The organism is Agrobacterium sp. O3.4, assembly GCF_041414895.1.
GTDB classification, from domain to species: domain Bacteria; phylum Pseudomonadota; class Alphaproteobacteria; order Rhizobiales; family Rhizobiaceae; genus Agrobacterium; species Agrobacterium cucumeris.
Map to the genome: position 1 here is coordinate 1 of NZ_JALPZP010000008.1, position 190,361 is coordinate 190,361.

172 protein-coding genes and 6 pseudogenes are annotated in these 190,361 nt (G+C 58.6%); 94 read left to right on the forward strand and 84 right to left on the reverse strand.

The features are described from left to right. Positions 1–125: 125 nt before the first annotated feature. The 3 genes and pseudogenes from M0412_RS23595 to M0412_RS23605 form a co-directional block, all read left to right on the forward strand. Positions 126–908: an IS110 family transposase gene (locus M0412_RS23595; RefSeq protein WP_269703565.1), complete on the forward strand. Its 783-nt coding sequence runs from the start codon at positions 126–128 to the stop codon at positions 906–908. 328 nt (positions 909–1,236) lie between these two features. Continuing rightward, positions 1,237–1,389, forward strand: a pseudogene (locus M0412_RS23600) (transposase); the annotation flags it as partial. Then, a pseudogene (locus M0412_RS23605) lies at positions 1,380–1,661 on the forward strand (peptide ABC transporter ATP-binding protein); the annotation flags it as partial. The pseudogenes M0412_RS23600 and M0412_RS23605, both read left to right, overlap by 10 nt. 137 nt (positions 1,662–1,798) lie before the next feature. On the opposite strand, the gene pobA reads toward M0412_RS23605, so the two are convergent. After that, positions 1,799–2,971, reverse strand: coding sequence for a 4-hydroxybenzoate 3-monooxygenase (gene pobA / locus M0412_RS23610; RefSeq protein WP_269703567.1), 1,173 nt, complete (start codon positions 2,969–2,971; stop codon positions 1,799–1,801). Positions 2,972–3,088: 117 nt separating this feature from the next. Here pobA and M0412_RS23615 point away from each other — a divergent pair, with 117 nt between their 5' ends. Continuing rightward, positions 3,089–4,012, forward strand: coding sequence for a helix-turn-helix domain-containing protein (locus M0412_RS23615; RefSeq protein WP_305765333.1), 924 nt, complete (start codon positions 3,089–3,091; stop codon positions 4,010–4,012). Here the strand turns inward: M0412_RS23615 and M0412_RS23620 are convergent. Together M0412_RS23620 and M0412_RS23625 are read right to left on the reverse strand one after the other, a co-directional pair. Beyond that, a complete protein-coding gene (locus M0412_RS23620) occupies positions 3,982–4,299 on the reverse strand; it encodes an IclR family transcriptional regulator C-terminal domain-containing protein (protein WP_269703571.1) in 318 nt (105 codons plus the stop codon). The genes M0412_RS23615 and M0412_RS23620 overlap by 31 nt on opposite strands. A 237-nt stretch (positions 4,300–4,536) precedes the next feature. Continuing rightward, complete coding sequence (locus M0412_RS23625; RefSeq protein WP_269703573.1) at positions 4,537–5,571, reverse strand: AraC family transcriptional regulator; 1,035 nt, start codon at positions 5,569–5,571, stop codon at positions 4,537–4,539. A 122-nt stretch (positions 5,572–5,693) separates the two neighbouring features. On the opposite strand from M0412_RS23625, the gene M0412_RS23630 reads away from it, so the two are divergent. Further along, entirely contained in the window at positions 5,694–7,151 is a 1,458-nt protein-coding gene (locus M0412_RS23630; RefSeq protein WP_142859712.1) for an APC family permease, read from the forward strand. A gap of 108 nt (positions 7,152–7,259) precedes the next feature. Next, positions 7,260–8,606 (forward strand): aspartate aminotransferase family protein, encoded by a 1,347-nt coding sequence (locus M0412_RS23635; RefSeq protein ID WP_142859710.1) that lies wholly within the window; start codon positions 7,260–7,262, stop codon positions 8,604–8,606. 117 nt (positions 8,607–8,723) lie between these two features. On the opposite strand, the gene M0412_RS23640 is transcribed toward M0412_RS23635, so the two are convergent. The 3 genes from M0412_RS23640 to M0412_RS23650 all read right to left on the reverse strand — a co-directional run bounded on the left by M0412_RS23640 (position 8,724) and on the right by M0412_RS23650 (position 11,130). Beyond that, on the reverse strand, positions 8,724–10,256 hold the full coding sequence (locus M0412_RS23640) for an IS66 family transposase (RefSeq protein WP_269703576.1): 1,533 nt from the start codon (positions 10,254–10,256) through the stop codon (positions 8,724–8,726). Between the two features lie 71 nt (positions 10,257–10,327). Then, positions 10,328–10,684, reverse strand: coding sequence for an IS66 family insertion sequence element accessory protein TnpB (gene tnpB / locus M0412_RS23645; protein ID WP_133675562.1), 357 nt, complete (start codon positions 10,682–10,684; stop codon positions 10,328–10,330). Continuing rightward, a complete protein-coding gene (locus M0412_RS23650) occupies positions 10,681–11,130 on the reverse strand; it encodes a transposase (protein ID WP_142859891.1) in 450 nt (149 codons plus the stop codon). Before M0412_RS23650 ends, tnpB begins: the two co-directional genes overlap by 4 nt. A 294-nt stretch (positions 11,131–11,424) precedes the next feature. On the opposite strand from M0412_RS23650, the gene M0412_RS23655 reads away from it, so the two are divergent. Further along, entirely contained in the window at positions 11,425–11,730 is a 306-nt protein-coding gene (locus tag M0412_RS23655; RefSeq protein WP_142859707.1) for a hypothetical protein, read from the forward strand. Between the two features lie 452 nt (positions 11,731–12,182). On the opposite strand, the gene M0412_RS23660 is transcribed toward M0412_RS23655, so the two are convergent. Next, complete coding sequence (locus M0412_RS23660; protein WP_236774510.1) at positions 12,183–12,833, reverse strand: TetR/AcrR family transcriptional regulator; 651 nt, start codon at positions 12,831–12,833, stop codon at positions 12,183–12,185. 321 nt (positions 12,834–13,154) lie between these two features. On the opposite strand from M0412_RS23660, the gene M0412_RS23665 reads away from it, so the two are divergent. From M0412_RS23665 to M0412_RS23720, 12 genes are all read left to right on the forward strand, one after another. Further along, entirely contained in the window at positions 13,155–14,099 is a 945-nt protein-coding gene (locus tag M0412_RS23665; protein WP_236774507.1) for an ABC transporter substrate-binding protein, read from the forward strand. Between the two features lie 7 nt (positions 14,100–14,106). Then, positions 14,107–14,895 carry an ABC transporter ATP-binding protein gene (locus tag M0412_RS23670; RefSeq protein ID WP_142859701.1) on the forward strand — a complete coding sequence of 263 codons (789 nt, stop codon included), beginning with the start codon at positions 14,107–14,109 and terminating at the stop codon, positions 14,893–14,895. Continuing rightward, complete coding sequence (locus tag M0412_RS23675) at positions 14,888–15,661, forward strand: ABC transporter permease (RefSeq protein ID WP_142859699.1); 774 nt, start codon at positions 14,888–14,890, stop codon at positions 15,659–15,661. The genes M0412_RS23670 and M0412_RS23675 overlap by 8 nt, the downstream gene beginning before the upstream one ends. Before the next feature lie 99 nt (positions 15,662–15,760). Beyond that, a complete protein-coding gene (locus M0412_RS23680) occupies positions 15,761–17,833 on the forward strand; it encodes a hydantoinase/oxoprolinase family protein (protein WP_142859697.1) in 2,073 nt (690 codons plus the stop codon). A 22-nt stretch (positions 17,834–17,855) separates the two neighbouring features. Next, on the forward strand, positions 17,856–19,589 hold the full coding sequence (locus M0412_RS23685) for a hydantoinase B/oxoprolinase family protein (RefSeq protein WP_142859695.1): 1,734 nt from the start codon (positions 17,856–17,858) through the stop codon (positions 19,587–19,589). Continuing rightward, positions 19,586–20,422: a sugar phosphate isomerase/epimerase gene (locus M0412_RS23690; RefSeq protein WP_142859693.1), complete on the forward strand. Its 837-nt coding sequence runs from the start codon at positions 19,586–19,588 to the stop codon at positions 20,420–20,422. The genes M0412_RS23685 and M0412_RS23690 overlap by 4 nt, the downstream gene beginning before the upstream one ends. An 80-nt stretch (positions 20,423–20,502) precedes the next feature. Next, the gene (locus M0412_RS23695) at positions 20,503–21,270 is read left to right on the forward strand and encodes an amino acid ABC transporter ATP-binding protein (protein WP_142859691.1); all 768 of its coding nucleotides are present in this window, start codon (positions 20,503–20,505) and stop codon (positions 21,268–21,270) included. A gap of 15 nt (positions 21,271–21,285) precedes the next feature. Then, positions 21,286–21,954 (forward strand): amino acid ABC transporter permease, encoded by a 669-nt coding sequence (locus M0412_RS23700; RefSeq protein ID WP_011982827.1) that lies wholly within the window; start codon positions 21,286–21,288, stop codon positions 21,952–21,954. 4 nt (positions 21,955–21,958) lie between these two features. Beyond that, complete coding sequence (locus M0412_RS23705) at positions 21,959–22,627, forward strand: amino acid ABC transporter permease (RefSeq protein ID WP_142859689.1); 669 nt, start codon at positions 21,959–21,961, stop codon at positions 22,625–22,627. An 85-nt stretch (positions 22,628–22,712) separates the two neighbouring features. Then, positions 22,713–23,507, forward strand: a complete 795-nt coding sequence (locus M0412_RS23710; protein ID WP_142859687.1) for an SDR family NAD(P)-dependent oxidoreductase — start codon at positions 22,713–22,715, stop codon at positions 23,505–23,507. A 261-nt stretch (positions 23,508–23,768) separates the two neighbouring features. Then, positions 23,769–24,596, forward strand: a complete 828-nt coding sequence (locus tag M0412_RS23715) for an ABC transporter substrate-binding protein (RefSeq protein WP_142859889.1) — start codon at positions 23,769–23,771, stop codon at positions 24,594–24,596. A gap of 119 nt (positions 24,597–24,715) precedes the next feature. After that, entirely contained in the window at positions 24,716–26,443 is a 1,728-nt protein-coding gene (locus M0412_RS23720) for a dihydroxy-acid dehydratase (protein ID WP_236774501.1), read from the forward strand. Positions 26,444–26,500: 57 nt separating this feature from the next. Here M0412_RS23720 and M0412_RS23725 read toward each other — a convergent pair whose 3' ends face one another. Beyond that, complete coding sequence (locus tag M0412_RS23725; RefSeq protein ID WP_011982822.1) at positions 26,501–27,175, reverse strand: GntR family transcriptional regulator; 675 nt, start codon at positions 27,173–27,175, stop codon at positions 26,501–26,503. 197 nt (positions 27,176–27,372) lie between these two features. Between M0412_RS23725 and M0412_RS23730 the strand changes: the two genes are divergently transcribed. The 8 genes from M0412_RS23730 (at position 27,373) to M0412_RS23765 (ending at position 38,339) form a co-directional block, all read left to right on the forward strand. Then, positions 27,373–28,791: a glycerate kinase gene (locus M0412_RS23730; RefSeq protein WP_142859683.1), complete on the forward strand. Its 1,419-nt coding sequence runs from the start codon at positions 27,373–27,375 to the stop codon at positions 28,789–28,791. Position 28,792: 1 nt separating this feature from the next. Continuing rightward, entirely contained in the window at positions 28,793–30,067 is a 1,275-nt protein-coding gene (locus M0412_RS23735; RefSeq protein WP_142859681.1) for an enolase C-terminal domain-like protein, read from the forward strand. 48 nt (positions 30,068–30,115) lie between these two features. Then, positions 30,116–31,237 (forward strand): tyramine oxidase subunit B, encoded by a 1,122-nt coding sequence (locus tag M0412_RS23740; RefSeq protein ID WP_269703596.1) that lies wholly within the window; start codon positions 30,116–30,118, stop codon positions 31,235–31,237. 137 nt (positions 31,238–31,374) lie between these two features. After that, the gene (locus tag M0412_RS23745) at positions 31,375–32,067 is read left to right on the forward strand and encodes a dimethylsulfonioproprionate lyase family protein (RefSeq protein ID WP_142859677.1); all 693 of its coding nucleotides are present in this window, start codon (positions 31,375–31,377) and stop codon (positions 32,065–32,067) included. Positions 32,068–32,228: 161 nt separating this feature from the next. Beyond that, positions 32,229–33,584, forward strand: a complete 1,356-nt coding sequence (locus M0412_RS23750) for a Glu/Leu/Phe/Val dehydrogenase (RefSeq protein ID WP_161991868.1) — start codon at positions 32,229–32,231, stop codon at positions 33,582–33,584. Next, positions 33,532–33,822 carry a DUF1904 family protein gene (locus M0412_RS23755; protein WP_142859675.1) on the forward strand — a complete coding sequence of 97 codons (291 nt, stop codon included), beginning with the start codon at positions 33,532–33,534 and terminating at the stop codon, positions 33,820–33,822. Before M0412_RS23750 ends, M0412_RS23755 begins: the two co-directional genes overlap by 53 nt. Positions 33,823–33,994: 172 nt before the next feature. Beyond that, positions 33,995–37,483, forward strand: a complete 3,489-nt coding sequence (pyc, locus tag M0412_RS23760; protein ID WP_142859673.1) for a pyruvate carboxylase — start codon at positions 33,995–33,997, stop codon at positions 37,481–37,483. Continuing rightward, on the forward strand, positions 37,473–38,339 hold the full coding sequence (locus tag M0412_RS23765; RefSeq protein ID WP_236774491.1) for a shikimate dehydrogenase: 867 nt from the start codon (positions 37,473–37,475) through the stop codon (positions 38,337–38,339). The genes pyc and M0412_RS23765 overlap by 11 nt, the downstream gene beginning before the upstream one ends. A gap of 41 nt (positions 38,340–38,380) precedes the next feature. Here M0412_RS23765 and M0412_RS23770 read toward each other — a convergent pair whose 3' ends face one another. Further along, positions 38,381–39,412: a 1-aminocyclopropane-1-carboxylate deaminase/D-cysteine desulfhydrase gene (locus M0412_RS23770; RefSeq protein ID WP_142859671.1), complete on the reverse strand. Its 1,032-nt coding sequence runs from the start codon at positions 39,410–39,412 to the stop codon at positions 38,381–38,383. A gap of 94 nt (positions 39,413–39,506) precedes the next feature. Here M0412_RS23770 and M0412_RS23775 point away from each other — a divergent pair, with 94 nt between their 5' ends. The 4 genes from M0412_RS23775 to araD all read left to right on the forward strand — a co-directional run bounded on the left by M0412_RS23775 (position 39,507) and on the right by araD (position 44,283). Then, entirely contained in the window at positions 39,507–40,301 is a 795-nt protein-coding gene (locus M0412_RS23775) for an AraC family transcriptional regulator (RefSeq protein ID WP_142859670.1), read from the forward strand. Between the two features lie 349 nt (positions 40,302–40,650). Further along, positions 40,651–41,631, forward strand: coding sequence for a Gfo/Idh/MocA family protein (locus M0412_RS23780; RefSeq protein ID WP_142859669.1), 981 nt, complete (start codon positions 40,651–40,653; stop codon positions 41,629–41,631). Then, positions 41,615–42,556, forward strand: coding sequence for an amidohydrolase (locus M0412_RS23785; protein ID WP_236774489.1), 942 nt, complete (start codon positions 41,615–41,617; stop codon positions 42,554–42,556). Before M0412_RS23780 ends, M0412_RS23785 begins: the two co-directional genes overlap by 17 nt. After that, positions 42,553–44,283, forward strand: coding sequence for an L-arabinonate dehydratase (gene araD, locus M0412_RS23790; RefSeq protein WP_142859667.1), 1,731 nt, complete (start codon positions 42,553–42,555; stop codon positions 44,281–44,283). The genes M0412_RS23785 and araD overlap by 4 nt, the downstream gene beginning before the upstream one ends. 91 nt (positions 44,284–44,374) lie before the next feature. On the opposite strand, the gene M0412_RS23795 is transcribed toward araD, so the two are convergent. The 10 genes from M0412_RS23795 to M0412_RS23840 all read right to left on the reverse strand — a co-directional run bounded on the left by M0412_RS23795 (position 44,375) and on the right by M0412_RS23840 (position 53,447). Beyond that, positions 44,375–45,136, reverse strand: coding sequence for an alpha/beta fold hydrolase (locus M0412_RS23795; protein ID WP_142859665.1), 762 nt, complete (start codon positions 45,134–45,136; stop codon positions 44,375–44,377). A 20-nt stretch (positions 45,137–45,156) separates the two neighbouring features. Beyond that, entirely contained in the window at positions 45,157–45,993 is an 837-nt protein-coding gene (locus M0412_RS23800) for an HpcH/HpaI aldolase/citrate lyase family protein (protein WP_142859663.1), read from the reverse strand. Further along, a complete protein-coding gene (locus tag M0412_RS23805) occupies positions 45,990–47,105 on the reverse strand; it encodes a mandelate racemase/muconate lactonizing enzyme family protein (protein ID WP_269703605.1) in 1,116 nt (371 codons plus the stop codon). The genes M0412_RS23800 and M0412_RS23805 overlap by 4 nt, the downstream gene beginning before the upstream one ends. A 31-nt stretch (positions 47,106–47,136) precedes the next feature. Then, on the reverse strand, positions 47,137–47,931 hold the full coding sequence (locus M0412_RS23810; protein WP_142859659.1) for an NAD(P)-dependent oxidoreductase: 795 nt from the start codon (positions 47,929–47,931) through the stop codon (positions 47,137–47,139). A 9-nt stretch (positions 47,932–47,940) separates the two neighbouring features. Next, positions 47,941–48,690 (reverse strand): amino acid ABC transporter ATP-binding protein, encoded by a 750-nt coding sequence (locus M0412_RS23815; RefSeq protein WP_142859657.1) that lies wholly within the window; start codon positions 48,688–48,690, stop codon positions 47,941–47,943. 17 nt (positions 48,691–48,707) lie between these two features. After that, positions 48,708–49,433 (reverse strand): ABC transporter permease, encoded by a 726-nt coding sequence (locus tag M0412_RS23820; protein WP_142859655.1) that lies wholly within the window; start codon positions 49,431–49,433, stop codon positions 48,708–48,710. Next, on the reverse strand, positions 49,433–50,146 hold the full coding sequence (locus M0412_RS23825; protein WP_142859654.1) for an ABC transporter permease: 714 nt from the start codon (positions 50,144–50,146) through the stop codon (positions 49,433–49,435). Before M0412_RS23825 ends, M0412_RS23820 begins: the two co-directional genes overlap by 1 nt. A 62-nt stretch (positions 50,147–50,208) precedes the next feature. Continuing rightward, complete coding sequence (locus tag M0412_RS23830; protein WP_142859652.1) at positions 50,209–50,970, reverse strand: transporter substrate-binding domain-containing protein; 762 nt, start codon at positions 50,968–50,970, stop codon at positions 50,209–50,211. A gap of 72 nt (positions 50,971–51,042) precedes the next feature. Continuing rightward, positions 51,043–52,380, reverse strand: coding sequence for an aspartate aminotransferase family protein (locus M0412_RS23835; RefSeq protein WP_142859651.1), 1,338 nt, complete (start codon positions 52,378–52,380; stop codon positions 51,043–51,045). Positions 52,381–52,391: 11 nt separating this feature from the next. Further along, complete coding sequence (locus M0412_RS23840) at positions 52,392–53,447, reverse strand: phosphotransferase (protein ID WP_142859650.1); 1,056 nt, start codon at positions 53,445–53,447, stop codon at positions 52,392–52,394. Positions 53,448–53,552: 105 nt separating this feature from the next. On the opposite strand from M0412_RS23840, the gene M0412_RS23845 reads away from it, so the two are divergent. From M0412_RS23845 to M0412_RS23880, 8 genes are all read left to right on the forward strand, one after another. Beyond that, the gene (locus M0412_RS23845; protein ID WP_269703612.1) at positions 53,553–54,353 is read left to right on the forward strand and encodes a GntR family transcriptional regulator; all 801 of its coding nucleotides are present in this window, start codon (positions 53,553–53,555) and stop codon (positions 54,351–54,353) included. Positions 54,354–54,860: 507 nt separating this feature from the next. After that, positions 54,861–56,771 (forward strand): methyl-accepting chemotaxis protein, encoded by a 1,911-nt coding sequence (locus M0412_RS23850; protein ID WP_142859649.1) that lies wholly within the window; start codon positions 54,861–54,863, stop codon positions 56,769–56,771. Positions 56,772–57,022: 251 nt separating this feature from the next. After that, positions 57,023–57,223 carry a LuxR C-terminal-related transcriptional regulator gene (locus tag M0412_RS23855; RefSeq protein ID WP_142913685.1) on the forward strand — a complete coding sequence of 67 codons (201 nt, stop codon included), beginning with the start codon at positions 57,023–57,025 and terminating at the stop codon, positions 57,221–57,223. A gap of 309 nt (positions 57,224–57,532) precedes the next feature. Next, positions 57,533–57,709 (forward strand): hypothetical protein, encoded by a 177-nt coding sequence (locus M0412_RS23860; protein WP_162854294.1) that lies wholly within the window; start codon positions 57,533–57,535, stop codon positions 57,707–57,709. Positions 57,710–57,887: 178 nt separating this feature from the next. Next, positions 57,888–58,916 (forward strand): DUF3991 and toprim domain-containing protein, encoded by a 1,029-nt coding sequence (locus M0412_RS23865; protein WP_142859880.1) that lies wholly within the window; start codon positions 57,888–57,890, stop codon positions 58,914–58,916. A 66-nt stretch (positions 58,917–58,982) separates the two neighbouring features. Next, a complete protein-coding gene (locus M0412_RS23870; protein ID WP_142859647.1) occupies positions 58,983–59,588 on the forward strand; it encodes a DUF1419 domain-containing protein in 606 nt (201 codons plus the stop codon). Between the two features lie 13 nt (positions 59,589–59,601). Next, a complete protein-coding gene (locus tag M0412_RS23875) occupies positions 59,602–60,003 on the forward strand; it encodes a DUF3085 domain-containing protein (protein WP_142859646.1) in 402 nt (133 codons plus the stop codon). A 112-nt stretch (positions 60,004–60,115) separates the two neighbouring features. Further along, the gene (locus M0412_RS23880; protein WP_142859644.1) at positions 60,116–65,227 is read left to right on the forward strand and encodes a DEAD/DEAH box helicase family protein; all 5,112 of its coding nucleotides are present in this window, start codon (positions 60,116–60,118) and stop codon (positions 65,225–65,227) included. Here the strand turns inward: M0412_RS23880 and M0412_RS23885 are convergent. Next, complete coding sequence (locus tag M0412_RS23885) at positions 65,224–65,655, reverse strand: type II toxin-antitoxin system MqsA family antitoxin (protein WP_142913686.1); 432 nt, start codon at positions 65,653–65,655, stop codon at positions 65,224–65,226. The two genes, M0412_RS23880 and M0412_RS23885, sit on opposite strands and share 4 nt — an antisense overlap. Positions 65,656–65,657: 2 nt before the next feature. After that, a complete protein-coding gene (locus M0412_RS23890) occupies positions 65,658–65,969 on the reverse strand; it encodes a type II toxin-antitoxin system MqsR family toxin (RefSeq protein WP_142859641.1) in 312 nt (103 codons plus the stop codon). 314 nt (positions 65,970–66,283) lie between these two features. On the opposite strand from M0412_RS23890, the gene M0412_RS23895 reads away from it, so the two are divergent. The 6 genes from M0412_RS23895 to M0412_RS23920 all read left to right on the forward strand — a co-directional run bounded on the left by M0412_RS23895 (position 66,284) and on the right by M0412_RS23920 (position 72,047). Continuing rightward, positions 66,284–68,038 (forward strand): ParB N-terminal domain-containing protein, encoded by a 1,755-nt coding sequence (locus tag M0412_RS23895; RefSeq protein ID WP_142913687.1) that lies wholly within the window; start codon positions 66,284–66,286, stop codon positions 68,036–68,038. A gap of 99 nt (positions 68,039–68,137) precedes the next feature. Further along, a complete protein-coding gene (locus M0412_RS23900; protein ID WP_142859637.1) occupies positions 68,138–68,611 on the forward strand; it encodes a hypothetical protein in 474 nt (157 codons plus the stop codon). Next, on the forward strand, positions 68,608–69,501 hold the full coding sequence (locus M0412_RS23905) for a hypothetical protein (RefSeq protein ID WP_142913688.1): 894 nt from the start codon (positions 68,608–68,610) through the stop codon (positions 69,499–69,501). The genes M0412_RS23900 and M0412_RS23905 overlap by 4 nt, the downstream gene beginning before the upstream one ends. Then, a complete protein-coding gene (locus M0412_RS23910; RefSeq protein WP_142913689.1) occupies positions 69,498–69,833 on the forward strand; it encodes a hypothetical protein in 336 nt (111 codons plus the stop codon). The genes M0412_RS23905 and M0412_RS23910 overlap by 4 nt, the downstream gene beginning before the upstream one ends. Before the next feature lie 386 nt (positions 69,834–70,219). After that, positions 70,220–70,807, forward strand: a complete 588-nt coding sequence (locus M0412_RS23915) for a hypothetical protein (protein WP_142859631.1) — start codon at positions 70,220–70,222, stop codon at positions 70,805–70,807. A gap of 313 nt (positions 70,808–71,120) precedes the next feature. Continuing rightward, positions 71,121–72,047, forward strand: a complete 927-nt coding sequence (locus M0412_RS23920; protein WP_142859629.1) for an ArdC family protein — start codon at positions 71,121–71,123, stop codon at positions 72,045–72,047. A 3-nt stretch (positions 72,048–72,050) separates the two neighbouring features. On the opposite strand, the gene M0412_RS23925 is transcribed toward M0412_RS23920, so the two are convergent. Further along, a complete protein-coding gene (locus tag M0412_RS23925) occupies positions 72,051–72,227 on the reverse strand; it encodes a hypothetical protein (protein WP_162854295.1) in 177 nt (58 codons plus the stop codon). 454 nt (positions 72,228–72,681) lie between these two features. Here M0412_RS23925 and M0412_RS23930 point away from each other — a divergent pair, with 454 nt between their 5' ends. The 5 genes from M0412_RS23930 (at position 72,682) to M0412_RS23950 (ending at position 76,248) form a co-directional block, all read left to right on the forward strand. Continuing rightward, entirely contained in the window at positions 72,682–72,990 is a 309-nt protein-coding gene (locus M0412_RS23930; RefSeq protein WP_142913690.1) for a DUF736 domain-containing protein, read from the forward strand. Between the two features lie 170 nt (positions 72,991–73,160). After that, the gene (locus tag M0412_RS23935) at positions 73,161–74,216 is read left to right on the forward strand and encodes a Fic family protein (RefSeq protein WP_109461990.1); all 1,056 of its coding nucleotides are present in this window, start codon (positions 73,161–73,163) and stop codon (positions 74,214–74,216) included. 421 nt (positions 74,217–74,637) lie between these two features. Continuing rightward, the gene (locus M0412_RS23940; protein WP_011427435.1) at positions 74,638–74,946 is read left to right on the forward strand and encodes a DUF736 domain-containing protein; all 309 of its coding nucleotides are present in this window, start codon (positions 74,638–74,640) and stop codon (positions 74,944–74,946) included. 324 nt (positions 74,947–75,270) lie between these two features. Continuing rightward, positions 75,271–75,435 carry a hypothetical protein gene (locus tag M0412_RS23945; RefSeq protein WP_162854296.1) on the forward strand — a complete coding sequence of 55 codons (165 nt, stop codon included), beginning with the start codon at positions 75,271–75,273 and terminating at the stop codon, positions 75,433–75,435. Positions 75,436–75,756: 321 nt separating this feature from the next. Beyond that, positions 75,757–76,248, forward strand: a complete 492-nt coding sequence (locus M0412_RS23950; RefSeq protein WP_142859877.1) for a hypothetical protein — start codon at positions 75,757–75,759, stop codon at positions 76,246–76,248. A 535-nt stretch (positions 76,249–76,783) separates the two neighbouring features. Here M0412_RS23950 and M0412_RS23955 read toward each other — a convergent pair. The 5 genes and pseudogenes from M0412_RS23955 to traC all read right to left on the reverse strand — a co-directional run. Beyond that, positions 76,784–77,032, reverse strand: a pseudogene (locus tag M0412_RS23955) (WGR domain-containing protein); the annotation flags it as partial. Positions 77,033–77,231: 199 nt separating this feature from the next. Then, positions 77,232–77,675 (reverse strand): thermonuclease family protein, encoded by a 444-nt coding sequence (locus tag M0412_RS23960; RefSeq protein WP_193559327.1) that lies wholly within the window; start codon positions 77,673–77,675, stop codon positions 77,232–77,234. A 360-nt stretch (positions 77,676–78,035) separates the two neighbouring features. Further along, on the reverse strand, positions 78,036–80,012 hold the full coding sequence (traG, locus tag M0412_RS23965) for a Ti-type conjugative transfer system protein TraG (protein WP_269703638.1): 1,977 nt from the start codon (positions 80,010–80,012) through the stop codon (positions 78,036–78,038). Continuing rightward, a complete protein-coding gene (gene traD, locus M0412_RS23970; protein ID WP_142913692.1) occupies positions 80,005–80,220 on the reverse strand; it encodes a type IV conjugative transfer system coupling protein TraD in 216 nt (71 codons plus the stop codon). The genes traG and traD overlap by 8 nt, the downstream gene beginning before the upstream one ends. 4 nt (positions 80,221–80,224) lie before the next feature. Further along, entirely contained in the window at positions 80,225–80,521 is a 297-nt protein-coding gene (traC, locus tag M0412_RS23975; protein WP_142913693.1) for a conjugal transfer protein TraC, read from the reverse strand. A gap of 254 nt (positions 80,522–80,775) precedes the next feature. On the opposite strand from traC, the gene traA reads away from it, so the two are divergent. Genes traA through M0412_RS23995 form a run of 4 tightly spaced genes read left to right on the forward strand, consistent with a single transcriptional unit; the run spans position 80,776 to position 86,434 of the window. Next, entirely contained in the window at positions 80,776–84,087 is a 3,312-nt protein-coding gene (gene traA, locus M0412_RS23980; protein ID WP_142913694.1) for a Ti-type conjugative transfer relaxase TraA, read from the forward strand. Further along, entirely contained in the window at positions 84,084–84,650 is a 567-nt protein-coding gene (gene traF, locus M0412_RS23985; protein ID WP_244614276.1) for a conjugative transfer signal peptidase TraF, read from the forward strand. The genes traA and traF overlap by 4 nt, the downstream gene beginning before the upstream one ends. Further along, the gene (locus M0412_RS23990) at positions 84,640–85,803 is read left to right on the forward strand and encodes a conjugal transfer protein TraB (RefSeq protein ID WP_142913695.1); all 1,164 of its coding nucleotides are present in this window, start codon (positions 84,640–84,642) and stop codon (positions 85,801–85,803) included. Before traF ends, M0412_RS23990 begins: the two co-directional genes overlap by 11 nt. Positions 85,804–85,819: 16 nt before the next feature. Beyond that, positions 85,820–86,434 carry a TraH family protein gene (locus M0412_RS23995; protein WP_142913696.1) on the forward strand — a complete coding sequence of 205 codons (615 nt, stop codon included), beginning with the start codon at positions 85,820–85,822 and terminating at the stop codon, positions 86,432–86,434. Between the two features lie 16 nt (positions 86,435–86,450). Here M0412_RS23995 and M0412_RS24000 read toward each other — a convergent pair whose 3' ends face one another. From M0412_RS24000 to M0412_RS24010, 3 genes are all read right to left on the reverse strand, one after another. Further along, positions 86,451–86,828, reverse strand: a complete 378-nt coding sequence (locus M0412_RS24000; protein ID WP_142913697.1) for a DUF5615 family PIN-like protein — start codon at positions 86,826–86,828, stop codon at positions 86,451–86,453. Continuing rightward, a complete protein-coding gene (locus tag M0412_RS24005) occupies positions 86,825–87,457 on the reverse strand; it encodes a DUF433 domain-containing protein (protein WP_142913698.1) in 633 nt (210 codons plus the stop codon). The genes M0412_RS24000 and M0412_RS24005 overlap by 4 nt, the downstream gene beginning before the upstream one ends. A 171-nt stretch (positions 87,458–87,628) precedes the next feature. Then, positions 87,629–87,841, reverse strand: coding sequence for a helix-turn-helix domain-containing protein (locus M0412_RS24010; RefSeq protein ID WP_037094533.1), 213 nt, complete (start codon positions 87,839–87,841; stop codon positions 87,629–87,631). Positions 87,842–88,037: 196 nt separating this feature from the next. On the opposite strand from M0412_RS24010, the pseudogene M0412_RS24015 reads away from it, so the two are divergent. Then, positions 88,038–88,343, forward strand: a pseudogene (locus M0412_RS24015) (transcriptional repressor TraM); the annotation flags it as partial. An 85-nt stretch (positions 88,344–88,428) separates the two neighbouring features. Here M0412_RS24015 and M0412_RS24020 read toward each other — a convergent pair. From M0412_RS24020 to M0412_RS24065, 10 genes are all read right to left on the reverse strand, one after another. Further along, positions 88,429–88,689, reverse strand: a complete 261-nt coding sequence (locus tag M0412_RS24020) for a PilZ domain-containing protein (RefSeq protein WP_161596383.1) — start codon at positions 88,687–88,689, stop codon at positions 88,429–88,431. Positions 88,690–88,743: 54 nt separating this feature from the next. Then, the gene (locus tag M0412_RS24025; protein ID WP_142843320.1) at positions 88,744–89,181 is read right to left on the reverse strand and encodes a TadE/TadG family type IV pilus assembly protein; all 438 of its coding nucleotides are present in this window, start codon (positions 89,179–89,181) and stop codon (positions 88,744–88,746) included. Further along, positions 89,178–89,774 carry a TadE/TadG family type IV pilus assembly protein gene (locus M0412_RS24030; protein WP_142843321.1) on the reverse strand — a complete coding sequence of 199 codons (597 nt, stop codon included), beginning with the start codon at positions 89,772–89,774 and terminating at the stop codon, positions 89,178–89,180. Before M0412_RS24030 ends, M0412_RS24025 begins: the two co-directional genes overlap by 4 nt. Then, positions 89,771–91,708 (reverse strand): TadE/TadG family type IV pilus assembly protein, encoded by a 1,938-nt coding sequence (locus tag M0412_RS24035; RefSeq protein WP_237681478.1) that lies wholly within the window; start codon positions 91,706–91,708, stop codon positions 89,771–89,773. Before M0412_RS24035 ends, M0412_RS24030 begins: the two co-directional genes overlap by 4 nt. Positions 91,709–91,957: 249 nt before the next feature. Further along, complete coding sequence (locus M0412_RS24040) at positions 91,958–93,625, reverse strand: globin-coupled sensor protein (RefSeq protein WP_142843322.1); 1,668 nt, start codon at positions 93,623–93,625, stop codon at positions 91,958–91,960. A gap of 384 nt (positions 93,626–94,009) precedes the next feature. Further along, positions 94,010–95,266: an ABC transporter substrate-binding protein gene (locus tag M0412_RS24045; RefSeq protein WP_142843323.1), complete on the reverse strand. Its 1,257-nt coding sequence runs from the start codon at positions 95,264–95,266 to the stop codon at positions 94,010–94,012. Between the two features lie 25 nt (positions 95,267–95,291). Then, positions 95,292–97,286 carry a bifunctional diguanylate cyclase/phosphodiesterase gene (locus M0412_RS24050; RefSeq protein WP_237681479.1) on the reverse strand — a complete coding sequence of 665 codons (1,995 nt, stop codon included), beginning with the start codon at positions 97,284–97,286 and terminating at the stop codon, positions 95,292–95,294. Positions 97,287–97,386: 100 nt separating this feature from the next. Then, the gene (locus tag M0412_RS24055) at positions 97,387–97,629 is read right to left on the reverse strand and encodes a hypothetical protein (RefSeq protein WP_142843325.1); all 243 of its coding nucleotides are present in this window, start codon (positions 97,627–97,629) and stop codon (positions 97,387–97,389) included. 483 nt (positions 97,630–98,112) lie between these two features. Then, positions 98,113–99,108 (reverse strand): AraC family transcriptional regulator, encoded by a 996-nt coding sequence (locus tag M0412_RS24060; RefSeq protein WP_142843326.1) that lies wholly within the window; start codon positions 99,106–99,108, stop codon positions 98,113–98,115. Positions 99,109–99,461: 353 nt separating this feature from the next. Beyond that, entirely contained in the window at positions 99,462–100,178 is a 717-nt protein-coding gene (locus M0412_RS24065; RefSeq protein ID WP_269703655.1) for a helix-turn-helix transcriptional regulator, read from the reverse strand. Positions 100,179–100,325: 147 nt separating this feature from the next. On the opposite strand from M0412_RS24065, the gene M0412_RS24070 reads away from it, so the two are divergent. Further along, positions 100,326–102,212, forward strand: a complete 1,887-nt coding sequence (locus M0412_RS24070) for a diguanylate cyclase (RefSeq protein WP_142843328.1) — start codon at positions 100,326–100,328, stop codon at positions 102,210–102,212. A 114-nt stretch (positions 102,213–102,326) separates the two neighbouring features. Here M0412_RS24070 and M0412_RS24075 read toward each other — a convergent pair whose 3' ends face one another. The 14 genes from M0412_RS24075 to M0412_RS24140 all read right to left on the reverse strand — a co-directional run bounded on the left by M0412_RS24075 (position 102,327) and on the right by M0412_RS24140 (position 113,878). Continuing rightward, the gene (locus M0412_RS24075; protein WP_161991475.1) at positions 102,327–103,040 is read right to left on the reverse strand and encodes an autoinducer binding domain-containing protein; all 714 of its coding nucleotides are present in this window, start codon (positions 103,038–103,040) and stop codon (positions 102,327–102,329) included. 374 nt (positions 103,041–103,414) lie between these two features. Beyond that, a complete protein-coding gene (locus M0412_RS24080) occupies positions 103,415–103,636 on the reverse strand; it encodes a hypothetical protein (RefSeq protein ID WP_142843329.1) in 222 nt (73 codons plus the stop codon). 97 nt (positions 103,637–103,733) lie between these two features. Further along, complete coding sequence (trbI, locus tag M0412_RS24085; RefSeq protein WP_142843330.1) at positions 103,734–105,035, reverse strand: IncP-type conjugal transfer protein TrbI; 1,302 nt, start codon at positions 105,033–105,035, stop codon at positions 103,734–103,736. 12 nt (positions 105,036–105,047) lie between these two features. Continuing rightward, entirely contained in the window at positions 105,048–105,485 is a 438-nt protein-coding gene (gene trbH / locus M0412_RS24090; protein ID WP_142843331.1) for a conjugal transfer protein TrbH, read from the reverse strand. 3 nt (positions 105,486–105,488) lie between these two features. After that, a complete protein-coding gene (trbG, locus tag M0412_RS24095) occupies positions 105,489–106,301 on the reverse strand; it encodes a P-type conjugative transfer protein TrbG (RefSeq protein ID WP_142843332.1) in 813 nt (270 codons plus the stop codon). 17 nt (positions 106,302–106,318) lie between these two features. After that, positions 106,319–106,981 (reverse strand): conjugal transfer protein TrbF, encoded by a 663-nt coding sequence (locus M0412_RS24100; RefSeq protein WP_065653658.1) that lies wholly within the window; start codon positions 106,979–106,981, stop codon positions 106,319–106,321. 24 nt (positions 106,982–107,005) lie between these two features. Beyond that, a complete protein-coding gene (gene trbL, locus M0412_RS24105) occupies positions 107,006–108,184 on the reverse strand; it encodes a P-type conjugative transfer protein TrbL (RefSeq protein WP_142843333.1) in 1,179 nt (392 codons plus the stop codon). Between the two features lie 4 nt (positions 108,185–108,188). Next, the gene (gene trbK / locus M0412_RS24110; RefSeq protein WP_142843334.1) at positions 108,189–108,365 is read right to left on the reverse strand and encodes an entry exclusion protein TrbK; all 177 of its coding nucleotides are present in this window, start codon (positions 108,363–108,365) and stop codon (positions 108,189–108,191) included. Beyond that, positions 108,359–109,162 carry a P-type conjugative transfer protein TrbJ gene (gene trbJ / locus M0412_RS24115; RefSeq protein WP_142843335.1) on the reverse strand — a complete coding sequence of 268 codons (804 nt, stop codon included), beginning with the start codon at positions 109,160–109,162 and terminating at the stop codon, positions 108,359–108,361. Before trbJ ends, trbK begins: the two co-directional genes overlap by 7 nt. After that, positions 109,134–111,590 carry a conjugal transfer protein TrbE gene (locus tag M0412_RS24120; RefSeq protein ID WP_142843336.1) on the reverse strand — a complete coding sequence of 819 codons (2,457 nt, stop codon included), beginning with the start codon at positions 111,588–111,590 and terminating at the stop codon, positions 109,134–109,136. Before M0412_RS24120 ends, trbJ begins: the two co-directional genes overlap by 29 nt. A 9-nt stretch (positions 111,591–111,599) precedes the next feature. Then, positions 111,600–111,899 (reverse strand): conjugal transfer protein TrbD, encoded by a 300-nt coding sequence (locus tag M0412_RS24125; protein WP_037094117.1) that lies wholly within the window; start codon positions 111,897–111,899, stop codon positions 111,600–111,602. After that, on the reverse strand, positions 111,892–112,275 hold the full coding sequence (locus M0412_RS24130) for a TrbC/VirB2 family protein (protein WP_142843337.1): 384 nt from the start codon (positions 112,273–112,275) through the stop codon (positions 111,892–111,894). The genes M0412_RS24125 and M0412_RS24130 overlap by 8 nt, the downstream gene beginning before the upstream one ends. Next, positions 112,265–113,242, reverse strand: a complete 978-nt coding sequence (gene trbB, locus M0412_RS24135; protein WP_142843338.1) for a P-type conjugative transfer ATPase TrbB — start codon at positions 113,240–113,242, stop codon at positions 112,265–112,267. The genes M0412_RS24130 and trbB overlap by 11 nt, the downstream gene beginning before the upstream one ends. Before the next feature lie 12 nt (positions 113,243–113,254). Next, a complete protein-coding gene (locus tag M0412_RS24140) occupies positions 113,255–113,878 on the reverse strand; it encodes an acyl-homoserine-lactone synthase (protein WP_142843339.1) in 624 nt (207 codons plus the stop codon). Between the two features lie 388 nt (positions 113,879–114,266). On the opposite strand from M0412_RS24140, the gene repA reads away from it, so the two are divergent. The 3 genes from repA to repC all read left to right on the forward strand — a co-directional run bounded on the left by repA (position 114,267) and on the right by repC (position 117,870). Beyond that, positions 114,267–115,481 carry a plasmid partitioning protein RepA gene (repA, locus tag M0412_RS24145; protein WP_064334742.1) on the forward strand — a complete coding sequence of 405 codons (1,215 nt, stop codon included), beginning with the start codon at positions 114,267–114,269 and terminating at the stop codon, positions 115,479–115,481. Continuing rightward, complete coding sequence (repB, locus tag M0412_RS24150; RefSeq protein WP_064334703.1) at positions 115,478–116,500, forward strand: plasmid partitioning protein RepB; 1,023 nt, start codon at positions 115,478–115,480, stop codon at positions 116,498–116,500. Before repA ends, repB begins: the two co-directional genes overlap by 4 nt. Before the next feature lie 155 nt (positions 116,501–116,655). Then, a complete protein-coding gene (repC, locus tag M0412_RS24155; protein ID WP_142843340.1) occupies positions 116,656–117,870 on the forward strand; it encodes a plasmid replication protein RepC in 1,215 nt (404 codons plus the stop codon). A gap of 676 nt (positions 117,871–118,546) precedes the next feature. Here the strand turns inward: repC and M0412_RS24160 are convergent. From M0412_RS24160 to M0412_RS24195, 8 genes are all read right to left on the reverse strand, one after another. Continuing rightward, positions 118,547–119,236 (reverse strand): HNH endonuclease, encoded by a 690-nt coding sequence (locus tag M0412_RS24160; RefSeq protein ID WP_237681480.1) that lies wholly within the window; start codon positions 119,234–119,236, stop codon positions 118,547–118,549. Between the two features lie 4 nt (positions 119,237–119,240). Then, entirely contained in the window at positions 119,241–120,371 is a 1,131-nt protein-coding gene (locus M0412_RS24165) for an AAA family ATPase (protein ID WP_142843341.1), read from the reverse strand. A 121-nt stretch (positions 120,372–120,492) separates the two neighbouring features. Next, positions 120,493–121,650 (reverse strand): site-specific integrase, encoded by a 1,158-nt coding sequence (locus tag M0412_RS24170; protein ID WP_142913679.1) that lies wholly within the window; start codon positions 121,648–121,650, stop codon positions 120,493–120,495. Further along, a complete protein-coding gene (locus tag M0412_RS24175) occupies positions 121,650–121,937 on the reverse strand; it encodes a hypothetical protein (RefSeq protein WP_142843342.1) in 288 nt (95 codons plus the stop codon). Before M0412_RS24175 ends, M0412_RS24170 begins: the two co-directional genes overlap by 1 nt. A gap of 42 nt (positions 121,938–121,979) precedes the next feature. Continuing rightward, a complete protein-coding gene (locus M0412_RS24180; protein WP_142843343.1) occupies positions 121,980–122,228 on the reverse strand; it encodes a type II toxin-antitoxin system Phd/YefM family antitoxin in 249 nt (82 codons plus the stop codon). 12 nt (positions 122,229–122,240) lie between these two features. Next, positions 122,241–122,618 carry a type II toxin-antitoxin system VapC family toxin gene (locus tag M0412_RS24185; RefSeq protein WP_142843344.1) on the reverse strand — a complete coding sequence of 126 codons (378 nt, stop codon included), beginning with the start codon at positions 122,616–122,618 and terminating at the stop codon, positions 122,241–122,243. Then, a complete protein-coding gene (locus M0412_RS24190; protein WP_142843345.1) occupies positions 122,615–122,905 on the reverse strand; it encodes a type II toxin-antitoxin system Phd/YefM family antitoxin in 291 nt (96 codons plus the stop codon). The genes M0412_RS24185 and M0412_RS24190 overlap by 4 nt, the downstream gene beginning before the upstream one ends. 350 nt (positions 122,906–123,255) lie before the next feature. Further along, positions 123,256–124,389 carry a site-specific integrase gene (locus M0412_RS24195; RefSeq protein WP_077472599.1) on the reverse strand — a complete coding sequence of 378 codons (1,134 nt, stop codon included), beginning with the start codon at positions 124,387–124,389 and terminating at the stop codon, positions 123,256–123,258. A gap of 123 nt (positions 124,390–124,512) precedes the next feature. Between M0412_RS24195 and M0412_RS24200 the strand changes: the two genes are divergently transcribed. Both M0412_RS24200 and M0412_RS24205 read left to right on the forward strand, forming a co-directional pair. Then, positions 124,513–125,466: a DUF1403 family protein gene (locus M0412_RS24200; RefSeq protein WP_077472600.1), complete on the forward strand. Its 954-nt coding sequence runs from the start codon at positions 124,513–124,515 to the stop codon at positions 125,464–125,466. A 2-nt stretch (positions 125,467–125,468) separates the two neighbouring features. Beyond that, positions 125,469–126,167, forward strand: a complete 699-nt coding sequence (locus M0412_RS24205) for an SMC-Scp complex subunit ScpB (protein WP_077472601.1) — start codon at positions 125,469–125,471, stop codon at positions 126,165–126,167. Positions 126,168–126,476: 309 nt separating this feature from the next. Here the strand turns inward: M0412_RS24205 and M0412_RS24210 are convergent, their stop codons facing one another. Continuing rightward, positions 126,477–126,986, reverse strand: coding sequence for a hypothetical protein (locus tag M0412_RS24210; RefSeq protein WP_077472602.1), 510 nt, complete (start codon positions 126,984–126,986; stop codon positions 126,477–126,479). Between the two features lie 255 nt (positions 126,987–127,241). Here M0412_RS24210 and M0412_RS24215 point away from each other — a divergent pair, with 255 nt between their 5' ends. After that, the gene (locus M0412_RS24215; RefSeq protein ID WP_269703678.1) at positions 127,242–129,149 is read left to right on the forward strand and encodes a methyl-accepting chemotaxis protein; all 1,908 of its coding nucleotides are present in this window, start codon (positions 127,242–127,244) and stop codon (positions 129,147–129,149) included. Positions 129,150–129,410: 261 nt separating this feature from the next. On the opposite strand, the gene M0412_RS24220 is transcribed toward M0412_RS24215, so the two are convergent. The 3 genes from M0412_RS24220 to M0412_RS24230 are packed head-to-tail and all read right to left on the reverse strand — an operon-like array spanning position 129,411 to position 132,996. Beyond that, complete coding sequence (locus tag M0412_RS24220; RefSeq protein ID WP_077472604.1) at positions 129,411–130,466, reverse strand: TniQ family protein; 1,056 nt, start codon at positions 130,464–130,466, stop codon at positions 129,411–129,413. Then, on the reverse strand, positions 130,463–131,341 hold the full coding sequence (locus M0412_RS24225; protein ID WP_269703680.1) for a TniB family NTP-binding protein: 879 nt from the start codon (positions 131,339–131,341) through the stop codon (positions 130,463–130,465). Before M0412_RS24225 ends, M0412_RS24220 begins: the two co-directional genes overlap by 4 nt. A 5-nt stretch (positions 131,342–131,346) precedes the next feature. Continuing rightward, the gene (locus tag M0412_RS24230) at positions 131,347–132,996 is read right to left on the reverse strand and encodes a Mu transposase C-terminal domain-containing protein (RefSeq protein ID WP_269703682.1); all 1,650 of its coding nucleotides are present in this window, start codon (positions 132,994–132,996) and stop codon (positions 131,347–131,349) included. Between the two features lie 66 nt (positions 132,997–133,062). Between M0412_RS24230 and M0412_RS24235 the strand changes: the two genes are divergently transcribed. Next, a complete protein-coding gene (locus tag M0412_RS24235) occupies positions 133,063–134,187 on the forward strand; it encodes an RHE_PE00001 family protein (RefSeq protein WP_371338339.1) in 1,125 nt (374 codons plus the stop codon). A gap of 96 nt (positions 134,188–134,283) precedes the next feature. Here M0412_RS24235 and M0412_RS24240 read toward each other — a convergent pair whose 3' ends face one another. From M0412_RS24240 to M0412_RS24250, 3 genes are read right to left on the reverse strand one after another with little or no spacing between them, the layout of a single operon-like run. After that, positions 134,284–134,541: a hypothetical protein gene (locus M0412_RS24240; RefSeq protein WP_215567775.1), complete on the reverse strand. Its 258-nt coding sequence runs from the start codon at positions 134,539–134,541 to the stop codon at positions 134,284–134,286. 17 nt (positions 134,542–134,558) lie between these two features. Beyond that, a complete protein-coding gene (locus M0412_RS24245; RefSeq protein WP_269703689.1) occupies positions 134,559–134,819 on the reverse strand; it encodes a hypothetical protein in 261 nt (86 codons plus the stop codon). A 51-nt stretch (positions 134,820–134,870) separates the two neighbouring features. Next, the gene (locus M0412_RS24250) at positions 134,871–135,095 is read right to left on the reverse strand and encodes a DUF2188 domain-containing protein (protein ID WP_112945516.1); all 225 of its coding nucleotides are present in this window, start codon (positions 135,093–135,095) and stop codon (positions 134,871–134,873) included. A 116-nt stretch (positions 135,096–135,211) separates the two neighbouring features. Between M0412_RS24250 and M0412_RS24255 the strand changes: the two genes are divergently transcribed. The 6 genes from M0412_RS24255 to M0412_RS24280 all read left to right on the forward strand — a co-directional run bounded on the left by M0412_RS24255 (position 135,212) and on the right by M0412_RS24280 (position 141,172). Beyond that, positions 135,212–136,336, forward strand: a complete 1,125-nt coding sequence (locus tag M0412_RS24255; RefSeq protein ID WP_269703693.1) for an ATP-binding protein — start codon at positions 135,212–135,214, stop codon at positions 136,334–136,336. 1 nt (position 136,337) lies between these two features. Next, the gene (locus tag M0412_RS24260; protein ID WP_269703695.1) at positions 136,338–138,596 is read left to right on the forward strand and encodes a S8 family peptidase; all 2,259 of its coding nucleotides are present in this window, start codon (positions 136,338–136,340) and stop codon (positions 138,594–138,596) included. 162 nt (positions 138,597–138,758) lie between these two features. Continuing rightward, entirely contained in the window at positions 138,759–139,040 is a 282-nt protein-coding gene (locus M0412_RS24265) for a hypothetical protein (protein WP_269703697.1), read from the forward strand. A 53-nt stretch (positions 139,041–139,093) separates the two neighbouring features. Beyond that, on the forward strand, positions 139,094–139,516 hold the full coding sequence (locus M0412_RS24270) for a hypothetical protein (protein WP_269703699.1): 423 nt from the start codon (positions 139,094–139,096) through the stop codon (positions 139,514–139,516). Positions 139,517–139,552: 36 nt separating this feature from the next. Continuing rightward, positions 139,553–140,644 carry an IS5 family transposase gene (locus tag M0412_RS24275; protein WP_269703701.1) on the forward strand — a complete coding sequence of 364 codons (1,092 nt, stop codon included), beginning with the start codon at positions 139,553–139,555 and terminating at the stop codon, positions 140,642–140,644. A 213-nt stretch (positions 140,645–140,857) separates the two neighbouring features. After that, on the forward strand, positions 140,858–141,172 hold the full coding sequence (locus M0412_RS24280) for a hypothetical protein (RefSeq protein WP_269703702.1): 315 nt from the start codon (positions 140,858–140,860) through the stop codon (positions 141,170–141,172). A 15-nt stretch (positions 141,173–141,187) separates the two neighbouring features. Here M0412_RS24280 and M0412_RS24285 read toward each other — a convergent pair whose 3' ends face one another. Next, on the reverse strand, positions 141,188–142,048 hold the full coding sequence (locus M0412_RS24285) for a hypothetical protein (RefSeq protein ID WP_269703704.1): 861 nt from the start codon (positions 142,046–142,048) through the stop codon (positions 141,188–141,190). A gap of 330 nt (positions 142,049–142,378) precedes the next feature. Between M0412_RS24285 and M0412_RS24290 the strand changes: the two genes are divergently transcribed. Then, a complete protein-coding gene (locus M0412_RS24290; protein ID WP_269703706.1) occupies positions 142,379–143,044 on the forward strand; it encodes a hypothetical protein in 666 nt (221 codons plus the stop codon). Positions 143,045–143,189: 145 nt separating this feature from the next. Here M0412_RS24290 and M0412_RS24295 read toward each other — a convergent pair whose 3' ends face one another. Further along, positions 143,190–144,608, reverse strand: coding sequence for a DUF6035 family protein (locus tag M0412_RS24295; protein WP_269703708.1), 1,419 nt, complete (start codon positions 144,606–144,608; stop codon positions 143,190–143,192). A 109-nt stretch (positions 144,609–144,717) separates the two neighbouring features. Between M0412_RS24295 and M0412_RS24300 the strand changes: the two genes are divergently transcribed. From M0412_RS24300 to M0412_RS24310, 3 genes are all read left to right on the forward strand, one after another. Next, the gene (locus M0412_RS24300) at positions 144,718–145,503 is read left to right on the forward strand and encodes an AbiJ-NTD4 domain-containing protein (RefSeq protein WP_269703710.1); all 786 of its coding nucleotides are present in this window, start codon (positions 144,718–144,720) and stop codon (positions 145,501–145,503) included. Between the two features lie 132 nt (positions 145,504–145,635). Continuing rightward, positions 145,636–147,771: an ATP-dependent endonuclease gene (locus M0412_RS24305; RefSeq protein ID WP_269703712.1), complete on the forward strand. Its 2,136-nt coding sequence runs from the start codon at positions 145,636–145,638 to the stop codon at positions 147,769–147,771. After that, positions 147,771–149,576 (forward strand): UvrD-helicase domain-containing protein, encoded by a 1,806-nt coding sequence (locus tag M0412_RS24310; RefSeq protein ID WP_269703713.1) that lies wholly within the window; start codon positions 147,771–147,773, stop codon positions 149,574–149,576. Before M0412_RS24305 ends, M0412_RS24310 begins: the two co-directional genes overlap by 1 nt. Positions 149,577–150,067: 491 nt before the next feature. On the opposite strand, the gene M0412_RS24315 is transcribed toward M0412_RS24310, so the two are convergent. Both M0412_RS24315 and M0412_RS24320 read right to left on the reverse strand, forming a co-directional pair. Then, positions 150,068–151,234 carry an IS110 family transposase gene (locus M0412_RS24315; protein WP_269703715.1) on the reverse strand — a complete coding sequence of 389 codons (1,167 nt, stop codon included), beginning with the start codon at positions 151,232–151,234 and terminating at the stop codon, positions 150,068–150,070. A 156-nt stretch (positions 151,235–151,390) separates the two neighbouring features. After that, a complete protein-coding gene (locus tag M0412_RS24320) occupies positions 151,391–152,305 on the reverse strand; it encodes a LysR family transcriptional regulator (RefSeq protein WP_269703717.1) in 915 nt (304 codons plus the stop codon). A gap of 123 nt (positions 152,306–152,428) precedes the next feature. On the opposite strand from M0412_RS24320, the gene M0412_RS24325 reads away from it, so the two are divergent. The 4 genes from M0412_RS24325 to pyk are packed head-to-tail and all read left to right on the forward strand — an operon-like array spanning position 152,429 to position 157,568. Next, the gene (locus M0412_RS24325; RefSeq protein ID WP_269703719.1) at positions 152,429–153,730 is read left to right on the forward strand and encodes an MFS transporter; all 1,302 of its coding nucleotides are present in this window, start codon (positions 152,429–152,431) and stop codon (positions 153,728–153,730) included. Between the two features lie 21 nt (positions 153,731–153,751). Then, entirely contained in the window at positions 153,752–154,846 is a 1,095-nt protein-coding gene (locus M0412_RS24330) for a tartrate dehydrogenase (RefSeq protein WP_283159215.1), read from the forward strand. Beyond that, positions 154,843–156,111 carry a glycerate kinase gene (locus tag M0412_RS24335; protein ID WP_269704323.1) on the forward strand — a complete coding sequence of 423 codons (1,269 nt, stop codon included), beginning with the start codon at positions 154,843–154,845 and terminating at the stop codon, positions 156,109–156,111. The genes M0412_RS24330 and M0412_RS24335 overlap by 4 nt, the downstream gene beginning before the upstream one ends. Before the next feature lie 8 nt (positions 156,112–156,119). Next, complete coding sequence (gene pyk, locus M0412_RS24340) at positions 156,120–157,568, forward strand: pyruvate kinase (RefSeq protein WP_269704321.1); 1,449 nt, start codon at positions 156,120–156,122, stop codon at positions 157,566–157,568. On the opposite strand, the gene M0412_RS24345 is transcribed toward pyk, so the two are convergent. After that, positions 157,554–158,297 carry a GntR family transcriptional regulator gene (locus M0412_RS24345; protein ID WP_269704319.1) on the reverse strand — a complete coding sequence of 248 codons (744 nt, stop codon included), beginning with the start codon at positions 158,295–158,297 and terminating at the stop codon, positions 157,554–157,556. The genes pyk and M0412_RS24345 overlap by 15 nt on opposite strands. Before the next feature lie 147 nt (positions 158,298–158,444). Here M0412_RS24345 and M0412_RS24350 point away from each other — a divergent pair, with 147 nt between their 5' ends. The 4 genes from M0412_RS24350 to M0412_RS24365 all read left to right on the forward strand — a co-directional run bounded on the left by M0412_RS24350 (position 158,445) and on the right by M0412_RS24365 (position 162,629). Next, positions 158,445–159,413, forward strand: a complete 969-nt coding sequence (locus M0412_RS24350) for a tripartite tricarboxylate transporter substrate binding protein BugD (protein WP_269704317.1) — start codon at positions 158,445–158,447, stop codon at positions 159,411–159,413. A gap of 113 nt (positions 159,414–159,526) precedes the next feature. Next, positions 159,527–160,603 (forward strand): tartrate dehydrogenase, encoded by a 1,077-nt coding sequence (locus M0412_RS24355; RefSeq protein ID WP_283159216.1) that lies wholly within the window; start codon positions 159,527–159,529, stop codon positions 160,601–160,603. Between the two features lie 39 nt (positions 160,604–160,642). Continuing rightward, positions 160,643–161,110, forward strand: a complete 468-nt coding sequence (locus tag M0412_RS24360; protein ID WP_269703803.1) for a tripartite tricarboxylate transporter TctB family protein — start codon at positions 160,643–160,645, stop codon at positions 161,108–161,110. Between the two features lie 13 nt (positions 161,111–161,123). Beyond that, entirely contained in the window at positions 161,124–162,629 is a 1,506-nt protein-coding gene (locus M0412_RS24365) for a tripartite tricarboxylate transporter permease (protein WP_269703813.1), read from the forward strand. 342 nt (positions 162,630–162,971) lie between these two features. Here the strand turns inward: M0412_RS24365 and M0412_RS24370 are convergent, their stop codons facing one another. Then, a complete protein-coding gene (locus tag M0412_RS24370) occupies positions 162,972–163,466 on the reverse strand; it encodes a MarR family winged helix-turn-helix transcriptional regulator (RefSeq protein WP_269703801.1) in 495 nt (164 codons plus the stop codon). A gap of 44 nt (positions 163,467–163,510) precedes the next feature. Here M0412_RS24370 and M0412_RS24375 point away from each other — a divergent pair, with 44 nt between their 5' ends. From M0412_RS24375 to M0412_RS24385, 3 genes are all read left to right on the forward strand, one after another. Then, on the forward strand, positions 163,511–165,019 hold the full coding sequence (locus tag M0412_RS24375) for an FAD-dependent oxidoreductase (protein ID WP_269703799.1): 1,509 nt from the start codon (positions 163,511–163,513) through the stop codon (positions 165,017–165,019). A gap of 13 nt (positions 165,020–165,032) precedes the next feature. After that, positions 165,033–166,259: an MFS transporter gene (locus M0412_RS24380; RefSeq protein WP_269703797.1), complete on the forward strand. Its 1,227-nt coding sequence runs from the start codon at positions 165,033–165,035 to the stop codon at positions 166,257–166,259. Between the two features lie 233 nt (positions 166,260–166,492). Next, entirely contained in the window at positions 166,493–167,428 is a 936-nt protein-coding gene (locus tag M0412_RS24385) for a patatin-like phospholipase family protein (RefSeq protein WP_269703795.1), read from the forward strand. Positions 167,429–168,379: 951 nt separating this feature from the next. Here the strand turns inward: M0412_RS24385 and M0412_RS24390 are convergent. Beyond that, positions 168,380–168,667, reverse strand: a complete 288-nt coding sequence (locus tag M0412_RS24390; RefSeq protein WP_269703793.1) for a hypothetical protein — start codon at positions 168,665–168,667, stop codon at positions 168,380–168,382. Between the two features lie 54 nt (positions 168,668–168,721). On the opposite strand from M0412_RS24390, the gene M0412_RS24395 reads away from it, so the two are divergent. Beyond that, entirely contained in the window at positions 168,722–169,291 is a 570-nt protein-coding gene (locus M0412_RS24395; RefSeq protein WP_269703791.1) for a hypothetical protein, read from the forward strand. Between the two features lie 189 nt (positions 169,292–169,480). Further along, positions 169,481–169,690 (forward strand): hypothetical protein, encoded by a 210-nt coding sequence (locus M0412_RS24400; protein WP_269703789.1) that lies wholly within the window; start codon positions 169,481–169,483, stop codon positions 169,688–169,690. A 159-nt stretch (positions 169,691–169,849) separates the two neighbouring features. Here M0412_RS24400 and M0412_RS24405 read toward each other — a convergent pair whose 3' ends face one another. Beyond that, complete coding sequence (locus M0412_RS24405; protein WP_269703786.1) at positions 169,850–170,836, reverse strand: ornithine cyclodeaminase family protein; 987 nt, start codon at positions 170,834–170,836, stop codon at positions 169,850–169,852. A gap of 44 nt (positions 170,837–170,880) precedes the next feature. Continuing rightward, positions 170,881–174,342 (reverse strand): molybdopterin-dependent oxidoreductase, encoded by a 3,462-nt coding sequence (locus M0412_RS24410; RefSeq protein ID WP_269703784.1) that lies wholly within the window; start codon positions 174,340–174,342, stop codon positions 170,881–170,883. A gap of 310 nt (positions 174,343–174,652) precedes the next feature. Here M0412_RS24410 and M0412_RS24415 point away from each other — a divergent pair, with 310 nt between their 5' ends. From M0412_RS24415 to M0412_RS24440, 6 genes and pseudogenes are all read left to right on the forward strand, one after another. Beyond that, positions 174,653–175,396, forward strand: coding sequence for an ABC transporter ATP-binding protein (locus M0412_RS24415; RefSeq protein WP_269703782.1), 744 nt, complete (start codon positions 174,653–174,655; stop codon positions 175,394–175,396). Continuing rightward, the gene (locus M0412_RS24420; protein ID WP_269703780.1) at positions 175,396–176,097 is read left to right on the forward strand and encodes an ABC transporter ATP-binding protein; all 702 of its coding nucleotides are present in this window, start codon (positions 175,396–175,398) and stop codon (positions 176,095–176,097) included. The genes M0412_RS24415 and M0412_RS24420 overlap by 1 nt, the downstream gene beginning before the upstream one ends. A 24-nt stretch (positions 176,098–176,121) precedes the next feature. Further along, the gene (locus M0412_RS24425) at positions 176,122–178,032 is read left to right on the forward strand and encodes an ABC transporter permease (protein WP_269703778.1); all 1,911 of its coding nucleotides are present in this window, start codon (positions 176,122–176,124) and stop codon (positions 178,030–178,032) included. Positions 178,033–178,081: 49 nt separating this feature from the next. After that, complete coding sequence (locus M0412_RS24430; protein WP_283159217.1) at positions 178,082–179,320, forward strand: ABC transporter substrate-binding protein; 1,239 nt, start codon at positions 178,082–178,084, stop codon at positions 179,318–179,320. Positions 179,321–179,469: 149 nt separating this feature from the next. Beyond that, a complete protein-coding gene (locus M0412_RS24435; RefSeq protein WP_269703776.1) occupies positions 179,470–180,147 on the forward strand; it encodes a GntR family transcriptional regulator in 678 nt (225 codons plus the stop codon). Then, a pseudogene (locus tag M0412_RS24440) lies at positions 180,134–180,650 on the forward strand (IS3 family transposase); the annotation flags it as partial. The gene M0412_RS24435 and the pseudogene M0412_RS24440, both read left to right, overlap by 14 nt. Before the next feature lie 214 nt (positions 180,651–180,864). Here the strand turns inward: M0412_RS24440 and M0412_RS24445 are convergent. The 3 genes from M0412_RS24445 to M0412_RS24455 are packed head-to-tail and all read right to left on the reverse strand — an operon-like array spanning position 180,865 to position 183,088. After that, positions 180,865–181,632, reverse strand: coding sequence for a class I SAM-dependent methyltransferase (locus tag M0412_RS24445; RefSeq protein WP_142859817.1), 768 nt, complete (start codon positions 181,630–181,632; stop codon positions 180,865–180,867). Between the two features lie 11 nt (positions 181,633–181,643). Continuing rightward, positions 181,644–182,510, reverse strand: coding sequence for an alpha/beta fold hydrolase (locus M0412_RS24450; RefSeq protein ID WP_142859815.1), 867 nt, complete (start codon positions 182,508–182,510; stop codon positions 181,644–181,646). Then, positions 182,507–183,088, reverse strand: a complete 582-nt coding sequence (locus M0412_RS24455) for a glutathione S-transferase N-terminal domain-containing protein (protein WP_142859813.1) — start codon at positions 183,086–183,088, stop codon at positions 182,507–182,509. Before M0412_RS24455 ends, M0412_RS24450 begins: the two co-directional genes overlap by 4 nt. Before the next feature lie 351 nt (positions 183,089–183,439). Here M0412_RS24455 and M0412_RS24460 point away from each other — a divergent pair, with 351 nt between their 5' ends. Beyond that, entirely contained in the window at positions 183,440–186,319 is a 2,880-nt protein-coding gene (locus tag M0412_RS24460; RefSeq protein WP_142859811.1) for an AAA family ATPase, read from the forward strand. Positions 186,320–186,498: 179 nt separating this feature from the next. Here the strand turns inward: M0412_RS24460 and M0412_RS24465 are convergent, their stop codons facing one another. Beyond that, positions 186,499–186,909: a GFA family protein gene (locus M0412_RS24465; protein ID WP_142859809.1), complete on the reverse strand. Its 411-nt coding sequence runs from the start codon at positions 186,907–186,909 to the stop codon at positions 186,499–186,501. A gap of 335 nt (positions 186,910–187,244) precedes the next feature. Next, positions 187,245–188,696, reverse strand: a pseudogene (locus M0412_RS24470) (NAD-dependent succinate-semialdehyde dehydrogenase). 155 nt (positions 188,697–188,851) lie between these two features. Here M0412_RS24470 and M0412_RS24475 point away from each other — a divergent pair. Beyond that, complete coding sequence (locus M0412_RS24475) at positions 188,852–189,565, forward strand: GntR family transcriptional regulator (protein WP_142859807.1); 714 nt, start codon at positions 188,852–188,854, stop codon at positions 189,563–189,565. 303 nt (positions 189,566–189,868) lie between these two features. Here M0412_RS24475 and M0412_RS24480 read toward each other — a convergent pair whose 3' ends face one another. Beyond that, entirely contained in the window at positions 189,869–190,090 is a 222-nt protein-coding gene (locus tag M0412_RS24480) for an amidase family protein (RefSeq protein WP_236774525.1), read from the reverse strand. Positions 190,091–190,361 lie beyond the last annotated feature (271 nt).

A 190,361-nucleotide genomic window follows, 5' to 3' on the forward strand; every position in this document is an offset into this window, starting at 1 on the left:
AGCGCGATGCCAGCGTGCTCGCCTGGCTCGACACACTCTGAAATAATGCGGAGGAACATCGACAAGAACGGCGAAAATCCGCCGATCAGGCCGCGCTCCTCCGCATTACGACGACCTCGTGATTAGTGAAGCGCCAGAAGAACGATGCCGCGGATGCCGAAGCGATCGTTATCGCCGCGCAGCGACCTGAGATGCGCTTCATCACGCCGAAGGCAGAGGAACAGCAAGCGCAAGCGCTTCTGTTCCGCGGAAGAGAGCGACTTGTGCGTCAGCGTACGGAGCTAGTGAACGCGCTGCGCTCAATCCTTTACGAGTTCGGGCATCCGACTCCGCAGGGCATCGGGCATTTGAAGCAGATTGAGGCGATCGTCGAAGCCGAGAACAGCGATCTGCCAGTACTGGTTCGCGAGGAGTGCCTTGATCTTCTGCTGCAGGTCGCCGAGAAGACGCAGCGAATTGAGACCAGGACCAAACAGATCGGCGCTCTGGCAGCACAGACTGACACCGCGCGTCGGCTGCAAACGATGCCGGGCATCGGACCGATGAGCGCGTTGGCCGTCGAGGCTTTCGCACCGCCAATGGAGAGCTTTCGACGCGGGCGAGACTTCGCAGCGTGGTTGGGCTTGGTGCCGCGGCAGCACTCGTCCGGAGGAAAAGAGCGGCTTGGGCGCATATCGAAGGCCGGACAAGCCGACATCAGGCGGTTGCTGATCATGGGAGCAATGTCTCGTTTGAACTGGCTCGGGCGAAAGACGATCTCGGAAAGATCGTGGCTGTCCCGGATGTTGGCTAGGAAGCCGAGGATGCTTGTGGCCATTGCGCTGGCAAACAAGATGGCGCGAGCGATCTGGGCCATGCTGACGAAGGAGGAGGACTATCACAATCCGGCGCAGGCTGCTGCTGCATGACGGAGGTGCAATGCGGGGCAGTTTAGTGTCGATGACGGAGGTGTGAGAACGTCGATGACCCATATGGGCAAAATGATCGAACAGATCTGGATCAGGAAAACCAGTTCGGGGCTAGGAGCCATTCAGCTCGCTGAATAGATTTGGACCTGATCCGCTGATCACCATATCGGCCAGCGGCTTCCAAAGTGCCGCATTTGAAGGCCTGACAGAAGACCGCACTCGATCACACCTCAATGGCTCAGAAACTTCTTGCATCACGGGCGGCAACCACAGAAGCCCCTAGATTTGTAGACGCCTTCTTTCCTAATTTTGAGGCAGGAAGAGCATCATGAGCAAAACGAATTTCACCGAAGAATTTAAGCGCGACGCTGTTCGCCAGATCACCGAGCGAGGTTATCCGGTTGCGGAGGTTTCGCAGCGCCTCGGCGTGAGCCAACATTCCCTGTATGAATGGAAGAAGAAGTTTGCTGCGTCGAACGCCAAGCCCTTTTACTGGACGAGATCACGTCTGCACTCGATCCAGAACTTGTCGCAGAGGTCCTCGATATTCTTCGTGATCTGGCAGGGCAGGGAATGACAATGATCCTCGCTACCCACGAAATGCAGTTCGCAAAAGAGGTCTCGAACCTCGTCGTCTTCCTGGAACAGGGCCGACTCCTCGAGGCCGGGCCGCCGGCCCAGATCTTCGGATCCCCTACCCAGGAACGCACGCGCGCATTCCTTAAGCAGATCATCGACGCAGGGCGTCTCTAAGACAGGCACCAATCCTGCCTGTCGAGACTGGCGATTACCAGTGGCCCGGTGGAGGCCGTTACGCGGCCCTCGCTTCTGATGCAGGCAGTGCGCGAGGCGGCGGGCGAGTTACTGGAGGGGAGGACGGAGGCTGCCTCTCAGTAAGGAAGCCCGACATAATTCTCCGCAAGCGCGGTGGAAGCGGCGCGCGATTGCACTAGGTAATCCAGCTCCGCTTCCTGAACGCGCTGGCCGAAATCCTCCGTGTCGGGAAAACGATGCATCATCGTCGTCATCCACCAGGAGAAGCGCACCGCCTTCCAGACGCGGGAAAGCGCCTTCTGCGAATAGGCATCGATGCCGGCTTCAGACCTGTCGCGATAAAACTCGATCAGCGCCTCGCTCAGATAATGCACGTCGCTGGCGGCGAGGTTGAGGCCCTTGGCGCCCGTCGGCGGTACGATATGGGCGGCGTCGCCGGCCAGAAACAGACGGCCGAACCGCATGGGTTCGCTGACGAAGGAGCGGAGCGGCGCTATGGATTTTTCAAAGGAGGGGCCGGTCACCATGGCATCCGCCTGGTTTTCCGGCAGGCGGCGGCGGATTTCATCCCAGAAACGCTCATCGCTCCAGTCTTCCGGCCGGTCCTCCAGCGAACATTGAATGTAATAACGGCTGCGCGTGCGCGACCGCATGGAGCAGAGGGCAAAACCGCGCGGGTGATTGGCATAGATCAGTTCATGGTTGACGGGCGGCACGTCAGCCAGAATGCCAAGCCAGCCGAAGGGGTAGACCTTCTCGAATTCCTTGATCGCGCCTTGAGGCACGGATTTGCGGCTCACCCCGTGGAAACCATCGCAGCCGGCGATGAAATCGCAATCGATCCGATGGGTTACGCCCTCTTTCTGATAAGTGACATAAGGGCTTTCGCCATCGAAATCATGCGGCTCGACATCAGATGCATCGTAGATGGTTGAGAGGCCGGCCGCTTCGCGTACATCCATCAGGTCGTGGGTCACTTCGGTCTGGCCATAGACCATCACGCGTTTGCCGCCGGTCAGGTCGAAGAGATCGATACGGTGGTCGCGACCGTCAAAGGTCAGCGAAAAACCGTCATGCGGCAGGCCTTCCCGGCGCAGGCGTTTATCCGCGCCGACCTTTTCCATGAGTTGCACCGTGCCTTCTTCCAGCACGCCGGCGCGGACACGGCCGAGAATGTAATCCTTGCTGACCCGGTCGAGAATGACGGTCTCGACGTCGGCTTTCGCCAGAAGCTGGCCAAGCAACAGCCCAGATGGACCGGAGCCGATGATGACGACCTGTGTACGCATTGTTTCCTCCCGAACTTGTCTCCGGTCAAGAAATTGACCAAGCGATGCGGGAAGCTCAATGGACTTTCCGGTCCGTAAATTGCACAATCCGACCATCAGGCGCAGGAGGGAGCGGAGTTGCGGGTGACTGCCAATGAAGGGCTCTATGGCGAAGAAGCTGCACAGGGCAGCGATTTTCGCTTCCATTGCGAGACGCTTTTTTCGCGGAGCAGCCTGCACCGCTTTGAAATCGGCCTGCATCGCCACTCTGCTTTTTTGCAAATCTTGTACATTTTTGGCGGCGAGGGCGATGCCTTGCTGGATGGCCGCATCGAGCCGATCCGCCCGCCGGTCGCCATCATCGTGCCACCCGGTTTCGAACACGGCTTCCGTTTTTCCCGCGATATTGGCGGCGTGATCGTCACAATGCTGCAGGGGGCGCTGCCGGCATCGGTGCAGGCGCTTCTGCTGCGGAATTTCTCCCAACCGGTGCTTCTGCCCTTGCAGTATTTTGCCGATGGAGAAGGAGTGCGAAGCGGGTTCGAACGGATTTCCGCGGAATATGAGGCCCGCGAGCTCGGTCGCGACGCGATGATCGAAGGTCAGCTTGCGACCGTCGTCGCGCTTCTTTCACGGGCGGCGCGGCCGCTTCTGGAAACCAGCGGTGAGGGCCTGGCGGAGCAGCGTTTCGAACGGTTGCTGTCGCTGATCGCCCGCCATATCCGCGAGCCGCAGAAAGCCGGTTTTTATGCGAGGAAGCTCGGCCTTTCGGAAACGCACCTCAACCGGCTTGTCCGTTCGGTTTCCGGGCTCAGCCTGCAGCGGCTGATTGCCAAGCGCCAGATCGAGATCGCCCAGCAGGAACTGGTCTTCACCGTCTCCAGCGTACAGATGATCGCCGAGGGTCTTGGATTTGCCGATCCCGCTTATTTCAACCGCTTCTTCAGGCGGGAAACCGGCATGACGCCGCGCGCCTGGCGGCTCGCCGAGCAGCGCAAGATGGGCGATACCGGCGCGCGGCAGACGCCGCTTCAGGCCAGCATTCTCGCCAGTTCCCGCTGAACGGCAACGAGTGCGGGCAAATATCGCTCCACAAGATCCCCCATCGTGGCCATCGAGGCGGCGAGCCCGACATTGAGAGCGGCGATCGTCTGACCACGCACGTTTTTCAGCGGCACGGCGATGGAGCGAAGCCCGATTTCGACTTCCTGATTGATCAGCGCATAACCGCGATGGGCGGTCACCCCGATTTCGACGAGCAAGGCGTCCATGTCTGTGATCGTCTTTTCCGTACGGGCGACGGGCCGGGAGGCTTCGAGAATGTTGCGCTGCCGCTCGGGCGTTTGCACCGAAAGCGGAACGCGTCTGCTTGCGGCTTGGTGATTTACTGACTCCGGTCCTGTCTGCGCATGGGCCACCATGAAGACATTGCTCTCATATCCTCGATGACCACGGAGGGCATGTAGAATGGCTGACAACTGCTCTTATCTGGCGCGGCCGTTGACCGACTATCCAATGGTCCGTTCCTCTCCGACCCGACCGACCGAAGCACGTTCCTCCTTGGCCGCTCACCTGAGGGGCCACTGCTACAATTCTTCAACTTTGGATCTGCGGGCAGGGCTGCTGCCGGTCCAGCCCTTGAAAGCCCGTGAGAACACAGTCGATTCGGCGTAGCCAAGCGCCGCTGAAATCTCTTCCATTGATACATTGCCCTGCGCCAAATATGCAGTCGCCATCTGCTCGCGATAAACCCTCAAAATCGCACGCAACGACGTCCCCTCGTCCGAAAGGCGTCGTTGGAGAGTGCGCGGGGTGATTCCCATTTCCGAGGCAAGGTCGGCCAATTCGACAGACGAGATTCCCAATCGAACGCTTATCAGTGCCTTAACTTGCTCGGTAGCAGACATCTCCTGGTTGCTCGCCGCTATGACAGAGGCCATATGCTGGTTTAGGATGTTAATGAACTCTCGGTCCTCAACCCTGTACTGTCGATCGGCGTCAGAAGGGTCGATAATTATGCAGTTCCTATTCTGGGTGAATTGAATCGGCGCACCGAAGATGCGCTGCAGCGCGGCTTCTTGGCCAACAGACCCGTGCTCGAAATGGACCTCTAGGGGCCTCCAGTTGCCGTCAAAGGCGGTTCGGAGTTGACTGCATATGCACGCGAGAGTGAATTCCGTGTCCTGTCGCAGAAGGTTCCTTGGCCTTATGTCATCGTGGATTTTATAACTGCACATCAAACCTTCCGGGGAGACCTGGACCGAAAATGTTGTGGCCGTCTGAAACGCTGTGGCGTAACGTGCATAGTAACTCAGAGCCGATCCGATTGAACTTGCTTGCATTAGCAGCAATCCGATCGGCCAGAGATCTCCCGGGCGCAACGCGAACCCGAGTCGAGCGCCCAGCACTGGGTCTTCAAACGTCCTCGCGGCGTCTTCAAAAAACTCAAGGTAATCACGCATGTCGACACGTGCATTCGGATCGCCGATGCGCGCATCCGAAAGGCCGTGACGCGTGAGCAATTCTTTCAGGTGGATGCCAGCGCTTGGAAGGTTCTGGATAATCGCCTGCAAAACGAACACCCGGATGGATGCGGTTCGGTGCGTGGTGTTAGGCGCCATGTGTCCTCCGTTTCGCGAATTGTCGTGAATTGTCATCTTCCTGGCATGCTCTGTAATGGACCCGGCGCACAGCGCGCGCATCATACACTAACAAAAATCAAGCAAACTTGCAGGGGAACCACATGTCAGATAACGAAGTATCTAAATTTGGGAAACGAAGCCTCGCAGCCAACTCAGTCGGAGTGGCGCATATTGTTTTCTTTGTCGTGGCCGCTGCGGCGCCCATGGCTGCGGTAGTCGGTGCCACACCTCCTGCCTTTGTCTTCGGTAACATTGGCGTTCCCGGCGCGTTCATTTTGGTGGGGCTACTATACCTTATCTTCTCCGCTGGCTTCACGGCTATGGCACGCCATGTGAGCAGCGCGGGCGGATTCTATGCCTACATTTCTAAGGGACTCGGCCGACCATTCGGCGTGGCGGGCGCATTCCTCGCGATGGTGACCTACTTTGCCATCCAGATCGGGGTCTACGCCCAAGTCGGTGTCTTCGCTCGTGCAGCCCTGGAGCCATTGGGGATCGGTCTGCCTTGGTGGTCCTGGTCGCTTCTCGTACTGGCGGCGGTCCTCTGGTGCGGCCAGCGGCATATCGTTTTCTCCGGGCGGCTCCTCGGCATCTGCATGATAGCGGAGCTGCTGATCTTGTCGCTGTTCGCACTTGGCGTGGTCCTGTCCGGTGGTGGCAGCGAAGGCTTGACCGCCTCGGGCCTACAACCGTCCGACGTCTTTGCGCCGGGACTTGGTGTGACGCTGATATTTGTCGTTAGCGCTTTCATTGGTTTCGAGGCGACTGCCATATTCGGGGAAGAGGCCGCTCATCCGGACCAGGCAATTCCACGAGCAACCGTCGCGGCCGTCATTATCATCACCGTGTTCTACGCATTCGTCAGTTGGGCAGTCATTCAGTATTATGGGTTCTCCGCCGTTGCCGCCAAGGCGGGCGAATCGATGGAGAACTTTTATATCGGCGCGATCGCCGGAGTGCTCGGCGGCTGGTCCACCGTGGCCGTGAACATCCTGCTGCTGACAAGCCTTTTTGCTTGCTTGCTCTCGTTCCACAATACGCTCAACCGGTATTTCTATGCGCTCGGTCGGGATGGCCTCTTGTGGACCGGGCTCTCGTCCGTCCACCACGCGAATGGCTCGCCGAATGTAGCCGGCCGCGTTCAGTCTATTCTTGTCGCCGCTGTCCTCATAGGCTTTTCCCTCATCGGCGCTGATCCCTACGCGGTCGTCTATGCCTGGACTTTGGCCTTCGCAGGTATCGGCATTCTGGCTGTCCAAGTCCTGGTATCGATCTCCATTGTCTCCTTCTTCCGGACGGAACGACGCGGCTTCTCGACTATGCGCGTGGTGATCGCTCCGGCTGTCTCAGGCATGGCCCTTGCTGCCGCCTTCTTTCAGGTCTCGAGAAACCTGCCGCTGCTCACCGGCAGCGAGAGCCCGATCGTGACCTCCTTTCCAATATGCGTAATCCTCATCGCGGTGGCTGGCATTCTTATCGCCCTGCACATCCGACGCACCAACCCCGCCCTATACGACCGGCTCGACCGCACCTTCGCCGAGGCGACGGCCGAGACCTGAGCCGTTGCTTCGGCCGGTAACCACCCAGCCGAGCATCGGAGCCCACGTAAGACAATGACCCATTCCGGGATGGACTGAGTTCGTGCCCTGAAATGAACGGAGCAAAAAATGAAACTCGACTATGAGACGTCTCTCCAGAACTTTTCGGAGACATTCCATCTTTCCAAAATCGAGACACGGAAGGGCAGAGACTTCGTTCCCGGCGGCTTCAGCAGACGAACCTTCAATTATGGTCCTCATGCGGTTTTCGCCGAGCGCGGCGAGGGGCAGTACATCCATACGATCGACGGACAGAAGCTTCTCGACCTCAACAACAATTTCTCCACTAATGTCCTAGGCCACAATCACCCCGCGGTCATTAGGGCTATCGAGGAGCTTCTTTCTTCCGGGTTCTCGTTTGGCAACCCAACTGGCCACGAGCTCGAGCTTGCGGAATTGCTTTGCGATCGCATTGAGTCGGTCGAGCAAGTAAAGTTCTTTTGTTCCGCCAGCGAGGCCTGCCTCGGCGCGATCCGCATTGCGAGGGGGTATACAGGCAGGAAGAAGATCGCCAAGTTCGAAGGCGGCTATCATGGCTTTACCGATGACCTCGCCATCTCCACGCATCCAAGCCCGACCAACTTTCCCGGTCCCGACTTCAGTCCGAGGTCGGTCCCGGACTCCGACGGCATTCCTGGGTACAAGATCGATAATGTCATCACTTTGGTTCAAAATGACTATAGGGCGTGCGAGAGCATTCTGAAACGGCACGCCGGCGACATCGCGTGCATCATCATGGAACTTCAGTCTTGCGCCGGCGGTATCGTCTCCCTCGACAAGGAGTTTGTGCGCAAGTTTGGCGATCTCGCGAAGGAACTCGGCATCCTGCTGATATTCGACGAAACGATCACGCTGCGTGCCGCCTACGGCGGTCTGCAGAGCCTCTACGAGACCAAGCCGGATCTGACAGTCATGGGCAAAATGATTGGTGGCGGCCTTCCGATCGGCGCTGTCGGGGGTTCGCGCCAGATATTCCGTGTCGTCGAAGAAAACCAGGTCATGATGTCAGGTACTCACCATGGCCATCCGATGGCCTGTGCGGCCGGTCTTGCAACCATGAAGGTCATGGACCGTGACGCCTACCAGAAGCTCAACGCGATGGCGAACTCGGTCCGTGATGAGCTGAATTCGTGGTCGAAGGAGAAACGCTATCCCTTTGTCGTGTTCGGTGGCTTTTCGGTCCTCGGCTACGCCTTCACCAAGGAGCCCGGTCAGACGATTAAGACGCACAGGGATTACTGGAACAAGATCGATGACGAAAAGATGACGATCTATGCGTTGGAGATGGCGACGCGCGGCTATTTTCCCGTCCATCGCGGACAACTCGGCCTTACGCTTCCTATGACGGAGGAAGATATCGCTGGGTATATCGAGACCACAAAAAACATCATCACTGAAATTTACGCGCCGAACTAAGTGCGAGGACCCCGTCAGCGCCCCGACAGGTGGAGGATGTCCCAGCCCTGGACAAGCCGGCGCGACCCAGGCGGCCTAAAATGTCCGGTTCGACTCTTTACAGGGTAAGCGGTGTTCTCAGACCACGGCCTTGAGGATCGGCTTCTCGGCATAAGCCCAGGGCATAAGGTCATCGATCCGGCCGTTGGGATGGCCGTTGACGACCCTCGTGATCACGTCGGTAAGATAGGCCATGGGCTCGACGTCATTGAGCTTGGCGGTTTCGATGAGCGAGGCGATGGTCGCCCAGTGCTCAGCGCCCGCATCAGAACCAGCGAACAACGCATTTTTCCGATTGAGGGCTATAGGCCTGATGGAACGCTCTACGGTGTTGGAGTCGATCTCGATACGGCCGACATCGATGAAGCGGGTCAGCCCGTCAGAACGTGAGAGCGTGTAGCGGATGGCTTCGGCGAGCTTGGTCTTCTGGCTGATGAGGGCGAGCTGCTCGGTCAGCCAAGGCGCGAGGTCGTCAACGATCGGGCGGCTCTTGTCCTGCCGGACGGCGCGGCGTTCCTCGTGCGTCCTGCCGCGGATATCGTCCTCGATCTTGTAGAGCTCGGCGATACGCCTGAGCGCTTCGCTGGCGATGGGCGCAGGACCGGCGGCCGACAACTCATAAAATCGCCGTCGCACATGGCTCCAGCAGAATGCCAGAGACACGCTGTTGCCGGCGGCGAGCGCTCGATAGCCCACGTATCCGTCCACCTGCAGGACGCCGACGAAGCCATTGAGATGCGCCATTGGGCGTTCGCTCTTGCGATCAGGCGCATAGACATAGACGACGCCGGGCGGATCGGCTCCCTGCCATGGTCGGTCATCGCGAGCGTATGCCCATAGCTGCCCGGTCTTCGTCCTTCCCCGACCCGGATCGAGCACCGGGGCGGTCGTCTCGTCGGCGAAGAGCTTGGACGAGGCCTTCAGATGCTCGAGCAACCTTTGATGAACCGGGCGCAGGTGCCAGGCAGCGCGACCGACCCAGTCGGCAAGTGTCGAGCGGTCGAGGTCGATCCTCTGGCGCTTGTAGATTTGCGCCTGTCTGTAGAGCGGCAGGTGATCGGCGTATTTGGAAACCAGCACCTGGGCGACGGTCGCTTCAGTCGGAATGCCACCTTCGATCAACCGCGCGGGAGCTGCCGCCTGGACGACGACTTCCTCGCAGGCCCGGCATGCATATTTGGGACGACGCGTTACCAGAACGCGGAACTGGGCTGGCACGATGTCGAGCTTCTCGCTGACGTCTTCGCCGATCCGATGCAGGCCTTTGCCGCAGCAGGGGCAGTCATGGCTCTCGATGTCGATGACCACATCGATGCGCGGCAGATGGGCAGGAAGGGCACCACGGTTTGTCCGCCGCTTGGCAACCCGCTCCCGGCGCAGATCGCTCGATGCGTGCTCCTTGTCTTCCAGACCGTCCGCCTCGACCTGCTCGGCTTCCTCGAGCCCAAGGAGAAGCTGATCCTCTGGAAGCGTCTCGGCGCGACGGCCAAAGCGATGACGCTGCAATTCCTTGATGATCTGGCGCAGCCGGGCATTCTCCGCCTCGCGCGAAAGCACCATGGCCTTGAGCGCGTTCAGGTCGTCGGGAAGCTCGTCGGCCGTCATCGTCATGGAATGACAACAGCATAATCGGCCAACCAAAACGAGGGCGTGGATGAGGCTGATTCAATTGGTCGCGGCGGCTATCCAGCCGTCTGCGGGACACGCGCCTCGATCGGCGCATGAACGCGCTTCCAGTCCAGCCCCTCGAACAAGGCCGAGAACTGGGCGGCCGTCAGGCGCATCGCACCGTCCTGCATTTTGGGCCAATGGAACTCGCCATCCTCAAGCCGCTTGGACACCAGGCAGACGCCGCTGCCGTCCCAAAAGACCAGCTTGATCCGATCCGCGCGCTTGGCTCGGAACACGTAGATCGTGCCGGAGAACGGGTCGGCACCCATCTCGGCCTTGACCAGCGCCGCCAGGCCCTCCGCACCTTTGCGGAAGTCGACAGGTCGGGTGGCGACCATGACCTTCACCGCTCCGGAAGGCCCGATCACGACTGCGCCTTCACGGCCTGAATCACCGCGGCAATCGTGGCGGCGTCCGCACCGGAGGCGATCCTGACGATCGCCCCGCCGATCTCCAATTCGATTGCGCCGCTGCTCGACTTCTTTCTCGAGGCACGCGCCGGTTCCGGCTCTTTCGCTTCAGGCTTCGTAGGCACGTCAAGGATCGCTGGCGCAAACATCGGAACGACCTCGACGACCGGCACAGCTTCGAGCGGCTTGCGGGCGAGCCGACGCCACGTGAACAATTGCTGCGGGGTCAATCCATGACGCCGCGCCACTGCGCAAACCGTCACGCCCGGCTCATAACTCTCGGCGACGATCTGCGCCTTGCGCTCGTCGCTCCACTCCCGCCGTCGGCCGCTTCCCGTGAAAACCTCAAACCGGCGCACCGGCTCTTTATCGCTGGATGTAAGCGTAAGCTCTGAAATCGACATATGTCCAAGCCCTCTTTCGGGCTCAACATCGTCAATCACGCCGTGATCCGAAAGGTGGGTGCAAAACACCGCTTACTTTACAGGAGCTTGCATGAGATCTAGATATATGTGTGACTGAGACGGATACATATGTATGTGCCTATGTCATGCCAATCGCATAAGGCGATCTCCTCTATGACTGTTCCGCGTCGAGAAAGGCAAGATTGTCGAACATTGGGACATGTCAGAAGCAATTCCACCGAGGTCCGGATCTAATCTCTAGGAGTCCCATGCCCAGATTTTTGGAGAAGCACCATGACAACGACATCGGTTATCGAAGTTGTAACCCTGACCATTCGCGACGGCCTCTCGATTGAGCAGTTTTCGACTCTGGATCAGACCGTGGAGCGAGAACATGTTGCTTTGCAGCCAGGCTTTATCTCGCGGGAATCTGCTCCGGGAGAGAGCGGGACTTGGCTTGTTATCGTGGACTGGGCGCCCGTGGCGGATTCGGAGGCTTCTATGTCTTCGTTCTCTTATGCGGCGGCCGCTTCGGCTTTCATGAACGCCATTAAACCAGACAGTATGGTTATGACGCGCTATGGAGGTACCTTAGCGTAAAGTTTCATATTGCGCCGAATTTTGATTCAGAATCGATAGAGCCGATATGACCTGATTGCTTCGAGTGGTGCGTGATCCAGTCATTACTATCCACACGCCCAGGTCTATCGCACGCGTCTTTAATTGGCGCGTGCTGAACGGCATGTAAGGGTGCTGCTGCCGAGAGCCCCACGGTGCGACGTGGCCGTCCTCCAAAATCTCGCATTTGCTTCAGCAAAGGGCTTAGCACGATCGCGATCTGATCGACGGCGCACTTCTCCAAGCTGCCTCTCCCTCCTATGACGCGGTCGCGGTGGATATGATCCCAACTTGCCTCAATCAGGCTGTGGTTTCGCGCTTATATGCCCTAGCGCTTCGCAGACGGCATTGCGTAGCGGCAACTCCGCCTTAGGCTGGCAACGGGGCGCATGTATAGTTCGCCGACCCGCGGTGCGCTCTGACACGCGCTCGCATTAACGGCGCAAGTACGCGAGCACCATGTCTACCGCTTGCTCGCGTTGGCCGACAATATGTTTCGAACTCTGAAAATCCTCGTCCAATACAATCGAAAGCGTATGCGTGTTCGAAAAATAGAAATACCCCAAAGCCGAAATCGAGACGTATAGATGTTTTAGATCGACGTTTTCTCTGAACAAACCCTGTTGTTGGCCAATTCTAATAACGTTGCTGAGCTTTTCCAGGAGTGGTGTATACAGAAGTTTGATGCTGAGGGCTTGCTTCAAAAAACGTGCATTCTGTACGTTCTCGTGAGTCATCATCCTTACGATCTGCGGGTTATTGGCAAACGTATTGAAGGTCGATTCGACAAGTTTCCGCATGGAATTGACGGGGTCGTTCTCATCGAGGTCGATCTCGTGCTGGGATGCACGAAGCCGCTCATATGTATGTGACAGGCTTGCTATGTATAGCTCATCCTTGCTTGTGAAGTATTTGTAGATGAGGCTTTTGTTCGTTTGAGATTGCTCGGCAATCGCGTCAATGCGCGCCCCATCAAATCCCCGCTCGGTAAACTCGTCGATAGCGCACTCAATTATGTGCTGTTGCGTCCGGCGCGGATCGCGAATTCTCTTCTTTTTGGCTCCCACCTCGGTCTCGATACGCATTCCCTGATCCAATACGTTGTGAATGCCCCGTGAACAGGGCTTCGAAACAAACAATTAATCCGAAACCAAGCCGCCACGCAAATCGCTAGATCCTGCGCGTGATTATCGCCGTTTCGTCAGTTAAGTTGCTGATATCGCAACATAAACGAACTAAATTCATGCCCTCCAAAAAAATTCTGTTGACTCATTTCGACAAAGGGACTAGCTCTCTCGTTAATAAACTAAATAGTTCTATAACGAACAAAAATGGGTGCGTCAATGAAACTGGGTGGGAATCCATTGAAGATATCGCGCAGGGCCTTTCTCGGATTTTCCATCGGAATGGTCGCTGCGCCTGCTATCGGTCGTCCGCAAGGCCTTCAGCCGTTGTCGGCGCGCATGGACTTCGCCCCCTGGGGCGTTCAGGCGGCCATGCATCTCTGTCAGGTTAAGGGCTGGTTCAAGGATGTCGGCCTTGAGGTCGATGTGCAGGACGGCCGAGGTTCGGGCAACACGCTGCAGCTGGTAAATGCAGGCCAGGTCGATGTCGGACAGGTACAGTTGGGCCTCGTTCCGCAAGCGCGCGTCAAGAGTGCGCTAGTAAAAGGGATTGCCGGATTTGGTCGCGCCACTGACCTAGCCGCGGTTGTCGACCGGGATTCCGACTACAAAACGGTCGCCGATTTCAAAGGCAAGAGCATCGTCTGTTTTGCTGCAAGCCCATGGGCGCCCTTCATTGATTTCTGGCTCGCGCAGGGCGGCTTGGATCGCTCCACCGTGGAATTGCTTCTGGTTGATCCGGCCGCGCTCTGGAGCACCTATACGACACGCCGCGCGGATGTGATCCTCTCAACCGGACCGTCGATCATCCCTCCAGCGGAAGCCGTGCGACCGTCGAGAGGCATCCTGGCCAGCGATGCGGGCGTGAACTTTCCGAGCTATGGCCTGATTGCAAGCGACGCGACGATTTCAAAGCGAGGTGATGCCCTCAAGGCGCTTGTGGCATCCCAGCAGAAGGCCTGGGCGTATCTACGCGATGGAAACGCGGCGGAAGGCGCTGAAGCTATGATACAGCAGCGTCCGAATGCAAAATTGATCAAGGACGTCCTTATCCGTCAGATCGATATGACCATCGAGACCTTCAATACCGAAGCCACCAAAGGCAAGCTGATCGGCTGGCAGGCCGAGGAAGACTGGCAGGCCGCTCTCGGCACAATGGAAAAGGCAAGCGCAATCCCATCGGGCCTCGCGCTCTCCGACATTTTCACCAACGAATTCATCGGGTGAAGCCACGATGCTTGATCAGGTCAGAGACAACTACATCCAGGTTGCCGACGTCGACAAGCGCTATGGCGGCAACGAGGGTTTGCTCGTTCTAGAGAACATAAACCTCGACATTAAGAAGGGTGAATTCGTCAGTATCCTCGGTCCCAGCGGCTGCGGCAAAAGCACCTTGCTCAAGTGTATCGCGGGGCTGGAACCAATTTCCGGAGGCGGCATATCCACGCGGGGGCAGGCCATCAATGGTCCGCCGCACGGTCTTGGAATGGTGTTTCAGCGGGACATGCTCCTCGATTGGCGCACGATACTCGAAAACGTTCTTTTCACGGTCGAAATCAAGGGCAAGGTAACTGCTGAGATGAAGGCGCGTGCCAGCGCGCAACTCGCTCGCTTCGGCCTTGGTGGATATGAAAATAAACGGCCATGGGAATTGTCAGGTGGTATGCGCCAGAGAGCGTCAATCTGTAGAGCCCTCCTGACAGATCCCGACATTCTCCTGATGGATGAACCGTTCGGAGCGCTTGACGCCATGACACGTGACGACCTCAACGTGGAGGTGGCGCGCATCTGGCAGGAGACGCACAAGACGATCCTCTTCATCACGCACAGCATCAGCGAAGCAGTTTTCCTCTCGGATCGCGTGGTGATCCTTGATCGGCATCCCGGGCGGATCGTCGAAATCCTCGATATCGACCTCCCACGTCCGCGCGAACTGTCAGTGCGGGAGACCCCGGAATTTGGTCGTTATAGCGGTCACATCCGCCAGGTGTTCACGAAGCTGGGGATTTTCAAGAATGCGTGACAAGACATCAATCGCCGCCCGCTTACTTCCCGGCTTCGTTATGCTGGTTTCCGCACTGGCTGTCTGGGAGCTGTCCGTAAGGTTCTTTGCGATTTCGCCGATCCTGCTCCCGTCCCCCTCGGCGGTTTGGGCGGAGTTCTGGAGAATGCCATCATTCTTTTTGTACAATGCAGGGGTGACCTTGGCCGTAACCGTGATTGGTTTTCTTCTTGCGACAGTTTTCGGGGTTCTACTGGCAATCGTCATCGTATCGTCGAAGACGCTTGAACGACCAGTATTTTCTTTCCTCGTGGCCCTGAACTCAGTGCCTAAAGTCGCACTGGCACCGCTTTTTGTGGTCTGGATGGGTATAGGACCGGAACCGAAAATCGCCATTGCGGTCATGCTTGCGATCTTCGCCATCGTAATCGACACGGTACTTGGCCTTCGATCCGTCGACCCCGACATGATCAATCTGGCGCGCGTCGGCCGCGCCAGCAAGTGGCAAATTCTCACGAAAATCCGGCTTCCCTGTGCTTTGCCGAGCATGTTCGCCGGGCTGAAGGTGGCGATCTCGCTAGCGCTGATCGGCGCAATCATCGGTGAGTTTGTCGGCGGCTCCTCAGGGCTCGGATTCGCAATTCTCTCGGCACAAGGGCAATTCGACACGCCCGGCCTGTTCGTCAGTCTGGCGCTCCTCATCGCAATGGGATCGCTGTTGTTCAACATCATGGAAGGGATAGAGCGGCTGTCGATCCCTTGGCATACGTCAGTCCGCTCTCACTGACCAAGAAAATTCACCTACAAACCACCCAACGGACGGGGTTTACCCCGGCTGCGGGAGAACTTGACCCGATAAACGGCGCGGATGCGCAGGAGGCAAACGATGGACAACGCACGCATTGGCGTTGATATTGGCGGAACTTTCACCGACTTGGTGCTATTTGGTGACGCTGGCGAAACCTTTTTCACGAAGGTCCCCTCGACACCCGCCAAGCCTGAACAGGCTGTCCTGACCGGTATTCGTCAAATCACGGAGACGGCCGGCCTGGACGTTAGCAAGGTGGCTGAAGTCGTTCATGGCACGACAGTCGGTTCAAATACGCTTCTGCAAAAGGTCGGGGCCAAGACGGGCCTCATCACGACCAAGGGCTTTCGCGACGTCTTAGAAATCGGCCGCGTTCGCACGCCGACCATGTTCGATCTGAGCTGGGAAAAGGCCGTGCCCCTGATTGCGCGCCGCTACCGCCTGGAAGTTGACGAGCGTTCGACCGCCGACGGTCGTGTGCTCAAGCCGCTCAACGAGCAGGAAGTTATCGAGATCGGCCGCTTCTTCGAAAGCGAGGGCGTTGAATCCGTCGCTATCTGCTTCCTGAACTCCTACCGCAATCCGGAAAACGAGACGCGCGCGCTCGAGGTGATGAACAAGCACTTCCCGAACATGTGGGTGACCGCGTCCGTTTCCGTTTTGCCGGAAATCCGCGAATACGAGCGCACCTCCACGACGGCGGTTAACGCTTACGTCCTGCCGTCGCTGCGCGCCTACTTCGAACGTCTCGAAAACGGACTGCGGGAAATCGGCGTCTCGGCGCCCCTCCTGATCAGCAACTCCAACGGCGGCCTTTCAAGCGCTAAGATGGCGCAGGAAAAGCCGGTCTTCTTCATTTCCTCGGGCCGCTCCGCCGGTGTGGTTGGCGCTGGCCGTCTCGGCGAGGCCATGGGTGAAAAGGATCTCGTGGTCTTCGATATGGGCGGAACAACCGCTTCCGCCTCGCTAATCCACAAGGGCGAACTGTCGCGTGCCAACGAATACGAGTTCCGCGCCGGTATTTCGACGCCGAGCCGCTTCATCAAGGCCGGCGGCTATCTCATGCGCGTGCCGACCGTCGACGTTGCCGAAGTTGGCAGCGGTGCGGGCTCCATCGCAAGCATCGACGAAGGGGGCCTCATGCACGTGGGCCCGCTGTCGGCTGGCGCCGATCCTGGCCCTGTCTGCTACGGTATCGGCGGGCAGTCGCCGACCGTCACGGACGCCAACGTCGTCCTCGGTTTTCTGCCTTCAGCGCTCGCCGGCGGCAGCATGAAACTTGACGTTGAAGGTGCTCGCGCGGCCATAAAGCGCGACCTCGCCGACAGGCTGGGCCTGTCGATCGAGGACGCGGCTTTCGGCATCCGTGAAGTGGTCAACATCAACATGGCTCGCACGATCAAGGCAGTCACAGTAGAACGCGGCGTTGATCCACGCGACTTCGCGATCCTTGCCTTCGGCGGATCTGGCCCGGTGCACGCCTGCGACCTAGCACGTACGCTCAACATCTCCCGCGTCATATTTCCGAAATCTCCCGGCGTCTTCACGGCGACCGGTATGCTGGCCGCCAAGGTGGAGCGCTACTTCCTGCGCAGCCTGAACGGCATGCTGGACCAGCTTCCGATCGACCAAGTCAACAGCCTGCTCAGGGACATGCGTGCGGAGGCCGTAGCCTCGCTTGCCGAAGAAGGCTACAGCCCCGAACAAATCGAATGCGGCTTCGAGGCCGATCTTCGCTTCAAGGGCCAGGATTTCGAACTCCCGATTGCTCTGCCGGAAACGGTCACAGAGCGCGATCGCGATCTGCTTCGTGCGGCGTTCCTTGAGGCCTACAAGGGGATCTACGGCTATGCCTCGGACGATAGGGTTGAGATCGTCAACATTCGTCTGAACGCGAGCGGCAATCAGGGCAATCGGCTGAGCTTCGTTCCGCATGCGCCGGACACTGCCACAGCAGAAGCCACGAGCCGCAAGATCTATCATTCTCGCACGGACGGCTGGGTGGATACGCCGATCTACGAGCGCAGCACCTTCAAGGGTGGCGTGCAGGGACCGCTCATCATTCAGAGCCCGGACACCACCATCGTCATACCTCCGCGTGCCACCGCTGACCTCGACGCCTTCGGCAACGTTGTCGCCACACTTGCTTGAGTCTTTCGGAAGGAACAGCCTCATGGCCCAGAAAACCAACGATCCGATCACCTTCGCTGTCATCAAAAATGCGCTCGACACCATCGTCGACGACATGGCCTTCGCCGTCATGCGCACCGCACGCTCCCCGATCGTCCGGGACGTTCTCGATTACTCCGTCACGCTTTGCGACAAGCATGGGCGCATCCTGTCGCAGGCAAAAACGGTCGCGTTGCATCTTGGCGCCGTGCCGGATGCAATGGACGTCATCATGGCAAAGTACGCCGACAACCTGGCTCCCGGCGACGTGATCGTTTTCAACGACCCGTATGAAGGGGGCATGCATCTTCCGGACATCTTCATGATCCGGCCCATCTTCCACGCCGATACGCTTCGTGGATTCTCGGTGGTCATTGCGCATCATTGTGACGTCGGCGGCCGCGTCCCCGGCTCGAATGCAGCGGACTCGACCGAGATCTACCAGGAAGGTCTTCGTATTGCGCCGATGAAGCTTTACGACAAGGGCGTTCTCAACGATACGCTGATACGCATCATCACCAAGAACGTGCGTCTGCCGGAACTGGTCCTCGGCGACCTCGAAGCGCAGTTCGCCACCTGCAATCTCGGCGAGCGTGAGTTGCTCCGCCTGATCGAGCGTTATGGTGCGGATGAGCTGGACAGCTATTTCGACGACCTGATCGACTACGGCGAGCAGCTCACGCGTGCCGCTATCCGCTCGTGGCCGGATGGCGACTACTATTTCGAGGATTTCATCGACGGCGACGGGTTTTCAACGGACGCAATCCCGATCAAGGTCAAGCTCACCGTCAAGGGTGATCACCTCGATGTCGATTTCGCGGGGTCTTCGCCGCAGGTTAAGGGCGCGATCAACTCGACGCTATCCTTCGTCAAGTCGGCAACTTATCTGTCCGTGCGCTGCGCGCTCGACGCGGAGGTGCCGAACAATGCTGGCGTGTATCGCGCCATCACTATCACCGCGCCGGGAGGTTCGATCCTCAACCCGCAGATGCCGGCGCCGGTGGCAGCCCGGGCTCTAACCGGCTATCGCGTGGTTGACACCGTCCTGGGAGCGTTGTCGCAGATCGCACCCAAAAAGGTCATGGCGGCGGGCGAGGGCGGCAACACAGTTCTGGCCTTCGGCGGCTGGGATAAAGAAACCCGCGAACCATTCGTTCTGGTCGACATGATCAACGGCGCCTGGGGCGGCCGCTGGAACAAGGATGGGGTCGAGGGCGTCACCAACCCCTCGCAGAACATGTCGAACCTGCCGGTGGAAACGCTAGAGGTCCGTTATCCGCTTATGATGGACGAATACAGCCTGCGCCCCGATTCATGCGGAGCCGGAGAGTATCGCGGGGGCCTCGGCCTGATCCGCACTTACCGCCTCCTCGCCGAGGAAGCCGTTTTGCAGATTCGCGCGGACCGGCATGATCATGCGCCCTACGGCCTGTTCGGCGGCAAGCCGGCAGCACCTTGCGTCAATATCCTTGATCCGGAGGGCGAAAACACTCGCCTTCCCGCCAAGATCACCCGCACCATCGGCCGCGATGTCGTGATCCGCCACGAACAGGCTGGCGGCGGCGGCTACGGGGATCCGCTAAAGCGCTCGCTCGAGCTCATCGCCGACGATCTCTCGAATGGCAAAATCACTGCCGCCTTTGCCCGTGAACACCACGGCATCGTGTTCGAAGAAGACGGTATCACCATCAATGCAGCAGCAACCGGCGCACGACGCGCACAGGAGGCTTTCGCGTGACCCAGTACGATCTTACGCGCTTTGCGATCAATCAGATCACGACCCCCACATGGACCATGCCTCAGGCGATCGAAGGCTATTCGCGCCAAGGAATCAGAGGTATAGCGGTGTGGCGGAACTTCCTCGACGATTATGGCGTCGAACAAACCGCCAAGCACCTGCGCGACGCACAGATGTGGGTTGCTTCGCTCTGCACGAGTGCATGGGTCAGCGAAACCGATCCGGCAGCTTACCGAGCCAAGATCGATGAGAACCGCCGGATCATCGACCAGGCGGCTGCCATCGGCGCCCCCTGCGTCGTCATGGTAATCGGCGGCTTGCCGCAGGGTGACAAAGACTTGCCCGCCCAGCGCAGGCGCATTCACGATGCTTTTGCCGAACTCGCGCCTTACGCGGCGGCCTCAGGGGTAAAACTCGGACTTGAGCCGCTGCATCCGATGTATTGTGGCGATCGCAGCGCACTCAACCTGATCACGGATGCCAATGATCTTATCGACGAGTTAGGTGACAAAGCTGCCAGCCTGGTCGCGGACGTCTATCATTGCTGGTGGGACCCCGCATTTGAGCGAGAGCTTCGCCGTGCCGGGAAAGACCGCATCCACACGTTCCACTATTGCGACTGGCTAGTCCCGACGCGGAACCTCCGTGATCGTGGCATGGTGGGCGATGGGGTGATTGATTTCGCTACCATTCGGGGATGGCTTGATGACATCGGTTACGACGGTCCGTTCGAGCTGGAACTTTTCTCTGAACTGGACTGGTGGGAACGGGATCCAGAAGAGACTGTGCGTATCGCCATCGAGCGTTGTGGCCCATTCGTAGGCCCGCGCTAATATCGCGTCTGGCCCGCGAGCTTGTGGGTCGGACGTTCCCTAACCGCCTGTTGGATCAGGCTTCGATTCAGGAGACCCTGATGACAGACCAAAGCTTCATTTCGATACGAAACCTGCAAAAAAGCTATGCGCAGGGACAGATTAAAGTCCTGAATGGCTTGAACCTCGACATGCAGAAAACTGACCGCTTGCTTGTAATCGGTCCCAGCGGCGGAGGAAAAAGTACGCTTCTCCGCTGCGTCATGGGGCTCGAGGATGTCCAGGGCGGTGAGATCAAAGTCGACGGCAAAAACTATATCGCCGGCGCGCCGAAAAAAACGACCATTAACGCCGAAATGCAAAAGCAGATCGGCATGGTTTTTCAGAGTTACACGCTCTTTCCTCACCTCACCGTGCTTGGTAACCTCACTCTTGCGCCCGTTAGGTCACGTGGCGTGAGGCGTGATGAGGCAGAAGCGCGCGCACTCGAATTGCTCAACCGGTTTGGGCTCAAGGCCAAGGCCAAGGCCTATCCGGCTGCTCTTTCCGGCGGTCAAAAACAGCGCGTCGCGATCGCAAGGGCGTTGATGCTCGACCCGAAACTGATGCTGTTCGATGAAGTGACATCGGCACTCGATCCGGAACTCGTGAACGAAGTGATTAGCATGGTGACCGAGCTCGCGGACGGCGGCATGCCGATGATGATTGTCACGCACGATATGTGGTTCGCAAAGAAGATCGCAACTAGAGTGGTCTTCTGCGATGGCGGTGTCGTTGCCGATGACGCTCCACCTGACGAATTCTTCCGTGCGCCGAAGACCGCCAGGGCGCGTGACTTCATCCACAACGTGCTGCATGCAGATCGCTGAGATGGACGAACGACCATGCAAAACATCGATTTCTTTTTCGTCCTCAATGCCTGGCCCGCGCTTCTGGAGGGATTAAAAATCACCCTCCAGCTCACGGTGTGGGCAAACATCATCGGGCTTGTTGCCGGGTTTCCTCTAGCCCTGCTCTCGAATGCCCGCATCGCACCGATACGGTGGATCGCGCGCTTCTATATCGACCTGTTTCGGTGTACGCCCGTCCTCGTTCAGGTCGTGTGGTTCTTCTTCTGTATACCGATGATCTTCGAGGTGTGGTGGTCGCCGGTATTCATGGGGGTCCTCATCCTCGGAATGAACCAGACGGCGTTCAACGGTGAAGCATTCAGGGCTGCCATCCAATCCATTCCCGCAGCGCAAAGGGATGCTGGTGTCGCACTTGGCCTCGGCCGTTGGAACTACACCAGATACATCGTGCTACCCCAGGCAATCAGGACTGCGACGCCGGTCCTGATCACAAATGCGATTGGTATCTTTCAGCAAAGCTCGCTTGTTGCACTCGTGGGTGTTGCCGACCTGATGTATCAGGGCAAGCAGCTCTCGACCCAGACCTACCGCCCAATCGAGACGTTTACCTTCCTCGCGGCGTTTTATCTGGTTGTCGCGATCCCCTTTGGTCGTCTAGCCGCGTTCTTTGAACACCGGCTGGAGCGTATGAACAAGGTGTAAGATCATGCAAGATCTCGATTTCTCTGTTGTTCTGCAATACGGTCCGGCGTTGCTCAAAGGGCTCGTTCTGACCCTCCAGATTACGGTGCTTTGCGGACTGGCAAGCGTTGTGTTCGGCTTTCTCATCGGTGTTGGACGCAAGTCCAACGTTCGACCGGTCCGCTGGGCCTGCTCTCTCTATGTCGAGGTGCTGCGCGGTACGCCGGTCCTGATTACCTTGTTCTGGGTCTTCTTCTGTTTCCCGATCATTCTCGACGTTGAGCTCAGTCCCTTCATCTCGGCCGTGATTGCCCTGACACTCTATACATCGGCGATCACCAGCGAGTCCTTTCGGGCTGCCTTGGGATCGATCGGGCAAGATCAGCACGATGCTTGCAAAGCGCTTGGTCTGAGCCGTTTTTCGAAGATGATGTATGTGGTCGCGCCACAGACAATCGTACGCGCCATTCCCAACCTGATGTCGAACCTGGTGAGCCTGTTCAAGGAGAGTGCGCTCGTTTCGGCAGTCGGCGTGGTCGAACTTATGTACACGGCTCAAAACATATCGAACGTGACTGCGAGACCTGTCGAGGTACTGACCACCGCGGCTCTCGTCTACTTTGTTATCGGCTGGGTGCTCACGCGACTGGTCAATGCCGCGGAAACGCGCCTGCTCGTCAAAATGGCAGTGTGAACCCTCAAGGCAAACGGGCCCTCCGTTAAGCCACCCACCTTCACGCATAGCGTGACATGAAAAAAGATTTTTAAGGAGATCAGCAATGGCAAGTACAAATGAACAAACCTCTTCGCCGCTCGCGGTTGTCACCGGCGGCGCAAGCGGGATTGGCGAGGCCAGTGTGCGCGGCTTCGTGTCTGCCGGCTGGCGGGTTGTTATCGCAGACATCAACGACGAACGGGGAAAGGCAATCGCTGCCGAATTGGGTGCCGCGGTCAGCTACCGTCATCTTGATGTGTCCGACGAGCAGGCGGTGAGGCAATTCAAAGAGGCGGTCTATGCAGAGCATGGACTTGTGTCGGCACTTGTGAACTCTGGCGGCATTTTGCAGAACGCCACCAAGGTGACGAAGATGCCGGTCGAAGAGTTCGATCGCATCATCGACGTCAACCTTCGCGGAACGATGCTCACTGCGCGCGCCTTCGGCGAAGAGATGGCGCAATCGGGCGGCGGATCGATTGTGAACCTCTGCTCGCTGACCACTTTCCAGCCCTGGCCACAGCCGGCATATGCCATGAGCAAGTCGGCGCTGAAGATGCTGACCGAAATCATGGCCGCCGAACTTGGTCCGCAGGGTGTCCGTGTCAATGCGGTAGCGCCTGGATATACGATGACCGAAGCGATGAAGAGCCGCATCGATCGCGGCGAACGCGACCCCTCTGTTGTCATTTCCAGGTCCGCGCTGCGACGGTTCGTCGAGCCGAGGGAGGTTGCAGATGCAATCCTCTTCCTGTGCTCTCCGTCCGCGTCCGCCATCACTGGGATCACCATGCCGATCGATGCGGGCTGGCTGGTCTATACGTCCTATATGAGCGCGGCCGCGCGACCAGCGGACTAACACAGCAGGTAGCAACCGGCGTCCCGACACATCACGGGAGCCGGCCGGGTCTCTAGTGCAGAGCATTGCACGGAAAAAATTCTGCCCGCAACACCTAAAGGGCTATTGTCGACAATTGCAATCGGTGCCAAGATCGCTTTTAGCCAGGCCGAGCGCCGATTGGACACGATAGAAAGGAAACCAACCCAGCAGAACCCACCGAACAGATGCATGCGAATAAAAGCAATCAACGGAACAGCAGCAACAATTGGGAGTGTTAAAATGAAACTTACGAAGCTCATCACCGGGTTGATCCTCGGCGCAACAGTTCTCGCTGGAGCAGGTCAGGCCAATGCCCAGTCTGCCGAAGGTTACTGGCAGGAAATCCAGAAGCGCGGAACGCTCCGTTGCGGCGCGGCAGTCGCGCCCCCGCACGTTATTCGCGATCCTCAAAGCGGCGAATACAGCGGTACATTCGTCGACCTCTGCAAGAAGTTTGCTCAGGACGCCCTTGGCGTAAAAGCTGAAATCGTCGACACGACCTGGGACAACATCGTTGCCGGCTTGCAGGCCAATCGCTGGGACCTGTCCATGGCTTTGAACCAGAATCCCAAGCGGGCTATGGCGATCGCCTTCAGTCAGCCGGTCGTTCAGTACGAAGTTTCCGGCGTTTACGACAAGGCAAATCCGAAGTTTTCCACGGCACCGAAGTCTATCGCAGATCTCGACGTCGCCGGCGTGACGATCATCATCATGTCGGGCACGGCAATCGACGGAACACTTACGCGCCAGATCAAGAATGCAACGATCCTGCGCCTGCCCGATATCGACGCCACTCGCCTGGCGCTCTCTTCACGGAGAGGCGACATCCTCGTCGATGACAGCGACAGCAACACGCTGTTTTCAGCGACGGGCAAGGATCGCTGGGTGACGCTTAACCCCGAGCCTGCTATCTCGAAGCAGGGCATCGCGTTTGGCCTGCGTCGTGATGCTTCGTATTCGGATATCCAGTCGCTGAACTTCTTCATCCAGGAGCAGACCGCGATCGGCGAAGTCGACCGCATCGCGAGCGGATACATCGACAAGCTCGCGGGCGAAATCAAGAAATAGCGACAGTCTGGCGAGGCGCTGCAATCTGCGGCGTCTCGCCAATACCGTTCCGACGAATAGTGAATGCAACCCATCGCTCTCGAAGATGGCGGGGAGGGGTGCTTCGAATGGAGAACATGATGACCGTCGACAAAAAACCTCTCCGTAGCGAGGCATGGTTCAAGCGCATTGACAATACCGGGTATGAGCACCGCACCCACCTCAAGGCGCGTGGTGCGCTACCAGATATGTTCGAGGGCAAACCCGTAATCGGCATTGCCAACTCGGCATCCGATCTGGTCCCCTGCAACGCCCATCTCACGGAACTGGCGGAATGGGTTGCTCGCGGTGTGCTCGAAGCTGGCGGCTTCCCGCTTGTGTTTTCCACTATGTCGATCGGCGACTCCATCATGCGTCCGAGCGGAATGCTTTTCCGCAATATGATGAGTATGGAGCTCGAGGCGACACTTCGCGCAAACCCGCTCGACGGCGTGGTTTTGCTAACAGGATGCGACAATACGGCGCCCGCCTACATGATGGGGGCAGCCAGCGTCGATCTCCCGACCATCGTCGTGCACGGTGGGACGATGCTGAGCGGTCGCGTTGGGATGCGGCAGGTAGGTTCGGGTTCCGACATTTTTCGTATGCACGGCGAATACAAGGCAGGGCGTATGACGAAGGACGCTTTCCTTGCGTCGGAATACGGAATGTCGCGCAGTAACGGCGCCTGTAACACGATGGGGACGGCAACGACGATGGGCTGTATCGCAGAAGCCCTCGGCCTCAGTCTCACGGGATCTGCTGCCATTCCCGCGGTTGATGGGCGTCGGAAGGGCTCCGCGCAGTTGTCTGGTCGGCGAATCGTCGAGATGGTCAGAGAAGATCTGGCGTTCTCTAAGATCGTCGATCGATCGGCGCTTGAGAATGCAATCCGAGTCAACGCTGCCCTCGGCGGGAGCACGAATGCAATCATTCATTTGCTGGCTTTGGCGGGGCGCCTGGAGATTGAACTGACCCTTGCCGACTTCGAAGAAAACAGCCGGTCAATCCCGCTTCTTGCCAACATCCTTCCGAACGGCAAGTACCTCGTCGAGGAATTCTTCTCCGCGGGTGGATTGCCGGCCGTCATGGCATCGCTTGGGGAGAGGCTCAACCTTGATGCGCGTACCGCAGGCGGAACGACGCTGCGGGAGGAACTCGCTGGCGTCGAAAGCCTTGACCACGACGTCATCGCGCCGTTCGACAAACCGATCAAGCCGCAGAACGCGCTGCGCATCATCAGGGGCAACATTGCACCAAACGGTGCTGTGATGAAACCATCAGCCGCAAGTCCGCACCTGATGAAACATACGGGCCGTGCCGTCGTGTTCGAATCCGTGGAAGATCTCGACAAGCGCATCGATGATCCGTCTCTGAATATCGACGAGACCTGCGTACTCGTTCTGAAGGGGATTGGCCCCAGAGGTTATCCGGGCATGCCGGAACTTGGAAATATCCGTTTGCCCAAGCATATTCTCGAAAAGGGCGTCACCGATATGGTCAGGATTTCGGACGGCCGCATGAGTGGCACGGCTTATGGTACGGTCGTGCTTCACGTTGCGCCCGAATCCTCGATCGGTGGTCCGCTGGCTCTGATCCGTGATGGTGACCTGATTTCGCTGGACGTCGAGGCGGGCACATTGTCGGTCAATCTCACCGATGACGAACTTGAACTGCGGCGGTCGCAAGCCTCCTTTGCGCCCATCAGCCATAAGCGCGGTTACGAGCGCCTCTTTGTTGAGCATGTCTTGCAGGCTGATAAGGGGCTCGATTTTGATTTCCTGGTGGGGCGAAGCGGGAACGAAGCTCCGACGAGACGACCGTTCTAATCCTGATCACTATTAAGCAGCGCCGCTACTCCCGCGCGTCCGGGAATAGCGGCGTTCTCAGTCGCCGTCGGGACGTGATAACGAACCGGTGAGCTTTTGACCTTCTGTAATGTTGTGTTGCTCAGCCAACGTCCCAGCAAGAACCGAATCCCGTTCACGGATAGCATTCCAGATCGGTTCATGCTGGACGATAATCTCCAAGGGATCTTCTATCAGAAGATTGCTTGATCGGATGAACACGCGGATTTGCTGCTCTATCAGCTTATATTGTTGTTTTAGGCGGCTATGCCCGGACTCGTCGATGATCGATTTGTGAAAACCGAAATCGGCCTCAGCAATTGTTTCAGAGCTCTCCGTCACTGTATTTTTCAGCCGGTCAAATGCGGCCTCAATACGCGACATCGCCTCATTGTCGGCATTGGTCGCAGCAAACTGTGCCGCCAGACGTTCGATAGCACCTCGTAGCGTGTAGAGCTCCCAAACATCCTGATGGGTGAGTTCAACGACCGTCCAACCCGTGTAGGGAACGAGACTGACGAGCCCTTCTTTTCCAAGCTGATGCAGCGCCGTGCGGACAGTGGCACGGGAAAGACCCATGCCCTCCGAAAGCTGGACCTCTGTCAAGCGCGATCCCGGTCGGATCGATCCGTCCACGATTTGGGATCTCAATACGCCAAGCGCTCGCACGTCCGCTGGCATTTTTTCGATTTTTGGTAGCTTCATTTGCGTCATCGTCGGCCCACAGTTGCTTGAAATTCAACATTAACGCTCCCCCAAGGGGCGAACAAGAGAACTATATCGAATTCCCGCGCAAAGGCTATTGTCGACAATAGCCTTTTAGGCTATTTATGAGCGTATGAAAATGGCCGGCCTCAAGAAAAGGCCTGATCGCAATTACGAATTCAAAACAAGTCGGAGGAGCTGTCCGGATGTTCAGGGCGAACAAAATTCGAAACGCTGACGAGATTGCCGCTCACGGGGATGCGGCGTCACGCCAGATTGTCCTTGAAATCGCGGACCGGACACTTGAGCGGCTCGATAGCTACAAGCGCATCCGCAGCATCATGCGACTTGAGGGCGATATCCTGCACATCGGCACGAAGTCGTGGGACCTGTCGAAGAAGCGCAACATCTACCTCTTTGGTGCGGGCAAGGCCTGCAACCACATGGCCATGGCGGTGGATCACGTCCTTGGCGACCGCCTCACGCGCGGAATAGCCATCGTGAAGATCCACGAGGAAACCGATCGTTTCAACAAGACCGAGGTTTACGTTGGCGGCCATCCTCTGCCGAACGAGGCAGGCTACCAGGCATCCAGGAAGATGATCGAGATCATCGACCAGGCGGGTCCGGACGACCTTTTTATCGGAGTCATCAGCGGTGGCAGTTCCGCTTTGATGTCCTGCCCAATCGACGGTATTTCGCTGCAGGACGAGATCGACACGACCGACGTACTGCTGAAATCCGGCGCCGGAATCTACGAAATCAACGCGGTGCGCCGGCACATATCCGCGCTGAACGGGGGCATGCTCGCCAAGCGCATTCAGGACGTGGGCGCGGAGCTGATCGGCTTCGGCATCAGCGATGCCGTCGGCTCACCGGCAACCGGTGACATCGCCGTCCCCTACGCTGCCTATAAAAGCACGCCCATTGGGCCCGATGCGACGACACTGGATGATGCGCGCGCTACCATCGTCAATTATGACGTGGCCGACCGCCTGCCAAAGAGCGTCGTCGACTACCTGATGAATGCCGGGCCGGACAAGGAAACGCCGAAGGCCTTTCCGAACAACACCTATTTCTTGCTCAACACCCTGCCGGATTCCTGCATCTCCGCCAAGGAAATCTGTGAGGAGATGGGTATTCCTGCCATTATCGTCTCTTCTTTCCTGGAAGGTGAAAGCAAGGACGCAGGCACGTTCTTCGCTTCGATGGCGCGTGAGATCCAGACTTACGGCAACCCGGTCAAGGCGCCGTGCGTGCTGCTCAGTTCTGGCGAGGTCACGACTCAGATTCTCGACAACAGCGTCATCCGCGGGCACGGCGGACCGGGCCAGGAGATGACGATCAGCTTTGCGATCACCGCCGCGAAAACAAAGGGCGCGTGCCTTCTGTCGATTGACAGCGAAGGAACCGACGGGACGGCCAAGGTGGCCGGCGGCATCACCGATTCCGCCAGTCTGGCGGCTGCTGCGGGAAAGGGCATCAATCTCCATCAGACGCTGCGCGAGCACAGTTGTTTCGAGGCGCTCGACGCTATCGGCTCCGCTGTCTTCACCGGCAACACCGGCACCAACCTGTGCGACCTCAACATTCTTTACGTACCAGCCCTGAAGGAGGGCCAGTAACATGGAAGACAGGATTGCCTCAATCTTCGCCCAGCAGATCATCGACTGCAAATGCCGCCCAGCGGTAGAGGTGGAAATCCGCACCGAAAGCGGTGCTGTCGGCCGCGGCGCGGCTCCGACCGGGAGCTCGGTCGGCATGCACGAAGCCTTCGTGCTGCGCGACGGCGACAAGTCGACCTATGGCGGCCTTAGTGTTCACAAGGCGGTCCAGAAGGTCGAGACGATCATCGCACCAGCGCTCATCGGGATGGACGTCTTCGATCAGCGCGCCATTGACGAGAAGATGATCGCGATCGACGGTACGCCAGATAAGGGGAGCCTTGGCGGCAACACGATATATTCGGTATCGATCGCGGCTTTCCGTGCTGCGGCCGATGCGCTGCGCATTCCGCTCTATGACCACATTGCGGGCGGTACGATCAAGACTGTGCCTGTTCCCTGCTTCAACGTCATCAATGGCGGAAAATACGACGGTTTCATCCAGTCCTTCAACGAGTTCCTGATCGTTCCCTACGGTACGGACAGTATCGACGTTTCGATCGAGATGGCGGTTACCGTTTTCCAGGAGCTCTCGCACGTGCTCACCAGACACCTCGGCCACAAACCGCAGGTCGCTAGCTCTTACGGTTACGCAGCGCCCTCGGACGATCCGGAAGTGCTTCTCGATCTCATGCAGCAGGCTATCGACGCCTGCGGCTACACCGGGCGCATCGCTTTCGCTCTCGATTGCGCGTCGAGCGAGTTTTTCGACGCTGAGAGCCGTACGTATCTTCTGAAAGGGCAACGCGTGACCAGTGACGAGCTGATCGCTTACGCCAAGCGCCTGACGGAAAAATACGACTTCGTTTTTATCGAGGACCTCCTCGATGAGAACGACTGGGATGGCTATGTTAAAGCAAACCGCGAGATTGACCGGACGATCATCCTTGGTGACGACCTAACGGTAACCAAGCTCCAATACCTCAAGCGCGCTTTCGAAACCAAAGCTGTCGGCGGCTTTATCCTGAAGCCCAATCAGGTCGGCACGATCACAGAAGCGATGGACGCTCACCGCTACGCGAGCGAACATGGCATAATTTCCGTCCCCTCAGGGCGCTCCGGCGGTGTCGTTGACGATGTCGTGATGGATTTCTCGGTCGGACTTCAGGTTCCGTTTCAGAAGAACGGCGCGCCTCGTTCCGGCGAGCGCATCGAAAAGCTGAACTTCCTGATGCGTGCCAATGCCCGCAGCGCCGGATGCCGCCTTTACGACATCAAGCCTCTCCTAAAATTCTGACGATCAAGAAATCAGCCGATCGAACCTTCATCCATAGGGAGCTCCATTATGACCACGAAAATCGACTTTCTCTACCTTTCCGAACCCGACATGATCGCCGCCGGTGTCAACGACGCAAAGCGTTGCGTGGAAATCTGCGAGGAGACTTTCAGCCTGCTGGGCGAGGGCGACTACCTCATGGGCGGTGCCAACCACAACAGCCATGGCCTCAACATCGTCTTTCCGAAGGAAACGAAGTTCCCGAACATGCCCGTCGCCGGCCCGGACCGGCGTTTCGCCGCCATGCCCGGTTATCTCGGCGGCCGCTTCGACGTCTGCGGCAACAAGTGGTACGGCTCGAACCATGCCAATACCCAGAAGGGCCTTCCGCGCTCGATCCTAACGATGATGCTGAACGACAAGGAAACCGGCGCGCCGATGGCGCTGATGTCAGCGAACCTGCTCAGCGCCGCGCGCACAGGCGCCGTACCGGGCGTCGCGGCAAAGCACCTCGCCAACAAGGATGCTAAGATCGTCTCCATTGTCGGTTGCGGTCCGATCAACAAGGCCTGCTTCACCGCCATCATGACCCAGCTTCCCGCCGTCGAGAAAGTCGTCTGCTTCGACGTGTTCCTGGACAAGGCAAATGAACTCGCGCGCTGGGTCGCGGAGACCTACAAGGTCAAGGCCGTCGGCGTCGACGAGGCCGAGGCAGGCTTCCGCAACATCGACGTCATCACCGTGGCGGCTTCGCGCCTCAAGCCGCTCTACTTCAAGGACGAGTGGATCAAGGAAGGCGCGACCATCCTCGTTTCCGGTCCGTTCAACACGGACGAGTCCTTCCTCACTGGGGCGACGATCGTCTACGATCACACGCCGCTTCAGGAAGCCTATGTCGAGGACGCTATCGCCTCGGGCAACAAGGATGCCTACTACGGCGGCGTGATTGGCGGTCCGTTCTTCCGTCTCATCGACGCTGGCAAGTTGCCGGCTCTCAAAGACTCGACCGGCCTTGGCGACGTGGTCAACGGCAAGAAGCCGGGCCGCGAAAGCGCCAAGGATCGGGTCATCTTCATCGCTTGCGGCATGGCTGTCTTCGACATCAGCTGGGGCTTCGAAATGTATGAGAACGCCAAGAAGAACGGCATCGGCCAGTCCCTCAATCTCTGGGACAAGCCCGCCCTCGCTTGATCAGGCGCCGGCCGCGTCGTTTCTGGCGACGCGGCCGGCAAACGGATGGGTCCGTAGGTTCGCCCGGTGCAGCCCTTGCATCCGCTGTCCGGGGCCCGGTCTGCCGCTCGATGTACAAGCCATGATGAGGAACGCGCATGCTTTCGTTGGCCGACCCGGTTCAAGCGACCAGCACGGATCATTTCTTCGGTCCATCCATATCGGAGATACATATTGAGGAAGGTTCCCGGGGCAAGCGGCCCAAGGCTCTCAAACATGTCATCAGGGCCATGGAGAACAGTGTTCTCGGTCAAAATCCCGACGTACCCGGCACTTTGCCAGCCTGCAAGATGCTCAATCTTCTTCAGGCCAGTGGCGTTCGCAGCGTGTCCGGACCACGCTTGCAGCCCGAGTTTCGGCTCCGCGGCGAATTTAACACCGCGTTGAACAGTTTGGCTAACGAAGGCCCGAACTCTCAGTTCCTGGCGGCAGCGCTGGATGAACTTGAAGATGGCCTCGTCTGGTATTCGGCAAAGAGCGGTCCGTTTGCCAGCCTCAATTTCGAGCGAAACCACGCTCATGCCGTTTTGGGGGCGCCCAAGACAGATAGTAGCGACAAGGTGTTGCTGGGCATCACAATCATGGCGCCATACACCCGCTTTCCGGACTACGTCCTGCGCTTGCCGCGGGTGATGTTTCCTCTTTCGCCTGGAGAGTACAAATCGATCAGCGGTGAGTGGAAGAGCCACCAGATCGGTTCCCCGATTGTCTGCGCCGCAGGTCGTGAGTTTGCGATGCGGTGCGCGTCGCAGCCGCTTCTTTCCCTATGGTGCCAGAGGCTGGCGACCTGATCGAACCCGCGTGCAATTCAACAGAGCGGAAGGGCTTGTCCCTGGCCAGCTCCGCGACCCCAACCTCGAGGACCGTACAATTGGATACTGCAACCATCCCTCAGCCCGATCAAATCGACGCGCCATTTCTTCAGAGCGTTGAGGCCTATATCGATAATGCTATGACGCATCTGTCCCTTACCGAGGGGCTTGCCGAGCGGATCAAGGCTTGCAACTCGACCTACACAGTCCGTTTCGGCGTCCGGTTGCGCGGCAGAATGTTTAGCTTTACCGGCTGGCGCTCGGTGCACAGTGAGCATGTCGAGCCGGCAAAAGGCGGAATTCGATACTCGATCCACTCCGATCAGGAAGAAGTCGAGGCGCTCGCTGCGCTCATGAGCCTGAAGTGCGCGGTCGTCGACGTACCGTTCGGAGGGTCGAAAGGTGCGCTCAAAATTGATCCCACCGAATGGGATGCCCATGAGCTGGAGCGTATCACGCGCCGATTTACCCAGGAACTCGCTAAGCGCAATCTCATATGCCCGGGCCGAAACGTCCCCGCGCCAGACATGGGCACAAGTGAACAGACCATGGCCTGGATGGCGGATGAATACAAGCGCACTGGTCCATCCGACATCATGAATGCCAACGCCTGCGTTACCGGCAAGCCACTGGCCAGTGGCGGGATCGCAGGAAGAACCGAAGCGACGGGCAGGGGGGTTCAATACGCTATCCAAAGTTACCTGCGCGACGCCCAGGAAAACGGCATAGACGGGCGCCGGGATTTGCGGACCATGTCCGTTGTCGTCCAGGGATTTGGCAACGTCGGGTACCACGCAGCCAAATTCCTGAGTGAAGACGATGGTGCCAGGATCATCGCGGTCGTTGAGCGCGATGGATACGTCACCAATGCCGACGGGCTGGCCATAGAAGAGCTCAAACGCTTCCACGGTGAACATGGGACTATCCTTGGATTTCCGGGGGCGCAGAGCTATACCGACCGGGCCGCAGGTCTCGAACTTCCGTGCGACATCCTCATTCCAGCGGCTATGGAAAACGCCATCACGCTTGAAAACGTCGGCCGCATTCGAGCAAAGTTCATCGCTGAAGCAGCAAATGGACCCATCAGCTTCGAGGCTGAGCGACAGTTGTCCGATCGCGGCGTGGTCGTTCTGCCCGACCTCTTCGTGAATGCCGGCGGTGTAGCGGTGAGCTACTTCGAATGGGTCAAAAACATTACACACATCCCTTTCGGGCTGATGGAGCGCCGGCGCCGTGAGCGCAGGAATCTCCATATCACACACGCTCTCGAAGCGATGACTGAGCGGTCATTTCCGAGCGACATCCGCGACGAATTCCTGGAGGGCGGCGCGGAAATCGATCTGGTCAGGTCGGGGCTGGAGGACGTGATGCGCAACGCCTACCAGAAGATTGCCGAGGTGAAGCGCTCATCTGCGGAAATCAAGACTTTCCGAACGGCAGCTTATGTCATCGCCATCAGGAAGATCGCCGACGCTTATCAGGCTATCGGTATCTGAACCGGTCTCGCTGCAGGATCGTAGATTTAAGGAGAAGCAAATGCCCGTCATACGTGTCGATTGGCTTTCTGGCCGCAGCCAGGAGCAAAAGAAGGAAGTTGCCTCGGTGTTTACCCGGGAATTGGCCCGCATCGCCAAATGCGGACCGGACGATGTCCAGATCGTGTTCATGGACGTTGAGCGCAAGAACTGGTCCGTTGGCGGCGTGTTTGCGGAAGACCCGACACTCGAAAAGTAGCCGGTAAAGGTATCAACGAGCGAACTCCTTTGCCTTTCGCGAGATGAAAGGTGTACTTGCCGCAATCTACTCCACTGAAGAATTGGAGCCTGCGGATATCACCTCTGAGGCCGCGCAGGTTGAGAGGGGTGTGACATGCGTTTCGGGCAACGAGTTCCTCCAAGGAGACGTCATGCCAATCACAAAAATACTTGTTGCCAACCGATCCGAAATTGCGATCCGCGTTTTCCGGGCAGCCAACGAGCTCGGGATAAAAACCGTTGCGATTTGGGCGGAAGAGGACAAGCTGTCTTTGCACCGCTTCAAAGCGGACGAGTCCTATCAGGTCGGCAGGGGGCCGCATCTCGCCAAGGATATGGGACCGATCGAGAGCTATCTTTCGATCGAGGAGGTTATCCGCGTTGCGAAGCTCTCCGGAGCGGACGCGATTCATCCCGGTTACGGTCTTCTGTCTGAAAGCCCCGAATTCGTGGAGGCCTGCAACAAGGCGGGCATCACCTTCATCGGACCGACGGCGGATACGATGCGCCAGCTCGGCAACAAGGTTGCAGCGCGCAATCTCGCGATTTCGGTTGGCGTTCCTGTTGTTCCCGCCACCGACCCACTACCGGGCGACATGGCGGAAGTGGAGCGTATGGCGGAGGAGATCGGTTATCCCGTCATGCTCAAGGCCTCCTGGGGCGGTGGTGGCCGTGGCATGCGCGCCATCCGTAAAAAGGAAGACCTAGCCCGCGAGGTGACGGAAGCCAAGCGCGAGGCCAAGGCCGCCTTCGGCAAGGACGAAGTCTATCTCGAAAAGCTGGTCGAGCGTGCGCGTCACGTCGAAAGCCAGATTCTCGGCGACACGCACGGCAATGTCGTGCATCTGTTCGAGCGTGATTGTTCGATCCAGCGGCGTAATCAAAAGGTCGTCGAGCGTGCGCCCGCGCCCTATCTGAGCGAAGCACAGCGTCAGGAGCTCGCCTCCTACTCCCTGAAGATTGCGGGTGCCACGAATTATATCGGTGCGGGCACGGTCGAATATCTGATGGATGCCGATACCGGCAAATTCTACTTCATCGAGGTCAATCCGCGCATTCAGGTGGAACATACCGTTACGGAAGTCGTCACCGGTATCGATATCGTCAAGGCGCAGATTCACATTCTGGAAGGCGCGGCCATCGGCACGCAGGAATCCGGGGTGCCGAGGCAGGAGGATATCCGCCTGAATGGCCACGCCCTCCAGTGCCGCATTACGACGGAAGACCCGGAACACAACTTCATTCCGGATTATGGCCGTATCACCGCTTATCGCTCCGCTTCAGGCTTCGGTATCCGTCTGGATGGCGGCACGTCCTATACTGGCGCTGTCATCACCCGCTACTACGATCCGTTGCTTGTGAAGGTGACGGCCTGGGCGCCGCGGCCTGACGAGGCGATCAACCGTATGGATCGCGCTTTGCGCGAATTCCGTATCCGCGGGGTGGCGACCAACCTCACATTCCTAGAGGCCATCATCGGCCATGACAGTTTCCGCAACAATACCTATACGACGCGCTTCATCGATTCGACGCCCGAGCTTTTCGCCCAGGTCAAACGGCAGGACCGCGCTACCAAGCTTTTGACCTATCTCGCCTATGTGACCGTGAACGGCCACCCGGAAACCAAGGGACGCGCAAGGCCCTCGGACAAGGCGGCAAAGCCCATCGTGCCCTATATCGATGCGCCGACGCCCGACGGCACCAAGCAGTTGCTGGACAAGCTCGGCCCGAAGGGTTTCGCAGACTGGATGCGCAACGAAAAGCGGGTACTCGTCACGGACACGACGATGCGCGACGGACATCAGTCGCTGCTTGCGACCCGCGTCCGCACCCATGATATCGTCCGCGTCGCCAGCGCCTATCCCAAGGCGCTGCCACAGCTTCTGTCGCTGGAGTGCTGGGGCGGTGCGACATTCGACGTTTCCATGCGCTTCCTGACAGAAGACCCGTGGGAGCGTCTGGCGCTGATCCGCGAAGGTGCTCCCAACCTGCTGCTGCAGATGCTTCTGCGCGGGGCAAACGGCGTCGGGTACAAGAACTACCCGGATAACGTCGTGAAGTATTTTGTCCGTCAGGCCGCAAAGGGCGGCATTGATCTTTTCCGTGTCTTCGATTGCCTGAACTGGGTGGAGAATATGCGGGTCTCGATGGATGCCATCTCGGAGGAAAACAAGCTCTGTGAAGCGGCCATCTGCTACACCGGAGACATCCTCAATTCGGCGCGTCCGAAATACGACCTGAAATATTACACCAATCTCGCCCAGGAACTGGAACGCGCGGGCGCGCATATTATTGCCGTCAAGGATATGGCGGGCCTGCTGAAACCGGCTGCCGCCAAGGTTCTGTTCAAGGCGCTGCGGGAAGAAACGGGTCTGCCGATCCATTTCCACACCCATGATACGTCAGGAATTGCGGCAGCGACGGTTCTTGCCGCCGTGGATGCGGGCGTCGACGCGGTCGATGCCGCGATGGACGCCTTCTCTGGCAATACGTCGCAGCCGTGCCTTGGTTCGATCGTGGAAGCGCTTGCCGGGTCGGAACGCGATACGGGCCTTGATACCGAATGGATTCGCCGCATTTCCTTCTATTGGGAGGCCGTGCGCAACCAGTATGCGGCTTTCGAAAGCGATCTCAAGGGGCCGGCGTCCGAAGTCTATCTGCACGAAATGCCGGGTGGTCAGTTCACCAACCTCAAGGAGCAGGCGCGTTCGCTGGGTCTCGAAAGCCGTTGGCACGAAGTGGCGCAGGCTTATGCCGATGCCAACAGGATGTTCGGCGATATCGTCAAGGTGACGCCGTCTTCGAAAGTCGTCGGTGACATGGCGCTGATGATCGTCAGCCAGGACCTGACAGTGGCCGACGTACGGAATCCCGAGCGCGAGGTCTCTTTCCCGGAGTCCGTGGTTTCCATGCTGAAGGGCGATCTCGGACAATCGCCCGGCGGTTGGCCGGAAGCCCTGCAGAAAAAAGCGTTGAAGGGCGAAGCGCCCTATACCGTTCGTCCGGGTTCACTATTGGCGGATGCCGATCTCGATGCCGAACGGAAGACCATCGAGACCAAGCTGGAGCGCAAGGTCGATGATTTCGAGTTCGCGTCCTATCTGATGTATCCGAAGGTATTCACGGATTTCGCGCTCACCGCCGAAACCTATGGTCCGGTCTCGGTGCTTCCCACCCATGCCTATTTCTACGGAATGGAGGATGGCGAGGAACTGTTTGCCGATATCGAGCGCGGCAAGACGCTGGTCATCGTCAATCAGGCTTCGTCCGGCGTTGACGACAAGGGCATGGTGACGGTGTTTTTCGAAATCAATGGTCAGCCGCGCCGTATCAAGGTGCCGGATCGGACGCATGGTGCTTCCGGCTCTGCCGTGCGCCGCAAGGCCGAACCTGGCAACGCGTCGCATGTCGGGGCACCTATGCCGGGTGTCATCAGCCGCGTCTTCGTCAATCAAGGCCAGGAGGTCAAGGCTGGCGATGTGTTGCTCTCCATCGAGGCGATGAAGATGGAAACGGCGCTTCACGCCGAGCGGGATGGCAAGATCGCGGAAGTTCTCGTGCGCCCGGGCGACCAGATCGATGCGAAGGATCTACTGATCGCTTACGACCATGGGGCTGTTGGGGCTTCCGGTGATCAGTGAACTGTTAGTGCAGCAATTGCCCAACAAGGCGGGTAGCGGGGAAGTCGATAGATCGGGAAGGCCGAAAATGATCTCTGGCAGCACGAAGACTTTCTACATGATCGCTCATCCGATCCACCACGTCCGGACACCGGAGATTATCAATCCGGTATTCGAAGCGCGAGGGATCGACGCCATTATGGTCCCAGTCCATTTTACACCCGAGGACTTCAAGACCGGTTGGGAGGCGATAAGGCGCACTCAGAATCTGGGTGGGATCGTCGTCAGCGTTCCCTTCAAGGAGCTTGCATACGAACTTTCCGACGAAGTCGATGAGATGGCGCGCCCGCTTGGCGCTGTGAATGTCGTGCGCCGGACCGGCGCGGGAAAAATGGTCGCGACCAACCTTGATGGTGACGGTTTCCTTGGCGGCATGTTGAATGGCGGCCACGACGCGAAGGGACGCAAAACCCTGGTTATCGGCGCCGGAGGCGCCGGGAAGGCAATCTCATTCGCACTTGCCGGTAGCGGTTGTGCCTCATTGAGGATTACAGACGTAAACGGGGATAGAGCAGCGGCATTGGTGGATGATATCAGCAGGCGATATGGAGATCTGGATGTTGCGGTCTCGGGCAACGCTTTATCCGATGCCGATCTGGTCGTAAATGCAACGCCCTGCGGCCTCCATCCTGAGACTGATCCGCTTCCACTGGATACCGACCTGCTTCGGCCTGGAATGATCGTGGCCGACATCGTTATGAAACCGAGAGAGACCCCGTTGCTGAAGGCGGCCGTCTCCGCAGGGTGCGACGTTCGATACGGCGCGGGGATGCTGGACGCTCAGATCGATCTGATGATCTCATATTTCGGGCTATAGAGGAGCAGTCTGCGCAAAGGGCGCAGACTGCTATCCCGGCGCTACAACTCTATCTGCGCCAACCGATTGACCGATGACCAAACATTCCTCGCGTAATGTGGATCGAACAGCGCATGGTATCCGCCGGTATGCCAGAACACGATCGGCCCCTTCAGTTCGTTTCTCGACGCAAGATCCACGATGGCGGCAATCGCCTTCCCACTGTAAACCGGGTCGGTGAGTATCCCTTCTGTGGTTGCTAATAGATCGATCGCGTCGTAGACACGGGGCGACGGACGGCCGTACCCTTCACCAAGATATTTCTCTGTGAGCTTGATATCCTCTCGCCGAAGTTCGTAATGGGCGCCAATAAGGTCTGCTCCGCCGCGCGCAAAAGCAAGATATTGCCCAACGACGTCAGGGTAAACCTCCCCTGCGACGACGATCCCGCGAATATTCCACTCAGATCCATGAAGCGCATTGCCAAGGACCAGGCCCGCATGGGTGCCCCCCGACGAACTGGCATGCACGATGGTTCCGGCCGGGCGTCCGGCTTTGATCATCTGGTCGCGGAGCTCGTTGAATCCGATGGCAAAGCCGAGGCAGCTTCGCTCCGACGCACATCCTATCGGTAACCGGTAGACGCGCTCACCAGAACGCTCCAACTCCTCGACGACGCCAGCCGCCCTCCTGGAGAGTTCATGCCAATCGATATCTCCAACGAACCTGAGCTCGGCGCCCAACAATCCGTCGAGCATGAGGTTGCCGACGGGTTGTTTGGGATCGTCATGGCAAAGCACCAAGGTGCATTTCAGCCCGAGCGCGGCGCTCGCCGCCGCCACAGCGCGGGTTGCGTTGGAAAGACGTGAGCCTTCGGCCACGAGATGTGTCGCCCCCTGAGAGAGCGCGTGGGCCAGTTCGACTTCGAGTTTACGAACCTTGTTTCCGGCAAGCCCGACTGAGCCGATGTCATCGCGCTTGCACCAGACCTCGGCGCCGATGGCGGCACTAAATCGCTCCAGATATTGGACCGGAGAAACGAAGCCCCGCAGATCGAGGCGTGGAACCTGTTCAAGGGCATGCAAAGCAGACATGTAATCCTCCTGTCGCGCAGTTTCACAATGGTCTATAGTGCAAAGCGGATATCGAAATCCGGACACTGGATCATTGCAATCGGACAAAAGCGCTATGACCCGTTCACTTTGCAAATGTGCCGACCTGGATCTGGGCGACGTCGTCGCCAGGCTTGTCGAAATATCCGAAGTCACGACCTTCGCAATGGAGCGCCATCCATGGGGCCAGTTCGTGTATGCCTATGCCGGAGCAATCGAGCTGAAGGTGGAGGGAAGGAGATACGCCGCGCCGCCTGACTACGGTTTGTGGTTGCCCAAGGCGACGGAGCATCTTGCCTGGGCCGTGCCCGGAACATCCTATGCCCTCATCGATGTCGACCCTAGCTTATGTGAAAATCTGCCAACAGTTGCCACGGCTATCTCGGTCAGTCCGATTGCCGACGCTATATTCCAGGAATTGCGCAGGCGAGGAGGCTTTGATGTTGGAAGGCCCCAGAACGAGCGCCTCCTTCGCGTGCTGCTCGACCAGTTGAGTGAAGGGACTGCAAGCGACGATTTCCTTCCGTTGTCAGAAGATCGTTTCCTGTCGCTGGTCCTCGAAGCCCTGATCTGCGATCCCGGCGACAGGAGGTCGCTTTCCGACTGGGCGCGCCATGTGAATGCCACCGAGCGGACCCTGGCGCGCAGATGCCTTCGTGATCTGGGCATGACGTTTCAGGATTGGCGGCAGCAACTGCGGCTGTCACGCGCTGTTGCTATGCTGTCAGAAGGCCGTTCGGTTCGCGTAATATCAGAGGCTCTGGGTTACCGTACGCCGTCGGCCTTCATCACCATGTTCACTGCGGCCAAGGGCTGCACACCCAGCGTATACCGCGCTCAACTGGCTGCAGGACACGCCGACTGTCCCTAACGCCAGCGGTGACACAATGATCGATGGGTCGACCGTAGCTTTTCATCTCGATCAACGAACCGAACAAGGCGCTGGTTCGTGCATTCGTCATGCTGGTCAATGGACAGATGGAGAAGCTTACGACCTACTTCGACGGCGGATGATATCGGTCGCCTTTATCGTCAGTTGAACTAAGACGGGGACACTTGCTTCGAACCGGATCTCGAACGCTTTAGCCGCACCCGCTTCGTCACCTCTCTTTCGCATCTTACATTTCGCCTTGTTCTTTCGACGGTGGGCTACTTGACTCATCTATAAGCAATATTTCAATATTCCAATATATTGCAGGTCGATAGCGCGAGGGGTGTCCATGAAGGTTTGTATGGTTGGCCATGGCATGATGGGCACGTGGCACTCCGACAGCCTGAAGGAGGAGGATTGCGTGCTCCATACGTTGGTCGGGCGCGAACCCGATGACACCGCGGAGTTTGCGCAGACGTTTGGCTATCGAAAGTGGACCGTGGACTACGCGGAAGCGCTCGCCTCTGATATCGACGTGGTCATTATTGCAGGGCCGAGCGCAACGCATGCCGCCATGGCTATTGAAGCGCTCGACGCGGGAAAACATGTGCTCGTAGAGATCCCGCTCGCCATGAACTACAAAGACGCCGAAGCGGTTGTTGCCAAGGCTGAACAAAAAGGACTGGCACTCGGCGTCGTGCACCCCATGCGTTTTCGAAGCGAGCATATTGAACTCTGCAGAAGGGTTGCTGAGGGCACCGAAAGAATCCGCCACGTTCACTCGCGGCTGTTTCTCCACCGCCTTGAAAATATCGGCTCAACCGGTCTTCGAAGAACCTGGACAGACAACCTCCTCTGGCACCACGGCGCCCATCTGGTCGATGTCGGACTGTGGCTTTGCGGTGGTGGCGATCCCGAAGCCGCCGCCAGCCGGATTTCGCGGTCTTTCTCGATAATGCCGCCACCGCTTCCTCAAACGGGTATTCCGATGGAACTGGCTGCAATCGTCGAAACGGATGAGCATCAATCGATCGTGTGCACGGGATCCTATTACTCACGCGAGAGGATCTTTGATGTTTTCGCGGTGACTGATAGGGATTCTTACCGCCTGGATATCTTAAAGGGATTTATGTCAGTTGGCGGGCAAGAGCATTCCGTTCTGTCCGAACAGGACAACAATGCTCAGGTCAGTCGGGATTTTATCAACGCAGTTCGAGAGGGGAGAGCCCCTCGCGTCACCGGTCGATCTGTCCTTCCGGCTATGCGTCTTCTTCAGGACATCGAGGATCAACAGTCGCAATGGTGGGCCAATCATGCGCAAGAAAACTGATCCGATGACGAAAGATCCGGTTCTCGGCGTCGCCCACAGCGAAATTATTAGCAATGTCCCCCGGGGTGCTTGCGACTGTCACGTCCATGTCTTCGGAAATGATGCCGAGTTTCCGATGTGGAACGGCCGTTCCTACACGCCGCCGCCGGCGCCCGTCGAAGCTTTGGCAGCTCATCAACGCGCCTTGAGCTTCGATCGCGTTGTTATTGTCCAGCCGAGTATCTATGGAACCGACAATCGGTGCACACTCGACGCAGTTGCCAAGATCGGCCCCGGTGCGCGAGCGATCGCAGTGGTGGATAACGAGACGCCTTCGCGCGACCTTCAAGACCTGGCACATGGCGGCGTTGTAGGTATGAGGCTCAATCTGGCGGCCGCCGCGGCCGCAGATCTCGACAGGATTCGAAAGCAACTCTATCAAGCGATTGAAATCGCGGAACCTCTTGGGTGGCATGTCCAGATCTTCACCGAGCTCAAGATCGTGGCTGCGTTGGAGAACGATTTCAGACAGGCACCGACGCCTTTGGTGATCGATCACTTTGGCCGCGCGAACGCTGGTGAAGGTATCGAGCAGCCCGGCTTCGACGTCTTGCTCGATCTTGTCGCAGCGGGGCATGTATATGTGAAACTCTCCGCACCCTACCTCGTGTCGTCATCTCCAACGCAAGACGACGTTATGCCGCTCGTTCGAGCACTGGTTCGCGCCAATAGCTCCAGGCTCCTCTGGGGATCGAACTGGCCACATCCAGGTGCCGGCACCGGGATCCCTGCGGAAGGGATCGTTCCTTTCCGCCCGATCGATGACGGGGCAGCAATCGACAATTTCGCCTCGCAGCTGAACGACCAAGAGGTCTTCAGGCGCATTCTCGTAGACAATCCGGCAAAGCTGTTCGGCTTTTCGGATACGGATGGATTGGTCCCATGAAAAAGGCTCCCGAAACGTTGAGAAGCGCCAGATGGTTCGCTCCTGACGACCTCAAAGGGTTTGGACATCGATCGCGCATCATGCAGATGGGCTACGATGTGGAAGACTGGGCCGGGCGGCCTGTCATCGCGATCATCAATACATGGTCAGATATCAACCCCTGCCACGCCCACTTCAAGACCAGGGTCGACGATATCAAGCGGGGTGTGTTTCAGGCTGGTGGCTTTCCGATAGAGCTGCCTGCGCTTTCGCTGTCAGAAAACTTCGTGAAGCCCACGACCATGCTTTATCGAAACATGCTCGCTATGGATACCGAAGAGCTTATTCGATCGCATCCAGTCGATGGCGTGGTGCTTATGGGCGGCTGTGACAAAACCACGCCCGGATTGATAATGGGAGCGATCAGCGCGGGCGTCCCGGCTATCTATGTTCCTGCGGGACCAATGCTCCGCGGCAATTGGAAAGGCAAGACGCTTGGCTCCGGTTCGGATGCCTGGAAGTTCTGGGATGAACGCCGTGCCGGGAACATTACCGACAAGGACTGGCAGGATATCGAGGGTGGCATCGCAAGAAGCCATGGCCACTGCATGACCATGGGTACGGCGTCAACGATGACGGCCATCGCCGAATCGATAGGCATGACGTTGCCCGGCGCATCGTCTATCCCGGCCGCTGACGTCAACCACATCCGCATGTGTGCCGAAGCCGGGCGCCGCTGCGTCGATATGGTCTGGGACGATCTCACACCTTCCAAGATCTTGACCCGCAACGCCTTCGACAATGCCATTGTGGTTTCGATGGCCATGGGCTGTTCGACCAATGCGGTGATTCATCTGGTCGCCATGGCACGTCGCGCAGGACACGATGTGACCCTCAACGACTTCGACCGGGCAAGCCGCATCATCCCCGTCATCGCCAATGTCCGGCCGAGCGGAGATACTTACCTGATGGAGGACTTCTATTACGCCGGCGGGCTGCCAGCGCTTATGAAGCGTCTGGAGGCCAGTCTGTTTCTTGAAGAACGCACCGTCAACGGCAATACCATCGGTGAGAATATTGCCGGCGCCGAGGTCTACAATGACGATGTCATCCGGCCGCTGGACAATCCGATCTACGCCGAGGGCGCGCTGGCGGTCCTCAAGGGAAATCTTGCCGAGGACGGCGCGGTCATCAAGCCGAGCGCCTGCTCCCCGCAATATCTCAAGCACACCGGTCCAGCTCTCGTCTTCGATGATTTTCCTGCCATGAAGGCCGTCATCGATTCTGATGATCTCGAGGTGACCGCAGATCACGTGCTGATCTTGCGCAATGCGGGACCTCAAGGCGGGCCAGGCATGCCTGAGTGGGGCATGCTTCCAATACCGAAAAAGCTTGTGAAGCAGGGTGTCCGTGACATGGTGCGCATTTCCGATGCGCGGATGAGCGGGACCAGTTATGGAGCATGCATCCTTCACGTGGCGCCGGAAGCATACATCGGCGGCACGTTGGCCCTTGTCAGGACTGGCGATATGATCTCGATCGACGTCCCCAACCGGACGATCAAACTGGAGCTAGACGATGACGAGATCGCTCGCCGCCGCGCCACATATCAACCGCTCCCGCCACGTTTTACCCGAGGGTACGGAGCAATGTTCTCGAAGCACATTCAGCAAGCTGACAAAGGCTGCGACTTTGACTTCCTGGAATCGGCTTACGGCGGCCCGACCGATGAGCCCGCGATATTCTGATTGCGGTTCCAATCGGCTTCAGCTGTCGCAACGGGAAAAGTCCCGGCGCATCGAGCGCCGGAACCGAAGGATTCTTGATTAGCCGGCCTGCTCAGGCAATCGTTTCGAACAACGCCTCAGAGAAGATCGCAGGCTCCTCCCACATGGGATAGTGGCCGCATCCCTTCAGCACGCGGAGTTCGAAATCAGGGAACCAGGAACCGATCGTCTCGCGCAGCCGTTCCGGCACCGCACCTGGATCCTTCTCGCCGACGATCACACGCACTGGCACGCGAGCATTCTGAATTTCTTCGGCAAATCCTTTGCCGGTCCACGATGCCATATAGGCTTCCAGCACGTCGGGACGGGTGCCAGCGAGGCTGGTGTCGCGCAACCTTTCGACCCAGTCATCGGATCGGATGCCGCCGGTGTTTGCACTGATCAGCTTCTTTCTTGCGTCGGGGTCGCGCACCGCGGCCAGCAAAAGCTCCCTGCGCTGGTCATCAATCCTTGCACCCGAAGCTGGCACAGGTGCCAGCAGGATCGCCGAAAGAAGCCTCTCCGGAATATCAATGGCCAGACGCTGCGCCGACATCCCGGCCATTGAGTGTCCAATAACATGAAAGCGGTGCCATCTAAGTCGATCGGCGCAGGCGACAATGTCCGCTGCAATCTGCTCGACAGTATAGGGGCCGTCTTCCTGAATCCGACTGCCATAGCCGCGCGCATCCAGAAGCGCGAAGCTGTAGCGTTGCTTATCGATCAGCGGCAGGAACGGATCAAACAGACGGTGATCGCCCATCCATCCGGTCACCGCTATTATCTGAGTTGTGCCATTCCCGACAACCTGTGCCGGCGAAACGTTTACTGTCATTTTTGATTTTTTCTCCCGTTTCAGTATGTGCTTTTGCCGCCTGATTGCTTCGTGGGCTCGGTTGCCCCGGTTGACCTTGATGCGCTCCTCAGATCACGGAACGTTTTGACACTCGCGGCAGCTGCGCCCGCCAACAACCTGACATCGTTCGAGACCGTGACCATGTCGAATCCCCATTCTGCAGCTTTGGCTGCATAGGTTGGCGTTCCGCAATGAAGTGCCGCGCTGATCCCGGCGCCGTGCGCCGCACTCAAGATCCGCTTGATGTTCTCGATCAACTCTGGTTCTTCCCGATCGAAACCGGTCGGGTATTTCATGCCCGTGAGCCCGATCGTCAGATCGGCAGGTCCGATATAGACACCGTCGAGACCGGGTGTCGCGACGATCTCATCGAGATTTCTCATTGCTTCCGCTGTTTCGATCATCGCAAAGCAAAGTACCTGATCGTCTGCTTCCTGGCCGTAATTGGCGCCCGCCGAGATAGCGGCGCGGGACGGTCCAAAGCTACGAACTCCTTTCGGTGGATAGCGAACGTAGGACACGAGCCTTTCAGCCTCGGCTCGCGAATTGATCATCGGGCAGACAATGCCGTAAGCGCCGGCATCAAGAGCCTTCATGATCAGGGCAGGGTCGAGCCAAGGAACACGAATAAGCGGGACGACGCCGCTTGCTCGCATCGCCTGCAGCATGGAGACCGCCGCCTGGTAGTCGACAATCCCGTGCTGCAGGTCGATCCCGATACTGTCGTAGCCTTGCTCGGCCATAATTTCCGCCGAAAAGGCATTGGCGATTGAAAGCCAGCCGTTGAGGACACAGCCACCCTCCGACCAGATCGTTTTGATGGCGTTGGCCTTCATTGATAGCGGCTCCCTAATACTCGACCGTATTTCTTGACGACATCCAGATCGGGCTCGAAGCCGATTCCGGGTTGGTCCGAGACGCGGATCATGTCGCCGTTACGAATACCCTCTACGTCGGCAAGCCAGGCTTCCGGTTGAACAAAATTGTACTCCAGCGCGGTGATCGATGGACGTGCAGCCGCAACCTGTAGCGAGGCATAAAAGCCTGGGCCGAAGTATGGGGAATGCGGCATGAGCGTCGTATTGGCCGCATCTGCCAGATCCACAATTCTCAGATACTCGGAAATCCCGCCAACTTTGGTCATGCTCGGCTGCAGAAAATCGACAGCGCCTGCGTTCAAAGCTTGCTCGATCTGGAAGCTTGTGCACCAGTTTTCACCGGCGGCGATATTCAACCCCTTGCCGCGGAGCGCAGCCAGTGCCGAAAAATCCTCAGGTGGGTAAATCGGCTCTTCCAGCCACGTGAGAGCGAGCGCCTTCAGTTCGGCAAGGTTGTTCTCAATGAATTCGCGCGACCAAGCACAATTGACATCGACGCAGATATCCGTGTGATTTCCCACCGTCCTCCGGCATGCGGTGATCGCAGGCAGCGTGATCTCATGCAGTTTGATGCGGTTGAAACCCGCGTCCGTCACCTGCTTTGACGCATCGACCACGAGGTCGTGCTCAGCATACCGAACCAGGCTGGCGTAGAAGGGAATTTCGTGGCGGACCTGGCGCTCTCCTGCCAGGAGCTGATAAAGCGGCTTTCCGGCTCGTTTCGCCTTGAGATCCCATAGAGCGATGTCAACACCGGAAATCGCGAAGATCGTCACTCCGTAACGCCCGAACATATGTAACTGGCGCTGCGTCTTTGCATTCCACGCTGGAATGTCATCGATCTCCGTCCCTACCAGAAGCGGCAGGATCAAGCGATCGATCACGGATTTGGTGGCGTCTATCAGCGAATAGCCAAAGCCTTCACCCCACCCGACATTTCCGAGCTCGTCCTCCAATCGCACAAGAGCAAATTCCAATGTCTTCCAGGCGGTAGGCATTATGCCGACCCCCGTTCCGCGCAGTGCAAAGGGTATCTCGACAAGAAAAACTTCGGCCGATATGATCTTCATATATATTCCTCCCCGTGATTAATCTCTTGCTCTAGTCACGCGTCGGTGCGGGCAGCGGGTTAACGGCAAAAAAACCGCCCACTTTCGTCGTCGCCTCGGCGGGCAATTCCGATAGCGATCGAAACTCCTCGGCTCTGTGGTCACCGGCGAAATCCTGCGGCCGATAGCCGAGCTGCTCGGCGCGGATGTTGTCGAACACGGCGTTCGGGCAGTTCGACACGGAATAGACGACGTCACATCCGATCTCGGGATGCATTAATCCGATCTCGATCAGCTGGACCATGTCCCGTCCACTGGTCCAGATCCGTTCGCGCCGGCCGTCCACCACTTTGGGATCAGCATTGCCTATGCGCAGGAGCATGGTCTTGATGCCGTAGCGTTGGGCATACATTGCGCTGGCAGCTTCGCCAAAGGCTTTGCTCAGACCATAATAGCCATCGGGCGCGGGCGTAACAGAATGGTCATATTGACGAGCGGAAGGATACTGACCAACAATATGATGACTGCTGGCGAAAACGAACCGGCCCACTTTCGATGCCCGGCACGCTTCAAGCAGATAAAGAACAGCGCGATAGTTCGGATCAAGCGTATCCTCGAAGTCGACATCGGGCCCGACCAATCCGGCGAGATGCACAACGCCATCGACACCTCGCACGACCTCCCGGCAGAACGCCGCGGATGTGAGGTCACCGATGACTTTCTCCTCTCCGACCTCAGTGGCAAAGTCATTCCGCCCCGTGACCCTGAGCATATAATTATCCTTCATCAGGGGACGGATCAGTCGGCCGACATTTCCAGCGGCTCCGGTAATCAGGATCGTTTTCATGGTGTTGGCCTAGTGCAAGAGCTGTCTGAGGAAGGCCCGCGTACGCGCCTCCCTGGGATTGTCGAAAAACGCGGCGGGCCGCGCGGTCTCCACGATCTTTCCATCTGCCATGAAGATCACACGATCGGCGACCTGTCGTGCAAATCCCATCTCATGGGTGACGCAAAGCATGGTCATTCCGCTCTCAGCGAGATTGACCATGACGTCGAGAACCTCCCGGATCATTTCCGGGTCGAGTGCGGAGGTCGGCTCATCGAAGAGCATGATTCTCGGCTTCATCGCGAGAGAACGGGCAATAGCGACGCGCTGCTGCTGGCCGCCTGAAAGTTGTCCTGGATACTTGTTAGCCTGTTCAGGGATCCTCACCTTTTCAAGGAAGCCCATCGCCACATCGTTGGCCTCGGAACGCGACATGCCCCGCACCGACCTGAGCGCCAGGGTGCAGTTCTCGAGGATCGTCTTGTGTGGGAACAGGTTGAAGTGCTGAAACACCATTCCGACCTCCCGGCGAACGGCTTCAATCTGCTTCCGTTCGTTGGTCAACTGAACGCCCTCGACCAGAATCCGCCCCTTCTGATGTTGCTCGAGATGATTGATGCAGCGGATCATCGTTGATTTGCCCGATCCCGAAGGCCCCGCGATGACAATCCTCTCTCCTTCCTTCACCTGAAGGCTGATGTCCGTCAGGACCTGGTGGTTGCCATACCACTTGGAGACGTTGTCGAACTCCACGGCGCAGTTGGCAGACTTTTCGGCCATCGAAAGCTCCATATTGGTCACGCCTGCACGACAACCGGCGGCTTACTAGCCGGCGCGACACGATGGCGGAGATGTCGGGTAAGATACAATTCGAGAACGCCCCACAGCCGACGGATCGTTTCCACCATCATCAGGTAGAGAACAGCGGCCCATATATAGACCTGGAAATCAAACGATCGCGAGAAGGCCAGCTTCGTGGCCTGCATCAGCTCAGGAACAGTGATAACGCTTGCGAGGGCCGAAGCCTTCAACGAAAGGATCAACTCGTTTCCAAGCGGGCGCAACGCAATGATCATCGCTTGGGGGAGAAGGATCTGGAAGAACGTCGTTGTTTGGCTGAGGCCAAGTGAGTTTGCGGCTTCAAGCTGACCGCGGGGCAGGGAGCTCAGCGCGCCCCGCAGGATTTCAGCCTGGTAGGCGATAGTGTTCAAGGTGAAAGCGAAGAGCGCGCAGAAATACGCATCCCGGAACAGCCACCAGACTCCAAGGGCTGTCAGTTCAGAACGGATCTGACCTGCACCATAGTAGATCAGGAATATCTGCCCGAGCAGCGGGGTTCCGCGAAAGAAGACGATATAGGCCTTGGCCAAATAGCGAGGAATTGCATAGCTGCTGTTGCGCACAATGGCGAGCGGGAGAGCAAACACCGCGCCGATAAGCGCTGAGGTCAGGACAAGCTGGAGCGTGACAACGAGGCCCCAGAGGATTTTCGGACCGTAATTCGACAAAAGCTCGAAATTCATCAACGGCCTCCCACAATCCCGCGATTGGATCGCGCTTCAAGCAGGCCTATGGCGCCCGACGAAATCATCGAGACGGCGAGATAGATCAGACAGGCGACGGCATAGAAAAACAGCGGTTCCTTGGTATTCGCGACGGCAAGATTAGTCTGACGCATTAGATCCGAAAGCGAGATAATGGAGACCAATGACGTATCTTTAAGGAGCACGAACCAAAGATTGCCCAGGCCGGGGAGGGCAAGCCTCCAGAGCTGCGGGCCGATGACGCTTGCAAAAGTGCGCCACCGCGACAGACCAAGGGCTGCGGCAGCCTCGTGCTGCCCACGCGGAATCGAGCGCAGCGCAGCCACAAATGTCTCGGAGGCGAAGGAGGCGAAAACGATACCGAGAGCGATCATACCAGCGATAAATCCGCTGAATTCTCCAAAAGGGACACCGAACAGCAGTTGTGAAACACTTTGCAGGACCATTCCGCCGCCGTAGTAGATGATGAACAGCGTGAGCAATTCCGGCAGCGCGCGAAATGTCGTCGCAAAGACAGTTGCCGCGCCGGCAAGCCATTTCCGCTTGCCGTTGATCAACAGTGCGAGACCCAAGCCGAGCAGAAGTCCGAACGGAAGCGTGGCGAGCGCCAGCCTGATCGTCAACGAAAGCCCTTCGAGCAGCGGTCCGCCCCAACCTTCAGGGTCTAATGAAAGTAAATGAAGAAGATCCACCCGTCGTCTCCCGAAAAGATCAATGCCCGGCCATTGCTGGCCGGGCGCCAGGATGATCGGTCTCAATAAATCGAGAAGGGGAAATACTTCGCATTGATGGTCTTGTAGCTACCATCGGCGAGGATTTCCTTCAGCGCGGCATCGAGCTTCTCACGCAGTGCCGTATCCTCCTTGCGGACACCAACACCCTTGCCGGCGCCAAACAACGGGTCACGCAGATCGTCGCCGACCAGTTCGCAGCAGGACCCGTCCGACGACTTCTTGAGCCATTCGTCGAGCAGGATCTTGTCGGACAGGACAACATCAAGGCGACCAGCGGCCAGGTCGGCGCTTGCATCATCAACGGTTGTGTAGGTCTTGATCGTGGAATCTTTGTATTTCGCTTCAAGGAAATTCTGCTGCGTCGTCGACCCCTGGACCCCGATCGTTTTGCCGGCGAGAGCGGCGGGCGAGATATCGGTGACCTTGGCATCCTTCGGAGCCATGAACTTCGCAGGCGTGTCGTAGTATTTCGCGGTGAAGTCGATCTTCTTCTTGCGCTCTTCGGTGATGTTCATCGAAGCGACAATGGCGTCGAACTTGTGCGCGACAAGAGCGGGGATCATGCCGTCCCATTCCTGAGTGACGATCTCGCACTTGAGCTTCGCCTTTTCGCAGAGCGCGTTGGCGATGTCGACGTCAAAGCCGGTCAGCTTGCCGCCTTCGACATAGTTGAACGGAGGGTAGACGCCCTCGGTGGCGATCTTGATTGTGTCTTCCGCGTGCGCGGTAGAAATCAGCGTGAGCGCCAGCGCGCTGGCAGTAGCGATAAGCGAGAGTTTCATGTCATTCCCCTTTAGGAAGGTTAAGGATGGCGCGGGTTTTCCCGTCTTTTGTTTTTGCGTAGGCCCGAGGGCCTACGAGAGTTCGGCGAGTACCTCGTCCAAAGCGGACAAGAAGAGGTCGGCGTTTTCCACGGTGAACGGCAAGGGAGGACGAATCTTCAGGACATGCCCGAATGAACTCGAAGCGCTGATCAGCATGCGCTTTTCACGAAGTCCATTCACAACGCCAAGCGAGAGTTTGCCGTTCGGCGTCTTCGACTTGCGGTCGGTTACGAACTCCATACCCATGAACAGGCCTGCACCGCGGACCGCGCCGATTTTTTCGTACTTGTCCTGGAGTTTTCGCATGCCGCCGACCATGTATTCACCGATCTTGGCGGAATTCTCCATCAGCTTCTCGTCCTTGATGACGTCGAGAACAGCCTGCGCGGCGGCAATGGAAACCGTATTGGCGCCGAAGGTGTTGAAGTAGCGGATATCGTTGCCGAAGCGCTCCAAAACTTCCGGCTTAGCTGCGACGCCGGCGATCGGCATGCCGTTACCCATCGGCTTGCCCATAACCACGAGATCGGGAACGATGCCGTGGCGTTGGAAGCCCCACCAATGCGTACCGGTGCGGCCGAACCCGGGCTGAACTTCGTCAGCGATGTAAAGGCCGCCGGCGGTGTGAACGACGTCGACCGTCTTCTTGAGGAAACCTGCTGGTTCGGTCAGGATGCCATCGGTCGAGAAGATGCCGTCTGCGATGAAGGCCGCAAGCTTGATACCATGGCGCTGCATCGTCTTGATTGCGTCTTCGACGCGCTGGGCAAACACTTCGCCAACGTCCTCGCCCTCGCTGCGATACTGGTCCGGAGCGTCGACCACATAGACATGCTGGCCGATAGGGACATTCGGACCCATCGAAGGCGAGATCTCGGCGACGGCGGTCGTCAGCCCGTGATAGGCATTGGCGGTGACGATGACACCGGTACCGCCGGTATAGTAGCGAGAGATGCGCAGTGCCAGGTCGACGGCTTCGCTACCCGTGCAGGTATACATGACATTGGCGATTTCGCACGGATACGTCGCGAGCAAGTCCTCGGAATATTTGAGGATCGAGTCATGCAGGTAGCGGGTGTGCGTGTTCAGGATAGCGGACTGCTTGGCTATGGCATCGACGACGCGAGGATGGCAGTGACCGACGGAGGGGACGTTGTTGTAAACGTCCAGGTAAGCATTGCCCTCTGGATCATAGAGCCAAACGCCTTCCCCCCGCACGACATGTACCGGGTGCTCGTAGAAGAGCTTGTAGGAGGGGCCGAGAAGCTTTCTCCGGCGCGCGATCAGCGCCTGTTCATCGGCGGGTAGCTTGTCAACGGTGCTGGGATCGAAACCGTTGATCATATATGCGGAAGCGGATGAGGACATCGAACGTACTCCTAGAACGACAATGCGCGAGCAAGCATGTCTGCTGCCCGGGAATGGGGGATTTCGGCGAGACGGTGAAATTGGAGCCAGGCCTGCGGTGTATTGCGCAGGATGTAGGCGCGGTTTTCCGGGAACCGGACAGCCCGCCATTCGGTTATTGCGATGCGCATGACCGTGCGTGCGACAATGGTCGTAAACAGCACGTCGACTTCCTCGGCCAACAACGCGCGTCTGCCATGGAAACCCGTGAGGAAATCGCAAGCCGCAGCCATAGGATCATCGGCCTCGGTCAACTGGTAGGCCGCGGCCACCGCGGCATCAAAGATAACCGGTGTGCGCACCATGTCGCCAAAATCGATGATGCCAACGACTCGGTCGGTTTCATGAGGGTCGACGACGACGTTGTCGCTGTTGAGATCGTTATGGACCACTTGAGCGCGTAGGGAAGGAATTTTCGGAACGACTTCCATCGCAAAGCGATCCACCCAACTTAGGAGCTCCGCCGCTTTGGACGCATCCTTGATCTCATCGATCATCGGCTTCAGGGAGAGCGTGTTCTTGAGATCCCATGTTGAAAAGTGGTCTTCAGCCGGGTGACGGAAATCTTCGAGCGCTTCTTGCAGACGTGCCAGGCTTGCTCCGATATTCCGGCGCTGCCGACAGGTTTGCGGACTTTTACGCTGCAGCTCGCCCTTGGTGAATGTAACAAGTCGCACGGCGCGACGGTCATCGGGGCCATAATCAATCTCGAAATCCAAACGTCCATCACGAGTAGGGACCACCCGTTGGACCGGCATCCCCGGATCCCGTTCCTCGACATGCCGTAGTGCCATCGTGTGCATGTTCGTGACGGCGGGATCTTCCCCTGGATTAACGACTTTCAGCAAATACTCGTCTCCACCTTCGGTGGAGATACGGAAGTTGCTGTCTTTCTCTCCAGAGAGACGGTGGGCTCGAACTCTGAGACCGTAGTGCTGAAGCGCTATGTCCACGGCCTCGTCAGAAGTCAGCAGAGTTGATTTCGCGGTGAGGGCCGGCGTGACTGGATTTCGCTTTGATTGGAGCATTCATGAGTTCCCTTGCCCTTCGTTACCGATATATTGGTATATAAATATTCTGTTGGCAAGCGAGAATCTCCGGATGCACACCGACAAAAGTTTTGGAGTGTTCCGATGTATTGGTATATTGTTTGGAAAATCGCCGCGTACGCGCGGCTGTCGGAGAGTATCCCAGAGGTGACCGTGGATCAAATCGTGCCGTTGTTTTCCCCCGACCAATTGGATGGTCGGACATCAAAATCGGCGCAGGTGTACGAACTCCTACGCAATGCGATCATCTCGCTGAAGATGCCGCCGGACAGTGCCGTGGTTGAAAAGGATATTTGCGCCCAGTTGGGAATTTCACGAACACCATTGCGCGAGGCAATCTTACAGCTAGCGAAAGAAAGTCTGATCAAAATCGCTCCAAGCGACGGAACTTTCGTGAACAAGATCATCCTCCGGGAAGTGTTGCAGGGCCAGTTGGTCCGGGACACGATTGAGATGCGATTGACACAGCTGGCAGCCCGGAATTTCAAACCGGAGTATGAAAAAGAGTTCGAATTGGCGCTGTTCAAGCAGAAAGCCGCGGCGAAGAGGAAGGATGTTGATGAGTTCTTCGCGCTCGACAACGAGTTCCACAGACTGATATGTGAAACGGCTGGCTTTCCAGATGCGTGGCTGGCGATCCACAACGCAACAGGACAACTCGATCGCGTGCGCAGGCAGGCTTTCCCCCTTGAGAGCCATTATTCGGTCGTTTTCGATGAGCACCGTGAGATCTACGAGCGGATAAGGAAGCGCGACGAGGCGGGCGCTGCAGCGGTTTTCCAGGTGCAACTGGACAGCACTTTTCCGTCCATCCAGATCTTGCGAGAAAAGCGACCGGACCTGATCAGCGGGGACGCCGATATCTCGGTCACCGACATTCGGTGATGCGAGACTTATTGACGGAACTGGGGTGCTGCCGAACATCGCGTCGGCAGGAGAAAGCGACGGTGGCTTCGTTCCCGCGATACTGATGCGACGCCTTTCTCGGCTCTGATCTTAATGCGCGCCCAGCGCATCACGATTTGCGTATAGGCCCCGAGCCCTCGCTTCGATGTTGAATTAAGGCACATATTGAGAATACGGCCTGAGTCCCCACTTTGTTCGCCCATAGGCTCGCCGATAAACGCTTCCAGCAAAAGTACGGTGCGATAATTCGGTTGGAGCGTATCATCGAGGATCACTCGCAAGGCGAACGATCTTCGTAGATCTCCTGGCGGGTAATCTCGTTGAAGCCTTGGACGCGATTTGCGAATTCCTCCCACTGTATATCGAGAAATTTGCGTCAGGAGACGGTTGTGCCTTGCTTGGTTCTGGCCTCAACAACCTTCCGACAGCACTCATGATCCCAGTCATAAGCAATTTCGACGCACGCCATTTCGATGTGACGGTTCAATGAAAATTTACTGGTCATCGTCAGTATATCGATATATCAATACGTGGGGGTGCGTGATGAAAGTATATCTTCTTGAGTGCCTGACAAAGCCGATGACCACCATCTCGCTATCGATGCGTGCAAAAGTCGGGATGGCCATGGGGTTGCTACTTCTCAGCACCATTGGTCTGGGTGTCGCGGGGTTGGATCGATTAAACGCCGTGAACGCGACGGCGACGTTGATAGCGAACAAATGGCTCCCGTCCGCACAAAGCCTTGGAATGCTGGCCGCCCGCTTCGAGACCGTACGGTCACGTCAATTGCAGCTTCTTCTCTCGGGTGAGGATGATCGCACAAAGGCCGAACGGGAACTCGAAACCGGTCTGCTCGATATGTCTGACTCCATTAAGGAGTACGGAGCGCTGGCGGTCGGTGATGATGAAACCAAGAACTCCGATAACATTTCCCTCACTTACGACGCTTACATAAAATTCACAGCGCCTCTGGCTGGAATGCTTTCAGGTGGCGACTCGGCTGGAGCGCATGACCTACTGCTCGGCCAATCGCAGCCCTACCTGAAAGGGATTCGAGATGCGATAAAAAGGGGCCAGCGATACCAGAAAGAAAACTCATCATCCGCTGTTGTCTTAGGCACGAGAGCAGCCAAAGAGGCTAACTTATTCTTTGTAGTCGGTTTGGCTGTGGTGACCAGTTTGTGCATTGGCGCATTCGCGTGGATGCAGTCGCGTGTTGCATTCCCGATCGTTAGGCTCACGAACGCGATGCAGGGTCTGGCCACAGGCAATCGAACGATCGCAATTCCCGGTCTCACGCGGCGAGATGAGATCGGTTCAATGGCTCAGGCGCTGGCATTTTTCCGTAAAGCCCTGGATGAGCGCGAAATTCTTGAAAATGAACAGAGGCGATTACACGATGATACTGATCATCGCTTGCGCTCGACGGAACTGGCATTCGAGGCTGCCAGCATTGAGCAGCGCCGAGCCCTGTCAGTACTTCGTGACGGGCTGGTCCATCTGTCCAGGGGCGATCTAACGATCCGGATCGACCAGATTCTTTCAGCTGAGTACGAGGATCTGAAGACAAATTTTAATGACGCGGTTGAGGCATTGGAACAAACGGTCGCTTCCGTCGTCGAGACGGTCGTCGCTGTAAACCAGACCGCCGCTCAAATGACCGCCATCTCTAATGAACTGGCGAGGCGAACTGAGCAACAAGCAGCTTCTGTCGAGGAGGCCGCGGGTGTACTGTCGGAAATTACCTCTACGATCGGGCGGACCGCGGCCGGAGCCTCCAATGCCAACGAGGTTGTCCGGTCAGTCCAAACGGAGGCGAAGCAATCCGAAGCGGTCGTCGAGGATGCGGTCGCTGCGATGGGCGAGATCGAGGGGTCATCGTCGCAAATGTCGCAAATTATAGCAACAATCGATCAAATTTCGTTCCAAACTAATCTTCTGGCGCTGAATGCTGGCGTTGAAGCAGCGCGGGCCGGAGAGGCCGGAAAAGGATTCGCAGTGGTCGCTGCCGAAGTTCGTTCGCTCGCCCAAAGCTCGGCAAGCGCGGCTAAGGAGATCAATAACCTTATTTCGACCTCGGGAGGGCAGGTTGCGCACGGTGTTGAGCTAGTCGCGAAAGCTGGAACGACTCTGAAGCTCATCGCATCGCGCTTCGAACAAATTGCGCAAATTGTCCACGAAATTTCCGTCGGCTCAAATCATCAGGCGGAAGGCTTGCGCGGCGTTAACGCAGCCGTCGATCACATTGACAAGATGACTCGAGAAAACGCTCATCTGGTGGATGATTGGAACAAAACCGTGCAAGAGATCCTGCGCAGGTCACAAGTTCTAAAGGTTGCCGTGAGCGGCCTCACCCTTCGATCGCGGGCGAGTTTCGAAGAGAGGATGATCGCGTGATCTCCAGGCTGTCCAGCTCCGAGAGTACAACAAGTTCCATAAATCGCATTATGCGAGATGTTATAACGTTACATGAAAAGGAGCGAAGAAGAGATTTCGACTTTCCGAGGCACCTTGGCTGCCGTCGACCAGGTCCCGGCGGCAGCTCTTTTTGTTGGGGCGTCGCCAACTCACCTCCACCGATGTTTCGATGAGGGCACTCGGTGCCACGCTCTCCGCCGACCACGGCGCAACCAACCGCGATTTTTGTCATGAAGGAATGGATACTTTCGCCGCTTGAAAAGAGCTGCATCCGATGGATTTATCGAGGCAGAACCGTCGCCGAGATCGCATCCCTCGAGGGTAAGAGCGTTGTTGATATCGAAAACTGCCTGCGAAGTGCTTTACGCACGCTGGAGGCAAAATCGATCGCGGAGGCGCTCCAGAAGGCGAACCTCCCTAACCCCGATTGAGGGGCAAATCACTCCCGACGCCCGCTCTTGACTTGAAAACGGAAGCGATCTTGTTGCCGAGAGCCGCGGGAAGCGTCTGGCTCAAATGCGAATGCCGTACCCGACAGAGCGTTCCAGCTGGAGCAAACCAATCCCGCTCTTTTGGATGGCGTCCTGGCCCGGTGCCGGATCTTCCACGATCAACCCGCAGGGGGTCCGCTAGCAAGCTGCGGCCGCTCCGGCTTCGCCTCGCGGTGATCGCGCCCGTCCTCGGGCCTTGTGAGGAGCCATCGAGCGGGAATTGGCCCGCTCCCGATGGAGCCACTTCAAATGTCGCACGATCTTTCTCTCGCCCAGTCCCACGCCTTCCAGCTTTCCCGCGACCTGATGGTCCCGGTCACTCTGTTCACGGTCGACGGCGAATACGGCGTCCTTCCGTCCGACGAAATCGACGCCGACGACGATCTGGAGATCGTCCATGAATTTTTCCCATGGGCGGCTCATTGAGCCGCCGTTCCTGAGTGCCGCTTGCGAGCGGCAGGCCGCAAGGGAGGCTTCGCCGCGGCCGACCCAGGCATTGCATGATCCGACAATTGTCAGCCGCGCCCTGGCGGCCTTTGCTCTTCGCGGCTGGTGGAAGCGTGCCCGAGAAGAGACGGGCAAGGAAATGCGAGGAAGAAGAGGCATGGACAGAAGAGAAATAGAGGCGCTCCGCGAACGGGTGAAGTGTGCTGCCGTTCTCGAGCAGACGGGCTTCGCCATCGATATGAAGGAAAGCACGCGGCGGGCAGTGAAGTTTCGACGGGGGAGCGAGATCGTCATCGTCACCCATGAGGGGCGCGGATGGTTCGATCCGCTCAGCGATGCAAAGGGCGACGTGTTCGGTCTCGTCGCGCATCTCGACCATGTCGACTTTCTCGAATGCGCCGGACGTGTTGCCGCGCTCGTCGGTATTTCGATCACGGAACCGGAATGGCGGTCTCCAAAGATAGAGCAAGACTACGACCTCTCTTTATCCGAGCGATGGCAAACACGCCGCCGTCCATGGCCCGGTTCGTCGACCTGGGCTTATCTCGATGGTCAGCGTTTCCTGCCGGCATCTTTGCTTCGCGCCGCGATCCGGCAAGATCGTCTGCGCGAGGGGCCATATGCCAGCATGTGGGCAGCGCATACCGACAGCGCCGGAGCCGTCACCGGTTGGGAGGCGCGGGGTCCCGAGTATCGCGGTTTTGCCTCCGGAGGGACAAAGGTTCTCTTCCGCCTGGGGCAGGACACGGCGTTGCGCCTGGCTGTCACGGAAGCTGCGATCGACGCCATGAGCCTCGCCGCCATCGAGGGGTTGCGGGATGGAACGCTCTATCTCAGCACCGGCGGCGGATGGTCGCCGTCGACGGAGGCGGCGCTGCGGCAGATGGCATCGCGGCCCGAGGCTCTGCTAGTTGCGGCGACAGACGCCAATCCGCAAGGCGAGATGTTTGCCGAGCGGTTACGGGCGCTCGCTGACGACGTCGGCTGCAACTGGTCGCGCCTTCGCCCGCCGGCGGACGACTGGAACGAGGCCCTGAAAATCAGGGAGAAAGAAAGGAGGGAGAGGAAGGAAGGCGGCGTGCCGCATTCGCTTCGCCCGCGTCAAGGGAGGCTTCGCCCGGCGGAGCCGGCCCTTGACCCGGCCGGTCGCGATGCCGGCGGCCCGGAAGGTGTCATGAAGGACTGAAGAGGATGGCAAGGTCGGAAGGACAGTGCCGCACTTCGGTCCGGAACCACTCCGAAGGAGCCGCAGATGAATCCCTCTTCCGCAATCCGCAAAGTCTTCCAGGGCGTCGCCTCACGCCAGCAAATGTACCGGATGTTCGATCGTCACGCCCAGCGTCCGAACCGCTGGGAGGATGACGCTGCCCCGCTCTATGCCGGCGAATGGTTCGAGATCGCCGATACCGAACATGACTACATGTTCGAAATCCTGCCGCCGCTCTGGATCCGTGGATCGATGTTTGCGATGCGCGAGTTTCTGACAGGATCGGTGACATCGGTGTTCTTTGCGCTGCGGATCGACGGCGTCATCCGGCATTTCCATGGCTATTGCGATCTTTCCGACCGCCAGGCCGTTGAACGCATGCGGGTCGAAATCATCGAGCGCGAGAGCCGGCCGGTGCGCGCCATGTCGCGCGAGGAACGGCTTGAGCATATCTGGAGTATGACGGCGGACGACTATCGTGGTTATGCTGGCGAGCGCTGGCCGGAGGAGTCGCGTGGCAAGCGCACGATCATGCTTTACGGCGGCCAGACGGGCAGCACCCTGAAGCTGCTGGACGATCTCTCCGACGACGAAATCGCAGCCAAGCTGCCGGTGCAACTGCGCCACCTCCCCTCGCCGATCGCCGCATGAAGGAGGTCGCGCCATGCTTTCCTTCCCGCTCACATCCGTCCGCGCGGTGATTGCCCGCGGTCGGGCCGATGCGGAGGCCAATGGTGGCTTTCGTGATCTCTATTACGGCCTGCGCCCTGGCAAGGACGAGAAGCCGGGCCTCTGGCTCGTCGGCGATCACGGCGTTTATCTGATGTCCAACGGCAAGCTGCTCGATGGCGCCAAGCCCTTGGTCGTCTATGCCGAGGAGTGCGATCCCAGCACCAATGACGACTGGTTCGACGTCAAACGCCGGACATTCGGCGGCGACGACGGCGTCGATTTCATCGACGCGGAACAGCTGGAACCGATGATGGCGGCGGCTCCAGAGGCGACGCACCTTCGCATCGCATTTCATCAGGACTCGATGCAGCTCACCCTGATCGCGAAGTCCTGATCACTGAGACCACCGGCCCCCGTCAGGCCACCAATCCCTGAACCCAGAGCGTACTTCAATCCCGCGAGCTTTTCCGCGGGTGATGACGCTCGCCTTTCCCGAGGAGAACTTCATGAGCAACGATCCCTTCACTCTCGACATGTTCGGCAGCAGCGCGCTGTCGTCCGGCCTTGGCCTCGGCGGCGTCACAGCATTTGGCGGTTTCGATGCCGTTGCTGCCAATGACGACGACCCCGAACCGACACCGCCCTCTTCTGCCCCGGCCTTGCCGGTCGCGACGGCAAAGCGTCCGGCGCCGCGGCGACAGGGCGGCCGGTCCAACTTCTACCTCGACGATGCCGATCGCGTTCTTGCGGCGACGTGGAAGGAACGGGCGCGCATCAATGTCGCGGCGATCCTGATCGCAAACAACATCGAGAAGCAGGACCGGCCGGCCACTCGCGAGGAGCAGCAGCGGTTGATCCGCTTTACAGGCTTTGGCGCATCGGAACTTGCGAACACGATATTCCGTCGTCCGGGCGAGCCTGACTTCCGCGCCGGCTGGAGCGAGCTTGGCACTTCGCTCCAGAGTGCGGTTTCGGAGGGAGACTACGCGTCCCTTGCCCGCTGCACGCAATATGCGCATTTCACGCCGGAGTTCATCATCCGGTCCATCTGGGCGAGCTTGCAGCGCCTTGGCTGGCGTGGCGGCCGGGTGCTCGAGCCTGGCATCGGCACCGGCCTGTTCCCCGCGCTGATGCCGAAAGCATTGCGCGATCGGAGTTTCTTCACCGGTATCGAGCTTGACCCTGTCACCGCCAGGATCGTCCGCCTGCTACAGCCGAAGGCGCGGATCATCAACGGCGACTTTGCGCGCGCCGATCTGGCGCCGATTTACGATCTCGCCATCGGCAATCCGCCTTTCTCCGACCGGACCGTCCGATCCGACCGGGCCTATCGCTCGCTGGGCTTGCGGCTGCATGACTATTTCATCGCCCGTTCGATCGACCTCCTGAAACCCGGCGCGCTCGGCGCCTTCGTCACCAGCGCCGGCACGATGGACAAGGCGGATGCGACAGCACGCGAACACATCGCCAAAACCGCGGACCTGATCGCCGCGATCCGCCTGCCGGAGGGCACCTTCCGCCGCGATGCCGGCACGGACGTCGTGGTTGACCTGCTCTTCTTCCGCAAGCGCAAGACCGGGGAGGCTGAGGGAGACCTCTCCTGGCTCGCCCTTGAGGAGGTGCGACCGGCGACGCAAGACGACGGCGCAATTCGGGTGAACCGCTGGTTTGCGCGACATCCTGATTTCGTGCTTGGCGATCATGCCCTGACCTCCGGCCCCTTTGGCGAGACCTACACCTGCCGACCGCGTGCCGGCGAGGACCTTGAGGCGGCTTTGCAGCAGGCGATCCTCCTGCTTCCCGAGGGCCGCTATGACGGCGAGCCGACCGAAATCGACATCGACCTCGAGACCGAGCTCGGCGAGATCGTCGACCTTCGCCCCGACAGTCGACAGGTCCGGGAGGGTAGCTTCCTCATCGACATCAGACGCGGTCTCATGCAGATGGTCGACGGCGCGCCGGTCGAAGTCCAGGTGCGCAAGGGCCGCACCGGCGACGGCATGCCGGAAAAGCACGTCCGCATCATCAAGAAACTGATCCCGATCCGCGACGCCGTGCGCGATGTGCTGAAGGCCCAGGAACAGGATCGGCCGTGGCGCGATCTGCAGGTTCGCCTACGAATCGCCTGGTCGAGTTTCGTGCGCGATTTCGGGCCGATCAACCACACCACCGTCAGCATCACTGAGGATCCCGAAACCGGCGAGGTGCGCGAAACGCACCGCCGCCCGAACCTGCAGCCCTTTCTTGACGACCCCGATTGCTGGCTGGTCGCCTCAATCGAGGATTACGATCTCGACACCGACACGGCCAAGCCCGGCCCGATCTTTTCCGAACGGGTGATTTCGCCCCCTGCCCCGCCGGTAATCACCAGCGCCGCCGATGCACTCGCTGTTGTCCTCAACGAACGTGGTCGCGTCGATATCGAGCATATCGCCGAACTGCTGCACAGACATGCCGATGCGGTCGTCGATGAACTCGGCGATTCAATCTTCCGGGATCCTGACGACGGGTCCTGGCAGACGGCCGACGCCTATCTCGCCGGCCCGGTCCGCACCAAGCTCGCTGTCGCTGAAGCGGCCGCGGGACTGGATCCAGCCTATGAGCGCAACGTTCGTGCGCTTCGGGCCGTACAGCCCGGCGACCTTCGCCCCTCCGACATCACCGCACGTCTGGGTGCGCCGTGGATTCCGGCGAGCCATGTCGTGGCTTTCGTCAAGGAGAGGATGGGCGCCGACATCAGGATCCACCATATGCCGGAGCTTGGCAACTGGACCGTGGAGGCGCGGCAGCTTGGCTACAGTGCCGCCGGTACATCCGAATGGGGTACCAGCCGCCGTGATGCCGGTGAACTGCTCGCCGACGCACTGAACAGCCGCGTTCCGCAGATCTTCGACGTCTTCAAGGACGCCGGCGGCGAGCGGCGCGTCCTGAACGTGGTCGATACCGAAGCCGCGCGCGACAAGCTGCAGAAGATCAAGCAGGCCTTCCAGGATTGGGTGTGGACCGACCCGGATCGCACCGACCGGCTGGCGCGGGTCTATAACGACCGGTTCAACAACCTCGCGCCGCGCAAATTCGATGGTTCGCATCTCAAACTTCCTGGCGCCTCAGGCGCCTTTGTTCTCTATGGGCACCAGAAGCGCGGCATCTGGCGGATCATCTCGTCCGGCTCGACCTATCTCGCGCATGCCGTCGGCGCCGGCAAGACGATGACGATGGCGGCCGCAATCATGGAACAGCATCGCCTCGGTCTGATCGCCAAGGCGATGCTGGTCGTGCCCGGCCATTGCCTGGCGCAGGCGGCGCGTGAGTTCCTCGCCCTCTACCCCAATGCCCGCATCCTGGTGGCGGACGAGACCAACTTCACCAAGGACAAGCGGGCGCGATTCTTGAGCCGGGCGGCGACCGCCACCTGGGATGCGATCATCATCACGCACTCGGCGTTCAGGTTCATCGCTGTGCCGTCGGCCTTTGAACAGCAGATGATCCACGACGAGCTCGAACTCTATGAGGATCTGCTGACCAAGGTCGACAGCGAGGATCGCGTCTCGCGCAAGCGCCTCGAACGACTGAAAGAGGGTCTGCAGGAACGCCTGGAGGGCCTCGCGACTCGCAAGGACGATCTTCTCACAATCTCGGAAATCGGTGTCGACCAGATCATTGTCGACGAGGCGCAGGAGTTCCGGAAGCTTTCCTTCGCGACCAACATGTCGACGTTGAAGGGTATCGATCCGAACGGCTCGCAGCGCGCCTGGGACCTCTACGTCAAATCCCGCTTCATCGAAACCAAGAATCCCGGCCGGGCGCTGGTGCTCGCTTCCGGCACGCCGATCACCAACACGCTTGGCGAGATGTTCTCGATCCAACGCCTGCTCGGACACGAAGCGCTTGCCGAGCGCGGTCTGCACGAGTTTGACGCCTGGGCATCGTGCTTCGGCGACACGACGACCGAGCTCGAAATACAGCCCTCCGGCAAATACAAACCGGTCAGCCGGTTCGCGAGCTTCGTCAATGTTCCGGAACTGATCGCGATGTTCCGCGCTTTCGCCGATGTCGTCATGCCGGAGGATCTTCGCGAATTCGTCAGGGTGCCTGATATCTCCACCGGCCGGCGGCAGATCCTCACCGCTAAACCGACGCCGGCCTTCAAGGCCTATCAGCAGATCCTCGATGCCCGTATCAAAGCGATCGAGATGCGCGAGGGACCGGCACAGCCCGGCGACGATATCCTGCTCTCGGTCATCACCGACGGCCGCCATGCGGCGATCGATTTGCGCCTCGTCATCCCGGTAAACGATAACGAAAAGGACAACAAGCTCAACCTCCTCGTCCGCAACGCCTTCCGGATCTGGCAGGAGACCAGCGAGGCCACATTTATTCGCCCGGACGGCAAGGCTTACGAGCTGCCAGGTGCGGCGCAGATGATCTTTTCCGATCTCGGCACCATCAATGTCGAGAAGACCCGCGGCTTTTCGGCTTACCGTTGGATCCGCGACGAGCTCGTGCGGCTCGGTGTTCCCGCTTGCGAAATCGCTTTCATGCAGGACTTCAAGAAAACCGAGGCCAAGCAGCGGCTCTTCGGTGATGTGCGCGCCGGCCGGGTTCGGTTCCTGATCGGCAGTTCCGAGACAATGGGCACGGGTGTCAATGCGCAGCTCCGTCTGAAAGCGCTGCACCATCTCGACGTCCCGTGGCTGCCGTCTCACATCGAGCAACGCGAGGGCCGAATTGTCCGGCAGGGCAATCAGCATGACGTGGTCGATATCTTCGCCTATGCCACGGAAGGGTCGCTCGATGCTTCCATGTGGCAGAACAACGAGCGCAAGGCCCGCTTCATCGCGGCAGCGCTCAGCGGTGATACATCGATCCGCCGGCTCGAGGATCTCGGTGAAGGGCAAGCCAACCAGTTCGCCATGGCGAAGGCCATCGCTTCCGGTGACGAACGGCTGATGCAGAAGGCTGGACTGGAGGCCGATGTCGCCCGTCTGGAACGGCTGCGCGCCGCCCATGACGACGACCAATATGCGGTCCGCCGGCAAATGCGCGATGCGGAAGGCGACATCGAGGTCTCGACCCGCCGCATCGCGGAGATCGGCCAGGATATCGGCCGGCTGGTGCCGACTACCGGCGACGCTTTCGCGATGACCGTTCTCGGCAAAGCCTACCAGGAGCGCAAGGATGCCGGCCGCGCGCTGATGAAGGAAATCCTCACTCTTCTCCAACTGCAGCAGGAGGGTGAGGTTCATCTGGCGAGCATTGGGGGTTTCGATCTTGTCTATGAGGGCGAGCGCTTCGGAAAGGGTGATGGCTATCGTTACCTCACCACGCTCCAGCGCACCGGCGCGGATTACGAGATCGATCTTGCGGTGACGGTGACGCCGCTCGGCGCCGTGTCCCGCCTCGAGCACGCGCTCGACGGGTTCGACGAGGAGCGGGAACGCTATCGCCACCGCTTGGAGGAAGCGCGTCGGCGGCTTGCCTCCTATCGCTCGCGTGAAGGCGGCGTTTTCCCCTTTGCGGATGAACTTGCCGAGAAGCGCAGACAGCTCCGCGACATCGATCAGGCCCTCGCCGATGATGCGAGGCGTACGGACGAAGCCGCTGCTGTTGCCGCTTAGCTTGCCTGTTGCCGCAACTCTTCGATGAGTTCCGGATGCCGGTCGAGAAGGCGCAGCAATTGGCTGGTCGGGCCGCTTGGCTCGACCAAGCCGCGCTCGTATTTGTCGAACGCGCTTTCACCAACCTTCAGGATGCCGCCTGCTTCACGTTGCGACAGTTTTAGTTTTTTGCGCACTCTGCGGATTGTCGACGGAGAGGGAATGCCTTCAACTTCTTCCTTCAACGCCCGCAAGGCCGCGTCCGTTGCCTCCATGTCGTTGCCGACATGAACACCTTCGTCGCCGCTATCGGGATAATATCCCGGCAGGTCGACCGTTTTGCTCTTGCCCTTGTAGGTCACGACAAACGGTCGGACGTCCCGGCGCAGCGTCTCTCCGGTTTCCGGTGAGATCATCGTTTCGGGCAGTATATTTGCTGCAACCGCCATTATCATCTCTCCTTGAATGACATGATCCGGAATTCCGTGATCACGTCCGCCTGGAATTTCACATAAAGCACCATGCCGTGCTCGGGGACCGGCACATGATAAACATCTTGCCATACCCGATGGTCTGCGTTCGCTGTCATCGACTTGTAGAACATACGGCGCTCGATGGTGTCGATGGTCGCGACGATGCCGGCGCGGTCGTAGCCCAATGAGGCGGCATCCCGCAGCGCCGTCGTCGTGATGGCAAGCGTCGAAATCGACCCCAAAACAGCTTTAACGGCCTCGAGATCGTATGTCGGGCGCCTTTTCTCCATGACTTTATATGACACCTTAATGGTGTCAAATCAAGCTTGTCGTTGTGGGGAAAAGATAGAGGAAAATCCGGGAGGAGAACCGGTCGCAGATCGGTCGTCCCGTCGCCGCTTGCGCTCAACCGCCGCCTCCGCATCCCGGCCACTCGTCCCGCGCAGGGCGCGAGGCACCCCGCTTGTCCTTCGAAGCAGGGACGCTCGGCCGCAGTTGCGCCGGTCCGCCCGTCCTGCGGTTCGGAAAGTGTCTTCGGAAAGAGATGAAGACAGGAAGGACCGGCAAGAGGCCGCGTCCCCGCATCCCGGAAGAGGAAAATCCCATGCATATCATGAAGGTCGATCCGCGCTCGTTGAAGGACAATCCGGACAATACCCGGCAATCCAAATCCACCCCGCAGGCCGATGCGCTGCTGCTCGCCACCATCAAGGCCGTCGGCATCATCCAGCCGCCCGTCATTTTTCCCGAAGTTGGTGGTGGGAACGGCTACGTCATTGAAGCCGGTCATCGTCGCACCCGCATGGCCATCGCCGCAGGCCTCGAGGAAATCGAGGTGCTCGTCGTCGAAGCCGCAAACGACAATGGCGCCATGCGGTCGATGGTCGAGAACATTGCGCGCGAACCGCTGAACCCGGTCGACCAGTGGCGCGGCATCGAACGCCTGGTCGCACTCGACTGGACCGAGGAAGCAATTGCGGTGGCACTCGCCCTGCCCGTCCGGCAAATCCGCAAGCTGCGCCTGCTCGCCAACGTCCTACCGGCGATGCTCGACCAGATGGCGTTCGGCGACATGCCGAATGAGCAGCAGCTCCGCACGATCGCGGCAGCACACCTCGATGAGCAGAAGGAGGTCTGGAAGGCGCAGAAGCCGAAGAAGGGCCAGCCCGCCGCATGGTGGCAGATTGCCAACGCGCTGAGCAAGACCCGGATGTATGCCAAGGATGCGAGCTTCGGTGACGATCTCAGAGAAGCCTACGGCATCGAATGGATCGAGGATCTGTTCGCTCCCGCGGACGAGGACAGCCGCTACACCACCAATGTCGAAGCCTATCTCGGCGCCCAGCAGGAGTGGATGACGAACAATCTGCCCAAGAAGGGAATGATCGCCGAGGTTTCTCAATGGGGCGAGGTGAAGCTGCCGCAAAAGGCAAGCCGCGTCTATGGCAAGCCCGGCAAGGGTGACCACACCGCCATGTATCTGGATCGGAACGGCAAGGTTCAAACCGTGCATTACCGGATGCCCGAGGAGAAGAAGACCAAGGGCAAGGGAGCGGTCGTCGGAGGTGGCGACACCGCTGGCGAGGATGCGATCGACGGGCCGAAGCAGCGTCCCGACGTCACGCAGAAGGGCCTCGATATGATCGGCGACCTCAGGACCGACGCGCTGCACGAGGCGCTCGCCCGCGCACCGATCGAGGACGACACGCTGATGGCCCTCCTTGTCCTCGCCTTTGCCGGCATGAATGTCCGGGTTGACTCCGGGGCAAACGACCACGTCTTCGGCGCGAAGCGGTTCGCCCGCCATGCGGCTCGGTTGCTCGACGCTGACGGCAAGCTCGCCTTCGACCGCGACACCTTGCGGGTTTCCACCCGCTCGATGCTGGTCGATGTGCTGTCGTGCCGCCGAGGCATGTCGAACAGCGGCATCGTGTCGCGCATAGCCGGCGACGCCATCGGCGCGGACGGATACCTCCCGAACATGGGCACAGAAGACTTCCTGCTTTGCCTGTCGCGGCAGGCGCTCGAGGCTTCGTGCGAGGGCACCTCGGTTCTCCCCCGCCCGAGGGTCCGCGAGACCCGTGCCGCACTGGTCGAGCACTTCAAGCAAGGGCATTTCGTCCATCCGGCCGCCCTGTTTGCCCCCGATCCGAAGGATCTCGCCGAACTGATCAAGCAGGGCGAGGTCGTGGAGGATTACGATACGGTGACCTCCGAGGAAACAACGGATCGCCTCGAAGGCGAACTTGCTGACGGCAGCGTCGCCGGCGAGGAGGCCGATTTTGCTGTCGCCGATCCGGAAGCCGGTGACGGCGCCGACGACGCGGTCGAGACCGCCTACGGCATCGCGGCCGAATAGCCGAAGCCCTCCCATCTTTTCCGATCGATCCCCCGCCGCCGGCCATCACCGGCGGCGGTTCGTTTCCATGAACACCGCAGAATTTCAAGGAGATGTCCAATGTCTGCGTCCCTGATCTACGATCTCGTCCCGATCGGCTCCATCATTGCCTGGTCCGATGGCACACCCCGCCCGCCCGAGCGCTTCAAGAAGAAGCTCGCGGCCTGGCAGACGCGCAACAGCAAGGGCCGGCTGATCCGCAAGGAGGGTCCGCGCTCCGGAAACTACAACTCGCCTGGCTATTTCACACTGCATGAGGCGGATTTCGGCGGGAAAAACACCATCGTCATGCGCATTCACCGAACCTTCGGCCTCGACTCCGATCTCACCTTCAAGGTGCTCGAGCGCCCCGCCCTCGGTTCGATCCGCGTCTTCGATCGCGCCGGTTCGAACGCGGAACTTGTCCATCTCGCGGACAATCGCGAGGCGGCCGCGGTCTGGCTGCAAGAACACGGCTATCCGAACGCCGTGCTCGAAGAGGTGACCGCCGACGAGGTTGCGGCTGCTCAGGTCGAAGGGAGGGCCGCCGCATGAGGACCTCAGAACTTCAGCATGAGCCGGTATCGGCTTTAGAGGATTTGGACGTGGAATTCGGCGTCAGCGCCGACGGATTTCCGGTCGCCCGGATCGGCGATACGCATCTGGCAATGATGCCGGCGCGCGATGGCGCGAGCTTCCTCGCGAGCGCTTGGCGGCTCGTCCATCCGCTTTCCGAGCTGACGCGCGCAGATTTCTACGGTCACGATGGCCGCCTCGAGGATGAGGCGGCTTTTCGCGCCCGGGTCTTCGAGACGGCCCAGCACAAGCGCGAGTTATCCGCCCTGAGGCGGATCCAGACCCGCATGACGGCCAGTACGCCCTGGGGACCGTCGCAGCTTGCGACCGTCTACGCGGAGGGGATCGTGTCCCATATGACGGCTGGCCATGGCGGGTTTCATCTGTCGGCCGAACGGAATCTTCGCGTCTCCCCGTTGCTGCGAAAGTCCTCGCACTGGTACGAGGAGGATGCCGAATGGGCCATCGTCGCCCTCTCCTTCCCGGAGCTCTTCACCTCATACGAGCGCAAAGGTGCGGACGAGACATTCCGCAACAGCTGGCCGACCGCATGGGAAGAGATCCACGGGCGCGAACTCGGGTCCGGCCAATCCTGGACGAAGGACCGGCAAGCCTTCGAGCGCAGGCATGCCGGCGACTGGGTCGTCGTCTCGGCGATCTATTCCAGCCACTATGCCGATATGACGGAGGTGGTCGCCACGCGCGGCGGCATGCGGGACCAACGTGCCGACGAGCGGCGCTTTCTTGTTCCGAGCGCCGAATATGCAACCCGCGGGCCGTTCGGCTTCGTCATCGATGAACAACGTCACGCCGTCTATGACGGTCCTTCGGACTTCATCGGCTGGCAGTGGCGGAGGACCGGGACATGACCCCGATCAGTCCGTGGGTGCTCCTTTCCCGCATGGAGGCGGCGCGTCGTCAGACGCGCCATCATCTCGATCTCGTCCATCGGCAGATTGCCACACGCGCTGAGCGCCTGGCCGTGACCGAAAAGGCGAAAGCCAAAAACCGCACGCACAAGCGCTCCGGCTCACGATGGACTCGGTCGGATGAGATGCTGTTTCAGGATCACCTCGATCGCCTGTCATTCGAACGTCGCGGCGAACTCGAGGCGCTCATCCGGAAACTGGAGCGTCAGGACCGTGCCATCACCACGCTACGGCTGAAGCTCGGTGACGCGGTTTGGCGAGAGGCAGCGTGAGAGGCAGCCGCCGGCAGCGCATTTGCGGAGTGTGCCCGCGTATTGGTGAGAGGCATTGCGAGGATGGCCATCGTTTCCCACATTCGGTTTCGGGGAGAGTCTCAGCCCCGTGCCGGCCTGCCCTTCGTGTTCGTTGCGGTCTGAACCGGCGGCCGGTCGTTTCAAGGCCGCTTTCGCGCCGCGGTGCGGCCAAAACAGCCTCGCTGCGCAAAGCGAACCCGCGTCCCGCGCAGGGTGCCCCCGCTTGGTCGCAAGCCCGCTCCGCTCGCTCAGCCGCTCCGGACCTGTGAAATCGCCCGTCCCTCGCCGGTTCCTTTTGACCGCACCGAAGGGCAGACCGGCACGGGGCCGGAACCGCTTCGGACCAAACCGAAAAGGAAACCGTTATGGCCAAGCCCGCGACCCCCAACCGCTCTTCCGCCCGCGTCGTGCAACTCCGCAAGGGTGCGACCCTCGAAATGGTCCGCCTCACCTGCCCCGACAGCGCCCAGGCGCTCAAGATCGCCGAAAGCTTCGGAACCGCACTGGTCGACAGCGACGGCATCCGCGACCTGCATGAGCGACTGATCAATGAGACCGCCGACAGCCTGGCGGAGGGCCTCGGCGAACGGGCGATGCAGATCCATCTCCAGCGCATCGTCGGCGCCTTCGTCGGATCGGCACATGGCGCCGGGCAGTTCTACTCTCGTGCGGTCACAGAAGCCCGCGACGCCACGGCGAAGGCGTCCAACGATGCCCGCGACGAGGATCTCGATGGTCCCGTTGGCTACGACAGCGCCGCCCAGCGCAAGCGCGAGTTCGCGGCCGACATGGGTGTCCAGGCTCATGCGCTCAGGATGGCGGCCGAGGGCGCCGTCGCAGCCTACGAGCAGGTCGTCGGCGAGACCTGGAAGCCCTTCGATCGCCCGGTCGAAAACCCCGGCGCCAATCTCGACCGCAAGGCGGCCGAAGCGCAAATGGCCGCCCTCGGGTAAAGCGGCCCGGGCGGCGCCCACGTGCCGCCCTACCCTCATCTTTCCAGCTTCCATCGGCCGGCTCCCAAGAGGGGCCGGCCTTTCCGCATGTCGCGCTGCCCCAGGGGAAAAACAGGCAAGGAAATGAGGAACCGGCCTATCGCGGCCCGTCCCTGTCGGCGGTCCTGCAGGAGCCCGGCTTGTGAGGTGCAACGGCTTCGCCGTCCTCCACGCTGTTTCGGCCGTTCCGGTGCGCTCCAAGCCCTTCCGCTCCTGCCCTCGGACCTCCGCGACGGGCCGCGATAGGCGCGGCTCGGAATAGGAGGTTTGAGACATGAACAGGAAAACCGAAGGCGAACGCGGCGATATCTACACGAGGATCACCGACCGGATCGTTGCCGATCTGGAAAAAGGGGTTCGTCCCTGGATGAAGCCGTGGAGCGTAGCCAACACTCAAGGCAGGATTACGCGGCCGCTACGGCACAACGGGCAGCCCTATTCGGGCATGAACGTTCTCCTTCTATGGTCCGAGGGGATGGCGAGAGGTTTCGCCTCTCCGGTGTGGATGACCTTCAAGCAAGCGCGGGAGCTCGGAGCCGTGGTTCGCAAGGGCGAAACCGGCTCGACTGTGGTGTTCGCGAGCCGCTTCACCAAATCGGAAACCGACGGCAATGGCAAGGAGGTCGACCGGGAGATCCCTTTCCTGAAGGCGTATTCTGTGTTCAATGTGGACCAGATCGACGGTCTGCCGGACCATCACTACCATCGTCCGGAACCGACTCTCGATCCGGTCGAGCGGATAGAGAATGCCGATCGCTTCTTCCGCAACACCGGCGCCGTTATCCGCCATGGCGGGACGCAAGCCTACTATTCGCCGGTGACCGACCATATCCAGATGCCGCCGTTCCAGACCTTCCGCGATGCGGCTTCCTACACGGCAACGCTGAGTCATGAGGCAACGCACTGGACCGCGAACCCGCGGCGCGTGGGCCGCGATCTCAGCCGTTATGCCAAGGACAAGAGCGAGCGCGCCCGCGAGGAACTCATTGCCGAGCTCGGCAGCTGCTTCCTATGCGCCGACCTTGGAATCGTACCGGAGCTCGAGCCACGGCCCGATCACGCGTCGTACCTTGCCTCATGGCTCGCCGTGCTTTCCGAAGACAGGCGGGCGATTTTTCAGGCGGCCGCTCATGCGCAGAGGGCAGTCACCTTCCTGCACGATCTGCAGCCTGATGCAGCTGATGAGAAAGTCGCGGCTTAAAAATCAGCGTCGGTCGTTGCATCCGCCAACGGCCGACACCTCTCTCGGCTCTCTCTGCTTGAGCGCGCCCTGATCTGGTGTCAGGTCCAGCTTGCCCCAGATCGAGGTTTTGCGGTCGGTCGGTTTGAGCTTTCGGGATTGCTTGATTTCGACGGTAAACGGCTTTGTCTGCTGACGCATGTATCCTCCAGGCGACGAATCGCGAGCACACGATACCGGGTTGATTACTGGAGGCAACTCCCACTCTGGCCGGTCCGTCGCCACCGAATTGCGGCTCTGGCATTGCGATAGAGAAACGGTTCGACCACAGCAATGTTCCGCTGGGTGAGGCGGTGGCAGGTTGCCATCAGCGTGTTCCTCTTGACCCGTCGGCATAGGCCACGTCCTTTGCGGGCTCGATGAGGCATGTCTGATCGGGGAGCGGCTTCGCCTCGATCGTCTTCCCGCAACGGCCATGCAAAACTTTCTTCCCCTGGCGGCTACGCCGCCATTCCTCGCGCGGCAACAAAGTTTCTCCCGGCCGCCCTCCATTCCATTCCGGCCTTATCAGGTGCGGTCCGATCGTCCCCGATCCTTGCGACAGCCATCGAGGCCGCGAAGGGCGCGGCCCGAAACCAACGAAAGGAACACGAAAATGGCAACGATCGGCACCTTCACCTCCACCGAAACCGGCTTCAACGGCTCGATCCGCACGCTTGCCCTCAACGTCAAGGCCCGCATCGCCCGCATCGAGAACCCCTCCGACAAGGGCCCGCACTACCGCATCTACGCCGGCAATGTCGAGCTCGGTGCGGCCTGGCAGAAGCGCTCCGAGCAGGACCGCGACTACTTCTCGGTCAAGCTGGACGACCCGAGCTTCCCCGCTCCGATCTACGCAACCCTCACCGAAGTCGAAGGCGAGGACGGCTACCAGCTGATCTGGTCCCGCCCCAACCGGGATTGAGATCCGGACGAGGCCCCGCTCGCCAAGGCGGGGCCTCCTCCCGACAACAGGGCGACCTCCTTCGTGCCGCGGCTTTTTCCCGTTCGTTCTTCCATATTGGATGAAATTGGATGGAAAAATGGATCTCGCTATGTCATACCCCATTTGGATGGAAACGGATGGGAAAATGGATGACGGCGCTCGATCTCTCCAAATTGCGTATCACGCCTGAGATCCTGTCGTTGATCGCCGAGATTGACGAATTCAAAGGCGCCTGGCGAGCGCTTGGTCGCATCGCACCCGATCGGCTGTCCAGCTTGCGGCGGGTTGCGACGATCGAAAGCATCGGATCGTCGACACGTATTGAGGGCGCGAAATTAAGCGACCGCGAGGTCGAAAGGCTGCTCTCGAACCTCCGTATCGGCTCGTTCTCCAGCCGAGACGAACAGGAGGTTGCCGGCTATGCCGAGGTGATGGAGACGATCTTCTCCGCCTTCGACGCAATCCCGCTTAACGAAAATCACATCCGCCAACTGCATCGGGATCTGCTCGCGCACTCGGTCAAAGATGAACGACACAGGGGAAACTGGAAAACCCTTGCCAACAACGTCGAAGCCTTCGACGAGGATGGACGAAGTCTGGGCGTCGTCTTCGCGACAGCCTCCCCTTTCGATACGCCGGGCCGAATGTCGGAACTAGTGGCCTGGCAACAAGCTCAGGAGAAGGATGGCACGTTTCACCCTCTACTCGTCGTCGCTGTCTTCGTCGTCGTCTTTCTGGAAATCCATCCTTTCCAGGATGGCAATGGCCGACTGTCGCGCGCTCTGACCACTTTGCTGCTTCTTCGGGCGGGTTATTCCTATGTGCCGTACAGCTCACTGGAAAGTGTTATCGAGCAGAACAAGGAAGCCTATTATCTCGCGCTTCGCCGAACGCAGGGCACGATACGAACGGACCAACAGGACTGGAATCCGTGGGTCGAGTTTTTCCTGCGGAGCCTGCAACGCCAGAAGCAGCGTCTCGAGCGCAAGATCGAGCGTGAGCGCATTCTCCTCGGCGACCTGCCGGAGTTGTCCGTCGCGATCCTCGAACTGGCGCGTGAGCGCGGGCGCGTCACGGTGATGGATGTGGCCAAAGCGACAGGCGCGAGCCGCAACACCGTCAAGGATCATCTTCGGGCGCTGACCGAGCAGGGACATCTGACCCTCCACGGAGCCGGTCGTGGGACCTGGTACGGCTTAAGCTGACGCCGGAGCGAAGCGTCCCCCGATCAGCCGAAATCGGAGCTATGGTCCAATTGTGCGCAGCCGCCATTGCCACGTGCCTTTGCCTGATATAGCGGGGCTCCATTCGCGGGCTCGATGAGGCATGTCTGACCGGAGACCGGCGTCGCCTCGATCGTCCTCCCGCAACGGCCATCCGAAACTTTCTTCCCCTGCGGACGCAACCCCACTCGACAGGCCGAGTGGGGACCCCGGCGTGCCGCATTCCTCGCGCAGCAACAAAGTTCCTCCCGGCCGCCCTCCATTTCATTGCGGCCCGGCAAGCCACCCCACGGCGCGATGCGCAATGGGGACCCCGGGGGTGCGGTCCGATCGTCCCCGGTCCTTTCGACAGCCATCGAGGCCGCGAAGGGCGCGGCCCGAAACCAACGAAAGGAACACCACAATGGCAACGATCGGCACCTTCACCTCCACCGAAACCGGCTTCAACGGCTCGATCCGCACGCTTGCCCTCAACGTCAAGGCCCGCATCGCCCGCATCGAAAACCCCTCCGACAAGGGACCGCACTACCGCATCTACGCCGGCAACGTCGAGCTCGGTGCGGCCTGGCAGAAGCGCTCCGAGCAGGACCGCGACTACCTCTCGGTCAAGCTGGACGACCCGAGCTTCCCCGCTCCGATCTACGCAACCCTCACCGAAGTCGAAGGCGAGGACGGCTACCAGCTGATCTGGTCCCGCCCCAACCGGGACTGAGATCCGGACGAGGCCCCGCTCGCCAAGGCGGGGCCAAGCGGCCGAATAGAGAAGCCGGGAGCGGGCATCGAGCCCGCTTCCGGCTTTCCTGGTGCCATGCGGAACCGGAAATGTCTGCTCATAGCGCTCCAGTATGCCGTGCCGGCATGGCGGCCTCAAGGACGAGCGGTCAACCCCCAATTTTGCCTCCGCTTCGGTTCCCGCCGCTCCAACAAAATCGGCTCCCCCACTCGCCGCCGCTGGCGGTCGCGTTCGCGATCCCTGACCCCGCCATCCCGTCCCGCCCCGCGTCGTCGTCTTTCACGAACTCAAGGAGATGAGACGATGACGATCGAACAGCACATCGAGGAACTGCGTGCCGAACTGAGGAACGCATGGGGCGCGGCCGAGCGGCGTCAAATCGAGGCGGAGCTCCAACTCGCCGAGGCCGATCTGGCCGTCATGCTTGCCGAACAGGAGGGCGCCGTCGAAGCCGAGCCGCCATTCTGAGCGGCTCGTTCCTCCTGTTATTTGAGCCGGTCCGCCGGCTCGACCGGCCTCCCGGCTGTCAGGGATTTCACCCCTCAACGCTCCCCCCGGCTCCCGCCGGAGACGGTCGCGTCCCCTACGGGTCCGCGGGTCTCTTCTCTCTATGACCTCCCATTCTACTCCAGCAAATCCGGCGTCAAGGACGGCGCGGTCTCCCCCAATTTTTCCGCCGCCAGGCTCTGGAAAAATCGGTTCCCCCGCTTGCGAGCCGCGTCCCGCGGTCCTTGACCCCTCTTTGCTACAGAGTGGCCGATCTCCGTCATCAACGAAGGAGATCACATCATGACAACCGATCAGAACATCATGCTCTACGCCAAGCTTTCAGGCTTCCGTCTCGTCGTCCTCGCAAACCGCATCGGTTGCGACAGCGAATTCTCGCGAGCGCTCCACGATCGCCTGATCAAAGGACTGGAGGCAGCAATTGGCTGCGTGCGGATCATCATGGCGCTGGAGCGGAGCGTTCTCACCGGAGGCGAGGAGTTCGCCGACTATCAGTTGGAGGGGGAGGCCGAGATATTCGGGCGCTTTACTATCAACTTGCTGGACGATCTCGAATTCGATTTCGACACGCATGAATATCGCATCAACGGCGGCGATTGGGCCATCGCTTTGACGGCGGACTATACCGGCGTTGATATCGACTATCCGGAGCTGATCGCGCTCACTGACGACGAACTCGGCTCACTTGCGCCGATCATCACGGCGATCACGCGGGAAACCGGCACCCCGGTAAATGCGTCCCGTATCAGCTACGACGATCACGCAGAATCATAATCAGTCTTGCGGTGCAGTTTCATCCGAGGGGCGGCGAGAGCCGCCTCTCAATAGGGATGTCGAGGAGGCATCGCGATCGTAGCGATGGCGACCAGTTGAGCCTCTTCCTTTCGATCCTGCTGTCATCTCTCATCGGGGATGTTGCAGCCCGTTCGTCACGACGCAACCTGCCGCCGCCAGAATTTTCCCCACAGCACTGCTGCTCCTCGCGGATCAAAATTCAGTCGCCGGCAAGTCCTCCACATTCGTTTCGGTGCGTCCCTCCTTTCCGGTCTGCCGACTATCCCCGCGATGACCGCAATTCGAAAGGAGAAACAACATGCAACAGCTCGCTCAATTCCTCGCCGCCACCGGCCGTCGGCTCCGTACTCTCTGCAAGGTGATCAGCCACTTCTTCCGCAAGGGCAAGCTCGGCTTGAAGCTCGTGATCAAGATCCCCTTCTTCGTCGAGATCGAAGTGTCCCTCGAGACCGACTGGGACCGGCGTCGCTGAAACGCCCTCTTGGCCCGCTTCGGCGGGCCTTTCCCAATTTGCCACAGAGGCGCGCGGGCGGTAACCGCGTTTGCGCTTTTGTCGAAGCAGATCGAGAAACAGTTCGACAGCTTCCTCTTCCCGCCCGAAATGATGGACCATCATTTGACCCTTCGCGCCAATGCGGCCCCACTTCCTGAGTAGGCAAACATCGCCAAAGAGGTTCGGTTCGATCGACATGGCGTAGTAGCGTGCCATGTTCTTCGCGACATCCGTGCGTTCGACATAGAGATGGTAGGGTTGCGCGATCATGAGATCAGAATCGCCGATCGCGGGAATCGCGTCCAACGACACTTTTGAATCGGTCGGGGTGGATCGATTCACATCGGTGATGAAATCGGAAATGTCATGACAGGCTTGGGCGGGACGCCTTCGGCGCACGGCTCTATTCGCGGTGCTCACGGAGCCCGCACACGATCTCCGCCCCATGGTGACGATCCTCTCGCGGCTCTCAGCCGCACCATCCATGTCGAGCGCCGTCCCAGCGCCGGGCGAGGCCCTCGTTGACGAGGGTGTCTCCAAGCGAGCGCCCTGCCCGCGTCACGGTACGGAGCTTGCGGCCATACTTGTCTTCGTCGCACAACCCGGCTGAAAGCGAAAACTTGCCAGCATTGAGCAGCGCCCGCAGGCGTGCTTTCGCGGCCTCGCCCTTGATCCTTTCCGCCTCGCAGCGCGGCGGGCTGAGTTCCGGCGTGTCGATATCCGCGATGCGGATTTTCTCTCCCTCGAACCAGAACGTATCGCCGTCGACGATGCAGTTCACATGGCGATCTGCACCGCAGAATGAAAATGCCGCTGACGATGAATCCGCTGTTGGTGTGTTGGCCGCAGTCACAAACCCAGAAAGCTTATTAATACCCCCGAAGGCAAGCCAGCCTCCCGCAGCAATGACCATGGCGCAGACGATCGCGATCAGGGGTTTGCGCGGGCGGCTCGGTCCCGATCGGGGTGACTTCCCCTGCCAGCGATGTCGATCGTTCCTGCTGCCGGACTTCCTCGGCTTTCTGAACGGAACCACATTCGATTTCGTCACCTCGGTCCTCTCCTGTATTCCCCAACTTATCGGCTTCGGTTCATCCGCGTTTATGAGCAAGCGTGCTATCAGACGGTGTGCGGGAGCGGGGCGCGGTCGGTCCCGCCTCCCCTTCGGGCCTCTTTGTTGAGGCTCCTGCGGCTGCGCTATTTCCCGCTCCTCGCACGACGAGAATTCCCGAAATCCCGCCCTTTCGTGCGACGCTGATTTCTCCGATACTCTTCATTTTTCTGGATCGACCTTGCTCGCTGCTCTGCGCGCCGGCTCGATCAGAGGGGCTTCGGGTGGGCTTCCAAGCTTGTGAAACCTGTTCGTGCCAACACAAGCTTTCATGTCGTCGCGCCGAAACCAGATCGCGCGGCCGCATCGAAGCGGCGCGTTCCCCGCCGTGAAGACGATCTGTTCGTCAGCGCGCATGCGAAGGACTTCGTGCGGCTGGATCAACGGTCGTGCGGCCAACTGCTTCGACCGCGTCCGCGACGATCCTTTCATCTGCGAACTTCGGCTGACCTGGTCGATCTCGGCCGTCGTCATGCCGCAGCGACGCGAGATGTAATCCGCGGTTTCCGTATCGTTGATCGCCGCGAAACTGATCCAGCTCGCGCTCTCGAACCACTTGCTCGCGGCATCGCGGCCGCCGTAGGTTTCCCGCATCTGGCCGATTGACTGGTAGATCATGAGAAGCGTGATGCCATACTTCCGGCCGGCGTCGCGCGCGGTCTCCAGGATCCGCATGTAGCCAAGGCGGGCAACCTCATCGAGGAGGAACAGTGCTCTGCCCTTCATCAAACCATCGCGGTTATAAATTGCATTGAGGAACGAGCCGATGATGACGCGTGCGAGGCCCGCATGCGTCTCCAGGGTCTTGAGATCGATGTTGATGAAGACGTCGGTGTTTCCATCGGCAAGATCCCCCGTCGAAAACGTCTTGCCCGAAACCAGCGCGGCGTAGTTCGGATAGGACAGCCAGTGGGTTTCCTTGATGGCATTCGCATAGACGCCGGAGAAGGTTTCAGGCGTCATGTTCACGAAGGCCGCGACGTTCTCCTTTACGAAATCCGAGTCCGAATTGTCGTAGATTTCCTGCAGGCGTTGGCGCAACTGCGGTTCAGGTTCGGAAAGATTGGCGCGGACCTGGCGAAGCGTCTGGTTCTCCTTCTCAGTATGTCCGGAAAGGCAAACGTCGGCGATCATCGCCGTCAACAACTGCAAGGCCGAGGCCCGGAAGAAGTCGTCGCGCACACCGCGCGTACCGCCGCTATCGCTCATGATCCATGAGGCAACGGATGCGATATCCTCTTCCTTGGTGCCGCCGAATTGCCCGATCCAATCCAGCGCATTGAATCCGGTTTCCGGCTTCTTCGGATCGAGGACGAACAGGTCTCGGTCCGCGCTGGTGCGATGGGCCGACACCATTGGGGCAACCTCATTCGACGGGTCGAGGACGATCAGCGAGGCGCCCCATTTGAGCGCCGTCGGGATCGTCACCGATGTCGTCTTGAAACCGCCGGAACCAGCGAACACGATGCCATGCGACGAACCGAACGAACCGTCGAAGCATAAGAGCGGTGACTTACCACCGGCACCCCATGTGTCGGGATCATCGGCGCGAAACGCGCGCGTCCCTACGCTGTCCTTGTCGACGCGATATCGCTCGCCGACGACGATACCGCCGCCCTCCGCAAACAGGCCCGTCGTCTCCTGCATTTTCATCCAGTCGGCCTCTCCATGCAGCGCCCGCTTGCCGCGTATGCGTTTGGGCTCGGCACTGGCGAAGGCCGCGTTGCCGACGAGCGCAACGCGGAGGGCGAAGCAGGCAGAAAGCGCTGCAGCTGCCGCTCCGATCAGCGTCGCCGGATCGAGATAGGAGAGGAGCGACTTGCCGACCGGAACCTGGTTCGCGAATGCCGACAGCCTGATCGCCTCGCGAACGATGGCGACAATGATCGTCGCTAGCCCTCCGGCGGCGACGCCCCATCCTGCCGTCTTGATCCTGATCGCGCCGGCGCTCGCGAACAGCAACACGATGCCGATGACCGCCGCGGCGACATAAGGCAGGGCAATGCCGGCGCGGCCGAGCGTCTGTCGAGCAGCCTCCGTCTTTCCGAAGCCGGACAGCCAGTGTTCGATCCCGGTCAATCCGATCACGACCAGGATCATCAGCACGACAGGCGCCATGAAAAGAATGATCCTATTCATCGCTGTTGCCAAAGGCCCCCGCGCCGATCGCCAGCAGCCGCGGCCGTTCGGTCTCATCTGCTTTGAGGCGCTGGCTCAAATCGATGAGCGCGCCCAGCAGCAGCGCCCGTTTCTCGTATCGAAGGCCCGCTTTGACGATCAGACCGCCGAGCTCGATCTTTTCCCGCGTGTCCTTCTTGCGGGCGTCGGATGTGGTCGTGCGCGCCATCCGCTCAAGCCTCAGCAGTCCCGCCCGCAGCCGCGCCAGTCGCGTTCTGCGTGGACGGTGCCCTGCTTTCGCCTGCGCCTGCTCCCCTCTTTCCTCCGGTCGTACGAACCTCGCCTCCGCGAAACCGTTTCGCCAGGTCCTCGAAGGCCGCCTGCAGCTCTGCCTCGTCGACCTCGATCTCGCCAAGTCCGGCCTTGAGGGCGATCCGGCCGATGCGCTCGGCCTCACGGGTCTCGGCGATCTTTAGCTGCTCCTGGAGTTTGGCGATTTCGTCGCGGATCTTGGAGGATGGCCTTTTCATTCCGTACGTCTCCTTTGGGTTGGAAAGCTTGTCTTTCGAACCCAGTTTCCCGGAGGAGCGTGCGGAACGCACTACTGTGAATCCTACAATCGCCAAAGCGCCAGCTTTGGTGAATGATCCCGGCCGTTCCGAAGGAGCGGATCCGAAGGGCGCAATTATACGTCGCTGACGCGACGTTCTGCTTTTTGCCCCTGGCGGGGCCTTCCGCTTCCGACGAACCTGTTGATTTCGTTCGCAACCGGGAAAGAATTGCTGTGGCCGTCCCCCATTTCTCCGTCAGCGTTGTCGCCCGCGGCTCCGGCCGCAGCGCCGTGCTGTCGGCGGCCTACCGGCACTGCGCCAAGATGGAGTTCGAGCGCGAGGCTCGAACGATCGACTACACTCGCAAGCACGGATTACTGCACGAAGAGTTCGTTATTCCCGCAGACGCTCCCGAATGGCTGCGAACGATGATCGCGGATCGTTCGGTCGCCGGTGCTTCCGAAGCCTTCTGGAACAAGGTCGAAGATTTCGAGAAGCGCTCCGATGCGCAGCTTGCCAAGGACGTCACCATTGCTCTGCCGATCGAACTGAGCGCTCAGCAGAATATCGCGCTCGTGCGGGATTTCGTCGAACGGCACATCACGTCGAACGGCATGGTGGCCGACTGGGTCTATCATGACGCGCCGGGCAACCCGCACGTTCATCTGATGACAACCTTGCGGCCGCTGACCGAAGACGGTTTCGGCGCCAAGAAGGTCGCGCTGCTTGGACCGGACGGCAATCCGATCCGCAACGATGCCGGCAAGATCGTCTATGAGCTCTGGGCTGGAGGCATCGACGATTTCAACGCGTTTCGCGACGGATGGTTTGCCTGCCAGAACAGGCATCTGGCGCTGGCCGGTCTCGACCTTCGCGTCGACGGCCGCTCCTTCGAAAAGCAGGGGATCGATCTCGAACCGACCATCCACCTTGGCGTCGGGACCAAAGCGATCGAGCGGAAAGCCGATGTTGCTACGAAGCCGGTCGAGCTCGAGCGCATCGAACTGCAGGATGCGCGCAGAGCCGAAAACGCGAGACGGATCGACCGGAGCCCAAAACTCGTCATCGACCTGATCACGCGTGAGAAGAGCGTCTTCGACGAGCGTGATGTCGCCAAGATCCTGCATCGTTATATCGACGATCCCGCCCTGTTCCAAAGCCTCATGGTCCGGATCATCCTGCATCCCGACACGTTCCGCCTTGAGCGCGAGCGGATCGACTTTGCCACTGGTTCCAGATTGCCCGCCAAATACACGACGCGGGAAATGATCCGGCTGGAAGCGCAGATGGCCAATCGCGCCGTCTGGCTATCGCAACGGTCGTCACATGGCGTGCGGGATCCGGTGCTCGCCGCGACTTTTGCCCGTCATGACCGCCTGTCGGATGAGCAGAGAACTGCGATCGAGCACGTCGCGGGAGCCGAGCGGATTGCCTCGGTGATCGGCCGCGCCGGCGCCGGTAAGACGACGATGATGAAGGCGGCACGCGAAGCCTGGGAGGCGGCCGGCTATCGGGTCGTCGGTGGCGCACTTGCCGGCAAGGCGGCCGAAGGGCTGGAGAAAGAAGCGGGAATCCCTTCTCGGACACTTTCGTCCTGGGAGCTTCGCTGGAATGCGGGAAGAAACCAGCTCGACAGCAAGACGGTCTTCGTTCTGGACGAGGCCGGCATGGTGTCGTCGCGGCAGATGGCGCTGTTCGTCGAAGCGGTGACGAAGGCCGGCGCCAAGCTCGTTCTCATCGGCGATCCCGAACAGCTCCAACCGATCGAAGCAGGCGCCGCGTTTCGGGCGATTTCCGATCGCATTGGGTATGCGGAACTCGAAACCATCTATCGCCAGCGCCAGCAATGGATGCGCGATGCCTCGCTCGACCTGGCGCGCGGCAACGTCGGCAAGGCAGTCGACGCCTACCGTGCCAATGGCAAGGTGATCGGGTGGGATCTGAAGGCCGACGCCGTCGACAACCTCATCGCCGCCTGGGACCGCGATTACGATCCGGCGAAGACGTCGCTGATCCTGGCTCATTTGCGCAGGGACGTTCGCATGCTCAACCAGATGGCGCGCATCAAACTCATCGAGCGCGGGGTTCTCGACAAGGGAGCTATGTTCAAGACGGCGGACGGCGATCGCAATTTTGCCGTGGGCGACCAGATCGTGTTCCTCAAGAACGAAGGATCGCTCGGCGTCAAGAATGGCATGTTGGCCAAGGTCGTTGAGACCGGGCCGGGCCGCATCGTCGCGCAGGTTGGCGATGGCGAGCTTGCGCGCCAGGTGCTGGTGGAACAACGCTTCTACAACAACCTCGATTATGGCTATGCCACGACGATCCATAAAAGCCAGGGCGCCACGGTCGATCGGGTCAAGGTGCTGGGTTCTCTTTCTCTTGATCGCCACCTCACCTATGTCGCCATGACTCGTCATCGTGAGGACCTGGCCGTCTATTACGGCCGAAGATCCTTCGCCAAGGCCGGCGGCTTGATCCCAGTCCTCTCGCGCAGGAACGCCAAGGAAACGACCCTCGATTACGCTGGTGGTCCCTTCTACCATCAGGCCCTTCGCTTCGCCGAGGCTCGAGGTCTCAATCTCGTCAACGTGGCCCGCACGCTCCTCCGCGATCGGCTGGAATGGACGGTTGGGCAAAAGCAAAAGCTCATCGATCTTGGTGCGCGGCTGGCCGCGGTCGCCGCCAAGCTCGGGCTCATCATCGGCTCTGTGAAATCCCCAATTCATGACACTGTCAGGAAGGCAAGACCCATGGTTTCCGGCATCACCACCTTCGCAAAATCAATCGACCAGGCGGTGGAGGACAAGGTCACAGCCGATCCCGGTTTGAAGAAACAGTGGGAGGAGGTTTCGACCCGTTTCCACCTCGTCTACGCGCAGCCGGGAATCGCGTTCAAGGCGATCAACGTCGACGCACTGCTGAAGGATGGAGCGGTGGCGAATGCCACCATCGGCAGGATCCGCGATCAACCGGAAAGCTTCGGCGCCTTGAAAGGCAAGACCGGTCTACTGGCAAGCGGCACTGACAAGCAGGCGCGGGCAACAGCGCTGACCAACGCGCCGGCTCTGGCTCGAAATCTGGAACGCTATCTGCGCCAGCGTGCAGAGGCGGAGCGCAAATATGAGGTCGAGGAACGCGCCGTCCGTCTGAAGGTGTCCATCGATATTCCGGCGCTCTCGGCAAACGCAAAGCAGACCCTCGAACGTGTGCGCGATGCGATCGACCGCAACGACCTGCCGGCCGGTCTCGAATATGCGCTTGCCGACAAAATGGTGAAGGCGGAGCTCGAGGGATTTGCGAGAGCTGTATCGGAGCGTTTCGGCGAGCGGACCTTCCTGCCTCTTGCCGCAAAAGGCACCAACGGACAGACATTTAACACCGTCACCGCGGGGATGACGGCCGGACAGAGGGCCGAAGTGCAATCAGCATGGAATTTTATGCGGACCGCGCAGCAGCTGGCCGCGCATGAGCGCACGACGGAGGCTTTGAAACAGACGGAAACCCTGCGTCAGACAAAGAGCCAGGGACTGTCCCTGAAATGACGGCGCAAGTCTCTGTACGTCGGATGCGACCTGCGCGACGATCGAATGCCGTCGTGCTTTTGTTGGTGGCGGCAACCGTCGTTGGGGGCAGTGCCGCTGCCGCCAAGATCGGCGGCTACCGCATCAACCTGACGCCGAGCGAGCCCCTCGGGATATGGCGCATCTCGGCGCTCAATCGAGTGGTATCGGCAGGCGATCTCGTCTTCATTTGCCCTCCGCAAACGCCTGTCATGCGAGAGGCCAGAGCGCGTGGCTATCTCCGCTTCGGAACCTGCCCGGGCGGGGTCGCTCCGCTCATCAAGACGGTCATCGCGGTTCCCGGGCAGCATGTCGAAATCGGTGCGGGCGTAACGATCGACGGGCATGCGATCCCTTTCTCCGATCTGGCTCAGCGCGACGGCAAGGGTCGGCCGATGGTGCCGTATTTCGGCGGCGCCGTGCCGGCACAAAGCGTCTTCCTCCATTCACCGCACAGGAGCTCCTACGACTCCCGCTACTTCGGTCCCCTTCCCGTTTCGGGCATCCTCGGCCTGGCGCAACCGGTGCTCACCTATGTGCCGTAAGCGCGTTCGGCCGGTCCTGTTGATTGCCGCTTCAATCATCGCCGGAACGGTGGCGTGGAGCGGTCACGTCCTTTTCCTTCCGCTCGCATGCACGTTTCCAACCCTCTGGGCGCTTGCGCGGTCACGACTGGCGGCCGCAGCGGTTTCCGCCGGTTATTTCCTCGCTGCATCACGCGGTCTGCCGCAGGGCGTTGCCACCTTCTATTCCTCCGACCTCTGGCCGGGACTGCTGCTCTGGCTCAGCGCATCGCTGGGCTTTGTCGGTGTCCACGCAATGTTCTGGACGAGATGCGAACGTACACGACCGTTTCGCTACCTCGCGGCAGTCTTGCTCATGGCCATTCCGCCAATCGGTATCACCGGCTGGGCGCATCCGATCACGGCCGCGGGCGTGCTGTTTCCGGGATGGGGATGGTGGGGGCTCCTTGCCGCGACAGCCGGCCTCATGGGCCTCGTAACCCGCATGTGGCCAGCTGTCGCGATTGTCCTGGCAGGCTTTTGGATCTGGTCCGCCGCAACCTGGGACGAGCCGAAGCTAACGGAAGCGTGGCGGGGCGTCGATCTCGAATTCGGCGCTTCACTCGGTCGCGACGTCAGCATTAGGCACCACCGTGATCTGATTGCCACGGTGAAGGATCGAGCATCCGGCGGCGCCCTCACCATTGTCCTCCCCGAGAGCGCCCTGGGCTTCTGGACGCCGACCGTCGAGCGGCTCTGGGTAAATGGGCTGCAGGGCACTGACGTCACCGTCATTGCCGGCGCTGCGGTCGTCGATACGGGCGGATACGATAATGTTCTGGTCGCTCTCTCTCGTAACGGTGCTCGCGTCATTTATCGCGAGCGCATGCCGGTCCCGGGCTCGATGTGGCAGCCTTGGCGTCCCCTGCTGGGTCAGAGCGGTGGCGCGCGGGCGCATTTCATCGCGGACCCGGTAGTGGCGGTCGCTGATGCTCGGGTCGCACCGCTGATCTGCTACGAGCAACTGATCGTCTGGCCCGTTCTCCAATCCATGCTCCACGATCCGGACGTCATTGTCGCCGTCGGCAACGGCTGGTGGACCAAGGGGACATCCATCGTCGCCATCCAACGCGCCAATGCGGAAGCCTGGGCGCGTCTGTTCGATAAGCCCCTCTTGATTTCCTTCAACACCTGAAGCCCGAGGAGACCTCATGCTCGACGCTGCCCTGATCCAACAATGCGCCGACCCCTCATTGAAGCCGGCAATCGTCGAACAGTTCGTGACCGCTGCGGGCTCGAACGATCCGCTTGCCGTCACGGTCAAATCGGGTGGCCGATTGATCCTCGTCCCGAAGGCGATGACGCCGGACGAGGCCATGGCGATCGTCCGGCAGTATGTCGGCCAGGCAGTGGTCCGCGTCGGCTTGACACAGTTCCCTGCGGGTGTCGGCGTCAAGGATACGGCCGACTTAAAGGCTGATCTCGTCGATCCTTGCGAAAACCTTCGCAAGGGAACGGCGATGTTCGCGAAGGTCTTGCGGATCGTTGCCAAATGGTACGGCAATCCGAAGAGCGATGACGTCTTCCCTCAGATCTTCGAGGACGCTGTCTACGCCTGGAAGACCGGCGAGTTCGAAGGCGTGAGCGTGTTCCAGGCGGAGGATCCGAGAAAAAGCGTGACGATAGACAATGTATTGCCTCCAGAGGAGGCCGAGGCGAGCAGCGACATACCTCCTGCGGATACAAGCACTGAAGGCGCCGAGAAAAGCGAGAACGTTGGGTCAGCTGAGATGCGGATCGACCTGTCGAGGATCGGAGGAAAATGATTTCCTTGGAAGGTGACTATACTTCCGGAAGCGAATAGCGCGTGAGAACCGCTTCCTCTCCGTCGAGGGTTACTTCGATGACTGCGTTGACCATATCCTGCGCGCCTGCCAGATCCTGCAATATGAGGGCAAACAATTCTCGTTGCAGCACAGGCAGCACCTGCGGGACGATAATCACCAGACCCGCATGCAGCTCTTCCTTGGCATAGAGCTTCCGGAAGTCGCGGGCGTTGTTCGTCACGAAGGTGAAATCTTCCTCGATAATCCGAGGCATTAGGTCCCAATCGGTCTCGCCGCTCAGTCCCAGCCAATTTACATGGAAACAATCGTGGCCGTGCTCTTGAGCCACGGCCACGAGAGACGTGTGAAGGCATTCATCGATAAGAAACTTCACGAGGTCGAGCCAGACGTTTTAGGGACGTTCTCGTTCCGAAGGATCAGGCGCTTCACGGATTTCACCTTCAGGCCCTGCTCCGAAAGCTTCCTCGGACGTCCTCTGGCGGGATGGGCCGCAACCCAGATCTCGGCAAGTTCCACCATGCGCTCGGTGAGCGAAGGATAGCCCTCAACGATTTCCGCTGTACTTGCGCCTTGGGTCTTCATCGCGGCAATCGTTCGCACGGGAACACGGGTTCGCTTGAAAACCGGCTCGCCGCCCACGACGCCTTTCACGCTTTCAATCAGTCGTTCGGCTTCTCGAAGCGCCTCGGCCCGCGCGGCCAGTTGTTCTCGTGCTCGCGCAACGTCGATAATGAGATAATCGTCTGCCCTAACAGTTTCGGCATCGGGGTTCTGGTCGATCGTATCGAATAGGCGCTTGCGGCGCTCGGCAGACAAGATCGATCCGACGCCGTACCAGAGCTTCAACCGAAGCAGATCCTCATCGGTGAGTGCTCGACCCCTGCTACCAACGAGATGAGTCTCGATGATGCGCTTGTCGATCGCATTGTGCACCGACTTCACAGCGATCTCGCTGACAGCCGCCGCCTCGGCGGGTGTGTAGGCGTGTGATGTGCTGGCCATAATCATTCTCCTTGTGGAGAATATATAATGCGGCCCGCCGCTCGTGTAAAGCCTTGACCCATGCTCAATCTCAGTGGTCGAGCTGTCCCAATCGATCGATGCACATCGGCTTCGGAGCGGAAACCGCCTCCGAACCCTAAAATCCAGTCGACCACGGGCGCGATTTGCAGATCAGTTCGATTTGGTCACAAGCTCGGCGGGTTCGACGCCCAGCGCTTCTGAAATCTGGCCAAGGACGGTGAGGGTTGCCGACATTTCGGCGCGTTCAATGGCACCGATATGGCGTGCGCTCAGGCCTGTGCGGTGCGCCAGTTCCTCCTGCGTCAGTTTCTTGCCATGACGTATTCGACGCAAATTGACCGCCATGACCTCGTTGAGATCCATGACGTGAGCGGAACCTGAATCGGAATTATTGTTCTAGGAACTATAGTTCCGATTCGACATGTCCTGTGATATTGGGGGCAATCGATCTTCGACGGATTTGCAATGTTGGTCTTATGATAGTCTGTAGCGCGGCCGCACAGTGCGGGACCAAAGCATCGTTTCGAGTGGTGAAGGAATGAGTTTCGAGGAAAAACGAATGAACGATGCGGAGTCCTCTGAGACCGACAAGAGCGAGCGGGATCCGCGGTTCTGTTCGATGCCGAAGGAAGCGTTGGAGGAATTGGCGGTGTCGGCAATACACGAACACCGCCGGCTGCTCGCCGCGGATGAGGCTGTCTACGAGGAATGGACTCGCGCGAGCGGCGACCCCTCGGTTTCCAGCGACGTCCTGGCAAACCTGCAGGATGAATACATTGCCCGTCAGAAGAAGTCCGAAGCCCAGCAGGAAGAGCTGTCGCAGATCATCGACGCACTTGGCTACATCCCCGACGTCCCATTGGACGATTCAGCACGGTGTTTCGAACATACAATCCGGCCATCAGTATCATCGTATCGGGCGGAGAAGACTGGAAGCTAGCTCGTTGTGTTCATGTTGGTATATTGCCACCCATAAATTCGACGCCCAGTTCATTAAACCTACGCCAACGTATTTCACATTGACGCCGAGAACCGCCTTCCAGCGCCAGCTCGAACACGTTGGGAAGTTCCATCGTCGTTTCCATGACCAACCGGGCGCCACCTGCAGACAGATTGCGGATCGTGCAATCCCGCGTGGCCACGCCGTTGTTATAGATGATACGCGCGCCCTTGAAGGCGCGTATTCTGGGGGACGCCCGCCGCTCATCCACGGCAGAGCAAACCGTCGGGACGTGCAACGTGGTATGGAGCCCCGTGCGGCCACATCAGTAGTTGGTGTAGCATGCTTCGGCTTTCAGCTGAGTGCCGCCCGCCAGGGACGTCAGGAGATTTGGCACAACGGTCGTGAACTCGTATTCGATCCTCGCCTTTGAAAGACCTTCCAAACCGTTGCAGCTGGCACTGCGATCGAGAGTGATCGCCGTCGGATCAAGTTGGATGAGCCACCCCGCCGCTTTGGACTTCGCAAATGCGATCGCATTCTCCGAGCTGTAGGCTCCACCGTCTTCGCATTGGATCTGCGGTATGCCCATGCAACGCGCCGTGGCGATTGCTGTTTCGTGAAGAGCATGGGTCGCCCAGAACAACCGGGCAAATTCGATCATACCAAACAGCAACAACAAAAAGACCGGCGCGACCAACGCAAACTCAACGGCGCTGGCGCCGGAACGTTCACGAATGAACCTGCGTATGGAATACCTCATTTCGTCTGCACCATTGCGTTGGCGGCAATGGAACCGTCCTTGACGACATCGAACATCGTGAAGAACGGGGTATATGCCTGCTTTGCCGTTACAGCGACATAGCGTCCGGCACGCCCGCCGTCAGGGCAAGACGAGTTGCAGGTGACTTGCGACCCCCACTCGACAGATGCGGCATTCCCCTTCGGGCAATAGCAGGCATTGGCCTGACTGGAGACGCCACCGATCTTGATCGTCGCCCCGTCATAACTGGCCTGCGGACCGTTATTGACCTGTATTGCCGCGGTGGCATCGCCCCGATAATTGCTGGCGATCATGAGGGCAAGATTCTTGGCCAGTTCGCTACCGTTGCTGCCATCGACCTGGTCGGCATGGGCGATTGCATAGCTGGCGCTTGCCGAGACGGCCGCCTCCAGTTGAAATCGCGAGAACACCAGCATTCCCAGATCGACACTCGCCACGAAGACGAGAGCGAAGATGGGAACGACCAAGGCAAATTCGATAGCAGCATTGCCCTTTGTGTCTTTCAACACAAAAAGCGGATGGCCAAGGCGAACGCGTGCTCGCAGCGCCATTATTCTCAGAAACGTCTTCATTGGACCAAGGCCACCTTTCGGGTTCCACTCAGTTGCGTACATTCGGACATCGCTTGGGAGCCGCCGGATAGCGAGATGCTCGTGCCGATCAGTTGCAGACAGCCGTTACCCGCGTCCCCGAGCTGACCACCACCGCCAAAATCGATCACGCCATTTGGAAAATAGAAGGCGCCCGAGATTTTCGCTCTGCCGCCGGAGGTGATCTCAGCGCCTGTCGTATTCTTGGAAGACTGCGGACCGATAACCGCCAATTCCGCATAGGGGCCGGATTTCGGGGCGTTGAGCGTGATGGCGTTGCCGCCGGTCAGGCAGAATGACTTTCCGCTACATTCCCAATCAGAAGGTGTTTCGGTGCCTGACAGGACGATGGTGACGTCCTTGCCGGAGACCGCGACGTTGTCGCTGCATGCGGAGCCGCCGGTATTCACCGAGAAGTACCCGTCAACGGTATAGGTACCAGCGCCAAGTCGTGCACCGCCTGCCAGATTGACGTTTCCGGATATGTCATGCTCGGCGCTTGCGGGGATGGTGATGCAGCTACCGCCACCACCGCCGTTCAGATCTCCGTTCAGGCGGAAAACACCCTTTCCGGTGCTGGCATCCGCCATGACCGTGATGGAGCCGCCATCAAGCCCGATGGCGTTGTCGCCGCTGGATTTCCCGATGGTGTAGCTGTTGGACGTACCGGCCCCGAGTTTGAGTGTGGCGCCTGCACCCGTGTAGAAACCTGCGTCAAACACGAAGGCGCTTGGTCCATCTATGGTGACTTTGCCCGAGGCACAGAGGCTATAGCGGGCATCACCACATTTCTCGCCTCCCATGCCGAAGTGGAACGAACCAGTTCCAAATGTCAGGTCCGCACCATAGACCCCCTTCTCGACGTTGAACGTGCCGTCACCGAATTCGAGCTTCGTGCCGAAGTCGTTCTGAATCCTGCCCGAGAAGTTATAGACTGTCGACTTGACCCCCGAGACGTTGAACTTCACCTGGAGGTTGCCGTGGACAAGCAACGAGCCGATGTTGATCTTGGAACCGCTGCAGGTCACATCCCACTTGTCCATCCAGTACTGATTGTAGTTGGCCGGATCGTAGCTGCATCCAATGGCCTGCAGGGCGGCGGCAGTGTCCGGGGGTGAGGTGCTGCCACCGAACTCGATGTCCTTGCCTTTGGTGACCGAAGCCTCAGTCGGCCAGGACGCCTTCCGAATTATGTCGAGGCGAGCATTGAGTTCCGCCACGCCCGCGTGATTTTCCAAGGGATCGGAGGTGTACTGCTTGGTGACGGGAGCTTCGCTGCCGTCGCCTTTCACAATGTTCGCTGTCCACGGACAGGGCTGCGAAGAACCCTCAAAGTAGGTGGCACTCTTGGCTGTGATCTTGGTACCACATGGTGCGATCAGATCGTTGTTAGAGGCCACGTAGCAATTTGGCGCGCCGACCTGGACACCACCGGAAAGCGTCACGCCTGTTCCCGATTTATCAAGCGCGATGATGCAGGCACTTTCCGCCGCGCCAAACGAAGAATAGGCCTCTGCTGCGACGTCAAGCTGAGGTTTCACCCCTAGAACCGGCGCCAGAAACAGCGTGTTCGTCGTCTTCACCTCAACGTATACCGCCTGGAGCTTTTCGTTTTTCGGTGACGCCGCAAGCGAGACGGAAACGTTCGCGGGATCGACGCCGTTGAGCTTCGCAACATTGAGCGCGGCAGACCTCATCCGATCCTGCGAGCTTGTTTCACTATAGGCGAGCGCGCCCGCGTAAGATGCCAGATCAGCAGTGCGCTGATTTTCGTCCCGGACCAGCAACCCGTATCCATACTCGACGGACAAAGCAGCAAAACCAATGATGACCGGCAGCAGTATTGCCGCCATGATCGCGATGCCGCCGTGCCGGTCGGCGCTCAAACGTAAAATAAGGTGGTGAATAATCTTCATGGTCAAAATTCTCTTTGGGAGCCATGGGCCAGTGCAAACCTGATGGCCGGGCGCCTTTGCTCTTCATATTTTTTGTCTGGCAAATGGCGACCCGGCTCCGTTCCACGAGGGACCCCAAAACAGGGTTCTCGCTCCAGCGATGGGACCGAAAAACGAAGTGCTCTGCGCTGTTCCTGGCTGCACTTCACCGCGAACGCGGACAGAGCCCGACGGAATGGACACCACTGAGCAATCGCTCAGTCCGCGTTCTCAGAACGCCTCCCAATCTCCGGTAGCGATTGCTGCATTGCCCTGACTGGCAAATGTTTCACGCAGTTTCGACCGAAGGTCGCGCGCCGGAGAGGACGCCGCGTGCACAGTGGCTTTCCCAACAGGGCGAGGACGCGCGATCGAACCTCGGCCGGTGTTGAAATCGCTGAGCATACCCGTGATACGGCTGACCTCCTGGACCAGAGCATGGCTTGCAGCAGTGGATTCTTCCACCATCGCGGCGTTCTGTTGCGTTCCCTGATCCATCGTGTTGACGGCAGTATTGATCTCCTGAAGAGCGGTCGCCTGCTCGCTGGATGCCCTGACGATCGCCCCGATGTGACGGTCGATCTCTTTCACTTCGCCGACGATCTCCGTCAGAGCTTCACCGGTCTGCCCGACCAGCGATACACCTTCCTTTACCTGCTCGCCGGAATTGTTGATCAGTTCCTTGATCTCCTTGGCGGCCTTGGCCGAGCGTTGCGCCAGTTCGCGGACTTCCTGGGCGACAACGGCAAAGCCCTTACCCGCATCGCCGGCCCTTGCGGCTTCGACACCCGCATTGAGCGCCAGGAGGTTGGTCTGGAAGGCGATCTCGTCGATCACCCCGATGATGCTGGAGATTTCCCGCGATGAGCTGTCGATCGCACCCATGGCGGAGACGGCCTGCTGAACAATCTGGCCGGACTTTTCGGCGCCTGCACGGGCCTTGGCAACAAGGTGCCCAGCCTCTTCCGCGCGTCGGCTCGAATCCTTGACAGTTGTCGTGATCTCCTCCAGCGCCGCCGCCGTCTCCTCGATCGAGGCGGCCTGTTGTTCGGTGCGCTTGGCGAGATCATCGGCGGCAGAGCGGATCTCCTGCGCGCCGGCGCTGATCTGGGTCGCGGCACCATCAATATGCTGGATCGTCGTCGACAGCTGTTCCAGTGCATTGTTGAAGTCGTCTCGCAGCACATGATAGGCCGCCGGTAGATCGTCATCGATCCGGTAGCTCACATCCTTGGCGGCGATTGCCGCCATCGCCTTGCCGAAACAGTTGCAGACGAGCTGACGCTCCGCGTCGATGGCTTCTGTCTGGGCCTTCTGCTTGGCGATCTCCGCCTCGTCGATATAGACGGATATCGCCAGGTCCATGTCCAGCATCACGGCCTTCACGAGACCGGCGAGTGCTTTGCCGAACTCTGCCGGCTTCATCGTCTTCTTCGAGAACATCCCGCCCTTCGGGAATATCTCTTCGACGGCGCTGTTGATCAGATGGTCGAGAATGATGGCGTATCCACCGATATACCATTGTGGCTCCAGGCCGATGCGGGCATGCACCGTGCCAATCGTCCGCACCTTGGCAACATAATCCTCGTTGAAGTTGCCGTCCGCGATATTGACCCAATGACCCATCTGTGCGCCCTTGGCGCGGGAAATGTGATCATCGGAGGAGAAGAAGCGGCTGGCTTCGGGGGTTATTCGCAGTTGCGTGTAGAATTTGTCGAGGCCATGTGGCAGTTCGCGTTCGACGAGGGCCTTCAGCGATCGGATCCCGGCGCGTCCTTCCTGATCGAGTTGCATGAAATCGAGACGACGCTCGACACTCTGACTTTTTGACTTTGAGACTACAGCTGCAGCACTCTGGACGGAGTTGCTGCAGGTATGCATGGCGGACTGGCTCGACATTCCCGACCTCGATTAAAATGGCTGAAACGGTGATCGGGCAGTGCCTCAATCACGTCGAAACCCGTCATCATGTCCGGCTTTGGCGCTCATCCGCCTTTCTCGACGACCCCAAATTTGGCCGACCTGGTTAATTTGGTGTTAACCGAAACCCATAGGTGCTTGACCCTTCACCCTTAGCTGCGCCCATGGGACATCGCGTGCGAATTTCGGATATTATCGGCCGATACTGTCGGGATGAAAAATGAGCGGTCATTCCGACGCGATCAATTGCTTGGCAGGCACACGACCGCCACCGCATGTGCTATGCTCGGCTCATCTACCTCCGCGGCCCGCTCTGGCACTCCGGCCGTTGCGAGTGATCAGCGCTCACTTCCCCTGATGAGCCTATTTCTTGCTTAGGACAGCATAAAGCTGCTCCTGAGCGCTTTCGACGGGTATGCGATCATCGTCGAAAAAGTTCGCAAGAACCGCGATAAATGCTTCGGACATCTGGGCGGGCATTGCCATGGATTGGGCGCTAACGTCGCTGTTCCTTGCGATCATTTCCAATCCAAGACGACCACAGCGATCAAGGTTACTCGGATCCACGTCTGTCCGTACGGGAAGTGATCCCTTGAGCCCGCTGAAAGCAACCTGATTGACCGGGTCCATGACCACGCGGGCAAAATCCCGCTGTGCTTTGATTGAAGCTTCGCGATTTGTAATCGGGAAGGCGAAGGCATCGACGACCATGAAGTAGGCGATTTCCGTACCCGGCACGAGGCTGCATTGGAAGTCCTTGTCCAAGACATAGCCTCTTGTCATCAGTTCTCCCTTGGCCCAATCACCCATGAACTGCATGCCGGCATCCCCGCTTCCCACCGCCGCAGCAGCATCCGCCCAGGTTTTGCCCACCCGCCGCTGCGCAGGCTCAGCATAGCTGGACAGTCGTCGCAACATCGAGAGCGCTTCAGCCATCCGGGGATCACGTATCATCGACGCGTCACCCCGGATTACGCGGGCATATCCTTGCGAACCCAGCTGCTGGTACATGATGTTATTGAATATGAGCGAGATCTCCCAGCGGCCGCCTCCCAGTGCGAGAGCAACATGCCCCTCCTGTTTTATCCTGTCGGCAGCGCCAATAATTTCCTCCCACGTCCTCGGCGCCGGAAGTCCCAGCCGATCAAAGAGGGCCTTGCTGGTCCACAGCCAGTTCTCGGCATGAATGTTCGTTGGTGCGAAGTAGATCTTCCCCTTGAAGCTTATCCGATCAACCACGGTCGCAGGTAGCACCTCACGCCAGCGGTCTGCCGCGGCAACCTCTTCCAGATCCAGGACGATTCCCATTTCCGGCAATTCCCGGGAACCTTCATTGGCGTTCCACTGCATGACCGCGGGTGCGTAGCCGCTGGCGACGCGATCACTCACTGTGCGTTGAACGGCAACCTTGTTTTCCATAGGAAGATCGATCCAACGGTTTCCCGCACGCGACCAAGCATCCCGAAACACGTCGAGCGCTCGTGCCTCACTCTTCGACACCCAATAATGGACGACATCGATGGCGCCGCGCTCGTCTGCCGAAACAGGACTGGAGGGCAGGCCAAATACCAGTGGCGCAAGAACCAGACCAAGATGCTTTGCTTTGTTTGAAAAGGTCATTTTGCATTTGCTCCGGAATGATGCGTCAATGTGCGCCCGCGGCGACCGGGTGGATTGTTTCGACAAACGGTACGAATTGGACCGCAGGAATGTGAGAGACCGCAATCTCAGCGGGCGCGGGTTTGCCGAACAGGTAGCCTTGACCCAGCTCGCAGCCGATCTCGAGAAGGAAGCGGCTTTGGGCATCCGTCTCGATACCCTCGGCGACGCATCGTTTTCCGAGATTGTTGGAGAGGTCCACGATTGCGCGGATGATTTGTGCCGACCGCGGATCCGTTTCGATGCCGGAAACGAAGCTACGATCGATTTTCAGTTCGTCGAAGGGGAAGTCCCGCAGATGGACCAAGGAAGCAAACCCAGTGCCAAAATCGTCGAGCGACACGGAAACGCCCTGTCGACGAAATCCCTCCACAGCGTTGAGAATCCGCTGGGAACCTCGGTTGAGGAATACATCTTCTGTGATCTCGACAGAAAAATCGCTCCATTCAAGGCGGTTTTCTCGGATTACCTTCGCAAAGATATCATAGCTTTCGTCCGTCAGGAGAAGCATCTCTGGCAGGTTGATGGCGACGGTGCCGGGCGCCAAGCCGGAACGCTTCCAGAAACGAAGGTCACGGCCAACAGTCGATATGACTGCCTTGGTCATACCCTTCATGAGTTGGGTGCCATCCATCAATGGCAGGAACCGACCGGGCGGCAGCAATCCGAAACATGGGTGCTGCCAGCGCACCAGCGCCTCAAACCCCACATGCTTGCCTGTGAGGAGGTCGACCTTTGGCTGATAGTGAACGACAAACTCCTGTCGGTCGGCTGCGGTGGCAAGTGCAGCCAAGAGCTGAGTGTCCTCGATCCGGTTGGCAAGTGCAGCTTCGTCGATGACGACGGCGGCACTACGTTCCCCCTTGGCGGCGTACAAAGCCACATCGGCCGCTTGCAGCAGACCGGTGCCATCATTTGCATGAAGAGGCGCGATAGCCCCACCAACGGATGCCGACGTCCGAAGAATTCGCCCCTCGAAGACGATATCTTCGGCAATGGCCTGCCTTATGCGCTCCGCAATAGAAATTAATAATGACGCATCCGTCACGCCAGGAAGAAGCATCGCGAATTCGTCTCCCCCAAGACGCACTGCCGTATCACCTGCACGCACAACCTGCCGAAGCGCCTCTGCGACATGCCGGAGGATCGCATCTCCGGCAGTATGACCGAAGCTGTCGTTGATACCCTTGAAGTGATCGAGATCGACCAGGAGTATTGAAAAACCCGGATCCTTGCGTCCGAGTTCAGAGACAAGATGCGTAAGAACGGTGTTGAACTGGGAGCGATTGCCAAGCCCCGTCAAACCATCCGTATGCGCAAGATGCTCCAGTTTGGACTGGTAGTCTACGGTCCGGAAATGCTCATTGCGCAGTTTCTGCAGCAGGGGGCGGAACACCAGCGTGGCTGTGACGAGGACGGTCATTGCGATGAGCGCAAGAAGACACACGCCCGCAAGTTTCGCGTTGTAGACACTGAGCGTGCTTCGTTCGTGAGTACGCTGACTGAGATCTGAAAATCCGCGCATCAACATGCTGTCGGATGCTGCCGCAAAATCTATCGCTCCCCAGAACGAATATCGATCCCGCCTCTCTTGCGTGCCGGCCGTTGCGATTTGCTCAGCTCGCCCAAGGAATTCCACTACAGACTTGCCCAAATCCTCTCTTGCGCGCTCAAACGCCTCGTCCTGGGGGAGTAGACGTTCAAGGTAGTTCCCCTTGATTTCTGCATGCATGGTTTCCAACCGGCTCGCCACGGAGCGGAGGTCCGTAATTGCCTGGAGGATGTCGTCACGCATCGCATCGACAATATATTCGGGCAGCTTGAGGTCAGCCGAAGCGCGCATCAGAGCACGGGTCTGGTTGGCGAGTTGTTGAAACCGTATGAACTGATTGCTGGTCAGAAAGCTGATGTTCTGCTGCAGCGAGTGGCGGTCCAGCGCCACCAGCACCGTCGCGCACGTAGCCCCGATCAACAACATCATAATGATGACCGTGTTAAGGTATTGCCGGCTGATCGACCGAATATACCGACCCATGGACTTGTTGTGTTCGCTTATGAGCTGTCCAGCAAACGGCATCTCATCAGCCCTCGCCGGCAAGTTCGGAGGCAGCACCCCGCCCGTTCGCGGCCCAGAGACCAAACTCCGTATGATCCAGCAATTGAATTCGAGGTGCGGCAGCGCCTTGCGATGCAGAAGCAGTTATCGCCATGCGGATCTCTTCGAGCTGTGCATAGACCTCCAGAATCTGGTCACGTACAGCCCGCAGCTCAGGGGATGAATGCTGTTGGAACCTGGTACTGGGAAAGGAAATGAGATTAGACATTTTGAGAGTATTCCCCTAAATCATGCAATTCGTTGGTCTTTCAGCGCCACCAGCATTGTGACATTCCATCTCCTTCCCGCACGCCTTCCAGTAGCGAATAGCCCTCACGGCATTTCGCAACGACGCTGTATTAGGAGAAATTGGGAACCGGCGGATCGTAAGGATGAGCTGACGCAGTAGTCTCGATGGCGGTGAAAGTTGATATCGACCAGGCACAGACCCCGGTCGTATCGAAATCCGACATCCTGCCAGCCCCGGCGTTCATCCGCCTTTCCGATAAAGCCCAGAATTGGGCTCAATTGTAAATTTGTGATTAATCAAATATTGGCCAGATGAAGGCGAACAAATAGGTTGCGGATTTCGGATATTCGGCACGCCACAGGGATATCCGGGAAGAAAGCGACCGTCGATGGAAACGGCGCCTATCTAAACGAACCGGCCGGGCAAGGTTGGAAAACCCTTCAAGGTCTCCGCCCGCCTCTTTCAATCGCGCTGGGCTTGGCTTTCCCGACCCCTGCGAATTGTCTCATTAGGCAATTCCCCGAAAGCCGCTTTGTAGAGAGCTGAAAAATGGCCCATGTGGACGAACCCGTAGCGTCTGGCCACAGCTGAGACCGTCAAGTCTCCCGAAACGAGAAAATCGCGCCGGACGGCTTCCAACCGCAATTGCCGCCAGTAGTCGGATGGGGTCGTGTCCTTGAACTGCTGGAATGCTGATTGCAGAGCGCGGATGCTCACACCAGCGGCTATTGCGAGGTCCGCCATCTCTAGCGACGTATCAAGGTGAGCCATCATGAAGTCTATCGCTCGCTTCACGTGGCGAGGCACAGCGGCCGCCGCCGGGTCTTTGAGCGCGCTGGAATAGGTGTGTGGCAACTGTTCCAGCATGCATACGAGCATTGACCGGAACAGAAGCTCCGTTGACCGGAGTGGCAAGGCTTCTTCTTTGTCGTTTGCAAACGTCGACCACAGCAAGCCTCCCAAGGACATGAGATATCCGTGCAAGGTCGTGTTGGCTTCGATCTCAATCGCGAAATCCACATCCCCCGTCACAGGCCGATCGAGTAACAAGCTCAGTTCCCGTTTGAGAGCGTTCTGGCTGAAGGTGACGCCGATATGCGAGCGTCCCGCATGCTTACGAACGAACTCCGTCTGCTGCAGTTTGCCGACCAGAATACTATCTGACTTGGAAACGAGATCGAGGCCGCGACAACGAACTTCCATTGCCCCCGCTATTGGAAGGTACAGAGCACACGAGTCGGGAGGGGCATCGAAACTTGCCTCGACGCCGATGCCACAATCCGTCCGCCAGATGTCAAAACTGCCGGCGGAAAACTGCAGGTTCTCCATGCTGACCTTTCCGGCCTTGGAGAGAGGGCGGAGTTTTACGCATTCACGGCTCTGAGGAAGCTGTTCCTGAAGTTCGTCGATGTCCATTTGCACGAACTTGAAACGAGACGTTTGAGGAGCCCGCACCATCAGTGCCCCCGGATGCGTGCGGATCGGGCAGGGAGCTTTTGGGTAAGTTCCGTACCGCTCCGCCCAGATTCTCGCCAGATTTCAGCCGAGGGATACCGAAGAATGGGAAGTTGCCCGTGGGCAACAGTATCCGCACAAGTCGGCTTTGCAAATTCGATGAACATTGTGGTACGTACCTCAGAATACTCAAAATGCGGTGTCGTGGAGGCGAGAGCTCGTCTCTTCCTACCCCAGATTTGGGTCGATTCGCTAATTTTCTGCTAAAATGAGGACGGGCTGCCGAGCAGATGTTGCCGAAACCACGATGGCTGCGCCGTTATATTTCACGTGAAGTTAGAGCAAAGACTCCTGCATCATATTAGATGCCGGCGAATTGCTTCGGCGATCGCATGAGCGCGGTTAGCCGCGCCCAGCTTCTTCGCCGCGCTCTTCAGGTAGCTGTTGACAGTTTCGGTTCGATACTCGGAAACCCCGGAAATTTCCTCGCTGGTCAAGCCAGTGCTGGCGAGCTGAAGGCAACGCAGCTCACCATCTGTAAGCCGCAAGGCATCAGCGGCAAAACGATCCATCAAAGGCTTTGAAATTGTCCGGTGCAACGGCTCCGCGATGAATACCAGGAACTCTCGTTCGCCTGGGGTAAACGCCCGCTCCGTCGTGAAGGAAACACCGCCATAAACAACACCACCCCTGGCGACGGGAATTTGCAGGCGCTTGCCGATCTCGTAAGAGCGATGCAGATAGGAAAGACGTTGGGCCGGCGGCGAAAGGTCAAATGCCTCTTCCTCTGTCATCGGTGTCGCCTGTGCAGTCGACCGAACAAGCAGGGGATCGGAGCGGTTCCACTGTTCCGAAAAGTATGTTTCGACATAGGCTGGCGGCATGTCGCTCTCGATCGAGCGCCCTCGCCCGATGTGGTATCCGTTCAGGTCAAGTCCACCGAAGGCGACGTGCCGGAACCCGACAGCCTTTCTCACATGTTCAAGCAGCTCGTTATCGCGCAGTTGTCGCTGAACTGGAACTTCCGAAAGGTTCTTGAAGCGGTCAAACCCCTCCCCGTGTGTATGCCCCATCACTGATCTCTCGCCGAATCCTGAAAACCACATTTTTGCGCTGAATGCTTAACGCAATATCAATCGTCAACAGGCAACTTCTGGCTGATATTTCAGCTTCGCTCTCAGATTGTCAGCCGGGTCTCGGCGATTACACAGGGTATATGCATGGCAACGGGCGTCTGGGAGCGGCTTGCGGGCAATCTGGCATTTGTCGTTTTGTGCTTCGCCATGTGGGCACATTTTTCGATCTGGTACCGTCGGCTAATCGTTCGGCACGACAAAGTTCTTTTTGGTGCGTTCGCGGGCTGCACTTCTATCGGCTCCATGTTGCTCGCAGTCCAATACCAGCCCGGAATCTATCTTGATCTTCGTTTTGTTCCGCTTGCGCTGACCGCTGCATTGGGCGGCCCCATATCTGCCATCGGTGCAGTAGTCCCAGCCGCTATCTTTCGCCTCTATCTTGCCGGAACGGCTACCCTTGACGGGATCGTGGCGATCCTGGTCGTGAGCTCGGTGGGAGCGGCGACCTATTTGCTGCCGCGCACAAAATTCTCAGCGGGACGCATCCTTCTATTTCTCAGCCTGGCCCTGGCGCTTGCGCTAACCCTGGTGCTCGCTATTCTTCCAAGCCTGTCGGAGGTCCAAGCGCTCTCGGCCATCGGGTTCCCACTCATCACGGCAAACTGTGTCGCTGCAATCCTGTGTGGCCTCATCATGCTCAAGACAGATCGGGTGCAGCTGGAGCGCCGAATTTTGGAAACGGCATTCTCGCAGTCCCCCGACTATCTGTACGTTAAAGACAGGGAGAGCAAATTCCTGACCGTGAACGACAATATGGCCCGGCTATTCCGTTTTCCCGCAGCTTCCGACATGATCGGGCTTTCCGACTTCAACCTGCGCACTCCTCCAGAAGCCGAGGAGCTGTATTTCCGCGAACAGCAGATCATGCGCACCGGCGAACCGCAGATAGACTTTCAGGAGCGGTTGAACGATCGCCACCTGCTTGCGTCGAAGGTCCCTCTTCGGGATAGTGAGGGGCACATCGTTGGCCTCGCAGGCGTCACCCGTGACATTGCCGAACGCGTGGAACTCGAAAGCGAGCTTCGCGAAAAGCGAAACCTGCTGACGCTTGCGATGCATGGCATGTCCGAGGGTTTCGCCATTTTCGACAAGAAGGGGTTCCTCGTCTTCTGCAATGAGCAATACCGGGACGCATTCCCGTTTTCACGCGATGCTCGAGTCGTCGGTGCGCATATCAGCGACATCTTACGCAGCGTAGCGGAAACGGGCGAGCGTATCGACATGCCCGACGTGGCTTCAGAGCAATGGATCGAGCTGGCGGCAGCAAGCCTTCCTGTCAACAAGGACGAAGAAATCCAGCTTCAGAACGGCGAGTGGCGCGCACTTAAGACCCGGCTCGCCCATGATGGCACGGCGATGGTGGTCGTGTCTGACATCACGGCGACGAAGCAGGCGGAAATCGCTCTCCAGGAATCGGCTAACCAGCTCAGAGCCCTTGCAGACACGGATGGACTGACCAATCTCACCAATCGCCGCGCTTTCGATCGGGCTTTTGCGGCCCAAACCGAACATTGTATCAGCAGGGGTATGCCGCTCAGTGTCCTGATGATCGATGTCGACCGCTTCAAAGCCTACAACGACACCTATGGCCATCTTGCTGGTGACGACTGCCTGCGCATCGTCGGAAGATGTCTAGACAAGTCCGTGAAGCGCGCAGGGGACCTCGTGGCGCGTTACGGCGGCGAGGAGTTCGTGGTTCTACTTCCAAACACGGACGAAAAAGGCGCTGCAATCGTTGCCGACGAATTTGCTCATCTCCTGGCCAAAGAGAACATCCCACATGCTGGGAGCGAGTTCGGGCGAGTGACCGCGAGTGTAGGAATCTCAACGGTCACGGGGAAAGGTCTGCACTTCGGCTCAGCACGCATCCTTTCGGAAGCCGATGACGCCCTCTATGAGGCGAAAGAGAACGGTCGCAATCAAGTGGTGGCGCGGACGCTATCGGACGGACAGACCGTGACAGTTAAGTAAGGACCGAAGGCATCATAATGGCGGCCTTTCGCTGTTGCCGCCAAGCCCAAACACAGCAGAATTGGGCGCGTCTGCAGCTCGTATTCCAATTGTGGGAGGGCTGACGCGACGATGCTAATTAGAGCTTAGCAACCCACGATCTTTCGCGATTCCAACAAGCTGCGGCACTGATTCAGCGCCCAGCTTGGCACGGGCTTTATCGAGGTAGTGCTGCACGGTCCTCGAATTGATGCCGGTCACAGCGGCAGTTTCGAGTGTGTTTTTTCCTTTCATCGCCCATGTCAGGCACAGCATCTCGCGTGGTGACAGCACCTGCTTCGGATTGACGGCGGTTTTGGCAGCAATCATCTTCAATCGATAATGAACCATCATCACCAATTGGACAGCTCTCTTCGAGTCGAATGCGGCCGGGACGTCCACGTCTCTTTCCGAGGATGCAAAGGTCAGCATCATCGACGCGCCGTAACCACCTTCAACAGGGATCGTCATGCCGCAGCGGATCCCGTGGTCGATCGCCTCGTCGCGAAATTTTCTGAGTGGTGAAGAACCGCGGGCCGGCCAATCCTCCGCAGTCCAGAAGAAAACGTCCCGTTTGCGCTTCGCTTCCGTCACCACCGGATCGATGCTGGAATAGTCAGCCGAGAGGTAAAGACCCTCCCAGGGTTTGGGATAGGAGTTGAATGTCCTGATCTGGGCGCCTTCTTTTTCGAGATAGGCAAACCGTTCGTATCCGCAGGAACGCGTGAACTGCCTGAGGGCGCCCTTGACCATGGCCTCGTCTTGCGCGACTTCCAGCATATCAACGAGCGAGCGAAATTCTCCGTCCACGAACGCTTCTCCTATGTTTTTGACCCGTAACGCGGTCCTTTATTTGCCAGCCGAGACGCTGGATGATGGGCATCGTCGTTTGGCAACAGGCGGACCTGCTAATCGCCAACTGACGATAGCTCCGCAACCGGCGGTGCTTGGTTGATGCAAAGCAGTCCCTCTTGCCGTGTACGTTAGCACTACCCATAAAGGGGGAGCTTTCAAGGCTCCCTGCCTCAAAAAGATGACAAATCAAGAAAAGTTTTTGCGGGCGAATGGAAACCGTGTTCTGACGCGAGTGCTATGTACTGAAGAGAACGCGATATAAGGCCCGGCCCGTTTGCCCACGCAAGGCCCCAAATCCTAAAACTGCCAGCGCTTTTCAAGCGGCAAGATCACTTGGCGTCGATACGCGCCCGCTCGGATCTGACGGCTTTGATGATACGCCAGTTAATTCCCGGCTCGCGTGGCATCTGGATATCGTCCATGTTGTCGAAATCCGAAAGCCGGGTGTAAAACGCACTTCGAAGGCGCGAGATAAACTGCTTCGGCAAAGCGGTGTTTTCGAGAAGGTCCGGGTCGTCATCCGGCAAATCGCCAAAATCCATTTCTGTCATCGCCTATCCTTTCCTGCGTTGAGCAGGACCATCCGGCACCATTTCTTCAGCCAGCGCAACTCGCAGATTTGCACCTCTTGCAGACTTGGCGTTTCCTTTAGTTTATGCGGTAAGCCGACGGAAAGATGATGTCCTGGTCGACGAGGACGTTGAACTTATAGCCGGGGCGTATCTGGATCGTCGGCTGTACATTCAGGTTCTTCGAGATTGTCTGCTCGGCGACGCGACCGAAGCTTTCAGCAAAATTCCGTCTGGCGGCATCGGACGCCGTATCCTGCGTCGCAAGCGTCGAACTCTCCGGCATGGACATGTCGATCCCGGTTCCGATCAGCGCGACGAGTGCTGCCGAACCCCAGGTGCGCCAGAGATGTCGATCGACTTTATCCTTGAACCCGCCATATCCCTCGGCATCCGTGCCCGCCATGCCGCCGATCTGCAGGGTCGATCCGTTCGGAAAGATGAGGTCGGTCCAGACGACGAGTACGCGCTCCTGGCCAAACGACACCTTGGAATCGTAGCGGCCGAATAGTTTGGACCCCTGCGGGATCAGGAGCCGATAGCCGGTGGCGCTGTCAAAAACGTTCTGGCTGACCTGAGCGGTGATTCTGCCCGGAAGATCGGAGTTGAGCCCGGTGATCAACGTGGCCGGAATAACCGAGCCGCGCTTCAGCTCATAGGGCGAGATCTGCGGTACGACCCGGTTCGGCAGATAGCCGAGATCCTTGATGTCCTGATTGAAAAAATCCTGCTTCGAAGTCTGGGTGTTCGGATCGACGTTCTGTCCCATCAGCCCTGATTTGACAGCGGAGGCGTAGAGGTCGGAGGCATTGTTGGCTGTCGCAGTTGTCGTCTGCCGGCCCGTGTCTCTGGAATTGTTGGCGACTTTTTCGACATCGGAAATATCCACCTTCAATGGCGAGTCCAAAGCCGTTGCCCGCGCCTGAAGGCGGGCCATACGCTGGCGCTGCGCCTCGCGGATATATTGTTCGTCCTGCTCCCGTTTCAGGCGGGCTTTCCATTCCTCTTCGGATTCGAGCCTTGGCCGCCGTTCTTGCCTTTCCGCGGACTGGCGGTCGACAACAGATGTTTCCTTCTCGACCTTCTGTTCGACGGCGGGCGTTGGCTGAAACGCTTCGCGCTCAACCGGCTCGCCGATGATGCCGTCGGTAACGCCGCGTTTGAGTTGGTCTCCAAAATTGGTTGCGGGAGCATTCGAGGCGCTCTCGATATCATTGTTCCGATTGAATGCCAGCCCGCGCCACGACAGCCCGACCACGACCACCCCGACGAACAACGCGATGATGATGATGGCGATGATGATCGGCAGCCGATTGAGACGGCGCATACCCTTCTGATCGTCGGCTTGGTTGGAGGCGCCAAGCTGGAGAGACTGGACCATGTTCGCCTCCCCTCAGTTGCGTTGCATGATGGAAAGCGGGCTTGCCGGCGTGGCGCCGGCCGCCGTGGCCGTGTAGGCCCGACCAAGGGCAACGGACGGCGTGGAGAGCCGTGCGAGCACCTGGCCGTCGACGTCATCGATCGAATAAACGAGCTCGACCGTCTTCACATCCTTCCCTACCTTGCCGTCGGTGATGACGGTGTAGCCCCATCCTTTCAGCGCCGCCTCGAGCGCCGCCGCGAAATCTGACGTGTCCTTTTCCATTTTGAGCGTCGTCGTGCCTGCCGGATCGATCTGCTCGGCGAGGCGGCTCGCCATGTCGCCGGCGATGGCGCTAGCGGCTGGGCCGGTGACGGCGACCGGGGTTGAACTGGTGGTCAATCCATCCTCGGCTGTCTGGCAGCCTGAGAGCAGGGTGGCGGTGATGATGATGACGAGAAGCTTGCGCATGGTTCAGCCTCCCCGCCGGATGGTGATCTTCTGTTGGCGCCAGCCAACGCCGGAGACGAGGATCGCCTTGTCGACCGCGTAGTCGACGATCATCATGTCATTCTTCATCCGGTAATTGACGATGCGGTTCTGGCCGCCCGAGACGACGAAGAGCACTGGCGCATCCTGCCCCGAGATCGATTTCGAAAACTGGATGTAGGTTTTGACGCCATCCGAATAGACCCGTTTCGGCTTCCAGGGCGCCGAGCCACTCACGGAGTACGAGAAGTTCAGTTTGTCGGGCGCCGTGCCGGGAATGCCGCCGGTCTCGAGCCGGGAATTGATGTCGGCGAGCTTGGTCGATACGTCCTCCGGATATTCGAAGCCGATGCGCGCCATGTACTGGCTCGGATGGGATTTCAGCTGGATGTGGTAGGTGCGCCGCGATGTGGTGACCACCATCGAGGTAACGAGTCCCGGTTCCGACGGCTTGACGATCAAATGGATCGCCTGCCCGCCCGTGGCGCCGGAAGTCGCCGGTTCGACCTTCCAACGAACCGTGTCACCGACAAGCACATCGCGGACGATCTCGCCGCCTTGCAATTCGATATCGCAGACTTGAAGCGGCGAGCAGACGACCGACGGCTGGGTTTCTCCGAACAGGAAAATGACCTTGCCATCCGGGCCGGTCGTCACCAGCCCCGATGTCCCGCGCCACTTCCTGGAAATGTTGGTGCCCTTCACCTCGTTGTTTGTCATGCTCTGCGCCTCGATGCCGCTCGCGAGGACGAGCGTGGCCAAGCAGCCGGCGGCTGCGATCAATCCTGTTCTGTGCATTGAGAAATCCCCTGCCCTTAAAGCTGCGCTGTCCAGTCGAAATCCCGGACATAGAGACCGATCGGATTGAGACGGATGGTCGCCTCATCCTGCGGTGCGGTGAGCGTGACCGTTGCGATCCCGCGGAACCGGCGCGTGCCGATTTCCTTGCCCTTGCGGTCGCGTTCGTACTCGGTCCAGTCGATCTGATAAGTCTGGTTCGAGAGCGCCACGATGTTGTTGACCTCGATGGCAACGGTCGAGGACTTCGCTTTCTCGAACGGCGAGTTGCTCCGGAACCAGTCATTGATCTTCTGCGTCGACGGATCGGAGGTCCGAAGCAGCGCATAGGTCCGATCGATATATTGCTTCTGCACCACGGCATCCGGCGTAATGCTGCGGAAGCTGGTCACGAAGTTGCCGAGCGTGGCGCGCACCACCCGGACATCGGCATATTCGATCTGTTCGGGGAACCCTGACGTCACCGAGGTTCCAAGCTTGTCGACCTGGACGATGTAAGGCACCAATTTGACCTGAGTGCTCAAGTACATCGAATAGCTAAAGCCGATGACCGCCATTGTCAGACCGAGGATGCCGACAATGCGCCATGCGTCGGCGGCCTTTACGTAAGAGCCGTATCGTTCATTCCATTCCTGGCGTGCGGCGAGGTACGGGTTTTCGGGGGCGCGGTTCGCTGCCATCGATCCATCACTTTCTAATTGCGGTTAGTCTTTGCGTTCGGGAGGTGGCTTTGGTCCGCTATGCCCGCTACGCGCCTGGTCGAGCTTGGCGTTGGCAAGACCGAGGATCGAACCTGCATAGGCGCCGGGAGAACCGATGGCCTTCTCCTTGGCGGCCGAGCCTGCCGCATGTCCGGCCGATCCGATGCCAGCTCCGATCCCGCGAAGCATTGCGCCGGCGACGGATGAACCTGCAGCTCGGGCAGCCTGACCAGCCGCGAAGCCGGTCCCCGCGGCACCCGCTGCGAGGAAGCCAGCGCCTGTGGCGAAGGACGCGGCCTGCCCACCGTGCCGGATTGCTTCCATTCCGCCTGAGACAGAAGCTCCCTGCACGACGCCCTGCATGATGTTCGGGACGTAGATGGCGACAATGAAGACGACGACCGCAATGCCGGCGATCGCAAGTGCCGTCTGGAATTGGTCTCCAATGTCAGGTTCGTTTGCCAATCCGATCAGCACTTCCGATCCGATGCGCGAGATCATCACAAGCGCCATGAGCTTCATTCCGACCGAGAATGCGTAGACTAGGTATCGGACGGCGAAGTCCTTCGTATAGGACGAACCGCCAAGGCCGAGCATGATCATGCCGGCGAGAAGGCCGATATACATTTCGACCATGACCGACACAAAAATCGCTGCAACGAGCGAGAATGAGATGACCACGACGACCATTGCAAAAGCAGCCGAGATCGCCAGCGCATTGTCCTCAAAAAGACCGAACTGAATCTTTTCCGACATCTTCGTTGCGACGGCGAGTCCGGCATTGAAGACGTCGGCTGGTGACGCGGTCCCGCCACCAGCACCAATCTGGAACAGGCTGTCGACTACCGCCTTGGCGAAGGTGGGACCCTGCGCCAACACGAAGGCGAAGAAGCCGACGAACATGATCCGCCGGACAAGCTCGGCGAACCAGCTGTCAAGCGATGCGGCCTGTAGTGCCAGCCAGACGGCGGCGATGCCGATTTCGATCGTCGCCAGGATCCAGAATAACGATTTCGCCGCATCCATGACCGTGGTTTCCCACCCCTTCGCGGCCGTGGTGATCTGGCTCTGCAATGAGGTTAACACCGAGCCTTCCTGGGCGAAGGCTGGCTGGGCCGCCAGTGCGCAGAAGGTCGCAAGCAGCATCGCTGCCCTGAACCGTTGAAAAGGTATCCCCGTCATCTGCTCACCACTCGACCTTCATTCTCTCGCCGCCAGAGGTCGGATACTTCTTGGAGGTGCCAAAGAACTGTTCGCGACGCTCCTGCGCAGCCTGCTTTTCGGAGATGAGCAGCCAGATGCCGGTGCTGCCGGCCGCCACGATGGCCGCGAGTGTGAGCAGGATCAGTTTCGTTCTCACCATTCCACCTTCATCTTCTCGCCGCCGGACGTCGACGGGGCTGTCGCGCTGAAGAATTTCTCTCGTCGCGCCTGAGCCAGGTCCTTGTCGGTCTGCTCGGTCTGCAGCCAAGTCCCCATCATCGTCATTTGCTGGGAGACGAGACCGCGCAGTTTCTGCATCTGCGCGACCTGCTGTGCGGCGATCTCGTGCCCAACCTGGAGGGCCTTCATCTGCCCATCGGCGGTCTCGGACATCGATCGTAGCGAGGACATCGTGCCTTCCTCGCTGTCGAACTGATCGGCCGTCAGGCTTGCCGCTTTCAGGGTGCTGGCGATCGTGTCCCGGTTGGTATCGGACCACGACTGGTAGCTGGAGGAAAAGCTTGTCGCGCCCGGCAGGTTGGCCCTGAGGCTTGAATAGCTCTGGAAGCGCTGCTGCAGCACATCGTCTGCATTGCCCATCGAAAACGAAATGCTCTGGCCCTGGTCGATGAGGCTGCGCAACTGATTGAGGTCGCTTTCGACCTGTCCCCAGATATGCGACGGGAGGGTCGCCGTATTCTGCAGCAGGTTCTGGTAGATATTGAGCTGCGTTTCGATCTGTTGCGCGAGCTGGCTGATCTGGGTGAGCTGGTTCTGGATTTGCTCGCCGGATTGGCCAACGAGGGATACGAGTTCTCCATTGTTGAGGACCTGCGTCCATTCGGTCGCTGCACCTGTGGCGGTGCCGGCACGCGCTGGCGCGGCTGCACTTAGTGCAACGATTACAGCCACCAGACTGACGACGAATCTATTCGAAGTTGAGCAGCGACGCGGCATCGTGAACTCCTCTCATTTGAAGCCAGTGAACCGGCCAGTCGCGGCCGTGTTCGGAACTAAGCGTGCGAATGCGCTTCAAGTCTTCCTTGCCGGATGCGCCAACGAAGCTCAGCGCCACGGGGCCGAGCGCCATATCGAACAACCGACGGCCTTCGGGGGTGACGACGTAGTATTCGCGTTTGGGAATGGCGTTCGAAACGATCTCGATCTGTCGCTCGTTAAAGCCGATCCGTTCGTAGAATTCGCGCGTCCCAGATTCCCTTGCGGCGCCGTTCGGCAAGCAAATTTTCGTTGGGCAGGATTCCTTCAGCACATCGATAATACCCGAGCGTTCGGCGTCGGAGATCGACTGCGTGGCGAGTACAACGGCGCAATTGGCCTTGCGCAGCACCTTGAGCCACTCGCGGATCTTGCTGCGGAATACCGGATGACCGAGCATCAGCCAGGCCTCGTCGAGCACGATCAGGCTCGGGGAACCGTCGAGACGCTTCTCGATCCGCCGGAACAAGTAGGTTAGCACGGGCACAAGATTGCGCTCGCCCATGTTCATAAGGTGCTCGATCTCGAAGGTCTGGAATGCGCCGAGGGAAAGGCCGTCCTGTTCCGCGTCGAGAAGCTGGCCCATCGGGCCGTCGACCGTGTAGTGATGAAGCGCGTCCTTGATCTCGCGCATCTGGACGCCGCTGACGAAGTCTGACAGGGACCGTCCGGCCGCGCTGCCCATCAATCCGATCTGGCGAGAGATCGCGTTGCGATGATCAGGGGTGATGGCAACACCCTGAAGGGCGACCAACATTTCGATCCATTCCGTTGCCCAGGCGCGATCCGCATCGCTCGCGAGGTCCGATAGTGGGCAGAAGGCCAGCGCCTTTGCCTCTTCTTGGGCGTCGCCACCGATCTCATAGTGATCGCCGCCGGCGGCGAGCGTCAGCGGCAGGAGCGAGTTCCCCTTATCGAAAGCGAAGATCTGGGCGCGTTCGTACCGTCGGAACTGCGCTGCGATTAGTGCCAGCAGCGTCGACTTGCCCGAGCCGGTCGGCCCGAAGATCAGGGTGTGACCGACGTCATCGACATGGAGGTTCAACCGGAACGGAGTCGAGCCGCTCGCCACCTGCATAAGGGGTGGCGAGTTCGGCGGGTAGAATGGGCACGGCGCCGCCGGGCTGCCGGACCAGACCGAGTTCAGCGGGACCAGATCGGCGAGATTGCTGGTGTTGATTAGCGGCTCGCGGATGTTGCAGTACCAATTGCCGGGCAGGCTGCCGAGATAGGCGTCGGTGGCGTTGAGGGTCTCAATCCTTGCGCCGAATCCTTCCGCCTGGATCAGCCGGCGAATGGCTTCCGCTTTTTCCTGGAGAGCCTCACGGTCGTGATCAAACAGGACGATGACAGGCGTGTAGTAGCCGTAGGCAACCAGCTGCGAGGAGGCTTGCGCGATGGCATCCTCAGTCTCGGCTACCATGGTCATGGCATCCTGGTCGACGGAGCGGCTTTGCGTCTGGAAGAGCTGATCGAAGAACGGCCGTACCTTCTGCTGCCATTTCTTGCGGGTGCGTTCGAGTTTCTGCCGTGCCTCTTCCGCATCGAGGAAGATGAAGCGCGATGACCAGCGATAGGTGAGCGGCATCAGGTCCAGGCTGTTGAGAATCCCCGGCCAGCTCTCGGCCGGCAGGCCATCGATTGCCACAACCGCGAGAAACCGATTCTCGACCTTCGGCGTCAGGCCATGCTCGAGCTCGGCTGTCGCAATCCAGTCGAGATACATCGGGGCATCCGGCAATCTGATCGGATGGTTTTCGCCGGTGACGCAAAAGCGAACGAATTGTAGCAACTCGTCATAGCGGGCGAGCCGCTCCCCTCCCCTCTCCGCGACTTCGCGCGTCTCCATGCGCCGGATCGAAAGAGTGTTGGCAAAATACTGCTCGATCTCGCGGATGGCGTTCCTGAAGATGAAGAGCACCGTGTCGGCATAGCTCTTCTTGCGGCTCTCCTCGTCCGAGTAAATGTATTTGCTCAGCGCGGTCTTTTTGGACTCCAGGGGCCGATAGGTGAGGACGAGCGCGTGCTTGCTCTCGAAATGCCCCTGCTCGCGCCCGAAATGCGCCCGCCGCTCGGCGTCGATCGCGCGCGTGACCGCATCTGGAAAGTGGCAGCGATCGTCAGACGGATAGTCGAATGTCGGGATGCGAACGGCTTCGACCTGGATCATCCAGCCGCTCCCGAGCCGCGACAGGATCGTATTGATCTGCCGTGACAGGTCGTTGCGCTCGAGATCGGTAGCACTTTCGGAGTCGGGTCCCGCAAAATACCAGCCGGCCATCAGGCTTCCGTCTTTCAACAGAAGGACGCCATTGTCGACGAGGCCGGCATAGGGGACGAGATCCGCAAAGGATGGGCCGGTGGCCCGGAAGCGTTTCAGAGCAACCATGGCTTGCCCTCAATACCGGCGCCATGGCGAGGAGGTCGCCTTGTAGTAATGCTTGTACGAGACATGGCGGATATAGACCTGTCGCATCAGCGGGTCCGCCTTTGCCATCATTCTCAGGAGGCCGACGACGACGATCCAGACGGCAACGCCGAAGAGCGCGGAATAGATCGTCAGAACGACGAAGATGAGGATGACTGCAGCAAGACCGGTGATCAGCACCAACTCCCGGTCCGCGCCCATCAGCAGGTTCGGACGCGACAGCGCCCGATGAATGCGGTTGCGTTGCAGGCCAGACAGGGACTCAGCCATGAGCCCCCTCCCCTTCCCCGCTTTGATTGATTGAGATGGTCTGCTCGTCGGGCAGTCCGATCGAGGCACCGGTTGCGCCAAAAAGGCCGACGATGTTGGTGGCGCCAAGCAGGATGCCAGCGACGAGCACGATGTACATGAGCCGCCGCGCGAAATCGTTCAGTTCGCCGCCGAAGATTAGCATGCCGCCGGCGATCGCGACGGCTGCAAGCGCAATGGCGCCGGCAACTGGTCCGGTGATCGATTCCTGGATCTGCTGCAGCGGCCCTTCCCAGGGAAGACTGCCGCCGGAACTGGCGAGCGCCGGCGAGACCGAGGCAAGAGCGATGGGTGCCGCAAGGAGTACAGCGGCGATGAATGCGTTTCTACGCGACATGGCGCGCCTCCTGTTCTTCCGTAAGCTGGTCGGATTCGATTTCGTATTGGCCGCCCGCGAAGCGCTCGACCTGGATGACGTCGCGAACGCGCCGCCCGCGCGGCGTTCGCTCGATCGAGACGACGAGATCGACCGCTTCCCCGATCACTTCATGCATCGGCTGCTGGCTGGCTTCGGCAGTTAGCTGCTCGAGGCGGCGTAGCGCCGACATAGCGGTGTTGGAATGGATGGTGGCCACGCCTCCGGGATGGCCCGTGTTCCATGCTTTCAGCAACGTGAGCGCAGCGCCGTCGCGGACCTCGCCCACGACGATCCGGTCTGGGCGCAGACGCATGGTGCTCTTCAAGAGCCGTGCCATGTCAACGGTATCGCTGGTGTGGAGAAGAACAGCGTTCTCGGCCGCGCACTGGATCTCGGCGGTGTCTTCCAGGATGACGAGGCGGTCTTCCGGGGCAGACTTGACGATTTCGTCGATGACGGCATTTGCGAGCGTCGTCTTGCCCGACCCGGTGCCCCCGGATATGATGATGTTGAGCCGGGACGAAATCGCGCTGCGGATAGTCGAAGCCTGGTGTTCGGTCATCACGCCGGAGCGCACATAGTCATCGAGCCGGATCAGGCGCGAGGCTCGGCGGCGAATGGTGAACGCCGGCTTGGCGACAACGGGAGGCAACAGCCCTTCGAAGCGGTGACCGCCGATCGGTAGCTCCCCGGATATGATTGGTTGCTCGGTATCGACCTCGGATTGGAGCGCATGCGCGACCGTTCCGATCACCATCTCGGCGGCGGCAGGCGACATCTCACCGGCAGGCGCGACGCCATGACCGAGCCGTTCGATGAAGAGCTTGCCATCGGGATTGAGCATGATTTCGACAACCGTTGAGTCTTCCAGCGCAAAGCAGAGCTGGTCGCCCAGTGCCTCCTGGAGTTTGCGGACAAGTCGAGGATGAGATCGAAGCTGGTTCACGGCTTTTCTTTCTTACGCTGCTTGGCTGACGGCGCTGAGTTCGGAACGGTAGTTGGCAGGTCGGAGCCGTTGGAATGTGTCTGCATTCGCGGGAAGGGTCCCGGCGACAGCCATGGTCACCCCGATCTTCTTCGGCTCCGCCAGCCGCTGCAGGGGCCAGCCAACACGAGCGAGGATCCGCTCGAAGCGGAGGTCGGTCACCGTGACGATCTCCGTGTAGCCGTTCGCCATGCACCACTCGATGATGCCCGCAAACATGGTCAGGGTCGCCTCATGGACGGAGCCGTCTCCCCTACCCTCCCCGAGAGTCGTATCGACGCAGAAGCGGGAACTCTCGATCATGGCGGTGTGCGCATTCAGCTGACCATCCGGCAGCAGCGTCGGAAAGATGTTCGTCACCATCGTCGCGCCAAGAGCCGGGAGTAGCCTGGCGCAACCAGTCACGGCGCCACCGTCGGAAATTGCGAGAACGTAGGTCGGCATAAGAGCGTCAAAGGCGTCCGCCTCTTGACCGTCGACGACTTTGACCTCCCAGCCCAGGCGCTCGGCAAAAACGCGCGCACGTAGCTGATGATGGCGGTGGAGAAGCCGAGCTTCTTGAATATTTCGCGGTTTGGAAATCGCGAGAATCTGCATGAATTTCTCCGTCGGATATTGGTCGGCGGGGAAATCAGCACGGAACAGATTCGGGTGGTAGTTGTAGGATCCTACAAGCCCGATTGGAGTGAGTCGCGGCGCAACCGTCCCCTTTTCCGCGAAAGCAGCCTTGTTCCCGCAACAATTCGGTTAGGCGGTTGTAGGATTCACAGTAAAACAGACCATGAACCTGTGGGAGTGACGTGCTTTCTAAGGCAATGTTTCTACGGCTAAAAATTGATTGCGTTGGACGCCTTCTTTCTTGAGCGTTAAGCTTTCGTTAACCAAAAAGCTCTTGCTCAAAATCCAGAATCGACGCTTATTGCCAGTGGCGGAACTTTTGAAGTTTCGCGAAAAATATCGCCACTGGCAAGAAATGGGTTTTGAGATGGCGAAGACCGCCGCGAAAACAGCGCCCGTATTTGAAGGGTTGACCGCATTGATGGAGCGTCATGCAGACGCCCTCTCCAGCCAACTTCAAGCACATCATCTCAAGGTCTTCCCTCCGACCTCCGAGAAGGGAATTCGAACATTTGCGCCATCCGAGGCGTCCAAGCTGCTTGGCGTCGGTGAGTCTTATTTAAGGCAGACTGCTTCGGAAATGCCAGAGCTGAACTTGACCATGAGCCCAGGTGGTCGGCGGACTTTCTCGATCGAAGACATCCATGCAATCCGCAAGCACATGGACCAGGTCGGCCGCGGGAACAGACGCTACCTGCCGCATCGCCGAGACGGTGAGCAGCTTCAGGTTATTTCAGTGATGAATTTTAAAGGCGGGTCGGGTAAGACGACCACCGCCGCGCATCTCGCACAGTATCTGGCCATGCGCGGGTACCGGATTCTGGCAATCGATCTCGATCCTCAGGCAAGCCTTTCCGCCCTCTTCGGTAGTCAGCCAGAAACAGACGTGGGTCCGAACGAAACTCTCTACGGCGCCATCAGGTACGATGAGGAGCAGGTACCGGTCGAGCAAGTGGTCCGAGGGACCTATATTCCCGATCTCCACCTCATCCCCGGTAATCTCGAACTGATGGAATTCGAGCACGACACGCCGCGTGCGCTGATGAAGCGAAAGGAAGGCGATACGCTCTTCTACGGTCGGATCAGTCAAGTCATCGAAGACATCGCGGATAACTATGACGTTGTCGTTATCGATTGTCCTCCCCAGCTAGGCTACCTCACGCTGTCGGCATTGACGGCGGCAACCTCCATCTTGGTCACTGTGCATCCGCAGATGCTGGACGTGATGTCCATGAACCAGTTCCTGGCCATGACATCGAACCTGCTACGCGAAATTGAGAACGCCGGGGCCGAGTTCAAGTTCAATTGGATGCGCTACCTGATAACGCGTTTCGAACCAAGCGATGGACCGCAAAACCAGATGGTAGGTTATCTTCGGTCGATCTTTGGTGAAAATGTTCTCAATTTCCCGATGCTTAAGACGACAGCGGTTTCGGACGCCGGCCTGACCAACCAAACCCTTTTCGAAGTCGAGCGCAGCCAGTTCACGCGCTCGACCTATGATCGAGCCTTGGAAGCCATGAACGCGGTCAACGACGAAATCGAAGGCCTGATTAAAAAAGCATGGGGTAGACCGACATGAGCCGCAAGCACATCCTCGGGGTCTCGACAGACGCACCCGAAACGCCCGCAGCAGAGAGCCGGACGGCAAAGAGCCGCTCCATGCCGCTTCTCGGGGTGGTGAGAAAGGAGCGCGACCCGTCAACGAAGCTGACCGCAAACATTGGCAACGCGCTACGCGAGCAGAACGATCGACTTGGCCGCGCGGAGGAGATTGAGCGGCGGCTTGCTGAGGGCCACGCCGTGGTGGAACTGGACGCTTCGTCCATCGAGCCCTCCTTTGTGCGGGATCGCATGCAGGGGGACATCGACGGACTCCTTGATTCAATCCGCGAGCAAGGGCAGCAGGTCCCGATCCTGGTGAGACCTCATCCCGACCAGCCAGGCCGATATCAGGTGGCCTTTGGCCACCGCCGACTGCGCGCGGTTCTAGATCTTGGCCTTCCTGTAAAGGCAATCGTTCGTGACCTGACGGACGAGCAACTCGTCGTCGCGCAGGGCCAGGAGAACAATGAGCGTGAGGATCTCACCTTCATCGAAAAGGCGCGCTTCGCGCATCGACTGAATAAGCAGTTCTCGCGAGAGATCGTCATTGCCGCAATGTCGATCGATAAAAGCAATCTGTCGAAGATGCTCCTTCTTGTCGACGCCCTCCCCTCCGAACTGATCGATGCCATTGGGGCCGCTCCAGGAGTTGGACGACCCAGCTGGCAACAACTGGCAGAACTGGTCGAGAAGGCAGCTTCGCCGTCGGACGCGATCAAATTTGCGGCCTCAGCAGAGGTGCAGACGCTGCCATCGGCAGACCGCTTCAAGGCGCTGATAGGCCATCTCAAGCCGCGTCGCATCGCGCGCGGGCTTCCGGACGTCATGTCGACCCCCGATGGCGACAGACTTGCGCAGGTGACACAGAGCAAGAGCAAGCTGGAGATTACGATCGACAGGAAAGCCACGCCAGACTTTGCCGCCTTCGTACTCGAACATTTGCCGGCGCTTTATCAGGCACACCGTGCAAAGCATCCACAGAAACAGGGAGACTAACCCGCAAAAGAAAAGAGCCCCCTCAACGTTGCCGTCGTGGAAGCCCTTCTGTCTCTTTAGCACGAACAGAATCGCATTTCCTCGAATCTTCGTCAAGAGTCTTTGGCGCCGTTTTGGTGAGCTGATTTCTTTTGCCTGCTGAAAGGTGAAAGACGATGCAGACAGGAAGTGTGACGACGCCATTCGGGCGGCGGCCGATGACGCTTGCGCTCGTGCGGCGCCAGTCGGCTTCGGCCGATATCAAACAAGGCAAGGCAGCGGATAAGTGGAAAGTCTTCAGAGACGCCTCCGCCGCCATGGAACTACTCGGGATTCAGTCCAATAGCCTCGCGGTTCTTGACGCGCTTTTGAGCTTTTATCCTGAGAATGAGTTGCGCCAAGACGCCCAACTGATTGTCTTCCCCTCGAATGCTCAGCTTGCTTTACGAGCGCATGCGATGGCGGGCGCGACTTTGCGCAGACATATCGCCATCCTGGTGGAAGCAGGCCTAATCGTCCGCAAGGATAGCGCCAATGGAAAGCGCTACGCCCGTAAGGACGGCGAGGGACGCATCGAGAGCGCCTTCGGTTTCGATCTGTCGCCGCTCTTGGCACGGTCCGAAGAGTTGGCGATGAAGGCGCAGCAGGTGATGGCCAACAGAGCGGCGTTCAGGAAGGCCAAGGAGAGCCTGACGATCTGCCGACGCGATGTCCGCAAGCTAATTACGGCCGCGATGGAGGAAGGCGCCGAAGGCGACTGGAAAGCGATCGAGGACATCTATGTAGCGCTTGTGGGCAGAATCCCGCGCGCTCCGACGCTCACCGATGTAACGACGATCCTTGAAGAAATGGAGATGCTGCGCGAGGAGATAGTCAATCGGCTGGAATTTCACGAAAATTCCGAAAATAATAGCACCAATGATGCTCACAATGAGCAGCACATACAGAATTCAAATCCCGAATCCATCCGTGAACTTGAACCTAGCTCTCGAAAAGAGCAGGGAGCGAAGCCGAGCGAAATCCGCCGGCCGAAGAGCGAGCCGCTTAAGGCGTTCCCGTTGGGTGTGGTGTTGAAGGCATGCCCGACGATATCGGACTACGGGCCGGGTGGCGCAATCGGAAACTGGCGAGACTTGATGTCAGCGGCGGTAGTCGTTCGATCGATGCTGAAGGTGAGCCCCTCGGCCTATCAGGAAGCCTGCGATGCCATGGGGCCGGAAAATGCGGCCGCGGCTGTCGCTTGCATCCTGGAGCGCGCAAACTTCATCAACTCGGCTGGCGGCTATCTGCGGGATCTGACAAGGCGCACGGAACGAGGAGAGTTTTCGCTTGGTCCTATGATAATGGCGTTGTTGAGGGCCAACGGGCAGGGGAGTTTGCAAGCTGGGTAGGTTTCAATGAGCCCGAACTCGAAAATTAGATGCGGGTGGAGCGGCCAAGAAAGCATCTGGGCAATTTTCTTGGTGGTCAGCTGACCACAGTCCTAAGCAGCTGAAAATGAACGTATGTTATGGGGGCAGGGTCGTTCCAGCTCTCTGGGTTGGGGGCTGTGGGACGCGTGTGCTGTGTTGAGAACAGGGGGCGGCGCGCCCAATTGGAAGCAGCGGATTGAGAGGACCACGGCGCCGGGAAGGGCTCGACGGCGCACCCGGCGGTGCGATCTGGCCGGAGATCGGCGGTGGAACGCATGCGGCTGTCCGCGACCTCTTGGGCCGAGTTCAGGGATGGCTGCGCCGCTCCAATAGGGCGCCGCTGTTGAAAGGTTTCGTAGATCCATCTGCCCTTGCCAGGCGACGATGGCGCCCCTTTCGCCTTCAGCGATGACAGCGGTATGGGGGGCGGTGATGATGCTTCCTGAAGAAGTCAGCCTCACAGCCGTGCCCCTCAGGGCACAGGGCGCCGAGGGCATCTTTTTTAGTGGTCAGCTGACCACAGCCTTAAACAACTGAAAAACAATCGTTTTTCGAACGTGATTCTGGAAAGAGAGTTTCTTATCTCATGATCCGCGGATCACGTACTTCCGCGAAAAGCCAGCCACGTGAAGCGGTCCATGCAACCCAAATTCCGCTACTGATCGAATTGCTTGGCAAGCCTACGAACCTTGGCAGCAAGGTCCGTCTCGGGGCTTTCCCCTTCAAGACCCTGCGCTTTGTCGAAACTATCGACCTGCAGTTCATGCAAGGCGAAGAAGTCATGGGTGTAGATTGCCTTCTCACTCCCGGCCGTCTTCACGAACACAACGATGTTCTTGGTGTCAACCTGCGCTTCGAGCCGTATCAGGTGCTCGCTGTAGGCGTCGAAATTTGGGTGCACAAAGCGATAGTTATTGCTGTCTTGAAACTTGGTTGAATCGTCCGCGTCTACGACAAAGCCGTCTCCGCTACGCTTGAACTGCATGTTGCACCGCTTGCACGCGGCCGCGAGATTCCAGATCGCATAGCTGAATGGTTTGTAGACCGGCTTTCCCTTGGGAAGGATGTGCTCGCGATCGGTCATGTACGGGCCCGCACCATTTAGGTTCAGGCGGCAATAACAGCAATTTCCGCCATGGCGCGCGAGGTGATAGGCGAGGATCTTGTCCTTCGCGCTTTTGAGCGCCTGCAGTTCGTTCTGGTCCTCGGACTTCCAGTCCCAGGGCTTCTCTATTTCCAAGGCCTTCCCGACCGCCGCAGCTTCCTCCACACTCAGCTGAAAATCGTCAAGCGCCGGCAAATAGCGGTCAACCATCGCTCTTGTTGTCCCCGCGCCGCTGTGCATCGACCTACTCCATCAAGTCTTCAACCGCTTTGAAAAACTTCCGCTGTTTTTCGTCGAAGCTCTTGATCGCCATATCGTTGACGAGCGCAATCGCGCTGTCGCGGGTAATTTCACCGCGTTCTACCCGCGCAACGACACCTACCATCTCCTCGCTCACGAAATGGCTTGCTGGCGTGATCACATCAAAAGCGCGCCAAAGGACGCCTTCCACGTTCGCTGCTGAGTCCTTGGCCTCCTGCAGATCGAGTACGGACGGTTCGCCATCTTGAACTTGAAACACAGAGACAATATCGGGCAAGGCTCCAAGAGCACCAACGACGATCAAAGGCGCGTGGGTCGCGACGACGATCGTGGCGTTGCGGTAAAAGACTGCCGCGACGATCTTCTCGAGATACTCCCGCTGCCAGCGGGGATGTAGGCTGTTCTCTGGCTCGTCAATCAGGATAACCGGTTCCTGGCCGATGGAGCTGATCAAGAACACGAGGGAGGAAATCAGTGCGAGTTCACCCGAACTGGCATTCAGTAGCTCAATGACTTCGCCATCGTGCCTTTCGAGAAAGACCTGGATTCCGCGAATGCGTCCAAGCCGTCGAAGGCTATCCTCGCTTCGGAGGATAGCTCCGAATTCTCGACCCAATGAAAACGACAACGCCGATTCCCCTTGGTGAATCCAGAGAATTTCGGCAGGGTTATGCCGACGCAAGAATGCGACGACTGCGTCGTAGTCGTTTGGATCGAACAGGAAATCTGCTGGGTCTAGATATGCCGTGTACGGGTCCGAATCGACGAGGAACCCGAACCGTGGCCGATAACCGCAGTATTCGAGGATCGCGCCGATCTGGTAAAATCGTGAGTCCGGTTGGTCGATGGTCCTTCCGATCGCGCGCTTGACGATGCTCTTTGGAGACCTGCTGCCTCTGCCGGCCGTGATGCGCTTCAATCCACGCAAGCCGGAAAAGCGATCATGGGCGGTGTTGGAAATGATTGCCAGATCCCGATCACCACGGATCTGGATCGCGAGTTCGCGAAGAAAGCGGCTTTTGCCGGAGCCGTTGGGTCCGACGAGGATGGCAACCTTCTCAGCGACGGGCCTTTGGTTCGCCAGTCCAAGCCGTTGCAAGTTTGAGGAGGCCATTTGATGTCCTGGACGGCACGTTTCGAGTGTGAGGAAGGGCTACGCTACGTAGAGGATCCGAATCAAGCCCTCCGATGAATACCCTATCCGCCATCCTCTTCAATTTCGTCCAGCGCGGTCTTCAGAGCATCCGGGCGGCCTTGCCACTTCGCCGTACCGCACTGTTATAGTAGCTCGACGCCTGCTGGACCGATCGATGCCGCGACTGCTCCATCGCTTCGGGTAGGGGAATGCCTCGGTTCGCAGCCTCCGTGAGGTACCCGGATCGCAGCCCGTGCGCCGAAAACTCCGCCGGCTCCAGCCCGGCCATCCTTACCCGCTGCTTGACGATGTCGTTGACGGCCTTCGGATCGAGCGCCCGGCGGCTGACATTGCCCCAGCGGTCGATCGCCCGAAACACGCTGCCACTTTCGATTTTGCCGGCCGCCAGCCAGGCGTTCAGGGCGACTACCGGTCGGCCGGTCAAATAGACGACTTCGTCCTGATCGGCGCCGGAGGTCTTGGTCCGACCGAGGTGAATCGACAAAGAGGGGAGGAGGCTTCCATCCTCAGCCTCAACCGGGGCTTCGATCGTCAATTGTTCTCTTCGGAGGCCGGCGACTTCGCTGCGGCGACGACCGCCGGATGCGAAGGCGACCATGAGGATCGCCCGATCGCGCAGATCGCGGAGACTGTGTTCGCCGCAGGTTGCCAGCAGCTTCGCCAGCACGTCGCCGGTCACCGCCTTGGCGCTCTTACGAAGGCGTTGTCGCGGCACGGCACGGACGGCGAGGCGAACGGCCGACTTCAGGGCAGGGGAGGCGAAAGCACCTTGAGCGCCGCGCCATCTCGTTAGCGTCGACCAGTTCGCGAGCCGCCGCCGCACCGTGTCCGGCGCATGCGGGCCGGTGGACCTGAGGAAGCCGCCATCCCGCAACGCGTGCTCGACGTCGGCCGGCATGCCGTGCTCGGGATCGGTCTCGCGCTGGCGCGGATTCCAAAGATGATGCACCACGAATTTCAGCAGCAGCGCCTCCGGCGCCGGCCAGGGCAGGGGAGATCCGGTTGCGGCTAACGACCAGGCTTCCAGATAGGCAAGATCGGAGGTCAGCGCGCGCAGCGTGTTTTCGCCCATGCCTTCGTTGACGAGATGCCGCAGTGTCTCGACATCCTGGTCGGTCAATAACTCGGCGAGCTTGTCGCGCCGGTCGATCGGCAGCACCGCGGCGATCGTATCGAGCTGTTCTGCGCGGCGCTCGACCGCCGGCGGCACCGCCGGCTGACCCGGCCGCGCGACCATTAGGCCTGCTCCTTCTGTGGCCGCCACCGCGCGATGATCTGCTCGATCTCGCTCCGGTAGTCATACGGGTAGACGATGTCCTCCTCGCGGGCGAGAAAGGTGAAGATCGTCGCCATGTCCGCACCAATGTGCGGATCGACATTGGCAAGATCGGTGAGATCGAAACCGCCATGCACGTCGGCGTTCCACCAGGCAAGCAGGAAGTTGGCGACGCGCCGGCCTTGGCCGGTGTCCTCGTGGGCGACGTTCAGGAGCTTTTCGAGCGCAAATCTCACCCGGTCATCCATGGCACCCTCTTCCTCGTCCGTGAGTGCAGCGATTGACGACGTTCATCGGGGCAGGCCGTGGTCGTCATGGAGATCATCGTGGTTGGAGGTCGCATCAGCGGGCACGGTGGCGCGTCCCTCGGCAGCCAGCCTCAGGACCTCGTCCATCGTCCCTTCCCCGGCGGCAATCGATGTCAGCGCAGCAATCGGCCGCCTGTGGCGGCAGATCAGGATCTCATCCTGACCTGCCGCCAGGTCAATCAATTCCTCGAGCCGTGCCGAGGCCTCGTCAATCTCAACCAGGAGTTTCATGTTCAACGTCCTCTACCAGACACGTTCGTGCAGCACTGCATCGAATACCAGATCGGTGGAGACGAAAGCGCAATGCTCGAGCCGCGCCTGGGCCGCCAGAATCCGGTCCCAGGGGTCGCGATGCTCCCAATCGAAGGCAGCGGCGAGTTCGGCATGCAGATCGCTGATGGCAAGAGTCTGCAGGCCGCTGGCGGTCACCGCGGCGCGCAGTTCCTGCGGTTTCAGGTCGAGCTTCTTCAGCCGCATCTTGTTGTCGAGTTCGTAGAAGGAGACGGCGCTGACGAGGATCGTGTTGGCCTTGTCCTCGATCAGCGAACGGGCGGTCGCCGAGAGCCGATCGCTGCCGATCGTCCACCAGTAGACGGCATGGCTGTCGAGCAGCACTTTCATGAGCGGTTCTTAGGATCGCTGGACTCGCCCTGCCAGATGCCGGTTTCTTCGGTGAAGTCGCCGGCGTCGATCGCCGCCTGTTCGGCATCGACGTCGTCGAACAGGTCGTCGGGAAGTTGGCGATGACGCAACAGGCCAAACGGTCGCTTGCCGCCATCGGCGGGGCCGATCCGGGCATAGATTTCGTTGCCGCGCATGATGATGATTTCCTCGCCCTGATTGGCGCGTTCGAGCACCTCGGCGAAATTCTTGCGCGCCTCGCTGATCTTGTAGGTCGACTGCGGCATGGACGGCCTCCGAAAGCTGAGATGACCGCTATTATAGCTCAATTGGCAAGGCGTACAAGCAGGCTGTACGCATCACTTTTGATAAGGGTTACTTATCGATGGTTAGAATGCCAACCGATAATCATACCATGTGGCGAACCGTAATATTTAAATAGAGTTCCTTTAGCAAATCATTTACCATAAATTCAATGGCTTACGATCTCACGAAAATCAGCATGAGTGCCCTGATGCAGCCGGCTTTCGACGCCGGCTGTGGCTTTTAGCTTCCGATTTCAATCGAAGCGCTAAGCGAGAAATTCGGCACCGAAATATCCCCTTACGATTTCACTCCGGAGTAGGGGAGGGCTCACCTAAAGCCCTGATGCCTTGGTCAGATTCACGCGGAAGCGATCCCGCCGCCGCTGATATCTGCGGGTCATCTCTGCCGACGCATGACCGAGCTGTTTCTGGACGTAACGCTCGTCGACTTCAGCGGAAGAGGCCAAGCCCGCGCGAAGGGAATGGCCTGAAAACTTGAAGGCGCGTTCAAGTTCGCTGAGATCCCCTCGAACGCCTGCGGCCATCGCGGACCTTTTCACAAGCCGAGCGACTTCCTTGTCGTTCAGCCGCTCTGACCCGACTGCCTTCCCTTGCCCTGTCACACGGCGAAACAGAGGGCCATGAGCCAGCTTGGCGAACTTGATCCAGGTCTCGATTGCGGCGACCGGGCAGGTCGTATCGGCCGAGCCGCGACCGACCTCGACTTCTCGCCATCCGGTTTTGCCGCGCAGCGTAATAAGCATGCCCTTGTCGAGGATCTCGATCCAACCGCGACCGTCCTCAGTCTGGTCGGCCTTCAGGTCGAGGCCGACGATCTCGGAGCGCCGAAGGCCGCCAGCAAAGCCGATGAGCAACATTGCCCGATCGCGCAGGCCGCGCAGGGAGCCGCGATCGAGCGTCTCGACCATGGCTATGATATCCTCAGCCATGACCGCTTCCTTTTGGACAGGTGGCTTGGCGTGGCTGTTGCGTATGCCGGCCATTACGGTTGCGATATGCCTGTCTTTGCGATCGAGCGAGAGACCGCGCTGGGCATAGTTCCAACTGAGGGAGGAGAGGCGTCGCTCAATGGTCGAGACAGAGTTGGCCTTGGTGCTTCGGTCAACCGTGCCGGAAGCACAGGCTGTGATGTATAGCCCGACGGTTTGTGGATTCGGAGGGAGCGGAGCAAGATTGGACCGCCGGCACCAAGCAGCAAAATGCTTCCAGTCGGAGGCATAAGCCTTGCGCGTATTTGCGGAACTGGCCGCTTCAACATAACCCCGGGCGCGATCAGCAAGGCTTGCAAGATGGGCGGGCGTCTGATCCTGAGCAGCGAGGGAGGGGAGGGGACTTTCACCTGACACCTCTGGCGCGGAAACATCGCCGCCCGAGGCTGTGCTGAGAGACGGCGCTGAGGTCTCCTCGACGTCAATTTCGGTGTTCTGCTCGATGATTTGGGCCATTCTCTATATAAAGAGCAAGACGTCCGATAATGCAAGATTATCGGACATAATATTATGCCGACATGCTGTGCGTTTTAAATCAATTATCTGGCCTAAACCGCACAGTCCGGTTATGATCCCTGCATGGATTTTCCGACGCCCGCACTATCGACCCCTCATGTTTGGTTGCCCAGCCTGCCCGGTTGGGCGCTGGCCCGCCGTCGGGAAACGGATGAAGCAAGCGCTGCCTTTGCTGCCGGTATCGCTCTGAAATCAATAGATGATTTGATCCGAGCAGACCTGCCATGGCTCGGCTGCTGGCGCGACCGCCTCGCCCTGAAATCGGCTGAGGTTGCGGCAAAAATGGTTGGTCGCGCTGAGGAAGAAAGTGCCATTCGCGATGCGGTATTGCTCACTGGTGCAGGTGACGATCCAGGTCCTGCCGGAAAGATATTTCTCGCCACACGATTGCTTGTGCGCCGTTCCGGCCCGATTGGGTCACTTGTCGTGAAGGAACTTGCCGATCTTTTGCAGCTTCGATGGGATGACGCCCTTGCTTCGATCCCGGATGAGGTCGATTTCGCGATCCAGTCCGCACGCGCGCCGCCTTTCGTCGCGGCGGATCTGATAGCAACAATTTGCACCGCCCGTGCCGATGCGGAAGTTCTGGCGTTGGGTCTCGCCGATATGGTGTTGGCGCAAAAACTGAAATGGCCCAAACCTGTGCCGCTGCTGCTGCCCGAGCGTTTTGGGCCTGCATTCCGCACGATCGGCGGTAGAGGACGTGTGCGGCCGGGCGAGCCTGCTTATTCGAGGGCGATCTGCCTGGCAGTGGTCGCGGGCGTGGAGGCGGCGTTACGTTCGGGTACCGACATTGATCGCCGCGCGGCACGGTTGATAGCTGCAGCGCCGAAGGTGCGGACCAAGGGGGCCAATGCGGTTATTCAAAAGCTCCTCAGCGAGGACGCTGTTTCGGCATCTGCGCCGGGTAGTCATCTGTCACGCTGGGCAGCCACTCGTCTGTTCGATCGATTGGAGAGTTTTGACGCGGTCCACGAGCTATCAGGTCGTCCGTCATTCCGAATATTTGGGTTGTGACAATGAGCAAGTCTCCAGCAGCCAAATCCGTAAGGCGACCATCACGAAATCGGCAGCAAGACGTCCTGTATGATCGCGAGTTGGAGGATCTGCCGCCTGAGCTGCGCTGGCGGGAGTGGATGCTGCGGGTTGAAGCGGTTATTTTTGCCTCAACTGAGCCGGTGAGCCGTGAGTTTCTTGCGCGGGTGGTTGGTTCAGACTGCAGCATCGACCTGGTGATTGACGATCTTGTCGAGGAGTTGCAGGACCGTCCCTACGAGCTGGTGTCGGTGGCTGGCGGATGGCAGCACCGCACCCGACCGCGGTTCGCCGAGACTATCCGCGTCTCGACCGCCCCGACACAGTCCATAGCGGCGTCGCTTTCTGAAACCGAGGCGATGGTCGTGACTGCCATCGGATACTTTCAACCCGCCACCCGGGCAGAGCTGTCGGAGATTTTTGGCAGAGAGATTAGCCGTGACACGATCGCCGGGCTGCGGGATGCCGGCTTTATCGTTTCGGGGCCTAGGAGCCCGACACCCGGTGCGCCGTATACATATGTAACAACAAAACTGTTTTTGTCCGTATTCGGATTTGAAACTCTTCGTGATCTTCCAAATATCGAGGCACTGGAGGATGCAGGGCTTCTGAGCAGGCGAACTGTGGCAAAGGCTGGTAATGATGCAAAAGCCGATATTGGCTACGGTGACGATGACGATTAACAAGCCGGCTGTAGATACTTAATTCTCCGCTGCACTTAACTTGACACTGAGAGCATCCGTTCGGAGCTGAGCTGTCATGGGTGACGTGGTGTCGGTAACACACTGTTGTGTTGTTAAGCTGTCCAGATGACTGTGACATGTAGGCAATTGGTCGGTTGCGGCTTGCCGCCGGTTATCCCTAGTCTACGGGCAAACCCGTCCACAACATTCTGATCGCCACGTTGTTTCGTGACGCAGCTTGATCGGCGCCGTCAGTATTAATACAGAGTTCCACCGCCATCAACCGACCGATAGTCGAATAAAGAGATCTCACATACGCGACGCCGCAAGCTGCGCAATCTTGACGGTCGCGTCGTAACCGACGCCATTGGACATGATGGTGATGCTGTCTTTGCCCTTGAACGTGTACACCGAGTAAAAATTCATAGGATTTTCGGTGATCTTCAACCCCCAGGCACTATCTCCTAACGCAGGAATCTCCACGAGTTCCCCCGGCTTGTTTTCGGCCTTCATGATTTCGATACCCTGATCGAAATAAGCCCGCTCCGCTCCAGCGGGGATACCAAGGCTTTCGCCCTTGAAATACATGACCTTTACATAAGTACCCGATCTGCTGCCCTCCCAGGAACAAAGACCGTTGTTCGTTTCCCGGACACGTGCCGGAGCGCCAACGAACTGCTCCATATCGGCCGCAGGCACCTTCAGGCAAGCCGGCTCGTTGGGATTGACCGACACTCCTGGTGCTTTTGCTCCGTCCGCCGCTATGGCCGTGGTGGCTATGCTCAAACCCAATAATGCTAGTCCGGCATGTTTGCGCATAGCTCATCTTTCGGCTTCAACTTTAACTTGAATGGCGGATATTTACTCGCGATGGCTAATTTTTAGGCTATTCTATCAAGTTATTTATAATTCATAAACAGATTGACCCTAGATTTAACGGGTGCGCCCATGATTGTCCAATCCTCGGCGAGTTGAGGATGGGGATCCTCAGCGAAGCATCATTCTGCCAGACAGCCCCGAACAGTTGCCGAATTATCCAGAGACGTGCGTCTCTATTGCCTGGTTGAGGATGTAATGACTATCCGTGTGAAACTGCTTGCCTGCATCTCGGTGCTCACCGCTACAATTATGATGATTGCTGCCTTTTCCTTCTACGCGATGGAAGAAGAAGCGAAAATTGCTGACTCCATCGTGGTTGATCGCGTCGAACCGATGGAACATTTGAAAATCATCGGTGATCGCTATGCGGTCAACATTGTCGATACCGTTCACAAGACCCGTTCCGGGGTCCTGTCGCCGATGCAGGGGACAGCGAATGTTCAGTCCGCACTGACTGATGTGAACGATCATTGGAAGGCGTACACAGGTACCACCCTGACAAGTGAAGAAAAGGAGCTTGCCGATCACTTCGAAGAAGCGCGCCGGAAGGCAGACGTCCACGTCCAAAAGCTTCTCGGTATCCTCACGTCGAAAGATGCTTCTGCGCTCGCCAGCTTCGCAGACAAAGAACTTTATCCGGCAATCGATCCTCTGGGTGGAGATATAGCCAAGCTAGTCGAGGTACAGATCCGTGTTGCCAAGGAAAAGCTGGCGGAAGGCAATGCCCTGAAGTCTATGCTGACAACCTTGATGATAGCGCTGATAGCAATGGCTGCCGCCGTTTCCACCTTTTCGATCTGGACTGTCATTGCCGGCGTTATCCGTCCTGTAAACGCCATTACTGGCGCGATGGACGCCCTAGCAAAGGGCAATCTCGACGTCACCATTTATGGCGAAGGACGCTCTGACGAAATTGGTACCATGGCGTCCACGGTCGGTGTTTTCCGCGATAACGCACGTGATAGGGTTCGGCTTGAACAGGAAGCCGCAGCCAACCGTTCGCTTTCCGAGCAGGAGCGTGCTGACCGTGAACGCCTGCAGGCACAGGAGGCGTCGGAAGTTCGCTTTGCAGTCGATAGCATCGGCAGTGCGCTAGGCCGTCTCTCTGAAGGCAAGTTGAACTACAGGATTACCGAAACCTTTGCAGACCGGCTTGATCAGGTCCGTCTCGACTTCAATGATGCCGTCGCAAAGCTCGAAGACGCCATGCGGCGCGTCGGCCAGAATGCCCAGGCAATTGCAGCCGGGTCCAATCAGATCCGTGCGGCGGCCGACGATCTCTCGAAGCGGACGGAACAACAGGCAGCATCGGTCGAGCAAACAGCAGCGGCACTGGAGCAGATCACGACGACGGTCACCGACTCAAGCAGGCGTGCCGAAGAGGCCGGCAACATGGTCCAGCAGACGCGCCAATCGGCGGAGCACTCAGGTGCGGTGGTCAGCAGAGCTGTCACCGCGATGCACGAGATCGAGACTTCGTCGAATGAGATTTCCAACATCATCGGTGTCATCGACGAGATCGCCTTCCAGACCAATCTACTTGCACTGAATGCCGGCGTAGAAGCCGCCAGGGCGGGCGAGGCGGGCAAAGGCTTTGCCGTCGTTGCACAGGAAGTGCGCGAACTCGCGCAGCGTTCTGCAAAAGCTGCAAAAGAGATCAAGGCGCTGATTGGCAAATCGGGAGTACAGGTCAAGAATGGCGTCGAACTGGTGACGGAAACCGGCAAAGCTCTGGAACAGATCGTCGCGCAAGTTCAGGGTGTCAGCACCAATGTCACGGCGATTGTCGAAGGCGCTAAGGAGCAGGCGACGGGACTGCGGGAAATCAACACTGCCGTCAACACCATGGACCAGGGCACTCAGCAGAATGCCGCCATGGTCGAGGAATCGACGGCGGCAAGCCATTCGCTGGCCAGGGAAGCGGAGGCACTATTCCAACTGATCGCCAGTTTCGAGATTGGTTCAACCCATGCAGCCACCGGTCCTCGCAGAGAAATGGATAGAGCGTCTGCGCCGTCTCCGGCAAGACGTCTGATGGCACGCGTTTCTAACGCCGTGCGTGGCAACACCGCTGCGAAGGTCGATAGCTGGGAAGAGTTTTAAAAATCTGAACTGATACCTGTATCCCCACTCTATTGACGCAGCTTCCGCCTAATCTTGTCGAAACGGTTAGGCGGAAGGCTTCAAGCTCGACGTCTACATCTCGTTCGCGCGCGAGTACGTCGCCAAAATTCCTGACAATGTTCAGCCGTTGATTTCAAAAAGATCATCTGGAATATCTTCGTGAATTCCAGAAAATTGCCGAGATCGATTCCATCGCCCGTTTCAAAGATGCTCCCGAGGCACAGGCTTTGAAGTGAATTTTCAACATTGGCAACGGACGATCGCGGTTGCATCTCTCCTGCACAACGGCGACGTCACCGAAACCCGTCTCATTTGCTGAGCGGTTGCAAGGAAGTGCGAAAGATCGACAAATGGTCGGCTACCGCCAACCGCCGACCGCCCCGGTTGACGGGCGAGCGCATCCGTGAGCAGTCGGATTAGGACATTATTGCCACCATCTTTCGCGATTGGCGATCCGAGAGCCCGACCAACCCCATGAACATGCCGCCTGACTGTGCCGTCTTCGTATGGGTGGCATACAAGTTGCTCGTAGCATCGTGCACGAAATGACGCGGACAAACCAGTCAACAACTTTCGCTGATGGACGCCGGTCAATTGAGGGATGTCCATTAACCGCCGGACGAGCAGATTGTCGATCGGGGATCCGGCAATGAAACCGCTGCCAAAGATTTCATGGATGCATTGGTCAAGCTTTATCACCGCCGGGCATAGGTAGATGGTCGAGGCACGACGGAAGTCGTGACCACACCGGGCACAATAGTGGTGCGGTTTGAGTTCGCTCTGATCAAAGGCTGCCACGGGCTGATTGCAGGAGGTGCATCGATCTCGCAACCTGTTGCTATGCTTTTCGCAGGTAAGTCGTGTTGCCAGCCGCCACTCTCGCCGAAAGTATGGGTGCGCATCAGTAGCCAGGCATCGCGGGCAGAATTGTAGCCATGTCGACCCCTGCCGTCGGTGAAGGTTTCGGAGGGGTAAAAAAAGCTGCCTTGTTTGATTGTCCGGCAGTGTCATAGCGGTTAGCTGTTCAGGTGTGATATCCGCATACGTCTGCAGCTGTTTTGCCAAGGTGATGGAAAGCTTTAGATCAAGCCTGGCGGACCACATTCCAGGTGTGAGCCCCAGTACTCGGGCGAAAGAGCGCCCTGGTACACCGTTGGCATAGGCAAGCCTGTGTAGCCAGCTCGACAATAGCTCGTCTGGCTGTGGCATGAAAGTGATGGGCCACCGTGTGGAAATTGTATCCAGGTAGCGCTCTTGGATGTCGATGAGTGGTGCGTCGATTTCTATGCGGGTCATATCAAACACCTGCGCAACGCCGCATTGCGCCGATGCGAAATGGGGGTGTAGCCAAGCTCATCGATACCGGTTTTGGTAATGCGTTCCGCTCCAGAACGAAGCGCCCCCACGGCAGCTTTGGTCACAACGGAGACAATCTCTCCGATCAAACCTTCCGATAGGCTGAAAATTCGTTGAGCCAATGTTTCATCCGATAGATCGGAGGCCTTCGCGAGAGGCAAAGCCGCTTCGAGGCTGTCGAGGAGGGTCAGGTAGCTTTCGTCATATTGCCACCTCGGGATTGCAACGAGGTCAAAGCGAGTTGCCATCTCGCTAGTCGCGTTGACAAAATCGTAGATGGCGACTTCGCCGATGAGGACAGGCGAGATATCATACTGCCGGCCGATCCGGCGGAGAAAGGCAAACACCCCTTCGACGTCGCGGGACCGTCCCCGTAGAGCATTGTGGAACTCGTCAAATATCAACACCCTGGGTTTGATGCTCTCCAGCAGGTGATCCAACTGCTCCGCCTTCCGGCTAACATTCCATATATCGCCACCAGGCGCATGAAACGCCTGAAGAATACTGCCATAGAAATGGCCAAGTCCTGCTCCTTCACGTGTCTGAACAATCCAAACTCGTTGGTTCGGCGATGCCCGAAGGTGCTCCACCGCGAACCGCTCCGCGATCATGGTCTTCCCATTTGCATAGGGGCCTATGAGCATTAGCCCTTGGGTCCGCAGTGACACAGGTCGGGCCAGCAAGTCAGCCAGTCGTTGTTGGGTGTCCTTCGCGATTTGATGGCCAATCCACCTCGGCGCCCGCATATAGGCTACGCGTTCGTCATCTCCGAGGTCGAGAATGGGACGTACGTGGTCAAATAAATGATCAGACATGCCGCTTACCAGTCTTCCACCGGCAGACGATTCTTCTGTCTCTTGGGGTGAGCCCGGTTGGCCGGTGCTTCGCCTGGAGCGATTGAGGCGTAGGGCTTTTTAGCTGCCGTGGCATGCGCTCTACGAACCGCGTCCCGACGCTCCCGTTTGGAGAGCTTGGCAGCATCAGCGATGGCAGATATCTCACGGCGTAGAGCCACTTTTTCTATGCTTGAGCGCTGGTTGATAGCGCGCAATTGAGCGCGTTCCGCATCATGCTCCCACAAGGTCACCGGTTCAATGCGGCCATCGCGGCGTCCGACGGGTCGAAACGATCGGGTATCTGGATCACGAACATAGATATGGCTGATATCACGGGGATCGTATCGAACCTCAAGCTTACCGAGCCGGTCGCGTTCTGGAACGAAAGACCCGAGCCAGGAGCAATAGTAATGCAATGCGAACATGCTCAATCCCTGTGGTGAAAGTTGTCGGCCAGCGCTGGGCAGGAATGACAGAAGTACTCGTTGCGGCTCGTCCTCGTGTTCGGGCGACCCCCCGCTACCGCGTAGCCATTCTGCGGCCGGCACTTTCAGCGTTTTGGAATTCTCCTGTCTATTATGATCAAGGATTGCCAACGCCAGGCAGCGTTCCAATTCAGAGAAGCTCAGGCAAGCGCGCTGATGTGACGGATATTCGTCGCGATCGGCCACAGAACTTCCTGACGAACCGGGATATGTGGACAGCACCCCATTGAGCTTGCCCAAAAGCCGCTCGACAACGCCGCCTTGATGAACTCTACCGCGGTCGCGATGGCGAATACGAATCCCGTAGTCGTCGCAACCATGCTGAAAAGCATTTCCCTTGAATTCCTTGGCCGAGTCGGTGAGCAGAAGCTTCGGACGGCCGAACATTGGCCATGCATGGTGTATCGACCGAGCGGTAAGCCATTCGTCTTTCCGGCAGATCGCGTGTGCCAGACAAAGCGCAACAGACAAGACAGAGGGCTTTTCTAGGGTAAGGCAGAAGCCAAGAATGGCGCGGGTCGCAACATCGATGACGATCGTCAGATACGGTCGACCGATGAATACGCCGCCGTTGTTGACCACCTCCACGAAATTTATGTCGGTCGGAGTATGGTCGATCTGGCAGACATCAAGCGGGTGCGGTGCGTGGATATAACCCGGCCGCGGCTTGAGCCGCATGAGATGCTTAGGATTGGCCGACCGTTTTTTGGCGATCTCTTCCACGGAGAATAATGACGGGATTCGCCGGGAAATCGTGACGTAGGAAGGGATAACGACGCCGGCTTCCTGACATCGGGCGCGGATCTCGGCAACAACCGGCGCAAGAGGCGGCGCTTCAAGTGTCATCCACTGCTCGCGCAATGTTGTTTGGATGATCTCCTCTGCCTTCTCCGATAGCCGCTTGCGCCGCTCGGAAGGCAGCCGAGGCAATAATGCTGTTATCGTTCGCTCAACCCGATACCGGGCAAGGAGATTATAGATTTGTCGGGATGTTAGCTGAAGTTCAGCCGCTGCCCTGGCAATCGCGTCTTTCTTGGCTCGTCCAGCATCCAAGACACGATCGAGTTCGCGGGCGGTTCTCCGCGCCTTCAACCAGTCTTCCTCGGAAGGAAAAGGGCCGGCTCCACGATTTTGAAGTGGCTTTGGCATGCGCTGCCCCGTCGAAGTCGTTAGCGAAAATCTGGGCTATTTTTGCGCGCTAACTCTAACAAACGTATGACGTTTTGCCGTTTGAAATTCCAAAGTAAAAGCGACACCGGCATTGCGCTCACCCGTCTCGACGAGCGGATTTCTCGCTCGCCCGCCGGCGCTGGCTTCCTCGAGAGGCAAGACTTCGCCGACGCCTGCGCCTCGCTGTGGATCGACGGCGAGCTCGTCCATCTCGAGGATCTCGTTCTCCACGACGCCACTCGCGACATCCGCACCCCGACCCACGAACTGACCATCGCCCGCGACGTCCTGCGTACCCGCCGGCGTATCGCCGCGCAGCCGCCCGGCTGGGCGCTCAGCCCCGACGGCCTCCGCAGCCTGCGCAGGCACAACGTTTTGGCGGGGCAGGCGTGGCCTGCAGCATCTCTGGATGACAGCGCCACCGAGAGCAAAGACGCCGCGGTGCCTGTTGATGCGACGGAAGCCGGGGAGGGCGAGGACAGCGACGACGCCAGCGTCCTCGACGCCGAGCTGGCCGCCATCGATGCGGTGTTGGCGCGCTCGGAAGCCGTGTTGAAGAGCGCGGCCGCGCCAACAAGTCGGGTGCGGGATCGTGACCCACTTGTCTATGATCTCGACTGGGACGAGGACGCGCGGCTGGAGGAATGGCGCACCGTGCTGCGCCAGGCCGAAAATCTGCCGCCGGTGCTGCAGGCCGTGGTCGCCCTCGATGCCTGGAACACGATCGAGGTTCTGCAGCACGCGCCTTGGCTCGGCCGGCACCTCGCAGCCTCGATCCTGCGCCAGGGTGGCATTGCCACGGGCGCTCACCTGGTGGCGATAAATCTCGGCCTGAAAACCATCCCGGTTGATCGGCGCCGGCATCGCAGTCGAGAGGTTCGGCTGCTGGCCATTGCCGACGGGCTGATTGCGGCCGCCGAGATCGGGATGAAGGAACATGATCGCCTGGCGCTGGCTCGAACACTGATGGAGCGAAAGCTGGACGGGCGCCGGACGTCTTCAAAACTGCCGGAGCTGGTTGAGTTGGTGATGGCCAAACCATTGGTGTCGGCAAAAATGGTGGCGAAGACGCTCGAGGTGACGCCGCAGGCGGCGCGCAGAATTGTTATGGAGCTGGGGTTGCGGGAGATGACGGGGAGGGGGAGGTTTCGGGCATGGGGGATTATCTAGTCGGATAAGTTCTTCTGCCGCCGTCTGTGACGCTGTTTTCCCGTAGCCCTGGCTTCGTAGGCTCACGTTTTCTTCTGCGCACCTCTCTGATGAGCGCTAACACGAAGTCCGGATGGGAAACAGGTCCTCGCCGTAATGGTGAAGCCTCGTGTGATGGCGACGACATAGCCACCGGACTTTCAAAGGCTCATCATATTGATCGTGATGGGCATCGACGGCTGCGTTGCCGCAGACCTCACACGTGTTCTTCCTCAGTTCGCCCACCTTTAAGGCACGCTGCACGATGAGGTGAGCCTCATACTTTGTCGGATTGGCTCGTCGCCAGTTTGCCTGACGGGTATCGGTCTTGAGCATCTAGGTAGTCTTCCCGATCAGTTCAGGGTGTAGCGCTTCCAGGGTATCGCCTGCATAGGCACCCGCGACAGAAAATTAACGAGATCACGTCGACCACGATATGTCGGGACGCCCCGGCTGTTTTGCGCCATGAGAACAATCGGCACGCCGGGGAATGCTGGCTGGAAGCTATAAGCAACCTCATCGGCTTGAGGGCCGCTGTTGAGAACGTGCGGCTTAACAATGACGACGGCGAATGTGACGCCCTGCTCGCGAACTAATGCGCCTTCAAACTGCATTTCTTCTCTCCTTTGATGAAGAGGCCGCCTCACTCCAGGCGGCCTCAGGTTTTAACCACGTGGCGGGAACGGGTCGCGACCGTAGGAATCCTTGTCCCGGATTTGACCGTTGGGACGGTGGATGACCACTTCGCTCTGCTGGTTGATCGCAATCTTGCGAGCAGCAGCAGCCGCGTCGGCCTGCGTTCCATGCGTGGAGGTCACTCGCTCATTTCCAGCGCCCCGCACGGCCCATTCGCCGTTGTGGGGAACCACATGCTGATTTTTCTTTGTCATTGCATCAGATTCCTTTTTCTTGAGTGCCAATCGACTTTACATTAATTAAAATTTAATTGTCAATATGGCTAATGTGGTTTACGGACTGGGGTATATATTTTACGCATGGAGTGATCATGACCATTGAGATGAAAAATGTGCTGGAGTTAGCCGATGCGGCGTTATCCGCTGACTACACGCGCGTACGCAGAGCCGCGAATGCGCTCGCGCGAGACCTCGACAAGAATGGTGAGACCTCCATTGCCAAGGAACTCAAGGCGCTGGTTCGGAAGAGGGGGGTGCCTTTGAAGGCGTCCGGTTACATGGAGTCCCTGCCTGTCGACTCGAAATCCCGGTTGCCGCTTGTCGAAGAGCAGACTTGGCCCGATACACCTATTTTCCTAAATGAAAGCGGTTGGCGCGTGTTCAGCGATTTCATCGCGGATGCCCGTCGCATTGATGACTTGAGTGCCAAAGGATTGGCGTCGCGACTAGGGCTTCTGCTCTCCGGCCCGCCCGGAACAGGTAAGTCTCTTCTTGCCGGGCACATCGCTGCACAGTTGTCACGACCCCTCTACGTCGTCCGGCTCGACTCCGTGATATCCTCGCTGCTCGGCGATACGGCAAAAAATATTCGCTCGGTTTTTGATTTCGTACCGGCGCGGAACGCTGTTCTATTTCTTGATGAAATGGATGCTGTTGCAAAATTGCGGGATGATCGACACGAGCTGGGCGAGCTCAAGCGTGTGGTCAATACCGTCATTCAAGCGCTTGATGGGCTGGACCCGAGTTCGATCGTGGTTGCTGCAACAAATCATGCTCACCTTCTCGATCCTGCGATCTGGAGAAGATTCCCCTACAAGATAGATCTTGGGCTTCCGGAGGAAAGCGTCCGTGCCGATCTTTGGCGGCATTTTCTCTTTGAGGATAAAGATGAAGATGGTCGCGCCGAACTGTTTGCTACAGTGTCCGAAGGACTATCGGGGGCCGATATCGAAACGATGAGCTTGTCAGCACGGCGTCATGCGGTCCATGATTCGCGTGACATCGATTTTGGAGCCGTCATTGCGGCTCTGTTAGAGCCCAGCTCAGGGCGGACCGCCCCTGTCCAACGGCAGCCATTGGACGCCGAGCAAAAGCGGCAGGTGGCGATAGCATTGAAGGAGAAACACGGTATTGCGGGCGCGGATACCGCCCGCATCCTTGGTGTGTCACGGCAAGCCATTTATGCATATTTGAAGCAACAGGATGGGGAGGCATAGCATGGCGGAAGTTCGAGACCAGCCCCTTCTCTATCCTGTTTTGAGCCTTCAAATGGACCCGGCGCTCCGGAGTCCTACAGGGCGCGGCAAGGGCATTGAAAGTATCGTCACGGAGCGCCTCGGCCGACAGCAGGAAGTTCTTGCGAGCGAAACACGCGATATCTATGAGCACCGCGCGGAGTTGCCGACATATTCGGGGCTAACTCACCTCGTAGTTCGTATGTTTACCGAAGATTCCCTCGCTCCGACACACACACCAGACGACCTCTTCTCCCAGCGTCACGGCTGCAGGCTGGTTGCACCCCTTCCAAGCGGTTATTTGATCGAGGCCGACATCAAACAGTTGCCTCGCCTTCTCGACGCGATCCAACGTCCGGTCGGCTATGCGGTGCAAGCAGACATATCGCGAGTTTCGTCACTGGAGCGATTTGATGCGAAAAGTCGATTGCGCGGCCGGTCAGTCAATGAGCTCTGGAATTCCGCGCCGGAGGATGACGATGGACGTTTGTTCGTGGTCTGGCTTGCTCCTTTTCGTGATCGTGATGCCAAGGTAGAGGTCCTGGAGCGTATTCAGGGCTTTGCCAATGAGAGGTTGGTATTGCCGACTTTCACGAGTGTACGGTTGACGCTAGGCACATCAGAGCAAGCGGAAGAACCGCGCGCTTTAACGACGCCGCGACAATCCAGCATAGCAAGGGCCATGCGGGATTACCGAAACACCGGCGTCGGCCGAGCCACGGTTCGTATTCCGAACAAAGAAGGATTGCGGCAGCTAATCGCCTCCGGTGCTTCCTATCGAATCGATCCTGTGCGGCCCATCAGAGTGGCGGCCCCTGGCGAAGGAGCTGAGCCTCCTGCGCCGGTAATCGATCAAAACGCACCCGTCGTCGTTGTCGTGGACGGGGGACTGCATGCGAAAAGTTACAGCGCAGCTGAAGCCTTCAAGGCAACGCCTTTCGTGACGAATGCCCAAGCTGATAAGCTTCATGGCAACTGTATCAGCTCACTCGTTGTCCATGGCCACGCCTGGAATAATAATCGATTGTTGCCGGAGCTGAACTGCCGCATTGGATCGGTTCAGGCGGTCCCCCATAAGAACGCAAACCGTCGTTTCGATGAGCGTGAGTTGGTTGACTACCTGACGGAGGTTGCACGTCTTTATCCAGAGGCACGCGTCTGGAATATTTCCGCCAATCAAGATGGCATCGGCTTAGACCCCTCAGAAGTGAGCGTTCTTGGGCACGAAATCAGCCTCCTGGCGAGATCGGCGGGCTTTCTCCCTGTGATCTCCGTTGGAAATGTCAGCCCGGACAATAATTCTCGACCCAACCCGCCAGCTGATTGTGAAGCGGCAATTGTTGTCGGTGGCCGTCAGGCGCTCCCAGATGGAACGCCGGGCGACCGTTGCCCTGCCTGCCTGCCCGGTCCTGGCCCCGATGGGATGATGAAACCGGACTTATCGTGGTTTTCAAATCTCAGGATGCTGGGTGGAGTTGTCGATACGGGAAGCAGTTACGCAACGCCGTTGGTATCGTCTTTGGCAGCCCACACTTTCGATAGCTTACGTGAACCAACGCCGGATCTGGTTAAGGCTCTCCTCATCAATTCAGCGGAACGCAGCGAGCACGATCCCAACCTCGGTTGGGGAACGCCGTATCAAGGGCACCTTCCTTGGACCTGCGCGCCTGGCAGCGTCACGCTTGCGTGGCGGGCACAACTCGAGCCGGGAACCGCATACTACTGGAACGATATTCCCATCCCTCCCGAGCTGGTGCGAGATGGAAAGTTGTTTGGGCGCGCCAGCCTGACCGCCGTGCTGCGACCCCTCGTTTCGCCGTTCGGCGGCGCGAATTATTTCGCCTCTCGGTTGGAGACATCTTTGATGTACCCTACTGGGCCAAAGAAATGGCCCTCCCTTCTTGGTTCAATGAAGGAATCGACACTGCCGGAGAACGACGCTCGTGAAGAGCTGCGAAAATGGCAACCGATCAGAAGGCATTGCCGGGATTTTACCAAAAGCAGTGGGCTAGGCTTTTCCGGGTCGCATATGCGGCTATATGCGCGCGTTTACATGCGCGACCTCTACCAATTTGGGTGGACGCATCACAGTCAGGCTGGGCCGCAAGAAGTGGCTTTCGTACTCACGCTTTCGAGCGCTGATGGAGAGAAGTCGATCTATGACTCGACAGCTCGTGCGCTTGGAAACTTCGTTGAAAGCGCGGTCTTGAACCAAGACATCGAGGTCTCGAATGAGATTTAGAAGGTCGACGTCTTCCGAATCTGCAATTACCCCTGCAATCGAGGCAGTTACGTGAGGAGTGGCCGGCTTTCCTTCGGTTTTTCCGAGAGAGAATTTGGCGAAGCGTTGGCTCTCAGGACCGCTACCGTGGGAGTGAGGCCGGTAGATGCCGTCGAACAGCTGATGACACAAATTCTCGTCGAAAATCTTCGGCAGCAAGCAACTTTAGAGCTCCGGAAGATCCCCTCGGTGAAGCTTCACTCGATGTATTTCAAGGAGCGCTGTGCATCCTTGGCGCGGCTTGCGGACATCGGATACGAAACCTGGTATGTCGAGCTGGCCTTTTCCACAACCAAAGAGACCATGGTTGACGTCGTTGAGATTGACACGCAGGGTTTGCAACTCAGTCCCATAAATTATGGCCCTGCGGGGCTGATGTCCATCGACTTTGGTCGAAGCAGCTAAAAACGCAAACAAACCACATCCTGCGTCTGAACCACGTGACGATTCCGCCCAGCATGTTTCTTGAAACCAAGAAAATGATGGAGGCGATCCCCCTTGAGCAGCCGCTGGTCGCGAACCCTCGACCTGGGCCGCGTACGCAAGGCTATGAGTTCGGGATCGAGGGCTTTGAGTTTGTTGCATTTGACCATTTGATTACCGGGGAGCGTTGTTTCTGTTCATGCGCACGCCCGGCCCATGGCAAAATGATATCAGAGGCTATGCGGATTGCGTCTCATTCAGGCGCATGGACCTATCAGGTTGTTCGATTGTTGTCGGATGCGACCTACATCGACGAAATATGCCACCTGTGTATCGCCCGTCGCTCGGGACCGGAGGCTGCTGCTGATCTCTACGGTGATGATATTGGGGAGTTTATCGCGCCGTATATCGATCAGCTGGACCCCTCTAAAAACCTCCCCCTTTTCGGCAAATCGTGATTCAATCCGACATGCGCGATTTGGCGGGAGCAGATGATGCGGGGGCAGCCTGGTTTCTTTGATCTGGACGAGCGTTATGAACGGCTGAGCGCCGTGGGCGATCCGCTCGAGAAGCTGAATGCCATCATCCCGTGGCCTGTGTTCGCGAAGCCGCTGGCCAAGGCGCTGAAGCGATCGGATGGATCAAAAGGCGGGCGTCCGCCGTTTCCGGCGGTGCTGATGTTCAAGATCCTGGTGCTCCAGGCGCTCTATAATCTCTCCGACGACCAGGCCGAGTTCGTCATCCAGGACCGGCTTTCGTTTATGCGGTTCCTGGGGCTCGGCCTTTCCGACAAGGTGCCGGACGCCAAGACGATCTGGCTGTTTCGCGAAAGTCTCGTGCGAGCCGGTGCCATCGATAATCTGTTCGCTCGCTTCGACAAACATCTGTCGCGGTCCGGGTATCTGGCCAAGGGCGGGCAGATCGTCGATGCGACAATCATCCAGGCTCCGAGGCAGCGCAATAATCAGGAAGAGAAAGACGCGATCAAAGCCGGTGAGATACCGCAGGACTGGAAGGAGAAGCCCGCCAAGCTTGCCCAGAAGGATCGCGATGCGCGTTGGACGGTGAAGTATTCCAAGGCGAAGCAGCCGAGGGAAACGCCGACATCAGCGCCAACGAAGACCCATGACATCGCCATTCCGATGTTTGGTTACAAAAATCACGCGGGCATCGACCGGGCACATGGCTTCATACGGGGATGGACGGTGACAAGTGCGAGCGCCCATGACGGTGCCCAACTCCGGAATGTCGTGACCAAGGACAATAGCGCCTCAACGGTCTGGGCCGACAGCGCCTACCGATCCAAGACGAACGAGGAGTGGCTGGTAAGGAATGGCCTGAAGTCGGACATTCATCAGCGAAAGCCGAAGGGCAAGCCAATGCCGGAAACGACGTCGCGGGCCAACGGGCGACGATCCAAGATCAGGTCCGCTGTCGAGCATGTCTTTGCAAGGCAGAAGGATAAGATGAAGCTCTTCATCAGGACCATCGGGATTGGAAGGGCCAAGGTGAAGATTGGCATGGCCAATATCGCCTACAACATGCTCCGATACGTCTTCCACGAAGGTCGCCATGCCGCCGCATGACGACGGCCACCCCGCAAGGGGCGGGAATGCCAATACAGACAGTTCAAATATCACCACCGAGAGCGGCGGTAGGCTCAGATCACCCCGTCAATGCAGGAAATCGGGGTAAATCGAGGTGTCCAGCTGATGTTGATGCCTGGAATGGACAAGCCCACTGCGCGTTCCGAAGTCCAGTACACTCTTGGTCTTAGCCGATGGGTGAGGGAGGCGGAAATGTACAGTCTGCTGAAAAAGCTATTTCCCGACCAAGTTATCCTAAGGGAGGCGTCGCCCCCATGGCTGGGGCGCCAACGATTAGACGTGTATCTGCCCGCCATCGGCCTTGCTCTGGAACACCATGGTGAGCAGCACTACAGAGCCATTGCTGCATTCGGAGGAGAAATGGCGCTGAAACGGAACATGGAGCGCGATGCCTTGAAGAGAAGTCTCTGTGAACAAAATGCGGTCCAACTTGTCGAGATTCGATTTGATGAGCCAATGACTTTGCCAATTCTTCGCCAGAAACTCCGGCGTTTCATGCGGACCTAGCTGATCTAGCGGCATTCAATCGTCCCGTAGGGACCGTTCTATATTCTCTATGAAGGTTTTGATCAGATCGGCGGTTTCCTGAACGAATACCTTGGTAAAGATGCGCAGTTCGGTTCCTTCCTTGTCAAAACCATTGCGATGGACACAGTCATGTCGAAGCAGCACCGCCTTGAAAAGGCGTGGCTTGTCTGTGATCAGGTTCAGGATGCGGACCCCTAGCGCGATGTTGTAGAGAACGTCGACTTTGGCGAGATTGTGATACTGAATCGACCGGAGATATTTGCGGACCCGTTTACCAACCAGAGCCGGATCTCTCGAAATTTCGGCGAGTGTGAATTTCTCCTTCGCCAGCTCCTCGTCTTGCCCAAGCAGCCGCCTGAAAGCCTCCGGGTCGCGCTCGACTTGATTTATCAGCCGGTCGGCCAGATAGGCTTCCATCGCAGTGATCTGATGCGAAAAGATCATCCGATTGACCAAGTGACCGCCACTGTCGCCTCCATAGTCCGCGAGCAGGTCGCCTGTATGATGGTAGGAGCTCATGAAAACTGTGAGCGGATCATCCGGAACAGAGTAATCGACCCATTCGTCAGGTTCCGGCTCACCGTGCTCCAGCCCATAATCGAAATCCCGTATGACCTCGTGCGGTCCTGCATTGGTGATATGGTAATTCTCGATACCGATGGGATACTCCCACAGACCCCAGCTTAGCTCTCCAAGTTCCGGATGATCGATGACAGCTTCATAGTGGATTTCCGATCCCATCTGCCGTTCATCACCACCGACTGCGTCCCAATCCAGCTCGTCGCTTTCGATTTCGTAGATTTCGCCAGTTTCACCATGCCTAATTTGAGCCGTTCCCCTGCAGTAAATCTCCATAAGCTCCTCCCATTTCAGGCTCGGCGAGATGCGGTGGAATTAGAATGAACGCGGCCATTATGATTCGCTACCGTGCGCCTTTCATTCGGCAAGAGGTTCATTCTCATGGGCCGGCCCAGAATTTCTTCCTGAGGCAATTCGCCTGACTTCCAAATCCGGTGGAATCAGATATCCTCCCTTTCGGAGCCGATCGCCAGGGCTGCAAGCGACCCTAAAGGCGGCAATTTAGAGATACCAGTCCTCACCTAAACGGCAACCAATCTGCCGGCGCAAGGTGACATGAAGCGCTTGTGTTCACCGTATCAGACGCCGGAGTGAATTGGATTTGTCATGTCTATCCACAAAGAATGCGTTGACGCCCTGCGTGCGAAATACCGCGCGTTGACGGGGAACAAACTTGTCGCGGGACACGCCCACGAAATTGTTGCCGCCTATTTCGGATACGGAACTGCGGCAGCACTTCGCGCGGAAGGGAAATATCCGCTTACTTCGCTCGAAGAAGCTGAACTCCTGATGCCGGCGCTCGCGGTTATGGACCAGAGAATTGCTGAACTGCAGGGAATTCCCGATGACCTGCCAACCTCAGACGAACTTGCATCGCAGATTTCAGCGTTTCTTGTCGAAGCGGGGCATTTCTCGGGTAAGATCTGGAGCAACAGAAACATCGGTGAGGAAGTCAGTACATACGCTTACGAAAATCCGCTTACGATCCTTGACGAGCTCTCGGGGGAGATGGCGACGACGAATGCGTACTTCGATGGCTTTTATATCGATGAAGTAGACGTATCATCGAATGACGAAGGCCTCACAGTGATGCTTACAGGTACTGCCGAGGGCGAGCAGGATCAAGACAGGGTGTTTTCAGGCGACAAGATCAACTTCACAACCTACGTGACGTTCGACCTCGTGGCTGGACGCGTGGCCTATCGAGAGGCTGAATTCGATACAGGTGGCAGCGTCGATGACTCCTATTATTTCGACGATGATGCCGCGTGACTGAGGTCGGGACCGTGATTGATGACAGCGATGGCGGTCCCACACACGCTCGCACCTTCTGGCCGTTCGGCACGAATTTCGACACCCCGCGTTCGCACCGGAAATTCTGAGAGGCTGAATCGCATGGGGAATCGACGCTAGTACCTCAGAGCTTGGACTGGGCGAGACGAGACGACAGGAACTTTTCGATTTTGCTGCCGATCTCAGGAAATACGAACGTGAGAAATGGTAGCGTATCTTCATCGGGTAGATAGCGTTGATCACCTGCGCGGATGTTCTCCCGGATCGTGCGGGCGCGCTTTTCCCACTTTCCGCTCTTGTCCTGGGCTTTGATCAATTCCTCGCATCCATATTCCTTGAGGGCAAATCCCATCGCGAGCGCGTGTTCCGGATATCCGTCGCAAATGCGGTGCGCGACCTCGATGAGGTGTTTGAAGTCCCAACCGACCGGGCGCTTTTCGCGTGCGCTTAGGACGCCGTTCATCAGACCAGTAACGGCGCGGTCGTGTCTGTCGTTCGTTGGAGGTGTAACGCCGCGGGCCGAGAGTTCTGCGACCAGGCTCCGCCACGTTTCCTCAGCGGACAGTGGGTCGGGAGTGTGCTGATTGCGCGCCAACCAAAATGCGCAAATCCTTTCACGCAGGTCGCGATCCCGCGTTTCGAGCTCGATCCTTGCGTTTTCGAGGAGCAACTGAGACTGGCCGTCGTAGTCGAAGGCCCAGGCTGACTGTGATTCCAGATCTATTCTCAAATCGCGGAAGGCGACGATCTGAGTTGCCCAGTCATCTCTGATGACGCCCGATACCAGTTCCGGGACGCGGTAATGCGCACGGAGGTAGAATATGCCGCTACTCTCGGACAAAGCCGCTGTCTCTTCATCGACAACGAGAATGTTGGAGTTATTGGAGAACAGCAGGTCGTCCGTCGTCATGCGCCGATAATCGGGGTCAAATCCTGCCATAATCCAAATGAGCAATGCGCCTTCACTGCGGTAGAATGTGCGACGTCCTGCTACCACGTCGAGGAAGGTCGTCGACAGCTGCGCCTCGAAAGCCACCCGGCCAAAGGTGGTAAGAGCCTGCACATCGGGCTGACGTCGGCTGCCGGGGTCTCGGGCAGAGCGCCACTGCCTTTCAGAGAGGATTTCGCTGTTCGAGGGGTCGGCTGCAAGACTGCGCAGGAGCCGTTCCTTGATCTTTCGATGAGCGACACTTTCTCGCTGGCCATCATATTTGAGCGCCCGGATCTCATCGCGGCTCAATGCCGAACGGGTGATCGACGGGCAAGAACCATCCTCCCGGCAGTGGCGAAAAAAGAAACGCTTCTCGCGAGAGGCAACCAGATAGACTGGCGTCGCGCAAAGCCCGCATGCGAAAAGCGGCTTGTCCGCTAGATTTTCCCGGATCGAAACGCGCTCCGCGACCAACCGGTCATAGCGCTTTTGAGAGATAAAAGCTGTGGTTTCAAAGAATTCCCCGCTCTCCAAATCGAGAATCTCGGTGATCTCAGGCTTTTCGACGGGCTCGGCAAAAGCGAGTGGGTCAAAGGTGACATTTCCTTGCATGATCGCACCTGGTTTCACGAGTCACTCGAAGATAGGCAGATTCGGTTGCTTTCATGCACGCAAAATGAAGAATTACGTTTGACGAAAGAGCGTAGGTGAGGCGCAAGAAATGAATCGATCCTTTTCCGATAGACATGGTTATCGTGGCCCGGAACCGGAAATCACGATCCGCGAGGATGCTCCCGACTTTCTGCGGTTCCAGGTCGCGAGCATCGCGCGAAGCTGCGGACTAAGCCCGACCGCGATCCGGACCATCGTATGCGATATATTGCTCGAGGTTCCAGATCCTCGCAACTGGAGCGAATACCCAAACATCTGGGATGAAGTCCTCGGCTTGTTGAGAGGGTGCGACTGGTACAAGGTCTATGACATCGCTGAAGCACTTTGGCGCAACTTCGAATACCGCCCAGACGAACAGCGGCGCTTCGAGGATGATTTGAACAGGGTGTTCCGCGAGAAAGGGATCGGTTGGGAGCTCAAAGATCCGGATGGAATAGTGTTTCGTGGTGATCCGACTTTCGCGATTGCGACTGAGCAGGCGGTCGAAGCTTTTGCGCAGAGCGGTAGGTACACGGCGGCCGGCGAAATCCGTGAGGCGCTGAAGGATATCTCACGTCGTCCGGATCCAGACCGCACAGGCGCCATTCAGCATTCGATGGCTGCGCTCGAATGCGTCGCTCGAGACATGACAAACGCCCCCAATCAGAATCTCGACCAGATTATCAATAGTCTGGCCCTGACTCCGCCTTTGGGGGATGCGGTCCATAAGTTATGGGGTTACGCCTCACAGAATGGACGTCATGTGCAGGAAGGCCGAGACGCGACGGCCGCCGAGGCAGAGCTCGTTGTCAGTGTTGCGTGCAGCCTCGCCGTATTTCTGCTGAGGCGGACTTAAAACCCGCGGCAAATCGCTCTGTGCCGGTAACAACTATGCCTGTGGGATAGACCGCCGCTACAGTCGTGGAACGATGTTCTTCTCTCTTTTTGCGGGTATATTCGCGAGACCACGAGTCTCGAAGGATCCACGATGCATATCTCCCGCGTTCAATTGGTAAACTATCGAAATTTCGAGCGGGCAAACTTTCATTTCAACAAGGGCATTAATACGATCATCGGCGAGAACGGTTCGGGAAAGACGAACCTGTTCCGCGCAATGCGGCTGATGCTCGACGATGATTTCCTCCGCTGGGCGTACCGGCTTGAAGAGGGTGACTTTCACCGCGGCCTCGGCAATTGGCGGGGGCATTGGATCATCATTAGCATTGAGTTTGCGGAGGTGTCCCAGGAGGAAGCAATCCAGGCCCTTTTCCTCCATGGCACCGGCGTCATCGAAAACGACGCCGTCGCGAGAGCCACTTATAATTTGATTTTCCGACCTAACGCCGCGACGCGCACGCTTCTCAGCCAACTTGCTGAGGGAGATCATGCCGGCCTCGCGGGGATCTTAAACACGATCACGCTTGACGATTACGAGACGGTCTTCACCGGTAAAAGCACTGCTGATTTCTCCGATCCAGCCGTCTATCAGGCGTTGGTTGGCGATTTTGCCACAGTGCAGTTTCCCGAGGAGCTTCAACCCGCGAGCCTCGGCGGTCGGGTTCCAGGGATCATGTCCGTGAGCAAGGAGGTCTGCTTCACTTTTGTCCAAGCGTTGCGTGATGTCGTCAGCGAGTTCCAGGGGCAGCGGACCAATCCATTGCTGACGCTTTTGCGCAGCAAGAGTGGCGAAATTGACCCCGCTGCATTGGCGCCGATCACCGAGCGCGTCAAAGCGCTTAATACCGAGATCGAAGCGCTTCCCGATGTTGGCGAAATCAGAGCCGATATACGGCAAACGATCCGCGATGCAGCGGGAGAAACATATTCGCCTGCGAGCTTGGCGGTGAGGTCGGCGGTCCCCCACGAAGCCGACCGGCTGTTCCAATCATTGAAGCTGTTCGTCGGCGAAACGGACGACGACTATGAGGGAGCCATCAACGAGTTGAGCCTCGGTGGTGCCAACCTGATCTACCTGACGCTGAAGCTCCTCGAGTTTAAATACCAGAAAGCGAAGCAGGCGTGCGCAAACTTTCTGTTGATCGAGGAGCCCGAGGCTCATATCCACACGCACATCCAGAAAACTCTGTTTGACCGCCTTAGCTACCCCGATACCCAGGTAATTTATTCCACCCACTCGACCCAGATCTCAGAAGTCAGCAACGTTGAAAACGTTAATATCCTAGGGCGCAGTGGCTCACGCTGCGAGGCTTTCCGGCCGAGTGCGGGACTTGATGAGCCGGAGATCAGAAGCATCCAACGGTATCTCGACGCGGTTAGAAGCAATCTCCTTTTCGCTAAAAGTGTCATCCTTGTTGAAGGCGATGCGGAAGAAATCCTCGTGCCTGTCCTCGTCAAAGAAGTTCTCGGGGTGAGCCTCGATGAACTGGGCGTCAGCCTGATCAACATCCGCAGCACCGGATTCGAGAATGTCGCGGTGCTTTTCCACGACCTTAGAATAAGAAGACGATGCGCCATCGTCACCGACCTTGACGCGACGTTCTTCAATACGGAGCCCGCCGAGGACGATACGAAGGCGCTGAAGGGCGCGAAAGAAAAAGCAATCGGAGCCCAGGCGGCCGGGGTCGCCCGGCGGGCAAGACTGACGGCGTTCAAGGACGGCAACGACTGGGTGTCCGTCCATTATGCTCCGAGAACGTTCGAAGTCGACTTCGTGGCGGCGGGAAACTGGGAACTTGCTGTTTCAGTCTTGAACGCGGTCTATAAGGACAATCCGACCATAGTTGCTGCAACTGCGGAGTTGAGATCCAACGATCCGGCAGTGTTTGGCCGTCGAATCCTTGCCATGGCGGATTATGCCGGGAAGGGTTGGCTCGCAATCCAGATGGCCAAGCAGGTATCCTCCTCGACGCGCATCCCGGACTATCTGGTCGAAGCGATCTTTTCCGCCCATCGACCGATCGGTCGCGCTGTTCTCGCAAATATGATCGAGCACCGCCTGAAATTTCACCAGGATCCCGCGGTGATCGGCGACGCACAGCTTGCGCAGCTCAGGGAGCAGGTAAGATCATTCCGCGCTGGCGAGCTGGCGATAGAGCCGCTCCGGGAAGCATTGATCGCTGCGGTCGCCGGCGACGTCATCATCGATGTCATGGGACATGCCTGATGGTTTTCGTATGGCAAAATGGCGACCTCAATGATGAGCAGACTGATGCCGTCCTTCATGACGGGAGCGTTTTCCTTGCTGCATGCCCGGGGAGTGGGAAGACGAGAGCTCTGACGTACAAGATCGCCCTCGAACTGTCGAAGCTGGAAAGCGAACGCCACTGGGTGGTCGCCATTACCTACACGCATCGTGCCGCCGAAGAGATTGCTGAACGTATCGAGAAGCTTGGGGTGTCGACCGATCGACTCTGGATCGGCACGATACATTCGTTTTGTCTCGACTGGATCATTAGACCGTATGCTATCTATCATGATCGTCTTGCCAAAGGGTTCCGGGTGATTGACCAGCATGAAACCGATGACATCCTGACGGAACTCTGCCAGCAATCTCCGAATTTTGTCCGCCCGCTGGATTGTCGGTATTATTTCACGACGACTGGTTTCGAGCTTGAGGGAGCAAATCCGAACCGCCGAGCAGCAGCAACAGCCGTCCTGCAACGCTATTGGGATCGGCTTCAGGAACACCGGCAACTGGACTTTGAGATGATCTTGAGCTGCGCGCACGACTTGATCGCCAGCAATCCCACGATTCCCGTGCTGCTTGGATCTCTATTCCGCTATATCCTCGTTGACGAATATCAGGACACCAAAGAGATCCAATACGCAATTGTTGCCGCCATTCTAAGGGGATCGGCCGGAAACACGAGAACGTTTATCGTCGGGGATCCCAACCAGGCAATATACGGTTCCTTGGGCGGCTATGCGATGACTCGGCCAGAATTTGCTGCGCGCGCTGGCATCGATCTCGCAGAGAAAAGCCTGTCGAACAATTACCGCTCCTCCGAAAGGATCGTCGGCTATTTCTCGAACTACTGTGTCGTGCCTGCGGCCATTGAGGCTGTCGGCAAAGACCGCGACTACGGAAGCTTCATTTCCTTCGACCAGGAGATCAATCACCAAGAGCTGGATGATGAGATCGTGCGGCTCATTCGCCATAATGTCGAAACGCTTGGAATTTCGCCGCACGAGATCTGCGTTGTTGGACCGCAATGGGTGCAACTGGCGGCGATAACTCGACGCCTCGTGGCGGCGCTGCCCGAATACAATTTTGACGGCCCGGGCATGGCGCCATTTTCGCGAGACCAAGAAAATATCTGGTTCAAGATATCTCGGCTTGCATTAACTCGGCCAGAGCCACAAATGTTCGTTCGAAGGATGCGCTGGGCTGGCGAGGTTCTGGAGCATTTTCGGTCTGTAGGCATCGACACGTCGAAAACCTCTCGACGGGATCTTTTGCGCCACTGCAATCAAATTCAGATCCTGGTCGATGATGGCCTCGAATACCTAGAGCTGTTTTTTGACGAGCTGCTGCTGTCGCTCGGGATCGACATTGCGCTATTTCCGTCGCTCGATGATCATCGCACGGCATTTTTCGAACGTTCGAGAATCCAAATCGAACGGCTGGAAAACGCCGGTGTGCAAGCGGTATCCAACATTGCGATGTTCAGGCGCGTGTTCGCGGCACGCTCCGGAATCACGATATCAACCATTCACGGTGTCAAAGGGGCTGAATTCGATTCGGTGATAGCATTTGCGCTGCTCGAAGGCATGGTTCCGCATTTCGCTGATCCTAACGCGCTAGATAGCGCCAAGAAGCTCCTATATGTGATTGCATCGCGCCCGCGAAAGAACCTTCATTTGATTGCCGAGGTCGGGAGGGTCAATGGGATCGGCGAGCCGTACGAGACGACAGATATCCTTGCCGAGCATATTTTCGGTTATGACCTGATAGAAGCTATTGAGTAAGTAGACGCCGAGCTCGCTCGCGAACAGCGGGTCTCGGGCCGAGATGGACTTTAACTTGGATCAGGTGATCGTCGATCGGTATTGCACAGGCCGCAGCTGAATATGTGTGGTCCTCTACGTCGAATAAATTATCAAGTGCTTTCAGGCGTTTGAGAGACGTGAGAATTGAGTGTTGGTTCGATTCCTTTCACATCAGGATTTTTGTCAATTGGTCATTCGAGTGGCATCGAGTTTCTCCGTTTTAGGTGGATCCATGGTCTGAGCCCATAGCAATTACCGGCCCGTTCTCGCGCCTGTACAACCTCACATCCGGTCGCCGCTCTTGGCGGCAGGCACCAATTTCCCGCTTTCGCGGGCGCGGGCTCAGGAGAACGGGACCAATCTCAAGACCGGCGGTTTAAGCCAAAAGGAATCCCGGTCCGTTCACCTGGATCCGACAGGGCTGATCACACCCTGAGGATTAGAATTTGCTTTCGCAGCCGTTTCGCGTGTCAGGCGGCTTTCATGATTGCACCTTCGATCACAACGCCGGAGCTCACATATTTCCAGAGTGCAACGAGCAGCTTGCGGGCCAAAGCCACAATCATCGGCTTCTTCAGACGGCCGCCGTTGCGAGCGATACGCTCCTTAAACCAGCAGGTCAGTGCCGAACTCGGTTGATGCCGCAACCATAGCCAGGCGAGCTCGACCATTGTCGCTCGCAGTCGCGGATTTCCCGCCTTCGAGACCCCTTGTTCGCGATTGACATTGCCGCTTTGCCAAGGGGAGGGGGCGAGGCCAGCGTAGGAGGCGATTTGCCGTCGATTGTCGAAGTGTCGGAACAGACCTTCCGTGTAGAGTATCGTAGCAAACTCCGGACCAATTCCTCTTATGCCCAAAAGAGCGGTCGCGCCCACCGGCGTTTCCGGCGTCTCGTGGACGATCAAAGCATCTCGTTCTGCTTCTACGGCCTTGATTTGGGTGAGCAACAATTCGAGGCGATCAAGCTCTCTACAGATTTCCGCTTTCAAATGCTTTGCAAGCGGACGGCCATCTCCTGTTCGCAGCTCGTCCAGACGTTGCCGACGGTCGCGATTTAGAGGTTCGTATTCTCGTATTCCTTGCGTGAAGAGTAGCCCCTTGATGCGATTGACGTGGAAGACACGTTCGGCAACCAGTGTCTTTCGCTCCCGTCCGATCCGACGATTATCGTCCTCCTCAGGTGTGAGGAGCTTGACCATTGAGCACGCACGCGGCTCGCCACGTTTCCAAGCCATCAAGGCCCGGATCAGCGTTTCGCCGTCGATGCGATCCGTTTTTGCCCGGCGATGGCGGCGGGGCATGGCAATGGACGCGGCCTCTACAATGTGGCTCTCAATCCAGGTTTCCTTGCTTAGTACCCGTCCTAGCCAAAAGCCATCAAGTCCAGCCTCCTGGATCACCACCAGCGGGTACTGCTTCTCCTGACGCCGCTGGGCTTTTTGGCGAAGTGCGGCAAAACACGAGAATAATCCAGCGGTGTCGCCTCCTGCGACGGTATGGCGGGACATCTTCTCGCTTCCCGGCGACAAAGCCGTTACAAGCCACGTCGATTTGCTCAATTCCAACGAGACGAAAATTGCGCCAAGATCAACGGGGGTAGCGGTCTGTGCTTGAGTTCGATCTGCTGTTATCGGCATGATTGGCCTCCAGAGAGTTTTCTAGCGACCTCACTCTGCCACTGTGCAGGCCGCTACTCACCCCTGATGGGATCTCAAGGCGAAGAGGAACCAGATGTTGGCGCCCGCCTCTCTATCGGTATCGGGTAGAGGCAGATGGTACGGAGGGGCGGGATCCTACGCCTGCTCGGCATATCGGTCGATATTTGTGTCGAGAAGTTCCAGCAACTGGTCGCGTCCGGGATCACGAACAGCTCTTGCCCAGGCTGCGGCAAGAGGCAGTTTCCGGAGTGAAATGCCGCCAACCGTCATGAGGGGAACGAAGGTCACCCCGGATACCGCGAGTTTCGCGGTCCAGCGGGGGACGATGGCAGATCCGATACCTGCCGCAACGAGGTTGATAATCGTTTGTTTCTCGTCAGCAATCTGGGCGATGCGCGGGTGTAGTCCGGCGTCCTCGAAAAGTTTCATGGTCAGGTCATAGCTGTGCGGGCGAGAGCGACGCTCTGGAACGATGAGGGGCTCGTCGCGCAGTTCATCGACGGAGATCCGCTCGCGGGTCGCGAGCGGATGCGTGATAGGCAGTGCAATAACGGGTGTTTCCTGCGTGAGGGTGCGAATATCCAGGTTCCGGTTCAGTCCGTCTCGAGGTCGAATGAAGACGATATCCAAACGCCCGGCAATCAGTTTTGGAATGAGACGTATCGATTTGTCTTCGACAAGTTGCGTGATGATCCCGGGGCATCGCTCCCGAAAATCATGCAGCAGCGGCGGTATAAGACCTGCTGCAGCGCTGTCTATTGCACCTATGCGGAGCACGGTCGCCTGCTGAGTTTTCCTTGATCGAAACTCTTCCGCAAGTGTCTGGAGACGATGAAGAAGGGGCCTCACCTCCTCTAGCAGGGCGACTCCATCTTCGGTCAGGGCGACACTTCGGGTTGTCCGAGACATGAGGCGAGTGCCGAGCGACTCCTCCAACAGTCTTAAATGCCGTCCCAGCGATGCAGGTAGCATTCCCATTTTCTGCGCAGCCCTACCGAAATGCAGTTCTTCGGCCGCAGCGACGAAGCATTTTAATTGTTCCAGTTCCATGACATGCCCTTATATCATTTAATTATATAATTGAAGCATTGTCGCTTGGGAGAAAAGTACGAATTAACGTCCTCCCCAAAGGCGCAGGAGGTGCGCCCAACGGATCATTGGGAGGAGTTCGCTATGAACAGCGACCTGGAGACGCGCGTTCTGCGCAAAATCACTCTGCGCATCGTGCCATTTATTATGCTGCTTTATTTTGTAGCATTCCTGGACCGGGTGAATATCGGTTTCGCCGCATTGACCATGAATCAAGACCTCGGTTTTTCGTCGACCGTCTTCGGTATCGGAGCAGGCATCTTTTTCGTCGGCTACTTCCTGTTCGAAGTTCCGTCCAACCTCATTCTCAACAAAGTCGGTGCGCGCATCTGGATTGCCCGCGTCATGATCACCTGGGGGATCGTTTCCGGCCTTATGGCCTTTGTGCAGGGAACAACCAGTTTCTATGCTTTGCGCTTCCTGCTCGGCGTCGCCGAGGCAGGCTTTTTTCCCGGGATTATCCTCTACCTGAGCTTCTGGTTCCCGGCTCGTCGACGTGCGGCAGTGACCGCGATTTTCATGGCCGCAGCCCCGCTGTCGACCGTGCTCGGTTCGCCGATCTCCGGAGCGCTTATGGAGATGCATGGATTCCTCGGTCTTGCAGGCTGGCAATGGATGTTCCTGATTGAAGCCGCTCCTGCGGTCATCCTCGGCGTCGTCGTCCTCTTTTACCTGACCGACCGTCCGGAAAAAGCCAAGTGGCTCTCGGAAGATGAGCGCAACTGGCTTGTTAAGACTATGAACGCAGAGCAGGCCGCAAAGGGCAAGGCCAGCCACAGCATCCTGGCAGGGCTCGCCGACATCCGGGTCATCGCACTCGCCCTTGTCTATTTCGGCACGTCCGCCGGTCTTTACACCCTTGGCATCTGGGCGCCGCAGATCATCAAGGAGTTCGGCCTGTCATCCCTTCAGGTCGGCTTCATCAACGCGGTACCGGGCATCTTCGCAGTTGTTGCAATGGTTCTCTGGGCACGTCATTCCGACAAGACCGGTGAACGGACCTGGCATGTGGTCGGCGCTTGTCTGCTTGCGGCAGTCGGGCTTGCCTTTGCCACGGGTGCGACAAGCGTCTTGACCGTCCTTATTGCGCTGACGCTGGTTAATATCGGCATTAGCTGCTCGAAGCCGCCGCTCTGGAGCATGCCCACGCTCTTCCTGTCTGGACCAGCGGCTGCAGCCGGTATCGCTACCATCAACTCGGTCGGTAACCTGGGCGGCTTCGTCGGCCCCTCGATAATCGGCTGGATCAAGGACACTACGGGCAGCTTTGCGGGCGGGCTCTACTTCGTCGCCGGTCTGCTGGTCGTATCCGCGATCGTGACGCTCGTGTTGTCGCGCACCGCACCGGAAAACGGGGGCAAAGTCGCCCCGGTCCAACATCGTTAAATCTCAAAGTGGAGAAAAGACATGCGTGAATACAAGATTGCAGCGATCCCCGCGGATGGGATTGGCCCTGAGGTGATAGCGGCGGGTCTTCAGGTTCTGGAGGCGCTGGAACAGCGAAGCGGTGACTTCAGGATCCACTCCGAGACCTTCGACTGGGGTTCGGACTATTACAAGAAACATGGCGTAATGATGCCCGCCGACGGGCTGGAGAATCTGAAGAAGTTCGACGCGATCTTTTTCGGAGCAGTCGGCGCCCCGGACGTTCCCGACCATATCACGCTCTGGGGCCTGCGCCTGCCGATCTGCCAGGGGTTCGACCAATACGCCAATGTGCGCCCGACGAAGATCCTGCCCGGCATCACGCCGCCCTTGCGCAATTGCGGCCCAGGCGATCTCGACTGGGTGATCGTGCGGGAGAATTCCGAAGGCGAGTATTCCGGCCATGGCGGCCGCGCCCATAGGGGCCTGCCGGAAGAGGTCGGCACGGAAGTGGCGATCTTCACCCGCGTCGGCGTCACCCGCATCATGCGCTACGCCTTCAAGTTGGCCCAGGAGCGTCCACGCAAACTGCTGACCGTCGTCACCAAGTCGAACGCCCAGCGCCATGGCATGGTGATGTGGGACGAGATCGCCGCGGAGGTGTCGAAGGAATTCCCGGACGTCACCTGGGACAAGATGCTTGTCGATGCGATGACAGTGCGCATGACGCTGAAGCCGGATACGTTGGATACGATCGTGGCGACCAATCTGCATGCCGACATCCTGTCGGATCTGGCCGGTGCGCTGGCCGGCTCGCTCGGCGTCGCGCCGACCGCCAACATCGATCCGGAGCGTCGCTTCCCGTCGATGTTCGAACCGATCCACGGCTCGGCCTTCGACATCACCGGCAAGGGCATCGCCAACCCGATCGCCACCTTCTGGACGGCGGCGCAGATGCTTGAGCATCTCGGCGAACGCGAGGCCGCGGCGCGGCTGATGAGTGCCGTCGAGCGCGTGACCGAAGCAGGCATCCTGACCCCTGATGTCGGGGGCACCGCCAACACCAAACAGGTCACCGATGCCGTATGCAACGCAATCGCAGGGTCCAATATCTTGAAGATGGCCGCTGCAGAATGACCTGGAACGATGTGTCCGCTCGCCAGGTGCTGCGTCGAATTTTCGACGCAGCCGTTGCCAGCGCGGATCCGAAAATAGCTGTTGTCAACAACCTCCCAGAGCGTCCCAGAGGTCGCTGCGTTGTGGTGGGAGCGGGCAAGGCGTCGGCTGCTATGGCGGCCGCGGTCGACGCCGCCTGGCCCGATGTCGATCTCTCGGGCATCGTGGTCACTCGCTACGGCCACGCCGTTCCGGCGGGGCGCATCGAAATCCTGGAGGCCTCCCACCCCGTCCCGGATGAGATGAGCATCAAGGCTGCAGAGAAGATTTTCGCCGCCCTCCAGGGCCTTAGTCCGGACGATCTCGTGGTGGCTCTCATCTCCGGCGGCGGTTCGTCATTACTTGTCTCGCCTGCGGGCAAGATGACTTTGGCCGACAAACGAGCGGTCAATCAGGCGCTGCTTGCCAGCGGTGCCACCATCTCCGAGATGAATACCGTCCGCAAGCATCTTTCCACTATCAAGGGAGGACATCTGGCCCGCGCAGCACTGCCGGCAAAACTGGTGACACTGGTCATCTCCGACGTGCCGGGTGACGATCCATCGGAGATTGCCTCGGGTCCAACGGTCGCGGATCCTACCACTTTGGCAGACGCAGCAGCCATCGTCGCCCGCTACGGCATTGTCCTGCCCGATTCTGCGCGCGCAGTGCTGGCGCAAGGAAACGAGACACCGAAGGCAGGGGAGGTTGCAGGCAAGATTCGGCTGGTTGCTGCCCCCTCGATAGCGCTCGATGCGGCCGCCGCGGCCGCGCTGGAAGCCGGTTTGCGTCCACTGATCCTCGGAGATGCCCTGGAAGGTGAGGCTCGCGAAATGGGGCGTGTCATGGCAGGCATCGCACTCTCCGCCCGCGAGAAGGGCCTGCCTGTAGCAGCACCTGCCGTCATCCTGTCCGGTGGTGAGGGTACCGTTTCCCTTGGTGCCATGACCGAGGGGCGAGGTGGAAGAAATACGGAATTCCTTCTCAGCCTTGCTGTTGCCCTCAAGGGAGCTTCCGGCATCTGGGCCATCGCCGGTGACACCGATGGTATCGACGGTGTCGAGGATGCTGCGGGGGCGCTGGTCGCGCCGGACAGTCTTATCCGAATGCGTGATGCTGGTATCGATCCACGGGCGACCTTGTCTGCCCACGATAGTTACACGGCCTTCAAGGCCATCGGCGACCTGGTGGTCACAGGCCCAACGCTCACGAACGTCAACGACATCCGCGCAATTCTCATAGGTTAGGTTTGAACATGTTCATACGCAACAACCGGCGATCGAAGATCGTCGCGACGGTCGGACCGGCGTCAAGTTCGCCCGACATGCTTCGCTCGCTGTTTCTCGCCGGTGTCGATACGTTTCGCTTGAATTTCAGCCATGGTGCCCGGGCCGATCACGCGGAAGTCTACAGGAACATCCGAACTCTCGAGCAGGAGCATGATGCTGCTATCGCCGTGCTGCAGGATCTTCAGGGTCCGAAGATCCGGATCGGAGTTCTGGCACATGGCAGGCTCGATCTCGCACGTGGATCCACCATCGGATTTATCCTTGGCCGCGAGGGTGGCGACGGAATGAACGACATTCCGCTACCACATCAGGAAATCTTCGAGGTGGCGGTGCCCGGGATGGACCTCCTGATCGACGACGGTAGAATAAAAGTCCGGATCATGGAGGAGGTGGACGGGCGGCTTGTTTGCGAGGTCCTCAATGGAGGCGCCTTGTCGAACCGCAAGGGTGTCAACGTGCCCGGCGCTATCCTCGACATTTCCCCGCTCACGGTGAAAGATCGTGAGGACCTGGAATTCGGGCTCGAGCTTGGCGTCGATTGGGTCGCGCTTTCTTTTGTCCAGCGTGCACGCGACATGATGGAAGCCCGGTCCCTCGTTGGAGACAGGGCTGGCCTCATTGCTAAAATCGAGAAACCGTCTGCCTTCGATGACATCGACGATATTGTTAGGCTTTCGGACGGCATCATGGTTGCGCGAGGCGATCTCGGCGTCGAGATCCCGCCGGAGGATGTGCCGGGTAAACAGAAGGAAATCATCCGCGCATGCCGCCTAGCGGCCAAGCCGGTGATTGTTGCCACACAGATGCTCGACTCGATGGTCAGTTCGCCAACGCCGACGCGTGCTGAGGCCTCGGACGTTGCTGGTGCCATCTATGATGGGGCGGATGCGGTCATGCTTTCGGCTGAGTCCGCAACAGGCGCCTTTCCGGTGGAGGCGGTCGAAATGATGAACCGGATCATCGAGAAGACGGAGAAGCACAAGCACTACCGGCCGATCCTTGAGGCAACGGAGCCCGATGTCGCTCAATCACCGCCGCATGCGGTTGCCACTGCGGCCGCCAACGTTGCCGTGGCCCTGGGATCGCCGGTTGTGGTGGCCTATACATCGAGCGGAACAACCGCGGCCAGAATCTCGCGTGCTAGACCGGCATTGCCAATTCTGGCGCTCACTCCGTCCGAACAAGTCGCGCGCCGGCTCAACATGTTCTGGGGGGTGGTCGGCGTGCGATCACAAGATGTCCACACCTATGAGGCGTCGCTGCTTCATGCGCAACAGGCGGTGAAGGAAGCAAAGCTGGCAAGTCCCTCCGATCACATTGTCATCGTGGCGGGATTTCCATTCGCGCAAAGGGGCAGCACCAACAATCTCCGCGTTGTGCAGATCGCCGCAACCGACAACCTAGAGGTTGCGTAGATTGTATCGAGCGATAAGGGGGATGAGTGCGTCATGCGCGTGTTTGCGGTGCAGCCGTGCGGCGCGGCTTGCAGCATCCCCATCACCCTGCTCGATTGCCTCTATGATTTCCCGATGCTCACCGGCCGAGTGCAGCGGCAAGGGCCGTAGGTTGAGGGTGAACATGCGGGCGCGATGCAATTGATCGGCGACGGTCCCCGCCATCCGCATGAGGCGGCTGTTTCCGCTCTCAGTTACGAGGGTGTGATGAAAATCCTCATCGGCGACAGCCCATCGTGGAAGGTCATTGTCCGCCAATGCCTCAATCATCCGCTTCGTGGCGGCCTTCAGAAGCTGGATGACCGGTGCGCGTTCCTCTATCGGCAATCGGGCGAGCCGTGCCGCCGCTGCACCCTCGAGCGCGGTGATGACTTCGTAGATCTCTTCGATATCCGCGGGAGACAGGGCGCAGATGATGATGCCCTTCTTGGGAAGTATCCGGACCAGTCCGTCTTCCTGCAGTCGCGCCATGGCTTCGTGCACCGGGGTTCGGCTCATGCCGAGCTGACGTGCAATTTCAATTTCCGCGGCTTGATACCCGGGGGGAAAGGCGTTGGAGCGTATCGCATCCTTGATGGCTAGATAGGCGGCAGAAACCCTACCCGAACCGTTAATGTCGGAGTTTGCTGAATTCTGTTCTGTGGCCGGATCGCGTGGCGCGGCTCCGGGAATGTCGATCGTCTTGATCATGAACTGCCTGTCGCTGTGTCAAGGCTCGTTATAGCCGCTCTCTCGGAGCTTGACAAACCGGCGCGCATAAATAAATGTAAACTTGCATGCAAGCTAGCATGGAAAAGGATGTGGAGGCATCCTTCGCGATCTCAGGGAGGAAGCGCGATGAAAAAGGTACTGTTGTCCCTCACAGGTGTCCTGTTTGCCATGTCCAGCCATATGGTGCTGGCGCAGGAGAATTATCCTGATCGACCCATCACAATCGTGGTGCCTGCAGCCGCAGGTGGACCGAGTGATACCGTGGCGCGCCTGGTGGCACAGTCGATGTCCAAGACCCTTGGCCAGCAGGTGCTGATCGAAAACATGGGCGGCGCCGGCGGCTCTCTTGGTGCCGCAACAGTGGCGCAGGCCGACCCCGATGGCTACCGGTTGCTGCTCTACCATATCGGCGTAGCAACCTTCGCTGCACTTTACCCGAACCTGACCTACAAGCCGATCGAAGACTTTTCGAGCGTCGGGCTGATTACCGAGGTCCCGATGACGGTCGTCGGCAGGAAGGACTTCGAGCCGAAGACGTTCACCGATCTCGTTTCATATGTGAAGGCGAACGGGCCTGCCGTCACCTTCGGGACCGCCGGCACGGGTGCCGTTTCCGATCTCTGCGGCAGGTTGCTGCAGGATGCCCTCGACACCAAGATCACACTGGTACCTTACAAGGGCATGGGTCCCGCGATGACCGATCTCATCGGCGGCCGCATCGATCTCGCCTGCGACCAGACGACCAATACGATGACCCAGATCAAGGCCGGCGAAGTTCATCCCTATGCGATCACGACGAAAGCGCGGATCGGCGTTCTGCCGGATCTTCCGACCGTCGCGGAGAGCGGCCTGCAAGGGTTCGAACTCAGCGCCTGGCATGCGCTCTGGGCGCCCAAGGAAACGCCTGAAGCCATCCGCAACAAGCTCGCAGACGCGCTCCGCGCCGCACTCAAGGATCCGGTCGTGATCGAGCGTTTTGCAAGCCTTGGAACCGCACCAGTTTCGGAAGACCTAGCGACACCGGCGGCACTTGACCAGAAGTTCGTGTCTGAAGTCGAGCGACTGACGAAGCTGATCAACGAGAGCGGCAAGTAAGCTCAGTTGGGTCGGCGGCTGGCAATGCGCCGCCGACCCGTCACTCGTCATGACAACGAGCCATGAACCCGGCGCTTGATGCTGAGCGCGATATCCTCCAATAGGAGCTTCCCATGCGTGAATACAAGATTGCAGCGATCCCCGCGGATGGGATTGGCCCTGAGGTGATAGCGGCGGGTCTTCAGGTTCTGGAGGCGCTGGAACAGCGAAGCGGTGACTTCAGGATCCACTCCGAGACCTTCGACTGGGGTTCGGACTATTACAAGAAACATGGCGTAATGATGCCCGCCGACGGGCTGGAGAATCTGAAGAAGTTCGACGCGATCTTTTTCGGAGCAGTCGGCGCCCCGGACGTTCCCGACCATATCACGCTCTGGGGCCTGCGCCTGCCGATCTGCCAGGGGTTCGACCAATACGCCAATGTGCGCCCGACGAAGATCCTGCCCGGCATCACGCCGCCCTTGCGCAATTGCGGCCCAGGCGATCTCGACTGGGTGATCGTGCGGGAGAATTCCGAAGGCGAGTATTCCGGCCATGGCGGCCGCGCCCATAGGGGCCTGCCGGAAGAGGTCGGCACGGAAGTGGCGATCTTCACCCGCGTCGGCGTCACCCGCATCATGCGCTACGCCTTCAAGTTGGCCCAGGAGCGTCCACGCAAACTGCTGACCGTCGTCACCAAGTCGAACGCCCAGCGCCATGGCATGGTGATGTGGGACGAGATCGCCGCGGAGGTGTCGAAGGAATTCCCGGACGTCACCTGGGACAAGATGCTTGTCGATGCGATGACAGTGCGCATGACGCTGAAGCCGGATACGTTGGATACGATCGTGGCGACCAATCTGCATGCCGACATCCTGTCGGATCTGGCCGGTGCGCTGGCCGGCTCGCTCGGCGTCGCGCCGACCGCCAACATCGATCCGGAGCGTCGCTTCCCGTCGATGTTCGAACCGATCCACGGCTCGGCCTTCGACATCACCGGCAAGGGCATCGCCAACCCGATCGCCACCTTCTGGACGGCGGCGCAGATGCTTGAGCATCTCGGCGAACGCGAGGCCGCGGCGCGGCTGATGAGTGCCGTCGAGCGCGTGACCGAAGCAGGCATCCTGACCCCTGATGTCGGGGGCACCGCCAACACCAAACAGGTCACCGATGCCGTATGCAACGCAATCGCAGGGTCCAATATCATCTGAACGGGAGGAACCGTCAGAGGAGGCCAGAGGGAGGAGACCATGGCTACACTCGAAAAGCACACCCGGAGAAACCTGATTGCCGGTGGCATATTCATTGCTATCGCAGCCGCATTCGCTGCGCAGGGTCTGCGGTATGAGTTCGGGACCGCGACACAGATGGGGCCGGGCTTTTTTCCGGTCGTTCTAGCGTTCGTCTTGGCCGCACTGGGCAGCGTCATCTGCCTCGATGGTTTGCGCAGTGAACCGGAGCCAAACGATGGTGCCGTTGCCTGGCGTGGAATCGTCCTCATCTGTCTCGCACTTGCCATCTTTGCAGCCGGAGCCCGGGATCTTGGACTCGTACCCGTCGTCCTTCTTTGCACGTTCATGACAGCGCTCGCGTCTCGCCGAAACTCGCTGGTATCGGCGGCTATGATGGCCGCCGTCATCGCCACTCTTTGCTATCTGGTCTTTAAAGTGGGGTTGGCAATTTCCATCCCGGCTTTCGGGCCGGTCTTCGGACTTTGAGGTGCCAGCCATGATGGATCTTGTCTCGAATCTTGCCCTCGGCTTTGAAACGGCCCTCACGCCGATAAACATCGTCTGGTGTTTTGTTGGAGTGCTGCTCGGAACACTTGTTGGCGTTCTACCAGGTATCGGGCCGACGGCGACGATCGCAATGCTCTTGCCGATCACTTTCACCTTCTCGCCGGTCACGTCGCTGATCATGCTGTCGGGCATCTATTACGGCGCCCAATACGGTGGGTCCACGACGGCAATCCTCATTAACCTGCCCGGGGAGAGCTCTTCCGCCGTGACTGCGATCGATGGCTATCAGATGGCCCGAAAGGGGCGCGCTGGTCAAGCATTGGCAACTGCAGCGCTCGGATCGTTCTTCGCGGGCTGCGCCGCAACCTTATTGTTGGCAATCGCCGCTCCGCCGCTTGCTTCTATCGCGCTTGAATTTGGTGCACCGGAATATTTTGCCCTGATCGTTCTCGGGCTTCTCGTTTCGATCTCGCTCGCTCACGGTTCAGTGCTGAAGGCGCTGGGCATGATCGTAATCGGCTTGCTCCTTGGGACGGTAGGCCAGGACATCTATACGGGCGAGGAGCGCTTCACATTTGGTCGCCTGGAATTGTCACAGGGGATCAACTTCGTCTCGATTGCCGTCGGCATCTTCGGGGTCTCCGAAATCTTCCGCAACCTTCAGGCTGAACACACGCGCGAAGTCGGGGTAAAGCACGTCACGAACCTTTGGCTGACGAAAGATGATTTTCGGCGGATTATCGGCCCTGTCCTGCGGGGAACGGCGCTTGGCTCGCTTCTCGGCGTATTGCCGGGCGGCGGCCACGTACTGGCGTCCTTCGCCAGCTACTCGGCCGAAAAGAACCTGTCGAAAAATCCGTCAGAGTTCGGTCACGGTGCGATCGAGGGCGTGGCGGGCCCTGAAAGCGCCAACAACGCCGCGGCACAGACATCCTTTATTCCGTTGCTCACCCTCGGCATTCCGGCCCATCCGGTCATGGCACTCATCGTCGGCGCCTTCATCCTGCAGGGGATCACGCCCGGACCGGACGTCATTACGAGCCAGCCGGCGCTGTTCTGGGGTATCATTGCTTCGATGTGGATCGGCAATTTGCTGCTCGTCATCCTCAACCTGCCGCTGATCGGCCTGTGGGTGAAGATGCTGACCATCCCCTACCGTATGCTGTTCCCGGCCATCGTGATTTTTGCCTCGATCGGATGCTATTCGATCAACAACAATCCGTTTGACGTCTATGCGATCATCATCTCCGGCATACTCGGCTATGTCCTGATCCGTGTGGGCTGCGAACCAGCACCGCTTCTCTTGGGCTTCGTTCTTGGCCCTCTGCTCGAGGAGCATCTCCGTCGAGCGATGATCATCTCGCGCGGCGACGCGACGGTGTTCATCACAAACCCTATCGCGGCGTCGCTGCTCGGTATGGGTCTGGTCTGCGTATTCCTAGCGCTCCTACCGTCGATACGTTCCAAGCGCGATCAGGTGTTCGTGGAGGATGACTGATGCCGGACATTTTCATGTCCTCGGGCCCAAGGCGAGTTATCAAGTTATGGGTGGGGGAGCTACCTTCCTTAGTGAACGCCGAATGGTATGATTTCTCTTAGTTTCCATAATCGTGGCTATGCCGACGGCTTAAAGATTCAACGCCTTACATGTTGTGGGGAGTCATGGGTCGTAAGTTCGTATCTCATCAAGAGCTATATGCGGCCAGAAACCAACGGTCGAAAAAGTTTTGAGCAAGACCGAGCATCGAATCCGCGGAAACCGTGACCTGTGGGGGGCGCTACGTCGTAGAGGAGGAGATGTAAGAGCTTGCACAGGCTCGGATGGCTGTCGGCTTGATAGCTACTCAGCGTCCGACTTCCCAGCCTCCTTCCCCATCGCATCCGCGAACTTTCGCATCAACCGAACAAGATCGTCGATTTCCGCCGGCTCCCAATTCGCAAAAACACCAAGGGCGATCCTTTCTCGTGCAACATCGATCTTGTCGGTCATCGCCTTGCCCTTCGCCGTGACAACAACTTCATTTACGCGACGGTCAGCCGGGCTTTGCCTGCGTTCGGCAAGCCCGAGGCTCTCCAACTTCGCGACCTGGCGACTAACCGTGGTGTAGTCCCGCCCGACGCCGGCCGCCAATTCCACAATGCCGATCGGACCGCGCCGCTCGATCCCGACAAGGAGCGGGAATAGAGCTCGATCTAGGGCGATTCCTGCCTCCCGAACGAGCGCCTCGTCACGTTGGGGTCGGTTCATGAGCGTGACGATATCGATTAGCGAACCGTGCAGTTCACGGACCTTTTTGCTAATATGTGTAATTTGCACATTATTCCTTGACGGCATAGCGCTTCTCCTATTATGTGCATAATACACACATGGAGAACGACATGACAAACGAATTCGAAGCAGATGTGCTCATCTGCGGCGCGGGAGCGGCTGGCCTTACGCTAGCAATAGAACTGGCGCGGCGAGGGGTCTCTTTCCGCCTGATCGACAAGACGCGCGAACCGTTCCCGGGCTCGCGAGGCAAAGGCATTCAGCCAAGGACGCAAGAGGTCTTCGAGGATCTCGGTATCCTGGATAAGGTCGTCGCGGCGGGGGGCGTTTACCCAAGGATGCGCGAGTATCGCGACGACGGCAGCTTCATGGAGAAAGATTTTGGGGAGCGGGCTCAGGCGACACCCGCGGAGCCGTATCATATTCCGCTGATGATCCCGCAGTTTCTGACTGAGAAAATCATGCGGGACCGGCTGGCGGAGCTGGGTGGGCGGGTTGAGTTCGGAAGCGAGTTGACGGGCTTCGAGCACGATGGCGACGGAGTTACGGCGCGTCTTTCTGGTTCAGGCGGAGCGGAGACGGTTCGCGTACGCCATCTGATCGGCGCGGACGGAGGTCGCAGCTTCGTAAGACACGCACTTGGTATCGCGTTCCCCGGCAAAACCCTGGGCGTGCGCGCGATTGTCGCTGACGTTGGCCTGACCGGCCTAAGCCGTGATGTTTGGTGGCAGTTCAACACCGGTGACATGCAGCGGATGGTTGCCATCTGCCCGCTCATGGGTACCGATCTGTTCCAGATACAGGCGCCGGTCTCTGCGGATGGGGACCCGGACCTTTCAGCAAATGGTTTGGAAAAGCTGATCGTCGAGCGGACGGGCCGCAACGAGGTGAAGGTCCACGACGTCAGTTGGGCATCGGCCTACGCTATGAACGCCCGACTAGCCGACAGATACAGGGTCGATCGCGTATTCTTGGTGGGCGACGCTGCTCATATCCACCCGCCCACCGGCGGTCAGGGACTCAATACCAGCGTTCAAGATGCCTACAATCTCGGCTGGAAGCTCGCGGCCGCGCTTTGTGGAGCCGGCGATGAACTTCTCGACACCTACCAGGCCGAGCGCCGTCCTGTGGCGGAGGAGGTTCTGGGTCTGTCAAGTCGACTGCTCGAAGCGGGAAAGCATGGCGAGATCCGTCGCGGGCGCGAGGTGCAGCAGCTCGACATCGGATATCCGCAATCGCCTCTCGCCTTGCGCGCAGCAAGCCGCAACAGCGGTCTGCAGGCGGGCGATCGCGCACCGGACGCGCCCATTAAGGGGGCAGGAGGGCAGCCTTCGCGGCTCTTCAGCTTGTTCATCGGGCCGCATTGGACGCTGCTCGTAAACGGAGAATGGAGCGTGGCATCGCGGCCGGGATTGCATATCCACCGCCTCGGCCAGCGCGGCGACGTGCTCGATGCGTTCGGTCATATCCGAGCCGCGTACGGATTGGAGGCGGATGAGTGCGTCCTCATCAGACCAGACGGGTATGTCGGTGCGATTCTGGCTTTTGACGCGGAAGGCGTGGCGCAACTGGAAGCCTATCTCGAACGCGTGGGCTTGCCGTCAGGCGAGGCCGTATAGGGGGGGATGGAATATGACGACCAAACCGCAATTCGACATCAGTCCATCCAAGCCGCTCGATTGGCGGATCATCCTTCCGGTCTTTGCAATCGTCTGCGCGAACACCGCCGGCACCGCTTCCGTTTTGCCGGTTCTGCCCTTTCATGTCCGGGCAATGGGCGGCACACCGCTTGTTCTGGGCATAGTTATCGCCGCCGAGGCAGTCGGCCAATTCGCCTCTGCCCCTGCTCTTGGGCAGCTCTCGGATCGCTTCGGCCGGAGGAATGTCCTGCTGACGAGCCAGTGCGTTGCAGCGGCGAGCCTTGCGCTACTTGCAATCGCGCCGAGCGTTGCGTTCATCCTTATCGCTCGGGCACTCTTCGGACTTACCGGAGGCAACATCTCTGTCACTGCGGCCTATATTGCAGATCACACCGATGCCTCAAACCGCAGACGTGCCATGGGGATACTCATGGGCGGTGCGGGCCTCGGCGGCATCGTTGGCGCAGGGCTTTCAGGTTTCCTATCCGAGATGTCGCTGACAATTCCCGTCCTCGCCGCGCTTGGGTTGGTAGCCACGTCCATTGTCGTTACATCTCTTTGCTTGGATGGAGGGCGTCCAACAAAGACTGGAAAAGAGCGGCCGCACGATGGGCACATATCGCTCCGCGCGATCGCAGCGTCGCCTGTCGTTCGTGCTCTCGTCATCGTCATGCTATGCCACTTCTTCGCCTACGGGACATACATTTCGCAAATGCCGGTCTTCCTTGCGGAGACCTTTCAATGGCATGGTCATGCTTTCGGCGCGAAGGAATTGAGCTACCTCATCATGTTGGATGGTGCGGTCAATGTCTTTGCCCAGGTGTTCCTACTCGGCTGGCTCGGCAAACACCTTACCGAACGTGATCTGATCCTCCTGATATTCCTTCTGATTTGCTTGGGGTTCATCACCGCCGGTGTCGCTAACCGTATACCCGTGCTGGTCATCGCGGTTCTGTGTATCAGTACCGGCGATGCTCTTGCAAAGCCGACATATCTCGCAGCTCTTTCTACCCATGTGCCGTCCGAGCGGCAGGGCGTGGTTCTGGGTGCCGCCCAGTCCCTGCTCGCAGTAACAGATATTATCGCACCGGTCCTCGGTGGGTTCATCCTTGGATACGCGCTCTATAGCTTATGGATTGCCATTGCAGTAGCCGTGGCAATCGTCGGCGCACTCATAGCGGCGGCCCGGCTTCCGCGTCAGGGCGGCGCTGAAGCGTGACGATGCGCTCCATGCCGAGTTCCTGCGGGTTTAGCGCAAATGTCATTGCGCTATGTCTTCTCTTTTTCCTCAGCGGGTGTACGGCACCCGCTCGCCCGGTATACACCGCATCGCAAGCCGGGCGGGCACAAATCGTCGGCTTCGGAAATATAAGGGCTCATTTGGATGATCCGCGGCCCCCGGAGTCAGTGCACGCCTCCTGGCGCCCGGTTATCGGTAAACAAAAGCCGTCTATGCTCGCCATATCGGGCGGTGGCGCTGGAGGCGCGTTTTCTGTAGGAATTCTCTCCGCCTGGAGCGAACTCGGCAGCCGACCACAGTTCGAGGTGGTAACCGGTGTGAGCACAGGGGCCCTGATTGCGCCGTTCGCATTCCTGGGGCCCGCCTATGATGCGCGGCTGAGGCGCCTCTATCTTTCCAATGAAGCTCGTAGTCTTGTCGACATCAACTGGAGAGGGCTTGGCGTCCTCTCAGCAAGCCTCCTTCAGGGGGATGCTCTTCGAAAGATGGTCGAAGACAACATTACGGATGAAATCCTGCGCCAAATCGCGCGCGAACATCAAGCGGGACGCCGTCTCCTGGTCATGACCACAAACCTCGACACGCAGCGGGCCGTCGTCTGGAACATAGGCGCCATCGCGGATAGCGACAGCCAGGATGCTCTCGCTCTTGTGCGCCAAATACTAATCGCATCAGCAAGCGTTCCCGGCATCTTTCCGCCGGTTTCTATCCGGGCGATAGTGGATGGCAGGCAGATTCGTGAACTGCACTCTGACGGAGGCAGCTCGTCGCAGTTTCTGACATTGCCCGAACATCTGTTCGTCGCATCGGGTCAAGCAGGCAACGAGAACCTCCATATCTATGTGATCATCAACAACGCGCTCATTCCGGAGTTTTCGATGTCACCTGAACGGGCGTTGCCAATCATGGCACGAGCATACGCGATCCTCCTCAAGTCACAGACGAAGCAAGGGTTGATCGCCCTTTACAACTATGGACGGAGATCCGCCATTGATCTCAATATCGCGGCGATCGATGAGCAGGTGCCCTATTCCATGACCGACCCGCTGAACGGGAGCTACATGCGCACGGTGTATGACATCGGCTACCGAAAGACGGTCGACGGTAGTGTTTGGGCGCAGCGGCCAACGTTTCCAGGCTCGCAATGACACCAAGCGGGCCGAGAGAGTCTGCATTCCTGTTTAAAGGTTGCCGGAGATGTGAGCTGGGTCGGTGACCGGCCAAGATTAGTTCCCGCACCACGACACAGTCATGAACCATGTGCTGACCGGCGATGGGTCCTCCGTGCGGCCACGACACAGTAGGCTAATTTCACTAGCCGATGAGCGTCCGGCATCAGATGAACGAGTCGCTCACTTTCCAATTCCTGCTTGACAACCGCCTTTTCGTCTCAGCGAGCCTTTCTGCAGCAATAGTGGCCTAGATGAAGGCGGCGATGCCCCTTTTCCGAGTCTCCTGAATAGCCTACGCGGGGCCGCCGCGGGTAGCCATTTCCCGGGGGCCATTTCCCGGGACCATGGCTTCCGTCACGCCCGTCACGTCTCCGGCAGCCCCATCTTGTGCAGGACCGAACTTTGCGTTTTTATGCGCGACAATTTCTCTGCGCATGAAGAGATGAGCGCACCTGGAGCCTCGAACATTTGAAAAAGCCACAAAAGAACTTTGTCGTTGAGTACAAGGGTGCGCGTCGAAAACCCGTTCCGCAATCCAATTCGATCTGGGGAACGGTCGATTTGCGCCAATTCGCCGAGCACGATGGCAACTTACAGGCACCCGGGGCTGGCGCATCTCCCGCAGGCTCAGATGCAGCCGTAGACCGGCCACAGCGCGCACCCGCGTTGACAGCAGCTATTCAGCAATCGCCAACATCAAACTTTTTTCCGGAGGAACAAATGTCTGACGAAACAAACGTGCCCGAACCGACGTCCACCGAAGTCGAAACCGCTCTGCCGAAGATGCCGGAGCCCAGGAAGCGTGGCCCGCGTGCCAAGAACGCAGCGTCGGAAATTGCAACTTCGGATGCTTCGGTTGAAGCCCCGACCGTCAAGAAAGCTCGGGCGAAGAGGGGTAGCAAGAGCGTCGCAACCGAGATGAAGCCATCAGCTCGCCGAGGCGGACGCAAAGCCAAGGTTGCTGCCGGAGAGGTTGTCGAACCCGCCCAGCAGGCTGTCTCGCCTGTCACGGCTGCCGGTGAGGAAATGGAGGATCTGCTTCAGCTCGAGCAGGAAAATCAGCGACTGCGGAAGCTGCTTGCGGAAAAGCTCCGCACGGAGAACGCGGATCTTCGCAAACGCCTCGGCCTTGACTGAGGTGATGTCGGAGGATTGGTTGCTGCCAGGTCGGCCTTTCGCTTCAGCGCGATGGTGCTCGGCCGCTGCAACGGACATCTCCGTTTCCCGGCGGGTTACCGGAGCGTACGACAAGATGGGAGTTGAGAAGCGATGGTAAAGTCGCCTTGGAAACTTCTCACCGGATTGCTGTCTCGGGGCAAGACGGCTAATCAGCGTTATGTTGACCAGGCCAACCCCATCGAGGTTCTCAACGATGCTGAGAGGCCCGGAACTCGTTCCAACCCCTCTGAAACAGCGAACGAAGGCGAGCCCGCACCTGGGCAAGGATCATCGGCCGCATCGCTAGCTGGCAAGATCGAAACAGGCGATCGTCAGGAGCCATCGCCGACAATCGCGGCAGAGGTCGCTGACGGGACGCCGGCCGGAGAAGACCCCGCTTTGACCCCGGATCGTACTATTGGCACCGTGGGCGCCGAGCGTCGAGATCCGAAGCGCAAGGCGTTCCCAACGATCCGCCGAAAAACCAGGGCGAAGGTGCCGTGGCACACCAGGGATGCGGAGCTGGACATTGCTTTGGCGGATCGGCCTGGGCCAATCGAGGCAAATCCCGTGCAGGCACTGGACGGCGAGATCAGGGAGCTGCGGTCCCAACTGGCAGTGAAGCTCCGGCTTCAGAATGATCAACTGAGGCAATTGCTCAAGCGATTTGAACCGAAGTGATCCTTCTGTCGATGTGCGCGCTTACTGGACTTTGTCGGTCGGCACTCATCGCTGTTCCCGTGAAATGCTTCTACGGAGGAAGCATATGTGTCCACGCTCAGGGAGCGAATTGTAAGGGCGGCGGTTTAGATCCTTGTCAAGACCTCATGCTGCAGACACGATCCTTCTTGATCCACTTCGCGCCGAAAAATGAATGGATGGATCATCGATGTTCGCCAGCCTGATCGCGAGGATGGAAGGTGGCGCCTGCTCGAAGGCGTCCACACAGTGAGGGTCGAATTGCGTGCCGGCACGGCTAAAGACATGTGCGACGGCGCGCTCGATGGTTTAGGCCTCCTTGTAGGGGTAAGCCGTGGTCAGCGTGTTGAAATTGTCGGCGACGGCGACAACGCATCCTGAAGGCGGAATCGTTTCACCGACAAGGCGAAATGGAACCAACACCCAAAAACTGGGATCGCCGGGGAAGACGAGGCCGACCAGTCGCCCGAGCGCGCCGCCGAGAATAAGGAAACCAAACCGGTTCGCGCCCGACCAGACGACGTGCTGTCCTTTACGTCTTTAAACCTTCCTAGAGGAGGATTTAAATTGTTTCGAACTGCCCTCGTACGCTAAACTTGCCGCCGAAAGATCGGCAAGCGCGGTACCAACCGCTTTGAAAACAGTGACCGCATCTCGAGACTGTCTGCCGGGGAGGCGACCTGATACGATGTCGGCCAGGGTGCCTTTCACGTGGTCGCGGTCTATGGCGTTGCTTCGTTGTGGCTGGATCAAGTCACCGGCCTCGTGAAAAGCCTCCATCGTGTCGACATAGACGTCCGCCCTAGCGATACATTCGTCGTCGCTTTCGCGCATGTCTGCTGTGAACGCGCCAATGAGATCGACATGTGTTCCGGGATGCAGCCATTTTCCAAGAACAAGCGGTGTTCTCGACAACGTCGCGGCTGACACGATGTCGGCCGAATTCACAGCCTCTTCCAGGGATTCTACGATCTCGCAACCGAAACCATCGTCTGTCAGCTTTAAGCGTAGGCGTTCGGCACTAGCCGGGTCGATGTCCCAGATCTTGACGTGCTGGATATCGCGCACTGCTTTGTAAGCATAAGGAATGAGGCTCGCGATACGGCCCGAACCGACTACGGTAAGTGTGGTCGCATCCGGCCTCGACAAATAGCTGGCGGCAAGTGCGGAAACGGCAACGGTTCTCCGTCCTGTTATCGTGTTGCCATCCATCGATGCAAGGTGTTCGCCAGTGTCACCGTCGAACAGATTGTAGATCGATGTCAGAGCAGGCTTTGAAATCCGCGCGTTTCCTGGGAAGACGTTGACCTGCTTGACGCCGAGATACCGTCGTGGCCCCTGCTTCGACCAAGCAGGCATAAGAAGCAGTGTCGCGTTTTCCCCTGAGGCGACGTCAATCTCATGGTGTTCTCGAGGAGGTGCATGGCATCCGTCTTTGAATGACGTTCGCAGAGCCTCGACGAGTTTGTTCATGGGCAAAAGCGAAGAAAGATCTCGCTCGGAGATCGATATTGGTCCTGTCGTCATAGGTGTTCCCTTTGTTTTTGATTAATGCCGCACGATGGCGGAGTTCAGGCGTCGAGCACAAGATCGCTCAGAGGGACAGCCTGGCAAGTCAGGCAGGTCCCAGGGTCGTCTGGTTCGCTTCCGTGCAGGTGGCGCACCGTCCCTGAAACAATTCTCACCGCGCAGCTTTCACATTGTCCCACCCGACATCCGTTCGGGAGCGTTAGGCCCAGCCGCGTTGCGAAGTCGAGTAGAGGGCCATCAGCAGCCGACCAGAAAACCGGAGGTTCCTGGGACTGCGAGAAGGTCACCGCATGCTTTCGACCGTCATCGACGACCGGACCTGGTGGCGACCTGAAGATTTCGCGGAAGATGTCAAATTTGAAGACCCCACGGGCGGCGAGACCGTCGGCAAACGCGTTCATCATCCCCGGTGGCCCGCACATGTAGACCCGCGGCCTACGCTCGATCAGGTGGTCTGGGACTGCGTCGGCGCTGATCCGCTCGTTGCTGTCGTAATCCACCCCTTGAACGTCCTCGGGTAGGGGGCTGTCGTAGTGATCGATCACTTTGAGGTTCTTCAGGCGGCGCGCGTGCCACTTGATGCGCTCTCGAAAGGCGTGGGTGCCGCTGTTCAAGTTTCCGTAGAAGAGCCAGATTTCGGTGTCGCTGTCGTCGTCTAGCGATTCCAGCAGACTTATGAACGGCGTTATGCCGATCCCGCCTGCCAGCAGGATCAAGGGTTGTAGAGAATGTCTCGGGATAACGAAGTTTCCGGACGGAGCTTTGAGTTCGACAACCTCGCCAACTCTGAGATGGTGGTTGATATAGGTAGACATCCGCCCTTGGTACTGGGTGCCCTCGCTACCAATCGTCTTTTGATGGCGGACCGCGATGCTATACCGTTGTCTTCCGTCGACGATCGCCGCGCCCGTGAGCGAATATGCTCTATCGACCCTCGAACCATCGGTGAGGCGGACCTGGAGGTGCTGACCTGGAAGGAAGTCCGGGAGTTGGCGGCTATCTTCCGCTTCGAAGGCGACCGAACGGACGCCCTCGGCCTCCGCCTTTACGGCGACTACCCGAAAATTCATGAAGTCGCGCCACCCGCGTTGCCGAGTCTCGGTCAAGGGATCAAGCTCGATGTTGCATCGGAACGAGCGATGCGGAATGGAACCGCTGACGGGATCGATTGCGTCGGCCGATATCAGGCTGTTGGCGTTGCTGCTTTCCGGACCCGTTGTCGAAAACGAACCGCGGCCCAACTCCGGGCAGGATTGCCACCAGCCGAACTCAGCCACGACGACGTCGTCTGCGAGTTTTGGGGTGACCTTCGCCACGAAGCGTGCGCTCCCATTTCGTGTGGATATCCTGATCCAATCGCCGTTCCTGACGTCCCTGCTATCCGCTAGTCCAGGGCTAATTTCCGCGATCGGATCGGGGGCCTTTTTCCTGAGTGAGGCGAGGCCGCGGTGCTGGCTGTGGCAGTAGTAGCCATTCTTCGCGGAACTCAGGATCAGAGGAAACCTTCTGCCTTTTCCAGCGCGCTCCACAATCTCGTTTTCTGACGGCGGCACGTAGGTTGGAACCCCAGGTTGGCCGTGGCGATGAAGTAGTTCAGAGTAAAATTCGACGCGGCGTGTCTCCGTGTCGAAGCCTCGAACCCGACCGCTGCCGTCGTGGTGAGGTTCAAGATACTTCTGCTCTCGCGCATCTATCTCGCAACGGATTCCGCCGGAAGTGTTTTTCAAAGTGTCTACGGACGCGCCAAGCGGCTCAAGCATGTAGTCCCAAGCGGCATGCAAATCGCCGCCGAAGAAATCTTCGTCCATTCCCAGGCGGGTCGCGAGATCAAAGACAATCTCGTTATCGGAGCGGGATTCGCCACGCGGCGTCACCATCCGTGGACGCATCTGGACCAGCGAGGCGGCGTCGTCGTTTATCTCGAATCCGAACCTGATGCCTTCATGTTCCCAAGGCGAGTTCACAGGTAAGAATATATCGGCGTAGCGTGCCGCGGGCGTTACAAATAGGTCGCAATGAACGTGGAACTCCAGGTTTTTCAAGGCCTCTTCCGCCATAGCGGTATCAGCTTGGGAAACTGTGAGGTTAGTGCCGAACGCCATGAGCGCTCTGACCTTGTAAGGCTCGCCATCCGTGATCGCGCGGTACATGTCTCGAGCAGTAATCCATCCCGTCGACGGTGGACCGATGGGACGAGCCTCAATCCCCAACGCCTTCGAAAGCTGTTCCTTGGACAGCTCTCCGAGCGCATTTGTGGGACGGTAGAATGGACCGCGGCGGACCCTGTTACCTCCGATCCGATCGTAGCTGCCAGACAACGCGTAAAGCGACGCTACCGCGCGCTCCGTCTGGGTGGCATTGGTATGCTGACCGATACCGGTCCAGGCGTGATAGGCGATCCGGCGGCCGCCTTCCAGGAGTTGCGCGGCAGCTCTCAAGGCGTCGGGTGCAACGCCCGTTATGCCTTCCACCGTAATGGGATCATACGCGCGGGTCGCATTGTGCAGCAACTCGAATGCTGGTGAACATCGTACGGGCATCGAGTCTGTCGACGGAGACACATCGACGGTGCCCAGCAGCAGCACCCGATCGCGCAAACCTTCATTGATCGCTCGACTGTCGTCGACTGGAACAATAGTGGACGCAATCTCGTCCCAAACCAAATATCGATTGGTGTTTGCACCGGGCCAGATCATCTGTTCGCGCAGGAAGAGCCCGTTGTCTTCTCGCACCAGGTAAGGCGCATTCGTCCATGTACGGACGAAGACATCGTCGAAGGTTTCGGCGTCTAAAATCAGGCGCATGAGGCCAAGAGCGAGCGCGCCGTCTGTACCAGGACGCACTGGAAGCCAAACGTCCGCTTGTTTGGCGAAAGCGGTTGGTCGCGGATCAATTACGAGAAGCTTTGAGCCTCGAGCTTTGCCTGCTGACACAGCACTTGCCTGTGCCAGCCAGGTGTTTGCCGGATTGTGACCCCAGAGCATGATCGTGTCTGCGTTGGTGTAGTCCGCAGGTGGAATACCGCTACCGAATGTGAAAGCGTGCGCAGAGTCCTTGTGCCAATTGCAGATTTCGGTTCCGTAGCAGATATTTGGACTGCCGAAGTGACGGATGAACCGCTCGATCCAGTCGATGCTGTCTGACAGGGGCGTTCCACTGGGCGTCGTGACGGAAAACGCCACGGCCTCCGGGCCGCTTTCGGCTTTTACCCGTCCCAGCTTCTCCGCCGTTTCGGTGAGGGCTTCCTCCCAACTGATCCGTACCCACCCCGGGTCGGCGCCACCCTTGGGAGCGGTACGCCGCATCGGAAAGAGTTGACGGTGAGGCGAGTGTACGAGCTCGGGTGCTGCTCTACCCTTCATGCACATCGACTTGCCAGTCGGATGGCTTAGGTCGGGTCGAACAGCGACAAGCCTATCATCTTCGACGGTGTTGATTGTGCCGCATCGCGAGCGACAGAGGGTGCAGTATCCGGCTATCTCTGCAGTCACGGAAGGCCTCATTCGACTTGTAGCGCGTGATAGTAGTGCATTACTAAAAGCAGCCAATGGTCGTTGTCAATGCGTCTTTCATCGGGAATCAAACTCCTAATAAGCCGCTTGACAGGTCCTCAGTAGTGCGTCACTGTCGCGCATCACAAAGGATCGGCATCAAGATCGATCGAGGGGTTCAAAACAGAAATTGGTGCGCCCGCTTTAACAAGCGCTCGTATGCGTCCGCGTGGCTACCACGGGACCCTTCGCTCGACAGATTGCCATCTCCGCAGTTGACACGCGTCTACCGGCGCGTAACCCGTAACCGAGGGAGCTCCCCATGGCTGTGCTGGAAGCGCGAAAAATAAGCATCGCATTCAACGGATTCTACGCCGTGAAAGGGGTCGACTTCAACCTGGAAGAGGGCGAGATCCATGCGGTGATCGGGCCGAACGGCGCTGGCAAAACGACGCTCTTCAACCTGCTCACCAAGTTTCTTCAGCCTACGGAAGGCAAGATTTTTCATGACGGGGCAGATGTCACCATCATGAAGCCGGCTGCCATCGCGCGGAGGGGCGTCGTGAGGTCTTTCCAGATTTCCGCTGTCTTTCAGACCCTCACTGTCCGGGAAAACGTAGAACTCGCGCTACTTCGTCGAAGCGGCTTGCAATGGCGTCTCCTCGGAAACGCGCGCCGTGACCGAGCTCTCGTCCAGCGAACAGAGGAGATAATTGAGCAATTTGGTTTTCAGCGCGAGGCCGACACCGCCGCTGCCCAGCTGTCGTATGGGGGCAAACGTGTTCTCGAGTTAGCCACCACCGTCGCTGCCGATCCTCGCGTTTTGCTCCTCGACGAACCGATGGCAGGGCTTGGAAGAGAAGACATCGACCGTGTTGTCGACTTGATCCAGACGACGGCAATCGGACGTACCGTTCTGCTGGTCGAGCACAATATGCAGGTCGTCGCGCGCCTAGCCCACCGCATCACCGTAATGGTCCGCGGACAGGTTCTCGCTTCTGGGACGTATTCAGACGTCTCGACCCGGCCTGAAGTCATTGCCGCCTATACGGGAGGAGCACACTAATGGGTCAGGTCCTTTCAGTAAACAAACTCGAGGCATGGTACGGCGAATCCAAGGTGCTTCACGGCCTTAACTTCCACCTCAAGGAAGGTGAGGTGGTTACTCTTCTTGGCCGCAATGGCGCAGGTAAATCGACGACCCTCAAAGCGATTATGGGGCTGATGGAGAACCGCTCCGGTTCGATCCGTTATATCGACGACGAGTTGGTGGCTGCAAAGCCCTACGAGGTCGCGCGCAAGGGGATCGCCTTCTGTCCAGAAGAGCGCGGAATCTTCGCAACGCTTAGCGTGCGCGAAAACCTCCTGTTACCTCCAGCCATCGCCGCCAACGGCATGTCGGTCGAGGAAATCCTCGACCTGTTTCCGAACCTTCGCGAGCGCATCGACAGCCCTGGCACGAAACTCTCGGGTGGTGAACAGCAGATGCTTGCACTTGCGCGAATTCTGCGGACCGGGGCGAGGGTGCTACTGCTGGACGAGCCGACAGAGGGTTTAGCTCCGATCATCATCAAGCAGATCGAGAACACGATCGTAAAGCTCAAAGAGCTCGGCTTCACCATCCTTCTCGTCGAGCAGAACGTCGGCTTCGCCCACGCACTCGCGGATCGAAACTACGTCATGGAAACGGGATCGCTCGTAGACGAGGTCGTTGCCGCAGACTTTTCAAGCCGGCTGGCGGCCATCCAACGCTACCTGGGTATCTGACCCCTCGCACGCACGGAAAGCGAAATGACAACTATATTTGGAATTCCGACGGCGCTGCTCTTCGGCCAACTCCTGCTCGGTATCATCAACGGGGCTTTCTACGCGACCCTCAGCCTCGGCCTCGCCGTCATTTTTGGGATGATGAACATCGCGAATTTCGCGCACGGTGCGCTCTACATGATGGGGGCTGTCGGTGCCTGGCTCCTTCTGAACTGGCTGGGGGTTGGGTACTGGCCGGCGTTGATCATATGTCCTGTTCTGGTGGGCATTGTCGGCATCGCGATGGAGCGTTTAGTACTGAGGCGGGTCAGTCACCTCGACCATCTCTACGGCATGCTCCTGACATTCGGTCTCGCCCTGATAGTTCAAGGCGCTTTCCGGTTCTTCTTCGGTGCTTCGGGTCTTCCTTATGCGATCCCGACTTCACTGACGGGTGGCGTCAATCTCGGCTTCATCTTCCTGCCGTACTACCGAGCCTGGGTGATCGTCGCCTCCGTCATCGTCTGCTTCGCGACATGGTTCGTCATCGAGAAGACCAGCCTAGGAGCGACGCTGAGAGCCGCGACCGAGAACCCGAAGCTCGTACAGGCGTTCGGGATCAACGTGCCGCTCTTGATTATGGTGGTCTACGGGGGCGGTGCTGCGCTGGCGGCATTCGCGGGTGTTCTTGCCGCGCCGATCTTGCAGGTCAATCCGACGATGGGCGCGGACATACTTATCGTGATCTTCGCGGTGGTTGTCATCGGTGGTCTTGGCTCGATCAAAGGGGCCATCATCGCGGGTTTCGCAGCAGGCATTCTCGAAGGGCTCACGAAGGCCTTCTACCCCGAAGCGTCCACGACAGTCGTCTTTCTACTCATGGCGCTCGTTCTGCTCGTCTATCCGACCGGGCTGTTCGGGTCCAAAGCACAGGCTTCCCACACGTCGGTAGCCTTGCCATCGCTGTCTCGTGAAACGCCCCTTGTTCGTTGGGCGCTCTTCGGAGCCATGGCCGCTGCGCTCATCGTGGCCCCACTCTTTGCGTATCCCGCGTTCCTCATGAAGGCGATGACTTACGGATTGTTCGCCTGCGCTTTCAATTTGATGGCTGGCTACGGAAAGCTTGTCTCGTTCGGGCATGCGATGTTCCTTGGGACCGCAGGCTATGTCACGGCCTATGCCGCAAAGATGTGGGGTCTCCCTCCCGAACTGGCGATCCTTGCTGGCACGGGTTGCGCGGCGCTGCTGGGTCTCGTCGCGGGTTGGCTTTGCACGCGTTCCAGCGGTGTCTACTTCGCGATGATCAGCCTTGCGCTTGCCCAGATGGTGTACTTTGTCGCCTTGCAGCTACCGCAGACGGGCGGCGAGGACGGGATTCAGAGTGTTCCGCGCGGTATTCTCTTCGGGCTGTTCGACCTTAGCAATCCGACGACGCTCTACGGTTTTGTGGTCGTCGTGTTCCTCGGCGGGTTCCTGTTCCTTTCGGGACTTATCCGCTCGCCGTTCGGACAGGTACTAAAGGCCATCCGCGATCACGAGCCGCGCACACAGTCACTCGGCTTCTCGACCGAGCGGTACAAACTCGCGGCGTTCGTTATCTCGGCGGCGCTATCCGGACTTGCCGGGTCGACCAAAGTCATCGTGACCCAGATCGCCAGTCTTACGGATGTGCATTGGGCGATGTCCGGCGAAGTCATCCTGATGACCTTCCTTGGTGGTGTCGGAACGCTTTACGGACCTGTCGTCGGCGCATTCATCGTCGTTGCCATGCAGAACTATCTCGCGGCCTTCGGAGCTTGGGTGACCGTGATCCATGGCGGGGTCTTCGTGGTCTGCATACTTGCCTTTCGTCGCGGCATCGTCGGCGAAATCATCTCCTGGCTATCGTCGCGCGGTCGCGTCGATACCACCAAATCCTCACCGTCCATCCAGAAGAATCTGATCCCAAGTGCGTAAGCATGAGAGATCGAGGGCAAAGCGCATCATCAAGCAAAGGGAACAGCAGATGAGAAGAATGAATCATCTAAAAGGGACGAGCCGCATTCTGGCAGCACTTGCTATTGGCGTGTCCTGGGCGGCGTCTCCGGCCCAGGCCCAGTCGGTAAGCGATGACGTCGTGAAGATCGGCGTGCTTACGGATATGTCTGGCGTTTACTCGGATATGAACGGGCAGGGGTCGGTAGTCGCCGCCCAGCTCGCAATTGAAGACTTCGGCAAGACCGTTCTGGACAAGCCGATCGAGCTCATCAGCGCCGACCATCAGCAGAAGGCGGACGTCGGTACGAGCATCGCGCATCGTTGGATCGACAACGAACAGGTCGACACCCTGGTCGACCTAACCAACAGCGCTATTGCCCTGGCAGTCCAGGATATCGCTCGCGAAGCAAACCGGATCGCGATCTTCACCTCCCCAGGGACCACGGACCTTACCGGGGCGAAATGTTCGCCAACGGGGTTCCACTGGGTCTATGATAATTACTCGAATGGTGTTGGCCCAGTGAAGGCCTTGATCGCTCAAGGCAAGAAGTCCTGGTACTTCATCGTATCCGACTTCGCGTTCGGTCATTCTCTGGAAGCGATCGCGAAGAAGACAGTGGAAGCCAATGGTGCAACGATCGCAGGCTCGGTGCGGCATCCACTCAACGCACCTGACTTCAGCGCATTCCTGCTGCCAGCCCAGGCATCCGGCGCGGAAGCCATTCTCGTGGCGGGCTCAGGGCGCGACCTCTCCACCCTTGTAAAGCAGGCGAACGAGTTCGGTATCGTCGCAGGCGGACAGACAATCACAGCTCCCGTCATGTTCCTAAGCGACATCCACGCTATGGGCCTCGAGCAGGCTCAAGGCATTTCGTTTATCGATGGCTTCTATTGGGACCGCACAGACGACACCCGGGCTTTCGCCAAGCGTTTCGCCGAGCGCCATGGCGGTGCTATGCCGACGAGCATCCAGGCTGGCGTCTATTCCAGCGTGGCCCACTACCTCAAAGCGGTAAAGGCCGCTGGCACCGACGAGGCGAAGGCCGTCGCCGCCAAGATGCGTGAGCTCCCCGTGGATGACTTCTTCGCACAAGGCGGGAAAATTCGGGAGGACGGTCGAATGGTTCACGACATGTACCTCGTGAAGGTCAAATCCCCCTCGGAATCCAAGTACCCATGGGACTACGAGGAAATCGTCGCCACCATCAAGGGAGATGATATCTTCCTGCCGTTATCGGAGAGCACGTGCACGCTCGTAAAAAAATAAGGAGATAGGGAAGAGGCGCGATCTGCGCCTCTTCCTGCTACATCAAAATCGTCATCCGAATGCCCTTGCGCCCCTATCGGGTTGCATCGCATAAAGTCCGCACTTCGGAGCTTCGCTACGACCATCTGTCGTGACGAACAGGGGCCTCAATGAAAGTCCAAGATACAAACCTTAGAGAACAGGTCTTCAGCCAGATCAGGGGCGAAATCATCGCCGGTCACGCACCGCCTGGAAGCATGTACTCGGTTCCTACAATCGCCGAAAGTTTCGGGACTTCGTCAACGCCTGTTAGGGAGGCCCTCCTCGAACTCGTCCGTCTAGGACTTCTCGAGCCTCACAAGAACCGCGGCTTTCGTGTGACCTCCCCGTCGGTGGAGGAGACCCGGAATATTTTCGACATGCGAGAAGTGCTGGAGGTCCATGCGGCGATCAAGGTCGCGAAGATGCCGAAGAAGAACCTCGGCAAACTCGAGCGGTTCGCCGATCAGATTGCCGCGGCCGTAGAGACAAAGAGCTTCAGGGCCTATCTCATGGCCGACCGTGAGTTCCACCACGTGCTGACGTCGACGGCGGGCAATCCCATACTCACGGATACGGTCTTCTCGCTACGTGACCGGATGCGATTTTACGGCGATATCTCCGAAGAGGGTTTCGAGCGCCAGAAGGCGTCCGTTCCGGAGCACTACCGTATCGTTGAGCTCGTAAACTCAGGCGATGCCGAAGAGCTGTCTGTTTTGCTCAAGTCTCACATTCGGTCATGGGAGCCACTGTTCATGAAAGCCGTCAAGGAGAAGCCGAGGGCTGCCTTCTCCATTGGCAAATCTTGAGGGCAAGCGGCCGGATCAGGTCTGGTGTGCGGATGTGACCTATATCCCGATGCCGCGCGGCTTCCTCTACCTGGTCGCCATCATGAACTGGTTCAGCCGCAAGGTGCTGGCCTGGCGGCTATCGAACACGATGGATGCCGACTTTTGCGTCGCCGCTCTTGAAGAGGCGATCGCCTGCCACGGCAAGCCCGACATCTCAATACCGTCCAGGGATGCCAGTTCACCAGCTTCGCCTTCACGACGCGCTGAAGGACGCCGGCATTCGCATCTCCATGGACGGACGCGGGCGCTGGATGGACAACGTCTTCATCGAGCGGCTGTGGCGCAGCCTCAAATACGAGTGCGTCTTCCCCAACGCATTCGAGACGGGAAGCGAAGCCCGCAGCGGCATCGGTTCCTGGATCGACTATTACAACCGGCGACGCCCGCACTCGACCTTCGGCGGCAAGACGCCCGACGAGGTCTATGCTATGGCGGAAATGACGGAGAAACTGGCGGCGTAAAAACGTAACCCGATCCACCTTAGCCAAGCCGCCAAACTGTCTCACCAAGCGGGACCACCTCTCCTTTCATTGGTAACGCCACAAGCAAAACTAATGAGCGCGGACTGCCATACTGCGCACGATGACCAATTATCTGAAAACAATTAGCGACGTTTCGAGTCCTTTCAGCTGCAAAAAGAAGAAAATTGTTTGCGCGTCCGGCCATCACCCCTTTTCAGAGCATGCGAGCAGTTATGATCCACGCGTAGGAGTCGAAGAGTACTCCCTCGGGGGTAACATGCGCCTCAAGCAAATCACCCAATTGTTTCAATGCCCTGTCACGCTGCTCGGCGGCGTGGGTCATGTCCTCCTTTGCCAGATAGAGATCGATGAGTGCTTCAGAGGCCGCATCGATATCCACGCCATAGAAAACGGATTCTCGCACCTCGGCAAAATTGATCGAACCGAAGCCTGCATCCCTGAGGACTTCCGTTACAATGGCGGGATCGCTCATTGAAAATGCTGCGGGAGCATCGGGGGAAACTGCGATCAGGGGTGCCATAGCCCGTCTGATGGACCGGGCCCAATCATTGCGCTCCTGGCTCTGCCACACCATCCATGCAAGGCGCGCGCCTGGACGCATCGCGCGGGCTATATTGGCACACGCGGCTGCCGGATCGGCAAAGAACATGGTACCAAACCGACTGATGCATAGGTCAAAGCTCGCTGGCGGAAATGGGTGATGCTGGGCATCGCCATGCTCGAATGTAACATTCCGCAGTCCCGCTTCGCTGGCACGTCGTCGCGCGATCTCAAGCATCTTCCGCGACGTATCCACGCCGACCGCATGGCCATTCACCGCGACGCGGGCGGCCTCACGCGTCGTTTGTCCTGCCCCGCAGCCGATATCGAGCACGCGATCTCGTGTGCCAACGCCGGCGGCCGCGCGCAGGTGCTGATTGTGCCGTTGTAATTCGGCGTCATAGAAGTCGGCGCGATTCAAGGTCTTTGCTCTCACTGCTTGTCACTGTCATTTGGCGGCATTCCGACATGTTCGTTGATGGCGGAAACGATTTTGTCCCAGTCACCGGGATGAAGTTCATGGCCCCCACTTTCGATTTTCACAAACCTGGCACCAGCCACGGCTCGTGCGAGAGTCTCGCCATGCGCTATCGGGAAAACCGGATCGGCCGTGCCGTGAATGACGAGAAGCGGCACGTTCATCTCGGCCAGCCGCCCCCGCCATGTCGCGCCGACGTCGAAAAGGACGCTGTGGTTGGTGGCACTCAGATAGCCTCCAGAGCGGTCGAAATCTCGTTCGAGAAAAGCGCGGGTGCCTGCTGCGTCGAACTGGTGTGCCGTCCCTGCCGTCAGGCGCGCATCCTCGACCAGGTAGGCGACTGCATCCGCTCGGTCCGACCAGTTTGCCTCCACGGACATATGTTCCATCCAGGCCGGGCCGCTAGCTGGAAGGCCGGACGTGTCGACGCCGACCGGCGAGGTGCTGATCGTCGTCAGCGACAGCACGCGCTCTGGATTCCTCAATGCGGCCACCTGGCCGACCATGCCGCCGAGGGAGAAGCCGACGATATGAGCGCTTGAAGTCCCGTAGCCGTCGAGCACGCGGAAGACGTCGCCGACAGCATCGTCGAAGGTGTAGCCGGGCCTACCGGGTGGATATTTTGTCGAAAGGCCGGTGTCGCGCTGGTCATAGCGGATGATAAAGCGACCTCGCCCAGCCAGGCGCTCGCAGAATCCCTCGGGCCACCACAGCATCGACGCCATTCCGCCCATGATGAGAACGAGCGGTGGGTCGTTTGCATCGCCAAAGCTCTGCGTCGCGAGTTCGACCCCGTCAGTGCGGATCATCAGTCCACTCATGCGAGTCCCTCCCGGTGCAGCGCGGCTTGCACGGAAGGCCGCTGCATGATTCGTGCGATGTAGCCTTCGAAGGGTTCCGGCAGGGAGAACCCGAGGTGAGTCGCGCCCCAGGCAAGTTGGAAGAGATAGGCGTCCGCGACTGTGAAGATCTCTCCGAACAGATAGCCCCGTTCCAGTCGACCCGCGACGAAGCCGAACCAGTGTACTATTTGCAGGCCGGTCGGCTCCCTGACTTCCTCTGGAAGGGAGAGGTAGGTGGGAAAGCGCTTGTGAATCTCGGTCGCGATAAAGCTCAGCATCTCGAGCAGGCGATAGCGGCTGAGATGGCCTTGCGGTGCCAGCTTTGGTTCGCAATCGGCGACCCAGGCCAGGATCGCGACGTTTTCGGTCAGCATCTCACCATCGTCAAACATAAGAGCGGGCACATAGCCCGTTGGATTGATGTCCGTGTATAAACCGCCGCTTTCAATCTGCCTGGTCTCGAGGTCGACCTTGACCAGGTCGAACTGAAGTCCTGCCTCCAGCATCGCGATGTGGTCCGCTAGGCTTGTGAACCCGGGCGCCGAGTAGAGTTTCATCCAATTGATCCTTCCTTTGCTTGTTATGTGCGTTTCTGAGAAGAGGTAGGTCAGGCCATGCGGCCGGTCGATGCCCGTGGACGTCCCCTTTGTGCCCCATACTGTGGCTAAGGCATGGGGTGCCGCATCAGGCATATTGAGTAGGCCGATTAGAAATGCATGTTGGGAGCAGAGTAATCCGACGGATCGACCGCGCATTTCGCCGGAGACGCTCAGCTTCAACCGCGGCCCTGGCTTCCAGGCACCGCCGGTGCGCTCCCGTCAGTCGGACAGTCGTCTGCTGATCGCGCGCATTGGGACAACTGTGACTTCTTCTTTGCTGATTACGAGTTCACGTTAGCGGAGTATTTTGTGTCGACTTTCTGTAAAAGGGTGCCGCTCTCGGGCCGAACCGCAGAACTCGCTTTCATGGAAACCGCTTTCCGAGATGTTGCTGGCGGCCGGCAACGCTGCGTTCTTCTCGGGGCCGAAGCAGGGGGCGGAAAAAGCCGGTTGGCGCAAGAGTTCGCAGACCGGATCTCCGACCGCGCCTTTATTCTGAAAGGGGGATGCATTGAACAACAGGAATCAGCCCTACCCTATGCGCCTGTCACGGCTCTGTTGCATGAATTGGTTCGTCTGCGCGGCCAGTCCCTGATCACATCGCTCGTCGGCCGTGAGGGTGCGCGAGAACTGGCGTGGCTTCTTCCCGAATTCGGCGAGATCTCCGAACGATTTGATGCGGGCATCGCAAGGTCGCGGCTGTTCGAGACGCTGCGGAGGCTTTTCGAGGAACTGGCACGCGACCTGCCGCTTGTCCTTATCATAGAGGACATTCACTGGGCCGATCAGGGAACCTTCGATCTGCTTCGCTTTCTCACGAGGCGGTTGAAGGGAATTCGGCTCATGCTGATCCTCACCTACCGACCCGAAGAGGCGAGCGCCAGCAACGCCATGCGGACCACCATCGCGGACCTTTCTCTTTCCGAGGGTTGCGATGCGGTGAAACTTCCTCGCCTCACCCGCAAGGAGATTGGCATGCAGCTTGAGGGCCTGCTCGGGCGGCTGCCAACGCCTGCAATGGTCAACAGCGTCTATGCAAGGGGCTGCGGAATCCCGCTATTCACTGAGGCTCTCGTGGATGCATCCGGAAGCCTGCGGACAGATGTTCCCGGCTCGCTCAACGACTATCTGCTGAAAGCCGTGAGAGATGTGCCAGCAACGACGCGCGCATTGCTGAAAATGATAGCGCTCGGTGGGACGCATGTCACCCATTCGCTTCTTCGCAATGTGGCGAACAAGCCGGACCTTGAGCTCGCGGAGTTGTTACTCCCCGCGATAATGGCCGGGATTTTGGTGTCTGATCGAGAAGGGTATGCGTTCCGCCACGCGCTCATCCACAACGCGGTGCGGGACGACCTGATTGCCGGCGAAAAGGTGGCAATCCATTTGATTTATGCGGATGTGCTCGAACGTGGACCGGTTCCAAGCTATCGCATCTGGCATTCCGTAGCGCTGGCGCGGCACTGGCAAGGCGCCGGCCAGGCGGAACGATGCCTCAAATGGGCCTGGCATGCTGCGGCGGAAGCCGCTGCTGCTTTCGCCTATATGGACCAGATGGAAATGCTGAAGCTCGTATTGGCCGCATGGCCTGAAGTCGAAAATGCCAACGGATTGATCGGTGCGGACCATTGCAAAGTGCTGGAGCTCGCCGCTGACGCCGCTTGCTGGGCAGCCGAGGCGGAGCAGGGGCTCGCCTTTGTCGAACGCGCACTTGCCGAACTGGACATCGACCGCGACGGGGAACTGTTGGCAGGTCTTCTCCTGCAGCGTGCCGTAATGCGTCAGCATTCACTTATCGCAGGGGAGATCGCAGATCTCGAGCGTGCACTTGACCATGCAACTCGTCCAACAAGGTTGCGCGCTGACGCCCTCGGGCAGTTTTCCCGCGCGCTGATACTGCGAGGAGAATTCGATCGCGCCAAGCAACTAGGCGAGCAATTGATTGATCTCGCGGAAAGGCTAGATGACGAGGAGTATCGCATCGAGGCCCTGGTCATAGAGGCCTTGGTGAGTTTCGCGGAGAATGGGTCTGACGTCGAGGCGTTTTGGAGCGTGGCTCGGCGCGCCGACCACGCTTCAATCGGCCGGGTCGAGGTGCTGGCTGGCGCCGCCCTACTTCAGGCCCTGTTGGAGACGGGAAACTATGCGAGTATCCTTGAGATCGGCCCAGCGATTTTCGAGCGGACGGTCGAGCTCGGCCAAGCTCGATATATAGGCGCAATAGTCGGTTCACCCCTTTGTCGCGCGTACTTGGCTTTGGGCCGCGTATCCGCTGCCGCTGAGACCTGTGAACGGATGGCGGCGCTTGATCCGCTGCCACTGGGGCTTATTCAAGTCTTTGAATGCCGAGCGGAGATCGCAATCGTGTTAGGCGATGCGGATCGGATAGCGGCGGCGGTACGATCTTTGCGCGGTCTTCCGCCCGGACCGCAGGTTGTCGACTATATGGAGGCCAATCTTCTTAGATTTGAGATCGAAAGCGGTGCTCTTTCAGGTAACTGCGACTATTCGGCAGAGTTGGTGAGATCCGCCCGAAAATACCTGAAGACTCGACGAGGAGTGTCTTGGTCGCTCCTGGTTTCCGCCATACGCGTTGCCGTCGACACGAACCAGAACGACGTCGCTCTTGACCTCGCTGAACTCGCCGCTCGGGCCTCGTGCCGCAATATGCTGGAGCAGGTCCTGAGGCTGGAGATCTCGGCTGAGATGTCACGCGTCACAGCTTCTGATCTGGATACATGGGAGTCAGTCGCTCGAAGCTGGGCCGGTCTAAGCCAGCCGTTCCCGCAGGCATATGCCCTCATGCAGGCAGGTGCCGCCGCAATGAACGCTGGCAAGCGAGCGATCGGGGCGCACAATTTCCGACGGGCACTTCATCTTGCACAGTCGATTCGCGCGCAACCTCTGTCCCACCAGATCGAGGCCATCGCTGCGAAGGCTCGTATTGATCTCCGAGATGGAGAGAGCGGCTATGTCCCAAGGGCGCCTTTCGGCTTAACCGACCGGGAATTCGAGGTACTCCGACTTATCGCCAACGGCCAAAGCAACCGCGAGATAGCCAAGAATTTATTCATCAGCCCGAAAACGGCGAGCGTGCACGTGTCCAATATTTTGAGCAAACTTTCCGTTCCCAATCGTGGCGCAGCGGCCGCGATCGCGCATCGGCTTAGGATCATTGATTTAGGATAAGACTCGTTGGCCCGGATCCACAGAGCACATGCGGATTAACAAAGAAGTTCAGCCGTATAGCGCCGCTCTCAAGCAATGGCGTCTTGAGCGGGAGGCTCTCAAGGGCGACGGCTACTTCGGGAAATGACTGAGCGTCCTAGCCGCTTCGCCACAACTGTCGGCAACCGCGGAAAGTAAGATTAATCCTTGTCAACAGGCAAACCTCGGAAATGCTCCATCGCATCGTCAAGTCGCACCCACTTATGTTTCGATTGTTCAAATACCGACAGGGCAGGTGGTTCGAAGCTGAGATCCGCAAATGATCCCACCGCCACGCCGATCCAATCCGGGGAAGCATCGGCCTGCCAATAGACGGTCGAGCCACAAGTTGGACAAAAATGCATTCGGACCTTACGGCCACTCTCAGCAGTGCGAACGAACTCTGTGGAGGCTCCCGATATTTCGACGCTGTCGATCGAGTAGAACGCATTAGCGCTGAACGGCGCCCCAGTTCTCCTCTGGCAAGCGAGGCAGTGGCATAGCGCAGTCAATTTTGGCGGCTCGCCGACTTTCAATTTCAGAGCGCCGCAGGCGCATTCAGCATCGTGCATGGTACATCCTCCAGGGTGCACCCTGGGATTCTTGTCAAGGTTGAGGGATGAAGCCGCAGGCCCGAATGGCAGTTCTTTGCCCGGGCGGTAGAACGGGGCAAATATCCACTGTCACTTTAGGCTCTCATATATGAGCCGGATTGTAGATCGCGGATATTCCCAAGTCTAGCGGGGATTTGGTCGAAATTATCCAGAAGGCCGAACAGCGTCGTCGCCAAACCATGACGCCCATCGGCTGTGTCTGTTTTGCGCAGTCAAGTCAGTCCGGTGCCTATTGCGGCGTTTCTCCTGGGCCTGGAGGTGAGCTTCGCCCCATTCGGCCGGCGCAGCTGTCCTCAGATGCTCAAGCAAATGTATTTGATTTCGATGTAATCCTCGGTGCCGTACTTCGAACCTTCGCGGCCCTGCTCGGACTGCTGATGCCGCCGAAGGGCGCCACTTCGGTGGAAATCAGGCCGGTGTTGACGCTGACCATGCCGTATTCAAGTGCTTCGGCGACGCGGAAGATCTTCGAGACATCCTTCGAGAAGAAGTAGGAGGCCAGGCCGAACTCGGTGTTGTTGGCCATCTCGATAACCTGTTTCTCCGTCTCGAATTTGAACAATGGTGCCACCGGACCGAAGGTTTCCTCGCGGGCAACGATCATCTCGCTGATGACGCCGGTCAGGATGGCCGGCTGGAAGAAAAGGCCGCCCTTCTCATGCGGCTTGCCTCCGACAGCGATCTTCGCGCCCTTCTTAAGCGCGTCCGCGATGTGTTCCTCGACCTTCTCGACCGCTTTCTCGGTGATCAGCGGGCCTGCATTGACGCCCGATTCGAAGCCATCACCTACCTTCAACGCGCCAACCTTTTCGGTCAGTTTCTTAGCAAACGCGTCATAGACGCCGGCCTGGACGTAAAGGCGGTTGGCGCAGACGCAGGTCTGACCGTTGTTGCGGTACTTGGAGACCATGGCTCCCTCGACCGCCGCGTCGAGATCGGCTTCGTCAAAAACGATCAAGGGTGCGTTGCCGCCAATCTCGAGGCCCAGCTTCATGATCTGTTCGGCGCCCTGGCACATCAGGTTCTTGCCCATGCCTGTCGATCCGGTGAAGGTCAGCTTGTGGACCTTGTCGTTCTCCGCGAACTACTTGCCGATCGCCGGCGAGTCCTTTGAGGTGACGACGTTGCAGATACCAGCCGGGAGACCTGCACGCTCGGCCAGGAGCGCCAGCGAGAGCGCCGTTTCCGCTGCTGGCTTCGAGATCATGGCGCAGCCGGCGGCCACGGCCGGCGCAAACTTGCGGGCCAGCATGGCGTTCGGGAAGTTCCAAGGCGTGATCGCCGCGACAATGCCGATCGCTATTTGATGACGATGATGCGCTTGTCCTGTTGGTGACCCGGAATAGTATTGCCATAGACGCGCTTTGCCTCCTCGCCGAACCATTCGACACAGGACGCGCCGTAGAGGATCTCGCCCTTGGCCTCGGCCAGCGGCTTGCCCATTTCCATGGTCAGGATCGTGGCGAGGTGGTCAGCATTGGCGACGATCAGGTCGTATAATTTGCGCAGCACGGCTGCGCGCTCCTTGCCGGTCTTCCGCGCCCTGTAGGCGGCATCGATCGCACGGGCCGCCTCGGCCCGGTTCATGTCCGGCAGCGTGGCGATCAACTCGCCATTGGCGGGTTCGTCACCTTGGAGGTCTTCCCGCTGTCGCTCTTGGCAGCCCACCTTCCTGCAAGAAAAGCTTTGTCGCTAACGAGAGAGGTGGCGTTCAACTTCGATACGAGTGTGTCCGAGATGGTCATTAGGTAACTCCTGCGCATTTGGGGACAAGCTGCACGTTCACGTCGTTTAAGTTGTATGATAGTCGACATTCTACTCGCCCGAGGGAATTATTGTCATTGTCGCGGCAATGACATGTTGTATGATGTCACGATGATTACAAACCAAGAAACAGGCCATGATGACTGTGTTCAAAAGTGATATGGGCAAGATCGAATATAAGCCACTTAACGAGCGCGCCTACGACTCGATTAAAAGCAGTCTGATCTCAGGAGAGTTCACTCCACGGCAGGTACTTGTGATCCGTACGTTGGCAGAAGCTTACGGCATTTCCACGACTCCTATTCGTGAGGCTTTGCAACGGCTTGTCGGGGAAGGACAACTCGTCATGCTGGCTAACCGATCCATTGCAGTCCCCGACTGGGATGCCGCCAAATTCGTGGAGCTCTTCCGGATTCGATGCGAACTCGAGGGCCTGGCCGCCGAGCTTGCCACGAAGATCCTGCCGCCGCGGGTGATTTCCGAGCTAGCGGCACTGTCTCAACAACTTGGTGACGCCGCCAAGCGCGAAGACCACGCCGACTACGTCTCTCTTAACCAACGCTTCCACTTTACGATTTACCAGCATGCCTCGTCGCCTCGTTTACTTCGTATCATCGAGAATCTATGGGGTGAGGTTGGCGTCTATATGAACGAGCTCTTCTCACACCCCGGGTACGGCTCAATCGCCAACGAGGAACATGAGCACATTGTCAGGGAAATCCGGAATGGCAACGCTTCCGAGGTGCGACGCCATATGGTGGCCGACATCTCGAAAGCCGCAGACTTCCTTCTCCCAAGGATCGAATTTCTCGCAAACGAGGAGAAAACGATCACCGCGCAACTCCGCTAACGGCTGGCAAATGGGACTTCCAGGGATGATGATCCTCGACTTGAGCCGCGAGTTGAAGAAGAGTGGTTTCGTCCCCGTGCCTGGCAACGTACTGGATCCCCACAGGAAGACCAGCTTTAGACCGATGTAGTTTGTTGCGAGCGCTGACAGGCCTCCGGGTCAGGGGCAGGACCCCAGTTGGCCCCCCCCCCCCGCGTGACGCCATTTTTCAATTCATCGGAGATTGTGTGCTAAGTGACAACCAACTCTGCTCCGGCTTCTACGTTGCGGAAGGATCGCCAGGAGAATTGTCTGAAGTAACGTCTAGAAATGCTGCCGTGTCCCGGACTGTAGGGCTTTTGCAAAGCGTATATACACAACCGAACCACGCATCAGCGATATCTGGACCATAGGTAATCCGGCCACGTGATCGTTTGAGGCCGACAACCCGCAGCACAATGCAGGAACTCGGATCGATCCGGCTCCGTCCGAACCTTCTGCGACTGCTACGAAACGTGCAGCAACTGCCGCCGCTGCGCCCCCCAGGACCCATCAGCGGTCCGCGATGTGTCGAAAGGATTCCGCGTCTTTCCATGAAGCCTATTCTCGGTGCCTATGGACCATACATTTTCCGGCGCGCTTGAGCGGCCCTGTTTATGCACGAGAGCGGAAATTGGCCGCAATGGCAAGTGAATTAGCCCCCGAAAGGCCCGGACATGCTCCCCCACTTAGCTAAGTGTGTAGGAGTAATGTTGGTAATATGACTAGCAGCAATTTTAAGATGGAAGTTCTCTCCGGGCCGGAACGTCGGCGGCGC

What these genes read in the sequence shown, in the direction of transcription:
- repB (WP_064334703.1), top strand. Translation starts at nt 115,478, where the DNA reads ATGAGCCGCAAGCACATCCTCGGGGTCTCGACAGACGCACCCGAAACG.
- M0412_RS23905 (WP_142913688.1), top strand. Translation starts at nt 68,608, where the DNA reads ATGAGGACCTCAGAACTTCAGCATGAGCCGGTATCGGCTTTAGAGGAT.
- M0412_RS23715 (WP_142859889.1), top strand. Translation starts at nt 23,769, where the DNA reads ATGAAACTTACGAAGCTCATCACCGGGTTGATCCTCGGCGCAACAGTT.
- traF (WP_244614276.1), top strand. Translation starts at nt 84,084, where the DNA reads ATGACGGCGCAAGTCTCTGTACGTCGGATGCGACCTGCGCGACGATCG.
- M0412_RS24250 (WP_112945516.1), bottom strand. Translation starts at nt 135,095, where the DNA reads ATGACAAAGAAAAATCAGCATGTGGTTCCCCACAACGGCGAATGGGCC.
- M0412_RS23675 (WP_142859699.1), top strand. Translation starts at nt 14,888, where the DNA reads ATGCGTGACAAGACATCAATCGCCGCCCGCTTACTTCCCGGCTTCGTT.
- M0412_RS23820 (WP_142859655.1), bottom strand. Translation starts at nt 49,433, where the DNA reads ATGAATTTCGAGCTTTTGTCGAATTACGGTCCGAAAATCCTCTGGGGC.
- M0412_RS23625 (WP_269703573.1), bottom strand. Translation starts at nt 5,571, where the DNA reads ATGGCGCCTAACACCACGCACCGAACCGCATCCATCCGGGTGTTCGTT.
- M0412_RS24395 (WP_269703791.1), top strand. Translation starts at nt 168,722, where the DNA reads ATGGTAAAGTCGCCTTGGAAACTTCTCACCGGATTGCTGTCTCGGGGC.
- M0412_RS23755 (WP_142859675.1), top strand. Translation starts at nt 33,532, where the DNA reads ATGTCATCGCCATCAGGAAGATCGCCGACGCTTATCAGGCTATCGGTA.
- M0412_RS24195 (WP_077472599.1), bottom strand. Translation starts at nt 124,389, where the DNA reads ATGGCCCAAATCATCGAGCAGAACACCGAAATTGACGTCGAGGAGACC.
- M0412_RS24360 (WP_269703803.1), top strand. Translation starts at nt 160,643, where the DNA reads ATGGCTACACTCGAAAAGCACACCCGGAGAAACCTGATTGCCGGTGGC.
- M0412_RS23785 (WP_236774489.1), top strand. Translation starts at nt 41,615, where the DNA reads ATGCGCAAGAAAACTGATCCGATGACGAAAGATCCGGTTCTCGGCGTC.
- M0412_RS24010 (WP_037094533.1), bottom strand. Translation starts at nt 87,841, where the DNA reads ATGGATCTCAACGAGGTCATGGCGGTCAATTTGCGTCGAATACGTCAT.
- M0412_RS23840 (WP_142859650.1), bottom strand. Translation starts at nt 53,447, where the DNA reads ATGCTCCAATCAAAGCGAAATCCAGTCACGCCGGCCCTCACCGCGAAA.
- M0412_RS24265 (WP_269703697.1), top strand. Translation starts at nt 138,759, where the DNA reads ATGACACAAATTCTCGTCGAAAATCTTCGGCAGCAAGCAACTTTAGAG.
- M0412_RS23775 (WP_142859670.1), top strand. Translation starts at nt 39,507, where the DNA reads ATGACCCGTTCACTTTGCAAATGTGCCGACCTGGATCTGGGCGACGTC.
- M0412_RS23995 (WP_142913696.1), top strand. Translation starts at nt 85,820, where the DNA reads ATGCTCGACGCTGCCCTGATCCAACAATGCGCCGACCCCTCATTGAAG.
- M0412_RS23940 (WP_011427435.1), top strand. Translation starts at nt 74,638, where the DNA reads ATGGCAACGATCGGCACCTTCACCTCCACCGAAACCGGCTTCAACGGC.
- M0412_RS24325 (WP_269703719.1), top strand. Translation starts at nt 152,429, where the DNA reads ATGAACAGCGACCTGGAGACGCGCGTTCTGCGCAAAATCACTCTGCGC.
- M0412_RS24220 (WP_077472604.1), bottom strand. Translation starts at nt 130,466, where the DNA reads ATGACCCGCATAGAAATCGACGCACCACTCATCGACATCCAAGAGCGC.
- M0412_RS23865 (WP_142859880.1), top strand. Translation starts at nt 57,888, where the DNA reads ATGGACAGAAGAGAAATAGAGGCGCTCCGCGAACGGGTGAAGTGTGCT.
- M0412_RS24400 (WP_269703789.1), top strand. Translation starts at nt 169,481, where the DNA reads ATGAATGGATGGATCATCGATGTTCGCCAGCCTGATCGCGAGGATGGA.
- M0412_RS23910 (WP_142913689.1), top strand. Translation starts at nt 69,498, where the DNA reads ATGACCCCGATCAGTCCGTGGGTGCTCCTTTCCCGCATGGAGGCGGCG.
- M0412_RS24045 (WP_142843323.1), bottom strand. Translation starts at nt 95,266, where the DNA reads ATGACCTTTTCAAACAAAGCAAAGCATCTTGGTCTGGTTCTTGCGCCA.
- M0412_RS24165 (WP_142843341.1), bottom strand. Translation starts at nt 120,371, where the DNA reads ATGGCCTCCTCAAACTTGCAACGGCTTGGACTGGCGAACCAAAGGCCC.
- M0412_RS23640 (WP_269703576.1), bottom strand. Translation starts at nt 10,256, where the DNA reads ATGACGATGACGGCCGACGAGCTTCCCGACGACCTGAACGCGCTCAAG.
- M0412_RS24280 (WP_269703702.1), top strand. Translation starts at nt 140,858, where the DNA reads ATGTACAGTCTGCTGAAAAAGCTATTTCCCGACCAAGTTATCCTAAGG.
- M0412_RS23890 (WP_142859641.1), bottom strand. Translation starts at nt 65,969, where the DNA reads ATGGAGAAAAGGCGCCCGACATACGATCTCGAGGCCGTTAAAGCTGTT.
- M0412_RS24420 (WP_269703780.1), top strand. Translation starts at nt 175,396, where the DNA reads ATGGGTCAGGTCCTTTCAGTAAACAAACTCGAGGCATGGTACGGCGAA.
- M0412_RS24175 (WP_142843342.1), bottom strand. Translation starts at nt 121,937, where the DNA reads ATGGATGACCGGGTGAGATTTGCGCTCGAAAAGCTCCTGAACGTCGCC.
- M0412_RS23745 (WP_142859677.1), top strand. Translation starts at nt 31,375, where the DNA reads ATGCTTTCGTTGGCCGACCCGGTTCAAGCGACCAGCACGGATCATTTC.
- M0412_RS23860 (WP_162854294.1), top strand. Translation starts at nt 57,533, where the DNA reads ATGTCGCACGATCTTTCTCTCGCCCAGTCCCACGCCTTCCAGCTTTCC.
- M0412_RS24100 (WP_065653658.1), bottom strand. Translation starts at nt 106,981, where the DNA reads ATGGCAGCGAACCGCGCCCCCGAAAACCCGTACCTCGCCGCACGCCAG.
- M0412_RS24430 (WP_283159217.1), top strand. Translation starts at nt 178,082, where the DNA reads ATGAGAAGAATGAATCATCTAAAAGGGACGAGCCGCATTCTGGCAGCA.
- M0412_RS24200 (WP_077472600.1), top strand. Translation starts at nt 124,513, where the DNA reads ATGGATTTTCCGACGCCCGCACTATCGACCCCTCATGTTTGGTTGCCC.
- M0412_RS24365 (WP_269703813.1), top strand. Translation starts at nt 161,124, where the DNA reads ATGGATCTTGTCTCGAATCTTGCCCTCGGCTTTGAAACGGCCCTCACG.
- M0412_RS23950 (WP_142859877.1), top strand. Translation starts at nt 75,757, where the DNA reads ATGACAACCGATCAGAACATCATGCTCTACGCCAAGCTTTCAGGCTTC.
- M0412_RS24160 (WP_237681480.1), bottom strand. Translation starts at nt 119,236, where the DNA reads ATGCACAGCGGCGCGGGGACAACAAGAGCGATGGTTGACCGCTATTTG.
- M0412_RS23725 (WP_011982822.1), bottom strand. Translation starts at nt 27,175, where the DNA reads ATGACGCAAATGAAGCTACCAAAAATCGAAAAAATGCCAGCGGACGTG.
- M0412_RS23665 (WP_236774507.1), top strand. Translation starts at nt 13,155, where the DNA reads ATGGTCGCTGCGCCTGCTATCGGTCGTCCGCAAGGCCTTCAGCCGTTG.
- M0412_RS24455 (WP_142859813.1), bottom strand. Translation starts at nt 183,088, where the DNA reads ATGAAACTCTACTCGGCGCCCGGGTTCACAAGCCTAGCGGACCACATC.
- trbG (WP_142843332.1), bottom strand. Translation starts at nt 106,301, where the DNA reads ATGCACAGAACAGGATTGATCGCAGCCGCCGGCTGCTTGGCCACGCTC.
- M0412_RS24050 (WP_237681479.1), bottom strand. Translation starts at nt 97,286, where the DNA reads ATGATGTTGTTGATCGGGGCTACGTGCGCGACGGTGCTGGTGGCGCTG.
- M0412_RS24170 (WP_142913679.1), bottom strand. Translation starts at nt 121,650, where the DNA reads ATGGTCGCGCGGCCGGGTCAGCCGGCGGTGCCGCCGGCGGTCGAGCGC.
- M0412_RS24255 (WP_269703693.1), top strand. Translation starts at nt 135,212, where the DNA reads ATGACCATTGAGATGAAAAATGTGCTGGAGTTAGCCGATGCGGCGTTA.
- M0412_RS23810 (WP_142859659.1), bottom strand. Translation starts at nt 47,931, where the DNA reads ATGAAAACGATCCTGATTACCGGAGCCGCTGGAAATGTCGGCCGACTG.
- M0412_RS23855 (WP_142913685.1), top strand. Translation starts at nt 57,023, where the DNA reads ATGAAGGAATGGATACTTTCGCCGCTTGAAAAGAGCTGCATCCGATGG.
- M0412_RS24060 (WP_142843326.1), bottom strand. Translation starts at nt 99,108, where the DNA reads ATGGTGCGGGCTCCTCAAACGTCTCGTTTCAAGTTCGTGCAAATGGAC.
- M0412_RS23655 (WP_142859707.1), top strand. Translation starts at nt 11,425, where the DNA reads ATGACAACGACATCGGTTATCGAAGTTGTAACCCTGACCATTCGCGAC.
- M0412_RS24080 (WP_142843329.1), bottom strand. Translation starts at nt 103,636, where the DNA reads ATGACAGAAATGGATTTTGGCGATTTGCCGGATGACGACCCGGACCTT.
- M0412_RS24385 (WP_269703795.1), top strand. Translation starts at nt 166,493, where the DNA reads ATGCTCGCCATATCGGGCGGTGGCGCTGGAGGCGCGTTTTCTGTAGGA.
- M0412_RS24235 (WP_371338339.1), top strand. Translation starts at nt 133,063, where the DNA reads ATGACGTTTTGCCGTTTGAAATTCCAAAGTAAAAGCGACACCGGCATT.
- M0412_RS24330 (WP_283159215.1), top strand. Translation starts at nt 153,752, where the DNA reads ATGCGTGAATACAAGATTGCAGCGATCCCCGCGGATGGGATTGGCCCT.
- M0412_RS23920 (WP_142859629.1), top strand. Translation starts at nt 71,121, where the DNA reads ATGAACAGGAAAACCGAAGGCGAACGCGGCGATATCTACACGAGGATC.
- M0412_RS24390 (WP_269703793.1), bottom strand. Translation starts at nt 168,667, where the DNA reads ATGTCCGTTGCAGCGGCCGAGCACCATCGCGCTGAAGCGAAAGGCCGA.
- M0412_RS24370 (WP_269703801.1), bottom strand. Translation starts at nt 163,466, where the DNA reads ATGCCGTCAAGGAATAATGTGCAAATTACACATATTAGCAAAAAGGTC.
- M0412_RS23930 (WP_142913690.1), top strand. Translation starts at nt 72,682, where the DNA reads ATGGCAACGATCGGCACCTTCACCTCCACCGAAACCGGCTTCAACGGC.
- M0412_RS23960 (WP_193559327.1), bottom strand. Translation starts at nt 77,675, where the DNA reads ATGGTCATTGCTGCGGGAGGCTGGCTTGCCTTCGGGGGTATTAATAAG.
- M0412_RS24355 (WP_283159216.1), top strand. Translation starts at nt 159,527, where the DNA reads ATGCGTGAATACAAGATTGCAGCGATCCCCGCGGATGGGATTGGCCCT.
- M0412_RS24350 (WP_269704317.1), top strand. Translation starts at nt 158,445, where the DNA reads ATGAAAAAGGTACTGTTGTCCCTCACAGGTGTCCTGTTTGCCATGTCC.
- M0412_RS24140 (WP_142843339.1), bottom strand. Translation starts at nt 113,878, where the DNA reads ATGCAGATTCTCGCGATTTCCAAACCGCGAAATATTCAAGAAGCTCGG.
- M0412_RS23815 (WP_142859657.1), bottom strand. Translation starts at nt 48,690, where the DNA reads ATGGCCGAAAAGTCTGCCAACTGCGCCGTGGAGTTCGACAACGTCTCC.
- M0412_RS23770 (WP_142859671.1), bottom strand. Translation starts at nt 39,412, where the DNA reads ATGTCTGCTTTGCATGCCCTTGAACAGGTTCCACGCCTCGATCTGCGG.
- repA (WP_064334742.1), top strand. Translation starts at nt 114,267, where the DNA reads ATGGCGAAGACCGCCGCGAAAACAGCGCCCGTATTTGAAGGGTTGACC.
- M0412_RS24240 (WP_215567775.1), bottom strand. Translation starts at nt 134,541, where the DNA reads ATGCTCAAGACCGATACCCGTCAGGCAAACTGGCGACGAGCCAATCCG.
- M0412_RS24410 (WP_269703784.1), bottom strand. Translation starts at nt 174,342, where the DNA reads ATGAGGCCTTCCGTGACTGCAGAGATAGCCGGATACTGCACCCTCTGT.
- M0412_RS23945 (WP_162854296.1), top strand. Translation starts at nt 75,271, where the DNA reads ATGACGATCGAACAGCACATCGAGGAACTGCGTGCCGAACTGAGGAAC.
- M0412_RS23730 (WP_142859683.1), top strand. Translation starts at nt 27,373, where the DNA reads ATGTTCAGGGCGAACAAAATTCGAAACGCTGACGAGATTGCCGCTCAC.
- M0412_RS23845 (WP_269703612.1), top strand. Translation starts at nt 53,553, where the DNA reads ATGTATTGGTATATTGTTTGGAAAATCGCCGCGTACGCGCGGCTGTCG.
- M0412_RS24300 (WP_269703710.1), top strand. Translation starts at nt 144,718, where the DNA reads ATGAATCGATCCTTTTCCGATAGACATGGTTATCGTGGCCCGGAACCG.
- trbJ (WP_142843335.1), bottom strand. Translation starts at nt 109,162, where the DNA reads ATGCCGCGTCGCTGCTCAACTTCGAATAGATTCGTCGTCAGTCTGGTG.
- M0412_RS24120 (WP_142843336.1), bottom strand. Translation starts at nt 111,590, where the DNA reads ATGGTTGCTCTGAAACGCTTCCGGGCCACCGGCCCATCCTTTGCGGAT.
- M0412_RS24295 (WP_269703708.1), bottom strand. Translation starts at nt 144,608, where the DNA reads ATGCAAGGAAATGTCACCTTTGACCCACTCGCTTTTGCCGAGCCCGTC.
- M0412_RS24305 (WP_269703712.1), top strand. Translation starts at nt 145,636, where the DNA reads ATGCATATCTCCCGCGTTCAATTGGTAAACTATCGAAATTTCGAGCGG.
- M0412_RS23750 (WP_161991868.1), top strand. Translation starts at nt 32,229, where the DNA reads ATGACGCATCTGTCCCTTACCGAGGGGCTTGCCGAGCGGATCAAGGCT.
- M0412_RS23705 (WP_142859689.1), top strand. Translation starts at nt 21,959, where the DNA reads ATGCAAGATCTCGATTTCTCTGTTGTTCTGCAATACGGTCCGGCGTTG.
- M0412_RS23835 (WP_142859651.1), bottom strand. Translation starts at nt 52,380, where the DNA reads ATGTCCTCATCCGCTTCCGCATATATGATCAACGGTTTCGATCCCAGC.
- traG (WP_269703638.1), bottom strand. Translation starts at nt 80,012, where the DNA reads ATGAATAGGATCATTCTTTTCATGGCGCCTGTCGTGCTGATGATCCTG.
- M0412_RS24425 (WP_269703778.1), top strand. Translation starts at nt 176,122, where the DNA reads ATGACAACTATATTTGGAATTCCGACGGCGCTGCTCTTCGGCCAACTC.
- M0412_RS23740 (WP_269703596.1), top strand. Translation starts at nt 30,116, where the DNA reads ATGACCACGAAAATCGACTTTCTCTACCTTTCCGAACCCGACATGATC.
- M0412_RS23670 (WP_142859701.1), top strand. Translation starts at nt 14,107, where the DNA reads ATGCTTGATCAGGTCAGAGACAACTACATCCAGGTTGCCGACGTCGAC.
- M0412_RS24260 (WP_269703695.1), top strand. Translation starts at nt 136,338, where the DNA reads ATGGCGGAAGTTCGAGACCAGCCCCTTCTCTATCCTGTTTTGAGCCTT.
- M0412_RS24210 (WP_077472602.1), bottom strand. Translation starts at nt 126,986, where the DNA reads ATGCGCAAACATGCCGGACTAGCATTATTGGGTTTGAGCATAGCCACC.
- M0412_RS23830 (WP_142859652.1), bottom strand. Translation starts at nt 50,970, where the DNA reads ATGAAACTCTCGCTTATCGCTACTGCCAGCGCGCTGGCGCTCACGCTG.
- M0412_RS24040 (WP_142843322.1), bottom strand. Translation starts at nt 93,625, where the DNA reads ATGTCGAGCCAGTCCGCCATGCATACCTGCAGCAACTCCGTCCAGAGT.
- trbK (WP_142843334.1), bottom strand. Translation starts at nt 108,365, where the DNA reads ATGGTGAGAACGAAACTGATCCTGCTCACACTCGCGGCCATCGTGGCG.
- M0412_RS24215 (WP_269703678.1), top strand. Translation starts at nt 127,242, where the DNA reads ATGACTATCCGTGTGAAACTGCTTGCCTGCATCTCGGTGCTCACCGCT.
- M0412_RS24270 (WP_269703699.1), top strand. Translation starts at nt 139,094, where the DNA reads ATGTTTCTTGAAACCAAGAAAATGATGGAGGCGATCCCCCTTGAGCAG.
- pyk (WP_269704321.1), top strand. Translation starts at nt 156,120, where the DNA reads ATGTTCATACGCAACAACCGGCGATCGAAGATCGTCGCGACGGTCGGA.
- M0412_RS23700 (WP_011982827.1), top strand. Translation starts at nt 21,286, where the DNA reads ATGCAAAACATCGATTTCTTTTTCGTCCTCAATGCCTGGCCCGCGCTT.
- M0412_RS23710 (WP_142859687.1), top strand. Translation starts at nt 22,713, where the DNA reads ATGGCAAGTACAAATGAACAAACCTCTTCGCCGCTCGCGGTTGTCACC.
- M0412_RS23895 (WP_142913687.1), top strand. Translation starts at nt 66,284, where the DNA reads ATGCATATCATGAAGGTCGATCCGCGCTCGTTGAAGGACAATCCGGAC.
- M0412_RS24335 (WP_269704323.1), top strand. Translation starts at nt 154,843, where the DNA reads ATGACCTGGAACGATGTGTCCGCTCGCCAGGTGCTGCGTCGAATTTTC.
- M0412_RS23680 (WP_142859697.1), top strand. Translation starts at nt 15,761, where the DNA reads ATGGACAACGCACGCATTGGCGTTGATATTGGCGGAACTTTCACCGAC.
- M0412_RS24475 (WP_142859807.1), top strand. Translation starts at nt 188,852, where the DNA reads ATGATGACTGTGTTCAAAAGTGATATGGGCAAGATCGAATATAAGCCA.
- M0412_RS24030 (WP_142843321.1), bottom strand. Translation starts at nt 89,774, where the DNA reads ATGAAGACGTTTCTGAGAATAATGGCGCTGCGAGCACGCGTTCGCCTT.
- M0412_RS24290 (WP_269703706.1), top strand. Translation starts at nt 142,379, where the DNA reads ATGTCTATCCACAAAGAATGCGTTGACGCCCTGCGTGCGAAATACCGC.
- traC (WP_142913693.1), bottom strand. Translation starts at nt 80,521, where the DNA reads ATGAAAAGGCCATCCTCCAAGATCCGCGACGAAATCGCCAAACTCCAG.
- M0412_RS24130 (WP_142843337.1), bottom strand. Translation starts at nt 112,275, where the DNA reads ATGTCGCGTAGAAACGCATTCATCGCCGCTGTACTCCTTGCGGCACCC.
- M0412_RS24245 (WP_269703689.1), bottom strand. Translation starts at nt 134,819, where the DNA reads ATGCAGTTTGAAGGCGCATTAGTTCGCGAGCAGGGCGTCACATTCGCC.
- M0412_RS24380 (WP_269703797.1), top strand. Translation starts at nt 165,033, where the DNA reads ATGACGACCAAACCGCAATTCGACATCAGTCCATCCAAGCCGCTCGAT.
- M0412_RS23635 (WP_142859710.1), top strand. Translation starts at nt 7,260, where the DNA reads ATGAAACTCGACTATGAGACGTCTCTCCAGAACTTTTCGGAGACATTC.
- M0412_RS23735 (WP_142859681.1), top strand. Translation starts at nt 28,793, where the DNA reads ATGGAAGACAGGATTGCCTCAATCTTCGCCCAGCAGATCATCGACTGC.
- M0412_RS24320 (WP_269703717.1), bottom strand. Translation starts at nt 152,305, where the DNA reads ATGGAACTGGAACAATTAAAATGCTTCGTCGCTGCGGCCGAAGAACTG.
- M0412_RS24315 (WP_269703715.1), bottom strand. Translation starts at nt 151,234, where the DNA reads ATGCCGATAACAGCAGATCGAACTCAAGCACAGACCGCTACCCCCGTT.
- M0412_RS24225 (WP_269703680.1), bottom strand. Translation starts at nt 131,341, where the DNA reads ATGTCTGATCATTTATTTGACCACGTACGTCCCATTCTCGACCTCGGA.
- M0412_RS24405 (WP_269703786.1), bottom strand. Translation starts at nt 170,836, where the DNA reads ATGACGACAGGACCAATATCGATCTCCGAGCGAGATCTTTCTTCGCTT.
- trbH (WP_142843331.1), bottom strand. Translation starts at nt 105,485, where the DNA reads ATGCGCAAGCTTCTCGTCATCATCATCACCGCCACCCTGCTCTCAGGC.
- M0412_RS24055 (WP_142843325.1), bottom strand. Translation starts at nt 97,629, where the DNA reads ATGTCTAATCTCATTTCCTTTCCCAGTACCAGGTTCCAACAGCATTCA.
- M0412_RS24180 (WP_142843343.1), bottom strand. Translation starts at nt 122,228, where the DNA reads ATGAAACTCCTGGTTGAGATTGACGAGGCCTCGGCACGGCTCGAGGAA.
- M0412_RS23685 (WP_142859695.1), top strand. Translation starts at nt 17,856, where the DNA reads ATGGCCCAGAAAACCAACGATCCGATCACCTTCGCTGTCATCAAAAAT.
- M0412_RS23660 (WP_236774510.1), bottom strand. Translation starts at nt 12,833, where the DNA reads ATGCGTATCGAGACCGAGGTGGGAGCCAAAAAGAAGAGAATTCGCGAT.
- M0412_RS24465 (WP_142859809.1), bottom strand. Translation starts at nt 186,909, where the DNA reads ATGCACGATGCTGAATGCGCCTGCGGCGCTCTGAAATTGAAAGTCGGC.
- traD (WP_142913692.1), bottom strand. Translation starts at nt 80,220, where the DNA reads ATGGCGCGCACGACCACATCCGACGCCCGCAAGAAGGACACGCGGGAA.
- M0412_RS24415 (WP_269703782.1), top strand. Translation starts at nt 174,653, where the DNA reads ATGGCTGTGCTGGAAGCGCGAAAAATAAGCATCGCATTCAACGGATTC.
- trbI (WP_142843330.1), bottom strand. Translation starts at nt 105,035, where the DNA reads ATGGTCCAGTCTCTCCAGCTTGGCGCCTCCAACCAAGCCGACGATCAG.
- M0412_RS24205 (WP_077472601.1), top strand. Translation starts at nt 125,469, where the DNA reads ATGAGCAAGTCTCCAGCAGCCAAATCCGTAAGGCGACCATCACGAAAT.
- M0412_RS24230 (WP_269703682.1), bottom strand. Translation starts at nt 132,996, where the DNA reads ATGCCAAAGCCACTTCAAAATCGTGGAGCCGGCCCTTTTCCTTCCGAG.
- M0412_RS24125 (WP_037094117.1), bottom strand. Translation starts at nt 111,899, where the DNA reads ATGGCTGAGTCCCTGTCTGGCCTGCAACGCAACCGCATTCATCGGGCG.
- M0412_RS24005 (WP_142913698.1), bottom strand. Translation starts at nt 87,457, where the DNA reads ATGGCCAGCACATCACACGCCTACACACCCGCCGAGGCGGCGGCTGTC.
- M0412_RS23875 (WP_142859646.1), top strand. Translation starts at nt 59,602, where the DNA reads ATGCTTTCCTTCCCGCTCACATCCGTCCGCGCGGTGATTGCCCGCGGT.
- M0412_RS23805 (WP_269703605.1), bottom strand. Translation starts at nt 47,105, where the DNA reads ATGAAGATCATATCGGCCGAAGTTTTTCTTGTCGAGATACCCTTTGCA.
- M0412_RS23630 (WP_142859712.1), top strand. Translation starts at nt 5,694, where the DNA reads ATGTCAGATAACGAAGTATCTAAATTTGGGAAACGAAGCCTCGCAGCC.
- repC (WP_142843340.1), top strand. Translation starts at nt 116,656, where the DNA reads ATGCAGACAGGAAGTGTGACGACGCCATTCGGGCGGCGGCCGATGACG.
- M0412_RS23795 (WP_142859665.1), bottom strand. Translation starts at nt 45,136, where the DNA reads ATGACAGTAAACGTTTCGCCGGCACAGGTTGTCGGGAATGGCACAACT.
- M0412_RS24065 (WP_269703655.1), bottom strand. Translation starts at nt 100,178, where the DNA reads ATGGGGCATACACACGGGGAGGGGTTTGACCGCTTCAAGAACCTTTCG.
- M0412_RS23925 (WP_162854295.1), bottom strand. Translation starts at nt 72,227, where the DNA reads ATGCGTCAGCAGACAAAGCCGTTTACCGTCGAAATCAAGCAATCCCGA.
- M0412_RS23870 (WP_142859647.1), top strand. Translation starts at nt 58,983, where the DNA reads ATGAATCCCTCTTCCGCAATCCGCAAAGTCTTCCAGGGCGTCGCCTCA.
- M0412_RS23935 (WP_109461990.1), top strand. Translation starts at nt 73,161, where the DNA reads ATGACGGCGCTCGATCTCTCCAAATTGCGTATCACGCCTGAGATCCTG.
- pyc (WP_142859673.1), top strand. Translation starts at nt 33,995, where the DNA reads ATGCCAATCACAAAAATACTTGTTGCCAACCGATCCGAAATTGCGATC.
- M0412_RS24035 (WP_237681478.1), bottom strand. Translation starts at nt 91,708, where the DNA reads ATGAAGATTATTCACCACCTTATTTTACGTTTGAGCGCCGACCGGCAC.
- M0412_RS23720 (WP_236774501.1), top strand. Translation starts at nt 24,716, where the DNA reads ATGACCGTCGACAAAAAACCTCTCCGTAGCGAGGCATGGTTCAAGCGC.
- M0412_RS23850 (WP_142859649.1), top strand. Translation starts at nt 54,861, where the DNA reads ATGAAAATTTACTGGTCATCGTCAGTATATCGATATATCAATACGTGG.
- M0412_RS23650 (WP_142859891.1), bottom strand. Translation starts at nt 11,130, where the DNA reads ATGTCGATTTCAGAGCTTACGCTTACATCCAGCGATAAAGAGCCGGTG.
- M0412_RS24025 (WP_142843320.1), bottom strand. Translation starts at nt 89,181, where the DNA reads ATGAGGTATTCCATACGCAGGTTCATTCGTGAACGTTCCGGCGCCAGC.
- M0412_RS24450 (WP_142859815.1), bottom strand. Translation starts at nt 182,510, where the DNA reads ATGAGTGGACTGATGATCCGCACTGACGGGGTCGAACTCGCGACGCAG.
- M0412_RS24345 (WP_269704319.1), bottom strand. Translation starts at nt 158,297, where the DNA reads ATGATCAAGACGATCGACATTCCCGGAGCCGCGCCACGCGATCCGGCC.
- M0412_RS24185 (WP_142843344.1), bottom strand. Translation starts at nt 122,618, where the DNA reads ATGAAAGTGCTGCTCGACAGCCATGCCGTCTACTGGTGGACGATCGGC.
- M0412_RS23900 (WP_142859637.1), top strand. Translation starts at nt 68,138, where the DNA reads ATGTCTGCGTCCCTGATCTACGATCTCGTCCCGATCGGCTCCATCATT.
- M0412_RS23780 (WP_142859669.1), top strand. Translation starts at nt 40,651, where the DNA reads ATGAAGGTTTGTATGGTTGGCCATGGCATGATGGGCACGTGGCACTCC.
- M0412_RS24285 (WP_269703704.1), bottom strand. Translation starts at nt 142,048, where the DNA reads ATGGAGATTTACTGCAGGGGAACGGCTCAAATTAGGCATGGTGAAACT.
- M0412_RS23990 (WP_142913695.1), top strand. Translation starts at nt 84,640, where the DNA reads ATGTGCCGTAAGCGCGTTCGGCCGGTCCTGTTGATTGCCGCTTCAATC.
- trbL (WP_142843333.1), bottom strand. Translation starts at nt 108,184, where the DNA reads ATGACGGGGATACCTTTTCAACGGTTCAGGGCAGCGATGCTGCTTGCG.
- M0412_RS24190 (WP_142843345.1), bottom strand. Translation starts at nt 122,905, where the DNA reads ATGCCGCAGTCGACCTACAAGATCAGCGAGGCGCGCAAGAATTTCGCC.
- M0412_RS23880 (WP_142859644.1), top strand. Translation starts at nt 60,116, where the DNA reads ATGAGCAACGATCCCTTCACTCTCGACATGTTCGGCAGCAGCGCGCTG.
- M0412_RS23800 (WP_142859663.1), bottom strand. Translation starts at nt 45,993, where the DNA reads ATGAAGGCCAACGCCATCAAAACGATCTGGTCGGAGGGTGGCTGTGTC.
- araD (WP_142859667.1), top strand. Translation starts at nt 42,553, where the DNA reads ATGAAAAAGGCTCCCGAAACGTTGAGAAGCGCCAGATGGTTCGCTCCT.
- M0412_RS23885 (WP_142913686.1), bottom strand. Translation starts at nt 65,655, where the DNA reads ATGGCGGTTGCAGCAAATATACTGCCCGAAACGATGATCTCACCGGAA.
- M0412_RS24375 (WP_269703799.1), top strand. Translation starts at nt 163,511, where the DNA reads ATGACAAACGAATTCGAAGCAGATGTGCTCATCTGCGGCGCGGGAGCG.
- M0412_RS24310 (WP_269703713.1), top strand. Translation starts at nt 147,771, where the DNA reads ATGGTTTTCGTATGGCAAAATGGCGACCTCAATGATGAGCAGACTGAT.
- M0412_RS24070 (WP_142843328.1), top strand. Translation starts at nt 100,326, where the DNA reads ATGGCAACGGGCGTCTGGGAGCGGCTTGCGGGCAATCTGGCATTTGTC.
- M0412_RS24275 (WP_269703701.1), top strand. Translation starts at nt 139,553, where the DNA reads ATGCGGGGGCAGCCTGGTTTCTTTGATCTGGACGAGCGTTATGAACGG.
- M0412_RS23915 (WP_142859631.1), top strand. Translation starts at nt 70,220, where the DNA reads ATGGCCAAGCCCGCGACCCCCAACCGCTCTTCCGCCCGCGTCGTGCAA.
- M0412_RS23695 (WP_142859691.1), top strand. Translation starts at nt 20,503, where the DNA reads ATGACAGACCAAAGCTTCATTTCGATACGAAACCTGCAAAAAAGCTAT.
- M0412_RS24435 (WP_269703776.1), top strand. Translation starts at nt 179,470, where the DNA reads ATGAAAGTCCAAGATACAAACCTTAGAGAACAGGTCTTCAGCCAGATC.
- pobA (WP_269703567.1), bottom strand. Translation starts at nt 2,971, where the DNA reads ATGCGTACACAGGTCGTCATCATCGGCTCCGGTCCATCTGGGCTGTTG.